Genomic DNA, 216,923 nt, shown 5'->3' with positions numbered 1-216,923 from the left:
TGAACGAGTCAATTACATTCTTAGCTACTAAAGCACGCTAGCTTTAGATTTATTTAATAGAAAAAACAGGGTATGTTTTTTCTTACATACTGGTTGTTTTGTTCAGTTTTCAAGGAGCAAAATCTTAGATGTTGTTTTTGTGTCAACTCTTATATAATATCATTTATTACATTTGATGTCAACACTTTTTTATAAGTTTTTTTCAATCTTGCGCGCCGCTTGTTTTAGCGACTTTATTAATATATCACGCTAGTTAACTGATGTCAACAATTAATTTATTAAATTGTTAAATCAATTATTGTTGCTAGCAAAGCAACGATATTTAATTTACCATGATTTTTCCCCTAAATCAACCATTTATTACAGGAAATATATGGTTAATAATTAAATGTGCTAGAACTCTGCATTATATTAAGGTACTTCTATAGTATTTAATGAAGAAAGAAGCCGCATTTAAACTGACAGCTTCTTTCTATATTATCATTTCTATTTACCTTTTATTTATTCCTCATTTGCGGGAATAATAATACATCTCGAATTGAAGGCGCGTTTGTAAGTAGCATAACTAAACGATCAATACCAATTCCTAATCCACCAGTTGGAGGCATTCCATATTCAAGCGCTTCTATGAAATCTTCATCCATAAGGTGCGCTTCATCGTTTCCTTCTGCTCTTTCTTTAACTTGTGCTTCAAAACGTTCGCGTTGATCTATTGGATCATTTAACTCACTAAAGGCATTAGCATGTTCTCTCGCAACAATAAATAACTCAAATCGATCAGTAAAACGTTCATCTTCCTTATTCTTTTTAGCAAGTGGTGAAATCTCCACAGGATGACCATAGACAAATGTTGGCTGGATAAGTTTCTCTTCTACCTTTTGTTCAAAGAACTCGTTTACAACATGACCAAATGCCATATTGTCTTTAATTTCTACTCCATGTTCTTTAGCTAGTTCTCTGGCTTTTTCATCACTCATGTTTTCCCAGAAGTCAACACCAGTATGTTCCTTAACCGCATCTACCATATGGATTCTTTTCCACTTTGGTTCTAGATCAATTTCATGTTCACCGTACGTAATTTTCGTTGTGCCATGTACTTTTTGCGCAATATGAGCAATCATATTTTCAGTAAGTTCCATAATATCGTGATAATCTGCATAAGCTTCGTATAGTTCTATCATTGTAAATTCTGGATTATGTCGAGTTGAGACTCCTTCATTACGGAAGACTCTACCAATTTCATATACTTTTTCAATTCCACCTACGATTAGGCGCTTTAAATGTAGTTCAATTGCAATACGCATATACAGTGGAATATCTAATGCATTATGATGGGTAATGAATGGCCTAGCACTTGCTCCCCCAGGGATACTATGCATCATTGGAGTTTCTACTTCTAAGAAACCTTGAGCATCTAGATAATTTCGCATTTCACGAATGATTTTACTACGAGTAACAAACGTTTCTCTACTCTCTAAGTTAGTTATTAGATCAAGATAACGTTGGCGATATCTTTGTTCTACATCTTTTAATCCATGATATTTCTCTGGAAGAGGACGTAATGACTTTGAAAGTAAGTGAAACTCATCTACTTTTACAGAAAGTTCCCCTACATTCGTTTTAAACATAGTTCCTGTGACACCAACGATATCACCAAGGTCTACTGTATTAAAGATTTCATATGCTTCTTCTCCAATTGCATCTTTTCTTACATATAATTGGATTTGTCCACTTAAATCTTGTATATGGGCAAAACCAGCCTTACCTTTTCCTCGCTTTGTCATTACTCTTCCGGCGATAGTTACTTGGTAGTCTGCTTCCCCTAATTCCTCTTTTGAATACTGTTCATACTTTTCTTGTAAATCTTTTGCAAAATCAGTACGCTCAAATTTTCCACCAAAAGGGTCTAATCCTTTTTCACGATATGTATCTAATTTTTCTCTCCGAACACGCATATGTTCATTTAATTCTTCAGACATCTTTACCAACTCCATTACTATATTATTAAAATAAATTACAGTGCAACTACTATATAATTAGATAGTTATTATCTCAACATAACCTACATTTTACACCTCAAAAGGCTTATATATCAACTAATGATACTATATATTGTCCCAAAAGAAAAATCCGCTAGATTTTTCTAGCAGATTATGTCAGAACTATTTATTATGAAGCTGTCATTGCTTCTTCTACTTCTTTAACGAATTCAAAAAAGATATTAATTAAATGGTCTCGAGTCTCTGCCTGATTAATTTGTTTTCTTGCTTTTCCACTTCCGTCAATTCCTTTTAAGTACCAAGCCGCATGCTTTCTCATCTCCATTATAGCAACCTTTTCGCCTTTTAGTTTAATAAGTCTGTCCATATGAAGAATGCAAACATCAATTTTTTCTTGTGGAGTAGGAGCATCTATTAATATTCCTGTATCTAGATATTTAACAATTTGATAGATTATCCAAGGGTTACCTAGTGCAGCGCGACCAATCATAACTGCATCTACACCCGTCTCATCTATACGTTGTTTTGCAATCTCTGGGCTATCTATATCCCCATTACCAATTATAGGAATGCTTACTGCTGATTTAACGTCTTTTATTATATCCCAATTAGCATATCCCTCATACATTTGTTTTCTCGTTCTTCCATGAAGTCCAATAGCACTTCCACCAGCTGCTTCTACCGCTTTTGCATTGTCAACGGCAAAAATATGATCCTCATCCCATCCGGTTCTCATCTTAACGGTAACTGGTTTGTCCGTGTTTTCTACAACAGCTTTAACCATTTGGTAGATTTTATCTGGATCAAGTAACCAGCGTGAACCAGCATCAACCTTCGTAATTTTTGGAGCTGGACACCCCATATTGATATCAATAATTGATGCATTGGTATTTTGATCTACATATTGCGCTGCTTGAACAAGATTATCCTTATCACCACCAAATATTTGAAGGCTCATTGGCATTTCTTGCTCATCTATATATAACATTTTCATCGTATTTTTATTTCTATTTAGTATCCCTTTATCACTAACCATTTCTGCAGTAATGAGTCCCGCACCAAACTCTTTTACAGTTAACCGAAAAGCCCAATTACTTACTCCAGCCATTGGTGCTAGTGTAACTTGATTTGGAATGGTAATGTCTCTGATTTTCCACATGTCATTTGTCCTCCACTCCAAGTATTTCATTTTTATCTATATTAAGTGTATCTGATATTTTTTTTATATTTTCCTCTGTTATCTTTCGAGTGCCTCTTTCAATCTCTCCTAAAATATTCAAGGAAATGTTAAGTTCTTTTGCGAACATAACTTGTGTATACCCTTTTAACTTACGATAAGCTTTTATTCTTCTTCCGAGTCTGTCTGTATCCATTGTGTTATGTCCCTTTTCTCTTTTTCAGGAAGTGCTTGAAGCAATTCGCTAACTGAACTTTTCAAGGTTGGAACTGCTAAATCAGGTGCAATTTCATTCAAAGGGATTAATACAAACCCTCGCTGATGCATTCTAGGGTGAGGCAAAATTAGCTCGTCTGTTTTTTTACTTTCTTGGTTATATACTAGGATATCTAGGTCAATCGTTCTTGGTCCATTCCGAATTACCCTTTTTCTCCCTAACTCACCTTCTATTTGTTGGCATAGAGTCAATAACTGATTGGAAGTTAAGCTTGTCTTCAGTTCAATCACCATATTTAAAAAGTCGGCTTGATCTGTATAACCAACTGGAGGAGTTTCGTAAATAGAAGACTTACTTTGAATTTGTATCATTTGACTTTCTTCCAGTATGCTAATGGCATCTTTTAAGTATTTTATTCTTGGTTCTATATTAGTTCCTAATGCAATATATGCTTTATTCATGTGACTTCTCCCGGAAAATTTCTACGGCTACTGATTCATAATGTCCTGGGATAGGAGGGTCTGGTTTTATAACCTTCACCCTGCAAGCTTCTAAAAGAGTAAAAGAAGCTAACAAATTAGCAGCTACTGATTCAGCTACCGCTTCGATGAGATTTTTTGATTTACCTTCCACAACGGCTTTTACCTTTTGATATACTTTACTATAATCTATGGAGTAATGCATATTATCACTATTTCCCGCTTTACTCGTATCTAAATATAACTCTAAATCGACATTAAATCGTTGTCCTAATTTTTTCTCTTCAGGAAGCAATCCGTGAAATCCATAAAATCTCATATTAGTTAAGATAATTTTATCCATTATTTCTCCTCCACCCTTAACATAGCATCCATCATTTTTGCCACTTCAACATGTAATTTCACATTATGAACTCGTACTATATTTGCTCCCTTTGAAATGCCTAAACATGTTGTGGCTGCGGTACCGTTGTCTCTTTCTTTTGGTGGGACATTCAGTACTTCCCCTATAAACCGTTTTCTAGAAGTTGCCAATAATAAGGGGTAACCCATATTTGTTAGCTTATCTAGATTATTCATTACGACGAGATTGTCTTTTGCATTTTTAGCAAATCCTATACCTGGATCTAGTATAATATTTTCCACTGGTACTCCAGCACGTAATGCAATTTCAATACTTTCTTCTAAGTCACACTTCATATCATCTAGTAACGAAGTATAGTTTTCATTTGTACGATTATGCATAAGAATAATAGGTACATTATAACGTGCAGCAATGCTAGCTATTTCTGGTTCTTTCTTTGCTCCCCACACATCATTAATAATTTCTGCTCCCGCCTCGATTGCTTGTCTAGCTGTTTCCGCTTTGTACGTATCTATAGATATCGGAATACTTATCGCATCTTTTACTGCTTTAATGATAGGAAGGACACGCTCTAATTCTTCCTCTACAGAAATAGGAGCATGATCTGGGCGAGTAGATTCGCCTCCGATATCGATAATATCCGCTCCAAGACGTTCCATTTTTACAGCTTGTTCTACTGCCTTTTCTATTGTTGTATAGCTACCACCATCCGAAAATGAATCTGGTGTAACATTTAATATTCCCATAATATATGTTCGTTTAGACAAATCATATGTTTTTGATGTTGTTTTTAAGATCATAAATGGATTTCTCCTTCTTAATACAATTTCTAGTACCATCCTATCACAATAAAAAAAGGCTAGCATCATTTTCTGATACTAGCCTTTTAAATATTTATTCTTCATCAAATTGATAAAGCGGAGTAGAAAGATATCTTTCTCCATTATCAGGTAAAACTGCTAACACCTTTTTACCTTTTCCTAAATCTTTAGCGACTCTTAAGGCTGCCACTACTGCTGCACCAGATGAAATACCGCCTAAGATTCCATTAGTTTTCGCCACTTTTCGTGATGCTTCAAATGCTTCATCGTTAGAAACTTGAATTACCCCGTCATACACTTCTGTATTTAATACTGTGGGAACAAACCCGGCACCTAGCCCTTGGATTTTATGTGGTCCAGGATTTCCACCTGATAGTACCGCTGAATCTGTTGGTTCTACTGCATATACCTTAACACCATCAAAGTGGTCTTTAATTACTTTTCCAGCACCTGTTACCGTTCCACCAGTACCAACACCTGATACAAATGCATCTAAGCCATCGTTCATTTGCTTAACAATTTCTTGGCCTGTTGTACGAGCATGTACTTCTGGATTGGCAGGGTTGTTAAACTGTTGTGGCATGAAATAGCCTTTTTCTTTAGCTAATTCTTCCGCCTTTTTAATAGCACCTTTCATTCCATCTGGACCTGGAGTTAGAATTAATTCTGCTCCATAAGCACGTAAAATATTACGGCGCTCTTTACTCATTGTTTCTGGCATAACAATTACAGTACGGTATCCTTTAGCAGCCGCTACCATAGCTAATCCAATTCCAGTGTTTCCACTAGTTGGCTCAACAATTGTCCCGCCTTCTTTTAGAGTTCCATCTTTTTCAGCTGCCTCAATCATCGCTAGTGCAATACGATCTTTTACGGAACTACCTGGATTAAAGTATTCTAATTTGACATATACATCCGCACTATTTTCATCCGTTAAATGGTTTAATTTTACAATTGGTGTTTCACCGATTAAGCCGGTAATATTATCTGCTACTCTCATTAACAATTACCTCCTTATAATTCCTACTAAACTTATAGGATTTATATATAATGTAATCTTAAATAGTACTTACTGTCAACTAAAACAACTATAAATAGGCGGGTTATTTTACTAGAAAAAAAGCATTTCCGAATAATACTCGGAGATGCTTTTGCTATATGGTTACTGTTGCATGTTGCAGTAACAAAGTCACTATTCAATTATATATTATTCTCCATATATCCAATTTATATCTATTTTTTCCCATAATGGATCTGAGTTTAAATGTTGATCTGTTGACTGTAATGCAAGTTCACTTCGTATATATGGTTTTAGTTCATCATATGAGTAACTTATCTCCGGTAAATATTTGTGCAAATAGAGAATAGCTACTCCGTTGTTTGTTACAAAAGGTTTACTGAACGAATACTCACTTAGCTCCTCAGCAATCTCAAAATAATTAGCCGGTAAAAACTCAGTGTTTTTAGAATTAAATCCGAGATAACCACCATTAGCTTTCGTTTCATCATCAATAGAATATTCTTTTGCTAACAAAGGAAAAGAAGCCCCTTCTTCTAACTCTTTATAAATTTTCTCAGCTTCATCCATTGTCGAAACTAATATATGAGAAAACTGTAATGACTCATTAAACTGATATTGATTCTTATACTTTGTATAATAAGCTTGAATATCTTGCTCATCAACTTGGATATCTTGTGCAAGAAGTGCTTCGAGCTGATAACGATATATTATATCGTCTCGCCATTTTTTTTCTAATTCATCAAGTGTTTCCTTTTTAGTTACACCTTGCATCGTTGTCAATAGAGCAATATCTCTCTCAATTATTTTATCGCTTACTGTTATATTACTTTCATCTGCAAGTTTCTCCACGATAGAGCGATCAATCATGTTCTTTAGTTCCTTTTTACCATGATTAACTCGTAATGATCCCATCCATTCTTCATATGTTATATCTGTTCCAGCTATTGTTGCAACTGGTTTTTTTGTATCAATTTTCTCGTCCTCAACTAAAGTGCCTTCTGATTGGTCATTTTTCCAAAGAAGCATTGTAGTTACATTAGTAATTAGGAGTAGTATAGTAATACTGAGTAGCAATTTTTTCGACATAGTACATTCCTCTTAACTTATTCCTGGATTAATGATTCAAGTTCTTCTTCTGAGAAGCGATATGTTTCGTTACAGAAATGGCAACTTGCTTCAGCTCCGTGATCTTCTTCAATCATTTGTTTTATTTCATCTTTACCTAAACCGATAATCGCATTCGCCAATCTTTCCTTTGAGCATTTACACTTAAATTGAACCGGCATCTTCTCGTGAATTTTTAAACCACCATCTTTAAATAACAGCTCCAATATTTCTTCAGGTGTTTTGCCTTCACGTACTAGGGAAGATATAGGTGGGAATGATTGAATCCGTTCCTCTAATTGTCCGATTGCTGTATCATCTGCTCCAGGCATCACTTGAACAATAAAACCACCGCTTGCTAAAATTGTAAGATCTGGGTTCACAAGTACACCCGCTCCAACAGCTGACGGAACTTGTTCAGATGTAGCAAAGTAATAAGTAAAATCCTCACTTATTTCCCCGGAAACTATTGGTACCTGACCTGTGAAAAAGTCACGTAATCCTAAATCTTTTACAATACTTAAACTTCCGGTTGTACCAACAGCACGACGTACGTCTAGTTTACCTTTTTCATTTAAGTCAAAATCAACATGAGGATTGGTAACATAGGCACGAACCTCACCTTTAGCATTAGCATCAACCACTATTGCACCGATGGGACCACCACCCTCAACTTTGACTGTAATAGAGTTATCTCCTTTTAGCATAGCTGCCATCATTGCAGAAATAGTCATTGTACGACCCATTGCAGCAGATGCTGTAGCCCAAGTATCTTGCCTTCTTCTTGCTTCTTCTACCATTTTAGTAGACCTTATAGCAAATGCACGAACCATGCCATCTAATGCAGTTCCTCTAATTAAGTAATCTGACATGTGAAAAACTCCTTTACTTGTTCATTTTGTATATTTCATATAATCCCTTTAGTGTTAAAAATGGATCAACAGAATTAATCGTTTCGGAGGACTCCCCTATTAGCTGGGATAATCCGCCTGTCGCAATTACATGTGCTTCTTTTCCGGAATTTTTCTTAATACGGCTTACAATTCCATCCACTTGACCGATATATCCGTAAAATAGCCCTGACTTCATTGCTTCAATTGTCGATGTTCCTACTACATTTTTAGGAGCTTCTATTTCAATCTTTGGGAGCTTCGATGCTCTTTGGTACAAAGCTTCCATTGAAATATTAATCCCTGGGGAAATAACTCCTCCACAATATTCTTCTTCTTCATTAATATAACAGTATGTTGTAGCCGTTCCAAAATCAATTATGATTATTGGTGCTTGGTGTTCTTTCAATGCACCCACGGCATTCACGATACGATCTGCTCCAATTTCGCTTGGATTTGGATAACACATTTTTAAGTTTGTTTTTACTGATTCTTTACCTACAACTAATGGGTCAAGATTAAAGTACAATGTACACATTCTTTCTAAAGAAGACATGATTGGTGGTACAACAGAAGAGATAACTACATCGGTAATATCAGTAAAATGAATTCCATTACATTCAAATAAAGACTTTACTAGCATTGCAAATTCATCTTCTGTTTTATAGCGATCTGTCTTAATTCGCCAATGGTATTTTAATTCATCATCACAAAAGACACCTAATACTGTATTGGTATTCCCAACATCTAATACAAATAACATGGTGTGAGTCCTTCCTATATAGTTTGTGTATTGGAACGAATATTTTACGAATGAATCTGAGTTAATAAATGAGTCTTTAATAATATACCAAATATAAAAAGGTAAGTGAAACTGGAAGTATTATTAGAAAGTTGAATATCAAAAAAAGACAGCCTCTGAATTAGGCTGTCTTTCATATTATTCTTTGTTATCCGCGTTATCTTCATTTTCCCTTTTAAGCTTTTCCTCTGCTTTTTCTTTAGCTTCCTCATAAGAATCAACAAGGTTATCGTCTTTCTTGGAGTTGATATTTACTTTTACATCCTTATCTGATTCCTCATCATCAAACTCTTCCGGTTCAGGAAGTACGCCATCTTCAAATAGAGATTTTATTTGTCTTGCATCTAATGTCTCTACTTCTAGAAGTGTTTGAGCAATAAGTTCTAGTTTGTCACGATTTTCAGTAAGAATTGTCTTCGCACGATCATAACAGTAGTTAATAAAGTTTTGCATTTCTTTATCGATATCATGTGCAATTGCATCACTGTAGTTTTGATCATTACCAATATCTCTACCTAAGAAAACTTCTCCTCCACCACTACTGTATTGTAATGGTCCTAATTTATCACTCATACCAAATTCAGTAATCATACGACGTGCAATTCCAGTAGCACGTTGGAAGTCATTAGAGGCTCCTGTACTTACCTCACCGAAGATAATTTCCTCAGCTACACGACCTCCTAATAGACCTGTAATTTTATCGAAAAGCTCTGGTTTTGTCATAAAGTAACGATCTTCTTTTGGAAGCATTACAGCATATCCACCCGCTTGACCACGAGGTACGATAGTAACTTTATGAACTATATCAGCATCATCTAATACCATACCGATTATTGTATGACCACTTTCATGGTATGCAACAATATTTCGCTCTTTCTCTGATATGACCCTATTCTTCTTAGCTGGACCTGCAATTACACGGTCGATTGCCTCATCGACATCTGTCATATCAATTTCCTTCTTATCTCGTCTAGCTGCAACTAAAGCTGCTTCGTTAAGAAGGTTTTCTAAATCTGCACCAGAGAACCCTGGTGTACGCATTGCAATTGTTTTTAAATCAACAGAAGCATGTAATGGTTTACCTTTCGCGTGAACCTTTAATACTTCTTGACGACCTTTAACATCAGGACGATCAACTGTAATTTGTCTATCAAAACGACCTGGGCGCAGTAAAGCTGGGTCTAGGATATCAGGGCGGTTTGTCGCTGCAATAATAATGATTCCTTCATTAGCACCGAAACCATCCATCTCAACTAGTAATTGGTTTAATGTCTGTTCACGTTCATCATGGCCGCCGCCAAGACCAGCACCACGTTGACGTCCAACAGCATCAATTTCATCAATAAATATTATACAAGGTGCGTTTTTCTTTGCATTTTCGAATAAATCACGGACACGAGATGCACCGACACCAACAAACATTTCTACGAAGTCGGAACCACTGATGGAGAAGAATGGAACTCCTGCTTCACCAGCAACAGCTCTTGCTAGTAACGTTTTACCAGTCCCTGGAGGTCCAACTAAAAGAACACCTTTAGGAATTCTTGCACCAATCGCAGAGAATTTACGTGGATCTTTTAAGAATTCAACCACTTCTACAAGCTCTTGCTTTTCTTCATCAGCACCAGCAACATCGGTAAAACGAACTTTTTTCTTTTCTTCGTTATACATTTTCGCCTTACTTTTACCAAAGTTCATCACACGGCCACCGCCGCCTCCTTGAGCTTGGCTAAGTAAGAAGAAGAATAACAGTCCAATGATTAAGAAAGGAATCATTGTTGTTAGGAGTGTTACCCAAATACTTGGCTGATCCATTGGTAGAACTTTTAGGACACTTTGTTCTCGTCCCATTCTAGTAATATCAGCAATTACTTCTTCATTATCAGGTACCTGTGCTACAAATTCTTTGTCATTAGTCAGATCCCCTGAAATTCGATAAATACCATTTACGGGCTGCATCGTCATATTTTTTATTTCGCCAGATTCAAGTGACTGCATAAATTCTTGTACATCTAACTCTTCTGCTTGTTCATGCTGGCCACTTAATAAACTGATGACGGCTATAATACCCAAAAATATAATTAAGTAAAAAAACGCACTACGGAATACTCGGTTCATTGCCTACCTCCTCCCAAACGGGAAAAACTATTAACAATAGTATCATATAAAATTTAAATTTTTCAACTAATTACTCCCTAAATAAAGGGCAGCATAATTGCTATCTATTTTATTCACTTGCTCCATAAATCTCTGGTTTTAATACACCAATGTATGGGAGATTACGGTATTTTTCATCATAGTCCAATCCATACCCCACAACAAATGCATCTGGGACTTCAAATCCGACTAAATCTGCTTGGATTTCAGCAGTACGACCAGTTGGTTTATCAAGTAACGTAACTATTTTCACGGATTTAGCTTTACGATATTTAAATAGATCAACTAAATAACGTAATGTGTTTCCACTGTCAATAATATCTTCAATTATTAGTAAGTCACGACCTTCTACTTTTGTATTTAAGTCTTTTAAGATTTTGACTTCACCTGATGATACTGTACTTGTTCCACCATAACTTGAAACATCCATGAAATCCATTTCTAAATGGGTGTGAACTTGTCGTAACACATCTGACATAAACGGTAATGCACCTTTTAACACACCAATTACTAATGGAAAACGACCTTCGTATTCTTTCGTTAGCTGCTCTCCTAGTTCTTTACATTTAGCCTGTATTTCTTCTTCTGTGATAAGTATTTCTTTAATATCGTTATGCAAAAATAACCCTCCTACTAAGTACCCTGTTCATAATTTAACTTTATATATATTGATTTACCCTTATTTGGCATAATTTCTTGTTTCCTTAATCCTACTAGCCAAATAATATCCCCTTTATTATCCGTTACTATCGGCCAACTATTCCGTTCATGTAATGGTATTTTTTCATCGATAAAAATATCTTTTATTTTTTTACTACCATTTAACCCTTTCCAAGTCATCCGATCACCCGGTTGACGGGTCCTCACTTGTAAAGGAAGAGTAATTTCACTCGTACAAATATATGTATATTTATCATGGCATGGGATTTCATCTATATATGTAGCGTATATTTTCCCTCCATTAGGTAAAACCACTTCCCCGGGAATGGGTAAAAATTCATGGAATGGTGATGGAATTTTATTATGATGATGAAAATAAAAGATAAGTTTATTATATGCTTTTTCTACCCTCAAATGCCGAGGAAAATCAATTTGAATCGTACCATTTTCTTTATTTAGTAATGATTGGATTTGTTCTTCATGGACATAGGATAAATCCTTTGGTAAATCATCTTCATATAGATAGTTTAATATTAGATGATAGGCACGCCTTTGTAAAGCAGATGCACGTGATTGAAACACATCAATATCGAACATAACTTTACGAGGATTATCTTGCACTTGTACTACTTCATTAAACAACTTTATTGCCTCTTGCTTTAGAAATTCCTCATCCATTGCTAAAGATTCACTAAGATACTGTATTGTTTTATGTATATTTTCATTTTTACTCTTTAAATGAGGAATAATCTTCTTTCGGAAATAGTTACGTGTATAGTCAATACTTTCATTAGAAGGATCAAGCCTAAACTGGATATCGTTCTTCTTACAATAAGATTCTATCTCTTGCTTAGTTACACAAAGGAGTGGCCGAATAATAGCCCCAGAAGCAAACGGTCTTTTAGCAGATATACCAGTTAGAGAACTAGAATTTGCAGAACGTACTAATCTCATAACCAAGGTTTCCAATTGGTCATCCCCATGATGAGCAATAGCTAGGTAGTCTGCTTGGAATTTCTCCATTTGCTCTTCAAAGAATTGGTAACGTAACGTTCGAGCAGCAACTTGTGTGCCAACTTGATGTTTTTCTTTATGTTTTTTCACATCCACCGCTGTTCCTACAAAGGCCACATTCCACCTATGACAAATATCTCTTACAAATTCAAGATCTTGTTTACTTTCCTCACCGCGTAACTTATGATCCACAGAGAGCGCAATAAGATTTAACTGCCATTTTTCTCGAATAGTCTTAAAGTAATATAACAATGCCATAGAATCTGGCCCACCAGATACAGCAACTAAAACGGTAGAATTAGGTTTTATTAACTGATGTTTTTGAATAAAGGACGTGACAACATCATCCATAAAAATGCACCTTCTTAACTATCTAGTCCCTTTATTTTACCATATTATCTGTATCCCCATTAAGGAATTAGTAGCGATGTTAAATAATAGCCTAAAGCAATTATTAAAAAACCAATAGATTCCAAAATAGATGGTTTGTTTTTTTGTTTTTTCCTTTGTTGAGAATTTGGTTGCTTTTGTAAATCATAAATTATTTTAGATATCTCTTGTTTCATTTCCTTACTTGTCAAATATTTTCCCTGGATTGCTTTTTTTAAACAACTGCTATAAGGGTGTAAGGCTTTTACATCATTAATTTTTCTAAATATAGTCGCTTGAGGATTTGGTCCCTTTTGAAAATGCTTAGGATAGAAGACAGATAAAAAAACCATTACTAAGGCAAATAAATCATAACTAGGGTCTGCTTTTCTAGTACCCAATCCCCAATATCCTCTATCATAAAACTCTGTATATTCTTTAATAGACCTTCCTATTTGAGTTGTACCACCAACATCAACCCACCTTATTCTTGAAGGAGAGGAAGTAACAATTAAATTATCTACTTTCAAATCTCCAAAAACCCAGCCAGCTTGGTGCAAATATTCTAAATCTGTTAATAGTTGTAGCATAAAGACACCTAACCACTCACTACCATGTTGTTTCATAAATTCATTAAGTGTCTCGCCTTGGATATATTCCATCACATAAAATGAGTAGATTTCTCCTGTAGGTGATACCCAATCATCTACATCCAACAAATAAGGTCCAAGTCTTTTCCCTTGGACCTTCCCTAGTGATTTCAACACATTAACTTCCATAGTAATAGAAGAACCTTTATCACTTATCTTTAATGCAGCTTTTCTTCCACCTACTTCACATAGATAAACAGACCCAATGGCACCATTTCCAAGCTTTCGAATAATTACATATCGTTTTTTGTGCCATTTACCAGTCAAAGTCATTCCAGGTCTTAAAAATGGATTATGCTTGCTCGATGTCTTGTTCATCTTTACTTCTCAAGCTCCTTAACAGACCTTTTTTACCAAATTGATACATTGCGTCTCGTATAGCTGGGCCAGTTGGTGTAATCCCTCCACTTGTAAGTTTTGGAAAGACTGATGAAATAGAGTCAAGTCTTGGAGACCAGTCTAGTACTTTATCAATATCCTTTCGTTTACCTGGAAAGTTATATATACTGAATCTATTTCTTCCTACTCTAGAGTTTAAGCTTATTGATAAATCCAATAAAGCTTCTTTTACTGTAGGTAACTTATCATGCATACTAGCACTTGTATCAATTAAAACGAGAACTTCTAAATCACTTGTTTCTCCTAAATCTTCTACTACTTCCATAATTTCGCCACGTTTTTCTGGATCCAAGTCTTCCATAGTATGTTCTTTTCCTAGTATTTGTTGTAATTCTTTATTAACAAAACCTTGTAAAGTTTGTGTCATTGCTTGTTTTGTAACCATTTGGACAGTTTGTGATAGAGCCTGCTTATAGACGAGCTGACTTACTCCGCCACCAGACAAGGCTATCTCCTCTACTTCTTGTAATCCATCTGGGTCTTCAGTATTATCTTCTAATATACCAATTACATTTACAGTAATACCTTGCTGATGAGCCAAAGCTGCCGTTGCAGCTGGATCTTCTCCTTTATTGGAGCACCCATCTGTGATTAATAGAATTTGTTTTAAAGTCCCCTTATTCAATACAAACACCTCCATATTTTTCATTAGTCAGCATCGACTAAAAATATAGAAAGTATACGTATTGTCGTGAAAACATACTAGTATTTTCTCATGCATTCGTTTGATAGATTGGAAAGGTTGCCCACTCTGGAATATTCTTCTTCACTTTTGCAACAAGTACTGTCATGTCATCTTCAATATCTCCATTACGTGTACGAATTACTTCTTCAAGTAATAAGTCTGCTATATCTTGTGGGTTTTCTGTTTCCATTTCTCGAATTTTGCGTTTTAACCAAACGTCTGTATTTTCAACATGCTTAGGACCGTCAAAAATTCCATCACTCATCATAATTAGAATATCTTCAGATTGTAATTGTTCATTAACAATATCTACTTCAAACTCTTGAATAATTCCCATTGGTAAGTTGCTTGCTTCAATTTTTAATAATTGATCTCCCCTCTTTACAAAACTAGGGGTAGAGCCTATTTTTAAAAATCGAACGAATGCATTGTGTAAGTTAATAACTGCTAAATCGAGTGTTGCAAACATTTCATCTGTTGTTCGCAATGCCAGAATGGAATTAATAGATTTAATAGCAACTTTTTCAGGAATTCCAGTTTGCAAAATTTGTTGTAATAATCGCAACGTCTCCTTGCTTTCTTCACTTGCACGAGCTCCATTACCCATTCCATCACTAATCGCCATTGCGTATTTCCCTTCACCAAGTTCAATCATTGTGTAACTATCTCCCGAGACTATTCCTCCACCTTTTGCAGCATGGGCTACCCCAGTTTTTACTGTGAACTCTTTTGCAGAGCTAAAGGAAATAAAGGAATACCCATTAGGAAATGGAGAAATTTCTTCTTGCTTTACAATGATTGTTTCGTTAAGAATATCTGAAAGAACGGGTGCTATTAGTTTTTCTCCTTCACCATGATAATTGTAAAAAGCTGCTGTCATTTCAATATCAACATTACCCTTATCTAATCGATATATATCTAATTTTTCCAAATCAATACCGATTGATTTTAAAGCATTCATAATTTGCATTTCCTGCTTTTCATGTTGCTCTCTTTCTTTAAGAATTTCCTTTGCAAAATCATCCATTACATCTGACACACCTTGTAATTGTTCGGCTACTAACTTTTTACTTTCATAAACTTGCTTTCTTAATTTCCGATTTGCTTCAAAATATGACATTTCTTCTCTCATTACATCAATGACTTTTCGAGATTTTATACAATGATTTTCAAATTCTCTAATCAATTTCCTTCCAGGTTCTTGTGAAATCTCAATATCTTTTTTTAGTTCGCCCATTAAGGAGTATGTCGTATCAAACTGTTGCTGCCAACATCTTTCTTTCATAAAACATGATTGACAAGTCTTTTCTGTCACATTGCTTAGAAAATAATCTGTCTCACGGTCGGACTCAGCATCTTCCATATCATAATGTTCTGCTGAACTAAAACTTTTCGATAGTGCTTCAAATACTTCTGAAAACTGTTCTACTCTTTTGGCAGTTACATTGCGAACCTTTTGTAAATATTGCTGTTGCTCATTTGCGTGTTCCTCAGTTCCAGGAATATATCGTGATATTTTTTTAAACCAACTTGCTGGAGTTAATAAAAATAAGCAAATAGCTATTGTTGATTCAATGAGTGACGGGATTAGAGAACTTGAGTCACCGTATATTCCGACGAGAAATGTACCTACTAATAGTCCCGCACCAACACCTATTTTTTTACCCTCTTTCAATAAACCACCAAGTAAACCGGAAAAAGCTAATAAACTCATTTGATATAAATTAGCAACATTAGCTAGAGAGAGTATCAGCCCTGCTACAACACCTACCGTTGATCCAATAGCGGCACCACCAACAAATGCAAAAATCAATACAAAGTAACGAGATAAAACTTGTTCAACCTGTGCTTCATAAAATTCCCAACCGACTGTTCCTGTTAGAATAGAAGCAATTAAAATAATCATACAAACTATCTCTTCATTTTTTAAAGTTGGGCGATAACGGTTTTGGGAAAGTAGTGGTACACTTTGCATAAATATCAATACAAGGACTGTCCCTAATATCGCTTCTACAAAAATTAACATCCATTCGTAAGATGATAGTTGTCCATTAATAGAATATAAAAATATTCTAGGTCCAATGGTTGCTAAAAATACGAAAATAGGTATTGCAGTTTGGTTTTTAATCTTTTTAAATATAGATACTAAAAGTAGAAAGAAAAACATTGAAATACCTATAAATATTCCATGGGAAGAGGAAATTGTAAATGCACCCAAGACAGTTGCTAATAATGTTTTGGCAGCTTTTTCTTTATGCATAAACCATAATGTTGCTATGAAGGCGACTGCAAAAGGAGAAACTACAGATAAAATAACAGCCCGTCCTAATAAAAAACCAACAATAACAAATAACCAACCTCGATCGATGAATAACTCCTTTCCAGCTGTATACAGTTTCATACGTACATTACTAACCAATGTGTTCTCCATACTAAATGCCTTTGTTCTAGCTCTTGAAACAGATTCCATTCAATCACTCCTAGGAATAAATTATTTCATCTATCTTTTGTTCTATCAGTCGATTACAACTCATATAATAATTGGATGACTAATATCCTTTCATAACAGTAAACCACAGAAAGTTATTTTTTTTTGTCAAAACAAGAAGATAAAATCAATAAATCGTTCGACTGAAATCTAGGCTCTGGTAGGCATTTCTACATAATCCTTTTATAAATGTATTCTTTTTGTCAGAGAACGTCGTACTCCCAACAATAGAAGAGGTTGAGACTCAAGAGTTTAGACTAATGATAAAACCGAACAATAAAATTAGTATTTGCGTCTAACCCGCTCCGGGAATATACTTCGCTTTCACTTTCGAGTACATGGGCGACATCTGCTCGGAAAGACCGTCGCAGTGTCTACCTTGCCGCGGGCGGCTGGTGAGCCAGGCAACTACTTGAGATTGCTTCATTGCTGCCTTGCATCCCGCAGGACAAGGAACGCTTCGACAGCGAAACATCGCACGCAGAAAAAAGTGGTTTTCTTTTTTCAAGGAGTCTACGTATATTCCCGGAGCTAATAATGCTTATTGTTCGTTTTTTAAGTCTAACTTTTATTTTTGTCTCAACCTCTTATAAATCGTTTCAAATACAATATCGCTGCTGCGTGCAATCCTTCATGATAGATGGTGCGAGCTAGAACTTGTTCGATCGTGTACATTCCCATTTCTAATGGTTCAAATTCTTCCTCTAATCGACTTCCATATTTTTCTCTAAGCTGTGTTGGCTGAATAAGAAGTAAATCTTTCAATTCAAAATAACTTGGTGTTTCAGGTGCGAAATTTTTAGGGCTTGTCCCGAATCCAAACCATTCATTAAAAGTTCTAGTTACATTTGAGGACTCATTTGTTAAAGCTTCAACCCATAAATACTGATCAAGAAATATGTGACCCAAATTCCATCGAATATTGTTGTTAAACCCTACAGGTATTTTTTCTGCCTCTTCCTCTGTTATGTCATTTACGAGATCTAAAGTTTCTTTACGATACGTTTCTAGTTGATTAAACAATACTTCATGGCGTTTTTTCATTTTATCACCAACCTTACCACATTTTATATTTTATCTTGTCAGAATTTTTTATTTTTGTAAATACATATTGACACAACCTATTTAATCATGTATTATGATTTTTGTTGGCTTTAACTTAAGTCTAATTCATATGGCGGCGTAGCTCAGCTGGCGAGAGCGTACGGTTCATACCCGTGAGGTCGTGGGTTCGATCCCCTCCGCCGCTATCTGAAAAAGCTTGTTATCTAATTTAAGATAACAAGCTTTTTTTATTAATATCAAACCATAACAAAAACAGCTACTTTATAAGTAGCTGTTCGCTGGTTATATTATGAAATAATTCCAGAGCATTATCCGGTAGACAGCATCTACTATCCTCTTCTAGCACCTCGACCTCCACGTCTTGATTCCGTGTGCTTTTTCAAAGAAGCTAATCGATCTTCAGAGTCCTTTAAGAAACGGTTCATTTTCGCTTCAAACGTTTCTGTACGTTCTCTAGGATTCTGACGGACTGGCTTTTTTTCTTTTGCTTTTTTAATTGATAAACCTATTTTGCCATCCTTTTCGACATTAATTACTTTAACCTCAACTTCGTCACCCACTGTTAAATGTTCATTAATGTCCTTTACATAATTGTCAGCAACCTCACTAATATGGACAAGACCTGTTGTTCCTTTTTCAAGTTCAACAAATGCCCCAAAATTAGTAATACCGGTTACCTTCCCTTGCAGCTTGCTGCCTACTTCAATTGACATAAAAAAAATGCTCCTCCTTAAGATTTTTAAAAGACTTTACTTATATATTATAGCTATTAAGTTAAAAGTGTGTCAATATGACGTATCATCATCAGGGGTTTTAAAGATAAGTTCTCCCTCTTTAGAGAGAAAATATTTCGTACGAGCTATTTCTAGAATATAATCTCCATCATTAAGAAGTTCAATTTCTTCTTTATACTTCTCTGAATCTTCTTGTAAGGTGGTTAGTTCCCCTTGTAGATTTTCGTATTGTTCTAATTTCTCTGCATGTAATGCTCTTTGTTGAAAGTGATATATCGCCATGCCAGATGTAATAAATAGAACGATAACAGAGAAGAGCACTAATCGACGAATTAGTCGCTTCTTTTTACGCTTTTGCCTTTTTATGTACGTATCATATTGATCCATATATTTTGAGTTTAATTTTGCGACTGTTTCTTTCTGCTGCATAGCGTCACCTCCTCTTAGTAGTGAGAAATTTGAATACCTTGTTACATATATTCTTTATTTTACTATAAAATCCTGCTAATTGCTGTAAAAATAATTTGAATTTTTCCGGGAGTAATGTATATATCTTAACAAATAGCCACTTTATTGGAATATAAATACAGTTTAGTAAAAACTTTAATATGTGTAAAATCATATTAAACAGGAAGATGACTGCAGCAATAAGAAGTTGAAAAATATATTTAATCGGCGTAATAATCAATGCCTTCATTAACCTACTAATCCATTCATAGATGCGACTAATAATAATTATCATTCTTTCTAATAGCCGTTTATATAGGTTTACAGCAAGTGCTTGATATGCTGCAAACCCTAATAAACAAGCGACGAATACATACAGCCTCAGTTCACCTAAGTTCACTTGGAACAGAATATAATATAAAATAAAAACTTGGGTGAGCCAAAAGCTAATTTCCATAAAATACACTAAAAACACATTATGTTTCCAGTGCCTTTGGAATCTCCGAAAGGTATCTAATGCCATTCCTAGATAAAAGCCTCCACCTATCATGGAAACCATTGTTAAGAATTGGACACTTAGTGTCATCGGAATAGCTTGCTAAAGAATCCTTTAGCTTTCTCCTGAGAATGCTCATCTACGTATGATACTTCATATATCTTTCCTTTAATTGATACAATACCTTCCGTGACATCTAGATTTTTCAGTTGAAGATTTTGACCACGAATAATTAGATACCCCATAACGGTTTCTAATAAAAATTCTTCATTGTCAAAACTATCAACTTCTTTGACACCAGTAATTTCTAATAGTCTACGGTTTTTAAGCTTTAGTTGATGTTCCTTTTCAGTTACTCTTGTACTATTCTCTTTATCATAATAGTTCATATCCGCTTCCTCCTTATCAGTAATAACTTATGAAGGAAGGGACAAGTATAGAACTATTCGCTTACTATTTTTTCTTCTTTAATAATTTTGTATAACATACTTGCTTCATCTTTTCTAACTGTTTCCTTCAAAGAAGTAACCTCTACAGTAACCAGCTTTTGACCGAATCTAATTTGAAGAGTATCCCCAACAGAAACTGTACTTGATGCCTTTGCTTGAATTCCGTTAATTGATATTCTACCTTGATCTGCTACTTCTTTTGCTAATGTTCTTCTTTTAATCAATCGTGAAACTTTTAAAAACTTATCTAAACGCATGTTCTCACTCTCTTTCCTTTGCTTGATTCCATAAATTATCCATTTCTTTTAAGCTAGAATCTATTAATTCTTTGCCTTGCTTTGTTAACTCTTTTTCAATATAGGAAAATCTATCGATAAACTTTTGGTTTGTTAAACTAAGTGCATTCTCGGGATTGATTTGATAGTAACGTGTTAAATTTGCTAATACAAATAGTACATCGCCAAATTCTTTTTCTATTTCCACCTGTTCTTTATTAACAATGGCTTGCCTTACTTCCTGTATTTCTTCATCAAGCTTTTTCCAAATATCTTCTACTTTGTCCCAATCAAACCCAACTTTAGCTGCCTTCTTTTGTAATTTATAGGCTTTTAACAATGCTGGTAGTCCCTTTGGAATTCCATCTAACAGTGAATTTCTAGTATCTTTCTTCTCTTCTTTCTTCAAGGCTTCCCAATTCGTGATTACATCATCAACATTATCTATGGATTCAGTAGAAAAAACATGTGGATGTCTATAGATCATTTTATCAGTAATTGACTTTATAACATCATCAATTGAAAAGTAACCATCATCTTCCCCAATTTGACTATGTAACATAACTTGTAACAGTACATCACCAAGCTCTTCAACAATTGCTTCATCATCTTGTTCATCAATTGCCTCAAGAAGTTCATACACTTCTTCAATAGCATATTCTCTTAGTGATTCATGGGTTTGCTCTTTATCCCAAGGACAACCACTAGGTCCCCTTAGAGTAGCTATCACTTCTCGCAAACGGGTAAACATATGGTTTCGTAACGACTCATTTGCTGGTGGGACATATACACTCGTTAAATTACTTACTTCAATGGAATGATCCAATTCTTCAAGAGGTACAGTAGTGATTTTCTCCATATGACTACCAGCTGCATCAATGATCGTGATTGGATATTCTGCTGGAAGGTCTTCCAATAAGGTTAACTTAACTTCTGATGCTATAAATCGATCATATACCTGACAGAAGATTAGGTGCTGTTCATAATTTAGCGTACTTCTTTTAAATCCTGTAGCATCAATAAACTGAAATCCTTCAATCGGATCAATTTTCAATGAAGCAAACAGTGGATCTAAATAGCTCTGTCCTCCAACTATTTCTATTTCAACTTGTTCTTGATTCAATAATAATTGTACAGTTTTTTCTGCTAACATTGGATGACCAGGAACAGAATAGATAATAGACTTTTCTTGTGCATGTTCAAGCAATATCTTTACTATTTCTTCATATACCGTCTCAAATCCTTTTTCTCTCTGATATAAATAATCAAAAGAAGTAAAATTGACACCTTCTTCTTTTAAATTAGTAATAACAGGATGGTCTAGTGTTCGGGTAAAATGCATTTTCTCTATACTTGTCAATTTGCGATAAATCCCTAATGGAAGTTGCTCGATATCTCCAGCACCAAGTCCTATAACTTCAATTCGATGCTTCATAATAATGGTCCTCCTATTTAATTCCTTTTAATTTTGATCCTAATGGTATTAAGGACAATTCTTTATTTGAAAATGCTTTAAGTCGTATTAATACGTAAAGGTAGATTATTGCTCCAACAAAAGAAATCATAAGAATAACAATACAGAGTATGCCTCTAGAAAGTGACTCCATATAAATAATCTTCTCTGCAATAATTAAAAATGCAACCATACATATATTTGCAGCAATAAAAGCTCTCCAATTGATTGGTAACATTCTTTGATTAGGATAACTCTTTTTAAACTTTAAGAAGATAGAAGCGACTAAAAATAATAAACTAATTACAGTACCAATAGAACTTCCAATAATTCCAAAATGCGGAACAAGCAAATGATTTAACAGCCACTTTAAAGCGAAAGCCAATAATATGAAAACTGCGGTCCATTTAATATGTCCCACACCTTGTAGAATAGAGCTCGCCGTAATAACAATTGCGCTTAAAAAAACTGCAACCATTAAAATTGTTAAAGCTTGAGTGCCTTGACTATCTTGATACAACAATATATTAATATGGGGAAACAAATAAACCAAACCAACTGAAGCTCCCCAAGCAAGATAAAAACTTATTTTTATAGAACTAACAATATCTTCGTTAAAAGTAGAAAATTTCTTTGGAATATTCCCTTTTGCCAAACTAGGAATTAAAGCAAGTCCAAAGGATGAACCTACAACTGCCCCAATTTGTATGAGTGGTTGTCCACGATCAAACACTCCTTTTTGCTCCATAGCTTCTTCAATGGAAAGTCCCTTTTCTATTAGTCCCGGTACTACGGTAAATGAATCTGCAAATTGGATAATTAGTAGAATCAAGTGACTTAGTGAGGCAATAATGCCATAGGATACAATCGTCTTTACATAATATTTCCAAGGAATAGGTTCTTTAAAATTACTTAGATACTTGGTTTTCCTTAAAAAGATAACTAATATGAGTGAAGCCACCAAGGCCCCAATAATTGATGCTATTCCCGCATAAGTACCAATCCAATATACATCTAATCCATAATTTGCAACACCTATTGCAATAGCAATAATTATTGAAACGCGGATTAGCTGTTCCCCTATTTGTGAGTACGCAAGTGGCTTCATTTGTGATTTACCTTGAAAAATACCTCTCAGTAAAGTAGTAAAAGGAATTATCAGTAAAACGATACTTGCCAATTGATAAGCAGATATTAACCTACTATCTCCAATATAAAGAGCAATTTCCTCTGCGTAAACAAAGAGAAGTATTGCCGATAAGCTGCTAATAACAAATAAAATGATCCAAATAGGAAAAACAAAGTATTTAATCGATAGTTCTTCTTTTTCTGCGACTAACTTCGAGATGGCAGTTGGAAAGCCATATATAGATAAAACTAGTGCAATTCCTAATATTGGATATACTTGTTGATAAATATAAAAGCCAATATCTCCTGTTAAGTTTTGTAACGGTATTCGATATCCAGCACTCAATATTTTACTGATTAATCCTGCGAGTGTTAGTATTAATGCACCTTGAACAAACTTGTTTGTTTCCATATGTAACGTCCTTTAAGAGTGTACTCTACTTAAAATTCCTACTCATTATATCATAGTTACCAAAACTTGAAGATAGCCACTAATACGGTCTATTAAAGCTATTTATCTTTACAAGTGAATGCTTGAATATAAAAAAAGGAGAAAATTAGTTTTCAACCTAATTTTCATCCTTTAAGTTACCCTTTATTCCATTTGTTTTGCTAAAAAGCTTGCAGCTGTTTCCAAAGATTTCTGTTCTACTTCACTGAGTTTTTCTTGGTCTTTTGAAAACATTACAATACAGCCAATCGGATCACCATTGGCTATAATGGTGCTTATACAATAAGATGTTACCTCTTCTTCTTTCCCCGCGAGTAGTTCTATTGTAGTCGATTCCGTTTCTAATGTTTGCAGTCGACCTTCAATTGCCTTTTCAATTTTAGAGCCAATATTTTTATTTAAGTAATCCTTCTTAGACTCGCCAGCTACAGCGATAAATTCATCGCGATCACAAATTAATACCGGATGATGAAGTGAATCAAATAAAGCCTGAGCATACTCGGTTGCAAAGTTCCCTAATTCATTAATTGGAGAGTATTTTTTTAGAATCACTTCACCTTCTCTATCAATGAATATTTCTAATGGGTCTCCTTCACGGATACGTAACGTCCTTCTGATTTCTTTTGGGATGACTACTCTACCTAAATCATCAATCCGTCGTACAATTCCTGTTGCTTTCATGTATGAAGCCTCGCTTTCTTTTGATGATTTTTAATGCTTATGTTTAGAAGCTAAGACTATTTTTCACTCGAGTGGTGATTTAGTTATCGGGTTGGATGTCCCTTAAACAACCAACTTAAGTATCATACACAACTACACTTAAGTCTTATTTATATGTTAACTCGAGTTGTGTTTTAGTAGTATAAATCATCTTGGAAGAAGTATACATGAAATACCATTTATTGTACTTATCGATTAATTTTATCCATTTTTCCAATAAAATCTTTTATTGTATCATAGCGTTTGAACTTATTTTCTTTGGAATAGCGATACATGACTTTTAATTTATTCTGTTCTGTCCCTAACATTATTTCTCTGCCGTATTCATTAGCTAATTCAAAAATCTTTGAGCCATCAATTAGCTGACTTCTTTCTTCAGAGACAAGTAATTCTATCTTATTATTCTTTTCATGAATAGATTCGACTCGTTCCTTCTTAGCTAACCATCTTAATTCAGAAACTATAAACAGATTTTCTACCTCTGTAGGAAAATCTCCAAAACGATCTAATAATTCATCTTGCAAGTCAATGATATCTTCTTTGGAGCGTATCGTCTGAAATTGTTTATACATATCAATTTTTTGTCTTTCATCTTTTATATATGTGTCTGGAATATATGCATCAATTGTTAAAGTAATCTCAGGATTAAATGGTTTCACTTCCTCAATTTCTTTTCCTTGCTTTTTAGCCTCAATCGCCTCAGTTAGCATTTGGTTATACATGTCAAAACCAACCGAGTCAATGAAACCATGCTGTTGTGCACCTAACAGATTTCCTGCTCCACGAATGGAAAGGTCACGCATAGCAATCTTAAATCCTGATCCTAATTCCGTAAATTCCTTTATAGCTTGTAACCTTTTTTCGGCAACTTCAGTAAGTACTTTATCTTTTTTATACGTAAAATACGCATACGCTACTCGGTTAGAGCGACCAACTCTCCCTCTTAACTGATAAAGCTGGCTTAGTCCCATCCGATCAGCATCATAAACAATTAATGTATTTACGTTTGGTATATCGACACCTGTCTCTATTATAGTTGTACTTACTAGAACATCAAATTCGCCCTCTAAAAAGCTCAGCATTACGTTTTCTAATTCCGATTCATTCATCTGGCCATGCGCTACTGTTACTCGAGCGTCTGGCACTAACATGCCAATATCTCTAGCCATTTTATCAATACTTTCAACTCGATTATACAAGAAGAATACTTGCCCACCACGAGCCATTTCCCTTTCTATTGCTTCTCGGATTAACACAGGATTATATTCCAATACGTATGTTTGAATAGGAAAACGGTTCTCTGGCGGTGTTTCAATAACTGATAGATCACGAACACCAAGCATTGACATATGAAGAGTACGCGGTATAGGTGTAGCAGTTAATGTTAACACATCAATATTCGTCTTCAGCTGTTTTATTTTTTCTTTATGTTTAACACCAAATCGTTGCTCCTCATCAACAATTAGCAACCCTAAGTCATGATACGTAATATCCTTAGATAGAAGACGATGAGTTCCAACTACAATATCTACTACTCCTCGATTTAAACCATCTATCGTCTCTTTTTGCTGTTTTGGAGTTCTAAATCTACTTAGTAAACCAATATTAATTGGATAATCCTGAAATCTTTCCCTAATTGTTTCATAGTGCTGTTGCGCAAGGATAGTAGTTGGCACAAGAAATGCAACTTGTTTTCCATCTGCAACTGCTTTGAATGCTGCACGAATAGCGACCTCTGTCTTTCCATAACCAACGTCACCACATAGTAATCGGTCCATTGGTCTTATATTTTCCATATCACGCTTTATCTCTTCAATACAACGTAATTGATCTTCTGTTTCTTGATACGGAAACGATGCATCAAATTCTCGTTGTAATTCGCCATCAGATGAAAATGCATACCCTTTTTGTGATTGTCTCTCTGCATATAGCTTAATCAAATCATCAGCAATATCTTCAACAGAACTTTGAACTTTTCGCTTAACTTTTGTCCATTCACTGCCGCCCAATTTATAGAGCTTCGGTTCTTTTCCTTCAGAGCCAACATATTTCTTCACTAAATCTATTTGCTCAATTGGAATAAATAACTTATCATCACCAGAATACTTAATTAACATATAGTCTTTATGCTTATCATTGACTTCTAATGTTTCTATTCCTAAGTAACGCCCAATACCGTGATTTGTGTGAACAACATAATCGCCCACTTTTAACTCTTGATAGTTTTGGATTCTTTCTGCATTGGAAATATTTTGTTTTTTACGTGGACGTTTTGTTTGTTTCTTAAATAATTCACTTTCAGTAACAACTGCAAGCTTATGCATCGGTAGTTCAATACCGCTATTTAAACTAGCTACAGCAATTGTTGGTTGCTCTACAGGAAGTTGGAGTTGATCTGTAACTACTGATTCTATTTCATAATCTGCAAGAATGGAATGAACCTTTTCTGCCCGGTTTTTATTTGGTACCGCAATAATGACAGAATAATCTCCCTTAGACCAGCGCTTCAATTCATTTTTGAAAAGATGCATTTGTCCATGAAATTCTTGCATCGCACGAGAAGATAGATTCACAATATTTTGAGGTGTTGTATTCGGAATATGACGTAAAAATACAGACATATAAATTCGAGTACGATTCATATTTCCCCAAATTGTATGCCAATCAAAGGAGAATCTGCTATCTTTCACCATTCGATTCGCTTCTAGTAAGCTAGAATACCACTCCGCTTCCTCGTGGTCTAGATTTGTAGCTGTCTCTTGAATTCTAGACATCTCATCAAGAATAAGAATTCCATTTGAAGGTAGATAATCTAATAAACTAGCAGGATTTTCATAAAAGAAACCGATATATTTATACATCTCTGGATAGTGTTCTAATGATTTTAATCGTTCAATGTCACCATCAATTGCTTCTATTAGCATTTCTTTAGATTCTTTTGATTTTGAACTTTTTAAAGATGCTGCTAAAGCGTCCTCTAACTTTCCCGCACCTCTTAATATATCTTCATTCGTTAATAACAACTCTGTTGCTGGGCCTACACTTACTTTATGAAGACGATCTAAAGAACGTTGTGTATCTGCATCGAAATACCTTATAGAATCAACCTCTGTATCAAATAACTCTATTCGAATCGGATGAGGTTCTGTAACTGGGTAAATATCGATAATTCCTCCACGACGACTAAATTCTCCTGGAGCTGTTACCATCGATGCATGCTCAAATCCCATATCAATTAATGAGTTCAGATAGGAATCTATTTCTATATCTGTGCCTTCTTGAAAGAATAATTGATATTTTTCCCAGTAATGTTGTGGGGGTAATATTCTCTTCAATGCTGCTACTGGTGCAATCAAAACGCCATTTTTTTGACTTGACCATTTAGTTAACGCTTCAATCCTCTGACTTCGTAATTCTGGACTAGATATTGCAATTTCTGATGCAATTAGTTCATTTACTGGATACAAATGAACATGTTCCTCGTCTAAAAATACGGTTAAGTCATCGTATAGTTGTTGTGCCTGAACAAGTTGATATGTAATTAGAAGTATTGGGCGATTTAAAGACTCCTCAATTGCTGCTACAAGCATACTTCTAGCTGACCCTGACAGACCTGCAACTAATTGTTCTTTTAATCCATCTCCAATACCATCAATAATTGTTCTTATATCTTCTTTAGACTTTAGAAAATGACTAATATCTTTCACATTCAAACCCCCATTATGACTTTCCCAACACGTTGCATTGATTCTATAAATTTTGCTTAAAAAGTTAAATTTGTATAACATGGGCAAACCCATGATATAGGATAGGTATAAAAAAATAAAACAGAAAATGCCTTGGCTATAAAACCAAAGCTTGTTATTATATTAGTTTATTGTATGAAATAATCTAATTCATGATATTCTGGATGATGACCTAACGATTCCTGACAGTTTTCACAAATGGCTTGAATTTGAACATCACCATTTTCCTTATATTGAATCATTTCTCTTTTTTCCTCTTCATTTAACTTATCCCAACCTAGTATACTGGTGTCAATATTCTTTTCTGCAATTTCACCAATTACATGCCCACAATGTCTACATGTATAGACAATAGACATAGAAATACCTCCTCGAATAAACAAATTCCTAGTTAATAGGTTTATCCGAAAAGATATAATTTATACTGTTTATAGTAGCAATTTATCAACTTTAGGAATTAAATTCATTCATTACATCAATAAATGGCTTCTCTAACCAACGTTCACAAGCATCGGCTGCTTTTTGGATGCTTTCATTAACTAAATTATGCTCTTCTTTTGGAAAAGAACCTAGGACGTAATCAACAACAGGTATTGGAGTTGTCGGTCTTCCTACACCTATTCGAACTCGTTTAAAATCTTTTGTACCAACATGATCAATAATGGATCTGATTCCATTATGTCCTCCATGTCCACCCTTTTGTCTAAGTCGTATTTTTCCGGTAGGCAGATCTAAGTCATCATAGATTACTAGAACATCTTCTGTATCTATATTAAAATAGTCCATTAGCGGTCTAAGAGATTCTCCGGAGAGATTCATATATGTTTGGGGTTCTAGTAATATTACCTTTTCTCCTTGGATGGTATCCATTGCATAGTTGCCTTTGAATTTGGTCTTATTTAATTGTAGGTTATGACGTGATAAAAGCTCGTCTATAACCATAAATCCAATATTATGTCGAGTTGATTGATATTTTCTACCTGGGTTTCCTAATCCTACAATACATTTCATCTTGATTCTTCCCTTATTTAATATTTAACTATCAAGTACTATCATATCCCAGCCTGGAAATAGAACAATCCCTCCATATAAAATTATTTATATGGAGGGTTTTAGTTTTTATTCTTAATTAATTTTAGTTATTAATCTGCATTAGCTTCAGATTGTGCTTCACCTGTAAATCCTGGTTCTTGGCCAGTTTCATCTTGGCCTTCCATATCTGCATTTGTATTTGGTGCAAGAACACTTGCTACTACTGTTTCAGGTTCTTCAACTACTTCATATGTACTTGATTCCCCAATTTCAGCTACTGTAACAATGTCACCAATACTTTTATTTGAAATATCAACAGTAATTTCATTTGGTATATTGTCAGGTGTAGCTCGAACCGTTACTTCATAGAGTGGTTGTTGAATAACGCCATTCTCAGGCTCTCCTACTAAACGAACAGATACGCTAGTTTCCATTTCTTGAGACATGTTAACCATATAGAAATCTGCATGTAATAAAGAATCTTTTATCGCATCTGTTTGATAGTCATGTAACATAACATTTACTGGTGAGTCCCCTTCAATTTGAAGTGAGATAATTACATTTCTTCCTTCATCTCTTACAGTTTTAAGGAGCTCAATACTATCTACGGAAATAGACTTTGAATCTTTTTCTTTACCATAAACTACAGCTGGAACTTGTCCATTTTGACGTAGTTCTTTTGTTGCCGATCTTGCATGATCCTCTCGTTTCCTTGCACTTAAGATTACTGACATCAATATCATCCTCCTAATTTTAGTAAAACTCGTATCACCCAATATTTATGACAACTTTTAATAAAAAAAGTTTCTATCTTATAGTATACCACATAATAGTATTTTCCCTGTTAACCGTGAGATTAAACATTAATCGAATAAAATACTTACAGATTGTTCTTCATGAACCCGTATAATTGCTTCACCAATAAGTGGAGCAACCGATAATTGTGTAATTTTGTCACTCATCTTACTCTCAGGTAATGGAATGGAGTTTGTGATTACTAACTCTTTAATTTTAGAGTTTTCAATACGTTCAATTGCAGGGCCTGATAAAACAGGGTGCGTACAACATGCATACACTTCCTTCGCACCATTTTCAATAAGTGCATTAGCAGCTAATGTTATCGTTCCAGCCGTATCAATAATATCATCAATTAAGATTGCTGTTTTCCCTTCAATATTACCAATAATATTCATAACCTCAGCAACATTTGGACGTGGTCTTCTTTTATCAATGATACCAATTGGAGCCTTAAGGCGATCTGCCATCTTTCTCGCTCTTGTTACACCGCCATGATCAGGTGAAACAATAATAATATCGTCCATATTTTTTGCTTCAAAGTAGTCCGATAATAACGGCACGCCTTGTAAGTGATCAATTGGACCATCAAAGAATCCTTGAATTTGCGGAGCATGTAGATCAAGTGTAATCACACGGTCAGCTCCTGCAGTTTCAATTAAATCCGCTACTAGTTTAGCCGTAATCGGCTCTCTTGAACGTGCTTTACGATCCTGGCGAGCATATCCATAATACGGCATAACAACATTAATTGTTTTTGCTGATGCACGTTTCAATGCATCCAACATAATTAATAATTCCATTAAGTGTTGATTTACTGGTGAACTTGTTGATTGAACAACATAAACATCAGATCCACGTACACTTTCCTCGATATTTATTTGAACTTCACCATCACTAAATGTAGTAACTGTACACTTCCCAAGAGAAATACCAATATGGTCTGCAATCTCCTCAGCAAGTTTTCGATTTGAATTAAGCGAAAACACCTTCATATTTGAATTTTGATATTGAGACATTACGTAGCCCTCCGTTATTCTTTATCTTTAAGTTTATTTTTTAATCTTGATGCGTAACCTTCTTTATTCGTTTGTCTAGCACGAGCAACTGATAATGCATCTGATGGCACATCTTTTGTTATAGTAGAACCTGCTGCAACATAGGAGCCTTTGCCTACTTTTACTGGTGCTATTAAATTTGAATTACAACCAATGAACGAATCGTCCTCAATTGTAGTTAAATATTTATTTTTGCCATCATAGTTTACCGTTATCGTACCACAACCTATATTAACATTATTTCCTACTTCAGCGTCACCTATATAACTTAAGTGGGAAACTTTGCTACTTTTACCTATAGATGCCTTTTTAATTTCAACAAAATTACCTACTTTAGCTTCGTCTCCAATGGATGCATCTGGACGAATATGTGCAAATGGACCTACATTTACCCGTTCTCCAATTTTGCTATCTGTAGCTACACTTTGTTTAATAACGGTATCTTTTCCTACCTCGCAATTTTTTATCTCGCTGTTAGGTCCAATAATGGCATTTTCTTTAATAATTGAATCTCCCGAGATAATAGAGCCCGGATAAATAATTACATCTTGCTCGATAAGCACTTCTGGTGATATATACGTATTTTCAGGGTCGATAATTGTTACACCATTACGCATATGTTGTTCATTAATACGTAGTTTCATTGTCTTTTCAGCCTGGGCTAAGGCAACACGATCATTTACTCCTAATGTCTCATCAAAATTAGCTGTTAAAAAGGCAGTAACTTTTTCTGATTTATTTTTTAGTATCTCAATAACATCTGGTAAGTAATACTCCCCTTGAGCGTTATCATTTGAAACTTCTTTTAAAGCTGCAAATAATGCCTCATTATCAAAACAATACGTCCCCGTATTAATTTCACTAATTAATAATTCATTAGGATTTGCATCTTTTTGTTCTACAATTCGTTCAACTTCATTGTTATCATTGCGAACAACTCGACCATAACCAAACGGATTTGGAGCTTGTGCAGTAAGAATAGTTGCTTTTGCACCTTCCTTTTCGTGGTGCTCACAAAGATTTTTAAATGTTTCTTTTGTAATTAACGGTGTATCACCACAAACAACAATTGTTGTTCCTTTTTTATCTTTTAATAATTCTTCTGCTTGGATAACCGCGTGTCCCGTTCCTAATTGCTCTTCTTGAATGACAAATTTAGTTTGTTCACCAAGAAGCTCTTTTACTTTATCCGAACCAAATCCAACAACAGTTACTATTTCATCTAGTCCAACTTCTTTTACTTGTTCTAGCACATGTTGTACCATTGGTTTTCCTAAAACAGGATGGAGTACTTTATATAACTTAGACTTCATTCTAGTACCTTGACCTGCTGCTAAAATTACTGCAAATCTTTTTGACATGAGGAATTCCCTCCAATTATTAAAGGTTAAATAAGATACTGCCTACTAATAAATATCCATTTTGACTATATCTTAAATAACTGTTGATTTCAACCGATAGCGAGGGATTAGGAGTGATTTTTGGAGTAATTAGAGAAGAACAAAAAAAGAAGGCTAATCTGTATGAGATTAGGCCTCTAGTTGTAAAGGGTTTCATTTTTTAGGAAGCTCCAGCTTCTTCAAATTCAACTTCTTCACCCGCACGGCGATATTCTTCTAATACTGCATCTTGGATTTTAGCCCTTGTATTAGAGTTTATCGGATGTGCGATATCTCTGAATTCACCATCAGGAGTTCTTTTTGATGGCATTGCCACAAATAATCCATTATTTCCGTCAATAACGCGGATATCATGAACTACAAATTCCTGATCTAACGTAATAGATGCGATTGCACGCATTCTACCTTCCGTGTTTACACGGCGTAATCTAACGTCAGTTACTTCCATGCTGTTTCACCACCTTTGTACTTTTGGGTTAATTAATGTAATTCTACAAATAATTGAAAACTCCTGCTTAAATTTGAAAAAAGTTTAAATAATTTACACAAAAAGTAAAAAATTACATTTTTTTTAGTATATTTTGACTATTTGCTAATAATTTAATAGACTTATAGTTTTTTCTTATGCGAAAAAATATAGTGCAATAAACCTTGATATAAATAAAAAAGACTGACCTAACTACTAGGCAGTCTCTTACATTAAATATAGTTTCCTCTTTGAACAGAGATAAAGTTCTCTTTAATATCTACACTAGATATTTTCACGAGTGAAGTGTAATCATTAACGACTCTTTCCTCTTCTTCATCATCTGCCTCAGCAAGAACACCGATTGCTTTTACATTCGCGTTGAATTCCTTTAACAAACTCACCATACCGTTTATTGTTCCACCGGCTTTCATAAAATCATCAATAATACAAACATTAGTCCCTTCAGGTAGACTACGCTTTGGTAAGACCATTGTCTGTATTTTCTTTGACGATCCAGAAACATAATTGATGCTAACTGATGAACCTTCTGTGACTTGTGGATTTCTTCTCGCAATGACAACTGGCACTTGTAAGAAAGAAGCAACGGCATAGGCAAGTGGAATACCTTTTGTAGCTACCGTTACAATACATTCAATTTCTAGATTGGAGAACTTTGAGGCGAATATTCTTCCAATTTCACGGACAGTATTTGGCTCTCCTAATATATCACTCATATATAAATAGCCACCAGGAAGGATTCGATTTGGATCTTTTAAACGGTCGCATAATTGATCAATAAATTGATTACCTCTATCTCTTGATAATTCTGGAATAAACATAACACCACCAGTAGAGCCGGATGTACGTTTTAAATATCCAATTCCTTTCTCCCTAAATAGTTCATCAATGATATCTAAATCTTCACTAATGGAAGCCTTAGCAGCATTAAACATTTCTACAAATGATGGCAAATTGCTGTGCACTCTTGGGTTTTCTAAGAAAAAATTAGTTAGTGCGACTAAACGCCCGCTTCTTTTCATTATTTCACCTCAAAACCGAATTATTTTATATAAACATACCATCAATATTTGTGTTCTGCAAGGCTACCCAATTAATCGAACTAAGTATACTTCAGGACAAAACCCTTTCAAACTGTTGTATATTCGCTTGGCTTTACTGTGTTGCTCAACGATTCCATAAACAGTTGGTCCACTTCCACTCATTAACACACCCGGTGCACCAGCCTGTCTCATTTTTTCTTTAATTCGTAATACTTCAGGATGTATAGAGGTGGTTATTCTTTCTAAGGAATTGCCAATATTAGCACATAGTTTTGAGAAGTCTTGTTCAAATAAAGCATCAATGACCGCTTGTGTATTAGGATGAGTAATTTCATCCATATTCACTTGACCGAAAATCGTTTTTGTAGATACTCCAATATCTGGTTTAGCTAACACAACCCAAAATGGCGGTGGAGGTGGTAGTTTTTCAATTACTTCGCCAAATCCTTTCGCAATTCCTGTTGAACCGTAAACGCAAAATGGAATATCTGATCCAAGGCTTGAGCCTAAGGCTGCGAGTTCTTCTATCGGAATATTCATATTCCATAATTGATTTAAACCTCTTAACACTGCTGCAGCATCTGTACTTCCTCCACCTAATCCGGCAGAAACAGGTATTACTTTTTCGATCTTAATATGAACACCTTTTGTAATGTTGTATTTCTTTTTAAAGGCCATTGCAGCCTTATATGCCAAATTCCGCTCGTCATTTGGTACGTATCTACTCCATAGAGAAACTTCGACACGATCTTCCTCTATCGTATTTAACTCAATTCGGTCTGCTAAATCAACCGTTGTCATGATCATTTCTACATTATGATATCCATCGTCTCGTTTACTTAACACATCTAAGGACAGGTTGATTTTTGCAGGTGCTTTTTCAAAGTGAGTCATTACCGTCACCTACTTTTTTCATGTATGAAAATTGTATCATAAAAAAAACTGAGGCGCGACTGCTTTTACTACAGTTGTATATAGTAAAAAGAATGAAAAAGAAAAGCAGACCAATTTATGATCTGCTTTCTAAATTCTGCTCGGCTATTTCAATTGCTCGCTTTACCATGTTCCCAGCATCCCTTGCCTTAATTCCGCCCCATCCTTCTTTTTGCACCGTGTCGTAAAAGCCTAACTCTTTTGCAATTTCTTCTTTCAGTTGGTCAGACATAATCCCACGTCTACCCATGAAAGAACAACCCCTTTCCTGTTATAACTTGTTACGACATTTTTAGTTTGTACTAAGTACCTCATATTAATCGAGTAATATTTAGGGAATGAAGGGAATTTTAAGTAAAAATATGGATCAGAAACCTTCCGGCTACTGATCCAGTATCATTGTATTATGATGTTCTTCATTGAAGTTTAATTCAACCGTTTCTGTTAGTACGTCTGCATAGCTGTATGAAACACGTTCGAAAGCATTTTCGTCTTGATCGAGTTCAACAATAAATACAGAAGGATAAGTTTCTGCTAATACTCCCGTTCTTTCTATTGTCTTCCTTCTTCCACCATTTGCTTTTAAAGTCAATCTTTTACCAATTTGACCTTCAAGACCTTGCTTAATTTCGATTAATGTTTTAGCCAATACACTCCACCTCACTGTAGTTTAACTATAACATACGCTTGTATAAAAGTCAAATAAAATATTATATTATAACAAGATATGTTTTTTCATGTCAACAAGAAAATATGTTCATTGCTATTATTATGGCAATTTTTTAACAGAATATGTATATTTTTTAACAAAATATACTTTTAATTACCTTGAGTGATAAGGATTAGACCCAATTAGAAAAACAACTCGACCCACTAAAGGAAGTTTGCCGAGTTTTTATTCTTTTAACTATTGGACTCTATCGATTCATCATCATCATTTGGTAAATAAGGTAGACCTGTCCGAAGAAGTCCTCTTGTTTCTACTCCTCCCATCCCCTTTTCTCCAGTCATTGTATTACGCAATGCTTCCCAAACATTTACCTTTTCCATAAAAGGTGTGTAGGCAATCTTTGCTGCAATGTAAACTGGATCCAGCGCATGAATATTAATCCGTTTTGGTGAACTGGCAAAATTCGCACCAGCCCGAATCAGGGATTCAAAATGAGATTGACATGCACCTGCAAAAATAACTAATTGATCTAAGTGTGAAGTTATTTTTCTTGCCTCTCTTACTGTCTCTACAAAGTATTTAGAGTGCCGATATGCTCTTATATCATCTTTTGCTCCTTTACTTTTTGAGAAGGAATCATGTCCTGTTATAACAATGATATTTGGTTGAATTTTTTCAATTAATGAACGAATATGAAAGGACATTTCCTTTTCGTTAAGATGGACACCGTGTACTTGCAATCCCAACCGTTGATATAAGGCTATACATTTTCTTAAATACATTTGATCCCCGTCTAGGTGCAGTACTTTAGCTGGTAATTGAAAATAATCAACATACTGATATCCGTCTGTTGATTGATAATCACGCTTTTCCTTCATAAGTTGGTAATCTTGCCTAAATAAACGGTACGAAAATTCTTCTTGCTCTTTCTCTTTTTTTCGCCTTTTCACTAGATCTCTTTCTTCGACTCTTGTTAAATCATCTAATGGTGCATCAACTTCTAACCGAATATCTTCGCCGTGGAGAATAGCATGCTCTTGATTAATTGACGAGATCCGGAATAGTACGTCATGATTGTATTTTTTTCTTGTTACAAGTTCTCCTATTGTTCTTCGTTCCATAAATCCACCTCACAGCCTCACTAGCAGTGATCCTATTCTTCCTATATAGGTTATGAGAAAAGTGCCCTAAGCGTGCTTAATGGATGATATAGCTCTATATGTTTAACAAAAAGAAAAAAAGTAAAGAGAGGATATCAATTATGACATCCTCTCTTTATTATTCTGAATACGATAAAATGCATTAGCTAATATACTAAATTCCTGCATATTCAACGATTCTCCACGTCTTGTTCCATCAATCTCAATCGATTCCAATACTTCATTTATAACTTCTTTGTCTAGGACTCCTTTAAAGTAACTAGAAAGGTTATTTCGTAATGTCTTTCTCCTTTGGGCGAAGCAGCCTTGTACAAGATTAAAGAAGTATTCCTCATCCTCAACATGCACGGGTGGTTCTTTCCTAATAACAAGATTTAATATACCGGATTCAACATTAGGTTGTGGCATAAATACCGTTTTGGGTACAGTCATTACGACTTTTGCTTCCGTATAGTATTGAATGGCGATCGTTAATGATCCATAACTCTTACTATTTGGCTCTGCAGCCATCCGGTCGGCTACTTCTTTCTGAATCATTACCGTAATACTATCTACTGGTAATCGTTCACGCAATAATTTCATTAGAATTGGTGTAGTTATATAATACGGTAGATTAGCTACTATATGTACAGATTGACGCTCTTTAAAGTTCTCATCTATTACAGAATGGACATCCGCTTTTAAGATATCTTCATGGATAATCCTAATATTTTCATAATCCGATAAGGTGTCTTGTAAAATTGGCAAAAGTCTTCCATCAATTTCAAAAGCAACGACCTTCTCTGAATGAATTGCTAATTGTTCTGTTAGTGCACCAATTCCAGGACCAATTTCAATCGTCCCAGACGATTCATCAATCCCAGCATGGTTAATAATATTTTTTAAGATATTTACATCAATTAAGAAATTCTGTCCAAGACTCTTCTTAAATGTAAAACGATACTTCTGTAATATTTCTTTTGTGCGACTTGGAGTAGCTATATATCTCTTATTCATTATTTTCCTCCTGATTTACCTTGCGCATAGCCTCTTCAAAGTGAGATTTAGTAATTTGAAACATAGTTAACCGTTTCAATAATTGTTTTCCATTAGTATGCCCAATCTGTAATAACTCCCCAAGTTTCTCTCTTTTTTTACTCGAACTTGGTCCTCCAATTAACTGATGATACATTAAGTCTTCTTTTGTTATATCTGTTTTCTCTATTTCTGCAAGCTCATACACATCTTGTAATGCTTGTTTAATGGCCTCAATAGACGCATGTTCAATACCTAGGCTTTTATTAATTGGATTTTTGGCACGAGCATTGTCACGTGTTAGAAATGCATGTTTACAACCTGGGACGTGTTGATTAATAATATGTCTAATTCTTTCTCCAGGATAATCGGGGTCAGTGAATACGATAACACCACGTTTTTCTTGAGCATGTTTGATTTGCTGTAATATATTTTTATTAATTGCTGAACCGTTTGTTTCAATCGTATCCGCATCAACTGCTAACTTAATCTTAGCTGTATCATCTTTACCTTCAACAACGATGACTTCTCTTATTTTCAATGTATTTTCCTCGCTTTATACGAAATAAAATATGCTCTTACCAATATAACATGGTAAGAGCATGGATTTCATTAATCTAAAATTTTAACTTTTACTTTTCGGACGCCCCATTTATAGGCATCAGATTTAGTTGGTACATGTACATCAATACGCATACCTTGGATTGCACCACCAGTATCTCCTGCAATTGCTTCTCCATATCCCTCTACCCAAACTCTTGTTCCAAGTGGGATAACATTTGGATCAACGGCAATTACCTTCATATCTGGATTTGCTTTTAAATTTATACCAGTAGCTGTATAGCCAGAACATCCACTACAAGTTGCAGTAAATGCACTTGCAGTCATTACAAACTCTTTTCCACTACCTGACGATAGTGTGACCAAGTTCTGTGCTTCCTTAGTTCCAACAGCAATAATACGGTTCTTACTCTCTTTTTCAACTTCTTCATCAACTAATTCTCTACTTACTTCTTCACCATTTTCAAATATCACTTCATAAGTTTTTACAACAATTCCATCTTCACCTGAAGCGATTTCCTTTTCTGTTCCTTTCGGTAGAGAGCTATCATTTCGTCTCTCCGTTTTAAAAGCAACCGTATCTGATACTTCTTCTTTCTTCTTTTCAACTCGAACAATAGAGATTGTAGATTCCTTTGTAATGGTTTCATCTAGGCCTGGTTTAATCTTATCAAGTTCATTTAGAGTTATCTTATTTGATTTTAATAACTCTTCAACTGACCCGCCAGTAGTCCAGACATTTTTTTCTTTACCACCATCGTTAATAACAACTTGGAATGCCTGAGTAACAGAAAGATTTAAACCATCATGAATAGCATCTTCTAACTGATGGGAAAGTTTGTCATGGTCAGATACTGTTATTTTCTCATCTTCTAACAATTCTTCAACTGTATCTGCCACTGTATAGTAACTTTTCTTTTCACCATCAATTGTTACAGTAACTTTATTTGCTTGTTTATATTCTATTATCATTCCGTCTACGATTTTTGCATCTTTGTCATAGGAAAGTGCATCATGCACCCCTACTTTAATTCCTACTTTTCCTAGTAGTTCTTCTACAGTATTAGCATGTGTATTGACTGTGCTCTCCTTACCGTTCTCGACTATGACTACTTCCTTCTGTGTAGCATAAAATAGCATGAGAGTGGTAAATGTAAGAAGCATCACGATACCAAAACTTGTAATAACCAGCATCCGTTTCGAGGCCGGCAATAGCTTTGAAAGAATTCGCATGCATCTTGCCTCCTTATTTGCATTGATTATATAGACACTATTATGTAAATGTAAATACTTATAGGATTACGGTTAGTTTACAGTTTTGTTACAAAGCTTATCTCGACTTGTCTAATATTAGTGAAATATTAGGTTAAAAGCCTTGATACAAATGGGTTTTAGAGAATTTAAAAAGACTAGAAATAATCTAGTCTTTTTAACCTAAAATAATGAACGATATGTTAATTTTTTAGTAAATTTGTCCTATATAAACTTTATTCCCCTTACTATTTATCTGTTAATTTTCAATACACTAAGTTTTTACTTTATTACAAAAAATGTCGATTATGTAGAAATTTGAAATAACCTTAATGCATTTTCTGTTGTTTTTTTACATATGTCGTCATATGAAATACCGCGTAATTCAGCAATCTTTTCTGCTACTAACTTAACATATGCTGGTTCATTTCTTTTTCCTCTATTTGGATGTGGAGCAAGGTATGGCGCATCTGTTTCCACTAGTAATCTATCTAGTGGTACTTCTTGTGCAACTTCTTTCGGTAGAGGTGCATTCTTAAAGGTAACAGGGCCACCGAGTGATATATAGAAGTTCATATCCAAGCATTCTTGAACATACTTCACAGAATCATTGTAACAGTGCATGATTCCGCCAACCTCTGCTGCATTCTCTTCCTTTAAAATTTGAATGATATCTTCCGTTGCATCCCGGTTATGAATAATGATTGGCATATTTACTTTTTTAGCTAATTGGATTTGTTTGCGAAATACTTCTTTCTGAATATGATGTGGTGACTTATCCCAGTGGTAATCTAATCCCATCTCTCCGATTGCAACAACCTTAGGATGACTAGATAGACTTTCAATCCATTTTAAATCTTCAACTGTCATATCAATTGCATCAACAGGATGCCATCCAACAGCAGCATAAATAGTTTCATACTGTTCGGCTATTTCAATTGCAGGTGGAATGGTTTCTCTATCAAAGCCTACAACGACCATATATTTAACACCTGTATCAAATGCTCGCTTGATAACTTCATCTCGATCTTCCATGAATTGTCTTGCATTCATATGGACATGTGTGTCAAATAACATATAAGTTCTTCCTTTCTATTAAGAAAAGGTCAGTATTCTACAATATGTAGTATGCTGACCTTTATTAAATATTATTTTCACTTCACAATTGAACCGTTTGGTAAGCTTTGTTCTACAGTTGCTAGAGAGAGGTTACCTTCTTTATCTTCACCAGAAAGGATCATTCCTTCTGATAGTTCCCCTCGTAGTTTAACTGGTTTTAAGTTTGTAACACAAATTACTTTTTTACCAACTAATTCTTCTGGAGTGTAATATTGGGCAATGCCAGAGATGACTTGACGTTTTTCCGACCCTAAGTCTAATTGAAGTTTTAAAAGTTTGTCTGCTTTTTTCATTTTTTCCGCGTTAATCACTTCTGCCACTCGTAGATCTAGCTTCATAAAGTCATCATAGACAATCTCTGCTTTTCTATCTTCTTGCACTTCTTCTTTTTCTACTTCTTTTGGTCCTTGCATCTTTGCTTTAATGGCTGCTACTTCTTCCTCTACATCTAAACGCGGGAAGATTGGAGCACCTTTTTCTACTTTTGTTCCTGCTTCTATTTGCCCTAATTCATATATGCTATCCCATTCTTTTAATGATTCATTCTGCACACCTAATTGTTTAAATATCTCTACTGGTGCTTTTGTTAAGAATGGTTGAAGCATTACACCTACTATTCGTAGGGAATCTGCAAGATGGGCCATTACATTACCGAGTCTATCCTTATTAGTTTCATCTTTTGCAAGAACCCAAGGCTCTGTTTCATCAATATATTTATTTGTTCTACTAATTAACTGCCAAATAGAAGATAGAGCAACCGAGAACTGCATTTCATCTAGTGCATCTTCTACATTTTTAATCGTATTTGTAATCATATTTTCTAGAGACTGATCCACTTCAGTTTCTGCTAATTGATATTCCGGTAACTCTCCATTGAAATATTTTTCAATCATAGCCACAGTACGATTTAGTAAATTCCCTAAATCATTAGCTAAGTCAAAGTTTGTCCGTTCGACAAATCCTTCTGGTGTAAATACACCATCAGACCCAAATGGTACTTCACGAAGCAAGTAATAACGTAATGCATCTAATCCATAGCGCTCAATTAAGCTATCAGGATCGACAACATTCCCTTTTGATTTTGACATTTTGCCATCTTTCATCAAAATCCATCCATGTGCAAATACCTTTTTTGGTAATGGTAGATCTAATGCCATTAACATAATAGGCCAGTAAATAGTATGGAATCTTACTATTTCCTTACTCATTAAGTGAACATCAGCTGGCCAATATTTTCTATACTTTTCGTCGTTTTCAGTTCCATATCCTAGTGCTGTAATATAGTTACTTAATGCATCAATCCAAACATAAATAACATGTTTAGGATCTCCTGGAACTTTTACTCCCCAGTCGAATGTTGTTCTAGAAACCGCAAGATCTTCTAGTCCTGGCTTAATGAAATTATTTAACATTTCATTTTTACGACTTTCTGGTTGAATGAATTCCGGATGTTCATCATAATATTGAACGAGCCGATCGACATATTTACTCATTTTAAAGAAATAGGATTCTTCCTTAACCATCTCTACTTTACCACCACAATCAGGGCATTGACCGTCGTTTAATTGACGTTCGGTAAAGAATGACTCATCTGAAGTACAATACCATCCTTCATACTCATCTAAGTAAATATCACCTTGTTTAACTAACTGATCAAATATTTTAGCAACAATTTCTTTATGTCGTTCTTCTGTTGTGCGGATAAAATCATTGTTTGTAATTTCTAACCTTTTCCATAGGGCTTGTATTCCACTAACAATCTCATCCACATATTCTTGTGGGGAAACCCCTGCTTCCTCCGCTTTTCTTTGAATTTTTTGTCCATGTTCATCTGTTCCCGTTAAGAACATAACGTCATAACCTTTCATTCGTTTATAACGGGAAATAGCATCTGCTGCTACTGTAGAATAAGCATGTCCAATATGTAATCTTCCACTTGGATAATATATTGGAGTAGTTATATAAAATGTTTTCTTTTCTGACATTGTATTGCCTCCTCGTCTTCCTTACTGATTCTTCTATTGTAACCGAGTATCCTATTATATTTCCAATTTTTCATATTGGAAACATACTATTTACATTGAATTATTAGCATTCTCTTCCTATTTTAGACAGAATTGATGTATCGTTCATGAGTATTTCGAACAATTTTAGTAAAAATTGGTTTACCCATGGATAAAATTGGGTATGTGTAGTAGGAATGCAAATACATGAAATTTTCTTATTATTAATTGTATTTCATCATTCTGTTTGACAAGTAAAATGAACTTTGCTAATATTGCAAAGAATTATGTCGAAAACTGCCGAAATTGGGTGCTGAAGGAGGAGAAATATGAAATCTACTGGAATTGTAAGAAAAGTAGATGAGCTTGGTCGGGTAGTTATCCCTATTGAGTTACGTAGAACTTTAGACATCAATATTAAAGACTCGCTTGAAATTTATGTAGACAATGACAAAGTAATATTAAAAAAGTACCAACCAAATATGGCTTGTCAAATTACTGGGGAATCATCTGATGATAATATTACATTAGCAGATGGAAAAATTGTTTTAAGTCCCGAAGGAGCAAAGCTATTAGTGGATGAGATTCAGTCTCGTTTTAAATCTTAAGATATTCGAAAAGAGCTACAACAAATGTTATAGCTCTTTTTTTATGATTGTCTCTATTCAATATGATAAGCTTGATATACATCACGTTTAGGGAGCTTTCTTTCTTTGGCAACGAATTTAATCGCTTCTTTACTAGATTGACCTTCGCTTATGTAATGTTCAACATGTTCCGTTAATGATAGGTTAACCCACCAATCTTCATTATCTTCTAGTTCTTCCTCTTTACGCCCTTCGACTACAATACAAAATTCTCCTTTTGGCTCATTGTCATTGGCCCAGTCGATTAATTCTTCTAAAGTGCCTCGTACATACTCTTCAAATCGTTTAGTTAGCTCTCTTGCAATTGCAATTTGTCGATTTCCTAATACTTTATGTAATGTTTTCAACGTCTCTTTGACACGATAGGGTGATTCATAGAAGATAAGGGTTGCTTTATATCTTCCTAATCTTTCTAATTCTTCTTCTTTCTCTTTTTGCTTTCTTGGCAAAAAACCGTAGAATAAGAATTCTTTATTGGGTAATCCAGAGCCAACTAATGCACATAATGCCGCATTTGCTCCTGGGAGAACGATGACAGAGAGTTTCTCGTCAATTACTGCCTTAACAATTTCATAACCAGGATCAGATATACCTGGCATTCCAGCATCACTTACAATCGCAATAGATTCTCCGCTTTTTATCTTTTCTAAAAGTTGCTCTTCACGTTCTAGTTTATTATGTTCGTGATAACTAATTAACGGGGTAGAGATTTCAAAATGATTTAAAAGCTTTTTTGTATTTCTTGTATCCTCTGCAGCAATTATAGTTACTGACTTTAGTATAGAAAGTGCACGATACGTAATATCTTCTAAATTCCCTATTGGGGTTGGAACGATATAGAGTGAACCTTCGTCTCTAGCCTCATAACTTTTTTGAATGATCATATTGGATAACCTCTTTCAACTTATCTCGTATTAATTGGAATTTCCCTTTTCGAGTTAATTGTTTAATCTCATACTCTCTCTTCATCGCCGTTTCCTTTGTTGGAAATTTTTCTACAAACATAACTTGAAAAGGGCCGCGTCCACGAGTATATTTGGCTCCCTTTCCAGACTCATGCATTTTTAAACGATTCTCTAAATCATTTGTATAACCAGTATATAGTGAACCATCTCCGCATTTTAGAATATATACGGTATGTTCTTGTTCAGTCATAAATAATCACACTCGCTTCTTCAGTATATGTACCATCTTCATTATAGACAAACAATGGGGGGAGAATATGTAAATCTGCCTTCCCATCTCGAATTGCTTCAATTAAAAGCATGTTTGCTTCCTTGCCCTTTTTAGGATAAACAAGTTGAAGTCGCTTTGGTTCTAATTTATAGGAACGCATCGTTGTTAAAATATCAACAAGCCTCCCTGGACGGTGTACCATTGCAACTTTTCCACCCGGTTTCACATGTAATTTACAAGCTTTTACCACATCATCTAACGTACACATAACTTCGTGTCTAGCAATTGTTAAATATTCATTGTGGTTATGTTCTGTTTGAGAAGGTGTTTTAAAATAAGGTGGATTACAAGTTACAACGTCAAAGCTAGAATGATTTAATACTCCTTTAAGTTCTCGGATATCACCGTGTATCATTTGTATACTATCTGTTAAATTATTTAATTCGACACTACGCTTTGCCATATCAATTATTCTATCCTGTATCTCTACGCCAGTTATTAAGGCATTTGTTTTTCTAGATAGAAGAAGTGGAATTGCTCCATTACCACTACATAAATCGAGTATAGAACCTCTCTTTATTGGTATAGACGCAAAATGTGCTAATAATACGGCATCAAGAGAAAAAGAGAATGCAGTTGGACTTTGGATAATTCGCATATCCTCATCTGCGGTTAAATAATCGATTCTTTCATCATCATAAAGTTGAACCATTTTGTTATATTTCCTTTCCAGTTAGTTGGTATTTCTCATATATTTAAAGTAATACGTTACATAAAGAAAAAACTGCCTGGGATTCCAGACAGTTTTATTATACGTTATTTCTTTTTACTAAGAAAATCTAGACAAAACATACAATCTTCATTTCTTCTTGGACTACCAAATTCCAAATTACAAATATGAAAGCCTTCTTCATAAAGTCTTGCTAAGTTATCATAGCCTTCGCTCGGCATTTTCGTTAAATCTTCACTAATGATCTCTTGCTCCGCTTCGGATACATCCAATCGATTTCGTAAATGATGGTTCTCCATTTCTAAGCGGTGATTTTCTTCTAGAAGATCACTTAGTTTTCCCTTTAAATCTCCGAGACGTTCATATAATTCACCAATTTGTTTTTCCATATCTGATACTTGGTCAAATATCTGTCTTTTTTGCAATTTTGACTCACTCCATTATTCTTGGCGCTGAGCTGTAACAATTCCTTCTTCGATGAGTTCATCCAAGGTATATTCTATCGTGCGTTCTTTTTCTGGAATTTCTATTTGGATTAGACGTTCAAGAATATTTAGACCTACAACACGTCCTTCTCCATGTAGAGTTTTTACATGTTCACCTAAGTCAGGAAGTTCCCGTTTTGCTTCTTCATATTCGTCATTCTCATATTTTAAGCAGCACATCAGTCTTCCACATAAACCTGAGATTTTTGCTGGATTCAAGGATAAGTTTTGATCTTTAGCCATTTTTATGGATACAGGTTCAAAATCGCCTAAAAATGTAGAACAACATAACATTCTTCCACAGGGACCTATTCCTCCAAGCATTTTGGCCTCATCACGGACACCAATTTGTCTAAGCTCAATTCTAGTTTTAAACATAGCTGCTAAATCTTTTACAAGCTCACGAAAATCGACTCGCCCATCAGCAGTAAAATAAAAAATAATTTTATTACGGTCAAACGTATATTCTACATCTACTAGATTCATATCTAGTTCATGTTCTTTAATTTTTTCGTCGCATGCGGTAAATGCTTTGTCTGCATATTGTTTATTTTCCATTACCGTTAGTTTATCTTGCTCAGTTGCGACACGAAGTACTTGCTTTAGAGGGAGGACAACATCTTCCTCTTCAACTAATTTATTCGCGATAACTACTTTACCAAATTCAACCCCACGAACTGTCTCAACAATGACATAACTGTCTTTTTCAACATGGCGTTCGGCAGGATCAAAGTAATATATTTTACCCGCTTTTTTAAAACGGACACCTATAACCCCAATCATTACTTTCACCTCTTAATTTGAAGCGTAGCTTGTTCCATCACAAGTGTTGGATGAACATTCTGCTTCAATTTTTGTCTTGCTTCTAGTAAGACATGTAAGATAGAGATTAATTTTTCTTTAGAAAAATTCATACCTAAGCGCTCTAGTCTTTCATTATCTTGGAAAAATACGAGTGATTCCATATGACCGAGATGGTAATAAAGAATATCTTTAAAAGCTAGAAGTAATATATCTATTCCTTGCTCTAATTGGTATTTCTCTTTAAAATGATTTAACCAATGATTATGTATAAATAAATATACATCATTTGAATTATCTGTAAATGCTTCTATTAATTGTACCACTAATTTTCTTGCTACGGCAAACCACTCATCCTGACTCCATTCAATAGCCTCATCTAAATTATTAGTTAATGCACTCATTAATCTAGCAGTTGGCTCATTTAACCCTGCTTCTAATAAATTTTTCTGAAACTGGAGTGGGTTTAACGGTTTCAAATCAATAATTTGGCACCTTGACCGTATTGTCGGCAAGATAGCATGGCTATTTTCTGTTAGCATGATAGCAGTTGTTTTCTTACTTGGTTCTTCTAGAAACTTAAGAATCCGATTAGCTGCATTTGCAGTTAATGTATCAGCTCCAACAATTATATAAACTTTCTGTGCTGATTCTAGCCCAGAATAGGTAAATTCCTTTTGTAAGTTTTTAATTTGGTCTATTTTAATGGATTGACCCTCTGGCTCAATCCAATGTACATCAGGATGGTTCCTAGAATCAATTCGCTTACATTCTGTGCATTGTAAACAAGGTTCTACTCCAGACTTATTGTTGCAAAATAAGACTTTAGCAATTAAAACAGCTATTGCTTCTTTCCCCGTTCCACGCGCTCCATGAAGCAAATAGGCATGGGAGATTCGGTCTTTTTTAATACTATTTGTTATAATTTTACTTGCCATTGGTTGTACTTCTGAAATGCTAGACCATGTTCTCATTGAATACCCTTCCTATTCCAAAGCATACTATCTCTATGCTCCTAACATACATGATTATTACGTATATAAATTAACCAGTAGACCTTTTATTTCCCCAATGAGTCCTAACAAGTCTACTGTCTTTTTTTCTTGATTCATAATTTCTTCGGTTAATTCTATTAACTTCTCATCAATTTGTTTCACTACCGTTAAATTTCGGCTACTTCCCGTATAATTAAAACTTATAGATTGCTTAACATTAAATCCATTGGAAACTGTTTCTTCCAAGAACTTCTTAATTAATCGTTTAAATCTTACTAACTCTTTCAATGAACGATACCTAGCTAATCGGTCACCTTGATGGCTTATATCTTGCATAAGCTTTTGCAGCTGTGATGATTGCATTTTTTGACTTTGGGACTGAACAATAGACTGAAATGATTGTTGTGTTGTTTCCCGAGATTTCCCATTCTTTTGTGATGTATCAATCTGTTTCAGTAGTTCCTGACTAATTTTCAAATTGCTCAGCCCCCTTCCTACTCTGACTAAAACTGAAAGAAAGATTCAATCGGCAATACAAAGACGGTCGCTCCACCTACTTCTACTTTTACAGGCCTTGGAATATAGGAATCGGCGTTTCCTCCCATTGGGGAAATTGGTGCTACCATTTGCTCACGTTGCGAACAATTTTCTTTAATGATTTGTAGAACATCATTTACTTGTTCATCTTCGCATCCAATAATTAATGTCGTATTTCCTTCTTTTAAGAATCCGCCAGTAGTTGCAAGCTTGGTAGATTGGTATTTACTTTTACCAAGTGCATCTGTTAACCGATTGGAATCCTTGTCTTGAATAACTGCCATTACTAATTTCATAACGTAACCCCCTTTACTCTATTGTATTTAGAAATTGGGTTATTAATGATAGGCTGTCTTCTTCTACTTGTTTTAATGTTTGGTCTGCATTAATAACTTGTATTCGTTCTGGAAATCGTTGAACGAGAATTTGGTAAGCCTCATATACCTTTTCGTGGAAATTTAATTTTTCTAGATCTAATCGGTTTCTTTCCCGATCCTCGTTAGCAGCAATTCGTGCCAGTCCTTTTTCTGGTTTTATATCAAAAAATAATGTTAAGTCTGGCATTGAATTTTGTATTGCAAATTGATTGATTGTAAATACTTCATCAATTCCTAATTCCCTTGCATACCCTTGGTAAGCTAAACTACTATCAATAAATCGGTCACATAAGACAATTTTGCCCTGTTCTAATGCGGGAAAAACCTTTTCTACAAGATGTTGTCTTCTTGCTGCTGCATATAATAATGCCTCTGTTCTTGCATCCATTTCTGTATGTAATGGGTTTAGTATTATATTTCTAATTTGTTCTGAGATACGGATACCACCGGGTTCTCGTGTCGTTACAATATCGTATCCTTTTTCTTTCAGTTTACTTGCTATTGAATGTAGAATAGAGGTCTTGCCTGCTCCTTCTCCACCTTCAAATGTTATAAAATAACCAGTCACGTAATTTCTTCTCCTTCTGTTCCGACAAACACTTGGATACCTTTATTAATATCCTGATGCTGAATTGTTGCTCCATGCTGTATTAAATGCTGTAAAAGCTCGATTTGTTCTTTTGTAATGTATTCCCCTTTTAAAATTACTGGAATACCAGGTGGATACGGAATAACTGCTTCTGCAGCAATCATGCCATTTGCTTCACCGAGTCGGGTCGTCTGTCGCTGTAAATGAAGCATCTCATGATAATTTACAGCTAATTCAGTTACCGGCTCTTTAAACAACTTGCTTGACTCTATTGTAGCATGATTTGTCTGATATTTATATTCTTCGTTAAGGCTTTTTATTATCTTTTCAACCCGCTTCTCCTCTTTAAATTCATGTAAACCATGTACAAACAATACATGATTATCTGTTGCAAGTTCTGGATAGATAGAATGTTCTTCAAAAGCACTAGCGACATCGTATCCAGATAAACCATTGTGTACAAGTAACGTGATTTTTAATGGATCATCACTTGGCAAAACAGTCCAATGTTTCCCTAACTGAAATAACTCTCTCACATACTTAGAACTATCGATTAACTTTACCAATTCTTCTCGAGTGACTGTTGCTAAAAACGAACGAGCAACGTCTAATGATGCCATTAATGGATAGGATGGGCTACTTGACTGCAATAGCTGTAAATAATGTCCGATAACTTCTTTAGAAATTAACGACGAATTAATATGAAGAAAGGATGCCATCGTCATCGCCGGAGCCATTTTATGTGCGGATTGAACAACAACATCTGCACCCAGTACTAATGCAGACTTAGGGAATGGATTACCAAGTACAAAATGAACACCATGTGCTTCATCTACTAATACAGGGATTTGATGTTGATGTGCTAAACCAATCATTCTTTCTATATTATATGTATTTCCAAAGTAATCTGGGTAAGTTAGTATAAGAGCCTTTGCGTCTGGATGATCTAAAATAGCTTGTTCGACTGTTTCGTAACTAGGAGCCGTGTAGCGCTTTTGAGTACTATTATATTCAGGGCTTATAAAAATTGGTTTTGCACCACACAATTCTAACCCATTCATTATGGACTTATGACTATTCCGTTGTACTATTACTTTTTCACCAGGGTTACAAACAGATAAAATCATCGCTAGATTACCAACAGTACTACCACCAACTAAATAAAAAGTATGATTGGCACCAAAAAAGTCCGCAGCTAAATCTTGTGCATTTTTAATTATTCCATGAGGTGCATGTAAATCGTCTAGCCCACTAATTTCGGTTAGATCGATTGACAAAATGGAATGAAAATATTCCTTTGCTTTCCTTATAAATATCTCTCCATTTTTATGTCCAGGGACATGAAATGAAATTGGGTCTTGATTAGAAAACTTAACTAACTCATTAAATAAAGGCATATCATGATGATTCATTACCATTTTCCTTTCGAAAACTATTATCCCTATCATATCAAAAAAGACCACTGCAAGAAATGTTCCTGCAAGTGGTCCTTTTGAGTAATATAGCTTTTTATTACGAGCTACATACACTTTTCTTATTAATCTATGAAAAAAGGGAAGGTTGGCTAATATTTTTAAGCTTTTGTAAATAATAATTGTATTTTTCTTCACGGGGTTCCGTATGAATCATATTATATTCGCATTCCGTACAGATAAACATATTGTATAGATGAATACCAAGACTTTTCTTTTCCTCACAAATACCACAAGATAATTCTACTATTCTTTCTTCCATTTTCCCCACCTCCGTTAAACTAGTAACTAGTTTGTCCAACGTAGGTGAAATCTATACTATAAATCTTTGAAAATATCATGGAAGAATAATGATATGAATAGCAGCAAGTGAGGCAACACCGAATAAACCTAAAAACCCCGAAATAACCGCTGTAAATATATTGATTGGAATATGTAATCCAAACGATCCACCAATCACATTAAAAAAGAATAAAAACAAAATACCAATTCCTAATTTCACAGTCCCAGTTGTTAGAAAGCGCATCGGTTTAAATGAAGTTCCAACAAATAGTAGTAAAACAATTACGACCACCATAATAGAAATAACAATAGCAGGATTCAAATGACTCAACTCCTTTAACTTGTCCCTAATATGTAAATATGATTATCGGAAAAGAAAAAGAACTTAATTATAGAAAATTTTATTAAATAAACTTCTGTTCCAAAGAAAAAACACCTACTAAAATTAGTAAGTGTTTTTCCCCTATTTACTATATCGTATTGCACTAATCTTACGGTGCTTTGCTTCACGGAGTAAAAATAAATACTTAGATTGAGCAATTTTCTCTGTGCTCTTCCCCTCAAACGTTGGCTCGATTGATTGATTAACAATAGACTTAATTTGTTTCCACTCGTGTTCGATGGAGAAGATAGCATCCAGTAGAAGCTCATCAACCTCTCGCTTCTTTCTTTTTCTCTTTCTTCCCACTTATGTCACCTAACTTTACAGTTCTCTTCTACCCTCTAAGGCTTTCGACAAAGTAACCTCATCCGCATATTCCAAGTCGCCCCCAACAGGTAAGCCATGGGCAATTCTTGTTGTTTTAATGCCAGATGGCTTTACTAAACGTGAAATATACATTGCTGTTGCTTCTCCCTCAATATTAGGGTTTGTAGCTAAAATAATTTCATTCACTTCTTCGTCTTTTAAACGATTTAACAAATCTGGAACATTTATGTCTTCTGGACCAATTCCATCCATCGGTGAAATAGCACCATGTAATACATGGTATTTACCACGAAATTCTTTCATCTTTTCCATTGCAATGACATCTTTTGGATCTTGAACAACACAAATTACCGAGTTATCTCGTGATGAATCAGAACAAATTGCACAAGGATCCTGATCTGTAATATGGCCACAGACCGAGCAATGCGTTAGTTCACGTTTCGCATTAACAAGGGAATTTGCAAATTCCAGTACATCATTATCATTCATATTTAACACAAAAAAAGCCAGACGAACCGCCGTCTTTGGCCCAATACCTGGCAATTTTGTAAAGCTATCAATTAGCTTTGAAATTGGTTCTGGATAATACATGGTGTTTTCCCGCTCTCCTTAAGTTGTTTAATCCTAATCTATTGATAGCATTAAACATTAGTTAAGTGGACTTCTTAGAAAAGTCCCGGAACATTTAACCCTTTTGTAAATTGACCCATTGTTGCATTTGTTTTTTCGTCAATTTGATTTAATACATCGTTAGTTGCAGCAATAATTAAATCTTGAAGCATTTCAATATCATCAGGATCAACTACTTCTTCTTTGATTTCTACATCGATGATTTCTTTTTTACCATTTGCCTTTACGGTAACCATTCCACCGCCAGCTGATGCTTCAAATTCCATTGCATGAAGTTCATCCTGTGCCTGCATCATTTTCTTTTGCATTTTTTGCATTTGTTTCATCATATTACCCATATTTCCCATACCTTTCATGGAAAACGCCTCCTTTAAAGTTAAATTAATTAATCATGTATTTCTAGTAAGTCATCCCCAAAAAGCTTTCTCGCTTCTTCTACAACTGGATCCTCACTAACTTCTTTATTGGTAGTTGGTTCTTGGTTCTTAACATATTCATTTCTTAATTCTATCCAATCATGATTTGGAATCGGAATAATCGTTAAATGCTTATTCAATACACTAGTTAAAACCGATTCAACAAGTTCACGGTTATCTAAGAAAAGTGAACAATGAATTTCATATTTAAATGCAACAACAAGTGCTGAATCAGATGCGGCAGCTGGTTTAGAATCTTGAATAGTTGCATGGGCAGGTGCACTGGTTTGTTTTAACTTACTTAAGAAGTTTGCCCATTCGGATTGAACTTCTTTCAGAGCAGGTTTCTGTGCCTCACCTAACACCATACGGATCCGTTCATATGGAATCTTATAACTATTTTTAGACTTAACAGGTTGTGTTCTTCTTTTCTCTGGCTGTACTGGAGCAGCTGCTTGTTGAGGTGACTGCTTTAGATTAGTTATTTCTTTTTCAAGATAAGCAAGTTTTTGTGTTAATTGCATCACAGCCTCGGATGAAGCAGAATCCGTTTCTCCAGAAGATTGTTCAGAACGATTAGAAATCGTAATAATCGCGATTTCAATAAAGACTTTTGGATTATTAGACCATTTCATTTCCTGCTGACATTGGTTTAATTCCATAATAGCAGTTTGAATCCATTTTTCTGGAACTTCGGTCGCTAACTGCTGAAAATGTTCATCAACGATTGCTCGTTCTAGTATTCCCTCCAAAGACGGAGCACTACGATAAAGCAATAAATCACGTAAGAAGTAAATAATGTCATAAACAAATCTCGCTGGGTCTTTCCCATTTTGAATGAGTTGATCCAACATATTCAATGCGGATTGCACATCTTTTTTATACATTGCGGATACAATGTCCGTAAGTATTTTCTGAGAAACTCCGCCAGTGACTGCAAGAACGTCATCTAATTCAACATGGTTCTCACTATAGGAGATAGCTTGATCAAGAATACTTAGTGCATCGCGCATCCCACCTTCAGCAGCTAATGCGACTGCATCCAGTGCTTCTTTTTTAACTACTACCCCTTCAGCATCGACAATCTTCTGCATCCGATCCACAATTGATTGATTCGTAATCGGTTTAAAATCAAAACGTTGACACCTTGAGATAATCGTTAAGGGGATTTTATGTGGTTCAGTTGTTGCAAGTATAAACACAACATGTTTCGGAGGTTCTTCCAATGTTTTTAACAATGCGTTAAAAGCATTCACGGATATCATATGAACCTCGTCAATAATATAGACTTTATACGGGACAACACTAGAAGCATACTTCACATTGTCACGTATTTCTCTTATATCATCAACACTTGTATTAGAAGCGGCATCAATTTCTATTACATCAGAAATTGAACCATCTTGAATACCACGGCATGCAGCACATTCATTACACGGCTCTTTTACAGGAGCATGCTCACAGTTAATTGTTTTCGCAAAAATTTTCGCAGCACTAGTTTTACCGGTCCCTCTTGGGCCAGTAAATAAATAGGCGTGTGAAAATTTCTCTTGTATGATTGCATTTTGCAATGTTCTAGTGATATGTGTTTGGCCTACTACGTCTTCAAATGTTCGAGGACGCCATACGCGATACAATGCTTGATAGCTCATAACTGATTCCCCTCTATGATTTCTATCTAATTATACCGATTTTAAGATGGAATGTGAATGATAATGAAAAAATAAGTCGGATATGCGGACAAAAAAGTTGTATGTATGAACGAAGGTACGAAAAAAGAGGCTATTAATAGCCTCTTAACACGTCTATGTATGCCGTGCACCCACCGTCGATGAAATGATCCCATGCGTTACTCAAGTTCATGGCTCGGTTTAGGTAACCCTGCGGCACACAGAGATATCCACTTACTGCTGCTTCCTTCCGGACCTGACAGGGTTCGTGGGTCTCTGTTGCGCAGGACCTAAACGTCAACACCAATTCCTTGAGGCAGACCATACGACCACCCACCTCGTGATGGGAATTCAGCCTCGCTACAGCGGATTGCGAGTACAGGGCACCGCTACCTCCCCACCTAGCACGGTAATATCCATTATAACATGTTGATGAAAAAAATCAATGGACAGGTAGGTGAGATTATTTGGAAAGTTACTTTTTCTTCCTTTCCCGTATTGCTCTAAAAAAGTTAGATAAAAGTTGACCACACTCTTCGTCTAACACGCCCGCAGTAACTTCAACTTGATGATTAAATCGATCATCATTTAACAAATTCATTAGTGTTCCAGCACAACCTGCCTTTGGATCTGTTGCACCGTAAACAACTCGTTTAATCCGTGATTGAACAATGGCACCGGCACACATTGGACACGGTTCAAGAGTTACATATAATGTACAATCTTCTAGACGCCAACTACCAATCTGTTTATTCCCCTCTTGAATGCAAATGAGCTCCGCATGGGATAAAGTCTTTTGTGTCAATTCACGGACATTATAGCCAGTTGCTATTACTTCATCTTTATAAACGAGTACTGCTCCAATTGGTACTTCATTTTTTTCTTCTGCCTTTTTTGCTTCTTCAATTGCTAATTGCATATAATACTCATCGTTCAATATCATCACAACTCTCTTTACAATGGAATAAACTTTACTGAATTATTGAATACTAATTATTCGTAGCACTAGGAGGTGTTTATTTAATTTGATAACAAATTTACATAAAACAGCCATCTTATTTATCGATTTAATTAATGATTTTAATTTTCGTGGTGGTGATAAACTTCTTAAGAATATGGAAGAAATTTTACCGAACCTATTAAAATTACGTCGATTCGCTGAAGAGAATCAACTTCCAATTATATATATCAATGACCATTATCAGTTATGGCAAGCCAATCCTAAACTAATTATGAATTATTGCCTTAACAATAAGAATGAACATATTCTGAAAAAAATAAAACCAAAACCCGATGATTACTTTCTCATTAAACCACAGCATTCTGCCTTTTATCAAACCCCGTTACAATCACTGTTACAAGAGTTAGGAAAATCACACCTCTTACTTGCGGGTGTTGCAGGGGATATTTGCGTTCTTTTTACCGCTAAAGATGCGTACATGTATCAATATGATTTAACTGTACCTGCCAATTGTATTGCTTCAGAAGAAAAAACAGGAAATGAGTATGCCTTATATTTGATGAACAACGTAATGAAAGCAAATATTAATCCAATTTAAAACATAACGTACATGCCTCCTTTCATAAAGTCTTATATAGGTGAATTCTATGATGAATTTGACTTTAAGGAGGGAGAAATATGCAGATTCATGTTGTCAATCAAGGGGATTCCGTATTTTCTATTGCAAATACATACGGATCAACGACACAAGCTATTATTGATGCGAATGAATTAGATGCCCCAAACCAGCTAGTTGTCGGGCAAGCATTAGTCATTCCTATTGTAGGACAATTTTATTTTGTCCAACCAGGGGATAGCCTTTATACGATTGCCAATCGTTTCGGAATGACTTATCAAGAGCTTGCTCGGATTAATAATATTCCTATTAATGGCACATTACCTATTGGCCTGCGCTTATATATTCCACAAAGACCTAAAAGTGATATTATTTCGAATGCCTATGTGGAACCGATTGGTGGAACCGTATCGGAAACATTAGAAAATGCTGCTAGGAAGAACACCCCATACCTTTCATATCTAGCACCATTTAGCTACCAAGTAAATCGAGATGGAACGTTAAAAGCACCCCCGTTAAATAACTTTAAGGAAATAGCGGATGCCAATAATGCGAATTTAATGATGGTTATTACTACACTGGAAGAAGGAGCATTTAGTGCAGAACTTGGACATATTATTGTGACTGTGCAAGAGGTACAGAACAGGTTACTCGATAACATTGTCAACACAGCTCAACAAGTTGGATTTACCGATATTCATTTTGACTTTGAATTTTTACCACCAGAAGATCGAGATGCGTATAGCACATTTTTAGCAAAAGCAAAAGAGCGATTATCTCAAGCAGGCCTATTAATGTCTACTGCACTCGCACCAAAAGTTAGTGCCGAACAAGAAGGGGAATGGTATGAGGCACATGATTACGGAGCACATGGAGCTGTAGCAGATTTTGTAGTTTTAATGACGTATGAGTGGGGATATAGCGGTGGTCCTGCGATGGCAGTTTCACCTATCGATCAAGTGAGGCGAGTTGTTAACTATGCGTTAACAGAAATGCCTGCTAGTAAGATTTTGCTTGGGCAAAACTTATACGGCTATGACTGGACACTTCCATATGTTCCAGGTGGAGAGTATGCACGAGCAGTAAGCCCACAACAAGCAATTGCATTAGCTAGACAGTATAATGTTCCAATCCAGTACGACACGACTGCACAAGCACCGTTTTTCCGCTATTGGGATGAAGAAGGAAAAGAGCATGAAGTTTGGTTTGAAGATGCTCGATCGATACAAGCAAAATTTGATATGATTAAGGAACTTGGTTTACGAGGAATAAGTTACTGGAAACTTGGGCTTTCCTTCCCGCAAAACTGGTTATTGTTGCAAGATAATTTTAATATTGTGAAACAGGATCAGCAAAGTTAATATGTACAAAAAAATCCTACTCTAGAAATTAGAGTAGGATTTTTATCAATTTAGACTTATGCCCTATCTTGTATGATAAATGTGTGTGCTTCTTCATCTGTCTCTGGATTTTTCTCATCATGCATTCGTTCCAAACTCTTATAAGCTAAAACACCACAAACAATAACAATTGCTAAGATGATGGTAAATAAGATTAATTTATTCACTTTTTCATCCTCTCCTTAATCTTCTTATTTTTACGTGCATCAGTAAGAACGATTTTCATAGAGGTAAACGAATAGTTTATTAATACTTAATACTTATTCTATTTAGCTATTAGATATGAATGCTTTAAATCCATTATTAACTTGTGAGTGGTTTTGATATGGCCAAATTTTGCGCCTTCTTAAACCTCTAAAGTAGACATATCGCCTGTTGGCAATCCTAATTCCCAAGACTTCAACAGGCGTCTCATAATCTTACCGCTTCGGGTTTTAGGAATTGAATCTTTCACTTCTATTTCACGCGGAGCTGCATGTGCAGCAAGTTCTGTTTTCACAAATTGGCGAATATCTTCTAGCAACTCAGAGGATTCTACAAATCCTGGGTTAAGTGTGATGAAAGCTTTAATAATTTCTCCTCTTTGTGGATCTGGTTTTCCTATTACTCCCGCTTCTGCAACAGCAGGATGCTCGATTAATTTACTTTCTACTTCAAATGGACCAACACGCTCTCCTGATGTATTAATCACATCATCTAACCGGCCTTGGAACCAAAAGTATCCATCCTCATCCCGATATGCACTATCACCAGATACATACCAGCCATTAATAAAATAGCTTTCAAATTTACTAGGATTATTCCAAACACCACGCATCATGGACGGCCATCCCGCTCTAATGGCTAAGTTCCCCATTTGATTAGGAGGAATTTCATTACCTTCATTATCAACAATTGTAGCTTCAATTCCAGGTATCGGTTTCCCCATGGAACCAGGTCGAACTTCTTCAGATGGGAGATTTACAATGAGCTGTGCACCAGTTTCCGTCATCCACCATGTATCATGAATCCGTAAGTCAAATGCCTTCAATCCCCAAGTTATTACTTCTGGATTTAATGGCTCTCCAACACTCAATAAATGCCTTAAGGACGAAAAGTCATATGTCTTTACTAAATCTTCTCCAGCACTTACAAGCATTCGTAATGCAGTCGGTGCAGTATACCAGACAGACACACTATGCTTTTCTAACGTGTCGTACCAGTCTTCTGGGGTAAAGCGACCACCACGAATGACATTGGTTACCCCATGCAACCATGGAGCAAATACACCATAACTTGTTCCTGTTACCCAACCTGGATCTGCCGTACACCAATACACATCATCTTCTTTTAAATCAAGTACCCACTCACCCGTAACATAATGCTGAATCATTGCATAATGCACGTGATAAACTCCTTTAGGTTTTCCAGTTGATCCGGATGTATAATGAATTAGCATTCCATCTTCTAAATCCATCCATTCAATTTCAAAAGAACTACTTGCCGCTTCCATCTCATTATAAAAATCGATATATTTACTCGATTCTATTTCCTGATTTCCTACAAGGATAATTTTCTCTAATGTAGGTAACTCCTCTTGTGGAACACGTTCTAATAAATCAGGAGTAGTAATTAGCATTTTTGCTTCACTATCTTCTAAACGATCGCGAACTGCTTGTTCCATAAAAGCTTCAAAGAGTGGCCCAGCAATTGCACCGGTTTTTAATATCCCAAATAAACTTATATAGAATTCCGGACTCCTTGGCATGAACAAGAAGATTCGGTCACCTTTATGTACACCATATTTTCTCAATACATTAGCAAACTTATTACTTTCTGCACTGATTTCACCAAAAGTTAAGGATTCTTCTCTCCCAGGTGCGGAGTATAATAAGGCAACTTTATCTTTTGTGCTTGGGTTCTCAGCGTGTCGATCAATTGCTTCATAAGCAATATTTACTTTTCCTGTCTTATCCCATGAAAAGTATTTATGTGCATCTTCCCACTTAAACGTTGCTCTCGTCTCATCGTAATTTCGTAGATTATAATTCCCTTCTCTTGCCGGTATGCGTTGCATGTCCATCCTTTGTCACCTCATCTTCTATGGTTGTTAACGTTTACATTTTACAATATATAAAATATTATAAATCTTATTTAGTATTTTAGAACATTTTGTGACAACTTGAAAGTATTAATTGCTAATTTAATAGAATTTTTTATCAATTGGGGTTAAATGTGGGGTAACTGGATTAGAAATATTCAACTAATAAATGCGGTACCCACAACTTTTTGGGGAAAATCAATTACATAGCTGCTTAGATATCACCAATCGTTTACGGAAAGATTAAAAAAAGAAGTTATAAGGTTTCAATTTTCTTGCCAATGATATCCTCTGTTAAACCTGTCTTTTCCATTGCAGCGCGGTTTAGAAATTCATAGGTAAAAATAGAATCACCTTGCGCATTCACAACAAAAATCATATCACTAATCCCATCCATCAATATATGATTTTTATACATTTCTTTCTTCCTCTCTAGTTCTGACTTCGTAAATAATTCAACGAGGCATAACCTGTACCAAAATCATCAATCACAATCTTAATACCTAACTCTCCCAATTGTTTTAAAGTGGAAAGAACTTGTTTATCACTACTCAATGAAGAGCTCTCTGTTATTTCAAACTCCAAATATTTCGCTTCAATTTGAAATAATGCTAATTGTTCTTCTACCAATTCCACCAAACCGCTTTTAAGAAACCTTATTGGTGAGATGTTGATGGAAATCGGCCTTAATGTAAGCACTTTATCTCTCTACTCTCTAAGTTGCAAAACTACCTTTCTAATAACCCAATCACTAATATGATGAATTAGATGACTCTATTCTGCCAAGGGAATAAACTCTCCAGGCAAGACTAGCCCCCACTCATGATGATTCCAACGAATTAACGCTTCCGCACCCTTAATAATCCCACTAAACGGTTCAACTTGAGGTTGATAATACAATTCAAATTCCTCATTCACTATCGCATTTCGGATATCTTTTTCTAGAGTATATTTTTTATATAAAGATACATCCTTTAGATTGGAATAGAACTGATAATTATTCCCTCCTCGCTCCTTTACATAATATAGAGCTGAATGGGCATTCTCTAACAAGGTAAGTCTATTATCGCCATCTTTCGGAAAAAGGCTGATTCCTACACTTGCCGTAATATGCAAATCGTAATCCTTAACTGTAATTGGTACTTCAATCAATCTCAATGTATTATCCACAATAGATTCAATTTCTTTTCTATCAGTATATTTTTCTATTAAATCAACAAAATCATTGCTACCTAAACTCTTGGAAAATCTGTTGCCAGTGCTCAATTTGATGAGCCTGTCAATAAACTTTATCGGAAAATGGAAGTAGATGATCTTCCAATTATAGAAACCCTAGAAAAACTAATTTATAAGGAACTACTTTCCAATCATCTGTCCAAACATGGTGAAAAGTTATAGCCAGTTACTCGTCGCAAAATTAATGTGGTTAAAGTTCCGGCGAGTTTAACGTGTCCAAAGTGTTCAGCACCTTCTTTGTATCTCTATGCCAACAATGGTGATAAAGGACAATATCAGTGTAAAGTGTGTGAGTGTTTGTTTAGTAAACAAAATCGTTTTGAAAAAGAAGCGATTTTTAAGTGTCCACACTGTTTCAAAACATTAGCCATCGGCGTAGCGAACTCTTGACAAACCGAACTGGACAATGGTTTAAAATGACAAAAGTTAAGGGCTTATTTGTCGTACCTTCTTTTGTCCCCTTCGCCCTTGACACCGCACTCGTAAACCATTGTCGTGTTTGTCAAGAGCGATGGCGGTAGTATTTCTCCATCAAAAATGTAGTGTTCTTTATTTTGAGGTTGTTTTCATAGAACTTTTGACACTACCGTTTGTAGAGCTGTAGCTGCCTATACAGTTAATAGTTTTTAATTGAACCCCCCTCAATAAAAGGATATTTCTTGAACCATGATACGATTTCTTATCCTTGGTATATAATTCCATTTACTATATTGATATAATGGAAAAAGTGACACTATTTTAATAAAGGCTTGAATTCAGGCTTTCAATTACGATGAAAGGAAATTAATAGTGCTAATGAAAAGTAATAATAAATCAAGAAGCATTTTGATATTAATAGCAATTATGATTTCTTTGACAGGATTACGTTTATTATGGTTCTTGTACCATGCTCCCTCTAATCAACCAGTAGCAAAAGAAGGGATATTAGATTTACGAGGGTACGATTTATCAAATAGTCAAACCATTACACTTAATGGAGAATGGATTTTTTTACCTGATGAACTAGTGAATGATCCCCACCAACTCCACTCAAATACAGAACAGAAAATTAGGGACATAACAGGTGGAACTGATGAAAAATCATCACACAAATTCGGAACCTACTATCTAAAAGTCCTAGTAGATAAAAATACAGATTTAGATCATTTATTTTCTATAAGTATTCCATCAGCAAATACGGCTTCAGCACTATTTGTGAATGGTCATTTAAAAGACCAATCCGGTCAGGTAGCAGCAGATAAAAAAAACCATCAGGGAAAAGGGAATCCCTATGTGGTATCATTTTCAACAGAGAAAAACGAAATTAATATCATCTTGCAAGTCTCTAATTTTGACACCAATGAAGGCATTGCCATAAGTAGCCCCATTAAATTTGGTACATCAAAGGCAATTGCAAAAAATAAAAACTTTGAAGATACATTATTGATAAGCATGGTTGTTATCCTTTTACTCCATAGTATTTATAGTTTACTTATCTATTTTATCTCTCGAAAGAAAATCATGCTCTTCTTTGCAGTTGGTTTTCTGTTTCCAGCTATAGATGAGATGCTTACATATAACAGTAGCACAATGGAATGGCTTCATTTTAACTATGAGTGGTCAACTAAGTTTAAAGAACTCGTTTATCTAGGGGCCGCGTTATTTCTAGTTCAAATTATGAAAAACTTATTAAGGGATTCAGATAACTATAAACGTTTTCATAGGCTTACGATTATGTATGGAATTTGTGCACTACTAATTGTTACTCTTCCATTAAATTATTTGATTCAAGTAAATACAATGTTTTTCATTCTTTATTTTGTATCCTTTCTTGCAGTTGTTCCATTAGCACTTAAGGACTATTTCCAATATAAAGATGAATCCATCTTTATTGCTGTGGTTGTCGTGGGTACTACTTCTGGTATTTTATGGGGGCTCATAAAAGCAATTTCTGGAATAGAAATACCATTTTATCCATTCGATTACCTATTTGCGTTTCTAAGTTTTGCAATTTTTTGGATCAAACGTTTTCACAGACAAAATAAACTAGTAGTTAATTTAGTCGATGAGCTGGAACAAGAAGATAAGAAAAAGGATGAATTCTTGGCTAACACTTCACACGAATTGCGTAATCCGCTTCATGGTGTGATCAATATAGCTCAAACTATCCTCGAGGACGAGACAGAGCCATTAACATATAAAAACAGAGAAAATTTAGAGTTATTAGTCAGTGTTGGTAGGCAAATGGCTTTTACCCTTAATGATCTCCAGGATTTCACACGACTAAAAGAGAAACAAATACGCCTTAATAGAGACGAAGTAAATATCTATTCCGTAACTACAGGAGTACTAGATATGCTTCGTTTTATGACGGATGGTAAGGATGTACAATTTAATCTTAATATTCCTCCTTCCTTTCCTAGTCTAGACGCAGATGTAAATCGATTGATTCAAATTTTATTCAATTTAATTCATAATGCTGTTAAATATACAAATGAAGGACTTATTACTATAGAAGCCAAACATGACAACGCAATGGCCACTATCTATATTAAAGATACTGGTATTGGAATGAATGCGGAAACTATAAGTAGAATTTTTGAACCCTATGAACAAGAGGATGCTAGTATAACATCAATTGGGAATGGAGTGGGGTTAGGTCTCAACATATGTAAACAATTGGTTGAATTGCATGGAGGAGAAATTTCTGTAGTATCCACTCTTGGGGAAGGATCTGTATTTTCCTTCACTTTGCCATTAACTGAGGCATCCACCAATACATCAAGAAGTGTGAAAGAAATTGCATCAGGTATCGATAAAGATAATGTACTAATTGAGACAGACAAGGAAAGAATTAGTTCCGATATAAACTTTTCCAAAATGAAAGAAAACAAAGCAAAAATACTAGTAGTTGATGATGATCCTATTAATATAAAAATCCTGGATAACATGCTTTCTGTTAAATATGATGTATATACGGTCACAAGTGGACAAGAAGCATTAAATATGATTAATGAAAAGAGTTGGGATTTAATCATATCAGATGTGATGATGCCTAACATGTCTGGTTATGAATTAACCCAAATTATTCGTAAGCAATTCACTATATCTGAATTACCTATTTTACTTTTAACTGCACGAAATAAACCGGAGGATATTTATACGGGATTTCTTTCAGGTGCAAACGACTATGTGGCTAAGCCTATGGATGCATTAGAATTAAAATCTCGTGTCAAAGCATTAATTGAGTTAAAGCAATCAATCCATGAGCAATTGCAAATGGAGGCTGCCTGGTTGCAAGCACAAATACAGCCCCATTTCTTATATAATACGATAAATACAATTGCATCTCTTAGTGACATCGACACTGTAAGAATGAAGAAATTGCTTAATGAATTCGGGAACTACTTACGAAGAAGCTTTAATATTGATACTGCAAAAAATCTGATACCTTTAGAGGATGAACTTGATTTAATTCGTTCCTATTTATATATTGAACGAGAACGATTTGGAGGAAGACTTCAAGTACACTGGGAAATAGACGATAAATTACATTTGGAAATTCCCCCCTTATCTATCCAAACACTTGTAGAAAATGCTGTGAAACATGGTGTATTGAAACGAGCAAGAGGAGGTACTATCAGCATCCAAATTACAAGCTTTGCTACCTACGTTCAAATTGCTGTAATGGATGATGGGGTAGGAATGAAAAAAGAAAAACTACAGGACATTCTTAGTGAGCAACCAAATTCTCAAGCTGGAATTGGAATTGCTAATACAAATCGAAGGTTAAAGAAGCAATATAGAGAAGGATTGAATATTACTAGCACACCTAACGTCGGAACAACAGTGAAATTTAGAATTCCGAAGAAACAAGAGTAAGGCCCTTAGAAAAGGTCAATGTTAAAGGAGAATGTATTCCTGTCTTATACTAAAAGGTTTTATACTTATCTAGTAAAAGGTATAAATATCAGTGGGACAACCATATTGACATTCTCCCTCTATTTTTATACCTTCTTTATTGAATTACAGTATTACATTCTTACTCAATAAGAGACTCTTTATTGGTTTGAATCGTATTTACAACCTCTTAAATTTAACTTAGTCTGAAATATTGGTTTAGAAAATAAGAGCTTTCACATGCTATCTTATGTGAAAGCTCTTTTTTCTATTAACCCGCAATTATATGCAGTTATACTACATTTCTATTCCTCCAATAGGCCACAGTCAACAGAGTAAATCCAAAGACTAGCAACCCTAAACCAACTGCAATTAAATTAAATATATTAGTCGCAGTATCCGGCAACTTATTACCCTCATTTGCATCTTGCTTATTTGATACTTCGTTATCAGATCCAGTTGTTGTGTCTTCGGGATCATGATTTTCTTCACTTACAGGTATTAATGTATTTGTTATGTCATATCCATCTACTGTTGAAGTATATCCTGAAACTTCTTGTTCTTGAACAGTGTATATATAAGCTTTTCCGTACTTATCGAAAGCAGGTAATTCTATAAATCTATATTTCCAATCAGTAGCTTCAGTCACTTCTTGTTCCTGAATCTTAATACCATTTTGAAGAAGTTCAACGACAATAGAATCTGGGCGGTTTTCAGAATTACTATCCTTCCATGTCTTAGTTCCTTCTACTGAAGTTGTACCTACTCGAAGATTAATAATTTTGTTTCCTTCAATGGACTTTTCATAGCCTTTAGGCACTTCTACTTCATCCACAGAATATATTATTTCTTTACCTTGCTTATCATATTTTGGGAGATGAGTAAACCTATACTTCCATTCCCAATCAGCAGATAATTCTTGTGTTTGACCTGTCTTTTCCCCATTTTTTAGTAATTCAACGGTAATGGAATCAGGACGATCTGGAGATTCATCGTCAAGCCATATCTTTTCTCCTGTAACTTCTGTAGTTACTTGAGTGTTGATAATATCATAGCCTTCTACTTTTGATGTGTATCCGACAGGAACATTAAATTCTTCAACGGTATACTTAATTTCTTTACCTTGATCATCATACTTATCTAATCCGGTGAATCCATATGTCCAACCTGTTTCTGCACTTACTTTTGTAGAGTTGACTTTTTTACCATCTGCTAATAAGTTTACACTAATAGAATCTGGGCGATACTGTTCAGCTACTTCATTCCATATCTTCTCTCCAGTGACTTCCGTTTTACCAATTCGTAAATTAGTAATGTTATAGTTATCTATCGTTGTTTTGTAACCGTCAACTGCTTTTTCTTTTACAGTATAATTAATCTCTTTACCTTGTGTATCATACTTCTCAAGATTCGTGAATTTATATTCCCAGTTTGATTCTGCATTAACTTCCACTGTTTTACCAGTTTCTGTTCCATTTGCAAATAATTCTACAGTAATAGATTCTGGACGATCTGGAGAATTATCATCTAGCCATATTTTCTTTCCTTCTACCTCTGTTTTTCCAACGCGAAGATTAGTAATATTAAAGCCTTCAATAGTCGTTTCATAACCGACCATTGGTTTTTCCTTAATTGAATATTCATACGGCTGCCCATCTTCATCAAACGCTTCTATATCTGTAAATACGTACTTCCAATCGTTTTCAGCTTTTAATTCTACTGTATTAAAAAGCTCATTATTTTGATATAAGTAGACGATAACAGATTTTGGACGATTTGGAGAATTATCGTCTAGCCACCCTTTTGTCACTTCAATGGTTCTTTTTTCAGATCGTGTATTTGTAATGTCATAGCCATTTACTTTGGATTCATAACCGGGCACATCTTGTTCTGCAACTGTGTAATTATAGAGTTGACCTTCCGAATCATATTTATCCAAATCAGTAAATGAATATCTCCAATTGTCTTCAGCTAGAACCTCTTTTGTTTCGATTACTACATTATTACGAAGCAGATTTACTGTAATAGATTCTGGACGGGCTTCGGTAGTATCGTCTTTCCAACGTTTTGTTCCAGATACTTCTGTTTTACCTATACGTACGTTTGTTATCTGGTAGCCATTTACAGTCGATTCATATTTTTCTGGTACGTCTTGTTCTGCTACTTTATACGTATACGCTACTCCGTTCGCATTAAATTCCTCTAAATCTGTAAATTCATACTTCCAGTTACCCTGTTTATCAGGCTTTACTGTTACAGATTTTGAAAAGTTATTATCCGCTACTCCTTTAACTTCTCTCGTAAGTTCCACAGTAATAGATTCTGGGCGATCCGTTGAGTTGACGTCTTTCCAAACTTTTTCACCTTTTACATCTATCGTTCCAGTACGAATATTTGTAATATCAAATCCATTAATGTTTGTTTTATAACCTTCTACTTTTACTTCCTCAACTGCATATGATATTTCTTTACCATTCTTATCAAACTTATTTAAATCCTTAAATGTATACTTCCAATCATTTTGTTCGATTACCTTTTGAGTATCAACTTTCTCACCATTGGCTAACAACATAACAGTTATTTGATCTGGACGTTCATCAGAATTATCATCTAACCATGTTTTCGAACCGGAAATGTCAATTTGTTCAATGTTTACCAAGTCATAGCCATCTATATGCGTATTATAACCATCTACTGCTAGTTCTTTGATAGAGTAGTTGATTTCATTACCTATTCCATTGTATTTATCTAAGTTTTTAAAACTATATTTCCAGTCATCAGCAGCAGTAACTGTTTTTTCTTGAACGATAGTACCGTTTGCCAGCAACTGTACTGTTATTTCATCTGGAGTAGTGATGTTTTCACCGTGAATCCACTTTTTCTCCCCAGTAATATCAACAAACTCTTCATTATACAATGTTATTTCAGTTGTCTTGCCAATCTCAATATTGATATTATTAATATTTTCTTTCACTCTATAGCCATTAGGTGCTTTAACTTCTTCTACAGTATATTCGCCAAAAGGTACATCTTGTACTATCTCACCGTTATTTCCTGTAGTAAGTGTGTACTCATGACCAGTTGTTATATTTGAAATTTTAAATTCGGCACCTGGAAGCTTTTCACTTGTTCTTTCATCTTTCTTAATGATCTTAACTGTACCTGTTTTACGATTGTTGTAAATCTCCTTAGTTGTAATTCCATCTGTTGCTTCATAAGATAATGTAATTATTTGTTCACTTTCTCCTAAGTAACCATCTGGAACTGTCTCTTTTAACGTATATTCTCCAAAGGTTAACCCTGTCCAGGAAAGCTCTCCATCTTCATCAGTGTTACCTTCTCGAACAATGATGTCCTGTGATCCAACTTTTTTAATCAATTGGAAAGCGATATTGCTTAATGGTCTATCGGTTCCTTCCTCTAATTTGATTAAATTAAGTCCACCAGTAGTACCTGTCGCTGTTCCTCCTCCAGTACTGATTTTTACTTGAATGGCCTCTGTCTTCTCAGTTGTTCCTGTGACTGTCTCATTTGCTTTTATTTGTGCGCTATTATCTAAATTGCCTGTTTCTTCTACTGTGATATAGGTAGAATATCTAATTTTGTATGCTTCTTTAATCGTATCTGGGAAACTGATTTCAAATGTATTACCATCAATGGTTAAATGATAATCTTCACCCTTTACCAATTCTTCATTGGATCCTTTTATTACTTGGAATGAATCTGTTAGGAGAACCTGACCTTCTCCTAATTCGTCAGTAACCGTAACATTTGATAAGATTGATTTTGATTTATTTACATCGATGACCCAATCTGCAGTCCACTCCTCTTTATTATGCGTACCTGATTTACTTAGAAATTCACCTTGATTCGGCAAGGTAACATTAGCATAAAGATTATGTGTTTCCCCTGTTTTCGGAGTGAACTGTGCTGTGTTTTCATACACTTCATCACCATTGTAAATGTCGTCTTTATCTTTTGTTTTAAATATAACGCGATAACTCTGATCTATTGCGCCGAAATTTACATTTACATGATTTTTATTTGAATTAACAGTGAAATCATCCGTTACATCATTACCAACTTGAACGGCACCATTCGGTTCAATGGTTGTTTCATAAATTTTAACCGTACCATCAATTAGTGATTGATTGTCTGGAATCACATCTTCTAATTTGGCATTCATTAAGTTTAGTTGATTATAGTTGATGTCTACTGACCAGGTGATTTCTTTTGTTTCGTTGTTAACTTTTCCATTTTTAACACCGTTATTTTTTGTTTCTTTGTTTGGGTTTACTTGGTCACCAAAGTTTAGGTTATACTTTTTTCCATCTGAAGTCTCATAAGTTATATACACACTATTACTAAAGTTAGGCTTTGTTTGTTCACTTCCAAAATCATAAGTGAATTCTGTTATATATGAGATGGTATATTTTTGATTAATATCACCAAAATCAATTTTAAATCCATCATTAGTTGCAATAGGTTCAACAGTATAACTTTCTGTTACATCTGTTCCTGCTGCGTCCTTTATTACAACCGAACCAGGGATAAGTTCTTGTCCCGATTCAGAAAAATCATCTGTTAAAACGAAATGCTTTAATTCTTGTGCATCTGCATTGACAACAATTGTCCAATCAATTGTTTTATCTTGATAATTAATTGCATCATGAGATTTTTTTCCTACTTGTTGATAAACTCCTTGACTACTTGTAGTGGTCTTTCCTTTTAATTCAACAGTATTAGAAATCTCTCCATCATTGTTAATAATCGCACCTGACTTTGCTTTCGTTTTATATTTGATAATAAAGGCTTTACTAGTTTCTTGTTTTAGTTCGTAAGTTACTGTGTTTCCATTAATTTTTATATCAAATAAACTTTTAGCATCAGATTTTTCTTTCACTGTCCCATCACTGTTAAAGCTATCTACTTGCTCAATAGAAATATCACTTTCTACTACTTCAAATATATCTCTTAGTTCGTTTTCTCCTGATTTAAATGTAAATGTATCTGTAATAACATCCCCAACATTTAGTTTTTTTTCGTTGAAGTTTGCTTTTACAGTCCACTCTATGGAACGTTCTTGTTCGTTGAAATTAGAAGATGACTTTTCTAATGATTTTGGTCTTTCAACAGATACAGAGGCACTTGATTGCTTTTCATTTTGGCCCTCTGAATTTAGAAAAGCTGTATTTTTATAGTTAGTTGTGCCTTCTTTATCTTTTTCAGATTCTTTCATTGTTGTTGTATACGTGATTTTATATGCTTTATTTGTATCCCCAAAACTAATGTTTAAACTATCAACCGTTGAGTCATCATCTGTATATTTTGGAGTAGTTGTTTTCTCTTTAATTACATTCCCGCTTAAATCCACTTCAACTTCTTTTACAACAATTGAATTTGTATTTAATTTCAACCCTGCTGGCACAGAATCTGTAACAACGGCATTTATTAAATTATCTCTTGTCGTATTTACAAGTACAGTCCAGTTGATCATTTCTGCATTAAAGTTTCCATCAACCGGCTGTCCTTCTTTATGAATTGATTGACCACTTGTTGGTCTCACATTGATTTCGATACTTTCCACAACTTCATCTTTCACTTTAAAATTCAGTGTTTCTTCAGTTGTAGTAACTTCTCTTTCATATATTTCCGTATCTATCCAAAACGAACCATGCACATTCGAATTGTCTTCGATATTTTGATTAAATGTGAACGTTACTTTTCCATCCGCACTTACGCTATATGTTCCATAATCACCTAGAGCTCCATTAATTTCATTATAGATTTCCAGTTGCTTCGGTAATTGAAATTCAAAGTAATCTCCAGCGGTATACCCATGGTTATTTTCCAATGTCCATGTCAAATCTAACCGAAGTTTATCGTCTACTTCAATAAAATCCCCCGCTTGGTATTCTGAACCATCTTCATTAGTAAATCTTATTTCATCAATGATGTTTTCCGTAATGAGTTCTAAACTACCATCCGCAAACGGTGTTATAGCTAATATGTTATTCTTTTGTTTATCATTTGAATCAAAATTTATTCCTTCTGATCCTATATCAGATTTCACTTCCTCATTTGCACTATCAATTTTACCTTTCTCTTCTGTAATTTTTTCTTGCTCTACATTTTCAGTACTTTCATTATTGCTTATTTCTGAAGCTTCTATTTTGGCATTAAATACTTCTACACCTTCTGCAACCAAATCCCCAGGTAGACTTTCATCTAATACTAGTTGAAGTTGTCCATCCGTTGAAACAGCTATAGTTCCAATCTTTTCCCCACCTGATTCAACTGTTTGCATAATATCTTCTACAATCACTACCTCTTCAGGCAAAATAATAGTATCTGACTTAACATTTGTATTTGAGCTATCTACATTCCAAATAACAGATACTTGAATATCTGTTTCTTTATCTCTTTCCGCTGCAAGATCTATTTCACTTCCACTACTATCTTGATATAAGACATCTGTGATAATGTTACCACTGTCATTTAATCTCTCTGCAGTTACACTTATCCCAAATAATGGTGACAACATGGATTGAGCAAATAAAATTACTACCATAAACGAATAAATGTAAAAATTCCTCTGTCTTTTCAACTTTCTCCCTCCTAATATGTAACAACCGAATTTAAATATGATAGATGAATTTTGTTTTACACGACCTACTGGCTATTTTCCACCTCACTCATTTAACTATCTTTATAAATAATCATTTAATTATTATATAAACCTTATCTATACAATTTCTTTACAAGCCAATAACCGTCTAAATATTACATAAACATCTGTTGCAATTTATATAATGAGGTGTATATACCTAAAAATAGACGAACAAAAAAGAGAATAGCAGTACTACTATTCTCTACAGATGTTCTCAAAAAGATATCGTGATGAAGTTCCAACAACCCCTCTGATAGTATATCTCTCGTCACTACACCCAATAAATTCCCGTATTACTTTCTATTAATTTCCTACTTATCATCTCTCTCTTTAACATTCTTATGAAATCTTCATCAAGATCTAATACTATTGCATTGTTATAGGCTTCTTGTAGTTGTTTATCACTTAATTTTTTTAATGAATCTGTTCTATTGCCTAAATTTGTATCCAACTTTTTCCACCCTTTATGTTATCTTTATACATATCCTAATTGTTTTACCTATACATCTTTTATACAATGAGTAAAGAATGATTTTTAAGTAGTACTTTCATAACAAAAAATGTATCTTTTATAGGAGGCTGGTTAGACATGAATGCAATTCTAATTGATGATGAACCACTTGCCTTGGACTACCTCGAGAGACAAATCAATAAGGTTAGTAATCTTTCAATCTTAGGAAAATATATTTACTTCGATATTCATAATAATCTCAATATAGTAAAGGACAGCGATCTAGTCTTCCTGGATATTGAAATGCCTGAAATAAATGGTCTAGAATTAGCTGAACAACTTCTTGAAATCAATCCTGCATTGACAGTGATTTTCGTAACAGCTTATAAAGATTATGCTGTGAATGCATTTGAACTAAATGCATTAGATTATATTTTAAAGCCAGTTGAACCGGACCGTTTGCAGAAAGCCTTGAATAAACTAGAAAACAAGCATGATAGTGTTGGAAGTACAAATCTATCATTAAACAACAAATTACGAGTAAATGTATGTAATGAATTAACTTTTCAATTTCCTGAGGATAATATGATGGTAGCGCAATGGCGAATAACAAAAGCTAAAGAATTATTTCTTTATTTATTGCTTCATAATCAGAAAGTGGTACGAAAGTCTGAATTAGTTGAAGTACTTTGGCCTGAACTAGATAATAATGCATACTCTCAGCTATACACAGCAATATATCATGTGCGTAAAACTTTGAATCCATTCAGGGACCACCTTTCTATTAAGAATGTTACTGAGGGATACATACTAACCGTTCAGAACACGATTATCGATGTAGTAGAATGGGAAAACAAAATAGTTTCTGCCCCATCTATTGATATTAATACAGTTGCATATTACGAAGATACAATGAATTTATATACTGGTTCCTATTTACAAGAACATGATTATCTATGGGTAGAACCAGAGCGATACCGATTAGAACAATTATGGATAAAGACAGCATACCGGTTAGCAACCTTTTACTATGAGCAGAAGGATTGGGAAAATGCTGAAAAATGGTACCAAGCAATATGCACTCTTAGACCCGATGATGAAAATGCTCATTTTTCTTTAATGAAAATATATGCGGATTTAGGGCTTGGATTACTTGTTAATCATCAATATATTCTTTTAAAAAAGAGTATTAAAGAATTAAGCTTAACTCTTAGTCCTAATATAAAGAAATGGTATGAACAATGGAATAAAAAAAGGAAAACCCTTAAAATATGAGAGGCAAGTTCAACTGTTACTAATAACTCATAGTAGACAGTAATGTGTAATTAGTTTCATATGGTGTGTAAATAGTCCGATATATCAACTAAACCATTCAACCTAATGTGACATTCTAGACAAAAAATGTAAATTGGATTGGTTGAATAATGGACACAATAACTATTTTAAAAATAGGATTATTGAAATGAGGCTTATCTATGTTAAAGAAAACAGCTATTATTTTAATAGCCTTTGGTCTATTTTTTATTCTATATGCGGGCTATTCTTTCTATGACTATAGTAAGGGTAGTCAAAAACAATTAATACTAGCAGAAAACTACGTCAACTCATACAAAGAGTTAAGAGATTCAAGTTCTATAACAAAAGAGAAAGTTGAAATATTTAAAGCTGACATGGCACCTAAAATTGGTGAAATATTTGCTACTATTGAGATTCCCATAATTGATTTAAATCTACCTATCGTTGAGGGAGTCGGTATGGAACAATTAAAATACGGAGTGGGACATGAACCAACCACTTGGCTGCCTGAAGAAAAAAACCAAGTTTTTTTAGCTGGACATAACAATACAGCATTCAAACAAATGGGTGATATTAAAAAAGGAGATCGTATCATTCTCCATTTACCTTATGGTTCCTTCGAATATGAAATGGTATTCAGCGATATAGGACACGAAGCGGAAGTGGACAGGGTTAGATCCCTTGATCATGAACAATTAGTGCTCATGACATGTTATCCTTTTTATTCTTTTAGTGATACAGATGAAAGATACTTTATTTATGCTAACCCTGTGGAATAAATTATTCAAATATGTTTTGCAAGCTTAACCAATCAAAAAGAATAGCAGCTGATATCATGCCTCCCGTATGGTGAGAGTGTGTAATATCTTTAACCTGGTGTTCTTAGATTGCGGTAAGTTAATGTTTTGTTAAAATTCCGGCTGTAACGTTCTTAACGGGTTGTTAACTGGATTGCGTTAGCAAAATGTTAGTAATTTGCTAGCCTGTTTACAACAAAAAAAACCTTGCTACAACAAGGTTTTCATAATGCCCTCGGCAGGATTCGAACCTGCGACACACGGTTTAGGAAACCGATGCTCTATCCCCTGAGCTACGAAGGCAATTTTTTAGGAACATCCACTATTATACAAAAATTGCCGAATAAATTCAAAAATAGTTCTCTTCTCAAGAATACCAGAAATTACTTTGTAATCTTTTCTTTCTATTGTAGAAGCCCATAAAAGAGTATGATAAAATTAAAAGATATCTGTCAGTATTTGTTGGAATAGGGGGAAATAGAATGGCAGAGGTCCCATTTATCGCAATTGAAGGTCCAATTGGTATTGGAAAAACTTCATTAGCGAAAAGACTCTCAGATCAATTTAACTTTCATTTACTAAAAGAAATTGTCGAAGAAAACCCATTTCTCGGAAAGTTCTATGACGATATAGATGAGTGGAGTTTCCAAACCGAAATGTTTTTTCTTTGCAATCGATATAAACAACTAGAAGACATTGAAAAAAAGTATCTCTTAAAGCAAAAGGCTGTTATAGCAGACTACCATATCTCCAAAAATATGATCTTTGCAAAACGGACACTTCAGGCCGATAAGTTCGAAAAATATGAGCAAATTTATCATATTTTAACTGCTGACATGCCTGTTCCGAATATGATGATTTATTTGCATGCTAGTCTTGATACTATCTTAGAAAGAATAAAAATGCGTGGAAGAGAAATTGAACAGAATATAAAGGCATCTTATTTAGCACAGCTAGCACAAGATTACGAAACATATATGAATGAATTCGAAATCATGCACCCAAATATTCCAGTCATTCGGATCAATGGGGATCAATTGGACTACGTTAAGAACCAAAATGATTTAGAATACATTATTCATGAAGTACAAAAGCAATTACAAACATTTCAAGTTGCACCGAAATAACCTAACATTTATAAAGGGGATCAAGAAATGAATTTACGTGAAAAATACAACATTCCAAATGACAGCATAATTACCATTGCTGGTACGGTTGGTGTTGGAAAGTCTACAATGACAAAGGCATTAGCAAATGCACTAAACTTCAAGACATCTTTTGAAAAGGTAGATACTAATCCTTATCTAGAGAAATTTTATGCTGACTTTGAACGTTGGAGCTTCCATTTGCAAATCTATTTCCTTGCAGAACGATTTAAAGAGCAAAAGAAAATCTTCGAATACGGAGGAGGATTTATCCAAGACCGTTCCATTTATGAAGATACAGGTATCTTTGCTAAAATGCATTTTGATAATGGTACTATGTCCAAAACAGATTATGAAACATACACAAGTCTTTTTGAATCAATGGTAATGACTCCTTACTTCCCTCACCCAGATTTACTAATATATTTAGAGGGTTCATTTGATGAAGTGTTAAAACGAATTCAAGAGCGTGGTCGTGAAATGGAAAAGAGCACCCCAATTGCTTATTGGGAAGAGATGTATCAACGCTATGAAAATTGGATTAATAACTTCAATGCTTGTCCTATTTTACGAATTAATATTGCCGATTATGATTTAATGAATAAAGAGACATCGATCGAACCAATTTTAGAAAAGATTGGACACTTTATTCAACAATCAAGACGTTGGGAAATCAGAGAGACGATAAAATAACTTCTTTAAAAAAACAGTGGTATGGTTGCCACTGTTTTTTTGTTCCTACTTTATACACATCACTAAACTTAGTTTTGTATTATAATTAAATTATAGATAGAGGAGAGGAAGTAAATTGTTTTGGAAATAGAACGAAGCCAAATAAAACAAATTAGAAATGATATAAAGCGATTTATGATGACATACCAATTTGGATTAGATGAAATGAATACAAAGCTTACTATTTTGAGTGAAGAGTTTCAATATGTACATGACTATAATCCAATTGAACATATAAAATCTAGACTAAAATCACCAGAGAGTATTCTAAAAAAGATGTATCGAAAAAAATTACCTATTACGATGAACTCTATACAAGAAAGTATTCGAGATATTGCTGGTATTAGAATTGTTTGTTCCTTTCTTTCTGATACGTATAAAATATTAGATATGATAGAAAAACAAGAAGACATAACTATTGTTGAAGTAAAAGACTACATTAAAAATCCAAAACCAAATGGTTACCAAAGCTTACATGTAATTCTCACCATTCCTGTCTTTCTTTCAGACAGAGTAGAAAATGTCTATGTAGAAGTTCAAATTAGAACAGTTGCCATGGATTTTTGGGCAAGCCTTGAACACAAAATTTATTATAAGTATGATAAATTGATTCCCGAAGAATTTTCTATGCAGTTGAAAGATGCAGCTACTGTGGCTAGTGATTTAGATAGGCGAATGGAAAAACTGCATAATGAGGTTAATAAAATAAAAGAAGATAATTTTCAAGAAGATCTTACACGGTTAGACTTAGGTAGTGGTAACTTTCCGCTTCCAGAACCATTACTCAATTTATTATTAGAAGATAAGAAACAAAATGTATAAATTAGAGCACTAAAAAAACCGTTACATGCCTGTAACGGTTTTTCTTATCTCCAAAGTTATGCGCTTATTAAAAAAATGGAGGAGGTAGAGGGATTCGAACCCCCGCGCGGTTTGACCCGCCTGTCGGTTTTCAAGACCGATCCCTTCAGCCAGACTTGGGTATACCTCCGTAGCAACAAATATTAATATACAGGATTTGAAAAACAATGTCAATAAAATTTGTCGATTTTTTGGTGGAAAATTGATAAAAAATAATTCTAATTTGATTGATAATTTTACATAATATAGGCTGGGTAATAACATACTAAAACTTTAAAATATATATTACCCAGCCTTTTACAATTATAAAAATTGTTACTTAATAACCTCTACTCCACCCATGTATGATACTAGTACTTCTGGGACTTTTACGCTGCCGTCTTCTTGTTGATAGTTTTCTAAGATTGCGGCTACTGTACGACCTATCGCAAGTCCAGATCCATTTAATGTGTGGACGAATTCTGGTTTGCCACCTGCTTCTCTTCTGAAACGAATTCCTGCACGTCTTGCTTGGAAATCTTCAAAGTTTGAGCAAGAAGAGATTTCACGATACATATTTTGACTTGGAATCCAAACTTCAATATCGTATTTTTTAGCTGCTGTAAAACCTAAATCACCAGTGCACATACTCATTACACGGTAAGGAAGTCCAAGAAGCTGTAATACTTTTTCAGCATGGCCTGTTAATTCTTCCAATGTTGCATATGAATCTTCAGGTTTTACTAACTGTACTAACTCTACTTTATTAAATTGGTGCTGACGGATTAGACCACGTGTATCCCGTCCAGCTGATCCCGCTTCAGAACGGAAGTTAGCACTGAATGCTGCATATTTTTTTGGTAAATCTTCAGCATTTAAGATTTCATCTCGATGGTAGTTTGTAACTGGTACTTCTGCTGTTGGAATTAAGAAATAATCTGTATCCGCCAATTTGAAAACATCTTCTGCAAATTTAGGTAGCTGGCCAGTTCCTGTTAAACTTGTGCGATTTACAATCTGTGGTGGTAGCATCTCTACATAACCATGTTTATCTGCATGTAAGTCCATCATAAAGCTCCATAAAGCTCTTTCAAGTCTTGCTCCTAAACCTTTGTAAAATACAAAACGACTTCCAGTAACTTTACCAGCTCTTTCAAAATCAATGATGTCTAAATTGGTTGCTACATCCCAATGGGCTTGTGCTTCAAAACCAAATGCAGGTACATCTCCCCAGTCACGTGCCAAGACATTATCATCTTCGTCTTCACCGACAGGGACACTTTCATGTGGAATATTAGGTATAGATAACATAATATGTCCTAATGTTTCTTCAATTTGACGAAGTTCGTCGTCATATGCTTTGATTTGGTCCCCAACTTCGCGCATTTCCTTTATTGCCGCATCTGCATCTTTCTTTTCTTTTTTAAGTTGAGAAATTTGTTTTGTTACTTCGTTACGCTTTGCTTTTAATGCTTCCGTTTTCGTAATTAGGTCACGACGCTTCTCATCTAGTTCGCCGAAACGGTCTAATTCCGATAAATCTTCACCACGATGTTGTAATTTAGCTTTTACTTCTTCAAAGTTGTTGCGTAAATACTTCATGTCTAACATAGTTTTTTTCCTCCTAATTTATTTAGTTCTAAAATTTAAATACAAAAAACTCCCGTCCCTATGGTTAGGGACGAGAGTTTGAATTCCCGCGTTGCCACCCTTGTTGAAGAGTAATCTCTTCCGGCTTTATACGTGTTAACGGTTCGTACCGGGTTTACTTACTTTTATTTCCGTAAACCAGTTCAAGGATGGATTCACAGTATTTTTTCATCGATTCACACCAACCATCGACTCTCTTAAGAAAAGGGTACTGTTACTATTTCCTGTCATTACTATTAAAGTTGATTTTAATTAAACAATATCATAGCTAATTTTTTGCTAAAGTGCAAGTTTTATTCATCATAATAATTTTCTATTAGAAATATAATGTGTGATTTAACTAAACCAACCTTTAACTGTATCTACGATAGATGAAAAGATACCACTGAAGAAGTCGCCGATAGCTCCTAGTGTTAACATAAACCAGTTTGCTTTTTCTACCGCTTCATCCGTCACAAGATCTACAGTAAGGTTATCTGCACCAAAAATATAACCATAGTCATTATCACCAGAATATACTAAAGTAGCTGTTCCAATCTTTTCCCCTTTTTCAATCGGGGCAATTAGTTCACCATCGTCATTGAGTTTGTCTTCGTCAAACGAGTACTCAATGGAGTAAAGCTCCTCTTCTTCACTTTTCACAGGAAGAGTAATACCTTCTGCAATGGAAACATCAACTGTATCTTCTTTTCCTTTCGACACAGGAATTGTCTCTTTATCTTCTAGCTGATATCCTTTAGCAAACAACTCTTGTTCACTAAATTGACTAAAACCATAATCTAATAATCTTGCTGTTTGTTCAAAACGAGCTGCTTTACTTTCTGTACGCATCACAACAGTGATCAATCTTCTCCCGTTACGTTCTGCAGTACCTGTAAATGTATATCCTGCAAGACCAGTATATCCCGTTTTTAAGCCGTCCATTCCTTCATAATAGAATTGCTGTAAGTTTACACCATCGTGTTTCAACATCCAGTTCAGGTTTACATCGGAATGTCCTTCAAATTCAATAGTTAATTGACTAGATATGTCTAGAGCATGTGGGTAATCATTCACAAGGTGATAAGCTAATAAGGCAGCATCTCTACTTGACATAAGGTCAACACCTTTTGGATCTGTTCCTTCCGGGTAGTTATCTCCTAAGTGTTCATTATCTAAACCTGTTGAGTTAACAAATGTATAATCAGTTAGACCCATTTCTTCAGCTTTTTGGTTCATTCGTTTAACAAATTCTCCCTCAGAACCAGCAACTAATTCAGCAAGGGCAATTGTAGTTCCATTATCAGAAATAATGGCCATTGCTTCATATAATTCTTTTACTGTATAACTTTTATCTTGTTTCAAGCCTATTCCCGAGAAGTTCGGGTTAGCTGAAATACTATATGCATAATCACTTATTTGAGTAGTTGTTTCCCAACTAATTTCGCCATTATCAATTGCTTCCAAGACAAGATATTCTGTCATCATTTTTGTCATACTTGCTGGTGGAAGCGCAATATCAGGGTTTTTTGCAAATAATACTTTCCCTGTCTCTGCATCAACTAAAATTGCTGATTCAGCATCTAATTCTAACTCGGCTGCTTGTGTATTCATTGGTTGTGTTATAAATGATGTTGTCGCTATGAGAAATACTAGGAACAGCATCATTACTTTTGAATAGATCTGTTTCATCTTTCTTTACCTCCACCCTATATTATATATATTTTCTCTCTTCAAACACTCTTGTATTTTATCACATAATGCACAGTTTTAGAAACTTCGTATTCACTAAATCTAGCAGGATTCTTGTTATACTGTAATTACAACTATGTTAGTTCTTTCTTTGCTAATTTTATCTTTTTTTAACGAAAAAAAATAGATGGACAAAATGCCCATCTATTTTTTTACGTATAGTTAATAATTACCCTTTTAATGAGTAGTTTGGTGCTTCTTTTGTTACTTGAACATCATGTGGATGACTCTCTATTAGTCCTGCATTTGTTATTCGGACAAATTGTGCATCATTTCTTAGTGATTCAATAGTTTGTGCTCCACAATAGCCCATTCCTGAACGTAGCCCACCTAGTAATTGGTGAACAGTATCAGCAAGTGGACCTTTATATGCAACTCTTCCTTCAATACCCTCAGGTACTAGTTTTTTTGCATCGTTTGTTTCTTGGAAATAACGATCTTTTGAACCAGCTTTCATTGCTCCAACAGATCCCATACCACGATATACTTTATATCTTCTACCTTGATAGATTTCAGTTTCTCCAGGACTTTCCGTAACTCCTGCAAACATACTTCCTAACATAACTGCATGAGCACCTGCTGCTAAAGCTTTCACAATATCACCAGAATATTTAATTCCGCCATCAGCAATTACAGGAATATCATATTCTTTTGCTGCTAGAGCACAATCATATACTGCTGTTATTTGTGGAACACCGACTCCAGCAACAACTCTCGTCGTACAAATAGATCCAGGACCTATTCCTACTTTAATAATATTTGCTCCTGCTTCAATTAAAGCCTTCGTACCTTCTGCTGTTGCTACATTTCCTGCAATAATATCCAAGTTTGGATAGGTTTCGCGAACAGTTCTCACTTGTTCTAATACACCTTTAGAATGCCCATGAGCTGTATCTATTACAATAACATCTACACCTGCATGTACTAGTGCCTCAATACGCTTCATAGAATCCCCAGTAACTCCTACAGCTGCTCCTACTAATAACCGACCTTGGGAATCTTTTGCTGCATTCGGGAACTCAATGACTTTTTCAATATCTTTAATAGTAATTAATCCTTTTAAAACACCTTGTTCATCTACTAATGGTAATTTTTCTATTTTATATTGTTGTAGAATTTGCTCTGCTTCCTCTAATGTTGTTCCTACAGGAGCAGTAACAAGATTTTCACTCGTCATTACTTTCGAGATAACAATAGAATAATCTTGGATAAAACGTAAATCACGATTTGTTATAATACCTACAAGCTTTTGTTCTGTTACATTATTCACAATTGGAACTCCAGAGATTCTATATTTCCCCATTAAATGTTCGGCATCATATACTTGGTGTTCTGGTGTTAAGAAAAATGGGTTAGTAATAACACCACTTTCTGACCGTTTTACTCGATCCACCTGTTCTGCCTGTTCCTCAATAGACATATTTTTGTGAATGATTCCAAGCCCGCCTTGTCTAGCCATTGCAATAGCCATGGAGGACTCTGTTACAGTATCCATCCCAGCACTGATTAATGGGGCATTTAATTTTAAGTTAGGACTTAATGTAGTACTCACATTTACTTCTCTTGGTAAAACCTCAGATTTAGCTGGTATTAATAACACATCATCAAATGTTAAACCTTCTTTTGTAAACTTATCCTCTCTCATCATTAATCCTCCCTTATTTAGTAGGTAAAGTAGAATATTAAAATATTTCATTGGGAAAGCTAGTTCGTAAATCTATTTCTATATACAATACGCTAACTAAATAAGTTTTTCAATAACAGTTTTTGTTAATAATAAAAGTAAATATATTCTAATTTTTCTATTAAAGAGAAGGAAGTTCGTATGTATTCTTTTGATGAGATTCAATCATTCTATACGTATTTGCAATCACAACAGACTGCTCAACAGTACTTATTTCAATGTTATCAACGGATCAATGAACAAGATGCTGAAAAAAAGAGTTTTGAGAATTGTAATGTGTTTATGTATTGCTTACACCATGGTAGAGAATATTATCGTGCAGGAGAAAACATAGATACTATCTTAAAACCGGTCATGTTCTTTTATGGTATGGCTCATCTCTTAAAGGCTTGTTTGTTAACTGTAAGAGCTGATTATCCAGAATCTACTTCCGTATTAGCACATGGTGTTTCAACAAGAAAAAGAAAGAAGAGGAATTATAGTTTCTTAGAAGACGAAGTTAAAATACAACATAAAGGTTTATTCCCATATTTTTCTGAGCATTTATTCGGAATTCGTAAATTTCCATTCGAAAAAATTACAATGGAATCTTTATTTAATTTAATTCCTGAATTAAACCAATATTTTCAATATGAAAACAAAGATAACTTAGTAAAGATTGGAAATTTAGGAGAGGATAGCATCACTATTCCGAAATCACTATGTGACAACTATCATCTTACTGAAAAGGCATTACTTAATCGATTGGAAATGTATATTCCAATAGTAAAAGTGACACCATCCCCATCTTCTACAACGATTCATTTACAAAGGCCTTTAACTATGAAGAGTGGCCCGTTTCAGTTTGGAATGGATAAAGCCATTTATTTACCAACGAACAAGCAATTTTTCATTCCGTTTTCCGAAGTTATGGTACATTACTTACTGTTATATAATTTAAGCATGTTATCTCGTTATGAAGCAGAGTGGTGGGGAGAATTACTAGCTACAAAGCCGGATGTAGATTACCCATTTATATCAAGCTTCTTAACCATAACATCAGTCAAAATGCCAACAATGATTGGAACATATTTACTTAACAAAAAATGAGGCTGGGACATAACTTGATTAAAGGTAGTAAATTACGAACAATCACTTCACTAGCCCCGGAAATATACAGAGACTCCTGTGGGAGGAAAGGCATCGGTGAGACCCCGCAAGAGCGACAGCTCTGAGGAGGCTCACCAGCCGCCCACGGAAAGCGTAGTATATTTCCGGGGCGGATTAGATGCACTGACTTTAATGTTCGGTTTTAACCTTGTGAGAAAAAGTTTTGTCCCAACCTCATAACACTTCTGTAATATAACGTTGTTGGTTGATTAATGATAGAATCTCTCCATTTTCAAGTCTGACAATAGGTCTTGTTGGTTGTTTTGGATCAATAAAAACAATTTCCCCAATATTATTGTCTGAAAGTAATACTTTTGTTCCTACAGAAAAATTAGTTATAGCATCAGCAAAAACTTGTACTACTCTTGGGTCCAATTTACTAAATTGCTCTTCTTGTAATTCCTCAATTACTTTAAACGGAGATTGTTTATCCCGATAAACTCTTTCACTCGTCATCGCATGGTAAATATCACATACTGCAATTATTCTTGCAAATCGATGGATTTTATCTTGAGATAAACCTAAAGGATAGCCGCTACCATCTATTCGCTCATGATGTTGGAGAATAGCTAACTTGACCGCGTATGGAAGATTAGTAACATGTTCAACCATTCTATAAGAGAAAGTTGGATGTTTCTTAATTTCTTTTCTTTCTTCGACTGTCAAATTACCTTCTTTTTTAAATGCAAATTGTCCTAATCTCGCCATTCCTGCATCACTTAATAACCCAGCAATACCAACCTGAAACCATTCTTGTTTAGGATAACCCATTTTCTTTGCTAAATAGGCACTTAATAGTGAAATGGATACACTATGATGATAAAAGTAATCTTTCCGATTTGCATATTGATGTAATGTATATACAGTAGATCCAATATCTTCTAATCGATTCATTAAAGGAACAATTATATTAATTATATCTGATATATCGATTTGATTTTTATTTCTCCATGTTTCAAATTGCTTCTTATACTCCCCTACAACATAGTAATAATGCCCTTTAAAGGAGAGAGAGGATACATCAAATGATATCTCTTCATTTTTTTCTTCGGATAATTTTGGGACAAAAGGTTCTTCATCCTTTAATCTTTCAGATACATCAACTTCATGAATTAAGAACTTATGTAATACGGTAATGTGAGATTTTGTTAGAATGGTATTCTTTGGAATAATTGGGCGATTTGTTTTTCCATAAACATCACTTAATAGCATACAACCTGGGACTAATTGCGATGGGGAAACACGCATTATTTTCCCTCCCTTAGAATGGAAAGTGACGAAAGAAAATTTAATTTTCCTCGCCACTTTTTTAAATTTCTATTCTTCTAAATCACTATCAACAGACTCATTTACTTCTTCTTCACTTTGTTCTTCCTCTTCATCTTCATGATCAATTTTAGCTACTGTAGCTACTTCTTCACCATCTTGTAGACGAATTAAGCGAACACCTTGTGTATTTCTACCTGTTTGTGAAATTCCCTCAACAGGAATTCGGATGAGTACACCTGCTGCAGTTATAAGCATAATATCTTCTTCACCTGTAACAGCTTTAACTGCAACAACATGACCTGTTTCTTCCGTTAGTTTTGCCGTAAATATACCTTTACCGCCACGGTTGGTAATTCGATACTGATCTTCTGGCGAGCGTTTTCCAATCCCTTTATTAGTAACATGTAATATCTGTAATCCCTTTTCCAGAATCTCCATAGAAACAACTTCATCGTCATCTCGTAAAGAGATACCACGAACACCGGCTGCTGTTCTTCCCATTAATCTAACTTGATCTTCTGGGAAACGTATTAGATAACCTTGCTTTGTTGCAATCATGATATCTTTTGTACCATCTGTTAGGCGAACTGAGATTAGTTCATCATTCTCACGTAGCCCTAAAGCAATTAATCCACCTTTACGAATATTAGCAAATTGAGCTAGTGAAGTACGTTTGGATATTCCGTGTTTTGTTGTAAAGAAGAAATTCCAATCCTCACTAAATTCATTCACTGAGATAACAGCATTAATCCATTCCTCTTTTTCTATTTGCAAGAGATTAATAATTGGTAATCCTTTTGCTGTACGACTAAACTCTGGTATTTCGTACCCTTTCACTTTGTATACTTTCCCTTTATTCGTAAAGAATAAAATTGTATCATGTGTGGATGTACTTACCAAATGTTCCACAAAGTCATCATCATTAGTACCCATACCTTGGATACCACGTCCACCACGTTTTTGCACACGATAAGTAGATGATGGAAGACGTTTAATATACCCTTTATGAGTTAGTGTAATAACAATATTTTCTTCAGGAATTAAATCTTCATCCTCGAAGAAATCTGCTCCACCAACTGTGATTTCTGTACGTCTTTCGTCCCCATACTTTTCCTTTATTTCACTTAATTCTTCACGAATAATTTCTAGTATTTTTTCCTCATCTGCTAAAATACCTTTTAACTTTTCGATAAGTTGCATTAACTCATTATATTCATTTTCAATTTTCTCACGTTCTAATCCTGTCAACCTCTGTAATCTCATGTCTAAGATTGCTTGTGCTTGTTTTTCCGACAAATTAAAACGAGTTATTAATCCTTCTCTTGCAATATCAGCTGTTTTGGAATTACGAATTAATGAAATAACCTCATCTAGATGATCTAAAGCGATACGTAATCCTTCTAGAATATGAGCTCTTGCTTCTGCTTTTCTTAATTCAAATTCTGTACGACGTCTAATAATAACTTGTTGGTGTTCTAAGTAATATTTTAAACACTCTTTAATATTTAATACTTTTGGTATTCCATTAACTAGAGCTAACGTATTTACACCGAAAGTCGTTTGTAGAGCTGTATATTTATATAAGTTATTTAGTAATACATTGGCATTGACATCTTTACGTAATTCCATTACGATACGCATTCCATTACGATCTGACTCATCACGTAAATCTGTGATACCTTCAATTCGTTTATCACGAACTAACTCAGCAATTTTTTCAATTAATTTTGCTTTATTCACTTGATATGGAAGTTCTGTCACAATAATAACAGGTTTTCCATTTTTCAACTCTTCAATCTGTACTTTTGCACGAATAGTAATAGATCCTTTTCCCGTTTCATAAGCACGACGAATCCCGCTACGTCCCATAATAATCCCAGCTGTAGGGAAATCAGGACCCGGTAAATAATTCTCCATAATCTCATCAATCGTAATTTCTGGATCCTTGCTAACTGCAAGTACTGCATCAATTGTTTCGCCAAGATTATGTGGAGGAATGTTGGTAGCCATCCCAACTGCTATTCCGGACGCACCATTTACTAACAAGTTTGGAAATCGAGCTGGAAAGACAACTGGTTCTCTTTCTGAACCATCATAGTTATCTTGATAATCAATTGTATCTTTATTGATATCTCGAAGTAATTCCATTGATATTTTTGACATTCTAGCCTCTGTATAACGCATCGCTGCAGCAGAGTCACCATCTACTGATCCGAAATTCCCATGTCCATCGACTAATGGATTGCGATAACTAAAAGGCTGTGCCATACGTACCATTGCTTCGTAAACTGCTGAATCACCATGTGGGTGGTACTTACCGATAACTTCCCCAACAATACGAGCTGATTTTTTATATGCTTTATCCGAGTGCATACCTAAATCATTCATTGCATATAATATTCTTCGATGTACTGGTTTCATCCCATCTCGAACATCTGGTAATGCTCTTGATACAATAACACTCATTGCATAGTCTAGAAAGGATGTACGCACTTCCTGGCTTATATTTATTTCTTGTACACTTCTACGTTCCTGATCTGCCATAGATTAAGACCTCCTGATAATGTCTAACTACCTCCTGAGATAGTTAGACATCTAAGAAAAACATTTAACAACTTTATAATAAACTAACGTAATATTTTTATATTAAACATCTAAATTTTTCACATACTGTGCATTTTCTTCAATAAAATGACGGCGTGGTTCTACTTTATCGCCCATTAACATATCAAATACATGGTCTGCATCAATTGCATCTGTTAGCTCAACTTGAAGCAATGTTCGGTTCTCTGGATCCATCGTAGTTTCCCATAACTGCTCCGCATTCATTTCTCCAAGACCTTTGTAACGCTGTAATCCAGGCTTAGGTGAGTCTGGTAATTCAGCAAGTATTCTTTCAAGCTCTTTATCATCATAAGCATAATGGACGACTTTACCTTGTTGAACTTTATAAAGTGGTGGTTGAGCAATATAGACATAACCATGTTCTATTAACGGTCGCATAAAACGGTAGAAGAACGTTAATAGAAGAGTACGAATATGTGCACCATCCACATCAGCATCCGTCATGATGACAATTTTATGATATCTAGCCTTAGTAATATCAAAGTCATCACCAATACCAGTACCCATTGCAGTAATCATTGAACGAACTTCATTATTTGATAAGATGCGGTCTAAACGAGCTTTTTCAACGTTTAGAATTTTACCACGCAATGGAAGGATTGCTTGGAAGTGTCTGTCTCTTCCTTGCTTAGCAGATCCACCCGCAGAGTCACCCTCAACGATATACAGTTCACTTATGGAAGCATCTTTTGAGGAACAGTCAGCTAACTTACCAGGTAAGCTTGAGATTTCTAAAGCACTTTTCCTTCTAGTTAAGTCACGTGCCTTTTTAGCGGCAGCACGAGCACGAGAGGCCATTAATCCTTTTTCAACAATAATTTTACCGACAGTTGGATTTTCAAATAAAAATTTAGTAAACATCTCACTAAATACAGAGTCCGTAATTGCACGAACTTCACTATTTCCAAGTTTTGTTTTCGTCTGACCTTCAAACTGTGGATCTGGATGTTTTACGGAAACGATAGCTGTAATCCCTTCCCTAACGTCATCACCTGTTAAATTGGATTCATTATCTTTCATCAGATTACTTTTTCGAGCATAGTCATTAATAACACGAGTTAAGCCTGTCTTAAATCCAGACTCATGGGTTCCACCTTCATACGTATGAATATTGTTCGCAAAGGAGTAAATATTACTTGCAAAGCCATCGTTATATTGCAACGATACTTCAACTGCTATACCTTGATCTTCTCCTTCTGCATAGAACGGTTCATGAAGTGTTTCCTTATTGCGATTAATATACTGTACATATTCGCTAATTCCACCCTCATAATAGAAAGTCATCGGCTCCAAATCTGTTGCACGTTTATCTTCAAGGGTTAGTCGAATTCCTTTATTTAAAAATGCTAGTTCCCGAATACGTTGAACTAATGTATCTAAGTCAAATGTTGTTGTCTCGGTAAAGATTTCAGGATCCGGCTTAAAGCGGACTGTCGTACCAGTGCGGTCTGTTTCACCAATAACTTCTAAATCACTAACTTTTTTACCACGTTCAAAAGCAATAAAGTGAATTTTTCCATGTAGATGAACAGATACTTCTAATCTAGTCGATAATGCGTTTACTACTGATGAACCTACACCATGTAATCCACCAGAAACTTTATAACCGCCGCCACCGAACTTTCCGCCGGCATGAAGTACAGTCATAATGACTTCTACTGCTGGTTTTCCTGTTTTCTTTTGAATATCTACTGGGATACCACGTCCATTATCGATAACGGTAATACTATTATCTTCTTCAATAATGACTTGAATATGGTCACAATACCCTGCTAAAGCTTCATCAATACTATTATCAACAATCTCCCACACTAAGTGGTGAAGACCCTTCTCACTAGTTGAACCAATGTACATCCCAGGTCTTTTACGTACTGCCTCTAATCCTTCTAATACTTGAATCTGGTCGGCATTATAGGTCGACTCATCTGTTTTAACGTTTTCTTCCATTGCCATTTTCTCACCCTTATTCTAATTGGATTATTCTAGTTCTAAATCACTTGAATAATCATCTAGTTTACTAATTGTTGAAGTCATACTAGCTCGCTTTTTTAACGTTACTACCGATAATGTACTTGCATACATTTGATCCTTTGTAATCACCAGAGATTTTGCTTCCTCAACAGGCCCAATCACGGTGTCCTTACTGTTATTCATCATCTCTGTCATGATGGTAGATGACGAAACAATATTATAATCAATAATAGAAATGATATCTTTTGATTGAATTACATTTTCATTTCCAATGTGAATAAACAAGATATATTCCCCCACAAAGTTACCATTCTTGACTTTATCTTATAAAAGTACCATTTTGGACTTTAAAAATATCTGCTTTCTGCAATGTTTCATGATGAATTCCATCTACGCTTGTTGTTGATACAAAAGTTTGAACTTTACCTTGAATTGTATTTAGAAGATGAGATTGTCTAAAGTCATCTAATTCACTTAACACATCATCAAGCAGTAGAATTGGATATTCACCGACTTCACTTTGGATCAAGTCAATTTCAGCTAACTTTAATGACAGTGCTGTTGTCCGTTGCTGACCTTGGGATCCATATGTTTGAACGTTTTTTCCATTTACATAAAAAATAATATCATCACGATGTGGGCCAATTAATGTTGTTCCCCGTTCAATTTCTTTCTCTATTATTTGAGTGAATTTTTCCAAATAACTACTTTCTATTTTTTCCTTTGAAGCCGTTTCTAATACTTCAATAGTCGATTGGTATTCTATCTCTAATGTTTCTAGTTCATGGCTAATTCCATAATGGATTGATTTTGCCCATTTTCTTAACAAATCTAGAAAAATAAATCGTCTTTCTAGTAGGGTGCCAGCATGTTCAACAAGTTGTTCCGTCAACACATGTAGCATCGTCCGATCTGTATTTCTATTTTTCTGCATTTGCTTTAATAGGTGATTACGTTGCTTCAATACCTTTTGAAATTGCCCAAGATGATAAATATAACGAGGTTGAATTTGACCAAGCTCCATGTCAATAAATCTTCGTCTTGTTTGTGGAGGACCTTTTACTAAGGTTAAATCTTCAGGGGCAAACATAACGACATTTAAATTACCGATATAATCACTTAGCCTCTTTTGTTCTAAATGATTTAATTTTGCTTTTTTTCCCTTTGCTGAAATAATAATTTCCAGCGGTATCGACTGGTTTCGTTTTTTAATCCTACCCTCTATTTTAGCATAATCTTTGTCCCAACGGATTAATTCTTTTTCCTTAGACGTTCGATGAGACTTTGTAAATGCCAAAAGATAGATTGCTTCCATCAAGTTTGTTTTTCCCTGAGCATTTTCACCGATAATGACATTTACTTTATTATCAAATGAAATATCCATTTTCTGGTAATTTCTGTAATTTGTTAACGTTAATTCTTCAATATGCATGTCAATTCCTCATTTAGGAACTAATCTTTTTTTACAACGATAAAAGATCCAGCTCCTTCAATTTCAACAACATCATTAGGATATAGTTTTCTACCGCGGCGATGTTCTAACTCCCCATTAACTACTGCACCTACATCTTGTAGGTATGCTTTTACCATTCCACCTGATTCCAATATATTCGTCAGTTTAACAAATTGGCCAAGTGTAATATATTCCGTGTTAATTTCTATTTGAGTCTGCATTTGTATCACCATTTTCTAATTGATAATAAATTAATAACGCTATTTACTATTTTACTAAAGTTTTTGTGTAAAGGGAAGGTTAGACCCCTAGAAAGAGGATAAAACAGTCTGTATAGGGCTAAAAATGCGTTTTTCGTGGATAAAAAAAGACTTTTAACCATCAGACAGATGATAAAAGTCCCTTTTGTTAACTTTAATAATTTATTTTACTTGAAAAGTTTAATATTAACTATTACCCACTGAGCACATGGCCAGAAGTTGTTAAAAATAGATTAATACGTTCTCACTGGTAAAATTAGTTGTAGCATGCTTGGGTCATTGACTGGGCGGATGATAAATGGTCTCATTGCACCAGTAAAATCAACCTTTACTTCGTCAACATCCATCACTTTAAGGGCGTCTAACATATATTTTGAACTAAAGGAAATCTTTAATTCTTCTCCCTCGATTGAAACAACGTTTAGTTCTTCAGATACTCTTCCAACCTCAGGTGAGTTACTTGTAATTTCCAGTACATTATTGTTGAGTGTGGATAACTTAACCACATTATTTCTTTCTTCCCTTGCAAGTAAAGAAGCACGATCAATACTACTGATTAACTCTTTTGTTTTCACGTGTAAAACAGTTTTACTTTGTTCAGGAATTAAACGAGATGTTTCTGGGTAATTTCCGTCCAGAATACGAGATAAAAAGTATAAATGCTTTGTTCTAAACAGGATTTGGTTGTTTGTAACGCTTATCTCAACTGTTTCTTCTGTATCATCTAGAATTTTATTTAATTCATTTAGGCTTTTACCAGGGACAACAATACTTTGTATTTGAACATTACTAGAGTTCACTGGTACTTCTCGTGATGCAAGTCGATGACTATCTGTTGCAGTAAATTTCAATTGATCATCAACGAGTGAAATGTTCACCCCAGTTAAAATTGGTCTAGTTTCCATTGTTGAAACAGCAAATACAGTTTGTTTGATTAAGCTTTTAAGGATATCTGTTGGAATTTCAAAGCTATCATCTGTTTGTAATTTAGGTAACTGTGGATATTCTTCTGCATCTTGTCCATTAAGATTAAATTCCGCTTTTCCTGAACGGATAGTTACTTTTAGATTTTCGTCAACTGTAATTTCAACATGTTGCTCAGGTAATTTTCTTACGATATCCGGGAAATATTTTGCATGTAGAACAATGCTACCTTCTTCAATATTTTCTACATTCACGATTCCATCTTCTTCAGCGGGTATATAAGATTCAATGGATATATCAGAATCACTTCCGGTTAATGTAATTCCATGATGTTTTGCTTCAATTTTCATACCTGTAAGAATTGGAATTGTTGTTCTTGAAGAAATAGCTTTCATAACGTCTTGTACACTATTAATTAATTGATCACGTAGAATTGTAAATTTCATAAAAAAAGTCCTCCAATGGAAGTTCTATATATTTATTATTTTTTATAAAAATATAGTAATAATAGTAATAAGGGCTGTGATTATGTGGATAACCGAGTTGAGCCTTAGATGAATATAGTTATCCACATGTGTATAAAATGTTTGTAAGTTTGTACCTATTATCCACGATATTAACATGTGGATTTCTATTAAAGGGATTTTAACTGTTGTGTAATATCATCAATTTCTCGTGCTAATGAAGAATCTTTTTCAATTAGCTTAGAAATTTTTTCATGTGCATGGATAACAGTAGTATGATCTCGTCCACCAAATTCCTCACCAATCTTCGGTAAAGAAAGATCGGTTAGTTCCCTAGATAAATACATCGCTATTTGACGAGGAAATGCTATTGATTTGGTACGTTTTTTCGCTAGGAAGTCTTCCTTCTTCAAATTGTATTTCTCTCCGACAACTTCCATAATGCCAGGAATTGATATTACGCGAGGCTTATTATTTGGAATAATGTCTTTTAAAGCATCTGCTGCGAGTGCGGCATCAATATCTTGGTTTACTAATGAAGAATACGCAACGACGCGAATTAACGCGCCTTCTAATTCACGAATGTTTGTATCAATTTGATTAGCAATGTAAAGCATGACTTCATTCGGAATATCTAGACCTTCTGCTTTTGCCTTTTTAGATAGAATTGCAATTCTTGTTTCAAGATCAGGTGGAGTAATATCCGTAATTAAACCCCATTCAAATCTTGAACGCAGTCGATCTTCAAGCGTAGGAATTTCTTTAGGTGGCCGGTCACTAGAGATAATAATTTGCTTATTTTCCTCATGGAGTGCATTAAATGTATGGAAAAATTCCTCCTGAGTAGATTCCTTTCCTGCAATGAATTGGATATCGTCAATTAAAAGGACATCGACATTTCGATATCTATTGCGGAAATTAGTTGTTTTATTCTCCATAATTGCATCAATAAACTCGTTAGTAAATTTTTCAGAAGAAATGTAAACAACTTTAGCATTTTTGTTATGTTCTAATACGTAATGTCCTATCGCATGCATTAAGTGAGTTTTTCCCAAACCAACTCCCCCGTAAATAAATAGCGGGTTATATGCTTTTGCTGGTGCTTCTGCGACGGCTAGTGAAGCTGCGTGAGCAAACCGATTCCCGGATCCAATAACAAACGTATCAAACGTATATTTTGGATTTAACATTGTTTTTCCATCATGTACATCTGAAATTGGTTGTTTTGGTCTAGGTTTAGGCTTAATTTCTTCTTCAATGATTGTATCGGGAACGGTAAGTTTAAGGTTTAATTTAGCTCCAGTGACTTCATGTAACACCTTTTGAATGAGTTGAGAATATTGCTCTTCAAGCCAATCTCTTGCAAATTCATTAGGAGCAGAAATAGTAAGAGTATTTCCCTCTAAAGCATCAGCCTTAGTATCTTTTAGCCATGTATCAAAACTAGGTTTACTAATTTTTTCTTCAATTTTTTCCAATGTAGCTTGCCATAATTCATGGATATTTTCCAATTCATTCCCCCCTTTCAGCTAACAGAATGAAGTTAGCAAATAAAAAGAATAAAAAACCTTCCATATCTTTTTGAATAATTTTGTTTATTTAATCATAAAGATGGAAAGGTAGATTCTATTATTTTTAAGACTTTGTTAGAAAAGTTGTTAAAAACAGTTGTGGATAATTTATATTATATAGTATAAGTATTAGATAGAGTTATTCGCAGAATTAAATTATTTGTGGATAATAGTTTAAACAGGGTGTGAATGAATGTCCACAGGATATCCACAAAATGTGTATAACTTTTATACTGAAAATACTTATTAACATGATAAAACATAAATATGATATCAAAAAAAACCTATATATGCAATGGTTTTTCGACACTTATCCACAATATCCATCTATTGTAGACAATTTATATTCACAGTACTATATTTTGTGATTAACCTGTCGACAACTATTGTGGATATAAAAATGTGAGTGAAAAAATGATAAACAGATGTTGTGGATAATATAAATGAGTTAAAAATATGCTATTTTGTTTTAGCTTCTCGAGAATTATGTTGATTATGTATTTCTTTTGAATCGGATCTATTAGATGAATAAGAAATTATAATTAGAAAATGATGAAGAAGAGATTTTAGTAAGTATTTTTTTAAACGAAGTTGACGATGAAAAAAATTTTCTGTATAATGACAAAGACTGTCTAAGGATTTGATTATTTCAGTTGGCAGATATATAAAAAAATCCATCTGCATAAATCCGGTCTTTGGTATTTGCCATAGGCACGGTTTTTCTAAAAATAGATCCCTCGGGGAGGTGCAACATAAATGAAAAGAACATTTCAACCAAATAACCGTAAACGTAAAAAAGTACATGGCTTTCGTGCGCGCATGAGCACTAAAAATGGTCGTAAAGTTTTAGCTCGTCGTCGTCGTAAAGGAAGAAAAGTATTATCTGCTTAGGCCACTGAAATTGTCAGTGGTCTTTTTTGCGTAAGAAAATGGTTATGGATTAATTATTTATATAGAATAAACTTCAAAGCAGTGGTTCAAAATGGTAAAGACCCATTGCTTTTTGTTTACATATAAGAAAATGCCGGATGTGTTAGGTGATGAACAATGAAAAAAGAATTTCGTGTCAAGGACAATAAAGATTTCCAATTAGTCTTTAAAAAAGGGAAGTCCTTTGCGAATCGTCAGTTGGTAATCTATTATTTAAAGAAAGAAAATCAAGAACATTTTCGAGTTGGCTTATCAGTTGGGAAGAAAATTGGTAATGCTGTTGTTCGAAATAGAATTAAGCGGTATCTTCGTCAAGCATTTCATGAATTAGGAGATCGAATTCCACCTAATTACGATATAATTATTATTGCTAGGCAGCCAACAAAAGATATGGGGTTCTTTGAAGTAAAAAAAAGCTTAACACATTTATTGTCGAAGGAAAGACTACTGAAAAGGTAAATTAAAGTTTAATTAAGAATAGAATATATGGCTTGTTTATTGTAATATATAGGATAGATAGGATTGCTATAATAAATAATAGAATATGAAAGTAATTCTTTTTTTTTGACTAGTTAGGAGGAGCAGATGTTGCGTAAGAAGTTACTGTTTATAGGAATACTAATTGGATTGGTCGTTTTCCTATCCGGTTGTACCGAAATAAATGAACCAATCACACCTGAAAGTGAAGGGATATGGAATACTTATTTTGTTTATCCATTATCATGGTTAATAATTTATTTTGCTGATTTATTTAATGAGAACTTTGGTTTAGCGATTATTTTAGTAACGGTAATTATTCGTACTGCTTTATTACCACTAAATATTAAGCAACTAAGAAGTTCAAAAGCGATGCAAGATATTCAACCAGAATTAAAGGAATTGCAAGCAAAATATAGCTCCAAAGATGCAAACACTCAGCAGAAACTACAACAAGAAACAATGGCATTATTCCAAAAACATGGAGTTAATCCGTTAGCTGGATGTTTACCAATCTTTATTCAAATGCCAATTTTATTAGGTATCTACCATGCAATTATGCGTACCGAAGCGATTGATGGACATACTTTCCTTTGGTTCCCATTAGACGAGAAAGATATGATCCTTCCGTTTATTGCAGGTATTACAACTTGGTTACAGCAAAAGTTAATGATGGCAGGAAGTCCTGCTGCAAATAACCCACAAATGACAGTAATGCTGTACATGATGCCAATTATGATTACCGTATTTGCATTTATGTTCCCAGCTGCACTTGCTCTTTATTGGGTAATTGGTAACTTATTTATGATTGCACAAACCATTTTCATTCGTAAACCAATGATGAAGGATACGAATACTGGGGGAGACAAAAAGTGAGAGAAGTAACTGCTACTGGACAAACAGTTGATGAAGCGGTCCAATCAGCATTAGAGCAGTTAAACACATCTAGGGACCAAGTAGAAATTGATATTATCGATGAAGGTAAAAAAGGTATTCTTGGTGTATTTGGTGCGAAACGTGCTATTGTCAAAGTTCGTTTAGCAAAAAACCCAGTTCAAGAAGCGGAAAAGTATATTCTTAATGTTATAAAGAATATGAATATAGAAGTGGACATTAAAACCACAGTAAAAGATAATCACGTGACCTATGAATTAAGTGGTGACAAAATTGCTTTATTAATTGGGAAACGGGGTCAGACACTAAATGCTTTACAATATCTAATTCATCTAGTAGTAAATAAAGAGGGCAACAAGTACTTTACTGTAACACTAGATGCAGAAGGCTATCGTGAGCGACGTAGAGAAACACTTGAGACATTAGCACTTCGCATGGCAGACAAGGCTAAACGCTTTAATAAAAAAGTTGCACTAGAGCCAATGCCAGCATATGAAAGAAAAATTATTCATAGTGTACTACAAGATAAAAATGATGTATCAACTTATTCCGATGGTGTGGAGCCACATCGTCATGTCGTTATTAAACCTTAATTTATAAGATCTCTGGATTCAAATCCAGAGATCTTTTTTTGTCTTGATTTGAGATTGTTTGATGTTGACCAGACTATTAGAAGAGAATGAAGTTAAAAAGGGTAACAGAGCTATTTTTTATTAAGAATATAGGGCAATGAAGGTTATAGACGGTTTTCGAAGCTATTCTTGGCTTTATTATTGTTGAAATCAACTTGATAGTAATTTTCAAAGCTGATTTTCCCAATAAAATGTGAGAAGTGTTACTTTCACGCTAGGAGCAAATCTATCGATCATATAGGTATGTTTTATGGCTGTTGTCTCATACTAATTAACAACGTTTTTATTAAAAGGAGAAGGCCAAGTGGAATCATATAACGGAATCGTATTTCAAGGAGATATAGAACAGAATAGCTTTTATTTAACAATGGTCAAAAATATTACTACGGCATCTTCTTTAACGAAAGATCAATTAGTGAAAATGATTTCGTACTTAGAGGAACAACATGATTCTTGTTATATTACCGTCAATGACCAAATACCGATTTTATTAGAGGACGCGGACAGGAGCAATCTACTTAATGACCTGGAAGAGATCCTACAACAATTACAAGGCAAACAATAAGAAAGGATGAAGAGACTTGAGTAAAGATAAAAATAAATTTTCCAATTCAAAAGAAGTAGCTGAAAAAAATTATGATGCTGCAGGTTATCAGAGTAGTAACCAAGCAGAAAAAGGAATGGCAATTACCCACGAGCAAGCTACTGATGCTTATACGGAAGGTACAGTCGACGCAAAAATCGATCAATTAGATGAACAAGGAGAATTGAAAACTCATCAAGGTGAAGATATTAATAAATATTAAGTGAAATAAGGCTACAGTTTTGGAGGAAACTCTGAATGTAGTCTTTAATTTTTATATAACTTACTACTTAATATTCTTTCAACCATAGATACAGAGTTACTTAAGTTTGGATAGAATTTGTAAGCGAATTACTTAATTCTGAGGAATTATATATGAAATGATAGAAAAAACTTCAATTGTGCTTAGCAGGATTGAAGTTTTTTTATTCCATTTTTCTTTTTAAATGCATATATGTTGTGTATAACTAATAAAGTTTCCTTCATCTAACTTATCCACATGTGAGTAATTCCCAAAAATAGATTATTTTTTGTTGTGGATAAGTTTATTTTTGAATGAGATTGTGTTATTCTATTAAGTTAGTGACGGTAAAATTAGTTGCTAACATGTTAATAAAAATATACAGGTTGATGTTTATATATAAAAATCTAAAAAAATGTAGTGGAGGTGAAGGATAATGTTTGAGACAGATACGATTACGGCGATTTCTACTCCGATAGGTGAGGGAGCAATTTCAATAGTTAGATTGAGTGGGCCAGATGCGATAGAGATTACGTCAAAGATATATAAAGGGAAAGATTTGCATGAGGTAGATTCGCATACGATTCATTATGGTAAGATTATTGATCCAGAAACGAATGATGTAGCGGAAGAAGTAATGGTAACGATAATGAGAGGACCAAAAACCTTCACAAGGGAAGATGTAGTAGAAATAAATTGTCATGGTGGATTAGTGTCAGTAAAACGTGTGTTAGAAATTGTATTAAGTCAAGGAGCACGACTAGCAGAACCAGGTGAATTTACGAAGCGCGCATTTCTAAATGGAAGAATCGATTTATCCCAAGCGGAAGCAGTTATGGACTTAATTCGTGCAAAGACAGATAAAGCAATGAATATCGCTTTAAAGCAAATGGATGGTCGTTTATCTTCTTTAATAAAAAGATATAGACAATCATTACTAGAGACAGTTGCCCATGTGGAGGTCAATATTGATTATCCAGAATATGATGATGTAGAAGAAATGTCCCATGAAATGATGAAAGAGAAAACGAAGGAAGTACATGCAGAAATCGAGGAACTTCTACGTGTTGCAAAACAAGGTAAAATCCTTCGTGAAGGAATTGCAACTGCAATTATTGGACGTCCAAATGTAGGGAAATCTTCTTTATTAAATGCTTTAGTACAAGAAAATAAAGCGATTGTTACTGATATTCCAGGAACAACTCGAGATATTATTGAAGAATATGTAAATGTAAGAGGAATCCCATTACGTTTAATTGATACGGCTGGTATTCGAGAAACAGAAGATATTGTTGAGAGAATTGGTGTAGAACGCTCACGTCAAGCGTTAAAAGAAGCGGATCTTATATTATTTGTTTTAAATTATAATGAGGAACTTTCAGAAGAAGATTTAAGACTTTTTGAAGTGATAAAAGGCCTTGAATATATTGTCATCATTAATAAAACCGATTTAACCCAAAAATTAGATATTGAAAAAGTTAAAGAATTAGTGGAAGATAAAAGAATCGTCTCAACTTCTTTATTAAAAGAAGAGGGCATTGATGAATTAGAATCAGCAATAGCTGACTCCTTCTTTGCTGGAGAAATTGATTCTGGTGATTTAACTTATGTATCTAATGCTAGACATATTCAGCTATTAAGACAGGCAATGCAAGCATTAGAAGACGCTATGGCATCATTAGAAATGGGGATGCCATTAGACATTGTTCAAATTGATGTTACACGAACATGGGAATTTCTAGGCGAAATCATAGGCGACACAGCAAGCGACAGCCTAATCGACCAACTATTCTCCCAGTTCTGTTTAGGGAAGTAAGCTGTTTTGCCATGTCCGCGGTCCGAATACACTTCGCTTTCCGCGGGCGGCTGTTGAGCCTCCTCGTGCTTACGCACTGCGGGGTCTCACCTATGCCTATCCTCCCGCTGGAGTCTCCGTGTATTCGGACCGCTCAGAGGAAAAACAAAAGAACTAATAATTATAAATAACTTATTTAATATGACGAAAGGATGAACAGTTTATGGTATATAATGCAGGGCATTACGGAACGATTGTCGTAGGTGCGGGTCATGCAGGTGTAGAAGCTGGTCTTGCTGCTGCAAGAATGGGTGTTAAAACATTAATGCTAAGCCTAAACCTAGACATGATCGCTTTTATGCCATGTAATCCATCAATTGGTGGACCTGCAAAAGGTATTGTGGTTCGTGAAATCGATGCCTTAGGTGGGGAAATGGCAAAGACAATTGACAAAGCTTATATTCAAATGCGTATGCTAAACACAGGTAAAGGCCCTGCGGTTCAAGCATTACGTGCACAAGCGGATAAGCCAGTTTATATTAAGGAAATGAAAAACACACTTGAAAATCAAGAAAACCTTACATTACGTCAAGGAATGGTAGATTCAATAATCGTAGAAGATGGTGTATGTAAGGGGGTTATTACTGAAACAGGTGCTGCTTACTTTGCGGATACAGTTATCATTACAACGGGGACATTTATGCGCGGAAAAGTATTAATGGGGGATCTAGAGTATGAAAGTGGTCCAAATAACCAACGTGTTTCCATCAAGCTTTCCGAAAATCTTGAAGAGCTTGGAATTGAGTTAGTTCGCTTTAAAACAGGTACACCACCACGTGTCAATAGTCATACAATTGATTATTCAAAAACGGAAATTCAACCTGGTGATGATAAGCCACAAGGTTTCTCTTATGAAACAACGAAATTTGTAACGGATCAAATTCCTTGTTGGTTAACATATACAAACGAATTCACTCATCAAATTATTAATAATAATTTAGGACTATCTGCTATGTATTCTGGTGCAAAAAGAGGAACTGGTCCTCGTTATTGTCCTTCAATTGAGGATAAAATTGTCCGATTCCATGATAAACCTCGACACCAAGTATTTTTAGAGCCAGAAGGTAGAGACACAGAAGAAGTGTATGTTCAAGGACTTTCAACGTCATTACCTGAATCAGTTCAACATGAAATTGTTCGTTCTGTACCTGGATTAGAGAATGCTGAAATTATGAGACCAGGATATGCAATTGAATATGATGCAGTAGTTCCAACACAACTTTGGCCAACATTAGAATTAAAAAATATTCCTGGATTATTTACTGCTGGTCAAATTAACGGTACTTCTGGTTATGAAGAGGCTGCTGCACAAGGAATTATGGCTGGTATAAATGCTGCAGCGAAAGTGCTTGGCAAGGAACCTGTAATTCTAGACCGTTCTCAAGCTTATATTGGTGTATTAATTGATGATTTAGTAACTAAAGGAACAAAAGAACCTTACCGACTATTAACATCACGTGCGGAATACCGTCTATTATTACGTCATGATAATGCGGATCTTCGTTTGACTGATATCGGCTATCAATTAGGTTTAATTTCCGAAGAACGTTATAAGAGATTTGAATTGAAAAAGAAATTGGTAGAAGAAGAAAAGAATCGTCTTCGTAAAGTAACAATAAAACCAACTCCGGACGTGCAAGCAATGCTTGAAGGAGCAAATGCCACTCCATTAAAAGAGCCAATGAAGGCATATGATCTGTTGAAACGTCCAGAATTAAATTACGACTTAATTGATTCGGTTATCGAATCAAATGATGAGATTTCTGCTGATGTGAAAGAGCAAGTTGAAATACAAATTAAGTATGAGGGTTATATAAAGAAAGCTAATGAGCAAGTTCAACGTATGTTAAAAATGGAAGAAAAGAAAATTCCAGATGATATAGATTACAATGCAATTAGCGGCCTTGCTACAGAAGCAAGACAAAAGCTAGAAGAAGTTCGACCATTATCTGTAGGTCAAGCATCACGTATTTCTGGTGTGAATCCAGCAGATATATCCATTCTTTTGGTCTATATTGAGCATGGAAAAATTGCAAAAGTAGCTAATTAATTGCTATGATACAAGGGTCAGATTCTTTTTTGGATCTGACCCTATTTATACATATGGATAAAGGAGTTAATGAGATGAATCCAACTCAATTTGCAGCTGAGTTAAAAAAACAAGGTATTGCCTTGAATGAAAGACAGTTAGAGCAATTCCATATTTACTTTAAAACATTAGTAGAGTGGAATGAAAAAATAAATTTAACAGCATTAACAGAAGAAGAAGATGTATATTTAAAACACTTTTATGACTCAATTTCTGCAGCATTTTATTATGATTTTACAAAAGAAGTACATATTTGTGATGTTGGTGCAGGGGCTGGTTTCCCGAGTATACCGTTAAAAATTTGTTTTCCACACTTAAAAGTTACCATCGTGGATTCATTACAGAAACGAATTGGCTTCCTCAATCAGTTAGCAAGCGAACTAGAATTAACAGACGTTGCATTTTATCACGATAGAGCAGAAACATTCGGTAAGAATAGTAAGTTTCGCGAGTCATTTGATATTGTTATGGCACGTGCCGTTGCAAGAATGTCTGTTTTAAGCGAATTATGTTTACCTCTTGTTAAGAAGCAGGGCGTGTTTATAGCAATGAAGGGTGCACAAGCAGAAGATGAGCTGGAGGTGGGTAAAACTGCTATCCAAGTTTTAGGAGGAGAAATAGAGTCAAACTATTCTTTTTCTCTACCAGTGGAAAATAGTGAACGGTCCATTGTTATTATTACTAAGAAGAGACAAACACCTAAAAAGTACCCAAGAAAGCCAGGGACTCCTAATAAAGAGCCAATTGAATAAATAACATAGTAGAAAAAGTCTAAAAAGAACAGGAAATCGTCGTATTTCCTGTTCTTTTGTCGAATCCATCATTCTCGCATGTCCAAGTGACTCGGATTGTGGTAAAATAGGCTTAACGCAAATTTTATGATAAAATATAGTAGAGAATAATATGTTTTCTACATAATAAAACATAAAATGTTTCACGTGAAACATTTTAATATATAGAGAGAAATCTAGATTAATTGGATTTAATTCTATTAATCTATCTTCTTATTATGATAAAGGTGGTGTCTGTTGGTGGTAAGTCCATTTAACCGACTTTTTGGTATTGGAGAAAAGGATAGCAGTGTAAATAAGGAAGAAACCTATCATCCAGATGAAGTCATACAAATACCGGTCAACCAAATTGCGCCGAATAGGTATCAACCAAGAACTGTATTTAATGAAGAAAAGATAGAAGAGCTTGCGAAAACAATTAACACACATGGTATTATTCAACCTATTGTTGTACGTAAAGTAGAAGACAAACGGTACGAAATCATTGCAGGAGAACGTCGATGGCGCGCTGTTCAAGTCCTTGGATGGGAAACAGTCTCTGCGATTATTCGTGATATGAATGATACTCAAACAGCATCTGTGGCTCTTATTGAAAACTTGCAGCGTGAAGAGCTAACAGTAATTGAGGAAGCAGTTGCTTATGCTAAACTTTTAGAATTGCAAGGTCTAACTCAAGAAGCGCTCGCCCAACGTCTAGGTAAAAATCAATCAACAATAGCAAATAAATTACGTTTATTAAAACTACCAGAACAAGTCCAAGAAGCTTTGTTACAGAAACAAATAACAGAAAGACATGCACGAGCACTTATAAAATTAAAAGATGAAGAGTTACAAATCAAATTATTGCAAGAGATTATTGAACATGAGTTAAATGTGAAGCAGACAGAAGAAAGAATTGAAAATATTAATAGTGCAAAAGAGAAACCGAAACGTAAAAAGCCAAAACTTAAAGGTGTTAATAAAGATATACGTATTGCAATGAATACAATTAGACAATCATTAACTATGGTTGCAGATACGGGAATTGATATTGAATCGGACGAAGAAGATCTAGATGATTATTATCAAATTACAATTAAAATCCCTAAGAAGAAATAATAAATAAATAACATATTGTTACTAAGGCTCATCCCGTACTTATCGTGGAAGCCTTATTTTTTTGAAATTTACTACTCTAGTATGTTTTGAAGGGTAGTATTATATAAAAACTAGTAATTTTATACAAATATACTTCATTTTAATTAAAATTTTACATTTATTACTCTTTCTTTGAAAAAAAGTGATAAAATAGAAAGTATATTGTTTTAGGTAGGTGAAAATATGGGGAAGATCATGTCTATCGCTAACCAAAAAGGTGGCGTTGGAAAAACAACTTCATCAGTTAATCTAAGTGCCTGCTTAGCTTACTTAGGAAACAAAGTATTGTTAGTAGACATAGACCCACAAGGAAATGCAACTAGTGGTGTTGGTATAAATAAAGCTGATATGAATCAATGTGTATATAATGTTCTTGTAGAGGACCTTCCTGCTCAAGAGGTTTGCGTTCCTACTAGTGTGAAAAATCTAGATATTATTCCTGCAACTATTCAGTTAGCAGGAGCAGAAATTGAATTAGTACCAACAATATCAAGAGAGATTCGGTTAAAAAAAGCTTTAGAAGAGGTACGTGATAATTATGATTATATCATCATTGACTGTCCACCTTCTCTTGGGCTTTTAACATTAAACGCTTTAACTGCTTCTGATACGGTATTGATACCAGTTCAATGTGAATATTATGCACTAGAGGGATTAAGTCAATTGTTAAATACAATACGCTTAGTTCAGAAACACTTAAACAAAGAACTAATGATTGAAGGAGTGCTATTGACGATGCTTGATGCGAGGACAAACCTTGGGATTCAAGTTATTGAAGAAGTGAAGAAGTACTTCCAAGATAAAGTCTATAACTCTATTATTCCGCGAAATGTACGATTAGGTGAGGCTCCAAGTCATGGGCAACCAATTATCACATATGATCCAAAATCAAAAGGAGCAGAAGTATATCTTGAATTGGCGAAGGAAGTGATGGCTAATGGCACGAGGGTTGGGTAGAGGTCTTGATGCATTTTTTCCTGAAATCGAAGAAAAAGAAGATGATGTCGTTCAACAAATACCGATTAAGGATTGTAGGCCTAATCCTTATCAACCAAGGAAGACCTTTCATACAGATGCAATTGAAGAATTAAAAGAGTCCATACTAGAATTTGGTATTATTCAACCTTTAATTGTACGAAAAAGTATTAAAGGCTTTGAAATAGTTGTTGGTGAAAGGCGTTTTCGCGCGGCAAAAGAAGCGGGTCTTACTGAAGTTCCAGCGGTAGTTAAAGAACTTACTGATGAAAAGATGATGGAATTAGCGTTGCTCGAAAACCTTCAACGTGAAGATTTAACTCCAATTGAAGAGGGTCAAGCTTATGCGAACTTAATGAAAGAGCTAAACATCACTCAAGAAGAGTTATCAAAGCGTTTAGGTAAGAGTCGTTCGCATATAGCAAATATGGTACGACTTCTTGGTTTGCCAGATCAAGTAGTAGCGTATATTAATAATGGTGAGCTATCAATGGGACATGGACGTGCTTTACTTGGGCTAAAGGATAAAGAAAAGTTAATACCTTTAGTTAATAAAATACGAAACGAAAAGCTAAACGTAAGACAAGTTGAGAAATTGATTATTACACTAAATGAACGCCCTATAAAAAAGAAAGTAAGCCCTAAAAAGGATATCTTTCTACAGGAAAGGGAATCGGTTCTAAGAGATAGACTTGGTACAGCAGTTTCTATTCAACGTGGAAAAAGGAAAGGTAAGATAGAAATAGAATTCTATAATGATGATGATCTAGATCGCATTATTGAAGTATTAGAAGGCTAATAAATTAGTGTGAATTGAACGGATTAAAGAGATCGGCTCTTTAGTCCGTTTTTTTATTTATCTTATGGACAGACGTAGTATTTACATAGTATTATTAGATAATATTTAAAATGTTTCACGTGAAACATTTTAACAAAGACTAGTTTAGTTGAGAAGAGAGAAGGTATAGCATGGCACTGTTAGGTACTTTAGTTAATGGTGGGTTAATTATTATTGGAAGTATACTAGGATTATTATTCACAAAAATCCCAAAACGATATAAAGAAACGGTTATGAATGGAATAGGACTAGCTGTTATTTTAATCGGTCTACAAATGGCATTTTCGACGGAGTTAATTATTGTTGTCTTACTTAGTTTGCTTTCAGGAGCCCTTATAGGAGAGTTCTTAAATATAGAAGAAAAGCTAAATGACTTTGGTAATTGGATAGGAAGTAAATTTGTTTCTAATAGAGACGAAAGTACGATTTCCCAAGGGTTTGTAACTGCTTCGCTCATCTTTATTGTCGGAGCTATGGCGATTATAGGTGCATTAGATAGTGGCTTACGGGGTGATCATGAAATACTTATTACAAAAGGAATATTGGATGGGTTTGTTGCACTTGTATTAACAACTACTTTAGGGTTTGGTGTTGCTTTATCAGTTGTTCCCGTTTTACTTTATCAAGGTTCTATAGCACTACTTGCAACCCAAATCGAACAGTGGATTCCAGATGCATTTCTGAATGGTGTTATTGTTGAATTAACGGCTGTTGGTGGATTATTAATTGTAGCGATTGGTCTAAATATGTTGAAGGTTGTCCAAATTCGAATAGGTAATCTATTACCCTCTATTGTTACAGTTGGGATTGTCTACTATCTCTATCAACTAATATAGTAGATTCCACATTTATGAGAAGCATATAAAAGGGATTAAATAAAATTAATCCCGTCAAATTAAATATATAGTCTAAATCGGTTTTCTCCTAACTTTTGGTGAGACAACTGCTGGAGCTACAAAACTAGCTGAAAGTTGCTTATCTATTGTTTCTAATAGGTCAGCAATTTTTTTTGCCATTTCAACAACAATTGATAGTCTAGTATTTTGAAGAACAGAATACTCCATAAAGCCACTTATATTTACCACCCCGGTAATATGAATGTCACCAATAGAAGGAAGTGGCTTGTTTAATGCAGCACCTGGCTTTAGTGCACCTTCGCAAGCAATAATTTGACCCACAGAACTAGTCTTTCCTAAGCATGCATCTATCGCAATGATAAACGCATTTTTATGTTGCTTATTAATTAAGTGAATGTTCTCTTCCAAATTTGTTGCATGGACAGGGTCGCTTAACGTTCCATATACGGTCATATGTTTTAATTTCTTCTCTTGTAAGTAGGACCCAGTTAATGGTCCTAGTGCATCCCCAGTTGAACGATCAGTTCCTACGCAAACTACTACATATTCTTTGGGTGATGTTGGAAACCAAGAAAGAACTTGTTCTCCCATCATTTCAGCAAGTGATGAATCTGTGTGTAACATCCTAATCATATTATTTTTTTGAGTTAAACGACTCTTTAGATTCATAGGTTCTCCTCCGCATACATATTGTTATTAGTATACGGATTTCCTTTCACTTTTATACGTCAAGTTTTGCTTTTGAAAATTGTTTTTAATAGAAAACAATGAAATACTTAGATGGAGGAGAATGTATGTTAAGAGCGGGTTTTAAATGGATGTTTCTCATAATAGGGACAACTATTGGAGCAGGATATGCTTCCGGAAGAGAGTTATGGGAATTTTTTGGGCATGGAAGTGGACTAGCCATCGTATTATTTACGATATTTTTTATTATGTCCTGTTATGTAATAATGCTCATTAGTTATAAGCGTTCATCAACAGAATATAGTCCAGTATTAAGAGAAATTGTAGGGAAAAGATTGTCTCTTGTTTACGATGTAATGATATTTTTCTATTTGTATACAACTACAGTCGTAATGATGTCTGGTAGTGGAGCAACCGGACAAGCCTTTAATTTACCATATTGGTGGGGTGTTTTGTTTATTGCAATAATGCTAATCATACTCTTTTTAAGAGATATTAGAGGACTACTATCGATCAATCAATTTATTTTACCCGTGTTAATTCTAGGCCTATTATATGTTTTACTAGTGTTTATTTTTAATGAAGACTTACGGTTATTTTCTCATTGGCATGAACAACAAAATTGGGCATCCGCCTTTCCTTTTACTGCACTTAATATTCTCCCGTTAATTGCAGTTCTTGGAGCAGTAGGAGATAAAATAAGTTCAAAAAAAGAGATTTGGGTAGCCAGTGTTGGGAGTGGAGTCATCTTAGGAGTGCTTACCTATATTTATAATAGTAGTTTGATTCAAATTGCAGAGGAAATATTAGTATATGAAATTCCATTGTTTGCAATCTTAGTTGATTTTCCATTTCATATGGTCATACTAATGGGAATCTTATTATGGTTTGCTATATATACGACTGCAGCATCAGGAATCTTAGGTTTAACAACAAGAATTGCTAGTTATTTTAATTTACCTTTTTGGTTGCTAGTCACTATAATTTTAGCTACAATGATACCATTAACAACAGTTGGTTTTTCAACACTAGTAGGTGTACTATACCCACTTTATGGCTTATTAAATTTATATGTGTTAACTAGAATATTATTGTTTCCAATTTGGTATAAGCCTAGTAATTTAAAAAGTTAAGGGAGAGGTGGTATACATTGCAGATAAAGAATACGAATTAAATGATATAGTTCAAATGAAAAAACCCCATCCATGTGGAGAAAATCGCTGGAAAATTATTCGTATGGGGATGGATATTCGAATTAAATGTATGGGTTGTGATCATAGTGTCATGATACCAAGAAGAGAATTCACGAAAAAGCTAAAAAAGGTATTGGAAAAAACTTCCAACTAAATAATTTCTTGGACGAATATCCTATAAAATGGTAATATTATTATATAGATAGATAGAAAAACATAAAAATAATAGGGTAAAAACACAAAAATAGGCTTCAACATGAGGCCTATTTTTGTGTTTTACTAGCTTGTATTTTTCAATACCTAAACCTATAATTGAACTATCGAACGCGTTCTATTGAATGGAATCCTTAAGGAGTGGAAATGAATGGCTTTAACAGCAGGAATTGTCGGACTTCCGAATGTTGGAAAATCTACACTATTTAATGCAATTACACAAGCAGGTGCAGAGGCAGCGAATTACCCCTTTGCAACGATTGACCCTAACGTAGGAATGGTGGAAGTACCTGACGAACGCTTAAATAAATTAACGGAATTAGTTAAACCAAAAAAAACAGTCCCAACTACATTTGAGTTTACAGATATTGCTGGAATTGTTAAGGGTGCTAGTAAGGGGGAAGGACTAGGTAATCAATTCTTGTCCCATATTCGTCAAGTAGATGCAATTTGCCAAGTAGTGCGTTGTTTTGTTGATGAGAATATCACTCATGTTTCAGGAAAAGTTGATCCAATTGATGATATTGAAATTATTAACTTAGAGCTTATTTTAGCGGACTTAGAAACCGTTAATAAACGATATCAGCGGGTAGAGAAACTTGCTCGTCAAAAAGACAAAGACGCGCTTGTTGAATTTGATGTGCTTTCTAAAATAAAAACTGGTTTAGAAGAAGAAAAGCCGGTTCGAGCTTTAGAATTTACAGAAGAACAACAAAAAATAGTAAAAGGTCTACATCTTCTAACAAGTAAGCCAATGTTATATGTAGCAAATGTTGGTGAAGATGAGGTTGCTAATCCAGATGATAACCCCAATGTACAAAAAGTAAAGGACTATGCAGCAAATGAAGGTGCAGAAGTTATTATTATTTGTGCAAGAATTGAAGAAGAAATTTCTGAATTGGATCAAGATGAAAAAGAAATGTTCTTAGAGGAGTTAGGTATTACAGAATCTGGTCTTGATAAATTAATTAAAGCTTCTTATAACTTATTAGGACTAGCTACGTACTTCACTGCGGGGGAACAAGAAGTACGCGCGTGGACGTTCCGAAAAGGAATAAAAGCACCACAAGCTGCGGGAATTATTCATACTGATTTTGAACGAGGTTTTATCCGTGCTGAAACAGTTTCCTATGATGATCTATTAGAAGCTGGCTCAATGACGCATGCTCGTGAAAAAGGGAAAGTACGATTAGAAGGAAAAGAATACATTGTCCAAGATGGAGATGTTATTCACTTCCGCTTTAATGTATAAGGCAGTGTTATAAAGAAACTGTATAAACGTAAAAAGGATCTCTCGAAGACTTGTTATTTCATATAAACTTTGTTATAATACACTATTGTGAGTAATGAAATTATGTTACTCCTTGCTCTTATTGGAGAATTTAACATCTCTAGATAAGGGCCGCTAAGACCAAAAGGAGGTGTAACGGATGAGAAAATATGAAATCATGTATATCATCCGCCCAGACATGGAAGAGGACGCTCAAAAAGCGTTAATCGAACGTTTTAATGGTATCCTTACTGATAATGGAGCGGAGATTGAAAATGTTAAAGAAGTAGGCAAAAAACGCCTAGCATATGAAATCAACGATTACCGTGATGGATATTATGTTTTAATTAACTTCTCTGGCGATGAAAAATCAGTTAATGAATTTGATCGTTTAGCTAAGTTCTCAGAAGACATTATTCGTCACATTGTAGTTCGAGAAGATGTTTAATAATAAGGAGTGGTTCTGATGTTAAATCGTGTCGTGCTTGTCGGCAGGTTAACGAAAGATCCTGATTTACGTTATACGCCAAATGGAGTTGCAGTTGCGAACTTTACAGTAGCCGTTAATCGTCCTTTCTCTAACCAACAAGGTAATAGAGAAGCTGACTTCATTAATTGTGTAATCTGGAGAAGACCTGCAGAAACTCTAGCGAACTACATGAAAAAAGGTAGCTTGATCGGTGTAGATGGACGAATTCAAACTCGTTCTTTCGAAGGTCAGGATGGAAAAATGGTTTATATAACCGAAGTGGTAGCTGATAGTGTACAATTCTTAGAATCTAAAGGATCATCTCAAGGTCGTGGAGGACAAGACTCTTATTCACCATCACCAGGATTCCAACAAAATCAGAACCAAAACCAAAATCAAAATCGTAATCAGAACCAGAATCAATTTAATGACAACCCATTTAGTGATAATGGGGAACCTATTGATATCTCTGATGACGACTTACCATTCTAAATTAATGAACTTGAAATAAATAAACAATAAAAGGGAGGGTTATAAATGGCAGCAGCTCGTCGTGGACGCGGTGGTAAACGCCGTAAAGTGTGTTATTTTACAGCGCACGGTATTACACACATCGACTATAAAGATGTTGATCTTCTAAAACGTTTCATTTCAGAACGTGGAAAAATTCTTCCTCGTCGTGTAACTGGAACTTCAGCGAAATATCAACGTAAACTTACAATTGCAATTAAACGTGCTCGTCAAATGGCTTTATTACCATATGTTGGTGAGTAATATTAAAAGACTATCTCTTTAAGAAAGGGATAGTCTTTTTAATTTCTTGTTTTAATCAATAAACTTCTTATTTACTTCTTCTTTTTGGATAAATAGAAATAATCCTTATCAAAAGTGCACTTGAAAAAAATGCAGAAAGCAGTAAATAAGTATCATTAACTTGAAATAATAATGCAACAACCGTATAAATAATAAACGGAATAGTTGTTGTGTAGGCAATCATCTTCCATATTATTTGTAATTTCAACTTTCTTTGCATAACTTTTGCAATCCAAGTAAACAGGTAAGCAACGAAAGTAATTAATAGAAAAACAATAATAGTTAATGGTAAATAATTAAAGATAAAGAAGTAAATTAATTTGAATACGATGTTCATATCTGAACCAAGTCCACTACTTCTTGTTAATTGGTTGATTAAAGATGGAATAGATATGATAAAGAGCATAAAGAACATGTAGAATACAGTTATGTCCATTGGGATACGATTTAACTTAAATACTGCGTTTTTTGTTGGGAGTTGTACACTATATAAAAATGTCTGCCAAAATATCATCTGCTTTTCAATCCTTTAATTATGTCTTACTTTATATTATAATAGAACCTATCAGATAAAGCTTGAACAATCACGTACAATTTCTTCTCTTTCTATTAAGGAGCCCTCATTTCTTCTTCCAGGATTCTCTCGTTTCTAATACCATAAACAAAAACAAACATGTTATCATATTACAATAAACATTTTCTTAACTATGAGGTGCATACTGAATGAATATTTCTAAACAATTAAAAGATGGGGCACTACTAACGGTGATATTTTTAGTTTTACTTATATTGACCATGATTGTACCGTTGTTAGCCTTTATTATTGCTGTTCCATTTATTATTTTTGCTGCAAGACATAGCATTTTACCTTCAATCATTATGTTTGTTGCTGCTAGTTTACTTTCAATCCTATTTGCAACGTTAATATCGCTACCATTCGTTATACTTGCTGGGATTAGCGGGATTATGATTGGAATAGCAATTAATCAAGAACGTACCCCATATGAAACATGGGCTAGAGGTACGATTGGATTTGCTGTTGGTATCACGATGGCAATTTTATTTACTTTACTTGTCTTTGATATCAATATTCTTAGTGAGTTTAATCAACAACTTGATGAAACTTTAGAAACAAGTCAAGAAATTGCTATGGAATTAGGTCTAGGAAATCTTACAGAAGACCAAATAAGTGTAGTTGAACAACAACTGGAGCTCTATAAACAATTAGTGCCAGTTGCCATTGTCATTATTTCACTTGTGCTTTCTTTCCTAAGCCAATGGATTAGTTATAAAATACTTAATAGGTTTGATAAGAAACAATTACGATTTCCGAAGTTTAGAAATTTACGTTTCCCAACTGTACTTATCTGGATTTACTTATTGGCAATAGTTATTTCTTTATTCCAAAACGATCCGACAAGTCCAGTGTTCACTGCTATACAAAATGTATTAATGCTTACCGGTCTTTTTGTGGTATTGCAAGGATTATCTTTTATATTCTTCTTTGCCCATCGTAAAAAACTTTCAATTGCAATTCCGATTATTATAATTGTAGTTGCTTTACTTTTTGCTCCATTATTACTTCCATTGGTTCGAATCTTAGGTATAATTGACTTAGGATTTGGTCTTCGGGATCGTATGGTAAAATAGAGAAATGCGAACAAATCATCAAGAATGCTCATTGGTAGGAGCTGATTGGAATGTCCGATATGTTGAATAGACCAAAGTTAAGTAAGCATATATGGCTGATTTATAGCTTAGCTGTCATTTTACTCGGGTTTATCTGGTATTTTGAATGGATTATTGGAGCTATCTTGACAGTTTTACTTGTGCTGTCTTTTTATTACTCAATTAAAGTAGAAAAAGAATTATCAGTTGAAACAGAAGAATATATCTCTACTTTGTCTTATCGAGTGAAGAAGGTCGGAGAAGAAGCACTACTTGAAATGCCTATTGGTATAGTACTATTTAACGAAGAGTATAAAGTGGAGTGGACAAACCACTATATTCATAAAGTAACAGAAGTAGAAAAAATCGTTGGTGAGTCACTAAATATTATTTCAGAGAATCTTCTTCCACAAATTAAAGAAAAAGAGGAAGAAGAAGAATTTCATATCCCAATAAATAATTATGAATTTAGAGTAATTCTTAAAAAGGATGAACGTTTATTATACCTATTTGATCGCACTGAACAGGCAGATCTTGAAAAATTATATTTTAATGACCAAACGGTATTATTTTTTATTTTCCTTGATAACTATGATGAAATTACTCAAAACATGGAGGATACGATAAAAAGCCAACTGAATTCAGAAGTAACAGCATTTTTAAATCAGTGGGCTCATGATAACGGACTGTATTTAAAAAGAACTTCACAAGACCGATTCTTAGCGGTGGGAACAAAAGAGATTTTAAATCATCTTGAGCAAACCAAATTCGATATATTAGATGATATGCATGAATTAAATTCTGAATTGGATATCCCGGTTACATTAAGTATCGGTATTGGTGTAGGTAATGCTAGTTTACCTGAGCTAGGGCATTTAGCGCAATCCAGTTTAGACTTAGCTCTTGGCAGAGGTGGAGATCAAGTCGCAATTAAAGATGACACTGGAAAGGTTCGTTTTTATGGAGGGAAAACAAACCCGATGGAGAAACGAACTCGTGTAAGAGCAAGAGTAATTTCCCATGCATTAAGGGATTTAGTAAGAGCTAGTGATCGAGTCATAATAATGGGACATCAAGCACCAGATATGGATGCGATTGGTTCTGCTATTGGTATTTTAAATATTGCCCAAACAAATGGTGTTGATGGATATATTGTATTTGATCCAAATGACGTTAGTACAGGAGTGTATCGTTTAGTTGAAGCGATAAAAGCAGAGCCAAGTATTTGGCAACACTTTATAGATCCAGAATCAGCCGAAGACTTAGTTACTTCTCGTACATTAATTGTCATAGTAGATACTCATAAGCCATCTATGGTAGTAAGTAAACGGATTTTGAATAAATCGGAATATCGAGTAGTTATCGATCACCATAGACGAGCGGAAGAATTTATTGAAAATCCAACTCTTGTGTATATGGAACCATATGCATCATCGACCGCTGAGTTAGTGACTGAACTACTTGAATATCAACCAAAAGGCAAGAAACTGAAAATGCTAGAAGCAACAGCATTGTTAGCCGGTATTATCGTTGATACAAAAAGTTTCACTTTGCGTACTGGTTCAAGAACGTTTGATGCTGCTTCCTATTTACGAGCTAAAGGTGCAGATACAATATTAGTACAACAATTCCTAAAAGAGGATTTGAATCTATATATTAAACGTAGCAAATTAATAGAACGTGCTAGTATATACCGTAATACGATTGCGATTACGAAGGCAGATGCTGGTGATGTATTTGGACCAGTATTAATAGCACAAACAGCTGATACATTACTGACAATGACTGGAATTTCAGCGTCCTTTGTTATTGCTGAACGAAATGATGGTAAAATTGGAATTAGTGCCCGTTCTTTAGGTGAAATTAATGTACAGATTATTATGGAACAAATGAATGGTGGTGGCCATTTAACAAATGCTGCCACTCAATTAGAAGATACAACAATAGATGAAACAGAAGCATTATTAAAAGACATTTTAGATGAGTATTATGAGGGGAGAGAATCAGAATGAGAGTAATATTCTTACAAGATGTAAAAGGTAAAGGGAAAAAAGGCGAAGTAAAAAATGTTTCAGATGGTTATGCTAGAAACTATCTACTAAAAAATAATCTAGCTGAAGAAGCTACATCAGGAAATATGAAAGCTTTAGAAGCACAGAAACGTAAATCAAAACAGCTAGAACAAGAAGAAAAAGAGAAAGCTGAACAACTTAAAACGAAGCTAGAAAGTTTAGAAGTAAAATTAAAAGCTAAATCAGGTGAAGGTGGCCGCTTATTTGGCTCAATTACAAGTAAACAGATTGCAGATACTTTAAATAAAGATCATGGTATAAAAATTGATAAAAGAAAAATTGAATTAGCACAGCCCATTCGTGCATTAGGATACACGAACGTCCCAGTTAAACTTCATCCTGAAGTTACTGGTACAGTGAAGGTGCACGTTGTTGAACAATAAAGTAATTGTGGTCGGGTTAAAGGAGGAGACTGAGTATGAGTGAATGGAGCGATCGAACTCCGCCACATAATATTGAAGCCGAACAAGCTGTCATAGGTGCAATCTTTCTTGAACCAGAGGCATTTTCAACAGCATCTGAGTTATTATTGCCTGGTGACTTCTATCGTGCAAGTCACCAAAGAATCTTTGAAACGATGTTAAAATTATCTGATCGAGGAGAGCCAATTGATTTAGTTACGGTAACTTCAGCTCTTTCAAATAACGACCAATTGGAAGAAGCAGGTGGGGTAACATATTTAGCACAACTTGCCGAAAGTGTGCCTACAGCTGCTAATATAGAATATTATGCCAAAATTGTAGAAGAAAAGTCTGTGCTACGTCGTCTAATTCGAACTGCAACAGATATTGTAACAACTACATTCTCTCGAGAAGACGAGGTTGAGGATGTATTAAACGAAGCAGAGAAAAGTATTTTAGAAGTATCCGGTAGAAAAAATACTGGAAGTTTTAAAGTTATTAAAGATGTTTTAATTGAAGTGTATGATAAGATTGAAAGCCTTCATCAAAGTAAAGGTGATGTAACTGGAATTCCAACTGGTTACCGTGAACTAGATAAAATGACATCAGGATTTCAGCGAAATGACTTAATCATTATTGCTGCTCGTCCTTCTGTAGGTAAAACGGCATTTGCACTAAATATTGCGCAAAATGTTGCTACTAAAACAGATGAGAATGTTGCTATCTTTAGTTTGGAGATGGGAGCTGACCAGCTTGTTCAACGTATTTTATGTGCAGAAGGTAATATTGATGCCACACGTTTACGTAACGGTAAATTAGAAGCTGATGACTGGACAAAGCTAACGATGGCGATGGGAAGCTTATCTAATGCAGGTATCTACATTGATGATACACCTGGTATCCGTGTAAGTGAAATTCGTTCTAAATGCCGCCGTTTAAAGCAAGAACACGGACTAGGCATGATTCTTATTGACTACCTGCAATTAATTCAGGGTAGTGGTAATAAACCAGGGGAAAATCGTCAGCAAGAAGTTTCTGAAATATCTCGTTCCTTAAAAGGACTAGCTCGTGAACTAAATGTTCCTCTAATTGCATTATCACAGCTTTCCCGTGGAGTGGAACAACGACAAGACAAACGTCCAATGATGTCAGACCTTCGTGAATCAGGAAGTATTGAGCAAGATGCAGATATTGTTGGGTTCTTATATCGTGATGATTATTATGATAAAGAAACAGAGAAACAGAATATAATCGAGATTATACTGGCAAAGCAACGTAATGGTCCTGTTGGAACGGTGGAACTTGCATTTGTAAAGGAATATAATAAATTCGTTGATTTAGATCACCGATACCAAGAGAGTGATATTCCGCCACAGCCAGTTCATGCATAATAAAAATAACGTAATAGTAGTAATCCTAAAAGAGAGCGTCAGTGCTCTCTTTTTTATTTTTTCTTAAACAAATAGCTTAATCTAAATATAATCCCCTTCTCGATAATGTCTACCTGATAAACTTACTTCTAAGTATTAAACGACTAAATTATTACATTTTGTTACAAGAATGTAATATATCTGTATTAAAAAGTGGAAAAGCCCGTGATTTCAACAATATTTTATGATAACAAACAAGTTTTTCGTAAAATTTTGGTGGTTATTATACATTTTGTTTACAAAAGGGCGGATAGTGTTCCTTCCTTAATGAATATGTGGTAGATTAGTAGAGTAAAAGTATAGGTCTTTTAAACTATTAAATTTTTATAATATTTTATATATAGATTGGTGAATTAGGGGGAGCTCGTGTGTTTTCTAATAAAGTAAAGCAGCCAAAAGGCAAGCTGCTTAAAAAAGCGTTAGTTAGTACTGTATTAGTTACGGTATTAGCTACGGGAATAGCCTTTGCAGAAGAATCAAATCACTTAGAAACAGTTCAGCATGTATATGTAGACGGAAAACATATTGGACAAGTAAGTAGTCAACAGGTTGTTGATCAAGTAATTCAAAGGATACTTGATCAAGCAAAAGATAATTACGAAGATGTTGATTTAACAATTGGTGAAAATGTTGAACTAGTATCAGAATTAGTATTCAAACCTACAGTTGAGAATTCATCTATTGCGAAGTATTTAGAGGATAATTTGTCGATAAAGGCTGAAGCAATTGAATTATCAATTGGTGATGAGGTTGTAGGATACTTTGAAGATGAACATGATGCTAGAAAAGTAGTGGAAGATTACAAACTGAAATATATTGATGAAGAGACACTAGAATTTTTAGAGTCTGCAAAATCTGCTACTGAGTCGAACGGTCCCCAAATCGCTTCTGACTCAAAGTCAGCAGACCTTGCAGTTGGTGATTCTATAATATTAGACGTATCTTTGTCCGAAGAAGTTTCATATTCTACTAAAAAAATTAGTCCTTCAGAAGTTTTAACTATTTCAGAAGGTCTGAAACTATTAGAAAAAGGAACCCTTGAAGATGAAAAACACATTGTTCAAGAGGGAGAAGTATTAGGGGAAATTGCTTCTAAATATGACCTTAGCTTGAATACTTTATTAGAACTAAACCCTTCACTAAAAGAAGACTCTTTAATTCAAATTGGACAAGAAATCAATGTAACAGAACTAAAGCCATTTGTTGATGTTGTTGTTCATAAAGAAGAAAAGAAAGAGGAAAAGATTGCTTACCAGACTGAAGTTGTTAACTCGGATAAACTATTTAAAGGTGATGAAGAAGTTCAACAACAAGGTTCAGATGGTAAGAAAGTAGTCCATTATGCAATCGAAATTCGTAATGGAAAAGTAGTTAATCAAAATGTTCTCGAAGAAGACGTTGTAAAAGAACCGGTAAATAAAGTAATCGTTAAAGGGACAAAAGTTATTCCTTCACGCGGAACAGGCAGTCTAAAGTGGCCAACAGTTGGAGGCTATATTTCTAGCCATCAAGGCAGTCGCTGGGGTTCATATCATAAAGGAATTGATATTGCAGGTCCTTCTAACCGTTCTATCTTAGCAGCGGATAATGGTACTGTAGTATTTGCAGGATACCAAGGTAGCTTTGGTAATAAAATTGAGATTAACCATAATAATGGAATGAAAACGATCTACGCTCACCTTTCTTCCATCCATGTAAAACCAGGTCAAACCGTTCAAAAAGGCCAACAAATTGGAATAATGGGTTCTACAGGAAACTCAACTGGAATTCACTTACACTTTGAAGTTTATAAAAATGGAGCATTACAAAATCCATTAAGTTATTTAAAATAAATTAAAAAACTGACTCATAGCCAATGTGAGTCAGTTTTTTATTAATATTTAACAAATGTATAAAATTAAAGAGTAACAAGACATTTTATATAAAGTGCGTTAAAATAAAGAAAATACAAATAAAAATTATTTTATTTTCAGAATATATATATATAGAAATAAGAAGGAGTGGTAGTATGGGACAGAAAATCTTAGTTGTAGATGATGAACAACCGATTGCAGATATATTAAAATTCAATTTAGAAAAAGAAGGTTATGAAGTAATAGTTGCAAATGATGGTGATACTGCAATTGAATTAGCATTATCAGAAAACCCAGATTTAATCTTATTAGATATTATGCTTCCAAACAAAGATGGAAATGAAGTATGTAGAGAAATTAGAAAGACAAAGACAATGCCAATAATTATGTTAACTGCTAAAGATTCTGAGATTGATAAAGTATTAGGACTTGAATTAGGTGCAGATGACTATGTAACTAAGCCATTTAGTAATCGAGAATTAATTGCACGAGTGAAGGCAAATCTGAGAAGACAACAACATGTTCCAGAAGAGTCTGGAAATGAAAATAAAGATATTACAATTGGTTCATTAATAATTCATCCAGATGCTTATACCGTATCTAGAGATGGAAAAGAGATTGAGCTAACGCATCGTGAATTTGAATTACTTCATTATTTAGCACGTCATATTGGTCAAGTGATGACAAGAGAACACTTACTAGAAACAGTATGGGGCTATGACTATTTCGGCGATGTAAGAACAGTAGACGTTACAGTAAGAAGATTACGAGAAAAAATAGAGGAGAATCCAAGTAATCCGATTTGGATTGTGACACGACGTGGAGTTGGATACTATCTAAAAAGTCCTGAACAGGAGTAGGTTTTATGCATAAAGTTGGTTTTTTTAGATCTGTTCAGCTCAAATTTGTTTTAATATATATTCTACTCCTTTTAGTAGCGGTACAAATAATTGGTTCATACTTCTCTTCCGAATTAGAAAAAGAGTTTACTACTAATTTTAAAAATTCAATTGATGGAAGAATTAGTGTACTAAGTTATTACTTAGAAAATGCTTTTAATGAAGAAAGAACGGAAGATATGGAGACGTCACTACGACAAGATTTACAAGCCATTATAAGAGATATTGATACTGGAAGTAATTGGACACTATTAGTAGTAGATAATCAAAGTCGTGTTGCTGCTACAAATAATTATTTAGACCAAGAAAAAGTAGGAAAGAAGACAACACTAGATATTATTCAAAAGGCATTATTTTTAGGGGAAGAGAAAATAGGGGAGAAAAAAGATCGTAATGATAATATCTATTATCAACAAGCTACTCCTTTGTTTGACGACGAACATAATGTAGTTGGTGTAATTTATGTAGAAGCACCATCACAAGATATTTATGATCAATTAAATGATATTACACAACTTTTTCTAAATGGTTCTATCATTGCGATATTAGTATCTGCAATATTAGGAGTACTAGTTGCCCGTGCAATTACAAAACCAATTATGGAAATGCGTAAACAAGCGCAAGTAATGGGTAAAGGTGATTTCACTCAGAAAGTAAATGTGTATGGAACAGATGAAATTGGTCAGTTAGCCATTGCATTTAATGACTTAAATGATCAACTAAAACATTCCTATTCTAAAACGGAAGAGGAAACTCGTAAATTACATTCAGTATTAGAAAATATGTCGGATGGTGTTATTGCTACAGATGAAACTGGCGCAGTGACTTTAATGAATGAAGCGGCAGGAATATTATTGGGGATAAATCCAGAAGAAAGTTATGGCGAGTTAATTATTGATGTGCTAAAGCTAGATGAAAAAGTTGTTGAGTTAGCAGAATTACAAGAAAGTGGATCAATGATAATTGATTTCAGTGATGACGATGAAATATTTCTAATCCGAGCAGCCTTCTCCACTGTTACCGATGATCGAGATGAAATCACTGGTTTTATTACGGTAATCAGTGATGTAACAGAGCAGGAAAAAATTGAGCAAGAGCGTCGGGAGTTTGTATCCAATGTTTCACATGAATTAAGAACTCCACTAACAACGATGAAGAGTTATATCGAGGCGCTAACTGATGGAGAATGGAAAAACGAGGAGATTGCGCCAAGATTTTTAGAAGTTACACAAAATGAAACAGAGCGTATGATCCGGATGGTAAACGACTTATTACAGCTTTCTAAAATGGACAATAAGGAACAACAATTACAAAAAGAGCGGTCTGAGTTTATTTCCTTATTCCATCATATTATTGATCGATTTGAGATGAATGTACCTGAAAAAATTACGTTTATCCGTGAATTACCCAATGAAAAGTTATTTGTCTATATCGATAAAGATAAGTTAATTCAAGTAATTGATAACATTATTTCGAATGCCATTAAATACTCCCCAGAGGGTGGAAACATTGTTTGTCGAGTAGTAAAACAAAGGAATCAATTACTAGTATCAGTATCTGACGAAGGTATGGGTATTGCTTATGATAAGTTAGAGAAAATATTTGAACGTTTCTATCGAGTGGACAAAGCTCGAACAAGAAAATTTGGTGGAACAGGTCTAGGACTTGCTATTTCTAAAGAATTGGTTGAAGCACATCACGGAAAAATCTGGGCAAAAAGTAAAGAAGGTAAAGGAACAACCATTTTATTTACACTACCGCTAATGGGTAAGAAGCGGAGGTATAATGTATGAAATTAGAAGTGATTAAATCATATACGCTAGCAATATTAGTTGGAATAAGCCTAATACTCTCTTATAGCCTGTGGAGCTACCAACCAAATAATGAATTTTTAGAAGAAGATGATTTTCTAAATGAAGAAGAAATCAATCTAGGTGGAACGGAAGAAACGAAGAAGTCATTAGTTCAACCGAGTCAGATCATTTTTGATAAATACAAAGATAACTACTTTGGTTTTAGCAATCCACTCGAGATGTATAATCTATACGAGGATATGCAAACTTGGGTTCTCTATAACCTCAGAGTAGTCGATGCAAATGGTCGACCGAATAGTGATTTACAGCTAGAAGTTATTTATCCATTAGAACTTCCGATGGAATTAATACCTAGTTTGTTTACCGTAAATGATGATGTGAAAAATATGACGCTACCTAATATGAAATTTGAGCGGATGTTTATCACTATAAACAAGACAAACAAAACTTTAACATTTATTTTCCTATCAACAGATGGAAAAACACAAATAAAGGCAGATGTAAATAATACACAAAAATATGATTTGCTCTATGATTATATAATTAACTTAGAGGGACTAGAAGAATATATTGTATTTAAGGATAAGGCATTCCCTATCTATTTACCTATAAATCCTGAAATGTCAAAGTATATATTCACTGCATCTAAATTAGAACCAACTATTCTAAAGAATGCACTATTTTTTAACCCATCAGATGTGGAAATAAGTAATTCAGAGGACAATGAAATTTGGTATCAGGACGGTCCTAGAATTATGCAAGTATTTGAGAATCACTTAAATATGGAATATATTCTTCCACAGGAAATACTAGAACCGATGACATTAAATGAGCTATTAGAAAGTAGTATTGATAAAATAAATGGCTATAAAGGTTGGACTAGTGACTATAACCTGGAGTCAATCGATACGTCGAGAAATAATTTTATTAGTTACCGGATGTATCATAAAGGATATCCTATATACAATTTTGAAGGCTTGTCTACGATAGAACAGCGCTGGGCAGATGAACTAATGGAGCATAGGCAGCCATTATTTACAATAGGTACAACTTCACCAGAGGAATTCAAACTAGATCCAACTAATACGGTCATGGAATTTTTAGAGAACCATGCTTTTTATGAATTAGAAGATATTCAAAATGTACAACTAGGATATCGCTTAGGATACCATGGGATCAATAGTCAATACATTTCATTATCCCTAACACCAGGATGGTTTATTAAAGTAAATAATAGATGGATACAGGTCATTATTGATGATGAATCTGATAAAAAAGGAGTGAGCTGAGGATGCAATGGGGTCAAATAAAAACATTATTTATCCTCTGCTTCTTACTTCTTGATATTTACTTATTGTTTCTAGTCATCCAAAAGATAGGTAATGAAGACTTTGGGCCAGCCAATGACTCGGGTCAATTAGAAGATTTAGATCAACTAGAACTAGAAAACATAAAAATATCAATTGATTTGCCAGATCCATTACCAGATGAAGTTTATTTAACTATTAGGGAAAAAACCTTTACTAAAGAAGAAGTAGAAGAAATAATTGCACGTGATAATCAAGATATTGAGGTAATTAACAATAGCTTTATCATATCCATGTTAAAAGAGAAAATTGCAATTCCAGAAAATGCTACAGAAGAAGTTATAGAACAAATTATATTTAGTACGGTATACTTAGGTAGTGAGTATACATTTGATTATTGGGATAAAGAACGTAATATCTTAGTATTTTTCCAAGAAAAAAATGATCGACCTGTATATTATCACTCAAGTGGAATCATTTTTGTTTATTTAAATGACGATAATGAAATAGATGCTTATACGCAAACAGTTCTTGGTGAAGTTGAACCAAGTAGTGATAAGAAATCATTAATCAGTCCATTAAAAGCAATTATGAGACTATACCAAAGTAATTTACTATTACCAAACGATGAAGTGACAGATATAAAGATAGGATACTATTCCATGTTTCCACCTGTTGTCGTTCCTACTTGGAAAATTACTATAGATGGTAAACAAAATCGTTATGTTAATGCGATTGAGCGTTTTGTTATTCCAGTTAATGATGGATTTATGGACGATATGATACAAAAAGGTATAGAGAGTACAAGAAGTATAACTAAAAATGAAGAGTTGCATGACCAAATGATTGAAATATTAATGGCAAAGCTTATGAGTAATCGGAGTGAATCTGAATGACATTACGTTTTAGCGTTCTTGCATCAGGGAGTTCGGGAAACGCATTTTATATTGAATCTGGAAAAGGAAAGATATTAGTAGATGCTGGGTTAAGCGGGAAACAAATGGACAAGTTATTTAATGAAGTCAACGTTTCCCCTACTGATCTTTCAGGCATATTAGTAACCCACGAGCATAGTGATCATATTAAAGGCTTAGGTATCATTGCCCGAAAATATAATCTACCAATCTATGCAAATGAAAAAACATGGAAAGCTATGGAAAACTCTATTGGTAAAATATCATTAGATCAGAAATTTGTATTTAATATGGAAGAAGTGAAGACTTTTGGAGATATGGATGTTGAGTCATTTGGGGTATCTCATGATGCCGCAGAGCCAATGTTCTATGTCTTCCGAAGCGGCGGTAAAAAGGTAGCCCTTGTTACAGACTTAGGCTACGTTTCTGAGCGGATTAAGAAAACTGTAGAAGGCGCAGATGCTTATATCTTTGAAGCAAACCACGATGTCGGCATGCTTCGCATGGGCCGATATCCATGGAGTGTCAAACGTCGTATCTTAGGTGATTCAGGTCACGTCTCTAACGAAGACTGCGGACTTGCACTGACTGATATTATCGATAATAATACAAAACGTATTTATTTAGCACACTTAAGTAAAGATAACAATATGAAAGACCTTGCCCGTATGTCTGTAGGAAATATATTGACCGAACACGGGATTGAGATTGATTTATTTGATACAGATCCTGCTGTTCCAACTGCAATGTATGAGGTTGGATAGATTGTGTTGAGAGCGACTTTTTTTAGTCGCTTTTTTTGTTGTGTTGGATGTGGAGGATGGTGGACTAAGGCTTGTTTTATCGGGCTAAGTTACTTTTATTATTAAACGTATAGTTAAGGTAACATAGCTCTCTCCAATGTTCCCATTCAAATGAAAATATAGTAACAAGGTAATATAGAGCCCTTCTATGTAACCCAAAAGAACTAAACACGTTAATAAGGTAACATAGCCCGCTCCAATGTTCCCATTCAAGTGAAAATACAGTAACAAGGTAACATAGAGCCCTTCTATGTTCCTTAAAAGAACGAAACACGTTAATAAGGTAACATAGCCCGCTCCAATGTTCCCATTCAAGTGAAAATACAGTAACAAGGTAACATAGAGCCCTTCTATGTTCCTTAAAAGAACGAAACACGTTAATAAGGTAACATAGCCCGCTCCAATGTTCCCATTCAAGTGAAAATACAGTAACAAGGTAACATAGAGCCCTTCTATGTTCCTTAAAAGAACGAAACACGTTAATAAGGTAACATAGCCCGCTCCAATGTTCCCTTTCAAGTGAAAATAAAGTAACAAGGTAACATAGAACCCTACTATGTCCCCCAAAAAACGAAACACGTTAATAAGGTAACATTCCCTGCCCCTCTTAGTTCACATAAAAAGAAAAAGGAAACATAGAACTTACCATTTCTCCTTTTATTCAAAAGTAGGAGTCTATTCAAAATACGCCCATCTATTTTTTCCTTTAAGCTCAAAGTTTTCATAGAGAATTCTTCTAATCATTTTTCTAGAAGAAATAACCTTACACCAATCCTGAACGATACTAGTAGTAATTTTTAAATCTGGAAACAATAGTTTTATCTCTTCAATATTGCGTAATACAACTTTATCCGCAGCTTCAACACTCCCACATCTCCCACAAACACATTTCCTTCCCACAACTGAAACTGTATATGATCCACACATCATACATACAATTCCTTTCCTCAATTCATCATAACGATACTCGGGTAGCTTTGTATAAGGTGACTTTGTTAGATGCATGGAGATTAATTTGTCTGCTAAGGCTTTGTGATTGCGATTGATTATAGAAGGGATGGAGTTAAATTCTTTTAAGTACCGATTTAATTGTGATGGGAATATAAATGGTTTATCAATAGGGGCTTGGAAAAGTGTAAATTCCGGATTAATAAAGACAACTGAAGAGCTGAGGGATGAAGTATTTACTCCAATATTTTGAAGGACTTGACGGAAGAGGGTTTCCGTTCGAGTTAATTGGTTTACTGGGTTTAATATTTCATAGTTTGCCTTGTTATAAATTCTATCATTATCATAGTAATAATCCCCTTCAAAATTCTTTACTTCATAAAGATAGAACAAATCAGCAAGAATTAATGTGTCAATTTGAAATGTTGTTGTGCCAGCTTGAAGTAATAGATCATTAAGGATTAAGCAATCACAACTTAACTGTCTAGTTCGTGCATCAAAGGCAAGTTCTCCTTCATATCCTTTTTTCAAGTTGTAGTAATTTTTCCTGTCGTGTTCTATTAAATCCATTCTCCTATTTAGAACTTCGAGAACTTCTAATTCATAGGATTTTTCTCTAACTTTATACTCCATAACGAGTCACATCCTTTACTAAATAATCTATTAATAACTCTAGTATAATTATCTGATAATTTCAATAGTGATTCATGTTTATTCCATTTAAAAAAACACATAATAAAACTATATATTTTAAAAGGAGCAATTACATGGGGTATTATAATCAGAACTATCCGCCTAACCCGTACAGAAATAAAGGCAGTCGCATATGGCCAGTAATAACTGGAGTTATTATTGGTGCACTATTAATGGTCGTAATTATACCAAGAGTGATGGAGATGAAGGAAGATCCACAAGCAAAAAAGAACATCACAAATGATAATCAAATTACCACACAAGAAGTAGTTTCATTAGATGTTTCAACACGAATCACGGAAATAGTAGAAGTTGTATCCCCGACAGTTGTTGGAATAACTAATATTATACATAGAGCAGACTTTATGGAGCAGCAGTCTAATAGTGAAGCTGGGACAGGGTCTGGTGTAATATATAAAAAAGATAACGGGTACGCATATATTGTAACCAATCATCATGTTATAGAGGGCGCAGATGAAATAGAAGTACTCTTATATGACGATACAGTTTTAGAGGCTAAATTACTTGGAACAGACTTGTTTTCTGATTTAGCGGTATTGAGAGTAGACGGTGAGCAAATTGGTAATCCAATTGAGCTTGGAACAACAGAGAATTTAAAAGTTGGAGAGCCGGTCATTGCAATTGGTAATCCGCTTGGTCATATGTTTTCGGGGTCGGTTACACAAGGTATTGTAAGTGGAAAACAGCGGACAATTCCACAGGATTTTAACCTGGATGGAAGAGCCGATTGGCAAGCGGAGGTTATCCAGACTGATGCTGCTATTAATCCTGGAAATAGTGGTGGTGCGTTAATTAATATGGATGCTCAGTTAATTGGGATAAACTCCATGAAAATTAATCAAGAAGCAGTTGAAGGAATTGGCTTTTCTATTCCAATTGACTCAGCAAAACCAATTATTGATGAATTAGAAGCAACTGGTGAAGTGAAACGGCCGTATATAGGAGTGGAGATTTACTCGTTAGAGGAAGTACCTCGACTAGAGTGGGAAGAGACTCTAAACTTACCAAAGGATGTGCAAGGTGGTGTGTATGTTTGGAGTGTTGACCGCCTATCTCCCGCAGATCGAGCAGGACTAGAAAGACTAGACGTCATAACTCATTTAGATGGAAAAGCTGTACTGGATATGATTGATTTAAGAAAAATATTATATCAAGAAAAAGAAATCGGTGATGAAGTGGAGATTGTATTCTACCGTAATGGAGAAAAAGTCATTACAACATTAGAGCTAGGAATACAGCGTTAAATGAAAAGAACTGTACTCATAGTGAGACAGTTCTTCTTTTATTGACAGATGAGGAAATAGAACGGATGCCAAAGGACTCACAACTTATCCCCATTTCTAAAAAGTTATGCACATTTTGTGTATATAAGTAGGTGATAATCTATATTTTGTGGTTGGATTTACATATAAACACAAAATAACTACGAACATTTGTGCATATGTGGATAAAAATGTGCATAACTCCTAAAAAACCAGTTGATAATCTGTTAATATCCACTAAAACTTTTTCCCTGGTACATGCCTATAAAGTAATAATAAAAGAATGATAACCACAATATCTAGACGTGCTTTGAAGGCAAATACAAAGAATCCGTAATCAATTAGCTCTGGAAGTTTTGAAAAATAGATTGCGCCAGCCATAATCACTAATAATGGAATAGTTGCTTTCCTTACATACATACCAGAAGCGATCAGTGCTCCACAACCAATTTCTACTAGAGCAACTAGTAAAAGAGTAGAATCTGGAAATGGTACACCTAGCTCATGAAATAACCCACGAAAACCAAATGAATCCGCCATAACCAATTTTAAAACCCCAGATGTAATAAACACATAACCAACTGCATAACAAATCCAAGTTGCCATATTCATATTAAATTTAATGAGAATCCCTCCCTAATAAGTGCAATTAAATCTTATTTATATGTATGCGGGATTTGGGACAATCTTGACAAGCATTTGAAAAACTATAAATATTTTATGTTCATATAAACCTTAAAATTTTCCTTCTTAAAAACAAAAATGTATAGTATAAAAAGAGACTGTTTTGAGTAACGCTGATTCTATAGTGTTTTTCTCTGTGCGTGAAGACAAGTTTTACTAAAAGAAGGAAGTGCAAATGGACATGTTAAGGCGATTTTTCTCTTACTATAAGCCTCATAAAAGGCTTTTTATTATTGATTTTACCTGTGCAGTATTTGTAGCTATTCTTGAATTGGCGTTTCCGATTGCTGTGCAACAATTTATTGATGACTTACTCCCAAAAGAAAATTGGACACATATTGTAACGGTTGCTATTTTACTGTTAGCTGTTTATTTACTTAGTACGTTTATGCAATACGTTGTTACCTATTGGGGACATAAATTAGGAGTAAATATTGAAACAGATATGCGTCAAGATTTATTCCAGCATGTGCAAAGACAATCATTCCGATTCTTTGATAATACAAAAACAGGTCATATTATGAGTCGAATAACAAATGATCTATTTGATATTGGGGAATTTGCCCATCATGGGCCAGAGGATATATTTATTGCGTTTATGACATTTGTAGGAGCTTTCTCTTTAATGTTCACGATTAATTTCCAACTATCTGTAATTATTTTAATTATTGTACCGATCCTCATTTGGCTAATTACGTATAGTAATATCAAAATGAATAAGGCATGGAAATCGATGTATGAGGAAATTGCAGAGGTAAATGGCCGTGTAGAAGATGCAGTATCAGGTGTACGTGTTGTACAATCGTTCACAAACGAAGACTATGAAATGAAACGTTTTACAAAAGATAACTATAGCTTTAGAAAAGCAAAGGTCGGAGCATATAAAGTAATGGCGTTTGTTCATTCCAATATTTATATGATGATGCGCTTAGTTGTCCTCGTTGTCTTAGTTTATGGTGCATGGTTAACGTTTAATAATCGAATGTCGTATGGGGAGTTAGTAAGTTTTATCCTATTTACCAATGTTTTGTTTAATCCTATTAATAAAATTAGTGCTCTACTCGAGATGTATCCAAAGGGAATGGCAGGATTTAAACGGTTTACAGAAATACTTGATACTGTTCCAGATGTACAAGATAGGAAAAATGCAAAGGATGTTAAAGATTTACAAGGGTTTATTTCTTTCCATAAAGTAACATTTGGTTACGAGAAGGTACAAGGACCAGTAGTAAAAGCGATGAGTTTTAATATTAATGCTGGGGAAACAGTTGCATTTGTCGGGCCTTCAGGTGCTGGAAAAACGACTATTTCCTCGTTAATCCCACGATTCTATGATGTAGATAGTGGACAAATTACAATTGATGGAATTGATATTCGTGATATGACAAAGCGGTCACTACGGGAACATATTGGAATTGTTCAACAAGATGTATTCCTATTTACAGGAACCCTTCGTGAAAATATTGCTTACGGTAAACTTGATGCAACCGAACAGGAAATTCGAGAAGCGGCTAGAAGAGCACATCTAGAAGAGTTTATTAATGAACTTCCGGATGGATATGATACTCAAGTTGGAGAACGTGGCTTAAAACTTTCTGGTGGTCAAAAACAGCGAATTGCGATTGCGCGTATGTTCTTGAAGAATCCTCCTATTTTAATTCTAGATGAAGCAACATCAGCGCTAGATACGGAAACAGAGATGATTATTCAGCAGGCATTAAATGAGTTAGCGAAGAATCGTACAACTATTATTATTGCACACCGTCTTGCAACAATTCGTAATGCAGATCGAATTATGGTAGTGACGAAAAAAGGAATAGAAGAGGAAGGAAGCCATGATGAATTGATAAGAAGAAATGGTGTCTTTGCTAATCTCCATAAAGTTCAAATGCAATAATAAAAGAAGACTTACTCCTTAATTCGGAGATAAGTCTTCTTTTATTTACGATTGACTTTTGCTTTAATGAAGTTCGACAAATAGGTATGTATCGTGTCGATATTTCCCGGGAAATGCATTAGATTATAATTCCTTTTGTAGTATGCATATCATTTCCAAACTTTTACTTGATAGAGGTGTCTCCTTCCAATCTCCAAACAATTGTAGAACCTTAAAACCATTTTCCCTTGCTAACCTTTCTAATTCCTGAGGATATACATAGCGTAATTGAATGTCTGTTCTTTTCTCGCTTCCATCCTGAGCCCTTCGGATTGTCGTATAATGCTGGATTTGTGTAAGAGAATTATATTCACTAATCGTAAACACATCGACATTAAGTCCGGTAGAAGGATCAGTATAATTTCTCCAATACTCCTCTTCAGCAGGTTGTAACAATTCTTCTCTACTAGGGAACCGTGTATTAAAAATAAATACACCGTCTTTCTCTAAATGATAGTGTACTGACCTGAGAAGTTGATTTTGGTCTTCATTTGTAAGGAAATGTTGAAAGGAATTCCCTACCATGTAAATAAACTTACTTGTAATATCAAGTTGGAGGTGCATACAATTTTGTGTGACCCAATGGATAGGAAGATTATCAGATTTTTGCTTAGCTTTTTCTAACATCCCTTCATGAATATCTACGCCAACTAATCGATATCCTTGTTTTGCCAAAGGAATCGTTGCCCTTCCAGTCCCACAAGCAAGGTCAATTAACACTCCTCCAGTTTTCTTTGCCCATTTGATTAGATAAGAAATATCCTCTGTATATCTATCGTTTTCAAAATCATAAAGGGAGGGATTATTATACTCTTCTAAATTAGATTTCATCAATGAAACACCACTTATCTTATTTTTGTCACCCAGTTTAATAAAAAATGTATGTTCTTATAAACGTAGGTATCCTAAATGTATTTTTAAACTGAATTAATCTTTCAAAAGTTGATACTGGATTAACTGTGTAACCTCACCGTTATACAGTTCTGTTCCAACACTAGATATTTCCTTAAATCCTACTTTCTCTAACATTTTTCTTGAACGTAAATTTGTCTCATGTGTCTCTGCGTGAAAGGTTGATATGTAAAATAGATTAGAAGCATAGTTAATAAAGTGTTGAAGCGCGTATGTACCAATTCCTTTTCCCCATAATGTACTCTCGCCAATTGCTATTCCGATTTCTGCACTGGTTTCATTTATATTAGCTAAGTCAGCATAACCAATTAATCTACTATTACACTCTATTCCTATACGTTTAAAATTTGTCTCATTCAGTTTTACGCATCGTAACCACCAATCGTATAATTCCTCTCTGTCTCTATCTAACTCCCAGTCATTTGCTAGACAAAACGCTTGATCTCTACTCCATTTTAATACTTCAGTAAAATCATCTACTGATATGGGCCTAAAATGTATCGAAAAGTCGTTCATTAAATCCCCTCCTAGATGAAAACTACACCTCACCTGGAGATGCAGTGTAATAACTATTTTCCTGCTTGTCTATCATAATTTCTAAGGATCATTCCCGTCCCCTTCGTCATGCCGAAGTTCTCATAATACGGAACTAAGTCGTCATCACAGCATAAATCAATCATATATAAATGATCGAGTTGTTGAAGCATTCGACTGACTAATTCCTTCCCAATTCCTTGGTTCTTATATGCAGGAAGAACCTCCAAAAGAGGAATATAAGCTGATAGCACATTATCACTAATTGCTGTAATAAATCCAACTACGCGGTTAGCCTCTTCATCAATAGCTAAAACAATATAACTACTATTTTGGAGTAACTTTAAATGAGTGTCTGAACTTGGTGGATTTGGCCAATCAACAAAAAATCCTTCTAACATATTTGCAGAAACCCCATCAATGGTATTTTGATATAACATAATTGAACAACTCCTAATGTCTATTATTTTAAATTAAGTAATTGGCGTGTCAAAAATAGAATAACAAACTAGTATTCTCCTTAGGCTTCAGTTTGTGCCTCTTGCAAATGATTGATTTGGTTAAAATCTTGAATAAGCCATTCTTCTTCCTGACGAGTGATTGTAGTAATACTAGTATTCTTTATCTTTTGACCTCGGAATTCTGTTTTTCCTTTATTAATTAACTGAAGTACACGATAAATAACTGCACCATGAGTTACTAGTAATATTCTTTTTCCCTGATAATTCTGATGCACCTGTTCTAAGCCTTTCAAAATTCTAGTTGAAAAAACATCTAGTTTCTCCTGATTAGGATAGTTTCGATCTGGGTAAAGCTCATCTCGTTCCGCAATTGTCAGGCCTTCTGCATTACCAAAGGATCGTTCTGCAAAATCCTCCATTACAACAAGAGGTAAATCCAAGTAACTATTGATTATTTCTGCTGTTTTACGAGCACGTTTTAGATGACTGGTGATCATTAAGTCATAATTAGTTGAGTCCATTGCCCTTCCACATGCATCCGCCTGCCCTATTCCTGTATCATTTAATGGAATGTCGGTTTGTCCTTGTGCCCTTCTTTCCACATTCCAATCCGTTTGTCCATGCCGTACTAAATATATAGTTGTCATTCTAACCCTCTCCTAACACTAGTATTCTATGAATATAATTGGATAATCTCATCAATAAATAATTTTAAGTTCCCAGCAAAGCGCTCTACATTATCCACATAATAAAAAGATGAAGCAGTAGTAGGTTGTATCTTTTCTTTACTATATAAGTGGATTTTCTTTCCAAGTGCTATAGCCATTCCTAACTCGGTATGTGTTCCTTTTCCCCCAGGAAGCAGAATAAGAATAACATCACTATCGGATACAGCTTTTCTTTCTGCTTCTCCAATTACTTGTAATTCAGCTTTCGTAGTAGCACGGTTATTTTGTGTCCAATCATATGTATGTATATGCCCTGCTTCTATTAGTTCATCTCTGACAATCTGTACAATTTCTTTATTCTCTAATCCTGAAGCTATATAAAATTTCATCAAAATCCCCTCTCACTATCCCACTCTGATGCTAATAATCCGTATTGGATAAGGTCGACGAAATGGTCATATAACCATTCACCTTGGCGGATTTGCCCTTCTTGCATGAATCCTAAACGCTCTGGGATTGCTCTGCTTTTATAATTTTCATAGGCAGCACGGATCTCAATTCGATTTAATCCTAATTGTTGAAAACCGTAATCGATCACAGCAATTACAGCCCTTGTCATAATTCCTTCCCCTTGAAATTGATTACCAAGCCAGTAACCAATTACTCCAATTCGATTTGTCCAATCAAATGAATTAAATCCGATGACGCCGGCTAATTTGCCGTGAAAGAATATTCCTAGTGTAAGACCTTGTCTCTCTTCATACAATCGTATACATCCTTTAATAAATTGCTTGGAATCATATACATTTTTCGTTCCATCAATCCATCCAAGCCATTCCCGCAAATATTCACGACAATTATCAATTAGTTGAAACATTTCTTCGGCGTCCGATTCATTTAATAGTTTTAATGTGATTTCTTCATCTATTTCAAATGTAAACACCTTTGAACACCTCTGCCTTTTTGTATTTCATCATACCATACTGTTTAAATTTTGTTATAATTAAAATAAGTTTAATTATAAGAGGGTGATTATATGCCAACTTGCCAGAATTGCTCAAAAGAGTGGAAATGGAAACAAACATTTAAAAAATCGTTTACTATCAAATCATATATCGAATGTCCTTACTGTAGTGAAAAACAATATCTGACAGCAAAAACAAGGAAAAGAAGTACATTACCTGCATTTATCGCTCCACTTGTTTTATTTCTAAAATTGATTTTCAATATTCCAATCATCATTGTCTTATTTATTTTAATTGGAGTACTTTTAGCAACCTTGGCACTGTATCCATACATTATAGAACTATCAAATGAAGAGGAGCCCCTCTGGTAATTTCCGTTCATCTTGAAAAAGGAGAGAATGTATTATGAATGAAGAAATGTTATTTAAACAAATGAAGTTTATCCGTTATCGTACTATTGCTCAACTCGATGCAACTACTGAGGAAATTGCTGATGAAATACCAACTGGATTTAATAATAACTTGCGATGGAATTTTGGACATGTCATTATATCGCAAGAAAATATCATTACATATTTTTTAGGGGAAAAAGGTATTTTACCAGATTCTTATACTACTCTATTTAATAGAGGAACAACTCCAAGAGATTGGAATCAAGAAGTGCCAACATTAACGGCGTTAAGAAAAGCCCTTGAGGAACAATATGATCGTATGGTTGCGTTATGTTCAGGCAAGGTTTCAGAGCTTGGTGCAAACCCACTTATCTTTGGGCCGGAATATCAATTCAAAACCCTTGGTGAAGCTATTGGATTTACTAATTTTCATGAATCAGTCCATCAAGGAAATATTAATAGTTTGAAATTAGCTTTAGGTGTTAAAGATTTATGGGCCGTTGAAAAATAAAAGCGATACAAAGGAGTATGTATTGTGAAAAAACTTACATTATATGGAAAAGTGAATGTAGGACTCGGAATAGTGCTGTTTATTCTAGGGTTATTTTTATTCACTCAAAAGTATGAGGGAAGTTTTATTTTTCAAGAGCAGTACTTATCTCTAAGTTTCATATTTCTTGGATCAGCTTTGATCTTAGCTTCATACCTTGCTAAAAAGAAGCATAGTTAATTAAGTTGGAGGATTTTTTATGAAACGACTTCAAGACATAATCAATAATTGGAAATCATATTGTACTCCAGCAAACTTCATTGGAATTGGGTCAACGAGAAAAGCTTATCGCATAGAGGAATTTGTTATTAAAGTACATATTCACCCACTAGGCTATAAACAATCACTTAATGAATTAAGAATTTATAATGAAATAGCGAAACGGAAACTACACTCATTTTTCGCAAAAGTTTATTATGTTGATGAACAGATTTCTGTCCAACACTACTACACCCCCTTAGAATTAGTCAATAATCAAACCTATGAGATTGACTCCACCAAACATCAACATTTCATTCCAAAAAACTATCAGAAGGTATTTAACCTATTAGATGACGAGTTTAATAGTTTCGATATAAGGGACAGTAGTAATTATGGATTGGATGAAGAAAATAAACTCATATTCATTGATTTTGGCATGACTAAAAAACTATATGAAGAAGAATGGGTACCACTTGCAGAAGCGGGTATTCTTCCGCAAATAGACTTTGACGTTTGCCTTATTTGTGGAGAAGAAAAAGAACTTCGTATGTATGGGGAAAACGATACGGATAAACGCTGTGTTGCTTGTGGAAAAGAATGACTAATCATAAAAATATCGACATCGGAGAAGAAAGCCAATAAGTTTATTTGGATTTCTTCTTTCGGTATGTGGAGGCTATATTATTGAAGTGGACAGGATTACAATTCCTATCAGTCACCTTATTAGTACTGTTCATGTGGCTTTTGGAATTATTAAGTAGTAATAGAACAAAAAACATAACAGCTGAGTGGAGTCCTGTATACTCCTCTTTATCTGTCTTTTTAGTAGTAGGATTAATAATTACCTGTTTTTATCTTTTCTTTCTAATAGAGTCCAAGAAGAAGACGAACTTCTTCCAGAATGAAATATGGGATAGAATGCCAAAAATATCTATTATGCTTGGTATTTCCTCTATTATTCTCTTTTTATTAGGAGGTACAATAGGTCCTTTAGTGCAATGGGTGGAACAGATGCGGTCACTCATTTATGTATTCATGATCTATTTTCTCTTTTTAATTTATCTATTTATTTTTTCTATAGAATATAAAGGGGATAAGAATCTTAGAGCTATACATTTAGCATATATTTGGACGTTATTATTGTTTTTCGTGCTCTTTTTTATGTTTTAGTTGATTGATTAAAGATTGAAGGTTAGGTGATTTGATGAAGAAAACAGCGGTGTTACTATACCCTTTATTTAGTGAATATGAACTTCATCACTGCATGGGGATCTGCCTTTATTGAGTGGGGAGTACGATTTGGGATGGCTTTAAATTTGGAATTTGAACCTTGTTGGTATGGGAAATGAAATATAAGGAGATGTTGAGATGGAACTATTTCATTATCATCATTGGACAAACCAAGTAGAGGAAACAGAAAAATTTTATGTAGAAAATGGATTTGAAGTTTCAGGTAGATTTGCCAAAGTAAAAGATGGAATGAAAACATATCACCCCCCACTACAATGGGATGATTTTCGAAAAGAGAATCCTGTATTTCGTATTATCGAAGTAAGAAAAGGAAAAGTCAATGTAACATTTGGTGCGGCTAAAAGAATTATGTTCGACCATATTGGATTTCTAGTAAGTAAAGAAGAACATGATGAATTATGCAATCTAGCAAGACAGTTTGGTTGGAATGTGAATGAAGGTGATAGAAGAACGTTTATTGGTACCCCATCTCGATTACGGTTAGAACTTCAACAGAGGGAAGATGTTGTTGAGGGAGGAAGCGATTTTATTTCATCTATCGAAATTGTTGTTAAAGAACCTTCTCATGTCCAAGATTTTACAAGATTTCTAGGGAACAAACTAGAGAACATAAAATTAACAGTTGGAGAACAATTGGCTTTAAAGAAAGTCTTAATATGTGGTAGTAGCATTGGAAGTGCGAAGAGCCCTAATGAGGTTTGTATAGAATTTGTAGGCCCATAAATTGATTAATATGCTTGGTTTGGCGTGAAAAAAAAGTGATAGATAATTGTGGATTTATCAATGGCAACTAGATAGAACTTATATTTAGAGGAATGGCCAAGAAGTAATAAGTTTAGAAGGAGAAATATAATGAGACTAACACATACAAGATTATTAGTTAATAATTATCAAGAATGCTATCAATTCTACAAAGACATTCTCTCTTTTCCATGTACATGGGGTGATGAGAATTCAAATTATGCCCAATTTGATACAGGATACACCTACCTATCTATCTTTGATAAAAAACAAATGCTGGAAGGAATTGGTCAAAAGGAATCTGACAAAAACTTTCCTACTTTACACGAGGTAGCGATTATTTTTGGAGTGGATGATGTGGATGCAACATATCAATCACTAAACCAAAAAATAAATTTCATTACGAAACCACATAATCGAGAAGATTGGGGTATTCGAGTAGCCCATTTTAAGGATCCAAGCGGTACACTAATTGAAATCAATCAAAGAATTTCAAAGGGGAAATGGTATGTCAATCTTACTAAACATTGTTGCCATCCTATTTATCTTAGCTTCACTTATTCCAAATATAAGGTTTTGGAAGCGGTTTAGGAAACTAGATATTGGAGATACAATCGAAGCTGAAATGGTTCAACACAGTTTAAAAGATTTAAAATTTGGGATTAGTTTGTTTGGGATTGGAGCAATTCTAGCTATTATTGCAATATTTATTTAAAATATCATTGACATGGAGTTAACTCCATCTTTTACACTGTTCTTAATGAAAAGGGAAAGGGAGTGTGGAAGATGGTAATTGTTACGTGTCTATTAATTAGTTTGTATGCATTGTTAATTGCAATTGCTGCAATGTCACAATGGAAGGATCAAGGGTTTCGTATACATAGATTGTTTTTTATGATTGTAGCTTTGATGATTTTTTTATCGATATGGGCCCCGAATAAAATATTATCGCTTTGGATATTAATAATTTCTTTCATTTCTCTGCATGTTTTAGCAATTGCAGAAGGATTAATTAATAATGGAAAGCTCCGTCTTAGACATCATATTATTCGTTTCGGTGTACATGTATTACTTATAATATTAGTTATACAATTTGTAATGTAGGTGGGAACATGAGAATTAGTGAATTTGCTGAGAGAACAGGCATTAGTACGGATACGATACGCTATTATGAAAAAATAAAACTACTTCAACCAGCAAAAATAAATAAACAACGAGATTATAGTATTGAGGATTTAGAAACCGTAGAAACAATTATCAAGTTAAAAGATACTGGCTTTACATTGCAGGAAATTAAATTACTTTTTGATTGGTCACACAATGCAGAACATACAAGAAAATTAACAGAAGAAGAAACAGAAAATATCCGCCAAATCCAAGTGCTTTTTCAAGAAAAATATAATGACATTCTAAGAAAAGAAGAACGAATAAAGGAAATGAAACAAGTTCTCCATCAAGCTAATCAAAAGATGGATTATTTACTAAAGAAAAATAAGAAATATTAGCGCGTTGGTAAATATACAATCCTTACTTTAATGATGAAGTATGAATAAGTCATCTCCGGTTATTATAAGCTTGAGGTGATGTATATGCTTCGAAAAATTATGATGTCATTATTGTTCGTATTAATCTGTATTGGTTTCCCTGTCACTTATGCTGAGGACAATAAACAGATAGAGATTCTCAATATTGAAATGAATCAAGTGATAAAAACTATACCGAATGATAATAAAATACAGGTAGAAACGGTAAAGCTATTGAAAGAAATAAATGGTATTGTGAAAGCATTTAGGCCTGTTCCAAACAAAGGACATATGATTAAAATCCCGTTAGAGCCAACTTTCCATTTAGAAAACAAGTGGATAAACGCCATTATTAATGAAGTTATTGTTATTGTACCTGAAGAAGAGGAGCCATTTTTACTTCTATTCGATGATGAGAATAATTCCTATTTTTTTACTCTTGAGATAAGCACCGATAGCTTATTAAAATTATTAGGTTTTACTAGTAGAGAGAATCATGCTAGGGCCGTCTCGTCTTCCTTTTCATTTGAAATAATACAAGACGATCAATGATGACCGTCTTGTTTAAATATAAATACTAGGAATGCATTACTTTTCTAATATTTTCAGGAATCATTACAACTTCTGTTGAGAGGTCAACTGGAGAATAATTGGGATCTATACATTCATTCCAATATTCCAAGTGCTTTTTATCAATCCAATGCTGTGATTCCTCGACTTCTTGGCCGCCCTCTCCTTGAATAGAAAACCAGTACAAATACTCATTTCCATCTAGTACTTCTCTAAAAATCGTTTCTACATACATCTTTTCGCCTTCTAACGTTATGAGTACATCTTTCATATGATCATTTAGAAAATTTAACCATTCATCAACTTTTTTGGATTTTCCATTCTTTACTTTAAATCTAGTTAGTTCAACATTCATTTGTATCTCCCCTTAAGTAGTAATCCAATATTCTGTACAATCTTTACTGCGGTTCATAAAGCCATATTCAATCAAGTACCTTCTTATTGTTGCAAAGTCATGATAAATAGACTGTAAAATGGTGTTAACTTCTTTTTCAGTGTAAGTATTATTTGGTTTAAATCGCTTTACAATATGTTGAAGGACTATTAATTTTCGTTTTTCTTTGCTGGGAAAGATATGTAACTCACCGTTTAGTCCATTTTTAAAATATGTTTCCAATATCTTTTGTTTTTCCTTTTCGGTTGTAGCGTATCGTTCATCCACCATCGTTGCCCCCTTATGAAAGTTAACAAAATCAGTTTTATCATCCTTCTTTTTGTTCAAAAGGTTCATCAAAGTTAGAAATACTTTCGCTTGTTTTTCCTTTTCTTTTAGCTTGAAGCGGTGATTCCTAATTGTTGAAGTACTGCCCCCATTGAGCTCATTTACAATTTCTTTATCACTTAACCCTTTTTCAAAATAGAAAAGTAATTCTTTTTGATGGTCGGATAATCCTGTAAATTTTTTATCCATATTAAGTAAATAATGAAATACGGAAATATGTGTATGCTTTATATGGTGTACGATTGCTTTTTTCGCTTCATACAACATATCTTCTAACGGATAGATAATCCCATCTTCAAATTCTTTCCCACATAACAGGCATACATATTCATTACTTTCTTCATTGTAATAATATCCGTTACCCAGTTCTTCTAATGTAGCACTCCAAAATCGTTCATTAGTACTCAATTACAAACACTCCTTACAAATGTTTATCTATTTATAAACATTATATTATTTTGTTTATAAAAATTCAATTACTATAGAAAAAAAGATCATCAATTGATGATCTTCTATATCACTCTTTTATTATGCAATTATATTTATTAACATTTACAGACCATTAGCAAGTTCCCATCTGGATCTTCAAAGTTGAAATAGTGATTAAACTGAATATCGGTAGTAATACTAACGCCTTTACGTTTCATAAAGTTATATGCCTCTTCTATATCTTGTGTGTTAAAGTGAAAGGCAGGTGTTTTGAATGTTTTATCTTTTTCATAAATCTTACTGTCTAGTACAATATCTGTACCATTCAATGGTAAGACATAAAGATGTCCAAACTGTATCTCACCTTCTGGAAACAATCCTAGTATTTCACAGTACCAATCTCTTGCATATTCAATATTACTAACCGGGATAAAAACTGTTCCAATCTCTTTTAAAATAGGACTATTCATATATGGTCTCCTTCACATAATTTTTATCGTAAATTTACAAGTTCTAGACCTTGAGCTTGTAAATACGTAATAATTTCTGGAAGTGCTTCAAGAGTTGCTGGATATTCATGCAAGATGATTATTGAACCAGATACATCAGAGGACTTTATATGTTGAATGATCTTTTTAGCATCACGAGATTGCCAATCTTTTGGATCGTTATTCCATAAAATCATTCGCTGACCAAGATTACTAGAGACCGATTCAGTAATATCATTAAACTGACCAAATGGTGGTCGGAATAATGTAATTTCTTCTCCGATAATGGCTTCAATAGCTTCAATTGATTGCTGTAACTCATATTCTTGTGTTGCAGTTGAACTATTGGAGAAGTTTATATGGTTCATCGAATGAGTTCCAATCGTATAGCCATTTTCGTGAATATAAGCAACTTCCTCAGGATACTTGTCTAAGTATTGACCTATTAAGAAAAAAGTACCACCAACTTCATATTGTTTCAGTGTATTAACAATATCTCTTGTATATTCGGAAGGTCCATCATCAAAAGTTAGCGCAACCTTTCCTTCAGGTATACTTTTTACGAATGAATCATCTATTTCAAAGAAAGGGATCTCAAATTGTTCTTTCTCTACTTCGACTTCATCTGTTGGTTGTGGTAAGTATAAGTAATCTTTATATGGAGCTAGATTGTTAGAGTAGATGCCATGTGAGTTTGCTAGTAAAACAGGCTGTGCTGTTATTTCTTTCATAAAGAATTGACAAGTGTAGAAAAGACCAGCTATTACTATCATCAATACAGAGGCCATCAGCAATGGTTTTCTCATTTTTCTCTTCAGACTAGATCCCCTCCTTTTCTTCAAATCAAGTACATTTCGTAATATAGGCTTCCCTATTAACTAGACTAATAGAGTCGTTATTTGGTTAACCTAATTCATATTGTAAATGTATGTCGATTAATGTCAATATAAAGTTGGGGGGCTTACTTATTTTAAATTAGTAGAATTCTTTAACTTATATGTGTAATAGTCTATTTCATAAGTGATCTGATTTAATAGATTTGAAGAATTAGTATCTAATATATCAATTTCTTGCAGGATTTTAAGAAAGTGATGAGTGACTTCTTTTACTTGCTGATTGAATTTCTCCAATGAAGGGAATCGGGTAACATTGGACCTCAAATAACCTGTTAATTCAACAGCAAATAAGTAGAGAGAATTGAATTGTTCATGTATTAACGTAAATTCCTTTCGAAGTGTGGCTTCTAAGGGATGTAGATTTGTATAAATGGTATTAGCGTGAATAGCATTCGTTCGTAGCCAAAGTAAATGATAGTGTAATTCGTGGAACACTGGTACTACTTTCCCCTCTTTGAGAAAACTTATAAGAAACATATACTCATCGATCTCATTTACCATTTGATTAATTATGGAAGGACTAAGTTGGATACGAATACTACCGAATAATTGTCTTTCTATAATAGAGAGTTTTATTTCCTTTAACCGTTCTGTTATTGTTTCTGCCTTTTTCGTAAATGCAATGACATTACGATCTGAAAGATAATTTGATTCTTCTAATAGATGTTCAAATGTTTTTAAAAGATTATTCGTATCGAGTATATCACTTTCCTCCTGGTGATGGAGGGAATCATTGATGAGCTGTGTATGATTGTATAAAGCTTGTAACCAAAATTTATGTTCAAAACTTGCACTTTTTATGTAATCCATTAACTTATCTCAACCCCTTTTTCTTCATCATTTTAATGTATTCCCGTTAACAAACTATTATTATTTAAAATTGTATGGCGACAAGATCGCGTGTTAATTTTTCTTCTGTTTGTTAAACTAAGAAAAGAAAAATGAAAAGGACGGCAAGATATGAAAATAACCATTGTATCCGTAGGTAAACTAAAGGAAAAGTATTTAAAACAAGGAATCGCAGAATATATGAAGCGGCTATCAGCTTATGCAAAGGTTGATGTAGTGGAAGTCGCAGATGAGAAAGCACCAGAAAACATGAGTGAAGCGGAAATGGAAGATGTGAAGCGGAAGGAAGGCGAGCGCATCCTTTCCCATATAGGTCAAGATACGTATGTTATTACATTAGAGATTGGCGGAAAGATGATAAGTTCCGAACAGTTAGCAGATAAAATGGACCAGCTTGCGACATATGGGAAGAGCAAGGTTGCATTCGTAATAGGTGGATCACTTGGGATTAGTGAGGATGTACAGAAGCGAAGTGATTATGCACTATCTTTTTCGAAGATGACGTTTCCTCATCAGTTGATGCGATTAGTGCTGCTTGAGCAAGTGTATCGGGGATTTAGGATTATTAGGGGGGAACCGTACCACAAATAGAGGCAAAAACTGTTGTAGATAAGGTGGTAATTCTTTATCGGAAGCGGGTATTGAAAATGTATGTTCATTATCCGTTTCTCGATACAACAAGTGGATTAGTATAAAGGTTTTCGATATATTCAGTTCAGTAAAATCAAATTCAAGTTCTATGTTTTTTATGGTTCTAGATTTATCTATTTGCTTGATTGAGATATTATCGATTAACAACTGAAGTAATTGTTTTTTATTTTCCCTAGATGTCTTCCTATATACTGATAAGAATTTTTTCAGTAAATTTTCAATCAAATCTGGTTGGATTACTTTTGAATCGATAGATCCTAATTGTATTATAATCTCATTTTTCTTTTGTTCTAACCCCCTTTTATCATTCGAGACCTTTTGTAACCGTTCTTGTAGAATATCAACAGGGAGAGTGTTTTTCTCAAAGGCATCCATATACTTTGCCTGTAATTGTTCAATCTCTTTTAATCGTATTTCAATCTTTTCTAATTCTTTGTTAAGCTTACTTATCGAATGAGCAGAACTTGAACTTATGTCAGTGATCGTCTTATATAATCTCTTCTTATTAGAACTAAAATGTTCAATTTTCTTGATAACCGTTTCTTCTGCTTTATATGCCTTAATGGAATTAGCTTTACAAGCAGCAGATCCTTTGTTATGAAAATCGCTACAAACGTAATAACGATGTTTTCGTTTCGTCCCATCTTTTCGTGTATGTGTTGTAATTGACGGAACCATTCCTTGACCACAATCAGGACAGCGTAAAAGGCCACTAAGTAAAAATGGTTCGTTTGATTGACGCTGCTTAAATGATTTACTTTTTCTCCTTGCTCGTACAACGCTCCATAGTTCGTCCGAAATAATAGGTTCATGTTTTCCTTCTACAAGAATAGGATTTGGATTTTTCCCTTTTCTTCGTTTGGAATCCCAATTTTCAAATTTTAGCCAACTGATTTTACCGTTATATATTACATTGTCTAGGATTTGTGCTACTCCATTGATGGAGAAATAACGATTACGCTTGGTTTTATATCCAGCTTTATTTAAGTGGTTAGAAATCGCTCTTAGCCCTTTGCCATTTGCATACATATGATAGATTAACTGTACTACTTCAGCTTCCTTTTCATTGATAACTAGCTCCTTCTTAACAGTGTCATATCCAAATACAACCCCGCCGTTCCATCTCCCTTCCAAAGCTCTCTGTTTCATCCCAAGCTTAACGTTTTCCGCTAATGTATTTCGCTCCATTTCAGCGATTGAGGCCATAATTTGAAGTACTAAACGACCTATAGGACTACTGGTATCAAAGTTTTCTGAGTAGGATATAAATTTCACGTTGTATTTTTCAAACTTATCTAGAATCATGAGTGTTTCTAGCATATTTCTTGAAAGTCGGGAAATTTTCCAAACTATTACAGCATCAAATCTCTCATTCTCTACATCTTTAATTAGTCTTTTCATTTCAGGCCGTCCTTTTACGGATTTACCACTAATTCCTTCATCGACATATTCATCAATCACCTCCCAGTTATAAATTTGAGCATATTGCCGAAGTGTTTGAAGTTGCGCGGCTATACTAAAACCTTCTTTTGCCTGTTCTTCTGTGCTTACACGAGCATAAATTGCAACTCTTGATATATCCATATCTAATCCTCCTTCATACTGATATTACAATGAAATACTAGATAAGAGAAATGGGACCTTATGTGATTGTTTGACTTAAATGGGAAATTGAAGAAGTACTTTTTAGAATTGGAAATACCCATTTCTTTTTTATTTCATTCAAGTATATGCTTGAATGTTGCGCTGGAAAAAGTTATTATATAATCAAGCGAATACTTGAATGAGGTGATGAATTGAATAAGAAAGATACTTGTGAAATTTTTTGTTATGACGAGGAAAAGGTTAATCGAATACAGGGTGATCTACAAACAGTAGATATTTCAGGTGTTTCTCAAATGTTAAAAGCAATTGCCGACGAAAATAGAGCAAAAATCACCTATGCTTTGTGTCAGGAAGATGAACTATGTGTTTGTGATATAGCTAATATCTTAGGCGTTACAGTTGCTAATGCTTCTCATCATTTACGAACACTTTATAAGCAAAGGATTGTCAACTATAGAAAAGAAGGAAAGCTTTCCTTTTACTCATTAAACGACGAACATATCAAACAAATTATGATGATTGCATTAACACATAAGAAAGAGGTGGAGGTAAATGTCTGAACAAGCTGAACGGTCTGAAGTGGAAATGACTTCCTACCGAGTACAAGGCTTTTCATGTGCTAATTGTGCAGGGAAATTTGAAAGAAATGTTAAGAAACTGCCCAATGTGCAAGATGCAAAAGTAAATTTCGGTGCATCTAAAATATCCGTATATGGTGATGCAACGGTTGAAGAATTAGAAAGGGCTGGCGCTTTTGAAAATCTTAAAGTAATGCCTGAAAAACCAAAACGGCAAACACCAATTGTTGTTCATCAGGATAAAAATGTGTATCGGGTTGAAGGCTTTTCGTGTGCCAATTGTGCGGGTAAATTCGAAGAGAATGTAAAAAAATTATCAGGGGTTCATGATGCAAAAGTAAATTTTGGTGCATCTAAAATTGAGGTATATGGGAATACAACTATCGAGGAATTAGAAAAAGCTGGTGCTTTTGAAAACCTTAAAGTCGCTCCAGATAAACCATTAAGGGAAGAGAAACAAGAGGTTAAAGAAGAGAAAGAGCCATTTTATAAAAAACACAGCACATTACTATACGCTTCTTTATTAATCATTTTTGGTTATATCTCTCAGTTTGTTAATGGGGAAGAAAATATTATTACCTCCCTATTGTTTGCAGCAGCCATCGTTATTGGGGGATATTCACTCTTTAAAGTCGGGTTTCAAAACTTACTACATTTTGAATTTGACATGAAAACTCTTATGACAGTGGCTATTATTGGAGCAGCTATTATTGGAGAATGGGCAGAAGGTGCAATTGTTGTTATTCTCTTTGCAATTAGTGAAGCTTTAGAACGTTTCTCTATGGACCGAGCAAGACAATCAATTCGATCTTTAATGGATATTGCTCCGAAAGAGGCGCTTGTTAGAAGAAATGGGCAAGAAATGATGATTCATGTTGATGATATTGCTGTTGGCGATATTATGATTGTGAAACCCGGTCAAAAGCTTGCTATGGATGGTGTAGTAGTACATGGTTACTCGGCTGTTAATCAAGCAACTATTACAGGCGAGTCAGTCCCAGTTGAGAAAACAGTGGATGATGAAGTTTTTGCAGGTACATTAAACGAAGAGGGAATACTTGAAGTTAAAGTAACAAAGCTTGTTGAAGATACAACAATTTCCAAAATCATTCACCTTGTTGAAGAAGCTCAAGGGGAACGCGCGCCTTCTCAAGCGTTTGTAGATAAATTTGCAAAATATTATACGCCTATTATTATGATTATCGCAGGGCTGGTAGCTGTAGTACCACCATTATTATTTGGTGGCAGCTGGGGAACTTGGGTTTATCAAGGGCTAGCAGTATTGGTCGTTGGTTGTCCCTGTGCATTAGTTATTTCAACTCCTATTTCTATTGTTTCAGCAATTGGAAATGCAGCTAAAAAAGGTGTGCTTATCAAAGGCGGAATTTATCTAGAAGAAATGGGTGCTTTAAAAGCAATAGCTTTTGATAAAACGGGTACACTTACAAAAGGAGTTCCAGTTGTAACAGATTTTAAAATGTTGAACAATCAGGTAAATGCAGAAGATATGTTGTCTATCATTACTGCATTAGAATATCGTTCCGGGCATCCTCTAGCTTCAGCTATTATGAAAAAAGCAGATGAGGAGAACATTTCCTACACTCATGTAATCGTGGATGATTTCTCTTCTATCACAGGAAAAGGAATTAAGGGGACTATCAACGGTACGACTTACTACATTGGAAATCCGAAATTATTTGAGAATCTGTCAGTTGACTTTAATAATAAACAAGAGCAAATTGTTAAGAACCTACAAAATCAAGGTAAAACCGCAATGATGGTTGGAACTGAAAAAGAAATACTTGCTGTCATTGCAGTAGCCGATGAAGTACGTGAATCCAGCAAGGAAATCATTCAAAAGTTACATCAACTTGGAATCAAAAAAACCATCATGCTTACAGGTGACAACAAAGGTACAGCCAATGCAATTGGAGGTCATGTTGGGGTAACGGATATTCAAGCAGAACTATTGCCTCAAGATAAATTAGAATTTATTAAACAATTGAGATCTAAATATGGCAACGTAGCGATGGTTGGGGATGGTGTCAATGATGCCCCTGCGTTAGCTGCCTCTACAGTTGGAATTGCAATGGGTGGAGCAGGGACAGATACTGCCCTTGAAACAGCAGATGTAGCTTTAATGGGAGATGATTTAAGAAAACTTCCATTTTCTGTGAAACTAAGCCGAAAAGCACTTACTATAATTAAGCAAAACATCACCTTCGCATTAGCAATTAAATTCATTGCCTTATTATTGGTTATCCCCGGTTGGCTAACACTTTGGATTGCCATCCTTTCAGATATGGGAGCAACTCTTTTAGTAGCATTGAATGGTTTAAGACTAATGCGAGTGGAAGAAGATAAATATTAACTAAATTTGCAATCTCAGGGCTTTTCTTCTTATTGAAAAGCCCAATCCTGAAATATTGGAGATGAAAAAAATGATTACAACGGCACTTACTGCGGCTGCAGTTTATGTAGCAACAGGGATTGATTATCTTATTATTTTAATCCTTTTGTTTTCACAAATAAAAAAAGGACAAGCGAAACATATATGGATTGGACAATACATAGGTACGGCAATTATTATAGCTGCCAGTCTTTTAGTAGCTCTAGGTATTACATGGTTAATCCCTCAGCAATGGGTTTTAGGTCTTCTAGGGCTTATTCCACTTTATCTGGGGATTAAGATTTGGATCAAGGGAGAGGAGGATGAAGATGAAAGCAATATATTATCTTTATTTTCCTCAAATCGGTTTAATAAATTGTATATAACAGTCATATTTATTGTGCTGTCTTCCAGTGCAGATGACTTTTCTATTTATATACCTTATTTCACGGCATTAAACACGGTTGAAATACTTATTGCTAGTATTGTCTTCTTCATTATGGTTGGGGTTCTATGTTATGTCAGCTATCGCTTAGCTTCTTTGGATTTTGTATCAGAAAAAATTGAGAAATATGAACGTTGGATTGTCCCTATTGTATTTATAGGGCTAGGGATTTATATCATGTTTGAGAATGGTACATTCAACGCTTTATTTTCATTCCTAATTTAACAAATGGGGCAAATTTTAATCCTAGAAATCAAACATCTTAAAAATACCGAGAATGCTGCTGGCATTTTTAGTTAGCATGATAATGTTGTTCTGAATGAATTATTTCTGGATAAACAAAAATGTATTTACTTTGCATAGCGAACCGTCACCCTTATTTTGATTTAGCAGATCAAAGGGTGGCGGCTTCTTTATTATTATCTAAATGGTCAATTAGTTGTCGTCCAACTAAGGGGACATTTACCACTTAAAAGGGATTGTAAGTTACTATTAATTTTTATGATTATTTTTCAATGCTAATTTGGTGGCATAATATACAACGATACCGATAGCTAGAAGGTTAAGGATCCATCCTAGTAAACCGTAACCCATCATGCTCATCATCCCCATCATATGGGATCACCTCTCTAAACTAGATATTATTCATCATATCACGGAATCCGGTATTGTTTTGCATCATACCATTTTCACCGTGACAGTTGTTAAACATTTCTTCTTGCTGTTCTGGTGATAAATTAGGATGCATTTCTTCAATATAAGGTTTCATTTCTTCAAAGTTGAAAAATCCATTACCATTTGATTCAGCTGCAACAAAAGTTGCACTTCCTAATAGAACGGCTCCAGTTAATATACCTATTACTAATTTTTTCATTTATAACATCTCCTTTTCTTAACTAAATCATACCTCTTATAAATGTAGAATTTGTGGTGAACTTATGTGGAAGTTGTGAAGATTATCATTTTCATTTTAATTGATGATACTATATGAAAGAGGTGGTTTAACATGACTAAAATTCTTATTGTTGACGATGAAGATATGATTCTTGAAGTGTTAGAAGCATACTTTGAAAAAGAGGGATGGGAAACCATTCCTGCCTCTAATGGAATAGAAGCATTAAAAAAAATAAAAGAAAATAATCCAGATATTATTATTTTAGATCTTATGTTGCCAGATATTTCAGGTGAAGAGGTATGTAGATTAACGAGAAAAGAAAGTGATGTTCCTATCATTATGTTAACAGCAAAATCGACAGAAGACGATTTAATTAATGGAATCGTTATTGGGGCAGATGACTATGTTACAAAACCTTTTAGTCCAAGAGAAGTCGTAATAAGGGCAAAGGCTATTTTACGTAGGTTAAGAAGAGTAAATAGTGGAAACCATTTATCGTTCAATGAAGGAAAGCTAACAGTAGATCTTTTAAAAAAGGAGATGACATTGAATAACCAAATCATACCACTAACTCCTATCGAATATAAGCTATTAATAGCTATGGCAAGCTACCCCGGACGAGTTTACAGTCGTTTGGATTTACTGGAAAAAATTCAGGATGATGGATCTTATTTTGAAGGATATGAACGAAGTGTTGATACACATATAAAAAACCTTCGGAAAAAGATTGAAACAGATTCTCGCCACCCAGAATTTATTTTAACTGTTTTTGGGATGGGATATAAGTTTGGAGGAGCGTCTGATGCGTCGATTGACACTTCGTTCTAAAATCCTTTTTTACCTATTAGTTGTGTCACTTTTTGGTATTTTTCTTACTAGTTTCTCTATACTATGGGGATTTGAAGATCAATTTAACGAATATTTACAAATTAATAGAGAGGAAAGAAGTAAGCTTATAGAAGATGAAGCAATTAATTCTTATAAAGAAACAGGGAAACTTATTGATAACCAATTAATAAATTTAATGCATCAACAAGCTATGACAGACAATTTATTTTATAGAATTACTGATGAAGAAGGACAGGTAATAGCAGATACAACGATGATGCTCGGAATGATGAATAGGATGGGAATGCATTCTGATTCGGACATCGATATGAAAACGGAATACCGAAAAAATACTTATGATTTAACATTTGATGAAAGATATGTAGGCAATATGGAAGTTTATTATCCAGAGGAAATGATAGGGGAAGACATTGCTTTTTTAAATACAATTAAATCGAATATTTATCTTGCTATTATTGTTACAGTTGTTTTAGCGTTCGTGTTTAGCCTATTGTTTTCTAAACGCCTAACAACTGGGTATCGAAAGTTATCAAAAGCTATTCAAGAATTACAAGACCATAAATGGCGAACGCGTGTACCAGTTAAGGAATTGTCAGATGAAATGAAGCCACTTGGTGAATCGTTTAATCGACTTGCTGAATCGTTATCAAAGGAAGAGATACTTCGTAAACAGTTTACTGCTGATTTTGCTCATGAAATACGAACCCCACTTGCGACATTAAGAAGTCAAATGGAAGCTTTTCAAGATGGGATATTTGAACCAACGCCAAAAAGGTTGCAGCAAAGTCATGATGAATTGATGCGTTTAGTACGTCTAGTGGGCGAACTGGAAGAGTTACTTGCCGCTGAAAATCCACAAATAAAACTAAACAAAAGCAATATAGATGTAGGATATTTATTACGTTTATTAGATGGGCAATTTACCCCAGCCTTTCAGGAAAAAGGCGTTTCATTAAATATTCAAAAGCCAACTAAAGAATATTGGTTACATGCGGATCAGGATCGTGTTTTACAAGTGTTAACGAATATAATTAATAATGCCCTTCAGTATACCCCTGAAGGGAATAGCGTATATGTTAAGATAGTGGATTCTAATGGTTATGTTGGATTTTGTGTTCAAGATGAAGGGATTGGGATTAAAGAGGATGATCTACCCTATCTATTTGAACGATTTTACCGAGGGGACAAATCAAGAGACAGAAAAACAGGTGGAATAGGTATTGGATTGTCTATTGTCAAGGCATTAATGGATGCACACCGTGGAAAAATTCAAATCGGCAGTAAATGGAAGGAAGGAACGGAAATTACAGTTTTCTTCCCAAAGCATGAAACTTTATGAATAGATAAGAATCTGAATGGCTGGGTAACATCTTCACTCACGAGGAGGAAAAAGTATGAAGAAATATTTAGGTATTAGTTTGGCTGGATTAGTAATTATTTTCGGAGGGTATTACCTCTTTTTTATACAAGGTTCGGGTGTATCGGGATTTCCAATACATCCAATTAATGAATCAGATAATGGGTATTCCTTTAATAAAACGGATATAGCTGGAAATTCATCTCTACTCATCCCACCATTGTTAGAGGATAAAAATCCAGATCCAGATAAAGCTGAATTCCATATAACTGCCCAAAATGCAACAAAGGAATTTATTTCAGGAGTGGAAACAGAAACGATGGGGTATAATGGAAATTATTTAGGCCCTGTCATTAGGGTTCGAAATGGGGAAGACGTGTCCGTACAGGTAGAAAATAATTTAGAAGATGAAATTACGACAATTCATTGGCACGGCCTAGAAGTGGATGGAGACGCAGATGGAGGCCCACATTCAGGAATTCAACCGGGAGAGTCTTGGACACCGGAATTTACGATAGATCAGCCTGCAGCTACGCTGTGGTATCACCCTCACCCAGAAAAAAATACCGGGAGGCAAGTATATAAGGGATTAGCGGGATTATTTTTCATTGAAGATGAAGTTTCTGACTCTCTGGATATTCCAAAAGAATATGGGGTGAATGATGTTCCACTTATCATTCAGGACAAACAATTTAATGAAAATGGAAGTTTTCAATATGAACTAGGAATGCATGATGTGATGAACGGATTACAAGGAGGCACAATGCTAGTCAACGGGGCTGTAGATCCGTATTTGGAAGTTCCAAAAGGCATGATGAGGCTACGGTTATTAAATGGATCGAATGCAAGTGTGTATGAACTCCATTATAGTAATAACCAAACCTTTTATCAAATTGCAAGTGATGGTGGTTTTCTTGAAAATCCAATAGAAATGGACGAGCTTATTCTGGGTCCAGCCGAGAGGGCAGAAATCCTAGTTGATTTTTCAAATTTTAAGGATGGAGATACAATTCAATTATCGAATAAAGGGTCAGAGTTTATGAAGTTTGTTGTAAACGGTGAAAGTGAATCCAACTATACCATTCCAGAACAATTAACTACCATTGAAAAGATTGATCCTTATGAAGCAGTAAGAACTAGAGAATTTGTTTTTCAAGGAATGGGGCCTATGGTCAACATTAATGGAAAACAAATGGATATGAATCGAATCGACGAATTTGTGGATATACATGAAACAGAAATATGGGAAGTTTCCAATGAGAGTGGAATGGGAATGATGGGAGGGACTGTTCATCCCTTCCATGCGCATGGTGTCCAATTTCAAATAATTGATCGTGATGGAAATCCACCGCCACTTAATGAAACTGGATGGAAGGATACGTTTATTGTGTATCCGGGAGAAAAAGTTAGGGCTATTGCTACATTTAATCATTCTGGTGTATTTATGTATCATTGTCATATACTTGAACATGAAGATGCAGGAATGATGGGACAATTTAAAGTGGAATAAAAAGTGGAAGCTTAAATATTATATAAATAATCTATATGAGCATTTCGGAAATATACTCATTATAATCAAAAAATACGGTGACATAATTCACCGTATTTTTTGGTTAAGCGGAAATTCAAATAGATAATAGCTTAGATGAAGGAACGGAGGTTTCGATTATTTTTACGATAACTCTCTTGTACTGTTATCAGTAAATATAAAAATAAACCCTATATGGGTATATCATAATGCGGGTTAACAGTGAATACAATAAAAGTGGACAAACTAAGATTGGGGTTGAAATAATGTCAATTTCATTATTTTTTATACTTTTGTTGTGTGCCACCCAAGTTATAACAACCATTATCTATGTAGTGCATTACCGAAATTGGGTAACAAAAATGAATGGAATGATGATATCCATGTCATTAGGGATGTCGGCAGGAATTCTAATGGGAACTATTTTAGGGGTCATCTTTCATGGTGATTTATTTAAATCAACCATTTACGCTATAATAATTGGATTGGTTGTTGGTTTTTTAGCAGGATTACCTATAGGTCTTCCTGCTGTCATTGATGGCATACTCTCCGGACTAATGGGGGGGATGATGGGAGCCATGCTAGGAGATATGGTAGCAATGACTAGGCCGAATGCGATCATTAATATTATAGCTGTGTTGATAACAATGGTTTTGTTACTTGTTTTATATGCAGCTGAAGAATCAATTCGTAAACAAGCCAACCAACAAATTCTTTCCTTTTTTAAATATCCATTCTTAATGATTTTTACCATTGTAATATTATTTTTGGTATTGAATTACATTGATCCACTTGATTTTCACTTTCTAGATAAGAGTGGGCATTAATAACAGATTTTCATTAAACAGCATATATTAAAGGGAATTTATTTAATGAAAGGTGAGTTATATGTCAACTTTACCATCTGTAGACCTTGGCTTAATGGCCGAACATTTGTCTACACACGAAGGAATGATAAATAAGTTAAAAGTCTATCATATTAATACTACAAATCCAGATTTGAAAAGTATTATTGCTCTCCAGATAAATGTCATGATGTCGCATGTTAGGGTAATGTTATCTTTAATTAATCCTGATAATAATGAGTATGTTGAAGTTCCAGATTTAAATATGTATGATGTAAGCAATCAAAGAGCAGATGGTACGGGAGTTAATAAATACAACGATAAATGGATTGCATTAGAAGCACATGCTGGTGCCAAATTGATGTCAAATGAAAATTATACTTCTGCTTTATTAATGAAAGATAGAAATGTTAGAAATGCGCATGTGGAAATGGCTTTGCAACAGTTAGAAATTCAAAGAAGATATTCTGATTTTATCAATCGTATGGGTTGGTCATTTGTTCCCCATGCAGATGCTCAGGAACAGGTAAAAACCTATCAACATTTTCAACACTTGTTAAATAATTAAATTTAGAAAAAGGCATGATCATAACTTTAAACTAAACGGTGACTTTTACCGATTTTTCTATTAATTGTTTTCTGAGCATTTTATAAATATGGTATGATATAAGTAGAGTTTGTAAATATATTACTTACTTAAACGGGCAGAATACTTGAAGAAGAGAAACCTAATATTATACTTGACCGTGTACTAAGGTACACGGTTTATTATATTTATAGAGGTGAATAATTTGAGTTACCAAATTAGTGTATTTGCAGAGAAATGTGGTGTAAATAAAGAAACAATAAGATATTACGAAAAAAAATCATTACTAAGAGAACCTTCCCGAACCAATGCAGGTTATAGGATCTATTCGGATGATGATATTAAGCGGGTAAAATTTATCAAAAGACTGCAAGACTTGGGATTTTCATTGAGTGAAATTTATAAATTACTTGGTGTTGTCGATAATGATGAAATTCGTTGCAAAAATATATTTGAATTTGTATCAAAAAAGGAAATAGAAATTCAAGAACAAATTGCAGACTTAAAGCGTATTGGGTCAATGTTAAAGGACTTAAAGAGTCGATGTCCAGATCAAAAAGCATTATATCAATGTCCTATTATTGAATCATTAATTTTTGATTGAAAATACTGTTGAATCTAAAGATGGTAGTGGAGGGATAAATAATGAAAAAATATCAGGTTAAAATCAATGGAATGACTTGTACAGGATGTGAACAACAAATTGATACTGCATTAAATGGAATAGGTGCTAAAAATATCGAAACCATTTTTCAGCGTGGCGAATCGGTTTTTGAATTACCAGATGATATTAATGCTGAAAGTGTAAGACAGGCAATTAAGCAAGCTAATTATCAACCAGAAGAAATAGAAGAAATTTCATTGCTGGACTTGAAAAGCTTTGAGTTACACAACAAAGATGATTATGATTTACTAATTATCGGTTCAGGTGGGGCTGCCTTTTCTGCCGCCATTAAATCAATAGAATATGGTGCAAAAGTGGGAATAATTGAACGCGAAATAGTTGGAGGAACTTGTGTAAATATTGGCTGCGTTCCATCAAAAACACTTCTAAGAGCAGGGGAAATCAATCATTTCGCAAAAGAAAATCCGTTCACAGGTTTACAAACATCTGCAGGGGAAGTCGATTTATCCTCTTTGGTGAACCAAAAGGATGAATTAGTTAGCAAACTTCGTAATCAAAAATATATAGATTTAATTGATGAATATGGCATTAATTTAATAAAAGGTGAAGCTAAGTTTTTTGATGAAAATACAGTTGAGGTAAATGGGAGGAAACTTTCTGCAAAACGATTTTTAATTGCAACAGGTGCTTCGCCATCTATACCAACGATTTCAGGACTTGAAGAAGTGAATTATCTAACAAGTACAACACTACTCGAATTAAAAAAGATGCCTAAACGATTAACGGTTATTGGTTCAGGCTATATCGGATTGGAACTTGGGCAACTGTTTCATAATTTAGGTTCAGAAGTAACGCTTATACAGAGAAGTGAGCGTCTTTTAAAAGAATATGATCCAGAGATTTCAGAAGCCGTAGAAAAAGTATTGACAGAACAAGGTATAAACCTTGTAACAGGAGCAACTTATGAACGTATAGAACAAGTTGGTGAGGTGAAAAAGGTTTATGTAACGGTGAATGGCAAAGATAATGTCGTAGAATCCGATCAATTACTTATTGCAACTGGAAGAAAACCAAATACGGACACTTTAAATCTAAGTGCAGCAGGGGTTAAAGTCGGAAAAAGAAACGAAATCCTGATAAATGATTATGCTAGAACTAGTAACGAAAAGATTTATGCAGCAGGAGATGTAACATTAGGGCCGCAATTTGTGTATGTAGCAGCCTATGAAGGTGGAGTTGTTGCTGATAATGCGATTGGTGGGTTAAATAAAAGATTAGATTTATCAGTTGTTCCTACTGTCACGTTTATAAAACCTTCCATTGCAACAGTTGGTTTAACAGAAGAACAAGCAAAAGAACAGGGCTATGATGTAAAAACATCTCTATTATCTTTAGATGCCGTTCCAAGAGCATTAGTAAACCATGAAACGACAGGTGTATTTAAGATTGTTGCTGATGCTAAAACATTAAAAGTTCTCGGAGTTCATATTGTATCTGAAAATGCAGGTGATGTGATTTATGCAGCTTCTCTAGTAGTTAAGTTTGGTTTAACTGTGGAGGATTTAAAAGATAGTCTTGCACCATATTTAACAATGGCAGAAGGATTAAGACTAACTGCTCTTACATTTGATAAAGATGTGGCGAAATTATCTTGTTGTGCAGGATAAATGCGATAAATATACTTAAACTATGGTGCTTTAGTTGAAGAAGACAATTGAAAACGGAAGTTAAAATACGGAAGGGTGATTAATCTATTTAGTAGAATAATCGTCCTTTTCTTGTACGAAAACAGCATGTTATTAGCAAGTAAAATAACAAAGGATGTAGCGTGAATTTGATTATTAGACGGTTGCTAATTTACATACCAATTTCGATGTTAAATTCGTATTGATAACCTCCCTATCCTTGTTATAACAATAGAGAAGCCAAATAATTGCTATTAGCTTCTCTATTTTTATTTTTCTTTTCCTAAACTGACCTTGCTAGACCTAATTTTGCCGTTTTTATTTTTAAGATGCCATTGTTCGGCAAATCTCTGCACATTTAAAACAAGATTCCGCACATTCCTTGCAATGATTAGCATGGTTATGTTGTTCACACATTTTTCCACATGCTTCGCAAATGTCAGCACAAAGCTTACAAATCTGCTTAGCAAAAGGGCTATCCGATTGCATTGCTTTTGCTGCTAATGCGCAAATGTCAGCACATTCCCTATTATAGCGGATGCAATCCGCCATCATTTTTACATTCTCTTCTTTTAAACAAGCATCATAACACCCATTACAAGCTTCCATACATTCTAAACAAGCTTTAATACATTCTTCATAAGACACGGCCATCTGAAAATCCTCCTTTGATTCAAGATTAAGTACAAATTTTACTATCCCCCTTGATATAATTTTTTATCCAACAAGGGTGCTTCAATCATAGTGTGAATTTTATTTTCTGTATTATTTGATTATCAGGTATTAATCTATAACTTAGTTCGTTTACAGTCAGTAGTAATAAGGATAAAAGGGAGCCAAAGAAAGAATCCTAAATAGTAAAATTTAGCAAAAAAGAATCGAGTGCTTTATCTAAAAACACTCGATTCTAATGAAAATATTATAAAACCATATAATTTTTCCAAATAATCTTTATTCTATTTTTTAAATAGTATCACGAGGTAATAATACTAGATTAATTGCATTGTTGTTATACAAGTATTGTCACCTTCAAAAGTGGAAATCTCAGATTCAGCTGTTTTTCCATCATATTGAATCTTCACGTTATATGTTTTGTCACGTGGCAACCAAAAGTCAATGAATCCATTTTCGAATGATGTCATAGTTTCATCAACAACCACATTACCATCTTCATCTTGAATATAAACATCAAATTCTTTTTCCACTAATTCTCCTTGGCAACCTGTTAAGCTGTGATTAGTACAAGGGTGTGTTGTCTCAACAAATGGTGCGATGGAAACAAAAAATTCATCTTCGGGAAGATCGTAGGTAGTCTCTTTACCATCACTATCAGTTACAATCAGCTCTTCTGAAGTAATAGAAGCAGACACATCACCAGAATCCCCGACACTGTATTCTTGGACCATTTTCTTGATATCTTGTGGTTCTTTTTCATTTGATGCACTTTCGCTTTCACTACAAGCAGCAACTATTAAAATAAGTAATAATCCAATTACTGCCAATAATCCTTTTTTCATATATTGTTCGACTCCTCTTTCATCTAATTTGTTAAATCTTAATATATACTACCATGTAAAACAAACGATATTCTACATTGTAACAAAATCTACAAGACAAATTATAATGTTCAAATATGCATTATTCGTGCAGATGTAATAGATAAATTATGGAAAATATATTTTAAAATCCATAAAAACCAAACCATCCAGCTAAGAAGGAAGTTAATTTCGTCAACCAATCAAAGAATAGTGCTACTCCCATGAAAATCATAATGTATCCACCAATTTTAATTAATTTTAGGCTATGTTTTTTAATCCATTTAATTTTACCAATAAACAATGCTAATAATAGAAATGGGATCGAAAAACCTAAAACATAACTAATCATCATAATCATACCAACATCAGGATTTGTTGCAGCTAATGATAACACAATAGCTAGTATTGGACCGGTACAAGGAGTCCATCCCAAAGAGAATGCCATTCCTATGATGAAAGAACCAACATAACCGCCGGGACGATTTTTGAATGTGATTTTTTTATTCTTCATTAGAAATTTAAAATTAAAAATTCCAACAATCACTAGTCCAAAGAAAATAATTAAAATAGCACCAATTTGTCTAATGGCATCTTGGTAGGTTAATAGGAATTCCGATATATAAGAGGTGGTAAAACCAATCATAATAAAAATGCTTGAGAACCCTAGTAAAAATAGAACGGTATGTAAAAGAGCTTTTTTATTCATTTTTTTATTTTCTTCATTTATCTCACTTACGCTCATTCCGGTAATATAAGATAAAAATGCCGGATATAGTGGTAATACACACGGTGAAATAAAAGAAAGGAAACCAGCACCAAAAGCTAGAAATATATTTATTTCATTCAAAAATTTTATCCCCCTTTATTAGAAAATTGCGGTCTATTGTTTTGGTAATATTTCTTTAAAGTAACTCTCCAAACTTTCTAATGATAAGGCCCCATTTACAATCCTTTGAATTTCCCCATCCGGATTAATGAATATGGAACTTGGAATTGGTCCTATTTTGTATAAATCCCTGACTTCTCCTGTTTTATCATGGGGAATTGGAAAGGTTAGATCATATTTATCAATAAATCGATCTACAACCAATTCTGTATTATCCAAACTAACTGCAATGATTTCAATTCCTTTTTCTTTATATACGGGATAAAGCTCTTGCATGTAAGGCATTTCTTCTTCACACGGTTTACACCAAGTACCCCAAAAGTTCAGCATAATACCTTGCCCTTTAAAATCACTTAGTCGTATAGTTTCTAATTCATTATTTTTATTAATTTGCTTTAATTCAAAGTCAGGTGCTTCATCTCCGACTTGATAAATGGTTTTATCCGCTTGTATATTAGACACTAATGCAAATATAATAGCTCCAACCATTACAATTAATATAGAAGTTCTAAAAATTAATCTGTTTTTCCTTTTATTTTTCTTCTTCTTTTTCGTTTCCTCCAAACTCATAAGTATGTATCACTCCTTATAGGAAATATAGTATAACGGTGGTATTATCTAAAGACACTCTCTGTTAGATTACGTTACAAGTTTGCAGAAATTAAGCAGATTCTTTGTACTATTTATGAACAGAATTTACCTACAGAAAAATAAAAGGCTAAGCAATACCATACATGCTTAGCCAAACATAAACTATTTGTTTCTATTAATCGATTTTTAATAATTGAGCGTTTATTGCACAAATAATAGTACTGAGTGACATAACTGCGGCTCCGACGGCAGGGGTTATGACAAACCCAACATTGTACAATACACCTGCAGCTAAAGGAATAGCAACAATGTTATACCCAGCAGCCCATCCTAAATTTTGAACCATTTTCCTGCGACTTGCCTTAGACAATTTAATGATATTTAAAATGTCTACTGGATTACTGTTAACTAGTATGACATCAGCTGTTTCAATCGCAACGTCTGTACCTGCACCAATAGCAATTCCCAAATCAGCTTCCGCTAAGGCGGGGGCATCATTAATTCCATCTCCAATCATCGCCACTTTTTTTCCATTTTGTTTTAAATACTTCACATTATTTGATTTCTCATGGGGAAGTACTTCAGCGATGACTTTGGAAATACCTAATTTTTCTCCTACATAATTTGCTACACGTGTGTTGTCACCAGTCATCATAACCGTCTCTATGCCACGGTCATTTAATTCTTTAATAACTTTATAAGAAGATTCACGGATGATATCAGCTAGGGCTATCATTCCTTGTAAGACATTATCTTTAAGAACAAATACGACTGTTTTCCCTTGTAAAGCCAGTTGGTCATAAATTTTTTCATCAAAAGAAATTTTATTTGCTTTCATAGCACCGGGACTAATAACAGCAATTTCTGCATCACCGATTTTAGCTACTAACCCTTTCCCAGTTAAATTCTGATAATCCTTAACATCAAGGGGGGTTAAATTACGATCATTTCCTTCTTTCACAATTCCTTTAGCAATTGGATGGTCTGATTGTGTTTCAACAGAATAGGCTAATTTCAATAATTCTTCTTCACTAATTCCCTCACTTGGATGGATATCTGTAACACCAAAATTACCTTCCGTAAGTGTTCCTGTTTTGTCAAACACCACGCGGTCCAATTTAAATGCACTTTCAAATGCTACTCTATTTCGAATTAACAAGCCGTTTTTAGCTGCAATGGAAGTAGATCTAGTTGTTACTAGTGGTGTTGCCAAACCAAGTGCATGTGGACAAGCAATAATTAAAACGGTAACCATTCGTTCCAAAGCAAAATCTAAATCCCCGTTAGTCCACCAAACTGCAAAGGTTATAATCCCTACTACAAGAGCAACATAGAATAACCATTTAGCAGCAATATCCGCAAAGCCTTGGGCCTTTGATTTTGATTTTTCTGCATCGCTTACCAATTTAATAACTTGGGATAGGTAGGTGTCATTTCCTGTTTTACTTACCTTAACTTTTAATACACCATCACCATTGACGGAACCACCTATCGCTTCCATTCCGGGTCCTTTTTCAACAGGGACAGATTCTCCTGTAAGCATAGACTCATCGACGGTAGATTCTCCTTCGTAAATTTCACCATCAATTGGAATCTTTTCACCCGATTTAACTAAAATCAGGTCACCCGGTTGTAAATCTTCGACTGTTACCTCAACAATATTTCCGGATTTGTCCAGTTTATGGGCTTCTTTTGGCATTAACTTGATTAGCTCTTCCAGTGCCTTTGAAGCACCCATCAGGGATTTCATTTCTATCCAATGTCCTAACAACATAATTACAATAAGAGTAGCTAATTCAAAGAAGAAGTCGCTGCCTTCGATAAAGAATGCTGTCAGTGTGCTATATACATAAGCGGCGATGATAGCTAAAGAAATTAACATCATCATTGCAGGCGATTTCTCTTTTAACTCATCCCATGCACCAAGTAAAAATGGTTTTCCACCATAGAAAAAGACAATCGTGGAAAGCAAGAAAAGTAAAAGGGTATCACCTGTGAAATTTACTTCATATCCAATCAGCATTTGAATCATTGGAGACAAGTATAAAATAGGAATTGATAAAACTAGGGATATCCAAAAACGTTTCTTAAAATCTTCTACCATATGTTCGTGATGTCCGCCGTGTCCACCATGTCCACCATGATGCCCACTATGTCCATGACTGTGGTCGTGATTTTTGTGTTCTTCATGTTCATGATTGTGATGTTGATGACTGCGATGTTCTTGTTTCTCATGTTGTTTGTGATTATGATGGTCATGTTCTCTATGCCTATTGTGGTTGTGTTGATTCTCTTCATTTCCATTGTTATTCATTATTACTCCTCCTTTGGTATGGATATTTAGATGAATTTCCTATTATTTTCTGTATTATTCATCCTTCTATCCATACTATATCATACTATACCCCTGTACAGTATTGAATAAGGCTATGATTTTATGTAAAAGATTTGTGTCAAAACAAAAGGTCTTCTTTTATAATTGTATTAAAGACCTTTTTATTCCTATAATGAAGGCTTGTTTACCCATTTATATCCAACACCCCAAACAGTTTTTAAATAATCATCGATTGGAAATCCAGATTGACGAATTTTATCTCGCATGTTCCGTACGTGGGAATCAACCGTTCTTCCTTCTGTGTGTGAATCGTATCCCCAAATTAATTCAATTAATTGTTCCCTAGTAAACACTTGGTTTGGTTTTCTCATAAAATAACCTAGCATGGTAAATTCCTTTGGTGTTAACTTTATTGTATTAGTTTTATATGACAACTCAAACTCATCTTCATTCCATAAAAGATCATTTACTTCAATCTTCCTCGCAGGTTTCATTCTACGTAATACAGCTTCTATTCTTGCTAATAACTCAGCCCCGTCAAACGGTTTTGTTACATAATCATCTGCACCCAATTTTAAGCCTTTAATAATATCCTCTTTCTGTTCACGAGCGGTTACCATGATAATGGGGATATCCGAATCTTTTCTTATCTCTTGACATAATTCCCAACCATTCATCTCAGGCATCATAATATCGATAAGTACAATGTCAAAAGTCTCTTCTTTTAAAAACGATAATGCCTCTTTTGCACTAATAGCTTTTTTACATATGTAATTATATGGTCTCAAATATAATGCTAATAAATCTAGCATTCGTTTTTCATCATCTACTAACAGAGCTTTAACCATTTTATTCACCTCTTGCTAATTGAATAATAACCCTTGTACCTTTCCCAAGTTCACTTTCAATTTCAATCGTCCCTCCGTGGGATTCTATAATTTCCTTTGCAATAGCTAATCCTAATCCCGTTCCGCCACTTTCTCTGGAACGCGATTTTTCTACACGGTATAACCGTTCAAATAGATAAGGTAATTCCTCTTTTGGAATTCCTTCTCCTTCATCTAAAATAGTTATAGTAATTTCTCTTTCATTCTGGGTTACTTCTAATGATATAGACTTTCCTTCGGGTGTATGTTTTCTGGCATTATCCAGTATATTCAATAATACCTGTTGGATCCTATCGGGATCAATATTACCTATGATATTTACTGGGCATGAAGAAGAAAGTGTAATATTTTTTTCTTCTAATACTGGAGCAATTCGTTCTTCAATCGTTTGAATTAGTTGTCTAAAGATAATATTTTTTCGGTTAATTACAAATTTATTTTCATCCATTCTAGCTAGGTCAAATAAATTTTTAACCAAGACTGTTAAATGCTCTGTTTCTTCACGTATAATATCCAGATATTCCTTTCTTTCTTCGTCTGTTATGTCTTGCTTACTTATGATATCTGCATACCCTTTTATATAGGTTAATGGCGTTCTAAGTTCGTGAGAGATACTTGCCAAAAATTCATTTCTGTCACTTTTTAATCGTTCAAGATCACTTGATAACCTCATGATAGAACCAGCTAATTCTCCTAGTTCATCTTTTCGTTCCTTATGTAATTCCACTTGAGTTTTCCCCTTGCTTAGTTGTTCCGTTGCTTCTTTCATTTTCATTAATGGTAACGTAATAAAACGAGAAAGAATAAAAACGGTAAAGATTGTTAAAACAATGGTGATTAGTCCAACTATGACAAATTGATCACTCAAATGATTAACCATATTTTTTACAATATTGGTATTAGCAAACATAAAGACATGCCCTTGATGTTCTTCATCAATCGTAATGGGACTATCAACTGCTATATATTGTCTTTCCGACCAACGTTGTTCTACTACCTTTCCTAAATTGGGTATATCCTTATAATCCGTATGATCAATTACTTCAAACATTTCTTTTTCGACAGGATCGGAATTAATGATGATGTTACCATTGGCATCGGTAATAATAACAGCAAATTCCGATTCTGACTCCATGATAGCAACATGCTCCAACGTGGATGAATTAAAGTTATTTTCCAAGACAGCACTATGTGTATTGGCACGAGCTAATAAACTATTCATTACTTCATCAATACGTTCATTTGCTATATTTGTATATAGAATAAAATAAACAAAAACCTCGATAATTAACATGAATACAAAGAATAATAGTCCAATTTTTAAGGATAATTTATTAAACATAACCCGCCCTCTTTTACCAGTAAGTTAAAGTATCCAGAATACCAATAACAAGAATAATAACCCCTGCAAGTTTCTGAACGAGTGAACCTATTTTTCTGCTTTTCTTTAATATAATCCCACTTGCCCCAAAATACCAAATAAGAAAAATAATTAATAAAAGTGGGAGAGAGGTTCCAATTCCAAATACAGAAGGTAATACAAATCCATATGATGTTTCTAATACAACTGGCATTAAGGTTAGTATAAATAATACAAACATAGTAGGGCAAAATGCTAACGTAAAACTTGCACCCATTAAAAAGCTTCCTAGATAGCTGTCTCTAAGCCTAGTAGGGATTTTAAACATTTTCCCGGTTTTCCTCCAACTAAATAATCCGAGCATAAATATACCAACTAGTATAAGTAATGGTCCTATTAATTTCCTTAGAATCGGGAACATTTGTGTAAGAGTACTGTGTACTTCCTTTCCGAGTAACCAAATCACTAAACCAATAATTGAAAAAACGAATATTTTACCTAAAACAAATAGAAATACGTGTAACCAAGGGACTTTTTCGATTAATGATTTATTCCCATAAATAGTCATTGCACTAATATTACCTGTAAGTTGACAGGGAGCAACTGCGCCAATTAACCCAAGAAAAAATGCAAATAGTAGCGGTATGTGTTCATATCCATATGCAATTTGCTGAAGTGGTCCATTTAGCATGATGGCTATTTCATTAAAAAGATCGAACATATTTATTCACTCACTTTGCCCTTAATAGTTTTATCCATTAAATAACATATAAAAAATATGTCCATTTTTTGTGCAGATTTCAGCAAATATTAATCAAAGGTAATAATGAAGAAAGAGAATCTCAAAATATTAATAGAAAGTGCGTTTTAATGTGATTGTTAAATAATAGGGGAAATATAACAAAATATAAAGTTTATCCATTGACAATAATACTATACGGGGGTATCGTAAATATATAAAGATAAGGAAGTGATTCATTTGGAGGAAAAATTCTTACATGATCATCCGAGTAAACCAAGAACAAAAGATGAAATGCAAAAAATAATTAATCGTTTAAAACGAATTGAGGGTCAAGTTCGTGGAATACAGAAAATGGTGGAAGATGATCGTTATTGTGTAGATATTTTAGTACAAATAAGTGCCATTCAATCGGCATTAAAAAATGTAGGATTTTCTATCACGGAACGACATATTAAACATTGTGTTAGTGATGCTATCAAACAAGGTGAAGGTAAGGAAACCATTGAAGAATTATTGAATGTCATGAAGCAGTTTTCTAAGTAAGGAGGGAATTGTTATGAGTGAAACAAATCATACTACACTTGGTGTAACAGGGATGACCTGTGCAGCTTGTTCTAATCGTGTTGAAAAGGTTTTGAATAAAATGGATGGGGTCAAGGCCCAAGTTAATTTAACAACAGAAAAGGCAACGATAGATTATGATCCAGAAAAAACCTCTATTGAGGATATATCGGAAAAAATAGAGAATGTTGGTTACGGTGTTCTAACGGAGAAAACAGAACTAGATGTCTTTCGGATGACTTGTGCAGCTTGCTCTAACCGTATTGAAAAGGTATTAAATAAACAAGAAGGAGTGAAACTTGCAACTGTAAACTTAACGACAGAAAGTGCGGCTATTGAATATAATCCCGGAATCGTTGATGTAAAAGACCTAATTGATAAAATTAAAAATATTGGTTATGATGCAAAACCAAAGGCAAAAGCCGAAGACAAACAAACATATAAAGAAAAAGAATTAAAAAATATGAAGAAGAAATTAATTATTTCTGCTGTCCTATCTGCACCATTATTATTAACGATGCTTGTTCATTTATTAGGAATGAGTATACCAGATATATTCATGAATCCTTGGTTCCAATTTGCTTTAGCAACACCCGTTCAATTTATCATCGGATGGCAATTTTATGAAGGAGCATATAAGAACCTACGTAATGGTGGAGCAAACATGGATGTACTTGTTGCATTAGGTACAAGTGCGGCTTATTTCTTTAGCTTATACGAAGCATTCAAGACTATTGGCAATCCAGAATATATGCCACATCTATACTTTGAAACGAGTGCCGTTTTGATTACGTTAATTTTGTTTGGTAAATATTTAGAAACGAGAGCCAAAAGTCAAACAACAAATGCTTTATCAAAATTGCTTAATTTACAAGCAAAAGAAGCTCGTGTAATTAGAGATGGTAAAGAATTAATGATTCCTGTAGAAGAAGTTGTCGTTGGGGATCACTTAATTGTCAAGCCGGGAGAAAAGATACCTGTTGATGGTATGGTTGTAAAAGGAAGAACATCGGTTGATGAATCCATGCTTACAGGAGAATCAATTCCAATTGAAAAGGATTCAGGAGCAAAATTAATTGGATCTACTATTAATAAAAATGGCTCCATTGAAATGGAAGCAACAAAAGTAGGCAAAGATACGGCCCTTGCATCTATTGTCAAGGTCGTGGAGGAAGCCCAAGGTTCAAAGGCTCCAATTCAACGATTAGCAGATGTTATTTCAGGTTATTTCGTTCCGATAGTGGTCGGTATTGCTATCCTTACTTTTATTATATGGATTACTTTAGTACAACCGGGTCATTTAGAACCTGCTTTGGTTGCAGCAATTGCTGTACTTGTTATTGCCTGTCCATGTGCTTTAGGACTTGCAACACCAACATCAATTATGGTTGGAACAGGAAAAGCAGCAGAAAGTGGAATTTTATTTAAAGGTGGAGAACATCTGGAAGGGACACATAAATTAGAAGCAATTGTGCTTGATAAGACTGGTACAATCACAAAAGGAAAGCCGGAAGTAACAGATTTTTCAGGTGACGAAGAAACATTACAATTATTGGCTAGTGCAGAAAAAGGATCCGAACATCCACTTGCAGAAGCTATTGTGGCATACGCTACAGAGAATAGCATCGACTTCTTGGATGTAGATCATTTCTCAGCGATACCCGGTCATGGTATTGAAGCAACAATTTCTGGAAAAAACATTCTTGTTGGTAATAGAAAGTTAATGAATGATCATCAAATTGATACAACAGGTTATGAAGAAAAATTAATAAATTATGAAACAGATGGTAAGACAGCGATGTTGATTGCTATTGATGGTGAGTACCGGGGAACAGTTGCTGTTGCAGATACTATAAAAGAAACGGCTCCAGAAGCTATTAAGCAATTGAAAGATTTAGGAATAGAAGTGTTTATGCTAACAGGTGATAATGAACGAACAGCCAAAGCAATAGCAAAACAAGTTGGAATTGATCAGGTAATCGCTGAAGTATTACCTGAAGAAAAAGCAGCTAAAGTAAAAGAGATCCAAGAACAAGGTAAGAAAGTTGCAATGGTTGGAGATGGTGTGAATGATGCACCTGCACTTGTTATAGCGGATATTGGTATTGCCATTGGGACTGGTACAGAAGTGGCTATTGAAGCTGCTGACGTAACGATTCTTGGCGGTGAGCTATTGCTTATACCGAAGGCAATTAAAATCAGTCATGCAACCATTCGAAATATCCGTCAAAATCTATTCTGGGCTTTCGGCTACAATACGGCTGGAATACCAGTTGCGGCTATTGGATTACTTGCGCCTTGGATTGCTGGTGCAGCAATGGCATTAAGTTCTGTAAGTGTAGTTACTAACTCACTCCGTCTAAAACGAGTGAAGTTATAAAAACATCCTTTAAAGGAGGTGAAAACAGTATGGAAAATAAATCAATAGATGTACAAGGTATGACTTGTGGTCATTGCAAAATGTCAGTTGAAGGTGCATTGAAAAAATTAGATGGTGTATCCTCTGCTGAAGTTAATTTAGAAGCTGGCAAAGTAGATGTTACTTTTGATGAATCGAAAGTAAATGTTGATGCCATGAAAGAAGCTATTGAAGAACAAGGCTACGATGTGGGAGCTTAATAAAATATTGTAAAAAGCTGATTTTCAATTTGGAAAATCAGCTTTTTTCATGCAACATGAATAAAATGGTCTAGTACTTAACACACGATAATTGCCTATTAGGTTAAAGCTACTTGAATAACTAAATTTTCAAAGTGTAGGTTGTGTTCTAAATGAAAATATCGATATTCAGGTAAAATATAGCATATAAAGAGCATTTTGATAATGTTTGTTATCAAAATTAGGATAAATTGTGAATGGTTTATCTTAGAATCAAAATGATTCATAGTATCTAAAAATCTGCATATAATCTGCAAGTTTGATGGTTAGAATATACGCAAGCGCAATTCAATTAGGAGGGAATGTTTGAATGAAAAGTAGAAAATTTTTAATAGGGATATTAACTATATTCACAGTGCTTTTCTTATCTGCATGTACAGGTGCAAATGAAGAAGAAAATACAGAAACCGAATCAGGTACTGAAGAAAATATGGACATGAAATCCAATAATAATGAAATGGATATGGAAGAATCTGATACCAACGAAGATATGGAAGGCATGGATCATTCTGGTATGAACCATTCTAGCACTGGCGAAGTCCCAGAAGGCTTACAAAAATCGGATAACCCAACTTATGAGGTTGGCAGCCAAGCTATAATTGAATCTGATCATATGCCGGGAATGAAAGGTGCAGAGGCAACAATCGTTGGAGCATATGATACCACGGTATATACTGTTTCCTACACGCCTACAACCAGTGGGGAACCGGTAGAAAATCACAAATGGGTCATCCACGAGGAGATTGAAGGAGCCGGGGAAGAACCATTTGAACCGGGTACTGAGGTGACCTTAAATACGGATCATATGGAAGGAATGAACGGGGCTGATGCAGTTATTGATTCTGCCGAAGAAACAACGGTATATATGGTTGATTTTGTAACAACTGATACAGGAGATGAAGTAAAAAACCACAAGTGGGTAACGGAAAGTGAATTGTCATCAGTAGAATAATTATTAAATTAGGGACTTATCCAAATCGGGTAGGTTCTTTTTTAGTAGTTGAATTGGGAGAGGTACTTGCTATTATTTACATATATATAGGTAAGTTGTATAACTCTATCTGACACAATAAACATTCGTTGCTACTACTATGGAATAATCACCAAGATTAATGCACTTCTGAAATTTTAATGAAAAGGGAAGGAGAACTACAAAGTTGACCTAGAAGGAGAGAGTAGAGAATAAAAGAAAGAATACAAAAAGAATTTAAGTAACAGAGCTAGTTAGAAATACAACAAACTCCAAAATTATTCACCTTGTAGAAGAAACACAAGATGAACGCACACCATCTCAAGCGTTTGTAGATAAATTTGCAAAATATTATACACCTATTATTATTTGGTGGGAGCTGGGGAACTTGGGCTTATCAAGGGCAAGCTGTTCTTGTCGTTGGTTGTCCTTGTGCATTAGTTATTTCAATTGTTTCAGCAATTGGAAATGCAGCTAAAAAAGGTGTGCTTATCAAAGGCGGAATTTATCTAGGAGAAATGGGTGCCTTAAAAGCGATTGCTTTTGACAAAACTGGTGCATTAACAAAAGGGATTCCTGTTGTAACAGATTTTAATGTGTTGAACAGTTAATGGTACATTCAACGACTTATTTTCACTTCTTTAAAATATATCCGATAATTAAAGGGAGAATCTTTAAAGAAGATGTAAACCAATTTATTTAATATGGAGACACAGGATAGAATAGAAAGAACGCATCATAAGCTAAAATTTGATGTGTTCTTTTTTTCTCTTATGTGGTCTTACCTTTAGAGATAAACAATAAAATCTGAGTGATAATAGCAAGTATAGGTAATTCCAATAATGGACCTATAACTAATGTTAAAGCAATTAAGGTTGATCCGGAAATGCTGTCATAGCAATTGCTAAAGCTATAGGTGAATTTCTAGCTAAAGTGGTCATATTCAAACTGACTTTATCAGATTGCGAGAATTTCAGAAGCTGCCCAATTTTCCGGCCAACGATAAAGTTTATTACAAAATATAGAAGAATAGGGATTGTTAACTTCCACAATAAATTTAGGTTATCAAGTAGTAATTGTCCTTGAGAAGCAAACATTGCAACGATTGCAAGGCTTAGAGAAATAATTGGTAGCGCACTTAATTTCGATAATAGATTTTTAGCGAACTGTTGTTTACTTTTCAATAATGCTTTTGTTAAGACTGATAAAGCTAATGGGATGAATAATACAATCAGTATACTTTCAACCAAAAAGGAAAGTTCAATAAATCCTGTAGTTCCACCGAAAATTAGAAGATAAACGGGTAGTAAGAAAACCTGTAATAGTAAATTTAAAGGCAAAATAGCAGTTGATAAAGCAACATTTCCCTTTGCTAAACCTGTAAAGATTATGTACCAATCAGTACAAGGAGTAACCATTAACATGATAAAACCAATATATAATGCAGGGTTATCACCTAAAAATAGTAAAGCTAATAGCCACGCTAAAAGAGGTGTCCAAAGAAAATTCATGATGACTGTAGTAGATGTGAACTTTAAGTTTTTAAAAGACTTTCTTATTTCTTCAAAAGGAATTTGTAAGAAGGTAATATAAAGCATTGATATTAATAACGGTACAATAAAACTCTCTGCACTCGTTCTTATTGGTTCTAATTGTCCTAGACTTATGCCTATGATTACTGCTAAGAAAATAATAAATGTATACATCTTTTCGAATAAACCCATTTCATAATCACCCCAACGACAAGATAACTGTTATTCACGCCATTTTACCACAGAGTAACGACTTTAAGTTTTTTAGTAACTGAGAAATATTATTGGTTTGTAACTTTAATACATAAAGTAAAATAGACATCAATAATTATACATGCATTATTGCTAAACGTGCTTTATGTATTATTGATACAGGTTGTTGAATAAAACATCATTTTAAATGTCACATTTTAATGAAATATTTTATTGTATATATAAGCAAATAGTTATATGCTAATGTTGTAATGAAATTATAAGGAGGAGATGATGTGCTGCAAACAACCATTGAAATGGAAAAGGCTGCAGTTATTTTAAAATTATTGGGTGATAAAACAAGATTAACGATTATGAAATTAATTGATAATCAAGCTTGTTGTGTCTGTGAATTTGTTGAAATATTTCAAGTCAGTCAGCCATCGATTAGTCAGCATTTACGTAAGTTGAAAGACTTAGGATTGGTTAAGGAAGAAAGAAAAGGGCAATGGATATTTTACTCCGTAGATAAGGAAAATGAATATTATTCATTTATTAAACCTATTCTTGATCAATTACCTAATCAAGATTACAAATTAAAAGAACTTGAAGAAAATGGTACACGAATTTCTTGTTGTTAAATTGGAGGTATTATTTTGTCTACAACGCTTATACTCGCAATATTAATTTTTATTGCAACCCTAGTACTAGTAATATGGCAGCCAAAGGGCTTAAACATTGGCTGGTCCGCAATGGGTGGAGCTGTAATTGCCTTATTAGTAGGGGTAGTAGGATTCAGTGATGTTCTTGAAGTAATTGACATCACATGGAATGCAACGCTATCCTTTGTCGCAATTATCCTTATTTCTTTAATACTAGATGAGATTGGATTATTCGAATGGGCAGCACTGCACATGGCACGGGTAGCAAAAGGTCATGGAATAAAAATGTTTGTTTACATTAGTATTTTAGGTGCAGTTGTTGCAGCATTATTTGCGAATGACGGAGCGGCACTTATCCTAACACCGATTGTTCTTGCAATGGTGCGAAATTTGAATTTTAAAGAAAAAATGATATTCCCTTTCATTATGGCAAGTGGATTTATTGCGGATACAACTTCATTACCATTTATTGTAAGTAACTTAGTAAATATCGTTTCTGCAGACTTCTTTGGCATTGGATTTGTTGAATATGCTTCGCGGATGATTATTCCGAACTTATTTTCACTAATTGCAACCATTTCGGTATTACTAATCTACTTTAGAAAAAGTATCCCTAAGAATTATGATTTATCGAAACTTAGGGAACCGAAAGAAGCAATAAACGATATAAAGATGTTTCGCCTTTCTTGGTATGTTCTCGGATTATTAGTAATTGGCTATTTTAGTAGCGAATTCATAAATTTACCAGTATCTATTATTGCTGGGGCCATAGCTATATTCTTTATCATAATGGCCAGACGTAGTGCCGCTGTTAATACGAAAAAAGTTATTAAAGGCGCTCCGTGGAATATCGTTATTTTTTCAATTGGAATGTATGTCGTCGTATATGGATTGGGAAATGCCGGGCTGACCTCTGCGCTCGCAAGTGTTCTTCAAACTGTGGCTGAACAAGGATTATTCGTTGCTACAGTTGGAATGGGTTTTATAGCTGCTTTCCTGTCATCGATTATGAATAATATGCCAACCGTAATGATTGATGCATTAGCCATTGCTGAAACGAATACTTCTGGTGTATTAAGAGAAGCGCTTGTTTATGCTAACGTAGTTGGTTCGGATTTAGGACCAAAAATTACGCCAATTGGTTCACTAGCAACCTTAGTGTGGCTCCATGTACTTTCCCAAAAAGGAATTAAAATTTCATGGGGAACCTATTTTAAAACCGGGATTGTTTTAACTATCCCAATACTTTTTATTACTTTAGTAGGTCTTTATCTAACACTTCTACTATTTTAAAAAGGAGAATGAATTATGGCTAAAAAAACAATTTATTTCTTATGTACAGGGAACTCATGCCGTAGTCAAATGGCAGAGGGATGGGCGAAAAAATATCTCGGAGATGAATGGGAAGTTAGAAGTGCAGGGATTGAGGCACATGGACTAAACCCAAATGCGGTAAAAGCAATGAATGAAGTTAAAATTGACATTTCTAACCAAAAATCAGAGAAAATTGACGTAGAATTTTTGAATACCGCAACATTGGCGGTAACGTTATGTGGAGATGCCAAAGACCGCTGTCCAGTGACACCACCTCACGTAAAACGTGAACATTGGGGCTTTGACGATCCAGCCAAAGCAGAAGGTACGGAAGAAGAAGTTTGGAAAGTGTTTCAGCGCGTTCGGGATGAAATAGGAGAACGGATTAAGCGATTTGCTGAAACAGGTGAATAATAGGGAATGATGAGGCATGTTGATACGCAAGCCTTATCTTTTCGGTTTCTATATAAGTATATAACTATACATCAATAAAGAAGTTGTTCATGATGAAAAAGGTAGAAATGTTTGACCCAGCAAAATGTTGTTCTACAGGTGTTTGTGGACCGAGTGTCGATCCAGATTTAACTAGAGTTGCATCAGCTGTTTATTCCCTTGAACAAAAGGGTGTTACTGGTAATGCGGCTCAGAATGTATTAATTAATATGAGTTTTAAAGAGGTATTTAACCTGTCTGGTGGGAATAAGAATTATCAGAGTTTTAAAAAGGGAAAACAATAATCATAAAACGACTGATAAGTGAAATAAAAGGTAGGGAGAACTTCCAACCTTTTTAAATTTATCTTAACCATTTACTAGTGGGGGCAATTTTATAATAAAAAACCACTTTTCATTGAAGGAGAATACTTTAGTAGGGAAATTTTAATAATATATATCTACTTGACCATGTACTGTAGTACATGGTTTATAATTTTATTGAGGTGAAAATAGTGATTTATCGCATTGGTGAGTTTGCAGATAAATGTGGAGTTAACAAAGAGACGATTAGATATTACGAACGAAAAAATTTACTAAAGGAACCTTCCCGAACAAAAACTGGTTATCGTTTATATTCAGATTATGACGTTAAGCGTGTAGGATTCATCAAGCGAATACAAGAGCTTGGTTTTTCTTTAGGTGAAATCTACAAGTTACTTGGAGTTGTAGATAAAGATGAAGTCCGTTGCCAAGATATGTTTGAATTTGTTTCTAGAAAACAAGAGGAAGTTCAAAAGCAAATAGAGGATTTAAAACGAATTGAAACTATGTTAGGTGACTTGAAACAACGATGTCCTGATGAAAAGCAATTACATGCGTGTCCAATAATAGAAACTTTAACATGAGAGATTAATGAAAGGAGCTTTATTATGAATAAATATAAGGTAAATATTGAAGGAATGACTTGTACAGGCTGTGAAAAACACGTAGAGTCAGCACTTGAAAGTATAGGTGCTAAAAATACTGAAGCAAATTTCCGTCGCGGTGAAGTAGTATTTGAATTGCCTAATGGTATAGAGGTTGAAAGTGCAAAAAGGGCAATTAACGAAGCAAATTATCAAACTGGAGAAATTGAAGAGTTACTACAACAAGAAAATGTGGTGTTAGGTACTAAAGGTAATTATGATCTTCTTATTATTGGTTCTGGTGGTGCAGCTTTTTCTGCTGCAATTAAAGCTATTGAATACGGTGCAAAAGTAGGAATGATTGAGCGTGGAACGATTGGAGGGACCTGTGTGAATATTGGCTGTGTTCCATCCAAGACCCTTCTTAGAGCAGGGGAAATCAATCATTTAGCTAAGATAAATCCGTTTATAGGTTTACAAACATCTGCTGGAGAAGTGGAATTGGCTCCTTTAATCAAGCAAAAGAACGAATTAGTGAGTGAACTTCGGAATCAAAAATATGTCGATTTAATAGACGAATATGGATTTGATTTAATTGAGGGAGAAGCAAGCTTTGTTGATGAAAATACAATTGAGGTAAATGGAACAAAACTTTCTGCAAAACGCTTTTTAATTGCAACAGGGGCCTCTCCTTCTATCCCATCGATTTCTGGACTTAATAAAGTTGATTATTTAACAAGTACAACGCTATTTGAATTAAAGAAAGTTCCAAAACGTTTAACGGTGATAGGTTCAGGATATATTGGGATTGAGCTTGGGCAACTCTTCCATCATTTAGGTTCAGAAGTAACACTTATACAAAGAAGTGAGCGATTATTAAAAGAGTATGACCCGGAAATTTCTGAAACAGTAGAAAAAATGTTAATCGAACAGGGTATACACCTTATCAAAGGAGCAACATATGAGTGTGTCGAACAAGATGGGGAGATAAAAAAGGTTTATCTAACTGTAAACAGTAAGAAAAAAGTCGTTGAATCAGAGCAGTTACTTATTGCAACAGGAAGAAAACCAAATACGGATTCTTTAAATTTACGTGCTGCAGGTGTTGATGTTGGAAAACAAAAGGAAATACTGATAAATGAATTTGCTCAAACAAGTAATGAAAAGATTTATGCAGCAGGAGATGTGACATTAGGACCGCAATTTGTGTATGTAGCAGCCTATGAAGGTGGAGTTGTTGCAGATAATGCAGATGGTGGATTAAATAAAAAAATAGATTTATCCGTTGTTCCAAGCGTTATATTTACAAATCCATCGATTGCAACAGTTGGTTTAACGGAAGAACAAGCAAAAGAAAAAGGCTATGAAGTAAAAACATCAGTATTACCGTTAGATGCAGTCCCAAGAGCGATAGTAAATAGGGAAACAACAGGTGTATTTAAACTTGTAGCTGATGCAAAAACGTTAAAAGTATTAGGGGTTCATATCGTAGCTGAAAATGCAGGAGATGTGATTTATGCAGCGACATTAGCCGTTAAATTTGGCTTAACCGTAGAGGATTTAAAAGAAAGCTTTGCTCCATATTTAACATCGGCAGAGGGAATAAAATTAGCTGCCCTTACATTTGATAAGGATGTATCAAAATTATCTTGTTGTGCAGGATAAAGCTCCTTATTTATAGGAGCTTTAATTAATACACTTAAACTATCTCACCCTTTACAGGAATAACAGCAATTTAATAGTAATTTGGCTGGTTGCGGTTCAGTAGAATGTGTAATTAATGGTAGAGTATTATTAGGACTTATATCATTTGTTAATGGGTTCGGAATTATAACGAAAATAAAAAACCAATGTCGGAAAATGGTGATGATAATATGTTATCGAAACAAGCAATCCTTGATGAATTATCAAAAAACCTAAATACTTGGAGAGATAAACACGGTGTTAAGCGAGTTGGTTTGTTTGGTTCTTACAGCCGTGATGAACAAAAAGAATCCAGTGATATTGATGTAATAGTAGAATTTAACGACTCGGATTTATCTTTTGATAATTACATGGACTTAAAAATAAGCCTAGAAGATCACTTTCAGAAGCCGATAGATTTAGTCATATTAAATGATATTAAACCTGCTTTAAAGTCAGAGTTTCTATTGACTACTACATTTGTAGAAGAGGGAAAATAATAAGATTATAATTTTAGCAGTCTATTTGCTAGAAAATAGACTGCTAATTGAGCTTCCTACTAAAAATTGTTCAAATCTACAGTAAAATGCCAGCAAGTTGTCAAACAAGTTCATTATTTATCTCTTTAAATAACTTCTGATCAAACTCGTAGACTATTTTTTTGATGGTTCGATCTTTAGGCTTTTCTCCAGTATTTACTTGAATTTCTTTGATAAGCAACCGAAGTAATTCTTTCTTATCAAAGTCGTCTAATAAGTTAAAAAATGAATTAAAATCATTAGCAATGCGGTTAATTACTGGTAATAAGTCATTGTTATTCTTTAATTCTATCTGATTTGTTAGTAGTATTTTAAATTCCTTATGTTCACTTTCTTGATTCTGAACTCTTTTCATTTCATCACTAAGTGTATCAATGTCGATTATTTTCTTCGTATAAAGTTGTATGAGATCCTGCTTCTCTCTTTTTAGTTCTCTTAAATTTTTTTCTAGTAATTTAAGTTCCTCTTCAATTGGTTCAAGTTCACTTTTTAGGTTATCCATAACAACTGTTTGTAATGGTACAGAGAGGTTTAAATCGTTTAGGTAATTCATAACCTGTGATAAGACCTCTTGTTCCGCATACTCCTTTTTTACAAGGTTCGACTTACATGCTTTAGAACCACTGTTTTTAAAACGGCCACACACGTAATATTTGTACTTTTTGTTTGCATTCCCTTGTACCATTGCACCTCCACAAGTAGGACACTTTAATAGACCCGATAATGGAAAGGAGCCATTGTGTATTTTTTCTTGGGTATAACTACGTAGTGATAAAAGTTTTTGGGTTCTTTCCCAAAGCTCTTCACTGATAATAGGATAATGGTTACCTTTTTTATATTTACCTTTCCATTTAACAAAACCATTGTAGATTTTATTATTGAGAATAGTTCTGACTGCAGTAATTGACCAATGATTATCCTTTTTGGTTTTGATACCTTGCATATTTAAATTACTAGCTATTTTTCGATAACCCCACATTTTATTGGAGTAACAATCAAAAACGTATTTAACAACTCTTGCTTCATCTTCGTCAATTACTAATTTCTTATTTATTAAATTGTACCCAAATACCATTCCACCGTTAAAGTCACCATTTTCAAATGTCTTCTCCATACCTAGTGATGTACGGAAGGCGATTAGATCTTTTTCTACTTCTGCAATAATACCTAATATCTGATAGATTAGTTTTGAATTAGGATCATTTGTGTCGATATTATCAGCGATAGAAATTAAGTTCTTGTTAGCCTTTTTTAGACGACTAAAGATATATTGGGAATCTAAAGAATTACGTGATATACGATCTTGTTTAAATATGATGATGGAATCAATGTTATTCTCCTTTTGGAAAACGTTATAAAACATCTCTTTAAACTCAGGTCTATTTGAAAAGCTTTCTCCTGATGCGGGTTCCTCTACATATATTTTTACAAGAATAATATTATTTTCCTTACAATACTTTTCTATTGCTTCAATTTGTTGTTCAATTGATGTGTTATCTAGTTGTTTATTTGTGCTAATACGAACATAGGCGTATGCTCTTGTATATTTAGTTATCATCTTTCATCCTCCAATTCAGTAATAAAAGTATCCGAGTATTTAATCATTAAGTCTGTTAGGAAGTTTAGAAAGTCATAGCCTTTTATTTTTGTTAACTCTTTATTTGTTGCGAGTTTAAGTTTGTAATGCTTATCAAAATCTAAAATTTCTTTTTTTATCATAATGAATGAACTCTCCCCTTATCTATTTGTGGATTAAACACACAAATAACAGCCGGCTAGTCATTTGCTGAAATATGATAACCGCGAAAAAATGATATTTTAAGAGGAAATAAAAACTTTTTTTTGCAACTTGAAATTTTATATCGATCATTTAGAGTAGCTATATCATTTACAGTTTTTAATTACACAAAAAAGCTTGAGGTATGTTCAAACTCCTCAAGCTTTGAATAATTGTAGTATTTTGGTCTTTAATTAATATTCCTGTTACGGAAGATCAGGAAATAATACTGTTCCCTCTTCGGTAAAAAAGAGATGGGGTTTTTTATATCCAAGAAAGTGGACATAAAGTGATTTTCCTTCATAAAGATTATCTATATTGGTTACTAAGTTACAATATGGTATGAAACCTAATTTACCATCTTTCGAATAGGTATATACCTCTATTCCTTTGTCTAAGAACTTACGTATTCTTACCTTTGTTGTCTGGTGGATAAAAAAGCCCGTTCTATCAAATGCTCTCACTAATAAAATCTCCTTTTATATTCTTTTCATATATACTTCTATATTTTGGGCATTTCTGCAGTATTATGTAAAGAAAAATTTTTGTTATTTCCATTTCTATACCATTTGTCCCATAACTCATGAAATACGAAGTTGTATTTAATCATTGTCTGATGTGATGTTTCAGTTGATTTAGATTTTAAATATACGATTACGGACCTTCCTTTAATCTAATGAAACTATTATAGCGATACTCATGTAAGAAATATACACTTTGTCTATAACCGGGTAGATAATAGTCATAAACGGTCAATTTAGAGTCATGTTTATATTTAGGATTTTTAAAGTTATATATCAATCTAATCAAATCACAGATCAAATGAAAAAAGAGACTATTATCTTTTTGACAAACTTAAATAACGTTCATTTAAAAGGTATTACTGGGCTTCAGTAGTGATCTTTTTAAATTTATAAAAAAATTTTATCTAACCTATTAAAATATGAAAAACACCACTTTATAATATTTAGACTTTATCGTTGATAAAGCAACAGGACTAAAAATTATTCAATTAAAACGGAGAGGAAGGTGATAGAAATTAAAAAGAAACTAAAAAGAGCTGTAATTAAAGAGGAGTACGTCAAATTAACAGGCAGCACAGAAGAAGCAATCATACTAAATCAGTTTATTTACTGGAGTGAACGTACCAAGGATGTAAGTAAATATTTACTAGAAGAAAAAACAAGGTTAGAAAATGGCAGTAAGGAAGGTGATGTTTCCCTAAAATATGGATGGATTTATAAGAAGGCAGAAGAGTTAAAAGAAGAAGTGATGCTTAGCGTATCTGTAAATACAGTGCGGAAGCACATAAATCAACTGGTAAAAAAGGGATATCTAAATAAAAGAAGCAATCCTATCTATAGATGGGATAAAACATTTCAATATCGCGTAAATCTAGTAAAAGTGACATCAGATTTAAAAAAGATTGGATACCGTTTCGAAGATGAAAATTTGTTAACTGGAAGCGCAGATTTTGATGCTCGAGAAACAAATACTGAACAGTTGAATAATTATAATGAGTTTTCGAAACGCACAGGTATTACTGCAATACCAGAGATTACTACAGATACTAATACAAATAATTTATCAGAAATATCATCTTCATTGTCAATTGATGATGATATGAAATCCAATGATTCTAAACAATTTAATAAAATATGTGAACTTTATTTGAAGCTTAGTGGAAAGTCCAAAATATCATCTAATGACTATAAAGCTATTTTAGAAGTAGTCAAAGAGCAATGGAACACTAACCTAGTTCTGAAATGGATTGAGGATTGTTTTCGCCAGTTTAAGCCACAACACAAAAACGATCAAATTCGTTCTTTTCGATATGTAACAAACTATATTTTTGATCAAGCGCATAAAAACTATTTTTTTCAGGAGGTTGTTAACAATGAACAGAATACAGGAGATTATGTCGAAGATGAATATTTCGAACGATATGGGTGATTTGTCGTTGAAAAAGCCAGGGAAAATCACTAAGCCGTCAAATAAGTGTATTTATAATGAGTGTGATGGAAGTGGTATGATTCATTATCGCAGAGAAGATGGGACAGAAGCGATGACATTTTGCAAGTGTAGAGAGCAAAGACAATTACTAAATTCTATTAAAACTGCTAGAATTCCGAAAGAATATCATCATAAGAGCTTAGAAGATTTTAACGTTAACCATTATCAAAGTAAAGATGCTATAAAGCATGCAAAATATGCGCAAAAGGTAGCATCTGGATTTATCAAATCTTTTGAAACAATGAATGATATGGGAAAGGGTCTCTACATTTATAGCAAGACAAAAGGTACAGGAAAAACACTATTATCTATCATTATCATCTATGAACTAATGATGAAATATCAAATAAATCCACTTTATATTTCAGTGGTAAATATATTAAGTGAATTGAAGAATACTTTTCATCAAAAAGAGGTAAATTCATACGATATCATTCGATCTTTAACTGAAGCAGATATCTTAGTTATGGATGATTTAGGTGTGGAAAAAACTACGGATTGGGTGGAAGAAATCTTAACTCAGATTTTAGATGAACGAATGATGGATAATAAACCAACCATTATAACTTCAAATATGCCAATTACAGAGTTAGACCGAAAATACCCAAGCGGTCGTATAAAGAGTCGGGTGGAAAAAATGACTTTTCCAATTCCCATGCCTGAAGAATCTGTACGTAGCACCCTATCCAAACAAGAGAATGATAAAGTTGCTAAATTATTTTTTGAAGATGAATAAGTCTGTCAATTAATAATGGGCCGTTACCTTTGGTAGCGGCTCAATTTTATTATTCTATTATGGTACTTTCGTGGTAGAATAAAATAAAGATAAAGTATAAAAAAAGTAAGAGTAGGTGACTCTTAAATGGAAATTAAAATATTTCAACGAACTCAACGTGATCTTGCAGCATCTATTAACCAAGTTATCGATAAATATTGGGAAGATGAAATTGATGAAGTAGCAATGATGGATTTGATTCAAAAGTTGTACATAAATAATACGAATAAACTTATGAAGAATGGGAGTTATACCACGATAATTCGTCAACAATGTGGAAAACGTAGACTTGAAGTAGTTGATAAAGTAATCAACCAAATAAATAAAACACAATAGAGAGGAGGGATAGAATAAATGGAATATTCAGCAGGATTCACGAAAGAAAAATGGTCAGAGAATGACATTGCGGTAGTAATCGATCTTATTCTGCAAGGGAAAAATAAGAAAGAGATTTTAGAAGAAGTGACGGAGAATAATTTATTCCAATTAAGAAGTCCTTTGAGTATAAAAAATAGATTTAACATGGTTTATAATCGTGCAGCTTCCTTAGACGATGAAATGAAACAGCACTTTTTACGAGCGAATGATTATGATCGAAAGGCATTAACGTTGTATACCTTTCTTCAAGTTTATCGAATAGCATTAGAGTTTTATATAGAAGTTATTGTTTATAAGTATGAACAACAGGAACCACTGTATCGTAATGATTTTCATTATTTCTTTGAAGGTAAAGCAAGTGTAAGCGAGCGAGTTAATGGATGGAGACCTGAGACGATTAAACGTCTAATTAGTACCTTAATGTTATTTTTTAAAGAGGCAAAAATGATTGAACAAATTGACCAGACAAAATACACCATTAACCCGATACATATAAGCCGAGATTTAAAAACTTATGCTGAAAAGAATATGCCATTGTTGTATTCTTTTTCAGTTTTAGAAAAGGTGAATGAGTCATGAAGTCTACATATGAACGATTAGAACAAATGGAAAAGCGAATTAACCAAGACGGATTCACCCAACCAAAAGGGATTGGGAGTGATATTCCTCATTTTGTATTGGATTATCCAGCGAAAGATGAGCTGCAAGTGCGTGTTTATGTAAAAAATATGTTGAAACGCACGCCCCATAAGATAAAGGAAGTAAATCTGTTTGAATTTTTACTTTCATTCTTTGACGAAGATGAACTAGAAGAACTATATGAGTTAACAGAAAGTGAAGGGATGCGTGGATTAATAGATGTCATCGACCCGATTTTAAATGAAGGTAATATTATGTTCCAACAGTTTAAAGAAAAAACGGAGGAGGCAGATTTAATTTTTATTACAGGTGTTGGTACCGCTCACCCGTTTCTACGCTCAAGTCAATTACTAAAAATTGTTTCCAGTAAAGGCTATAAAAAGCCAATTATATTGTTTTATCCAGGTGAATTTACAGGGCTGAGGCTAAAACTATTTGGCATTTTAGACTATGAAGACGACTATCAATTATCACGTATTTCCTAAGGGGGGAAAGGGATGCAAATTAAAGAACTATTTAAAAAAGATATTTTTCGTCCAATTAACAATGTTGTTCAAGCAGAGCAAGTGGACGAAGAGGTAGTAAAAACAGAATTAGATGAATATGTACTGACAGAAGAAAGTGAACATTACTTAGAACGATTCTATCGAAATTATTTAGCAGTATATGACCAGCCTTCAACAAAAGTAGGTGTTTGGATTTCAGGTTTCTTTGGATCTGGTAAATCTCACTTCCTAAAGATTCTATCTTATTTATTACATAATCAATCCATTGCCGGAAAAACTCCTGCCGAATATTTTGAAGACAAGACCAATAATCAAGAATTACTTAACATGATGAAAAAGGTATCTGAGAAAAAAACAGATGCATTACTATTTAATATTGATTCGCGTTCCACCTCTTCGTCAAAAGATGCTGAAAAAGAACGTATCATTGAGGTGTTTCTACGAGTGTTTAATAACCATTTAGGGTATTCTGATACACTTTGGGTTGCAGAAATGGAACGCCAATTAGATGAAGATGGAAAGTATGAGGAATTTAAACAAGCGATTTTTGACCAAAATGGTAAACCGTGGGAAGAATTCCGATTAAAAATATTACTACGTAAAAAGAAGGTAATTCAAGCATTAGAAACAGTAGGATACGATCGGGATACAGCTGAAACTTTTTTTGATGTAAGTAGAGAATGGTTTTCGATTGATGCACAACGTGTAGCGGAACTAGTTGCCGATTATTGTAAAAAACAAGGCCCAGATTATCGCATTGTGTTCCTAGCGGATGAAATTGGACAATATATCGGTAATAATACGAGCTTAATGCTAAATCTACAAACGATTACAGAAAAATTGGGTGATTTGTGTCAAGGACAAGCTTGGGTTATTGTTACATCACAAGAAAAGCTAGAAGCAACTGTATCAGACTTAGATAGTACAAAGGACTTTTCGAAAATTCAAGGTCGCTTTGAAACAAAAATTAACCTATCAAGTGCGAATACCGATGAGGTGATTAAAAAGCGTCTCTTAGAGAAAACAGAAGTTGGAGAAGATACACTAAAAACCATACATGACCAAGAAGGAAAACTAATTCAAAATCGATTAGCTTTTGATCCAAAAAACACTCAACTCCGTTCAGGTTATCGTAGCATCGATGAATTTGTTTCCTTTTATCCATTTGTTCCTTATCAAATCGAATTATTACAAATGATTTTTACAAAGATTCGTAACCTAGGTGAGGGAGGACAACATACATCACGTGGTGAACGGTCATTACTAAAAGCTTTTCAAGAAGCAGCTCAACTAAATGCGAGTGAAAATGTAGACAATATGGTCACCATGGCTGAATTTTATCCATCAATTCGAGATTATTTAGAATCATCCATTACAAGCACGATTGCAAGAGCAGCAGACCGTGCCAGAAATGACGAGGGATTAACAGAATATGATGTACAAGTATTACAAGTTCTCTATTTAATAAAAGGAATAGATGCAATCAAATCCACTCCAAGTAATATTGCTACCTTGATGGTGGAGACGGTATATGACGAACGTCAGCCTTTAGAGTATAAGATCAAAGAATCATTAAACCGTCTGCAAACTGCGATGTTCATTGAGCAACATGCTGATGGAACCTATTCTTTCTTATCCGATGAAGAACAAGAAATTAATCGTGAAATACGTGCGGAAGATTATAATTCAGCTGCAGTTAAAGAGCGGTTAGCAAATCTGTTTTTCAACGTGATGTATCGTCATCCAAAATACGAATACAAACATAATGAACTAACCAAACACTTTGATTATAATAAACGCTTCGATAATTATGTGAAGGGTCAAATGAATCATGAATTAACAATGCAAGTGTATACAGAAGGAATGACGGATTCGGAGGCAGCACTGCAAGCGAATTCTGGTCATCTGATTATTTTATTAGATAAAGAATACGTGGCAGAAGCAGAAAAAGCATTAGCATATATCCAACAAGTTGACAGTTATGTTCGTCGAAAACAATCGAGTACTACAACGCAACAACAGAAACGGATTTTTGAAGCAAAACTAGCAGAAGTGGATGAGTATTCTCAAAAAGCAGAAGAATTGTTAGCTAAAGCATGTGAAAATGCGGAATTCTATATCCATAGTCAGCGCCGAGACTTTAATGGAGATTTTGAACATAAAGTGAATCAAGCAATGGATATGCTCATTCGAAATACATTTACAAAATTTCATTATATAGAAGAACCAATCTCTTTTAGAAATAGTAAACAAGAATGGCAACAGGTTGCGGAAAATTTAGGACAACAAAACCTTTTCAGTGATGTAAATAAAAATGCAGTCGATGAAGTAAAAGTCTTTATCGAAGAACTGGAACGTTATCATGATCAACGAACATTAAAAGAGATTGTACAAAAATATGAAGCAGTGCCTTATGGATGGGAAGAACAAGACACAATTGGTATCTTGTTAGGCCTGATGAATGCAGGAAAAGTCCGATTTACTTATGCAGGTGAACCATTTAATCCGAATTCAGAAAGGTTCTACGATAGATTGGAAAGGATATCTGAACGTGATCGGATTGTCGTAATGCCAATTGTTGAGATGGATGGACAAGTTAAACAGGAACTTATTGTACTAGTGCGTGATTTCTTCTCGTTAACACAGATTTTCGATACGTACGATGCGTATGAAGAAATCATCCGTGAAAAAGTACATGAGGAGTTTGTTGAGCCGATTGAGAAGATTCGTGAAAGAAGACGTCAACAAGATCCTACTAGTGACTATCCATATCCTGGTGAAAGTCACATTCGACGAGTCGTAACAGATACACAAAAATTGTTATCGATACGTGACCCAGAACAATTCTGTCGGACTTTCATTCAATTTGAAGATGATATGGAGGAATGGTTTGATATTATCGAAATGCTTCAAGGATTCTATGAAGGAAATCCAATTGTAAAGTTTGATGAAGCAGTTCAAGTTCTAAAAAATCATCAACAGGACTTAGAAATTATTCATAATGAAGAACTGCAAGATATTGCTCAACGAATGAAACAAATTTTATTGCAAGAAGAACCATCGAAAGATATTAGTCAATTACCAAAGTTAACAGATGATTTAAAGAACATCATCCAAGAAGAAACAGACAAACAAAAACAAGCTGTTTTGGTTCAATCTGATAAATCAATGGGGCAATTAAAAGATTTATATGAACAATACTCCCAATATGAGACAATTACAGCTTATATTCAGTCGAGAATAGACCGTGCAACTCAACTATATGAAAAGATAAAGAACAGTGAACGCATTTCAAGCGCTCGTATTAATCAACAACAGCTTGGTGAACTGGTTGACTCGACAAAATCAAAAGCACGACAAATGTTGAAAGAAATAAGAGAAGAAACAGATTCAGTAGAAAGAGATCCAAAACCAATTACAGGTAAAGACCTGTATGATAAGTTTTTCAGTCGTGTAGATACAATTGAAACGGAAGAAGACTTGGAACGTGCAGTTGATTCGCTAAAACGAGAATTATTAAAGGAATTGCAGACGCATTACTTTGTGAAAGCTTAAATTCAGGAGCAGGTATATTATCTGCTCCTCTACATAGTAGGGGTGAAGTAAATGAATAAAACAGAGTTAAAAAAATTTGCTGTAGAAGCGAGACGTGACTTACTTGAAAAAGTGGCATTGAAGGCAGAACAATATGGGATTACGAAAGAAAATTCTGAGCTAACAATTGAAGAGAATTATGGACAATTAATTGTCAATGGCAAGACATTTCCTCAAGACCTAAAGCACGCCTTACGGACACTACAAAACCGTTTAAATACGGTTGGTTATGAACAATTAATTGAGGAAGTGGCTTATACGTGGTTTAACCGGATTATAGCGATTCGGTATATGGAAGTAAATAACTACTTACCTGACCGCGTAAATGTTCTATCCAGTAGCTCTGGTAAGAACGAACCGGATATCTTGCTTCAATATGAAACGATGAATTTGGATATAGATGAAAAACAAATAAAAGATTTAATTCATAAAGGAGATAATGAACAAGCTTACCGGAAACTGTTTATTGCGCAATGTAATGCATTAAATCAATTGCTACCATTTCTATTTGAAAGAATTGAAGATTATACGGAGTTATTACTTCCCGATTATTTATTGGATCAGGAATCCATCATCCGAAAGATTGTCAATGAATTATCCGATGAGAACTTTTATCAAGTACAAGAAGATGGCACTCAAAAAGATAATGTGGAAGTATTAGGCTGGCTTTATCAATATTACATGTCAGAGAAGAAAGAGAAAGTTGGGGGTCTTAAAAACACTGCTGTAAAAAAGGAAGATTTACCAGTTGTTACCCAATTATTTACGCCTAAGTGGATTGTACAGTATATGGTACAAAATTCATTAGGAAAACTATACGATGAAAAGTATGAAGATAATCAGTTAGCAAAGCATTGGGAGTATTATTTAAAACACGAAGAAAACCATCATTTATATCCAGAATTTGATTCATTGGAAGATTTGAAAATTATGGATCCTGCTTGTGGATCAGGTCATATCTTACTTTATGCCTTCGATATGTTATACGATATGTATGAAGAAGCTGGGTATCCATCAAGAGAAATCCCTCAGTTAATCTTAGAAAATAACATATATGGATTAGACATTGACAAACGTGCGCAGCAAATTGCAAATTTTGCTTTGTTGATGAAGGCGGCGGAAAAACAACCGCGTTTTATTTCTAGGTTAAGTCGTAAAGGTGAAACACCAAAGCTAAATGTATACGAAATTGTTGATTCAGACAAAACATTATCTGAAGAAGCAATCGATTATTTTGTGAAGAATGAAACCGAAAAATCACTAATTAACGAATTAATGAGTCAATTTGAAAATGGGAAGCAGTTTGGTTCATTAATTAATCCTATTAAAATTCCATATAAAGAGTGGATTGTTCGAATATATAAATTTAAAAATCGACAAAACGATTTAATTGAAGAATCCTATTTTCGGGAATTAAAAGAAAGGCTATTACCTGTTCTTAAACAAGCGTATTTGTTGTATCAAAAATATGATGTGGTTGTAACTAATCCTCCTTATCATAATAAATACAATACTGTACTAAGAAAGTTTATGAAAGAACATTATGATGATTATAAAACGGATCTTTATTCATCTTTTATCTATAAAACATTACAGATGACTAAAAAGAATGGTTTTAATGCATTGATGACACCATATACATGGATGTTTTTATCCTCGTATGAAAAATTACGTAAATCTATTTTAAGTAATGTGACAATTTCAAGTTTAGTACAACTTGAATATTCTGCATTTGAGGAAGCTACAGTGCCTATATGTACTTTTGTTTTGCAAAAGCAACATCAAAATACCAATGGAGATTACATAAGATTAGCTGAATTTAAGGGGGCTTCTCTTCAACCTCAAAAATTACATGCTGCTTCTAAAAACTCAAATGTAGATTATCGTTATAAAAGTGAATCGATAACTTTCTCCGATATACCTGGTTCACCTATAGCTTATTGGGCTAGTGAAAAAGCAAGTAAGATTTTTAAACATGAAGGAATGCTGAAGGATATCGTTGAACCAAAAGCTGGATTGTCTACTACTGATAATACTAGATTTCTAAGATATTGGTGGGAAGTAAACTACGAGAATATTGGATTTAATATTAATAATAGAGAAGACGCCGTTAAATCTAGATTAAAATGGTTTCCCTATAATAAAGGTGGAGCATGGAGAAAATGGTATGGTAATAGAGAATACATTGTTAATTGGAAAAATGATGGAGAGGAAATCAGAGAAGCTGCAAAAGGTGCTAGTGGAGGAAGAATTGTAAATCCAGAATATTACTTCAAAAGTGGTATAAGTTGGTCAGCTTTGACTTCAGGAAATATTTCTTTTAGATATAATGAACCGGGTTTTATTTTTGACTCTAAAGGTCCTATGTGCTTTTCGGATAATAGAGAAGATTTACTTTATGCTATGGGAGTTTGTAATTCTAAAGTGGGAATGATGTTTTTAAGTTTGATCGCACCTACGTTAGATTTTAATCCCGGTGCAATTGCAAAAGTACCATATAAAAAATATGAAGAACAGATATTATATGATTTAGTTTCAGAGTGCATAGCACTATCGAAGGAAGATTGGGACACATTTGAAACATCATGGGATTTTATAATGCATCCGCTACTTTATTGGAAATTAAAAAACATTAATTATATAGAAAAAGCCTATGTGAAATGGGAAGAAGAATCAAGTTATCGATTTAACGAAGTAAAAGAGAATGAAGAAGAGTTAAATAGAATTATAATTGAAACATATGGTTTAGAAAAAGAAATTTCACCTGAATTAGAAGATAAACTTATTTCAATCAATAAAGCTGATAGAGAAAGAGATACTAGATCATTTCTATCTTATTTTATTGGATGTATTGTTGGGCGTTATTCTCTAGATATTAAAGGACTAACTTATGCAGGTGGTGACTTTAATGAATCAAAGTATAAGACTTTTAAGCCAAATCCCAATGGTCTTATTCTCTTAACAGATGACCACTATTTTGAAAATGATATCATTGTCCGTCTAAGAGAGTTTTTATCCGTTGCCTTTAGCCCAGATACGGTAGACGAAAATATGCGCTGGTTAGCTGAATCATTAAAAATGAAAAAGAATGAATCGCCAGAAGAACGGTTACGACGTTATTTCTTAGATGAATTCTTCAAGGAGCATTGTAAAACATATCAAAAACGACCAATTTATTGGTTAGTTGATTCTGGTAAACAAAAAGGATTACGGACGCTAATTTATATGCATCGATATCAGCCTGATACGATGGCAACGATTCGTTTTGATCATTTGCAGGAGATTCAAGCGAAATATCAAAATGAGATTGAAATGATCGATACACGGTTAGCGAACCCAAGTCTATCTGCTACAGATAGACGTAACCTTGAAAAAGCTAAAATATCTTATCAAAAGAAGATAGAAGAACTCCAGGAATTTGATAAGCATTTAGCAGTATATGCAAATGAACCAATCGAAATTGATTTAGATGACGGTGTGAAAGTCAACTATGCCAAATTCGATAAAGTTCTAGCAAAGATTAAATAACAGAAAGAGGGATCTTCCCTCTTTCTCTTTACATAACGAGGTGGAAGCCATGAATGTAATAGAGAAATTACAAGAAAAAATACAGCAAGAGAAAGAAACAAAAGGGCGTGCTATTGTATTTTGGTATGATGCACAAGCTCAAGTGGATGTGGAAGAACTTAAAGAACAATTAGATGAGGTAGAAGTAAGGTGTGTAGATGAGCGTAACTTTTTCCAATTAAAAGTTGAAATAGAACTAGAGAAACCAAATCAATCATTTTTAATCTATACCGATGGGCCAAGACCGGAAGATGCAGATAATATGTTGTTGGATATCTTATTATACAGTGCTGAATTTAAAGCAGATGAAACTGCGATGTTATCAGAAACATTACAAGTATCGGATCAGGTATTACGTCCAATGATGGAACAATATTCTTTGTTCTTTGATAGTAAAGATCGGAAAAGACGATTGAGTAAAATATTGCCTAAGGACTCCGATAACTATCATTTCGAACTAAGTATGATGGCTGTTTTAGTAAAGGCCTCTGTACCCGATATACGTATGATTACACGTCAACTGCTTTTAAATGGGTTATATATGGAAGAAAATGAGTTGTTAAAACAATTAGAACGTAACTATTCATTAGAACGAACTTTAGAATCTATTGGACGCCATTTTGGTGTTTCTTTAGAACGAGATAATGAACCGTTGTTACAACTTCTGAATGTCCTTATCTACCAACATTTTCGCCAGAGAGCTGGTTTTACCGTTGAGGATTGGGAGTCTCGATGGGCATCGTCATCACCTAACATTTGTGCATTATTCGTTGAAGAGTGGTTACAGCACGATGGAGAAAAATTTGAAGAACATATTAAAGAATGGGAAAAAGTGCATCAAGTAAGAGATGTGTTATTAAAGCGCGATATTGAAAACTACCAGTTAGCTGAAACATTCCCGGTTGTTGATGCACTTATCATTGAAAAATGTATCGATGAATTGATTCATCAAACAATCCATGTAGATGAACGGCTATCATTAATAGAGGAACGTTTACAAACGTATTGGGGGTCAAAAGGTAAACTAAAAGCTCTTTATGAAACTCTATTTGAAGCAATTCGGATTGAAAAGCTCAGACCTGTTGTCAATCGTATCCAGCAACATGAAGATTTTTATGAAAATTATACAAAATATCTATATGAGATCGATCATGCCTACCGCCATTTTATGCATCATTTTACACGTCTTGATGCGAAAGAAATGCTTGAAGTAATTGCTAATTACTTAACAAATTGGTACGAAAATGAATACCTACGTCGAATATCAGAGGAAATGAATTTCAGAATTCAAGATGGATATGTATCCAAACTAATGCCTCAACGAACATTCTTTTCTAAGGTAATTCTTCCTATCTTGGAAAAGGAACAGACAAGAATATTCGTTATTATATCAGATGCTTTGCGATATGAGGCTGCATATGAACTTTATGAAAAATTAAAAGAACGAGAAAACGGAAAATCAAGTATTATTCCTATGGTAGCAAGTTATCCAACATATACGCAATTAGGGATGGCATCTCTATTACCTCATAAGGAACTTGAAGCAGATGAAAAGAAAGGTATCTTGGCTGATGGACAATCGACGAAAGGCCTCGATAATCGACGTCGCATTTTACAGTCAGTTGAGCCACATTCTGAAGTGTTGAAGTTAAAGGAACTTTTAGATATGAAAACAAGTGAAGTTGACCAAGTGTTGAAAGGTAAAAGATTAGTATATTTATATCATGATCACATAGACGCTCTTGGTGATTCGGCAAAGTCAGAACGGGAGACATATAGAGCGGTACATCAAGCGATTTCGGATTTAGAATATGCAGTTGATCGATTGTCACGTCTTCAAGCGAAACGTATTTTTATCACAGCAGATCATGGATTTTTATTCCAATTTAAACAAATTGAAAGCCATGGCAAGATTCCAGCTGTTGAAGGACAAGTTATGAATCATAATCGTCGTTTTGCTATCGGACACAATTTATCAACTCCTGAAGGATCGATTAAGTTAACGGAACGACAAACGCCATTACAAAATGTTGAAGTTGTTTTGGCGAAAAGTATTAATAGATTTAAAACTGGTGGAGGCCTTCAGTTTATTCATGGTGGAGCCTTACCACAGGAAGCGGTTGTCCCATTAATAGATTACCGTCGTATTGAAGCAGGAAAACCTGTTGACATTGCAGTTGCAATGATTAATAAAGTGATTACAAATTACCGTATTCCGGTTTCTTTCTATCAAGAGCAAAGTATTACAGACAACTTTACTTCACGAAAAGTAAATATAGCTTTTTACCAAGGTGATGAACGAATCTCTAATGAAGTAGAACTCGTATTTGATCTAAAGGGAGAAAATCGCGACCGTAATAGGCAAGTAATATTTAACTTAGTCGAAAAGCATTACAAGATAGGTGAAACATGTATCTTAAGAGTAGAGACTGTGACCAAGAAAGGTAATGAGCCATACTTGGAAGAAGAATTTACCTTACGATTATATGAGGCATTATATTAAGTCAAAAAGGAAACGGGGGTGTTACTTTTGCTTAAAAAAGGTGAAATTGTTGGAGCATCTTTCTGGCCAGAAGCCGTCCAAATCAAACATGTTGAAAGCATTGATGATGATTTATATTTAGTAGAAGCAGTTGGTCGAGAGTCTAATCAATTCTTCGAAAATTACCTTGAGAAACATCAATTACTAGAGGTTGAACATTATTCCGATGAAGATGCTTCAGTTCAATTGAGAGATAGATTTCAGCATTACTTACAATATCATGTGTTACGAACAGAGAAAGAATACTCGCAATCACGGGCTCGAGGAAATAGAAATATGATTCCATTGCCACACCAAATCGAAGCGGTTTATAGCAAAATGCTACAAGCGCCCCAAGTGCGTTATCTATTAGCTGATGATCCAGGTGCAGGTAAAACGATTATGTCGGGTATGTTAATTCGTGAATTAAAGGCACGAAACATGATTCGAAAAACATTGATTTTAGTACCACCTCTTGTATTGAAGCAGTGGCAAGCGGAATTAAAGGAAAAATTCAATGAAGACTTCTTAATAATTACACGTTCTTATTTGGATGCCTCAGGTGAACTGAATCCGTTTGATATGCAACAGCAAGTTATTGCATCGATGTATTGGGCATCCAGAGAAGATATTAAAAACATGATTATTAACTCGCAGTTTGATTTAGTCATAGTCGATGAAGCGCATAAAATGGCTGCGTATACAGTTGGGCAAAAAAAGCGCAAAGTGAAGCGGACAAAGATGTTCCAACTAGGTGAAAATTTGTTGAGACATACTGAGCATGCTCTTCTATTAACAGCAACACCTCACAAAGGGGATAAAGAAAATTTCCGTCATTTGATGAGTTTGATCGATCACGATATCTTCTCGCAACTTAATAGAAGTGATTCAATTCTAGAGAAGAGTAATCCGTATGTTATCCGTCGACTAAAAGAAAATATGGTTAACTTTGATGGAACCCCTCTATTTCCGAAACGTACAACGACAACGTTAGGGTTTGACTTCAGTCCAGCGGAATCTGATTTGTATGAAGCTGTCACAGACTATGTAAGACATCACTTTAACCGCGCAAAACAGAATAATAAACCAAACGTTGCTTTTGCAATGATGATATTACAACGTCGATTAAGTTCATCTGTTGAAGCAATATATTTATCACTTGTACGTCGGAAAGAACGACTGCAGAAAGCGTTAGAAACAGGGCAAAAAGTAAAACAGATGATATTGGATTACGAAGACTATGAAGATAGTTCACTCGAAGAACAGGAATTGCTTGAGGAGTATGCTGAAGGCGAATACGAAGAACTAGATTTAGATGAATTACAAGTAGAGATTGAAATGCTGGATCAACTAATTCGTAAGGCAAATGTCATCAGGCAAAGCCAAAATGAGCGCAAGTATCTTGAACTAGAGAAGACACTATTTGGTGCAAGTGGCTTGTTGGCACAAGGTGAGAAGATTTTAATTTTTACTGAATCTAAAGACACACTTAATTATCTTGAGAAGAAATTGAAAGCATACGTTCCAGAGATAGCCAAAATAGTTGGTGACTTTTCTATGGATAGACGTCAAGAAGAGGTAGAGAAGTTTCGAAATGATGTACAAATCATGATTGCTACAGATGCTGGTGGGGAATCAATTAACCTGCAATTTTGTAACCAAATGGTCAACTATGATATTCCTTGGAATCCTAATCGTTTGGAACAACGGATGGGTCGTATTCACCGCATAGGACAGAAAAATGAAGTATTCGTATTTAACCTTGTTGCTACAAATACACGTGAAGGTGACGTATTAATACGGTTACTCACTAAGATGGAACAAATGCGTGAAGACCTTGGACAAGACCTTGTTTATGATTTTATAGGTGAAGTACTTGAGGATCGCCAAGCAGATTTATCTTCAGTTATGGAGCAAGCAATTACAGGTCGTGAAGATTTAGATGAGATAATTGCAAACATGGAAAAGACATTATCGGAAGAACACAAACGGCTATTAGAACTGGCTCACAGTGAGCGATTAGATGATAATTTTGATTTACCTGGGGCCAAGCGTTCTTTTGATGAAGTTTCAATAAACAGCATTCCTAATCGTTTATACGGACACTTTGTGGTTGATGGATTAAAAAATACAAGAACGAGGTTGAATATTTCAGCAGATAACACAACTGCCCGTATAGACCGTTTTCCTAAGCGTATTCGTGATTTTGCACGTGATCAGAAATTGATGTTCAATTTTGATGATTCCATTCGTTTTGCCTTATCTTCATCAAAAGTATCGGATTCAATACCAATGATCGAAAATGATAACCCGTTGTTTAACTTAGTGATGAAACTAACTGCAAAAGAGATGCAGCAAGCCGTGCTTCCACTCTATGAAGTGAAGGCATCGGTTCCAGAAGCTATGACAGTTGAACTAAATCAAGTGACAGTTGTGGACGGTAATGGCCGTGAACTTGAGCAAAAGTTAATGTTAACTGGTAAACGGGCAAATGGTGAGTTTATACAAATTTCACCCTATATACTTTTTAATGAATCGTTGGATGTTACAAATACGTATAACATAGAAGAACAGGATATTAAGCGACACGTGATTAAACATGCTAGAAAACTATTAAAGTCAATACAACGCAAGCGTGAAGATTATGCCAATCGAAAAAGAGTTTTCTTGAGAAAGTCATTTGAGGATCAAATGGAAACCTTGCAAGAACGGTTGAAGAAGTACCAAGAAGAAAATGTAGAGGGTAAAAACAGTGCTTTAATTAACCAAACTTATGCACAAATAGATGAAATGGAAGATAGGAGTAAAGAACGTTTAACCGAAATCGACCGTCAACGATCTATTCAATTGAAGCCCATTAAAAGGGTAGCACAATTTAAAGTTAAACCAAATGGAATAGAAAATGGCCGTGTAATTCCAGAAGACTATTTATCTATGATTGAAGCGCATGAATTAAAGCAGGGTAGATTAAACGTAAGAGTACAGCAGGCTTTTGGGTTAGTAGATTTTATCAGTGAAGAAGTTGATGGGGATAATCGACTAATTGTAGTAACTAACGATATACATCAATTTAAGCAGCAGATGATAGAGGAAGATTATCAAGCGATTAAGAGCCGTGTATTCGTGTATGAAATAAGAGAAAACGAAATTATTGAACATCTATTAAATTAAGGCACAATGTTTATTTAAACGAGGGGGATAAATGATGAAAAGATGGTGGATGGTTCGTGCGGGAGATAATAATGAATTAATTCCAATATGGAAGGACGAAGGTATTGCTTCCATTGGATGGCCTAAATTAGGCGATCCTAAACAATATCGTTCAAAGGAAGAAATGTTAACTAAAGCAAATACTGTATTTGCTGATAGTAAACCTAATACTAGAAAGAGCTGGATTAACCAGGTATGGCGTTTCAGCAGAGAAATAAAGAAGGGCGATAGAGTTATCACTTATTTTAAAGAAACTAGAGAATATCTAGTTGGAACTGTAACTGAAGATCCTTTTTATAATGAGTCAATAGGGGATCCTGCATACCCAAATAATATAAGGGTGGAATGGGAAGAAACTACAGTTATTAGAGATACACTATCACAAGCAGCAAAGAATAGTTTAGGTTCGGTATTAACAGTGTTTCGTGTAGATGAATGGGGAAGTGAGATTGAAAGATTATTAGAGTACCCCTTTGTTGAACCGGAGGAAACAGATGAAGCTGAAGAAAGTGAAATAATAGAAGATTTGGTTAATAAGGCGCTGGTAATGGTACAAGACAAAGTTGATAAACTTGATCCATGGCAAATGCAAGAACTGGTTGGAGGACTTTTGCAAGCGATGGACTACAATGTACGGGTAAGTCCAAAGGGGCCTGATGGTGGAGTGGATGTACTGGCTTATAAAGATGCCTTTGGATTTGAAAAGCCTATTATTAAAGTTCAAGTAAAGCATCGTAAGTCTTCTGCATCGGCACCAGAGATTCAACAGTTATTGGGGGCAAATCCGATTGATGCTAATAGTTTATTTGTTTCAACTGGTGGTTTTACATCACAAGCAGAAGCGGTTGCTAGGCATAATTCTGTAAGACTAGTAGATTTAGAGGAATTAGTTGATTTGGTTGTGAAGTGGTATGAGAGTATGCCTAATGATGTTAGGGCGTTGTTGCCTTTGCAGAAGATGTATGTGCCTGAGTAGGAAATAATCAAGAGGGAGTGTATGATTTGGATAATCCCCCAAACATCATCAACACTATAGGTGGTGAGTTAACCTATCGTGATTCAAAAAGTAAGGGTAATGAAGTTTCAGTTCCTTCGGAGTTAATAGATTCTGTAAATAAAATTATTCAAGAAAGTATTAACAATAGCGATTTTCCTTTAGATAAAAATAAAATAGATAAATTATGGAAAATAACTATAAAACCAGAGTTTCAAAATGGAATTGATACCGGAAACCTATCTATTAAAAAAGGATCTCTAGAGATTAGAAATGCTAAGACAGGTAAATTTGTTGGGAAGGCTCAACTTAATGAGATTACAACAGAAGAACTTATCAAGAAAAATAAGCCATCTACACTCTCTAATATTTCTAGAAACATTGCCAGCATATCTGGGCAACTACAAATGGCTGAAATCTCAAAAAAACTCGATGTTATACATGAAAAAATAGATCAACTCGGTCAGTTTTTATGGAAAGAGAAAGTTTCTAGGGTGCATAGTATAAATTCAGTTATTGAGGAAGCCATTGAATCACTTCCCAACAAGAATGCCATGGTTAGGATTAATGATTGCATTAAAGATTTGAAGTTTTTATCCGACTTTATTGAAGAAACTATCGAAGAGGTATTAAGTAGAAAAATAGATTATAAACTTATTCCGAATTTCATAGATGGGTTGAAGGTTTGGGAATGGAGAAGTAAAGATAGGAATGAATACAATAAAAAGTATAATGATGAAATCCAGTTATTTATGCATGAGTATAGGTTTTTACTAGAATTATATTTCCAAACTATGGGTCTTATAGGAACCTGTTATCAAATAACTAATGAATACCATCATGCTTCCAAATATTTTAGGAAGATTGAATCTAAAATAAACTACTATTCGACTGAACTGGTTTCTAAGTTAATATATTTGCTGAATGTTGATGGGATTAGTATCAATGATGATGTTTCTCTGTTACATATTGCTGAAAGGCTAAAAAACAGAAAGTTACCTATAACTTTATTACAAGAAATAAATTCGAACGATATTAAAGTAGATGAAGTTAAAAACATGCATAAAAGACTTGTTTCACAATTTGAAGAGATTCAAATTTCATATGATGTCGATACACAATTACTAATGGGAGACATAAATAATGACTGAATTAAACTGTCCATATTGTAAAAGAAGAAGGAGCTTTATAGAAAAAGAACAGAATAAATATGAATGTGAATCCTGCAATAATGTATTTAGACAGTGTAAAGTAAAGAATTGTTCAAATCTCGTTAATTACGGAATCGTTTGTAAAGAATGTGTTGGTAAAGGCATTAAAAATGGCGGATCGGCTGGCCTAAGTGTATTAGCAGTTGCTGGTGGTGTTGCATTAAAGATGATTAGAAAAAGTAAATAAGATGAGGAGGTAAGGGTGGTACACTATGTATTATCAATTATTAATTGAAAAAATAGACTACAATTTATAATAAACAAGAAAAAGGGCTCTAACCCCAATATCTTGGGGATTTTAAAGATATATCTTATGAGATGCTTCTATTAAAATATCACTCTTCTTGAAGGTAGAAGGCAAAGGAACAGTTATTGGAAGCTCCATAATAAAAAACAAAAGTTATCCCTTCATTAATATGAATAGAAAGGAATAAGGGGAATGAAATTAACTTGTCAATCTGTTGACTGGGCCAAGATACATATCCAGAATTACTATGATTCCGACTTTTTTGTAAAACCATTTGAATTTAAGGCAATATGGAGTAATTGGCAAAAGGTTAGGGAATTTCTTACAACAACTGATATCAATGACTTTATTGTAAAGACTCCTTTATCATATGCTGCACCAAAATCAAAAGTAGGATATAGAATCGTTCATCAATTGGATCCCATGGACTCACTTATATACACGGCACTAGCATACGAGATTGCAGAAAAAGTAGAGCAAAAAAGAATTGAAATATCAGATGATGCCGTATGTTCTTATAGGATTGAACTTAACGATGAGGGGAATTTTTTCTCAAAGGGAAATGGATATTTAAACTTTAAAGACAAAAGTATTTCTTATGCAGAATCCTATAAATATGTCTTGGTAGCTGACATAACAGATTTTTATAATCAAGTTTATCTACACAGGATTCAGAACGCAATTGAATTTTGCGATGATGATTTAGCCGATTTATCAAATAATATCGAGCAGTTTTTAATGAAGTTAACAAATAAAACGTCTCGGGGAGTACCTGTTGGGCCAGCAGCAAGTATTATTATGACAGAAGCTTTAATGTTAGATGTTGACTCCTTCATACTATCCGAAAATGAAAAGTATGTAAGATACGTTGACGATATTAGAGTATTTTCAAACTCATACGATGATCTTAATCTACTGCTACACAATTTAACAAAGTACCTTTACAATAATCATAGGCTAACCTTGTCCACCTCTAAAACCAAAATTTTGTATATAGATGATTTTAAACAAAATTACATAGATACTCATGAAGAAAAAGAGAAAGAAGCTATACACGAGTCGCTTAATGAACTAACTTTTCAATTAGGCCCTTATCCTGATTTTGAAATAGTTGAGGCAGAACCAACTAAACAACAGATTGTTAAAGCGCAATCAGAGGCATTTGTAAGTTTAATGGAACAAATAGTTGAATTTGACGTTATTGATCTAGGTTCAACCAGACATATTTTAAGAAAGGCAAAGAAAAATAGGACAAGATCCATATTACCAATTGTATTGGATAAATTTGATTTTTTTGCTCCTGTTATGAGAGATTTGATTTTGTATTTGGAGGCGGTTACTAATCAACGTGTAGCAGAAGAAAATCTTATAAAACTTGAAAATATAATATCTGAAGGGAAATATTCATACATACCTTATGTTCAATATTGGCTGTCTTATTATTTTACTAGTAGAGATTATTTTTTAGAAAACCAGATTATTAAGGATTATGTTGAAAAAAGTGAAGGTCTCAGGTTTAAAGCCATACAAGCAAAAAGAAAAAAAGATATTTCATGGGTACGAAAATATAAAAATCAATTTGATCAGTACAGTTCTTGGGACAGAAGGGCGATAATATTTGCTGGCGATATCTTACCTAAAGGGGAAAGAAAACCATGGATGGATAATATAAGCCAAAGCAATGACATAGTGGATAATTCATTGGCAACTTATATTAAAGGTATATAGTTAGGTAAGGCGAAAAGTTACGCTCTAAACTATTAACTTAAATTAAGTTGGAGGAGATTAAAATAGAATTTGATTTTACACTGTATAAGGAAAATGAAAACATTAGACCATTGAAGTTAAATATTAAAGAAGAAACATATCGTGATTTGGCTAATCTGGAGCTTAGCATGACCGGTAGAGTGGATGCCTTAATTTCTAATACATTTATCCAAGAAGCGGTGCAATTAGTAATTAATGCAATTAGTTTATTTGAAAAGGGGTATTTTGACTCTGCTTATTATTCCCTTAGACAATCATTAGAAGTATCAACTACAATAGTGTACTTAATGGAACTAGATTCCACAGATCGTGAAATTGAACTATTAAATTGGAAAAAACAAAGTAGATTTCCAATGTACAGTGAAATGGTTAAATTCCTGATAAAAAATGAAAAGGAATTTGCAAATATAAAAAAACAAATGAGCAATTATTTTAATAAACTTCAATTAGTTAAAGAACGACTAAATAAATATGTCCACAAGCAGGGATTTAATACTTTCTATGTCTCTCGTAATCATTTTGCAAATAAATCAAGAGATGATAATCAATTTATAAAGGAATTTGAAGGTTTTGTTGAAGCCTGTATAGGGGCTATTGCTGTATTTAGACTTTCGATTGACCCCATACCAGTACTATTATTGGAAGAGGAAATTTATGAAAGGTTAACAGGATCTCTAACGGAGCCTTTCACAGAGGATTTTATTTCAAAGTATATTGGTGAGGATGAAATAAGATCTTATAAAAAAACAAATATTTATCTAGGTTATTACGAAGGATGTCTTACAATAGAAAAAAGATTACCAAGTGTAATCGATTTGTTGAATTATCAGTTTATAGATAAAAGCAAGATAGATGAAATATTGAGTCAAGTCCATTTACTAAGCGATGTCGATATTTATGCTGTCACTATTTCAAACTTTTCGGATAAAGTTGCAACAATATATTGTGATGAAGGATTGACATTTTACTTTACTACTACAAAATCAAATAGGTTGAAAAATAGTTTTAATAGTATGATTCTAAAACAGGTTAAAGAATCAAATTCACACAAAAATTTTCCATATGATGAAGCCTTTTTAACCTATTATAAGGTTGACGAAATAGATATATTTATAGAGCATAATGAGGAATTTGAGGAAAGTGAAGTTAGCCTATTGACCCAATTATTAAAAAACAGTAGGAAGAATAATGTATAATGTTAAAGCAATGTATAATTTTTAGAAGTTATATTGAGCATACATATACCTGTTTATGGATTATGGAAACAACAAAAAATTCTTTGGAAAGTTTTTTCTGAAGAGTGAATCTAAGTTTTCTATATGATCATCCTAAGAATACTTTCATAAGTGATAGGGAACGTCTAAATTACTGATTAGATAATTCGTTTTATAATGAATATAATTAGACACAACATCTCGTTGTTGAATAGATGAATAAGGCATTTGAGACCTTGTTACGGTCACAACTCAAAAGTTAGATAATATAATATTATATTAATAATTGAAATCATACTCGATATTCGGTTAAAATGAAGTTACAATAATTGTCCATAAGGGGGAAGGTGAGATGCAGTTGAAGCTTTTCAGAGTATTTAACAGAGAATCAACATTGCCAAAAATTGATTCGTATTTCTCAGATTACTTAACTGTAAGCGATTACACCGTTGGAATTCCTTATGATTATGGAAAGAATAATTATAAAAAACTTCTAGAAGTAATGAAAAACATGGAAGTAAAACAATTTATTATTACACCAGAGAAATTCTTTAAATTATTAAATTCCTCGATTAATGAAGGATATTTTTTATCGGATATACAATTTTTAGAATCGGTTCCTGCTGAACATCAAGAACTTATAACACATTATAAAAATAATATAAACTCGATCTTAAATCCTTTTGAAAAACAGTCTATGGCTACAAAGTTGTTTTCTGAATTAGATTGGTTAATAACTGATGAAAGTATTGATATAAAAAAAATAAATATTAGAATTAATTCCGACGCTACACCTATTCAAGTAGATGTAGAAATATATAATAACGGGGTCATTTTACTGGATGATATAAGCGTGAAAGAAAAGGTTGTAAATTTATTAACAGGTATTGAGTAGGTGGATATATTGTTTAGTGTATTAGCAATTAGAAAAAAGCTTATCCAAACAATAATAATTCTGAGCCCTATTATTGCAATAGGGCTTGTATATTTCTTTAATGTTGAGCCTTTAAATCTATTAAAAGGAATATTAAAGGAAGAAGTTTTTGAATCTATAACTAGTTCAACTACGTCATACCTTATAAATCAGGCTATTATAACTGTTATAATAAACTTAATTATTGAGGTATATAGGCATTTCGGAGAGTTTTATATTAGTGTTCAAAACAAGGATAGAAGGCAAACAACATTTTTGCCATTAGGACAAGAACAACGTGGTAAGAAGCTTGATATTGACGTGAAAATAGATTACAGAAATCATTTTATTAAATGGCTTTTTAATATATTGGGTGGATTAAAATTGTATATTTACATACCACATTGGCTCACAATAGAAATCAGAAATAAGGCAAATTTTAGGGAGGAAGCACTAGATGTTTCAAATTTTGAATATATATCATTTAACTTAGATAGAGGACTGCAAAGGAGAGCGAAAACTGCTAATATCTATCTTAGCTCAGAATTATATTCTAATGCGACCTCTTTTGTAGAAGATAAGATTATGTTAGAGATTAAACCATCCTCTAAAAGATGGTATTTTAGATGGTGTAGTTATATATTAATATTTTTATTTTTTGATTTAAATGAGAGCTACCATGATGTAATTTCCAGTAGAACAGCTTAAGGAGGGTTAAATGTTGCAAAGTTTTTCAATGTGGCAATTAAACGATATAGACAATCTAGATGATGCTATAGTACTTATAAGGGATATGGCTCCAATAGTTACTAATGTAGAATGGGATGATGAACCACTTGTGGCGCATTTTAATTCTATTGATGGGTTTGATTTGAATGTACCAGAAACTATTGAAATAGGAAACAATAATATTCGTTATGTGACATTTGAATTTTACACCGAGCGATCAAGAAGACCTGAGTTCTGGTTTAATGCTGAAGGAAATATGAAACCAAGGGACGAACGAGTAAACACTTATAATTCTCAAATACTATTATTTGAGCATAATAATTCCGTTAAAAGTATAGTATTTAAGGGTACCAGCCTGGCTAAAACTATATTAAACACTTGTATGCCTGAAGAGACATGGGGTGCTGTTGAACCCGCCGAAATAAATGTTTCGGAGGATTTATTGTATTGGATTTTTAGGAAATTCATTGATCTAAGAGAATCACCGTTATCACCTAACAACCCCCTATATGTTACTGCATTAAAAAGTTATACAGGAAAAACAAGAGACAATGTAAATGCAATGCGTGGCAGGGGAAATCGAATATCTACAATATTAGGTACTCTAGCTTTTTTGTTTAATAATGAAAATTTAAAAGCAGTTAGACCTCAGCTACAGTATAATGGCGAAGTATTTTTAGTGGAAATCAGTTTAACTGGTACTTGTCGAATATGGGAAGAAGAATATCAGGGTAGATGGTTAGCTCTGGATTCTAAGAGACTTAAAAACAATATTGCTATCTATACATATATTGTATTATTACCAATACTTGTGGAATCTTATAGAGATAACGTAAACAGAGGTGTTTGGTCTCCACAACTAAAGATAGAATTTTTACAAAGGCTTGGAAATGAAATTAAAGATCAGGTTGAAGCAGAATTGGAACGATTGCAAAATGAGGCAAATATAGAAGATGAAGAAATTAACGATGAAGAAGAGCACCTAACTCTATTTGACATTCTAGAAGAAGATGATGAATGATGTTATTAACTCTTACTACTAAATATAATAAGCTTGAAAATAAATAATTAATAAAAGTTGATGATACTAACCAACTGAGCTTTAATTAATCTTGAAACAGTGAATAAGGGTAGCGGTCTTTATGACCGCTACCCTTATTTACGCATTTATTGTCAATTCTTTTTTACCCTACAAACCGGTACGGTGAACCGTATCACAAATAGTGGTAAAGCAGAGAGTGGAAGTTGAATTAAGCAAAACCGTATTAGAACAAATTAAATAAATTAACAGCCCCTAAGGATTTTATATCAAGTCTGAAGGGGTTTTATATTTGTCTTAGAATAAGTTATAACAGGGGAATAAATGTTCTGTTTTTGTTAAACTATTCGATGGTTAATGGTATAATAGTACATAGAAGAACGTAGAAAAGGAAGGTAGAGCAATGTTAAATAACATAAAAACTTTGATCTATCAACCAGAGGGCAGGGATACATCAGTAGAAGTTAAAATAGCAGATGAAACAGTTTGGATGACACAGAAGGCAATTGCAGCACTTTACCAAACCACTCCGCAAAATATAACAATTCATTTGAAAAATATTAGTAGAATATTAGATTTACTTCAAGATACTAAGTATTATATAGTACAAAATAAAGAAGGAACTAGAAAAGTAAAAAGGAAAGTTTTACATTATAATCTAGATACTGTTTTTAATATCGCTATAAGAGGCCAATATTTTGAGGAGTTTAATAATCTTATTAATTTCGCGCAAACAAATGGTGTAAAAAAAGAGTTCTTAGTATTTGTACCAATTAAAGAACGCAGATTTGGAGAAATGTTAAAAAACTCTTTAGAAGGAATTGTTGATATTTATGATCAATATAAAGTGGACAATTACATCGTTGATTTCTATATACCACAATTAGAATTAGTGATTGAATATGATGAAAAACATCACAAAGAACAAATAAAGGACGATAAAATACGCCAAGAATACATTGAGGAAAAGTTAGGAGTTCAATTTATTAGAGTTAATGAGGGGAAGGAATTACAAGGACTAAATCAGGTTATTAAGTTACTTTTAAAAAATGAACATTAAGATGTCAAAATTAATATCAAATTCTTGGAGGTGTTGGAAGTGAATAATGGAACAGATATCTTAATTTATCAAACAGAGGACGGAAATACAAAAATAGACGTTAGATTGGAAAATGAAACAGTTTGGATGACACAAAAGGCCATTGCTGAACTATACCAAAAAGGAGTAAATACGATTAATGAGCATATAAAGAATATATATGCTGAGGGTGAACTTCAAGAATCATCAACTATTCGGAAAAACCGAATAGTTCAAACTGAAGGTAAGAGAAAGGTTGAACGTGAAGTATCATTTTATAATCTCGAAATGATTCTTGCTATTGGCTACCGTGTTCGTTCTCACAGAGGGACACAATTTCGTAAGTGGGCAACAGAACGGTTAAATGAATACCTTGTTAAAGGTTTTACAATGGATGACGATCGTTTGAAAGAAATGCGTAATTTTGGACAGGATTATTTTGATGAGTTACTGGAAAGAATTCGTGATATTCGTGCTTCAGAGAAAAGGTTCTATCAAAAGATTACTGATATTTATGCTACATCTGTAGATTATGATCCTAAAGCAGAAGTAACACAGGAATTCTTTGCAACGGTTCAAAACAAGTTACATTTTGCAATCCATGGTAAGACGGCCGCTGAACTCATATCAGATAGAGCAGATGCGGAGAAAAAAAACATGGGACTTACTTCATGGAAAGGTGATAAAGTACGCAAACGAGATGTTACTATTGCTAAAAATTACTTATCTGAAAAGGAATTAAAGTCGCTTAATCGAATTGTTACGATGTATTTAGACTATGCTGAGGACCAAGCAGATCGTCAACGCCCAATGTATATGAAGGATTGGATTGATAAATTAAATGCATTTCTGCAATTTAATGAGCGTGATATTCTCGAAAATGCAGGGAAGGTATCAAAAGTCGTTGCAGATAAGATTGCGACTCAAGAATATGAGAAATTTAACCAACACCGTATAGAGCAGAGTTCAAACGATGATTTTGATAAATTTATTGAGAACAATAATCTGAAGAAATAACTTTGTGGATACAGTTGTTTTATTGACGCCTCACTTACTTGGAAGTTTTTACGGAAGTGATGATTGCTAAGTGGTGGTAATATTAATCTTACCACTAAAAATAGTGAACCGTACCATAAATTATGGTAAAGCAAAGAGTGGAATTAGTTTTGGATAGTTTTACAATTGGTGAAATATTAAAATTGTAGGTGAAGAGATACTGTTTATCAATGGTATCTTTACTTTATGATTTAGACAAAGTAGGTATTTTATGGAGATAATATCATTTTTTATAATCGTTTTGATCGCTTCTGTACTTCAAACGAGTACAGGATTCGGATTTTCAATTTTGGCTACTCCATTTCTTCTTTTGATATTTGAACCGATTGAGGCAATTCAAATAAATTTAATATTGTCTTTAGTTATATCTAGTGCATTAATAATGAAAATTAGAAGAGATATTGATTTTGCTATTCTTAAAAGATTTGTAGTAGGGAGTGTTACGGGTCTACCTATTGGTATAATGCTCTTCTTGTTGATTGATATAAATAGATTAAAAATGGGAGTGAGCCTTATTATCTTGGTGTTAACGATAATGCTTATTCTGAAAATTCGAATCAACCAAAATAAGAAGCGAGATTTACTTGTAGGTGGACTATCAGGTTCATTCACAACAAGTATAGGTATGCCCGGGCCACCATTACTATTATATTTTTCAGGAACTGATACTCAAAAAGAAAAATTAAGAGGTACTACATTAGCCTTTTATTTATTTATATACTTTGTTAGTTTAATCATCCAAGTGACTTTTGCTGGGACAAATAAGACAATATGGGTATCGAGTTTATGGGCTTTACCTTTGGTATTTGTAGGATTGTATGTGGGACAACTATTATTTAAAAGGATTAATCAAAGGGTTTTTCGAATATTTACATATATAATCTTACTTTTTACTGGAATTTACTTGCTGATTGAGAGTTTAGGGTTTATATAATCAATTAAGGTGGTACTATCTGATTTACATTAGCGAAATGCTGAACCGTATCACAAATAGCGTAAAACAAAGAGTCAATGTAATAATAAATAAGGAGTGGATAATTTAAGGAATACCATGGGGACAGGAGAATTGGCCCAGATATGACCTGGTCCGGAGCTCCTGTCCCCAAGTCCCCAAAAGGTCAGCCTCTATATCTTAGTAGGGGACTGACCTTATTTTTAGTTATGTGATGGACTATTTGCTGAAATGGAGACGGTCATGACGTTATGACTGGATCCACCTTCCACCGTCGCATTAAATACTTTTTCTAAGCCATTGAATACTTGGATTGCTTCACCTTCTAATCGTGTTGCTAAGGGGGCGGAAGAAACGGTAACAAACGCCTTCATCGCTTCGATTTGTTGATAAATAAGATCCATGTAATTCCCACCACCTAAAGGGTAGAGAGAGAACTTCGCTGCAACATATTGTTTCGTGTCTTTTATCTTTTCATTATTTACTGGGATATCACCAACTTCAAGGTTAGCATCCTCGCAAGACCCTCCAGGACATCCACAGGAATAAGTTGCTTGAAATGCAACATGTTTCCCAGTCTTTGCCGCATGCATAAATAGCGCTTTTGTTACATCGAAAACATGAGCAGATGTCCCACGTACACTAGTTGAAACATCATCAGTTTTCGACCAAACGTTTGATGTATCTACCTCTTCCAACGCACCGAGAATGATGTCAATAAAATCATCACTCATCGGATGAATGGAAAAACTTGCACTTACGATATCATTTCTTCCACAAGATTGTTCTTGCATAAAAGTTCCTCCTCATTTTAATCGTTTCATAGATATCCATCCTAGGTCTCTTTCAGTCTTTTTTAAAATTGAATCACATCAATAATTTTCTTTTTCCATTGAAGAAATTCTTCGGATAGCAATAAATCGCCATCCCTTGGTCTTATAAATGGTACTTCGATTACGTCTTTAATTTCTGCAGGATTTACGGATAAGATAATAATTTTGTCGGATAAAAATAATGCCTCATCAATGCTATGTGTAATAAATAGTATTGATTGTTCGTAATCTTCCCATATGGACAAGAGCCACTTTTGCATGTCTGTTCGAGTAAACTCATCAAGAGCAGAGAATGGTTCATCGAGCAACATGAGGGATTGTGGACTTAACAAGGCACGGATGAAAGCGACCCGTTGTTTCATTCCACCAGATAACTCATGGGGATACGCATGAATAACATCCCCCAGCCCTGCTCTTTCTAACATGGCTTCAGCCAGTTCGTAATCCTTCTTTCCTTGTAATTCCTGTCCTAATAACACATTTTCTATAATCGTTCTCCAAGGGAAAAGGGAAGCCTGCTGTGGCATATAACTAATGAAGCCATGTTTATTTGTAATTTCTTCTCCGTTTAAGTATATTTCCCCAGCATCTGGTCCTAAAAGGCCTCCGATCAGATTAAACAGGGTGCTTTTTCCACTTCCAGAGGGACCGATTAAGGAAACAAACTCACCACTGGCCACATGAAGTGATATTTCCTGGAGTACCTGTTTTTGTCCAAATGACTTACTCACATGACGTAATTCCAACATCTACACATTTTCCCCCTTCTGCTGCCAGCGAATGAAGAACTTCTCCAACAATAGAATCAGTCCATAAAAGGCTAAACTTATGACCATTGCAACAATAATGGCAACAAATACTCGTGATGTACGATAAGAAGAGGCAGCAAGCGTCATAAAGACCCCAATCCCTTTCTGTGCACCTAACCATTCGGATACGACTGCAGCCATGACGCTGTAAGTTCCTGCTATTTTTAATCCTGAAAATATCGAAGGAACAGCATGTGGCAATTCCAATTTCCAGAATAACTGAGATTTATTAGCACCCATCATTTTCATATAGTGGACTAACTCCCGATTCGTTTGGGTAAATCCCCCTAAGGCAGATACGGCAATCGGAAAGAAACATGCTAAGGTAATGATAATCAACTTAGGTAACGCATTGAATCCGAACCAAATGACAAGTAACGGAGCTAGAACAATGATCGGCATATTCTGAGATATAATGATAAAGGGAAAAAAGGTTTCTCGAACTCTTGGCATGAGATGTAATATCGTTGCCACTCCTAAACCAACTGTTGTCCCAATTAGAAAACCAGAAACAGATAACGTTACTGTTGACCCTAGATGGGGTAAAAAGGTTGGAATGACATTCCTAGCCTCCATCACAATATCAGAAGGGGATGGGAGTAACCATTCCTCAATGGAAAATAAACGTGTCGCTACTTCCCATAGCCCGATAAATAATAATATGGCAAGGGATGGTCTCCATACTTTTTTCAGTAAACTTGTTTTCATTGGTATTTCTCCACTAACTCATCCATTGTGATCCCATTTGGTCGATAAGCAATTTTCACTTGGGAGATTACACTTGGTACACCTAACTCTGCCATTTTTTCATTCATTTTCTGTACAATTTGTAGTAGTTCCGACAATTCTCCCTCCAAAGTTGTTTCCAGTGGATGTACGCTGTATTTCACATTGGTAGACTCTATGACAGCAATTGCTTCGTCCACAAATGAATATAAATCTTGATCATCGACCTTGGGAATTATTTGAATACTTAACAAGGCATTTGCCATACAATCACTCCTACTTTTCTATCATCTATAAACCTACTTATCTGGCAAAAACTCATTCGTAAATGCCTGATCAACATCTACTGCTTCATCGATAATTTTATTTTCTAATAGGAAGTCAGCAAACTTCTGCCATCTGTCTTGTTCTTGAATACCAAATTGTTCTGCATCATCCTGGTACCGAGGGGATAGCCAATCTTGACTGCGTTTTACAAGGTCCGGATCAAGATCTGGTACCGCATTTATTAATATTTGAGCGGCTTCCTCTGGATGTTCAATTGCAAATTCATAGCCTTTTACTGTTGCATGTGTAAAAGCTTTTACCAATTCTGGATCGGCAGAAATCATTTCTTCACTTGTCGCAATAATTGGTGTGTAGAAATCAAGCTTGTCGGAAAAGTCAGCAAGGTACACCATGTTCAAATCGACACCTCTAAGTTCTGCTTCAATTCCAGTCCAACCGTAATAGACAAGTGAAAAGTCCACATCCCGCTCAACAGCAACAAAAAAGTCAGCATCCCCAGTTGTGATGAAATCAACTTCATCCACATTGGCATTGTCATTTGCCATTAATGTTGTCATCATCGCCTTTTCCAAGTCAGAACCGTAGGCACCAAACTTTTTACCTTCAAAATCTTTAGGCGATGTAATCCCTTTTTCTTTAGGCGAGGCATAACCAGCTGTATTATGTTGCAGCACGGCAGCGATGGAGACGAGTGGGAGGCCTTCCGAGCGCGCCTGTGTTAGCCCTTCTTGGTAACTAATCCCAAAGTCTGCTTTCTCTGCTGCTAGCAGTTGATTCACACGTACTTCTCCAGGTAGTAATATTTCAACATCAAGCCCTTGTTCTTTAAAATAGCCTTTTTCTTTTGCAACATAAATTCCAGTGTGGTTCGTATTCGGTGTCCAATCAAGTGCAAATTTTACAGGAGTTAGGTCTGCATTATTATCCTTGTTAGTTCCTTTGTTTTCGTTGCTTTGACCACAGCCTGCTATGAAAATGATACCTATAAACAAAATGATACTAATCAAATGCTTCAAGTTAATACCCCCATTAGTTTTTCGCTATATGAGTAGGGTCCCTTGAAAAAGATTGGCGGATCACAAGCTTGCTAAAATAAAAAGTGCGCTAAAGATTGGTTCTTTAGCGCACAGGAATGTATCTCATTTATGTAAAAATGATTCTAATGAAATGTTCCCTCCGCTGGTGCCAACCAGATCAGGTTCAAAGGGTCAGTATTTCAAGAATACAATCTCAGCTAGCATCACTAGCCCCCCCACATATAACGTATGAAATTTTTATTCTGCATTACAACACAAAGTATGCCACAGTTATGAGATGGTTGCAAATAAATATTACGAAGAGAGGAAATTAGGAAAAAATAATTACTTAGAAACAGAAGTAATAGTTATTTGATTACCAAGGAAGCAAGGACGTGAAATAATTGTTATATTGCATTTCTATCTATACAAAGAAGGGACGTATGTAAAACATGATAAATATTAGCATACCTAATCCAGAGTGTTACGATTACAGAACGGAAGCAAATTCTGAAGGATAATGAATCAGAAATCAAACCTATTTATGGATTTATTGACTTTCATCTAATACCAAGAGATAAAGGTGGCATTTTCCTATTCTATAATATAAATGATGAGCTTCTTTTTGTTGGAAAAGCACTGAAACAACGCCAAAGAATCAAAAAACATTTTGAGGATAATGTTTCACCTATTAAAATGCACAGAGATGAATATATAAAATAGCTATTTGTTTAGTAGAAGATCCAATGGAAAGAGAAATTTATGAAACATATATCATGAATCAGCTTAAGTCGAAATACAACGTTGATAAAGTATTTTATAAATAAGTTTGAATATGAGTATTAAAAAGAGGGATAGTTCTCTTGCATTACAGTACTTTTCAACATGGTGAGCCATTCTTGGATGAAGCTCTAGCACATGGCGACCAATCGCTTCTGTACAGCGACGATGAACGCGGTCTGGATTATTAGAATACCAGCGGAAAAGATCATCTGCATCACAGAAACCCATTTCAAATGGCAATAGATTAAGGATGGCATCCAATGTGCTTGCTTTAATGGCACCTGTTTCAAAATTAATTACTGCTTCTGGACTAATTAATTCGGATAATTTGTTCGTATTTTTCAGTCTCCTTTAAGAGAATATAAAAAAATATAATTGAGATAATTATCGTCTATATGGTGATTCATTATCTTAATTCCATGGTAACACTGTGATGTGATTCACAATGTGATATTGGTCACTTAAATGCTTTAATGCAAGATATTCGATAAAATGTCACAGAATGGTTACATTTTGTTCACAAGGATTCAATCATTCTATACAAATAGCTCTAGCCTTGTTTGTTTAGAATACGGGTTGGTTTTGGTGGAGACAGGATTATAGATTGTGTGAGAAGAATAATGGGAGAGACTTTTGAGCAGTGCCAGGTAGGGAAGAATGGAGTTTAGAACTAGCTAAACGTTAACGGAGGATGGTGTAGAAGTCGTACTGGATAAATGAATAGTACCCGTAAAATCTTACAAATCATCCGTTATTTAAGAGCTGCCTTATGGAAACCAGCTTATAACTGGTTACGAAAAATAGAAGGAAAAGGTGCTTCTTAATAAACAGAACGTCGCTGTCACTTTAGTCTAACTGTAAATAAATTCCAAATGGATGGAGCCACCTTTAGTTGGGTATTTTGGGTATTTACTTTTTTGGCTCTATTAGATAAAACGATAAAACTGAAAATTACGACATTATTTATGCAACACTAGTGTTGAAATATAAATATATTAAGGCTCAGCTAGCTAAGACGAATAAAAAGAACGATGAGAATTATGTGATTACTAGAATATGGAATAGATTAGACAATATCGATATTAAGTTTATCACGCAACAATACATAGTAAGAGAAGATGGCAAGTATGCCCTGACCAATATGTTTTTCCCACAATTGAATTTACATATTGAAATAGATGAAGGGTACCATCAATCACCAGAACAAGCCCAAAACGATTTAATTAGGGAGCAAGATATCATTAGTATTACAGGTCATGAAATTAAAAGAATCGATGTGACTAAAAATTTAATTACTGTTCATGAACAAATAGATGAAGTAGTTCACTATATTCATAGTAAGGTAGAAGAAATGGGATCGGACAAGATAATGTCGCATTCAGAACATGTGCCGATCCGCAAATGTATTTGGACACAGCTATAAGGGATTCCAAAGAGGCGGTACAACCCACCCCTACCATGGTGAAACGATGATTTGGTTCCCAAAGTTATTTCCGAACGGGGGAATGGGATAACTCCATATCAGCTGACGGGAAAGTAATTAGGGAAAAGAACGTCCATGAACATAAAGTTGATGATCATATACATGAAGTCATTCATCATCAAAAACACAGAAGAATTGTATTTGCAAAAGTAAAAGGGCCACTGGGGCATATCATGTATAAATTTAAGGGTGAGTTTGAACTGGATACGGATATGTCAATGGAGGAACGATGTTTAATTTGGAGGAGGGTTTCAGAGACGGTGAAAACCTTCCCGCCTGTTAAAAAAGTTTAATCTATTTGCACTAATATAAGTCTCGAAAAAAATACATAATGGTGGTAACGATGAATTGGGTAGCAACAGCCATGGGGATTACGTATCTTTTTGAACGTAAATCATTGAAATTGTTTCTGATTAATGCTAGTTATCATGTCATAACTTTCACCGGAATTGGGTTAATCCTATGAATGTGAAAGTGAAAGTGAAAGTAATAATAAATAAAGGAGCTTTCGTATGAAAACATCCACTAAGAGTGTAGTTGAGAAGTTAACTTCAAGAAATACACAACAAGGCTAATCCTTAATAAGCCAGAGGATATTCAGGATTTCGATTCGGTTGATTATGATACTTCCATTAATCACGAACAGTATGATTTAATTTTTGTTTTTATTTATAATATGGACGAGTTTTTCAGCCATCTAAATGAAATTATTGAGAAGAAGTTAGTGAAAGATAATTCCTATGTGTACTTTGCCTATCCAAAGAAAGGCAACAAACAATATGATACATATATTGAGCGTGACGATATCTATACGGACAAATATTATGATGGGGAAGGGTTTTTCCCTAATAGTAATTTAAAGTTTGCAAGGACTATTAGCCTGAATGATGTGTTTACTGTTGCGGGTATTAAGGCAGTAGCGAAGAAGTAGAAATGGGGATATCACTAACAGTAGTATATTCTTATAATATGGTTGCATGAAACCCAATAAGTAGATGAAGGTTTAAATTAGTATTAGAAACATACAATAGCCCCTTAGGAAACTTTCAAACAAGTTTGAGGGGTTATTTTTTTATAGTAAATAGACAAAAGTTATCAAAAGTAGGATAGACATGTAAATTTTGAAAACATCTTTTTTGTATAATTGAATACTACAGGCAATGGAAGTGTTTTGTCGTTTTTTGTAAAAAAAATGGACACTTTCCTAAAATGTTGTCGAATTCAATCGAATATCAGTAATGAAATAGGCCTATTCACCTGACTTTCCCACGGTGTTTGTCAATATAGTTGTCGCATTTAGTTACTTTAGTATTTTAATAGAATGTCATAAATCTCCGAGTTCAATTAATGCTACCGCGCTTCGCTTGCTGACCTAGTGATTTGAATCGAAAGGAAAAGCGTACTTTCGATTCAAATCACTAGGGAAATGGAGATATTATGGTTGACTCTATGCTTCGGTTTGCTCCTCATCTCGCATTGGATTGAGTGCTACTTGTTCATTCGGCTTCCAATTCCTTATGCCTCTTGCCCAACGCTCTGGATGTTTCGTCTTCGCTGCCTCATATATGGCTTTTCGTTTTTCCAATATAGCTATGTGTTCCCCGGTATGACATTGTACAGGCGTCACAAACTTCAGCCCACTATGCATGTGAACCTCGTTATACCAGTGGACAAATTTTTGTGCCCATTCCCTTGCCTCAGTGAGTGATGCAAAGCCATTGTAAGGGTAATCCGGTCTATATTTGAGTGTCCGGAACATCGCTTCTGAGTATGGATTATCGTTACTTACTCGAGGCCTTGAAAAAGAGCTTTGAATGCCCAATTTCTCTAGTAAGCTTAAAAATGTCTCAGCTTTCATTGGGCTACCATTATCTGAATGCAATACGAGTGGTGCCCCTTTGATCTTTTCATTGATTACTGCCTTTTTCACAAGTGTTTCTGCGTGTTTTGCCTCTTCCGTTTCCCAAACTTCCCAGCCAACTACTTTTCTACTAAATAAATCGATAATTAAATAGAGTCGATAATATAGACCCTTCGCAGGCCCACCAAGCCATGTAATATCCCACGTCCACACTTGGTTTGGTGATGTTGCGAGATGACTCTCTGGGACTCTTTTTACAGGTTTTTGACTACGACCACGATGGTTTTGCATTTTTTCCTCACGTAATACACGATAAAATGTGGATTCCGACGCAATATAAGTCCCTTTGTCCGCAAGCTTAGGTACAATTTGTGTTGGTGGTAAATCAACGTATTCTTTGTGTTTGACAACCGTTAGGATTTCTTCTTTTTCTTTCTCAGTTAATTTATTTTGGGGTACTGGTCTTTTCGTAAGTGGGCGTTGATCCACCTTCACACCATCGTCTGCTACCCAACGTTCATAGGTACGCACGCTGATATGAAGCTCCTCGCAAGCCTTCGCCATTCGCGCACCATTTTGATTGGCTTCTTGGATGAGTTCGACAGCTAATGCGCGATTTGATGGGCTAATCATTCTTCCTCGTCGTCCCCCCAAATCGCTTGGGCCTTTTTTCGCAATAGTAATAAAGCCGCAGCTTCAGCTAGTGCCTTCTCTTTCTTTTGTAGCTCTTTTTCTAGTTGCTTAGCACGCTTTTTTTCTTCTTTCAATACACCATTCAACTTTTTCCCTTCGTCGAATGACTGTTCATTTGCCTGAAGACATACACTTTTCCAAGATTCAATTTGTTCACGATACAGACCTTTTTTACGACAATACTCAGCTAACTCTGATTCATTCATCGCAAAAGTCTCCATCACGATTAAAAACTTATCTTGACTACTCCAATTCTCACTTGTTTGTCCATTTCCAGGTGTTGCCACACCAGCAGCACGAGCTTCTTTACGCCACTTGTATAACGTCACATTCGAGATGCCTTCTTCTTTCGATATTTGCGCCACAGATTCGTTATTTGGGGGCATCATGCGCTTGATAATAGCTTCTTTCTTTTCTTGTGAATATCGTACTCCATTTTTTCTTGTCATCCCGATCAACCTCCGTGTTATTTATTAAACTATAACACTAAAGTATCGTACGACAACTATCCTAACAGAGGGGGTCTGCAGATAAACTATTCATTACTTAGGTCATTACAAGGAAATATAATATACAAGATTGTTAAACTATGTATTATTGCATACCTAATTATTAATATTTCACTTACTAGAATTGTAGCCACGTTTATAGAAAATTTGTTAGTTCCGTATTTAGTTACGGTGATACTAGCATTGATTATTAATAACGTTATCTTAAAAAATATAAATAAAATCAAGGTGTTCATCTATGCTATATATAAGAAAATTATTCCAGCGTCATAAATTATTAATGTCTATCAATATTATATATTTCTTTATTATTTTATCTTCAATGGCACTAACATGGTTAATTAGGACCGAATTTGCTATTGAGCATAACAGCCAAATGGTAATAAGAGCCCCATGGAATGAAATATTCATACAGAATGTCTCTGTATCATTTTTAATGATTGTCTTAGGAATATTCTCGTTTGGTATAATATCAATATTTATTGGTGTTTATAATTTATATACGTTTGCTGTAACAATTGATCATGCTTATAACATTAGTGAAAGTTATTTGTACACATTTTCTATCATTATGACCCACGGTATTGTAGAAATCCCAGCAATTGCTATTAGCCTATATATTTCAACGCTTTCTTTACGATATTTATTCAATTATACCTATAGAAAAGAAATGTTCCGTATACAATCAGTTAATTCTTTCTTTAAGATTATTTTAGTAATAACATTAATGTTATTAGTTGGTAGTTTTATTGAAGCATATGTAACTCCAAAAATAGTTGAAATTGTGATGTACAGCGGGGAGTGGTATTTTGATTATTAATAATCTGAGTAAGAGTTTTTCGGAAGAGATTTTACATGATGTTAAATTCAGACTAGATAGCAATAAGGTATATTCCCTACTAGGAAGAAATGGTGTTGGGAAGACAACTCTATTAAAGATTATTTCAAACTTAATGGAATATGATTCTGGTAGCATTGACTCCAATGGGAAGAGTGTTTTCTTTGTACCTGAGACTCCACAGTTTTTAGATTATTTAAGTGGATATGAAAATCTAAGGTTCCTATGTGAAATTAAAAATATACCTATTGTTAATCTAGAAAACTACTTAAAAGATAGCAACATAAAAAGTTTTGTTGATGAATTAGTCATTAACTATTCACATGGTATGAAACATCAGTTGTCGTTAGCTAGCGCATTTCTAATAAGCCCAGACATTCTTTTACTAGATGAACCTTTAACATCACTTGATCCAATAAATATTGAGATATTCAAAAGGATGCTTAGGGAGTTCGCAGATAAAGATAAAACGGTATTGATATCAACCCATATCATTCCAATTGCACATCAATTATCAGATGAAATTCTACTTCTTTCCAATAAGCAAATTAGACAACTAAAAAATAATTATACAGAAACAGAATTAACAGAATATGTTACTAATAACATATAAAACTTGATAGGCTTTACCGAGCATCTTCTGAGTAAGTGTTAACACCCCTTTGAAGATTTCAATTATTGATGTTAGAACTCCAAACCTTTTTCATTTAAGTCTTGGAGTTTTTTAATATTCCATTAGAAATTAATTCATAATAGTATAGTTTACATCTTCCCTAAAACCTTCTCTACCATATTACGATTACGGGCGGTCGAATGCATTTGAAGCTTTCTTTCAAAAAAGGCATTGTTATATCTGGTTTGATGAAAATTCTTGGAGAGATGGATAATAATATTTTGGTGAGAGATCACATCAAATTCATCATCAACGATTTCTTTAAGGAGTTCGAGTCGCTCGTTTGATATTGGCTTTTTTAGAAATAGAAGGTACACATTGTCTCTAGTAAATAAGGGATGCTGCTGAATCTTTTCTAGAACCTCTTATAGAACGTACGGTGACCGGAATATCAAATCCAAATGTGTTCTTCAGCTGTGTTTCAATTTGCTCCTCGTCACAAATAAGTTCGTCGAATAAGACATTACCCGTTTGAATATAGGTCCGTACGTTTTGAAAGCCCATTTCCTCAAAGAGAGACTTCAATGATTTCATATCCACTTTATTCCTTTTACCTAAGTTAATTCCTCTAAGTAATGCAACATAAGACATTCTCCGTTCCCCCCTCTGTTAGGATAGATGTCGTAGGGAACTTTAGTGTATAGTTTAAGTAATACACGGAGGTTAGTCGACATGAAAAACAATAATGGAAAACGTTATACAGAGGAAATGAAGGAATCCATCATCAAGAGAATGATGCCCCCAAACAACGAATCGGTAAGTCAACTAAGTAAGGAGCTTGGCATCTCCGAACCTACACTCTACAACTGGAGAAAGAAAGCTCGGTTAGCTGGAAACCCTACTCCTGGCGATGGACAGAGCTCAGAACATTGGAGTAGTGAAGATAAGTTTCTTGTCGTAATGGAATCCTACGCATTGAATGGTGCAGAATTGGTAGAGTATTGCCGTAAAAAAGGCTTATATAAAGAACAAATTGAAGCGTGGCGTGAAACATGCTTGAACGCAAATAAAGAAGAACCCAATCGAACAAAGCAGCTAAACTATGAATTAAAAGAGGAGAAAAAACGAACCAATGACCTAGAAAAAGACTTACGTAAAAAGGAGAAAGGACTCTCAGAAGCTGCAGCCTTATTACTACTTAGAAAAAAGGCCCAAGCGAGTCTTAAGGGGACCAAGAGGACGAATGATTAGCCCATCAGATCGCGCGCTAGCAGTAGAACTCATCCAAGAAGCTAACCAAAATGGTGCGCGATTAGCATTAGCTTGTAAAGAATGTAATATTAGTGTACGTACGTATGAGGGTTGAACGAAAGGGTCTGACCCCATAGCCATCAAGCTAACAGTAGGTGAGATAAGAAATGCTCACCTCTGTTAGCTTTTTGTATCTCTTCTATAAATTTACGCATGACAAAATAAGCCTCTCAAGAGACTTTGTTTTCGGAATATT

The 216,923-nt window shown here is 34.4% G+C and carries 211 protein-coding genes, 3 tRNA genes, 1 other RNA gene, 5 pseudogenes, 1 riboswitch and 1 other annotated feature; of the genes and pseudogenes, 104 read left to right on the top strand and 116 right to left on the bottom strand.

Going from position 1 to position 216,923, the window contains the following annotated elements; genetic code table 11:
- Positions 1 to 497: 497 nt before the first annotated feature.
- From lysS to IEV35_RS06805, 17 genes are all read right to left on the bottom strand, one after another.
- Positions 498 to 1,979, bottom strand: coding sequence for a lysine--tRNA ligase (lysS, locus tag IEV35_RS06885; protein WP_188383939.1), 1,482 nt, complete (start codon positions 1,977 to 1,979; stop codon positions 498 to 500).
- 190 nt (positions 1,980 to 2,169) lie between these two features.
- Positions 2,170 to 3,159, bottom strand: coding sequence for a tRNA dihydrouridine synthase DusB (gene dusB, locus IEV35_RS06880; RefSeq protein ID WP_188383938.1), 990 nt, complete (start codon positions 3,157 to 3,159; stop codon positions 2,170 to 2,172).
- 1 nt (position 3,160) lies between these two features.
- A complete protein-coding gene (locus tag IEV35_RS06875) occupies positions 3,161 to 3,373 on the bottom strand; it encodes a helix-turn-helix domain-containing protein (protein ID WP_188383937.1) in 213 nt (70 codons plus the stop codon).
- On the bottom strand, positions 3,343 to 3,855 hold the full coding sequence (gene folK, locus IEV35_RS06870) for a 2-amino-4-hydroxy-6-hydroxymethyldihydropteridine diphosphokinase (RefSeq protein ID WP_188383936.1): 513 nt from the start codon (positions 3,853 to 3,855) through the stop codon (positions 3,343 to 3,345). The genes IEV35_RS06875 and folK overlap by 31 nt, the downstream gene beginning before the upstream one ends.
- Positions 3,848 to 4,216 carry a dihydroneopterin aldolase gene (gene folB / locus IEV35_RS06865; protein WP_188383935.1) on the bottom strand — a complete coding sequence of 123 codons (369 nt, stop codon included), beginning with the start codon at positions 4,214 to 4,216 and terminating at the stop codon, positions 3,848 to 3,850. The genes folK and folB overlap by 8 nt, the downstream gene beginning before the upstream one ends.
- Positions 4,216 to 5,037 (bottom strand): dihydropteroate synthase, encoded by an 822-nt coding sequence (folP, locus tag IEV35_RS06860; RefSeq protein ID WP_188383934.1) that lies wholly within the window; start codon positions 5,035 to 5,037, stop codon positions 4,216 to 4,218. Before folP ends, folB begins: the two co-directional genes overlap by 1 nt.
- A 94-nt stretch (positions 5,038 to 5,131) precedes the next feature.
- Positions 5,132 to 6,058: a cysteine synthase A gene (gene cysK, locus IEV35_RS06855; RefSeq protein ID WP_188383933.1), complete on the bottom strand. Its 927-nt coding sequence runs from the start codon at positions 6,056 to 6,058 to the stop codon at positions 5,132 to 5,134.
- 207 nt (positions 6,059 to 6,265) lie between these two features.
- Positions 6,266 to 7,165, bottom strand: coding sequence for a peptidylprolyl isomerase (locus IEV35_RS06850; RefSeq protein WP_188383932.1), 900 nt, complete (start codon positions 7,163 to 7,165; stop codon positions 6,266 to 6,268).
- Positions 7,166 to 7,182: 17 nt separating this feature from the next.
- The gene (gene hslO, locus IEV35_RS06845; protein WP_188383931.1) at positions 7,183 to 8,055 is read right to left on the bottom strand and encodes an Hsp33 family molecular chaperone HslO; all 873 of its coding nucleotides are present in this window, start codon (positions 8,053 to 8,055) and stop codon (positions 7,183 to 7,185) included.
- 13 nt (positions 8,056 to 8,068) lie between these two features.
- Positions 8,069 to 8,836 (bottom strand): type III pantothenate kinase, encoded by a 768-nt coding sequence (locus tag IEV35_RS06840; RefSeq protein ID WP_188383930.1) that lies wholly within the window; start codon positions 8,834 to 8,836, stop codon positions 8,069 to 8,071.
- Between the two features lie 177 nt (positions 8,837 to 9,013).
- A complete protein-coding gene (gene ftsH, locus IEV35_RS06835; RefSeq protein ID WP_188383929.1) occupies positions 9,014 to 10,993 on the bottom strand; it encodes an ATP-dependent zinc metalloprotease FtsH in 1,980 nt (659 codons plus the stop codon).
- Positions 10,994 to 11,102: 109 nt separating this feature from the next.
- Complete coding sequence (gene hpt, locus IEV35_RS06830; protein WP_188383928.1) at positions 11,103 to 11,651, bottom strand: hypoxanthine phosphoribosyltransferase; 549 nt, start codon at positions 11,649 to 11,651, stop codon at positions 11,103 to 11,105.
- A 14-nt stretch (positions 11,652 to 11,665) separates the two neighbouring features.
- Positions 11,666 to 13,057: a tRNA lysidine(34) synthetase TilS gene (gene tilS, locus IEV35_RS06825; RefSeq protein WP_188383927.1), complete on the bottom strand. Its 1,392-nt coding sequence runs from the start codon at positions 13,055 to 13,057 to the stop codon at positions 11,666 to 11,668.
- Positions 13,058 to 13,116: 59 nt separating this feature from the next.
- Positions 13,117 to 14,043 (bottom strand): serine/threonine protein kinase PrkT, encoded by a 927-nt coding sequence (gene prkT / locus IEV35_RS06820; protein ID WP_188383926.1) that lies wholly within the window; start codon positions 14,041 to 14,043, stop codon positions 13,117 to 13,119.
- Positions 14,018 to 14,749: a VWA domain-containing protein gene (locus tag IEV35_RS06815; RefSeq protein ID WP_188383925.1), complete on the bottom strand. Its 732-nt coding sequence runs from the start codon at positions 14,747 to 14,749 to the stop codon at positions 14,018 to 14,020. Before IEV35_RS06815 ends, prkT begins: the two co-directional genes overlap by 26 nt.
- Positions 14,750 to 14,837: 88 nt before the next feature.
- On the bottom strand, positions 14,838 to 17,279 hold the full coding sequence (gene spoIIE, locus IEV35_RS06810) for a stage II sporulation protein E (RefSeq protein WP_188383924.1): 2,442 nt from the start codon (positions 17,277 to 17,279) through the stop codon (positions 14,838 to 14,840).
- A 597-nt stretch (positions 17,280 to 17,876) separates the two neighbouring features.
- Positions 17,877 to 18,341, bottom strand: coding sequence for a DinB family protein (locus IEV35_RS06805; RefSeq protein ID WP_188383923.1), 465 nt, complete (start codon positions 18,339 to 18,341; stop codon positions 17,877 to 17,879).
- A 132-nt stretch (positions 18,342 to 18,473) separates the two neighbouring features.
- Between IEV35_RS06805 and IEV35_RS06800 the strand changes: the two genes are divergently transcribed.
- Positions 18,474 to 18,547, top strand: a tRNA-Met gene (locus IEV35_RS06800).
- Positions 18,548 to 18,691: 144 nt separating this feature from the next.
- On the opposite strand, the gene IEV35_RS06795 is transcribed toward IEV35_RS06800, so the two are convergent.
- The 25 genes from IEV35_RS06795 to metG all read right to left on the bottom strand — a co-directional run bounded on the left by IEV35_RS06795 (position 18,692) and on the right by metG (position 42,769).
- Positions 18,692 to 19,075, bottom strand: a complete 384-nt coding sequence (locus IEV35_RS06795; RefSeq protein WP_188383922.1) for a S1 domain-containing RNA-binding protein — start codon at positions 19,073 to 19,075, stop codon at positions 18,692 to 18,694.
- A 72-nt stretch (positions 19,076 to 19,147) separates the two neighbouring features.
- Positions 19,148 to 19,525, bottom strand: coding sequence for an FtsB family cell division protein (locus tag IEV35_RS06790; protein WP_188383921.1), 378 nt, complete (start codon positions 19,523 to 19,525; stop codon positions 19,148 to 19,150).
- Positions 19,526 to 19,529: 4 nt separating this feature from the next.
- The gene (yabQ, locus tag IEV35_RS06785; protein WP_188383920.1) at positions 19,530 to 20,129 is read right to left on the bottom strand and encodes a spore cortex biosynthesis protein YabQ; all 600 of its coding nucleotides are present in this window, start codon (positions 20,127 to 20,129) and stop codon (positions 19,530 to 19,532) included.
- Entirely contained in the window at positions 20,126 to 20,428 is a 303-nt protein-coding gene (gene yabP, locus IEV35_RS06780; RefSeq protein ID WP_188383919.1) for a sporulation protein YabP, read from the bottom strand. Before yabP ends, yabQ begins: the two co-directional genes overlap by 4 nt.
- Positions 20,429 to 20,481: 53 nt before the next feature.
- Positions 20,482 to 20,745, bottom strand: a complete 264-nt coding sequence (locus IEV35_RS06775; protein ID WP_188383918.1) for an RNA-binding S4 domain-containing protein — start codon at positions 20,743 to 20,745, stop codon at positions 20,482 to 20,484.
- A gap of 4 nt (positions 20,746 to 20,749) precedes the next feature.
- On the bottom strand, positions 20,750 to 22,198 hold the full coding sequence (yabN, locus tag IEV35_RS06770) for a bifunctional methyltransferase/pyrophosphohydrolase YabN (protein WP_188383917.1): 1,449 nt from the start codon (positions 22,196 to 22,198) through the stop codon (positions 20,750 to 20,752).
- A 13-nt stretch (positions 22,199 to 22,211) separates the two neighbouring features.
- On the bottom strand, positions 22,212 to 23,756 hold the full coding sequence (locus IEV35_RS06765) for a putative polysaccharide biosynthesis protein (protein ID WP_188383916.1): 1,545 nt from the start codon (positions 23,754 to 23,756) through the stop codon (positions 22,212 to 22,214).
- Between the two features lie 183 nt (positions 23,757 to 23,939).
- Positions 23,940 to 24,476 carry a stage V sporulation protein T gene (gene spoVT / locus IEV35_RS06760; RefSeq protein ID WP_188383915.1) on the bottom strand — a complete coding sequence of 179 codons (537 nt, stop codon included), beginning with the start codon at positions 24,474 to 24,476 and terminating at the stop codon, positions 23,940 to 23,942.
- A 227-nt stretch (positions 24,477 to 24,703) separates the two neighbouring features.
- Positions 24,704 to 28,222: a transcription-repair coupling factor gene (gene mfd, locus IEV35_RS06755; RefSeq protein ID WP_188383914.1), complete on the bottom strand. Its 3,519-nt coding sequence runs from the start codon at positions 28,220 to 28,222 to the stop codon at positions 24,704 to 24,706.
- Between the two features lie 167 nt (positions 28,223 to 28,389).
- On the bottom strand, positions 28,390 to 28,620 hold the full coding sequence (gene fin / locus IEV35_RS06750; protein ID WP_188383913.1) for an anti-sigma-F factor Fin: 231 nt from the start codon (positions 28,618 to 28,620) through the stop codon (positions 28,390 to 28,392).
- 91 nt (positions 28,621 to 28,711) lie between these two features.
- Entirely contained in the window at positions 28,712 to 29,272 is a 561-nt protein-coding gene (gene pth / locus IEV35_RS06745) for an aminoacyl-tRNA hydrolase (protein ID WP_188383912.1), read from the bottom strand.
- Between the two features lie 131 nt (positions 29,273 to 29,403).
- The gene (locus IEV35_RS06740; RefSeq protein WP_188383911.1) at positions 29,404 to 30,027 is read right to left on the bottom strand and encodes a 50S ribosomal protein L25/general stress protein Ctc; all 624 of its coding nucleotides are present in this window, start codon (positions 30,025 to 30,027) and stop codon (positions 29,404 to 29,406) included.
- A gap of 129 nt (positions 30,028 to 30,156) precedes the next feature.
- Positions 30,157 to 31,107 (bottom strand): ribose-phosphate diphosphokinase, encoded by a 951-nt coding sequence (locus tag IEV35_RS06735; RefSeq protein ID WP_308419771.1) that lies wholly within the window; start codon positions 31,105 to 31,107, stop codon positions 30,157 to 30,159.
- A 14-nt stretch (positions 31,108 to 31,121) separates the two neighbouring features.
- The gene (gene glmU, locus IEV35_RS06730; protein ID WP_188383910.1) at positions 31,122 to 32,507 is read right to left on the bottom strand and encodes a bifunctional UDP-N-acetylglucosamine diphosphorylase/glucosamine-1-phosphate N-acetyltransferase GlmU; all 1,386 of its coding nucleotides are present in this window, start codon (positions 32,505 to 32,507) and stop codon (positions 31,122 to 31,124) included.
- Positions 32,508 to 32,706: 199 nt separating this feature from the next.
- Positions 32,707 to 32,994, bottom strand: a complete 288-nt coding sequence (gene spoVG / locus IEV35_RS06725; RefSeq protein ID WP_047986264.1) for a septation regulator SpoVG — start codon at positions 32,992 to 32,994, stop codon at positions 32,707 to 32,709.
- A gap of 251 nt (positions 32,995 to 33,245) precedes the next feature.
- A complete protein-coding gene (gene purR / locus IEV35_RS06720) occupies positions 33,246 to 34,055 on the bottom strand; it encodes a pur operon repressor (protein WP_188383909.1) in 810 nt (269 codons plus the stop codon).
- Positions 34,056 to 34,118: 63 nt separating this feature from the next.
- Entirely contained in the window at positions 34,119 to 34,970 is an 852-nt protein-coding gene (gene ispE, locus IEV35_RS06715) for a 4-(cytidine 5'-diphospho)-2-C-methyl-D-erythritol kinase (RefSeq protein ID WP_188383908.1), read from the bottom strand.
- 115 nt (positions 34,971 to 35,085) lie between these two features.
- The gene (locus IEV35_RS06710; RefSeq protein WP_188383907.1) at positions 35,086 to 35,259 is read right to left on the bottom strand and encodes a small, acid-soluble spore protein, alpha/beta type; all 174 of its coding nucleotides are present in this window, start codon (positions 35,257 to 35,259) and stop codon (positions 35,086 to 35,088) included.
- A 132-nt stretch (positions 35,260 to 35,391) separates the two neighbouring features.
- Entirely contained in the window at positions 35,392 to 35,658 is a 267-nt protein-coding gene (veg, locus tag IEV35_RS06705; RefSeq protein ID WP_188383906.1) for a biofilm formation stimulator Veg, read from the bottom strand.
- Positions 35,659 to 35,912: 254 nt separating this feature from the next.
- The gene (gene yabG, locus IEV35_RS06700; RefSeq protein ID WP_188383905.1) at positions 35,913 to 36,800 is read right to left on the bottom strand and encodes a sporulation peptidase YabG; all 888 of its coding nucleotides are present in this window, start codon (positions 36,798 to 36,800) and stop codon (positions 35,913 to 35,915) included.
- Between the two features lie 138 nt (positions 36,801 to 36,938).
- Entirely contained in the window at positions 36,939 to 37,835 is an 897-nt protein-coding gene (gene rsmA, locus IEV35_RS06695) for a 16S rRNA (adenine(1518)-N(6)/adenine(1519)-N(6))-dimethyltransferase RsmA (protein ID WP_188383904.1), read from the bottom strand.
- The gene (gene rnmV / locus IEV35_RS06690; RefSeq protein WP_188383903.1) at positions 37,828 to 38,394 is read right to left on the bottom strand and encodes a ribonuclease M5; all 567 of its coding nucleotides are present in this window, start codon (positions 38,392 to 38,394) and stop codon (positions 37,828 to 37,830) included. The genes rsmA and rnmV overlap by 8 nt, the downstream gene beginning before the upstream one ends.
- 71 nt (positions 38,395 to 38,465) lie before the next feature.
- On the bottom strand, positions 38,466 to 39,647 hold the full coding sequence (locus tag IEV35_RS06685; protein ID WP_188383902.1) for a G5 and 3D domain-containing protein: 1,182 nt from the start codon (positions 39,645 to 39,647) through the stop codon (positions 38,466 to 38,468).
- Positions 39,648 to 39,971: 324 nt separating this feature from the next.
- A complete protein-coding gene (locus tag IEV35_RS06680; RefSeq protein WP_188383901.1) occupies positions 39,972 to 40,742 on the bottom strand; it encodes a TatD family hydrolase in 771 nt (256 codons plus the stop codon).
- 77 nt (positions 40,743 to 40,819) lie between these two features.
- Positions 40,820 to 42,769, bottom strand: coding sequence for a methionine--tRNA ligase (metG, locus tag IEV35_RS06675; RefSeq protein WP_188383900.1), 1,950 nt, complete (start codon positions 42,767 to 42,769; stop codon positions 40,820 to 40,822).
- Positions 42,770 to 43,116: 347 nt separating this feature from the next.
- Between metG and abrB the strand changes: the two genes are divergently transcribed.
- Entirely contained in the window at positions 43,117 to 43,395 is a 279-nt protein-coding gene (gene abrB, locus IEV35_RS06670; protein WP_188383899.1) for a transition state genes transcriptional regulator AbrB, read from the top strand.
- A gap of 53 nt (positions 43,396 to 43,448) precedes the next feature.
- Here the strand turns inward: abrB and rsmI are convergent, their stop codons facing one another.
- The 18 genes from rsmI to tadA all read right to left on the bottom strand — a co-directional run bounded on the left by rsmI (position 43,449) and on the right by tadA (position 55,246).
- Positions 43,449 to 44,318, bottom strand: coding sequence for a 16S rRNA (cytidine(1402)-2'-O)-methyltransferase (rsmI, locus tag IEV35_RS06665; protein WP_188383898.1), 870 nt, complete (start codon positions 44,316 to 44,318; stop codon positions 43,449 to 43,451).
- Complete coding sequence (locus tag IEV35_RS06660) at positions 44,296 to 44,589, bottom strand: GIY-YIG nuclease family protein (RefSeq protein ID WP_188383897.1); 294 nt, start codon at positions 44,587 to 44,589, stop codon at positions 44,296 to 44,298. The genes rsmI and IEV35_RS06660 overlap by 23 nt, the downstream gene beginning before the upstream one ends.
- Positions 44,582 to 45,322, bottom strand: coding sequence for a tRNA1(Val) (adenine(37)-N6)-methyltransferase (locus IEV35_RS06655; protein WP_188383896.1), 741 nt, complete (start codon positions 45,320 to 45,322; stop codon positions 44,582 to 44,584). The genes IEV35_RS06660 and IEV35_RS06655 overlap by 8 nt, the downstream gene beginning before the upstream one ends.
- A 104-nt stretch (positions 45,323 to 45,426) precedes the next feature.
- A complete protein-coding gene (gene yabA / locus IEV35_RS06650) occupies positions 45,427 to 45,765 on the bottom strand; it encodes a DNA replication initiation control protein YabA (RefSeq protein WP_188383895.1) in 339 nt (112 codons plus the stop codon).
- Between the two features lie 15 nt (positions 45,766 to 45,780).
- Positions 45,781 to 46,608, bottom strand: a complete 828-nt coding sequence (locus IEV35_RS06645; protein ID WP_188383894.1) for a PSP1 domain-containing protein — start codon at positions 46,606 to 46,608, stop codon at positions 45,781 to 45,783.
- A 5-nt stretch (positions 46,609 to 46,613) separates the two neighbouring features.
- The gene (gene holB / locus IEV35_RS06640) at positions 46,614 to 47,600 is read right to left on the bottom strand and encodes a DNA polymerase III subunit delta' (protein ID WP_188383893.1); all 987 of its coding nucleotides are present in this window, start codon (positions 47,598 to 47,600) and stop codon (positions 46,614 to 46,616) included.
- 57 nt (positions 47,601 to 47,657) lie between these two features.
- Positions 47,658 to 48,098, bottom strand: a complete 441-nt coding sequence (locus IEV35_RS06635; protein WP_188383892.1) for a YaaR family protein — start codon at positions 48,096 to 48,098, stop codon at positions 47,658 to 47,660.
- A 26-nt stretch (positions 48,099 to 48,124) separates the two neighbouring features.
- On the bottom strand, positions 48,125 to 48,454 hold the full coding sequence (darA, locus tag IEV35_RS06630) for a cyclic di-AMP receptor DarA (protein ID WP_188383891.1): 330 nt from the start codon (positions 48,452 to 48,454) through the stop codon (positions 48,125 to 48,127).
- Positions 48,455 to 48,467: 13 nt separating this feature from the next.
- Positions 48,468 to 49,103, bottom strand: coding sequence for a dTMP kinase (tmk, locus tag IEV35_RS06625; RefSeq protein ID WP_188383890.1), 636 nt, complete (start codon positions 49,101 to 49,103; stop codon positions 48,468 to 48,470).
- On the bottom strand, positions 49,100 to 50,536 hold the full coding sequence (locus tag IEV35_RS06620; protein ID WP_188383889.1) for an aminotransferase class I/II-fold pyridoxal phosphate-dependent enzyme: 1,437 nt from the start codon (positions 50,534 to 50,536) through the stop codon (positions 49,100 to 49,102). Before IEV35_RS06620 ends, tmk begins: the two co-directional genes overlap by 4 nt.
- A gap of 130 nt (positions 50,537 to 50,666) precedes the next feature.
- Positions 50,667 to 50,858, bottom strand: coding sequence for a sigma factor G inhibitor Gin (locus IEV35_RS06615; RefSeq protein WP_188383888.1), 192 nt, complete (start codon positions 50,856 to 50,858; stop codon positions 50,667 to 50,669).
- A gap of 75 nt (positions 50,859 to 50,933) precedes the next feature.
- Complete coding sequence (locus IEV35_RS06610; protein ID WP_188383887.1) at positions 50,934 to 51,200, bottom strand: pro-sigmaK processing inhibitor BofA family protein; 267 nt, start codon at positions 51,198 to 51,200, stop codon at positions 50,934 to 50,936.
- 141 nt (positions 51,201 to 51,341) lie between these two features.
- Positions 51,342 to 51,566 (bottom strand): YaaL family protein, encoded by a 225-nt coding sequence (locus IEV35_RS06605; protein ID WP_188383886.1) that lies wholly within the window; start codon positions 51,564 to 51,566, stop codon positions 51,342 to 51,344.
- 15 nt (positions 51,567 to 51,581) lie between these two features.
- Positions 51,582 to 52,178: a recombination mediator RecR gene (recR, locus tag IEV35_RS06600; protein ID WP_188383885.1), complete on the bottom strand. Its 597-nt coding sequence runs from the start codon at positions 52,176 to 52,178 to the stop codon at positions 51,582 to 51,584.
- Between the two features lie 74 nt (positions 52,179 to 52,252).
- Positions 52,253 to 52,573: a YbaB/EbfC family nucleoid-associated protein gene (locus IEV35_RS06595; protein WP_188383884.1), complete on the bottom strand. Its 321-nt coding sequence runs from the start codon at positions 52,571 to 52,573 to the stop codon at positions 52,253 to 52,255.
- Between the two features lie 29 nt (positions 52,574 to 52,602).
- Positions 52,603 to 54,285, bottom strand: a complete 1,683-nt coding sequence (gene dnaX, locus IEV35_RS06590; protein WP_188383883.1) for a DNA polymerase III subunit gamma/tau — start codon at positions 54,283 to 54,285, stop codon at positions 52,603 to 52,605.
- A 162-nt stretch (positions 54,286 to 54,447) separates the two neighbouring features.
- Positions 54,448 to 54,713, bottom strand: an RNA gene (gene ffs / locus IEV35_RS06585) — signal recognition particle sRNA large type.
- Between the two features lie 65 nt (positions 54,714 to 54,778).
- Positions 54,779 to 55,246, bottom strand: a complete 468-nt coding sequence (gene tadA, locus IEV35_RS06580; protein ID WP_188383882.1) for a tRNA adenosine(34) deaminase TadA — start codon at positions 55,244 to 55,246, stop codon at positions 54,779 to 54,781.
- A gap of 82 nt (positions 55,247 to 55,328) precedes the next feature.
- Here tadA and IEV35_RS06575 point away from each other — a divergent pair, with 82 nt between their 5' ends.
- Both IEV35_RS06575 and IEV35_RS06570 read left to right on the top strand, forming a co-directional pair.
- The gene (locus IEV35_RS06575) at positions 55,329 to 55,862 is read left to right on the top strand and encodes a cysteine hydrolase family protein (RefSeq protein WP_188383881.1); all 534 of its coding nucleotides are present in this window, start codon (positions 55,329 to 55,331) and stop codon (positions 55,860 to 55,862) included.
- An 80-nt stretch (positions 55,863 to 55,942) separates the two neighbouring features.
- A complete protein-coding gene (locus IEV35_RS06570) occupies positions 55,943 to 57,241 on the top strand; it encodes a glycoside hydrolase family 18 protein (RefSeq protein WP_188383880.1) in 1,299 nt (432 codons plus the stop codon).
- Between the two features lie 56 nt (positions 57,242 to 57,297).
- On the opposite strand, the gene IEV35_RS06565 is transcribed toward IEV35_RS06570, so the two are convergent.
- From IEV35_RS06565 to IEV35_RS20090, 4 genes and pseudogenes are all read right to left on the bottom strand, one after another.
- Positions 57,298 to 57,447, bottom strand: a complete 150-nt coding sequence (locus IEV35_RS06565) for a hypothetical protein (RefSeq protein ID WP_188383879.1) — start codon at positions 57,445 to 57,447, stop codon at positions 57,298 to 57,300.
- A gap of 179 nt (positions 57,448 to 57,626) precedes the next feature.
- Positions 57,627 to 59,342 (bottom strand): acetate--CoA ligase, encoded by a 1,716-nt coding sequence (acsA, locus tag IEV35_RS06560; RefSeq protein ID WP_188383878.1) that lies wholly within the window; start codon positions 59,340 to 59,342, stop codon positions 57,627 to 57,629.
- Between the two features lie 274 nt (positions 59,343 to 59,616).
- Positions 59,617 to 59,778, bottom strand: coding sequence for a hypothetical protein (locus tag IEV35_RS06555; protein ID WP_188383877.1), 162 nt, complete (start codon positions 59,776 to 59,778; stop codon positions 59,617 to 59,619).
- Between the two features lie 14 nt (positions 59,779 to 59,792).
- Positions 59,793 to 60,626: pseudogene (locus tag IEV35_RS20090) on the bottom strand (EAL domain-containing protein).
- A gap of 795 nt (positions 60,627 to 61,421) precedes the next feature.
- On the opposite strand from IEV35_RS20090, the gene IEV35_RS06540 reads away from it, so the two are divergent.
- Positions 61,422 to 64,457 (top strand): hybrid sensor histidine kinase/response regulator, encoded by a 3,036-nt coding sequence (locus IEV35_RS06540; RefSeq protein ID WP_229740666.1) that lies wholly within the window; start codon positions 61,422 to 61,424, stop codon positions 64,455 to 64,457.
- Between the two features lie 310 nt (positions 64,458 to 64,767).
- Here IEV35_RS06540 and IEV35_RS06535 read toward each other — a convergent pair whose 3' ends face one another.
- On the bottom strand, positions 64,768 to 71,082 hold the full coding sequence (locus IEV35_RS06535) for a Cna B-type domain-containing protein (RefSeq protein ID WP_188383873.1): 6,315 nt from the start codon (positions 71,080 to 71,082) through the stop codon (positions 64,768 to 64,770).
- A 334-nt stretch (positions 71,083 to 71,416) separates the two neighbouring features.
- Entirely contained in the window at positions 71,417 to 71,596 is a 180-nt protein-coding gene (gene sda / locus IEV35_RS06530; RefSeq protein WP_188383872.1) for a sporulation histidine kinase inhibitor Sda, read from the bottom strand.
- Positions 71,597 to 71,734: 138 nt separating this feature from the next.
- Here sda and IEV35_RS06525 point away from each other — a divergent pair, with 138 nt between their 5' ends.
- Positions 71,735 to 72,871 (top strand): response regulator, encoded by a 1,137-nt coding sequence (locus tag IEV35_RS06525; protein ID WP_188383871.1) that lies wholly within the window; start codon positions 71,735 to 71,737, stop codon positions 72,869 to 72,871.
- 200 nt (positions 72,872 to 73,071) lie between these two features.
- Positions 73,072 to 73,671 carry a class D sortase, LPxTATN-specific gene (srtD, locus tag IEV35_RS06520; protein ID WP_188383870.1) on the top strand — a complete coding sequence of 200 codons (600 nt, stop codon included), beginning with the start codon at positions 73,072 to 73,074 and terminating at the stop codon, positions 73,669 to 73,671.
- 248 nt (positions 73,672 to 73,919) lie between these two features.
- Here the strand turns inward: srtD and IEV35_RS06515 are convergent.
- A tRNA-Arg gene (locus IEV35_RS06515) sits at positions 73,920 to 73,992 on the bottom strand.
- A gap of 179 nt (positions 73,993 to 74,171) precedes the next feature.
- On the opposite strand from IEV35_RS06515, the gene IEV35_RS06510 reads away from it, so the two are divergent.
- From IEV35_RS06510 to IEV35_RS06500, 3 genes are all read left to right on the top strand, one after another.
- On the top strand, positions 74,172 to 74,816 hold the full coding sequence (locus IEV35_RS06510; RefSeq protein WP_188383869.1) for a deoxynucleoside kinase: 645 nt from the start codon (positions 74,172 to 74,174) through the stop codon (positions 74,814 to 74,816).
- A gap of 27 nt (positions 74,817 to 74,843) precedes the next feature.
- Positions 74,844 to 75,527, top strand: coding sequence for a deoxynucleoside kinase (locus tag IEV35_RS06505; protein WP_188383868.1), 684 nt, complete (start codon positions 74,844 to 74,846; stop codon positions 75,525 to 75,527).
- Between the two features lie 174 nt (positions 75,528 to 75,701).
- Entirely contained in the window at positions 75,702 to 76,388 is a 687-nt protein-coding gene (locus IEV35_RS06500; protein WP_188383944.1) for a GTP pyrophosphokinase, read from the top strand.
- Positions 76,389 to 76,464: 76 nt separating this feature from the next.
- Here IEV35_RS06500 and IEV35_RS06495 read toward each other — a convergent pair.
- The 4 genes from IEV35_RS06495 to guaB form a co-directional block, all read right to left on the bottom strand.
- Positions 76,465 to 76,557 (bottom strand) — tRNA-Ser (locus IEV35_RS06495).
- Between the two features lie 185 nt (positions 76,558 to 76,742).
- On the bottom strand, positions 76,743 to 78,017 hold the full coding sequence (serS, locus tag IEV35_RS06490; protein WP_188383867.1) for a serine--tRNA ligase: 1,275 nt from the start codon (positions 78,015 to 78,017) through the stop codon (positions 76,743 to 76,745).
- Between the two features lie 63 nt (positions 78,018 to 78,080).
- Positions 78,081 to 78,296: a binding site (T-box leader), on the bottom strand.
- Between the two features lie 96 nt (positions 78,297 to 78,392).
- Positions 78,393 to 79,727, bottom strand: coding sequence for a D-alanyl-D-alanine carboxypeptidase family protein (locus IEV35_RS06485; RefSeq protein ID WP_188383866.1), 1,335 nt, complete (start codon positions 79,725 to 79,727; stop codon positions 78,393 to 78,395).
- A 229-nt stretch (positions 79,728 to 79,956) separates the two neighbouring features.
- The gene (gene guaB, locus IEV35_RS06480; protein ID WP_188383865.1) at positions 79,957 to 81,432 is read right to left on the bottom strand and encodes an IMP dehydrogenase; all 1,476 of its coding nucleotides are present in this window, start codon (positions 81,430 to 81,432) and stop codon (positions 79,957 to 79,959) included.
- A gap of 180 nt (positions 81,433 to 81,612) precedes the next feature.
- Between guaB and IEV35_RS06475 the strand changes: the two genes are divergently transcribed.
- Positions 81,613 to 82,560 carry a YaaC family protein gene (locus IEV35_RS06475; protein ID WP_188383864.1) on the top strand — a complete coding sequence of 316 codons (948 nt, stop codon included), beginning with the start codon at positions 81,613 to 81,615 and terminating at the stop codon, positions 82,558 to 82,560.
- Between the two features lie 234 nt (positions 82,561 to 82,794).
- Here the strand turns inward: IEV35_RS06475 and IEV35_RS06470 are convergent, their stop codons facing one another.
- The 8 genes from IEV35_RS06470 to dnaA form a co-directional block, all read right to left on the bottom strand.
- Positions 82,795 to 83,868, bottom strand: a complete 1,074-nt coding sequence (locus IEV35_RS06470) for an HD-GYP domain-containing protein (RefSeq protein WP_188383863.1) — start codon at positions 83,866 to 83,868, stop codon at positions 82,795 to 82,797.
- Positions 83,869 to 83,937: 69 nt separating this feature from the next.
- On the bottom strand, positions 83,938 to 86,433 hold the full coding sequence (gene gyrA, locus IEV35_RS06465) for a DNA gyrase subunit A (protein WP_188383862.1): 2,496 nt from the start codon (positions 86,431 to 86,433) through the stop codon (positions 83,938 to 83,940).
- Between the two features lie 102 nt (positions 86,434 to 86,535).
- Complete coding sequence (gene gyrB, locus IEV35_RS06460; RefSeq protein ID WP_188383861.1) at positions 86,536 to 88,467, bottom strand: DNA topoisomerase (ATP-hydrolyzing) subunit B; 1,932 nt, start codon at positions 88,465 to 88,467, stop codon at positions 86,536 to 86,538.
- Positions 88,468 to 88,491: 24 nt separating this feature from the next.
- Complete coding sequence (gene remB / locus IEV35_RS06455) at positions 88,492 to 88,770, bottom strand: extracellular matrix regulator RemB (protein WP_188383860.1); 279 nt, start codon at positions 88,768 to 88,770, stop codon at positions 88,492 to 88,494.
- A gap of 34 nt (positions 88,771 to 88,804) precedes the next feature.
- Positions 88,805 to 89,917 carry a DNA replication/repair protein RecF gene (recF, locus tag IEV35_RS06450; protein WP_188383859.1) on the bottom strand — a complete coding sequence of 371 codons (1,113 nt, stop codon included), beginning with the start codon at positions 89,915 to 89,917 and terminating at the stop codon, positions 88,805 to 88,807.
- A gap of 20 nt (positions 89,918 to 89,937) precedes the next feature.
- Positions 89,938 to 90,159, bottom strand: a complete 222-nt coding sequence (gene yaaA, locus IEV35_RS06445) for a S4 domain-containing protein YaaA (RefSeq protein WP_188383858.1) — start codon at positions 90,157 to 90,159, stop codon at positions 89,938 to 89,940.
- A 272-nt stretch (positions 90,160 to 90,431) separates the two neighbouring features.
- Positions 90,432 to 91,568, bottom strand: coding sequence for a DNA polymerase III subunit beta (dnaN, locus tag IEV35_RS06440; RefSeq protein ID WP_188383857.1), 1,137 nt, complete (start codon positions 91,566 to 91,568; stop codon positions 90,432 to 90,434).
- A gap of 188 nt (positions 91,569 to 91,756) precedes the next feature.
- Entirely contained in the window at positions 91,757 to 93,097 is a 1,341-nt protein-coding gene (dnaA, locus tag IEV35_RS06435) for a chromosomal replication initiator protein DnaA (RefSeq protein WP_188383856.1), read from the bottom strand.
- 816 nt (positions 93,098 to 93,913) lie between these two features.
- Between dnaA and rpmH the strand changes: the two genes are divergently transcribed.
- The 13 genes from rpmH (at position 93,914) to IEV35_RS06370 (ending at position 105,435) form a co-directional block, all read left to right on the top strand.
- Positions 93,914 to 94,048: a 50S ribosomal protein L34 gene (gene rpmH, locus IEV35_RS06430; RefSeq protein ID WP_010094630.1), complete on the top strand. Its 135-nt coding sequence runs from the start codon at positions 93,914 to 93,916 to the stop codon at positions 94,046 to 94,048.
- Between the two features lie 156 nt (positions 94,049 to 94,204).
- The gene (gene rnpA, locus IEV35_RS06425) at positions 94,205 to 94,546 is read left to right on the top strand and encodes a ribonuclease P protein component (protein ID WP_188383855.1); all 342 of its coding nucleotides are present in this window, start codon (positions 94,205 to 94,207) and stop codon (positions 94,544 to 94,546) included.
- A gap of 126 nt (positions 94,547 to 94,672) precedes the next feature.
- Positions 94,673 to 95,440, top strand: coding sequence for a YidC family membrane integrase SpoIIIJ (gene spoIIIJ / locus IEV35_RS06420; RefSeq protein ID WP_188383854.1), 768 nt, complete (start codon positions 94,673 to 94,675; stop codon positions 95,438 to 95,440).
- On the top strand, positions 95,437 to 96,051 hold the full coding sequence (jag, locus tag IEV35_RS06415) for an RNA-binding cell elongation regulator Jag/EloR (RefSeq protein ID WP_188383853.1): 615 nt from the start codon (positions 95,437 to 95,439) through the stop codon (positions 96,049 to 96,051). Before spoIIIJ ends, jag begins: the two co-directional genes overlap by 4 nt.
- Positions 96,052 to 96,394: 343 nt before the next feature.
- Positions 96,395 to 96,655, top strand: a complete 261-nt coding sequence (locus IEV35_RS06410; protein ID WP_188383852.1) for a hypothetical protein — start codon at positions 96,395 to 96,397, stop codon at positions 96,653 to 96,655.
- 16 nt (positions 96,656 to 96,671) lie between these two features.
- On the top strand, positions 96,672 to 96,896 hold the full coding sequence (locus tag IEV35_RS06405) for a YozQ family protein (protein WP_188383851.1): 225 nt from the start codon (positions 96,672 to 96,674) through the stop codon (positions 96,894 to 96,896).
- A 454-nt stretch (positions 96,897 to 97,350) separates the two neighbouring features.
- Complete coding sequence (mnmE, locus tag IEV35_RS06400) at positions 97,351 to 98,730, top strand: tRNA uridine-5-carboxymethylaminomethyl(34) synthesis GTPase MnmE (protein WP_188383850.1); 1,380 nt, start codon at positions 97,351 to 97,353, stop codon at positions 98,728 to 98,730.
- Between the two features lie 202 nt (positions 98,731 to 98,932).
- The gene (mnmG, locus tag IEV35_RS06395; RefSeq protein WP_188383849.1) at positions 98,933 to 100,819 is read left to right on the top strand and encodes a tRNA uridine-5-carboxymethylaminomethyl(34) synthesis enzyme MnmG; all 1,887 of its coding nucleotides are present in this window, start codon (positions 98,933 to 98,935) and stop codon (positions 100,817 to 100,819) included.
- 74 nt (positions 100,820 to 100,893) lie between these two features.
- Positions 100,894 to 101,610 carry a 16S rRNA (guanine(527)-N(7))-methyltransferase RsmG gene (gene rsmG, locus IEV35_RS06390; protein WP_188383943.1) on the top strand — a complete coding sequence of 239 codons (717 nt, stop codon included), beginning with the start codon at positions 100,894 to 100,896 and terminating at the stop codon, positions 101,608 to 101,610.
- A gap of 279 nt (positions 101,611 to 101,889) precedes the next feature.
- A complete protein-coding gene (gene noc / locus IEV35_RS06385) occupies positions 101,890 to 102,747 on the top strand; it encodes a nucleoid occlusion protein (RefSeq protein WP_188383848.1) in 858 nt (285 codons plus the stop codon).
- Between the two features lie 222 nt (positions 102,748 to 102,969).
- On the top strand, positions 102,970 to 103,743 hold the full coding sequence (locus IEV35_RS06380) for a ParA family protein (RefSeq protein WP_188383847.1): 774 nt from the start codon (positions 102,970 to 102,972) through the stop codon (positions 103,741 to 103,743).
- Entirely contained in the window at positions 103,724 to 104,560 is an 837-nt protein-coding gene (locus tag IEV35_RS06375) for a ParB/RepB/Spo0J family partition protein (RefSeq protein ID WP_188383846.1), read from the top strand. Before IEV35_RS06380 ends, IEV35_RS06375 begins: the two co-directional genes overlap by 20 nt.
- A gap of 170 nt (positions 104,561 to 104,730) precedes the next feature.
- The gene (locus IEV35_RS06370) at positions 104,731 to 105,435 is read left to right on the top strand and encodes a DUF554 domain-containing protein (protein WP_188383845.1); all 705 of its coding nucleotides are present in this window, start codon (positions 104,731 to 104,733) and stop codon (positions 105,433 to 105,435) included.
- A gap of 72 nt (positions 105,436 to 105,507) precedes the next feature.
- Here the strand turns inward: IEV35_RS06370 and yyaC are convergent, their stop codons facing one another.
- Positions 105,508 to 106,125: a spore protease YyaC gene (yyaC, locus tag IEV35_RS06365; protein WP_188383844.1), complete on the bottom strand. Its 618-nt coding sequence runs from the start codon at positions 106,123 to 106,125 to the stop codon at positions 105,508 to 105,510.
- A gap of 125 nt (positions 106,126 to 106,250) precedes the next feature.
- Between yyaC and IEV35_RS06360 the strand changes: the two genes are divergently transcribed.
- The 6 genes from IEV35_RS06360 to rpsR all read left to right on the top strand — a co-directional run bounded on the left by IEV35_RS06360 (position 106,251) and on the right by rpsR (position 110,062).
- On the top strand, positions 106,251 to 107,276 hold the full coding sequence (locus IEV35_RS06360) for a YkvI family membrane protein (RefSeq protein ID WP_188383843.1): 1,026 nt from the start codon (positions 106,251 to 106,253) through the stop codon (positions 107,274 to 107,276).
- Between the two features lie 16 nt (positions 107,277 to 107,292).
- Complete coding sequence (locus IEV35_RS06355; RefSeq protein ID WP_188383942.1) at positions 107,293 to 107,490, top strand: DUF951 domain-containing protein; 198 nt, start codon at positions 107,293 to 107,295, stop codon at positions 107,488 to 107,490.
- 210 nt (positions 107,491 to 107,700) lie between these two features.
- Complete coding sequence (ychF, locus tag IEV35_RS06350; protein WP_188383842.1) at positions 107,701 to 108,801, top strand: redox-regulated ATPase YchF; 1,101 nt, start codon at positions 107,701 to 107,703, stop codon at positions 108,799 to 108,801.
- A 178-nt stretch (positions 108,802 to 108,979) separates the two neighbouring features.
- On the top strand, positions 108,980 to 109,267 hold the full coding sequence (gene rpsF, locus IEV35_RS06345) for a 30S ribosomal protein S6 (RefSeq protein ID WP_188383841.1): 288 nt from the start codon (positions 108,980 to 108,982) through the stop codon (positions 109,265 to 109,267).
- A gap of 18 nt (positions 109,268 to 109,285) precedes the next feature.
- Positions 109,286 to 109,780, top strand: a complete 495-nt coding sequence (ssb, locus tag IEV35_RS06340; protein ID WP_188383840.1) for a single-stranded DNA-binding protein — start codon at positions 109,286 to 109,288, stop codon at positions 109,778 to 109,780.
- A gap of 45 nt (positions 109,781 to 109,825) precedes the next feature.
- Complete coding sequence (rpsR, locus tag IEV35_RS06335) at positions 109,826 to 110,062, top strand: 30S ribosomal protein S18 (RefSeq protein WP_188383839.1); 237 nt, start codon at positions 109,826 to 109,828, stop codon at positions 110,060 to 110,062.
- A 67-nt stretch (positions 110,063 to 110,129) separates the two neighbouring features.
- On the opposite strand, the gene IEV35_RS06330 is transcribed toward rpsR, so the two are convergent.
- Complete coding sequence (locus IEV35_RS06330) at positions 110,130 to 110,615, bottom strand: hypothetical protein (RefSeq protein WP_188383838.1); 486 nt, start codon at positions 110,613 to 110,615, stop codon at positions 110,130 to 110,132.
- A gap of 209 nt (positions 110,616 to 110,824) precedes the next feature.
- Between IEV35_RS06330 and IEV35_RS06325 the strand changes: the two genes are divergently transcribed.
- The 10 genes from IEV35_RS06325 to IEV35_RS06280 all read left to right on the top strand — a co-directional run bounded on the left by IEV35_RS06325 (position 110,825) and on the right by IEV35_RS06280 (position 123,223).
- Positions 110,825 to 111,751, top strand: coding sequence for a YybS family protein (locus tag IEV35_RS06325; protein ID WP_188383837.1), 927 nt, complete (start codon positions 110,825 to 110,827; stop codon positions 111,749 to 111,751).
- A gap of 50 nt (positions 111,752 to 111,801) precedes the next feature.
- Positions 111,802 to 113,781: a DHH family phosphoesterase gene (locus IEV35_RS06320; RefSeq protein ID WP_188383836.1), complete on the top strand. Its 1,980-nt coding sequence runs from the start codon at positions 111,802 to 111,804 to the stop codon at positions 113,779 to 113,781.
- Positions 113,778 to 114,224: a 50S ribosomal protein L9 gene (rplI, locus tag IEV35_RS06315; RefSeq protein ID WP_188383835.1), complete on the top strand. Its 447-nt coding sequence runs from the start codon at positions 113,778 to 113,780 to the stop codon at positions 114,222 to 114,224. Before IEV35_RS06320 ends, rplI begins: the two co-directional genes overlap by 4 nt.
- A gap of 35 nt (positions 114,225 to 114,259) precedes the next feature.
- A complete protein-coding gene (gene dnaB / locus IEV35_RS06310) occupies positions 114,260 to 115,633 on the top strand; it encodes a replicative DNA helicase (protein WP_188383834.1) in 1,374 nt (457 codons plus the stop codon).
- A gap of 407 nt (positions 115,634 to 116,040) precedes the next feature.
- On the top strand, positions 116,041 to 117,504 hold the full coding sequence (locus IEV35_RS06305; RefSeq protein ID WP_188383833.1) for a peptidoglycan DD-metalloendopeptidase family protein: 1,464 nt from the start codon (positions 116,041 to 116,043) through the stop codon (positions 117,502 to 117,504).
- A gap of 176 nt (positions 117,505 to 117,680) precedes the next feature.
- Complete coding sequence (gene yycF / locus IEV35_RS06300; protein WP_188383832.1) at positions 117,681 to 118,385, top strand: response regulator YycF; 705 nt, start codon at positions 117,681 to 117,683, stop codon at positions 118,383 to 118,385.
- 5 nt (positions 118,386 to 118,390) lie between these two features.
- A complete protein-coding gene (gene walK, locus IEV35_RS06295) occupies positions 118,391 to 120,217 on the top strand; it encodes a cell wall metabolism sensor histidine kinase WalK (RefSeq protein WP_188383831.1) in 1,827 nt (608 codons plus the stop codon).
- Positions 120,214 to 121,527, top strand: a complete 1,314-nt coding sequence (locus IEV35_RS06290) for a YycH family regulatory protein (RefSeq protein WP_188383830.1) — start codon at positions 120,214 to 120,216, stop codon at positions 121,525 to 121,527. The genes walK and IEV35_RS06290 overlap by 4 nt, the downstream gene beginning before the upstream one ends.
- 2 nt (positions 121,528 to 121,529) lie before the next feature.
- Positions 121,530 to 122,441, top strand: a complete 912-nt coding sequence (locus tag IEV35_RS06285; RefSeq protein ID WP_188383829.1) for a two-component system regulatory protein YycI — start codon at positions 121,530 to 121,532, stop codon at positions 122,439 to 122,441.
- The gene (locus IEV35_RS06280) at positions 122,438 to 123,223 is read left to right on the top strand and encodes an MBL fold metallo-hydrolase (protein WP_188383828.1); all 786 of its coding nucleotides are present in this window, start codon (positions 122,438 to 122,440) and stop codon (positions 123,221 to 123,223) included. The genes IEV35_RS06285 and IEV35_RS06280 overlap by 4 nt, the downstream gene beginning before the upstream one ends.
- Before the next feature lie 714 nt (positions 123,224 to 123,937).
- Here IEV35_RS06280 and IEV35_RS06275 read toward each other — a convergent pair.
- A complete protein-coding gene (locus tag IEV35_RS06275) occupies positions 123,938 to 124,843 on the bottom strand; it encodes a nuclease-related domain-containing protein (protein WP_188383827.1) in 906 nt (301 codons plus the stop codon).
- Between the two features lie 134 nt (positions 124,844 to 124,977).
- On the opposite strand from IEV35_RS06275, the gene IEV35_RS06270 reads away from it, so the two are divergent.
- Positions 124,978 to 126,168, top strand: coding sequence for a S1C family serine protease (locus tag IEV35_RS06270; protein WP_188383826.1), 1,191 nt, complete (start codon positions 124,978 to 124,980; stop codon positions 126,166 to 126,168).
- 255 nt (positions 126,169 to 126,423) lie between these two features.
- On the opposite strand, the gene IEV35_RS06265 is transcribed toward IEV35_RS06270, so the two are convergent.
- The gene (locus tag IEV35_RS06265; protein WP_308419770.1) at positions 126,424 to 126,792 is read right to left on the bottom strand and encodes a DoxX family protein; all 369 of its coding nucleotides are present in this window, start codon (positions 126,790 to 126,792) and stop codon (positions 126,424 to 126,426) included.
- 259 nt (positions 126,793 to 127,051) lie between these two features.
- Between IEV35_RS06265 and IEV35_RS06260 the strand changes: the two genes are divergently transcribed.
- Positions 127,052 to 128,767: an ABC transporter ATP-binding protein gene (locus IEV35_RS06260; protein ID WP_188383941.1), complete on the top strand. Its 1,716-nt coding sequence runs from the start codon at positions 127,052 to 127,054 to the stop codon at positions 128,765 to 128,767.
- A 123-nt stretch (positions 128,768 to 128,890) separates the two neighbouring features.
- Here the strand turns inward: IEV35_RS06260 and IEV35_RS06255 are convergent, their stop codons facing one another.
- The 6 genes from IEV35_RS06255 to IEV35_RS06230 all read right to left on the bottom strand — a co-directional run bounded on the left by IEV35_RS06255 (position 128,891) and on the right by IEV35_RS06230 (position 132,324).
- Positions 128,891 to 129,637, bottom strand: coding sequence for a class I SAM-dependent methyltransferase (locus tag IEV35_RS06255; protein WP_188383824.1), 747 nt, complete (start codon positions 129,635 to 129,637; stop codon positions 128,891 to 128,893).
- Between the two features lie 96 nt (positions 129,638 to 129,733).
- Positions 129,734 to 130,234, bottom strand: a complete 501-nt coding sequence (locus IEV35_RS06250) for a GNAT family N-acetyltransferase (RefSeq protein WP_188383823.1) — start codon at positions 130,232 to 130,234, stop codon at positions 129,734 to 129,736.
- Positions 130,235 to 130,287: 53 nt separating this feature from the next.
- Positions 130,288 to 130,692, bottom strand: a complete 405-nt coding sequence (locus IEV35_RS06245; RefSeq protein WP_188383822.1) for a GNAT family N-acetyltransferase — start codon at positions 130,690 to 130,692, stop codon at positions 130,288 to 130,290.
- A gap of 80 nt (positions 130,693 to 130,772) precedes the next feature.
- On the bottom strand, positions 130,773 to 131,360 hold the full coding sequence (locus IEV35_RS06240; protein ID WP_188383821.1) for a histidine phosphatase family protein: 588 nt from the start codon (positions 131,358 to 131,360) through the stop codon (positions 130,773 to 130,775).
- 26 nt (positions 131,361 to 131,386) lie between these two features.
- Complete coding sequence (locus tag IEV35_RS06235) at positions 131,387 to 131,770, bottom strand: nucleoside 2-deoxyribosyltransferase (protein ID WP_188383820.1); 384 nt, start codon at positions 131,768 to 131,770, stop codon at positions 131,387 to 131,389.
- Entirely contained in the window at positions 131,770 to 132,324 is a 555-nt protein-coding gene (locus IEV35_RS06230) for a GNAT family N-acetyltransferase (RefSeq protein ID WP_188383819.1), read from the bottom strand. The genes IEV35_RS06235 and IEV35_RS06230 overlap by 1 nt, the downstream gene beginning before the upstream one ends.
- A 93-nt stretch (positions 132,325 to 132,417) precedes the next feature.
- Here IEV35_RS06230 and IEV35_RS06225 point away from each other — a divergent pair, with 93 nt between their 5' ends.
- The 9 genes from IEV35_RS06225 to IEV35_RS06185 all read left to right on the top strand — a co-directional run bounded on the left by IEV35_RS06225 (position 132,418) and on the right by IEV35_RS06185 (position 137,556).
- Positions 132,418 to 132,717: a TIGR04104 family putative zinc finger protein gene (locus tag IEV35_RS06225; RefSeq protein ID WP_188383818.1), complete on the top strand. Its 300-nt coding sequence runs from the start codon at positions 132,418 to 132,420 to the stop codon at positions 132,715 to 132,717.
- 34 nt (positions 132,718 to 132,751) lie between these two features.
- Positions 132,752 to 133,249 carry a DinB family protein gene (locus IEV35_RS06220; protein ID WP_188383817.1) on the top strand — a complete coding sequence of 166 codons (498 nt, stop codon included), beginning with the start codon at positions 132,752 to 132,754 and terminating at the stop codon, positions 133,247 to 133,249.
- Between the two features lie 24 nt (positions 133,250 to 133,273).
- A complete protein-coding gene (locus tag IEV35_RS06215) occupies positions 133,274 to 133,468 on the top strand; it encodes a hypothetical protein (RefSeq protein ID WP_188383816.1) in 195 nt (64 codons plus the stop codon).
- Positions 133,469 to 133,487: 19 nt separating this feature from the next.
- Positions 133,488 to 134,090, top strand: a complete 603-nt coding sequence (locus IEV35_RS06210) for a protein kinase (protein WP_188383815.1) — start codon at positions 133,488 to 133,490, stop codon at positions 134,088 to 134,090.
- Positions 134,091 to 134,857: 767 nt separating this feature from the next.
- Positions 134,858 to 135,463 carry a hypothetical protein gene (locus tag IEV35_RS06205; RefSeq protein ID WP_188383814.1) on the top strand — a complete coding sequence of 202 codons (606 nt, stop codon included), beginning with the start codon at positions 134,858 to 134,860 and terminating at the stop codon, positions 135,461 to 135,463.
- A 129-nt stretch (positions 135,464 to 135,592) separates the two neighbouring features.
- Positions 135,593 to 136,072, top strand: coding sequence for a VOC family protein (locus IEV35_RS06200; RefSeq protein ID WP_188383813.1), 480 nt, complete (start codon positions 135,593 to 135,595; stop codon positions 136,070 to 136,072).
- Between the two features lie 195 nt (positions 136,073 to 136,267).
- Positions 136,268 to 136,585 carry a hypothetical protein gene (locus IEV35_RS06195; RefSeq protein WP_188383812.1) on the top strand — a complete coding sequence of 106 codons (318 nt, stop codon included), beginning with the start codon at positions 136,268 to 136,270 and terminating at the stop codon, positions 136,583 to 136,585.
- A gap of 8 nt (positions 136,586 to 136,593) precedes the next feature.
- Complete coding sequence (locus tag IEV35_RS06190) at positions 136,594 to 136,986, top strand: MerR family transcriptional regulator (protein ID WP_188383811.1); 393 nt, start codon at positions 136,594 to 136,596, stop codon at positions 136,984 to 136,986.
- A gap of 84 nt (positions 136,987 to 137,070) precedes the next feature.
- A complete protein-coding gene (locus IEV35_RS06185) occupies positions 137,071 to 137,556 on the top strand; it encodes a hypothetical protein (protein ID WP_188383810.1) in 486 nt (161 codons plus the stop codon).
- A gap of 25 nt (positions 137,557 to 137,581) precedes the next feature.
- Here IEV35_RS06185 and IEV35_RS06180 read toward each other — a convergent pair whose 3' ends face one another.
- The 5 genes from IEV35_RS06180 to IEV35_RS06160 form a co-directional block, all read right to left on the bottom strand.
- Positions 137,582 to 137,929 (bottom strand): DUF6176 family protein, encoded by a 348-nt coding sequence (locus IEV35_RS06180; protein ID WP_188383809.1) that lies wholly within the window; start codon positions 137,927 to 137,929, stop codon positions 137,582 to 137,584.
- Between the two features lie 12 nt (positions 137,930 to 137,941).
- Positions 137,942 to 138,703, bottom strand: coding sequence for a DUF2087 domain-containing protein (locus IEV35_RS06175; RefSeq protein ID WP_188383808.1), 762 nt, complete (start codon positions 138,701 to 138,703; stop codon positions 137,942 to 137,944).
- Positions 138,704 to 138,840: 137 nt separating this feature from the next.
- Positions 138,841 to 139,194, bottom strand: a complete 354-nt coding sequence (locus IEV35_RS06170) for a VOC family protein (protein ID WP_188383807.1) — start codon at positions 139,192 to 139,194, stop codon at positions 138,841 to 138,843.
- A gap of 23 nt (positions 139,195 to 139,217) precedes the next feature.
- The gene (locus IEV35_RS06165) at positions 139,218 to 140,018 is read right to left on the bottom strand and encodes a polysaccharide deacetylase family protein (protein ID WP_229740665.1); all 801 of its coding nucleotides are present in this window, start codon (positions 140,016 to 140,018) and stop codon (positions 139,218 to 139,220) included.
- Positions 140,019 to 140,177: 159 nt separating this feature from the next.
- Positions 140,178 to 140,918 (bottom strand): DUF2935 domain-containing protein, encoded by a 741-nt coding sequence (locus IEV35_RS06160; RefSeq protein ID WP_188383805.1) that lies wholly within the window; start codon positions 140,916 to 140,918, stop codon positions 140,178 to 140,180.
- Positions 140,919 to 141,068: 150 nt separating this feature from the next.
- On the opposite strand from IEV35_RS06160, the gene rlmH reads away from it, so the two are divergent.
- Positions 141,069 to 141,548, top strand: coding sequence for a 23S rRNA (pseudouridine(1915)-N(3))-methyltransferase RlmH (gene rlmH, locus IEV35_RS06155; protein WP_188383804.1), 480 nt, complete (start codon positions 141,069 to 141,071; stop codon positions 141,546 to 141,548).
- Here rlmH and IEV35_RS06150 read toward each other — a convergent pair.
- On the bottom strand, positions 141,483 to 143,192 hold the full coding sequence (locus IEV35_RS06150; protein ID WP_188383803.1) for a recombinase family protein: 1,710 nt from the start codon (positions 143,190 to 143,192) through the stop codon (positions 141,483 to 141,485). The two genes, rlmH and IEV35_RS06150, sit on opposite strands and share 66 nt — an antisense overlap.
- Before the next feature lie 212 nt (positions 143,193 to 143,404).
- On the opposite strand from IEV35_RS06150, the gene IEV35_RS06145 reads away from it, so the two are divergent.
- The 3 genes from IEV35_RS06145 to IEV35_RS06135 all read left to right on the top strand — a co-directional run bounded on the left by IEV35_RS06145 (position 143,405) and on the right by IEV35_RS06135 (position 146,850).
- Positions 143,405 to 143,773, top strand: a complete 369-nt coding sequence (locus IEV35_RS06145; RefSeq protein WP_040047916.1) for an ArsR/SmtB family transcription factor — start codon at positions 143,405 to 143,407, stop codon at positions 143,771 to 143,773.
- The gene (locus IEV35_RS06140) at positions 143,766 to 146,162 is read left to right on the top strand and encodes a heavy metal translocating P-type ATPase (protein ID WP_188383802.1); all 2,397 of its coding nucleotides are present in this window, start codon (positions 143,766 to 143,768) and stop codon (positions 146,160 to 146,162) included. The genes IEV35_RS06145 and IEV35_RS06140 overlap by 8 nt, the downstream gene beginning before the upstream one ends.
- Positions 146,163 to 146,232: 70 nt before the next feature.
- Positions 146,233 to 146,850, top strand: a complete 618-nt coding sequence (locus IEV35_RS06135) for a CadD family cadmium resistance transporter (RefSeq protein WP_040036845.1) — start codon at positions 146,233 to 146,235, stop codon at positions 146,848 to 146,850.
- 409 nt (positions 146,851 to 147,259) lie between these two features.
- On the opposite strand, the gene IEV35_RS06130 is transcribed toward IEV35_RS06135, so the two are convergent.
- Entirely contained in the window at positions 147,260 to 147,499 is a 240-nt protein-coding gene (locus IEV35_RS06130; RefSeq protein WP_062351078.1) for a hypothetical protein, read from the bottom strand.
- A gap of 132 nt (positions 147,500 to 147,631) precedes the next feature.
- Here IEV35_RS06130 and IEV35_RS06125 point away from each other — a divergent pair, with 132 nt between their 5' ends.
- From IEV35_RS06125 to merA (IEV35_RS06095), 7 genes are all read left to right on the top strand, one after another.
- The gene (locus IEV35_RS06125) at positions 147,632 to 148,348 is read left to right on the top strand and encodes a response regulator (protein WP_062351081.1); all 717 of its coding nucleotides are present in this window, start codon (positions 147,632 to 147,634) and stop codon (positions 148,346 to 148,348) included.
- Positions 148,323 to 149,708, top strand: coding sequence for a sensor histidine kinase (locus tag IEV35_RS06120; RefSeq protein ID WP_062351085.1), 1,386 nt, complete (start codon positions 148,323 to 148,325; stop codon positions 149,706 to 149,708). The genes IEV35_RS06125 and IEV35_RS06120 overlap by 26 nt, the downstream gene beginning before the upstream one ends.
- Positions 149,709 to 149,763: 55 nt before the next feature.
- Positions 149,764 to 151,236 (top strand): multicopper oxidase family protein, encoded by a 1,473-nt coding sequence (locus IEV35_RS06115; RefSeq protein ID WP_188383801.1) that lies wholly within the window; start codon positions 149,764 to 149,766, stop codon positions 151,234 to 151,236.
- A gap of 284 nt (positions 151,237 to 151,520) precedes the next feature.
- Positions 151,521 to 152,081 carry a hypothetical protein gene (locus IEV35_RS06110; protein ID WP_188383800.1) on the top strand — a complete coding sequence of 187 codons (561 nt, stop codon included), beginning with the start codon at positions 151,521 to 151,523 and terminating at the stop codon, positions 152,079 to 152,081.
- Between the two features lie 61 nt (positions 152,082 to 152,142).
- Positions 152,143 to 152,667 carry a spore coat protein gene (locus IEV35_RS06105; protein WP_188383799.1) on the top strand — a complete coding sequence of 175 codons (525 nt, stop codon included), beginning with the start codon at positions 152,143 to 152,145 and terminating at the stop codon, positions 152,665 to 152,667.
- Positions 152,668 to 152,890: 223 nt separating this feature from the next.
- Complete coding sequence (merR, locus tag IEV35_RS06100; RefSeq protein ID WP_062351096.1) at positions 152,891 to 153,289, top strand: mercury resistance transcriptional regulator MerR; 399 nt, start codon at positions 152,891 to 152,893, stop codon at positions 153,287 to 153,289.
- A 41-nt stretch (positions 153,290 to 153,330) separates the two neighbouring features.
- Positions 153,331 to 154,977: a mercury(II) reductase gene (merA, locus tag IEV35_RS06095; protein WP_062351100.1), complete on the top strand. Its 1,647-nt coding sequence runs from the start codon at positions 153,331 to 153,333 to the stop codon at positions 154,975 to 154,977.
- Between the two features lie 342 nt (positions 154,978 to 155,319).
- On the opposite strand, the gene IEV35_RS06090 is transcribed toward merA (IEV35_RS06095), so the two are convergent.
- The 8 genes from IEV35_RS06090 to IEV35_RS06055 all read right to left on the bottom strand — a co-directional run bounded on the left by IEV35_RS06090 (position 155,320) and on the right by IEV35_RS06055 (position 163,313).
- On the bottom strand, positions 155,320 to 155,649 hold the full coding sequence (locus IEV35_RS06090) for a four-helix bundle copper-binding protein (protein ID WP_062351103.1): 330 nt from the start codon (positions 155,647 to 155,649) through the stop codon (positions 155,320 to 155,322).
- A gap of 335 nt (positions 155,650 to 155,984) precedes the next feature.
- Complete coding sequence (locus IEV35_RS06085) at positions 155,985 to 156,512, bottom strand: CueP family metal-binding protein (protein ID WP_062351106.1); 528 nt, start codon at positions 156,510 to 156,512, stop codon at positions 155,985 to 155,987.
- A 163-nt stretch (positions 156,513 to 156,675) separates the two neighbouring features.
- A complete protein-coding gene (locus IEV35_RS06080) occupies positions 156,676 to 157,380 on the bottom strand; it encodes a cytochrome c biogenesis CcdA family protein (RefSeq protein WP_060681782.1) in 705 nt (234 codons plus the stop codon).
- Between the two features lie 33 nt (positions 157,381 to 157,413).
- Positions 157,414 to 157,989, bottom strand: a complete 576-nt coding sequence (gene resA / locus IEV35_RS06075; protein WP_040047918.1) for a thiol-disulfide oxidoreductase ResA — start codon at positions 157,987 to 157,989, stop codon at positions 157,414 to 157,416.
- Positions 157,990 to 158,185: 196 nt separating this feature from the next.
- Entirely contained in the window at positions 158,186 to 160,324 is a 2,139-nt protein-coding gene (locus tag IEV35_RS06070; protein WP_188383798.1) for a copper-translocating P-type ATPase, read from the bottom strand.
- A 188-nt stretch (positions 160,325 to 160,512) separates the two neighbouring features.
- Positions 160,513 to 161,193, bottom strand: a complete 681-nt coding sequence (locus IEV35_RS06065; protein WP_062351111.1) for a response regulator transcription factor — start codon at positions 161,191 to 161,193, stop codon at positions 160,513 to 160,515.
- 1 nt (position 161,194) lies between these two features.
- Complete coding sequence (locus IEV35_RS06060; protein ID WP_062351113.1) at positions 161,195 to 162,574, bottom strand: sensor histidine kinase; 1,380 nt, start codon at positions 162,572 to 162,574, stop codon at positions 161,195 to 161,197.
- A gap of 13 nt (positions 162,575 to 162,587) precedes the next feature.
- Positions 162,588 to 163,313, bottom strand: coding sequence for a cytochrome c biogenesis CcdA family protein (locus IEV35_RS06055; protein ID WP_062351115.1), 726 nt, complete (start codon positions 163,311 to 163,313; stop codon positions 162,588 to 162,590).
- A 312-nt stretch (positions 163,314 to 163,625) separates the two neighbouring features.
- Here IEV35_RS06055 and IEV35_RS06050 point away from each other — a divergent pair, with 312 nt between their 5' ends.
- The 5 genes and pseudogenes from IEV35_RS06050 to IEV35_RS06030 form a co-directional block, all read left to right on the top strand.
- On the top strand, positions 163,626 to 163,877 hold the full coding sequence (locus tag IEV35_RS06050; protein ID WP_046128617.1) for a metal-sensing transcriptional repressor: 252 nt from the start codon (positions 163,626 to 163,628) through the stop codon (positions 163,875 to 163,877).
- A 13-nt stretch (positions 163,878 to 163,890) separates the two neighbouring features.
- Entirely contained in the window at positions 163,891 to 166,275 is a 2,385-nt protein-coding gene (locus IEV35_RS06045) for a heavy metal translocating P-type ATPase (RefSeq protein WP_188383797.1), read from the top strand.
- 29 nt (positions 166,276 to 166,304) lie between these two features.
- Positions 166,305 to 166,514 carry a copper chaperone CopZ gene (gene copZ / locus IEV35_RS06040; protein ID WP_062351118.1) on the top strand — a complete coding sequence of 70 codons (210 nt, stop codon included), beginning with the start codon at positions 166,305 to 166,307 and terminating at the stop codon, positions 166,512 to 166,514.
- Positions 166,515 to 166,863: 349 nt separating this feature from the next.
- Entirely contained in the window at positions 166,864 to 167,505 is a 642-nt protein-coding gene (locus tag IEV35_RS06035; RefSeq protein WP_062351120.1) for a YdhK family protein, read from the top strand.
- A 271-nt stretch (positions 167,506 to 167,776) separates the two neighbouring features.
- A pseudogene (locus IEV35_RS06030) lies at positions 167,777 to 168,128 on the top strand (cation-transporting P-type ATPase); the annotation flags it as partial.
- Between the two features lie 166 nt (positions 168,129 to 168,294).
- Here the strand turns inward: IEV35_RS06030 and IEV35_RS06025 are convergent.
- Positions 168,295 to 169,247: pseudogene (locus IEV35_RS06025) on the bottom strand (arsenic resistance protein).
- Between the two features lie 296 nt (positions 169,248 to 169,543).
- Here IEV35_RS06025 and IEV35_RS06020 point away from each other — a divergent pair.
- The 7 genes from IEV35_RS06020 (at position 169,544) to IEV35_RS05990 (ending at position 174,745) form a co-directional block, all read left to right on the top strand.
- Positions 169,544 to 169,888 carry an ArsR/SmtB family transcription factor gene (locus IEV35_RS06020; RefSeq protein ID WP_087941717.1) on the top strand — a complete coding sequence of 115 codons (345 nt, stop codon included), beginning with the start codon at positions 169,544 to 169,546 and terminating at the stop codon, positions 169,886 to 169,888.
- 15 nt (positions 169,889 to 169,903) lie between these two features.
- A complete protein-coding gene (locus IEV35_RS06015; RefSeq protein WP_040037802.1) occupies positions 169,904 to 171,202 on the top strand; it encodes an arsenic transporter in 1,299 nt (432 codons plus the stop codon).
- A 15-nt stretch (positions 171,203 to 171,217) separates the two neighbouring features.
- Entirely contained in the window at positions 171,218 to 171,637 is a 420-nt protein-coding gene (gene arsC, locus IEV35_RS06010; RefSeq protein WP_188383796.1) for an arsenate reductase (thioredoxin), read from the top strand.
- Positions 171,638 to 171,726: 89 nt separating this feature from the next.
- Positions 171,727 to 171,960, top strand: coding sequence for an arsenic metallochaperone ArsD family protein (locus tag IEV35_RS20505; protein ID WP_438819050.1), 234 nt, complete (start codon positions 171,727 to 171,729; stop codon positions 171,958 to 171,960).
- A gap of 209 nt (positions 171,961 to 172,169) precedes the next feature.
- A complete protein-coding gene (gene merR / locus IEV35_RS06000) occupies positions 172,170 to 172,562 on the top strand; it encodes a mercury resistance transcriptional regulator MerR (RefSeq protein ID WP_040037804.1) in 393 nt (130 codons plus the stop codon).
- Positions 172,563 to 172,586: 24 nt separating this feature from the next.
- Entirely contained in the window at positions 172,587 to 174,227 is a 1,641-nt protein-coding gene (merA, locus tag IEV35_RS05995; protein ID WP_040037805.1) for a mercury(II) reductase, read from the top strand.
- Positions 174,228 to 174,412: 185 nt separating this feature from the next.
- Positions 174,413 to 174,745, top strand: coding sequence for a nucleotidyltransferase family protein (locus tag IEV35_RS05990; RefSeq protein ID WP_229740664.1), 333 nt, complete (start codon positions 174,413 to 174,415; stop codon positions 174,743 to 174,745).
- Between the two features lie 100 nt (positions 174,746 to 174,845).
- On the opposite strand, the gene IEV35_RS05985 is transcribed toward IEV35_RS05990, so the two are convergent.
- The 3 genes from IEV35_RS05985 to IEV35_RS05975 all read right to left on the bottom strand — a co-directional run bounded on the left by IEV35_RS05985 (position 174,846) and on the right by IEV35_RS05975 (position 177,025).
- Positions 174,846 to 176,342, bottom strand: coding sequence for a recombinase family protein (locus IEV35_RS05985; RefSeq protein ID WP_188383795.1), 1,497 nt, complete (start codon positions 176,340 to 176,342; stop codon positions 174,846 to 174,848).
- Positions 176,339 to 176,503 carry a hypothetical protein gene (locus tag IEV35_RS05980; protein WP_188383794.1) on the bottom strand — a complete coding sequence of 55 codons (165 nt, stop codon included), beginning with the start codon at positions 176,501 to 176,503 and terminating at the stop codon, positions 176,339 to 176,341. Before IEV35_RS05980 ends, IEV35_RS05985 begins: the two co-directional genes overlap by 4 nt.
- A gap of 264 nt (positions 176,504 to 176,767) precedes the next feature.
- Complete coding sequence (locus IEV35_RS05975; protein ID WP_100332655.1) at positions 176,768 to 177,025, bottom strand: hypothetical protein; 258 nt, start codon at positions 177,023 to 177,025, stop codon at positions 176,768 to 176,770.
- 565 nt (positions 177,026 to 177,590) lie between these two features.
- Here IEV35_RS05975 and IEV35_RS05970 point away from each other — a divergent pair.
- The 20 genes from IEV35_RS05970 (at position 177,591) to IEV35_RS05875 (ending at position 204,946) form a co-directional block, all read left to right on the top strand.
- Positions 177,591 to 178,514, top strand: coding sequence for a hypothetical protein (locus IEV35_RS05970; RefSeq protein ID WP_144089683.1), 924 nt, complete (start codon positions 177,591 to 177,593; stop codon positions 178,512 to 178,514).
- Positions 178,459 to 179,310, top strand: a complete 852-nt coding sequence (locus IEV35_RS05965) for an ATP-binding protein (RefSeq protein ID WP_100332653.1) — start codon at positions 178,459 to 178,461, stop codon at positions 179,308 to 179,310. The genes IEV35_RS05970 and IEV35_RS05965 overlap by 56 nt, the downstream gene beginning before the upstream one ends.
- A gap of 126 nt (positions 179,311 to 179,436) precedes the next feature.
- Positions 179,437 to 179,685 carry a TIGR04540 family protein gene (locus IEV35_RS05960; RefSeq protein ID WP_047184324.1) on the top strand — a complete coding sequence of 83 codons (249 nt, stop codon included), beginning with the start codon at positions 179,437 to 179,439 and terminating at the stop codon, positions 179,683 to 179,685.
- An 18-nt stretch (positions 179,686 to 179,703) separates the two neighbouring features.
- Positions 179,704 to 180,306 carry a DUF1819 family protein gene (locus tag IEV35_RS05955; protein ID WP_188383793.1) on the top strand — a complete coding sequence of 201 codons (603 nt, stop codon included), beginning with the start codon at positions 179,704 to 179,706 and terminating at the stop codon, positions 180,304 to 180,306.
- A complete protein-coding gene (locus IEV35_RS05950) occupies positions 180,303 to 180,851 on the top strand; it encodes a BREX protein BrxB domain-containing protein (protein ID WP_188383792.1) in 549 nt (182 codons plus the stop codon). The genes IEV35_RS05955 and IEV35_RS05950 overlap by 4 nt, the downstream gene beginning before the upstream one ends.
- Before the next feature lie 12 nt (positions 180,852 to 180,863).
- Positions 180,864 to 184,427 carry a BREX system P-loop protein BrxC gene (gene brxC, locus IEV35_RS05945; protein ID WP_188383791.1) on the top strand — a complete coding sequence of 1,188 codons (3,564 nt, stop codon included), beginning with the start codon at positions 180,864 to 180,866 and terminating at the stop codon, positions 184,425 to 184,427.
- Positions 184,428 to 184,478: 51 nt separating this feature from the next.
- The gene (pglX, locus tag IEV35_RS05940; RefSeq protein WP_188383790.1) at positions 184,479 to 187,994 is read left to right on the top strand and encodes a BREX-1 system adenine-specific DNA-methyltransferase PglX; all 3,516 of its coding nucleotides are present in this window, start codon (positions 184,479 to 184,481) and stop codon (positions 187,992 to 187,994) included.
- A gap of 49 nt (positions 187,995 to 188,043) precedes the next feature.
- The gene (gene pglZ / locus IEV35_RS05935) at positions 188,044 to 190,536 is read left to right on the top strand and encodes a BREX-1 system phosphatase PglZ type A (RefSeq protein WP_188383789.1); all 2,493 of its coding nucleotides are present in this window, start codon (positions 188,044 to 188,046) and stop codon (positions 190,534 to 190,536) included.
- An 18-nt stretch (positions 190,537 to 190,554) separates the two neighbouring features.
- Positions 190,555 to 193,725: a helicase-related protein gene (locus IEV35_RS05930; RefSeq protein WP_308419769.1), complete on the top strand. Its 3,171-nt coding sequence runs from the start codon at positions 190,555 to 190,557 to the stop codon at positions 193,723 to 193,725.
- Between the two features lie 34 nt (positions 193,726 to 193,759).
- Positions 193,760 to 194,740: a restriction endonuclease gene (locus tag IEV35_RS05925; RefSeq protein ID WP_188383787.1), complete on the top strand. Its 981-nt coding sequence runs from the start codon at positions 193,760 to 193,762 to the stop codon at positions 194,738 to 194,740.
- A 26-nt stretch (positions 194,741 to 194,766) separates the two neighbouring features.
- Positions 194,767 to 195,909 carry a hypothetical protein gene (locus tag IEV35_RS05920; protein ID WP_188383786.1) on the top strand — a complete coding sequence of 381 codons (1,143 nt, stop codon included), beginning with the start codon at positions 194,767 to 194,769 and terminating at the stop codon, positions 195,907 to 195,909.
- A complete protein-coding gene (locus tag IEV35_RS05915) occupies positions 195,902 to 196,156 on the top strand; it encodes a hypothetical protein (RefSeq protein ID WP_188383785.1) in 255 nt (84 codons plus the stop codon). Before IEV35_RS05920 ends, IEV35_RS05915 begins: the two co-directional genes overlap by 8 nt.
- A 252-nt stretch (positions 196,157 to 196,408) precedes the next feature.
- On the top strand, positions 196,409 to 197,944 hold the full coding sequence (locus tag IEV35_RS05910; protein ID WP_188383784.1) for an RNA-directed DNA polymerase: 1,536 nt from the start codon (positions 196,409 to 196,411) through the stop codon (positions 197,942 to 197,944).
- 47 nt (positions 197,945 to 197,991) lie between these two features.
- Positions 197,992 to 199,179 carry a teicoplanin resistance protein VanZ gene (locus IEV35_RS05905; RefSeq protein ID WP_188383783.1) on the top strand — a complete coding sequence of 396 codons (1,188 nt, stop codon included), beginning with the start codon at positions 197,992 to 197,994 and terminating at the stop codon, positions 199,177 to 199,179.
- 370 nt (positions 199,180 to 199,549) lie between these two features.
- The gene (locus tag IEV35_RS05900; protein WP_188383782.1) at positions 199,550 to 200,092 is read left to right on the top strand and encodes a hypothetical protein; all 543 of its coding nucleotides are present in this window, start codon (positions 199,550 to 199,552) and stop codon (positions 200,090 to 200,092) included.
- 9 nt (positions 200,093 to 200,101) lie between these two features.
- Positions 200,102 to 200,818: a hypothetical protein gene (locus IEV35_RS05895; RefSeq protein ID WP_229740663.1), complete on the top strand. Its 717-nt coding sequence runs from the start codon at positions 200,102 to 200,104 to the stop codon at positions 200,816 to 200,818.
- Between the two features lie 10 nt (positions 200,819 to 200,828).
- Positions 200,829 to 201,860, top strand: coding sequence for a hypothetical protein (locus IEV35_RS05890; RefSeq protein WP_188383780.1), 1,032 nt, complete (start codon positions 200,829 to 200,831; stop codon positions 201,858 to 201,860).
- A gap of 421 nt (positions 201,861 to 202,281) precedes the next feature.
- Positions 202,282 to 202,938, top strand: coding sequence for a DUF559 domain-containing protein (locus IEV35_RS05885; protein WP_188383779.1), 657 nt, complete (start codon positions 202,282 to 202,284; stop codon positions 202,936 to 202,938).
- Positions 202,939 to 202,977: 39 nt separating this feature from the next.
- Positions 202,978 to 203,973, top strand: a complete 996-nt coding sequence (locus tag IEV35_RS05880; protein ID WP_188383778.1) for a virulence RhuM family protein — start codon at positions 202,978 to 202,980, stop codon at positions 203,971 to 203,973.
- A gap of 250 nt (positions 203,974 to 204,223) precedes the next feature.
- Positions 204,224 to 204,946 (top strand): sulfite exporter TauE/SafE family protein, encoded by a 723-nt coding sequence (locus IEV35_RS05875; RefSeq protein WP_188383777.1) that lies wholly within the window; start codon positions 204,224 to 204,226, stop codon positions 204,944 to 204,946.
- Positions 204,947 to 205,167: 221 nt separating this feature from the next.
- On the opposite strand, the gene IEV35_RS05870 is transcribed toward IEV35_RS05875, so the two are convergent.
- From IEV35_RS05870 to IEV35_RS05850, 5 genes are all read right to left on the bottom strand, one after another.
- Complete coding sequence (locus tag IEV35_RS05870; RefSeq protein ID WP_096271323.1) at positions 205,168 to 205,758, bottom strand: YkoF family thiamine/hydroxymethylpyrimidine-binding protein; 591 nt, start codon at positions 205,756 to 205,758, stop codon at positions 205,168 to 205,170.
- Positions 205,759 to 205,820: 62 nt separating this feature from the next.
- Positions 205,821 to 206,546, bottom strand: a complete 726-nt coding sequence (locus IEV35_RS05865; protein ID WP_188383776.1) for an ABC transporter ATP-binding protein — start codon at positions 206,544 to 206,546, stop codon at positions 205,821 to 205,823.
- Positions 206,547 to 207,314, bottom strand: a complete 768-nt coding sequence (locus IEV35_RS05860) for an ABC transporter permease (protein ID WP_188383775.1) — start codon at positions 207,312 to 207,314, stop codon at positions 206,547 to 206,549.
- Positions 207,311 to 207,598: a thiamine-binding protein gene (locus tag IEV35_RS05855; RefSeq protein WP_188383774.1), complete on the bottom strand. Its 288-nt coding sequence runs from the start codon at positions 207,596 to 207,598 to the stop codon at positions 207,311 to 207,313. The genes IEV35_RS05860 and IEV35_RS05855 overlap by 4 nt, the downstream gene beginning before the upstream one ends.
- Positions 207,599 to 207,631: 33 nt before the next feature.
- A complete protein-coding gene (locus IEV35_RS05850) occupies positions 207,632 to 208,636 on the bottom strand; it encodes an ABC transporter substrate-binding protein (RefSeq protein ID WP_188383773.1) in 1,005 nt (334 codons plus the stop codon).
- A 138-nt stretch (positions 208,637 to 208,774) separates the two neighbouring features.
- Positions 208,775 to 208,884: riboswitch (TPP riboswitch) on the bottom strand.
- A gap of 204 nt (positions 208,885 to 209,088) precedes the next feature.
- Between IEV35_RS05850 and IEV35_RS05845 the strand changes: the two are divergent.
- A pseudogene (locus tag IEV35_RS05845) lies at positions 209,089 to 209,463 on the top strand (nucleotide excision repair endonuclease).
- Here IEV35_RS05845 and IEV35_RS05840 read toward each other — a convergent pair.
- Complete coding sequence (locus IEV35_RS05840) at positions 209,423 to 209,680, bottom strand: PAS domain-containing protein (protein WP_268237912.1); 258 nt, start codon at positions 209,678 to 209,680, stop codon at positions 209,423 to 209,425. The pseudogene IEV35_RS05845 and the gene IEV35_RS05840 sit on opposite strands and share 41 nt — an antisense overlap.
- Positions 209,681 to 210,395: 715 nt before the next feature.
- Between IEV35_RS05840 and IEV35_RS05835 the strand changes: the two genes are divergently transcribed.
- The 5 genes and pseudogenes from IEV35_RS05835 (at position 210,396) to IEV35_RS05815 (ending at position 211,833) form a co-directional block, all read left to right on the top strand.
- Positions 210,396 to 210,842, top strand: a complete 447-nt coding sequence (locus IEV35_RS05835; RefSeq protein ID WP_188383771.1) for an AbaSI family restriction endonuclease — start codon at positions 210,396 to 210,398, stop codon at positions 210,840 to 210,842.
- On the top strand, positions 210,805 to 210,933 hold the full coding sequence (locus IEV35_RS20440; protein ID WP_188383770.1) for a hypothetical protein: 129 nt from the start codon (positions 210,805 to 210,807) through the stop codon (positions 210,931 to 210,933). The genes IEV35_RS05835 and IEV35_RS20440 overlap by 38 nt, the downstream gene beginning before the upstream one ends.
- Positions 210,932 to 211,195: pseudogene (locus tag IEV35_RS20435) on the top strand (hypothetical protein); the annotation flags it as partial. The gene IEV35_RS20440 and the pseudogene IEV35_RS20435, both read left to right, overlap by 2 nt.
- Before the next feature lie 50 nt (positions 211,196 to 211,245).
- Entirely contained in the window at positions 211,246 to 211,368 is a 123-nt protein-coding gene (locus IEV35_RS05820; RefSeq protein ID WP_229740662.1) for a DUF1761 domain-containing protein, read from the top strand.
- A gap of 210 nt (positions 211,369 to 211,578) precedes the next feature.
- The gene (locus tag IEV35_RS05815) at positions 211,579 to 211,833 is read left to right on the top strand and encodes a hypothetical protein (protein ID WP_188383768.1); all 255 of its coding nucleotides are present in this window, start codon (positions 211,579 to 211,581) and stop codon (positions 211,831 to 211,833) included.
- Positions 211,834 to 212,349: 516 nt separating this feature from the next.
- On the opposite strand, the gene IEV35_RS05810 is transcribed toward IEV35_RS05815, so the two are convergent.
- Positions 212,350 to 213,905, bottom strand: a protein-coding gene (locus tag IEV35_RS05810) for an IS3 family transposase (protein WP_373284697.1) whose coding sequence is annotated in 2 segments (ribosomal slippage) — positions 212,350 to 213,422 and positions 213,422 to 213,905 — 1,557 coding nt in all. Because the reading frame shifts where the segments join, the coding sequence is not laid out codon by codon here.
- 298 nt (positions 213,906 to 214,203) lie between these two features.
- On the opposite strand from IEV35_RS05810, the gene IEV35_RS05805 reads away from it, so the two are divergent.
- The gene (locus tag IEV35_RS05805) at positions 214,204 to 214,785 is read left to right on the top strand and encodes a stage II sporulation protein M (protein WP_188383767.1); all 582 of its coding nucleotides are present in this window, start codon (positions 214,204 to 214,206) and stop codon (positions 214,783 to 214,785) included.
- Complete coding sequence (locus IEV35_RS05800) at positions 214,775 to 215,416, top strand: ABC transporter ATP-binding protein (protein ID WP_188383766.1); 642 nt, start codon at positions 214,775 to 214,777, stop codon at positions 215,414 to 215,416. The genes IEV35_RS05805 and IEV35_RS05800 overlap by 11 nt, the downstream gene beginning before the upstream one ends.
- 384 nt (positions 215,417 to 215,800) lie before the next feature.
- On the opposite strand, the gene IEV35_RS05795 is transcribed toward IEV35_RS05800, so the two are convergent.
- Complete coding sequence (locus IEV35_RS05795) at positions 215,801 to 216,067, bottom strand: DUF1697 domain-containing protein (RefSeq protein WP_188383765.1); 267 nt, start codon at positions 216,065 to 216,067, stop codon at positions 215,801 to 215,803.
- A gap of 81 nt (positions 216,068 to 216,148) precedes the next feature.
- On the opposite strand from IEV35_RS05795, the gene IEV35_RS05790 reads away from it, so the two are divergent.
- Complete coding sequence (locus tag IEV35_RS05790; protein WP_188383764.1) at positions 216,149 to 216,667, top strand: transposase; 519 nt, start codon at positions 216,149 to 216,151, stop codon at positions 216,665 to 216,667.
- Entirely contained in the window at positions 216,660 to 216,782 is a 123-nt protein-coding gene (locus tag IEV35_RS20300) for a hypothetical protein (protein ID WP_268237911.1), read from the top strand. The genes IEV35_RS05790 and IEV35_RS20300 overlap by 8 nt, the downstream gene beginning before the upstream one ends.
- The last annotated feature ends 141 nt before the right edge of the window (positions 216,783 to 216,923 follow it).

It is taken from the genome of Ornithinibacillus halotolerans, assembly GCF_014637405.1.
GTDB lineage: Bacteria > Bacillota > Bacilli > Bacillales > Amphibacillaceae > Ornithinibacillus > Ornithinibacillus halotolerans.
The sequence above is the reverse complement of the archived record's forward strand: the minus strand, read 5'-3'. Positions and strand labels throughout refer to the sequence as shown.

What these genes read in the sequence shown, in the direction of transcription:
- lysS (WP_188383939.1), bottom strand. Translation starts at nt 1,979, where the DNA reads ATGTCTGAAGAATTAAATGAACATATGCGTGTTCGGAGAGAAAAATTA.
- dusB (WP_188383938.1), bottom strand. Translation starts at nt 3,159, where the DNA reads ATGTGGAAAATCAGAGACATTACCATTCCAAATCAAGTTACACTAGCA.
- IEV35_RS06875 (WP_188383937.1), bottom strand. Translation starts at nt 3,373, where the DNA reads ATGGATACAGACAGACTCGGAAGAAGAATAAAAGCTTATCGTAAGTTA.
- folK (WP_188383936.1), bottom strand. Translation starts at nt 3,855, where the DNA reads ATGAATAAAGCATATATTGCATTAGGAACTAATATAGAACCAAGAATA.
- folB (WP_188383935.1), bottom strand. Translation starts at nt 4,216, where the DNA reads ATGGATAAAATTATCTTAACTAATATGAGATTTTATGGATTTCACGGA.
- folP (WP_188383934.1), bottom strand. Translation starts at nt 5,037, where the DNA reads ATGATCTTAAAAACAACATCAAAAACATATGATTTGTCTAAACGAACA.
- cysK (WP_188383933.1), bottom strand. Translation starts at nt 6,058, where the DNA reads ATGAGAGTAGCAGATAATATTACCGGCTTAATCGGTGAAACACCAATT.
- IEV35_RS06850 (WP_188383932.1), bottom strand. Translation starts at nt 7,165, where the DNA reads ATGTCGAAAAAATTGCTACTCAGTATTACTATACTACTCCTAATTACT.
- hslO (WP_188383931.1), bottom strand. Translation starts at nt 8,055, where the DNA reads ATGTCAGATTACTTAATTAGAGGAACTGCATTAGATGGCATGGTTCGT.
- IEV35_RS06840 (WP_188383930.1), bottom strand. Translation starts at nt 8,836, where the DNA reads ATGTTATTTGTATTAGATGTTGGGAATACCAATACAGTATTAGGTGTC.
- ftsH (WP_188383929.1), bottom strand. Translation starts at nt 10,993, where the DNA reads ATGAACCGAGTATTCCGTAGTGCGTTTTTTTACTTAATTATATTTTTG.
- tilS (WP_188383927.1), bottom strand. Translation starts at nt 13,057, where the DNA reads ATGGATGATGTTGTCACGTCCTTTATTCAAAAACATCAGTTAATAAAA.
- prkT (WP_188383926.1), bottom strand. Translation starts at nt 14,043, where the DNA reads ATGAACAAGACATCGAGCAAGCATAATCCATTTTTAAGACCTGGAATG.
- spoIIE (WP_188383924.1), bottom strand. Translation starts at nt 17,279, where the DNA reads ATGGAATCTGTTTCAAGAGCTAGAACAAAGGCATTTAGTATGGAGAAC.
- IEV35_RS06805 (WP_188383923.1), bottom strand. Translation starts at nt 18,341, where the DNA reads ATGAAAAAACGCCATGAAGTATTGTTTAATCAACTAGAAACGTATCGT.
- IEV35_RS06795 (WP_188383922.1), bottom strand. Translation starts at nt 19,075, where the DNA reads ATGTCAATTGAAGTAGGCAGCAAGCTGCAAGGGAAGGTAACCGGTATT.
- IEV35_RS06790 (WP_188383921.1), bottom strand. Translation starts at nt 19,525, where the DNA reads ATGCAGCAGAAAGAAACAGTCGCAAAATTAAACTCAAAATATATGGAT.
- yabQ (WP_188383920.1), bottom strand. Translation starts at nt 20,129, where the DNA reads ATGACACTAAGTGTCCAATTCTTAACAATGGTTTCCATGATAGGTGGA.
- yabP (WP_188383919.1), bottom strand. Translation starts at nt 20,428, where the DNA reads ATGAACTATTATGATAAAGAGAATAGTACAAGAGTAACTGAAAAGGAA.
- IEV35_RS06775 (WP_188383918.1), bottom strand. Translation starts at nt 20,745, where the DNA reads ATGCGTTTAGATAAGTTTTTAAAAGTTTCACGATTGATTAAAAGAAGA.
- yabN (WP_188383917.1), bottom strand. Translation starts at nt 22,198, where the DNA reads ATGAAGCATCGAATTGAAGTTATAGGACTTGGTGCTGGAGATATCGAG.
- IEV35_RS06765 (WP_188383916.1), bottom strand. Translation starts at nt 23,756, where the DNA reads ATGGAAACAAACAAGTTTGTTCAAGGTGCATTAATACTAACACTCGCA.
- spoVT (WP_188383915.1), bottom strand. Translation starts at nt 24,476, where the DNA reads ATGAAAGCAACAGGAATTGTACGACGGATTGATGATTTAGGTAGAGTA.
- fin (WP_188383913.1), bottom strand. Translation starts at nt 28,620, where the DNA reads ATGTCTATTGTCTATACATGTAGACATTGTGGGCATGTAATTGGTGAA.
- pth (WP_188383912.1), bottom strand. Translation starts at nt 29,272, where the DNA reads ATGAAATGTATTGTAGGATTAGGAAACCCAGGTAGAAAATATCAATCA.
- IEV35_RS06740 (WP_188383911.1), bottom strand. Translation starts at nt 30,027, where the DNA reads ATGTCAGTAATCTTAAGTGCAAGGAAACGAGAGGATCATGCAAGATCG.
- IEV35_RS06735 (WP_308419771.1), bottom strand. Translation starts at nt 31,107, where the DNA reads ATGTCTCAATATCAAAATTCAAATATGAAGGTGTTTTCGCTTAATTCA.
- glmU (WP_188383910.1), bottom strand. Translation starts at nt 32,507, where the DNA reads ATGTCAAAAAGATTTGCAGTAATTTTAGCAGCAGGTCAAGGTACTAGA.
- spoVG (WP_047986264.1), bottom strand. Translation starts at nt 32,994, where the DNA reads ATGGAAGTAACTGACGTTAGATTACGCCGTGTAAACACGGAAGGTAGA.
- purR (WP_188383909.1), bottom strand. Translation starts at nt 34,055, where the DNA reads ATGAAAAGAAGCGGGCGTTTAGTCGCACTAACTAATTTTTTCTTAGAA.
- ispE (WP_188383908.1), bottom strand. Translation starts at nt 34,970, where the DNA reads ATGACTCACTTTGAAAAAGCACCTGCAAAAATCAACCTGTCCTTAGAT.
- IEV35_RS06710 (WP_188383907.1), bottom strand. Translation starts at nt 35,259, where the DNA reads ATGGGTAGACGTGGGATTATGTCTGACCAACTGAAAGAAGAAATTGCA.
- yabG (WP_188383905.1), bottom strand. Translation starts at nt 36,800, where the DNA reads ATGGAACGAAGAACAATAGGAGAACTTGTAACAAGAAAAAAATACAAT.
- rsmA (WP_188383904.1), bottom strand. Translation starts at nt 37,835, where the DNA reads ATGAATAAGAGATATATAGCTACTCCAAGTCGCACAAAAGAAATATTA.
- IEV35_RS06685 (WP_188383902.1), bottom strand. Translation starts at nt 39,647, where the DNA reads ATGCGAATTCTTTCAAAGCTATTGCCGGCCTCGAAACGGATGCTGGTT.
- IEV35_RS06680 (WP_188383901.1), bottom strand. Translation starts at nt 40,742, where the DNA reads ATGTTATTTGACACACATGTCCATATGAATGCAAGACAATTCATGGAA.
- metG (WP_188383900.1), bottom strand. Translation starts at nt 42,769, where the DNA reads ATGTCAGAAAAGAAAACATTTTATATAACTACTCCAATATATTATCCA.
- abrB (WP_188383899.1), top strand. Translation starts at nt 43,117, where the DNA reads ATGAAATCTACTGGAATTGTAAGAAAAGTAGATGAGCTTGGTCGGGTA.
- rsmI (WP_188383898.1), bottom strand. Translation starts at nt 44,318, where the DNA reads ATGATCATTCAAAAAAGTTATGAGGCTAGAGACGAAGGTTCACTCTAT.
- IEV35_RS06660 (WP_188383897.1), bottom strand. Translation starts at nt 44,589, where the DNA reads ATGACTGAACAAGAACATACCGTATATATTCTAAAATGCGGAGATGGT.
- IEV35_RS06655 (WP_188383896.1), bottom strand. Translation starts at nt 45,322, where the DNA reads ATGGTTCAACTTTATGATGATGAAAGAATCGATTATTTAACCGCAGAT.
- IEV35_RS06645 (WP_188383894.1), bottom strand. Translation starts at nt 46,608, where the DNA reads ATGATTGGGGTTATAGGTGTCCGTTTTAAAAAAGCGGGTAAAATATAT.
- holB (WP_188383893.1), bottom strand. Translation starts at nt 47,600, where the DNA reads ATGAGAACATGGTCTAGCATTTCAGAAGTACAACCAATGGCAAGTAAA.
- darA (WP_188383891.1), bottom strand. Translation starts at nt 48,454, where the DNA reads ATGAAATTAGTAATGGCAGTTATTCAAGACAAGGATTCCAATCGGTTA.
- IEV35_RS06620 (WP_188383889.1), bottom strand. Translation starts at nt 50,536, where the DNA reads ATGAATCATCATGATATGCCTTTATTTAATGAGTTAGTTAAGTTTTCT.
- IEV35_RS06615 (WP_188383888.1), bottom strand. Translation starts at nt 50,858, where the DNA reads ATGGAAGAAAGAATAGTAGAATTATCTTGTGGTATTTGTGAGGAAAAG.
- recR (WP_188383885.1), bottom strand. Translation starts at nt 52,178, where the DNA reads ATGTATTATCCAGAACCAATTTCAAAGCTAATTGATAGCTTTACAAAA.
- IEV35_RS06595 (WP_188383884.1), bottom strand. Translation starts at nt 52,573, where the DNA reads ATGAAAGGTATGGGAAATATGGGTAATATGATGAAACAAATGCAAAAA.
- dnaX (WP_188383883.1), bottom strand. Translation starts at nt 54,285, where the DNA reads ATGAGCTATCAAGCATTGTATCGCGTATGGCGTCCTCGAACATTTGAA.
- tadA (WP_188383882.1), bottom strand. Translation starts at nt 55,246, where the DNA reads ATGATATTGAACGATGAGTATTATATGCAATTAGCAATTGAAGAAGCA.
- IEV35_RS06570 (WP_188383880.1), top strand. Translation starts at nt 55,943, where the DNA reads ATGCAGATTCATGTTGTCAATCAAGGGGATTCCGTATTTTCTATTGCA.
- acsA (WP_188383878.1), bottom strand. Translation starts at nt 59,342, where the DNA reads ATGGACATGCAACGCATACCGGCAAGAGAAGGGAATTATAATCTACGA.
- IEV35_RS06555 (WP_188383877.1), bottom strand. Translation starts at nt 59,778, where the DNA reads ATGTATAAAAATCATATATTGATGGATGGGATTAGTGATATGATTTTT.
- IEV35_RS06525 (WP_188383871.1), top strand. Translation starts at nt 71,735, where the DNA reads ATGAATGCAATTCTAATTGATGATGAACCACTTGCCTTGGACTACCTC.
- srtD (WP_188383870.1), top strand. Translation starts at nt 73,072, where the DNA reads ATGTTAAAGAAAACAGCTATTATTTTAATAGCCTTTGGTCTATTTTTT.
- IEV35_RS06510 (WP_188383869.1), top strand. Translation starts at nt 74,172, where the DNA reads ATGGCAGAGGTCCCATTTATCGCAATTGAAGGTCCAATTGGTATTGGA.
- IEV35_RS06505 (WP_188383868.1), top strand. Translation starts at nt 74,844, where the DNA reads ATGAATTTACGTGAAAAATACAACATTCCAAATGACAGCATAATTACC.
- IEV35_RS06500 (WP_188383944.1), top strand. Translation starts at nt 75,702, where the DNA reads ATGATGACATACCAATTTGGATTAGATGAAATGAATACAAAGCTTACT.
- serS (WP_188383867.1), bottom strand. Translation starts at nt 78,017, where the DNA reads ATGTTAGACATGAAGTATTTACGCAACAACTTTGAAGAAGTAAAAGCT.
- IEV35_RS06485 (WP_188383866.1), bottom strand. Translation starts at nt 79,727, where the DNA reads ATGAAACAGATCTATTCAAAAGTAATGATGCTGTTCCTAGTATTTCTC.
- guaB (WP_188383865.1), bottom strand. Translation starts at nt 81,432, where the DNA reads ATGAGAGAGGATAAGTTTACAAAAGAAGGTTTAACATTTGATGATGTG.
- IEV35_RS06475 (WP_188383864.1), top strand. Translation starts at nt 81,613, where the DNA reads ATGTATTCTTTTGATGAGATTCAATCATTCTATACGTATTTGCAATCA.
- IEV35_RS06470 (WP_188383863.1), bottom strand. Translation starts at nt 83,868, where the DNA reads ATGCGTGTTTCCCCATCGCAATTAGTCCCAGGTTGTATGCTATTAAGT.
- gyrA (WP_188383862.1), bottom strand. Translation starts at nt 86,433, where the DNA reads ATGGCAGATCAGGAACGTAGAAGTGTACAAGAAATAAATATAAGCCAG.
- gyrB (WP_188383861.1), bottom strand. Translation starts at nt 88,467, where the DNA reads ATGGCAATGGAAGAAAACGTTAAAACAGATGAGTCGACCTATAATGCC.
- recF (WP_188383859.1), bottom strand. Translation starts at nt 89,917, where the DNA reads ATGCATATTGAAGAATTAACGTTAACAAATTACAGAAATTACCAGAAA.
- yaaA (WP_188383858.1), bottom strand. Translation starts at nt 90,159, where the DNA reads ATGCAGACTCAAATAGAAATTAACACGGAATATATTACACTTGGCCAA.
- dnaN (WP_188383857.1), bottom strand. Translation starts at nt 91,568, where the DNA reads ATGAAATTTACAATTCTACGTGATCAATTAATTAATAGTGTACAAGAC.
- rpmH (WP_010094630.1), top strand. Translation starts at nt 93,914, where the DNA reads ATGAAAAGAACATTTCAACCAAATAACCGTAAACGTAAAAAAGTACAT.
- rnpA (WP_188383855.1), top strand. Translation starts at nt 94,205, where the DNA reads ATGAAAAAAGAATTTCGTGTCAAGGACAATAAAGATTTCCAATTAGTC.
- spoIIIJ (WP_188383854.1), top strand. Translation starts at nt 94,673, where the DNA reads ATGTTGCGTAAGAAGTTACTGTTTATAGGAATACTAATTGGATTGGTC.
- mnmE (WP_188383850.1), top strand. Translation starts at nt 97,351, where the DNA reads ATGTTTGAGACAGATACGATTACGGCGATTTCTACTCCGATAGGTGAG.
- mnmG (WP_188383849.1), top strand. Translation starts at nt 98,933, where the DNA reads ATGGTATATAATGCAGGGCATTACGGAACGATTGTCGTAGGTGCGGGT.
- rsmG (WP_188383943.1), top strand. Translation starts at nt 100,894, where the DNA reads ATGAATCCAACTCAATTTGCAGCTGAGTTAAAAAAACAAGGTATTGCC.
- IEV35_RS06380 (WP_188383847.1), top strand. Translation starts at nt 102,970, where the DNA reads ATGGGGAAGATCATGTCTATCGCTAACCAAAAAGGTGGCGTTGGAAAA.
- IEV35_RS06375 (WP_188383846.1), top strand. Translation starts at nt 103,724, where the DNA reads ATGGCACGAGGGTTGGGTAGAGGTCTTGATGCATTTTTTCCTGAAATC.
- IEV35_RS06370 (WP_188383845.1), top strand. Translation starts at nt 104,731, where the DNA reads ATGGCACTGTTAGGTACTTTAGTTAATGGTGGGTTAATTATTATTGGA.
- yyaC (WP_188383844.1), bottom strand. Translation starts at nt 106,125, where the DNA reads ATGAATCTAAAGAGTCGTTTAACTCAAAAAAATAATATGATTAGGATG.
- IEV35_RS06360 (WP_188383843.1), top strand. Translation starts at nt 106,251, where the DNA reads ATGTTAAGAGCGGGTTTTAAATGGATGTTTCTCATAATAGGGACAACT.
- ychF (WP_188383842.1), top strand. Translation starts at nt 107,701, where the DNA reads ATGGCTTTAACAGCAGGAATTGTCGGACTTCCGAATGTTGGAAAATCT.
- rpsF (WP_188383841.1), top strand. Translation starts at nt 108,980, where the DNA reads ATGAGAAAATATGAAATCATGTATATCATCCGCCCAGACATGGAAGAG.
- ssb (WP_188383840.1), top strand. Translation starts at nt 109,286, where the DNA reads ATGTTAAATCGTGTCGTGCTTGTCGGCAGGTTAACGAAAGATCCTGAT.
- rpsR (WP_188383839.1), top strand. Translation starts at nt 109,826, where the DNA reads ATGGCAGCAGCTCGTCGTGGACGCGGTGGTAAACGCCGTAAAGTGTGT.
- IEV35_RS06330 (WP_188383838.1), bottom strand. Translation starts at nt 110,615, where the DNA reads ATGATATTTTGGCAGACATTTTTATATAGTGTACAACTCCCAACAAAA.
- IEV35_RS06325 (WP_188383837.1), top strand. Translation starts at nt 110,825, where the DNA reads ATGAATATTTCTAAACAATTAAAAGATGGGGCACTACTAACGGTGATA.
- IEV35_RS06320 (WP_188383836.1), top strand. Translation starts at nt 111,802, where the DNA reads ATGTCCGATATGTTGAATAGACCAAAGTTAAGTAAGCATATATGGCTG.
- rplI (WP_188383835.1), top strand. Translation starts at nt 113,778, where the DNA reads ATGAGAGTAATATTCTTACAAGATGTAAAAGGTAAAGGGAAAAAAGGC.
- dnaB (WP_188383834.1), top strand. Translation starts at nt 114,260, where the DNA reads ATGAGTGAATGGAGCGATCGAACTCCGCCACATAATATTGAAGCCGAA.
- yycF (WP_188383832.1), top strand. Translation starts at nt 117,681, where the DNA reads ATGGGACAGAAAATCTTAGTTGTAGATGATGAACAACCGATTGCAGAT.
- walK (WP_188383831.1), top strand. Translation starts at nt 118,391, where the DNA reads ATGCATAAAGTTGGTTTTTTTAGATCTGTTCAGCTCAAATTTGTTTTA.
- IEV35_RS06290 (WP_188383830.1), top strand. Translation starts at nt 120,214, where the DNA reads ATGAAATTAGAAGTGATTAAATCATATACGCTAGCAATATTAGTTGGA.
- IEV35_RS06285 (WP_188383829.1), top strand. Translation starts at nt 121,530, where the DNA reads ATGCAATGGGGTCAAATAAAAACATTATTTATCCTCTGCTTCTTACTT.
- IEV35_RS06280 (WP_188383828.1), top strand. Translation starts at nt 122,438, where the DNA reads ATGACATTACGTTTTAGCGTTCTTGCATCAGGGAGTTCGGGAAACGCA.
- IEV35_RS06275 (WP_188383827.1), bottom strand. Translation starts at nt 124,843, where the DNA reads ATGGAGTATAAAGTTAGAGAAAAATCCTATGAATTAGAAGTTCTCGAA.
- IEV35_RS06270 (WP_188383826.1), top strand. Translation starts at nt 124,978, where the DNA reads ATGGGGTATTATAATCAGAACTATCCGCCTAACCCGTACAGAAATAAA.
- IEV35_RS06265 (WP_308419770.1), bottom strand. Translation starts at nt 126,792, where the DNA reads ATGGCAACTTGGATTTGTTATGCAGTTGGTTATGTGTTTATTACATCT.
- IEV35_RS06260 (WP_188383941.1), top strand. Translation starts at nt 127,052, where the DNA reads ATGTTAAGGCGATTTTTCTCTTACTATAAGCCTCATAAAAGGCTTTTT.
- IEV35_RS06255 (WP_188383824.1), bottom strand. Translation starts at nt 129,637, where the DNA reads ATGAAATCTAATTTAGAAGAGTATAATAATCCCTCCCTTTATGATTTT.
- IEV35_RS06250 (WP_188383823.1), bottom strand. Translation starts at nt 130,234, where the DNA reads ATGAACGACTTTTCGATACATTTTAGGCCCATATCAGTAGATGATTTT.
- IEV35_RS06245 (WP_188383822.1), bottom strand. Translation starts at nt 130,692, where the DNA reads ATGTTATATCAAAATACCATTGATGGGGTTTCTGCAAATATGTTAGAA.
- IEV35_RS06240 (WP_188383821.1), bottom strand. Translation starts at nt 131,360, where the DNA reads ATGACAACTATATATTTAGTACGGCATGGACAAACGGATTGGAATGTG.
- IEV35_RS06235 (WP_188383820.1), bottom strand. Translation starts at nt 131,770, where the DNA reads ATGAAATTTTATATAGCTTCAGGATTAGAGAATAAAGAAATTGTACAG.
- IEV35_RS06225 (WP_188383818.1), top strand. Translation starts at nt 132,418, where the DNA reads ATGCCAACTTGCCAGAATTGCTCAAAAGAGTGGAAATGGAAACAAACA.
- IEV35_RS06220 (WP_188383817.1), top strand. Translation starts at nt 132,752, where the DNA reads ATGAATGAAGAAATGTTATTTAAACAAATGAAGTTTATCCGTTATCGT.
- IEV35_RS06210 (WP_188383815.1), top strand. Translation starts at nt 133,488, where the DNA reads ATGAAACGACTTCAAGACATAATCAATAATTGGAAATCATATTGTACT.
- IEV35_RS06205 (WP_188383814.1), top strand. Translation starts at nt 134,858, where the DNA reads ATGGAACTATTTCATTATCATCATTGGACAAACCAAGTAGAGGAAACA.
- IEV35_RS06200 (WP_188383813.1), top strand. Translation starts at nt 135,593, where the DNA reads ATGAGACTAACACATACAAGATTATTAGTTAATAATTATCAAGAATGC.
- IEV35_RS06195 (WP_188383812.1), top strand. Translation starts at nt 136,268, where the DNA reads ATGGTAATTGTTACGTGTCTATTAATTAGTTTGTATGCATTGTTAATT.
- IEV35_RS06190 (WP_188383811.1), top strand. Translation starts at nt 136,594, where the DNA reads ATGAGAATTAGTGAATTTGCTGAGAGAACAGGCATTAGTACGGATACG.
- IEV35_RS06185 (WP_188383810.1), top strand. Translation starts at nt 137,071, where the DNA reads ATGCTTCGAAAAATTATGATGTCATTATTGTTCGTATTAATCTGTATT.
- IEV35_RS06180 (WP_188383809.1), bottom strand. Translation starts at nt 137,929, where the DNA reads ATGAATGTTGAACTAACTAGATTTAAAGTAAAGAATGGAAAATCCAAA.
- IEV35_RS06170 (WP_188383807.1), bottom strand. Translation starts at nt 139,194, where the DNA reads ATGAATAGTCCTATTTTAAAAGAGATTGGAACAGTTTTTATCCCGGTT.
- IEV35_RS06165 (WP_229740665.1), bottom strand. Translation starts at nt 140,018, where the DNA reads ATGAGAAAACCATTGCTGATGGCCTCTGTATTGATGATAGTAATAGCT.
- IEV35_RS06160 (WP_188383805.1), bottom strand. Translation starts at nt 140,918, where the DNA reads ATGGATTACATAAAAAGTGCAAGTTTTGAACATAAATTTTGGTTACAA.
- rlmH (WP_188383804.1), top strand. Translation starts at nt 141,069, where the DNA reads ATGAAAATAACCATTGTATCCGTAGGTAAACTAAAGGAAAAGTATTTA.
- IEV35_RS06150 (WP_188383803.1), bottom strand. Translation starts at nt 143,192, where the DNA reads ATGGATATATCAAGAGTTGCAATTTATGCTCGTGTAAGCACAGAAGAA.
- IEV35_RS06140 (WP_188383802.1), top strand. Translation starts at nt 143,766, where the DNA reads ATGTCTGAACAAGCTGAACGGTCTGAAGTGGAAATGACTTCCTACCGA.
- IEV35_RS06135 (WP_040036845.1), top strand. Translation starts at nt 146,233, where the DNA reads ATGATTACAACGGCACTTACTGCGGCTGCAGTTTATGTAGCAACAGGG.
- IEV35_RS06130 (WP_062351078.1), bottom strand. Translation starts at nt 147,499, where the DNA reads ATGAAAAAATTAGTAATAGGTATATTAACTGGAGCCGTTCTATTAGGA.
- IEV35_RS06125 (WP_062351081.1), top strand. Translation starts at nt 147,632, where the DNA reads ATGACTAAAATTCTTATTGTTGACGATGAAGATATGATTCTTGAAGTG.
- IEV35_RS06120 (WP_062351085.1), top strand. Translation starts at nt 148,323, where the DNA reads ATGCGTCGATTGACACTTCGTTCTAAAATCCTTTTTTACCTATTAGTT.
- IEV35_RS06115 (WP_188383801.1), top strand. Translation starts at nt 149,764, where the DNA reads ATGAAGAAATATTTAGGTATTAGTTTGGCTGGATTAGTAATTATTTTC.
- IEV35_RS06110 (WP_188383800.1), top strand. Translation starts at nt 151,521, where the DNA reads ATGTCAATTTCATTATTTTTTATACTTTTGTTGTGTGCCACCCAAGTT.
- IEV35_RS06105 (WP_188383799.1), top strand. Translation starts at nt 152,143, where the DNA reads ATGTCAACTTTACCATCTGTAGACCTTGGCTTAATGGCCGAACATTTG.
- merA (WP_062351100.1), top strand. Translation starts at nt 153,331, where the DNA reads ATGAAAAAATATCAGGTTAAAATCAATGGAATGACTTGTACAGGATGT.
- IEV35_RS06090 (WP_062351103.1), bottom strand. Translation starts at nt 155,649, where the DNA reads ATGGCCGTGTCTTATGAAGAATGTATTAAAGCTTGTTTAGAATGTATG.
- IEV35_RS06085 (WP_062351106.1), bottom strand. Translation starts at nt 156,512, where the DNA reads ATGAAAAAAGGATTATTGGCAGTAATTGGATTATTACTTATTTTAATA.
- resA (WP_040047918.1), bottom strand. Translation starts at nt 157,989, where the DNA reads ATGAGTTTGGAGGAAACGAAAAAGAAGAAGAAAAATAAAAGGAAAAAC.
- IEV35_RS06070 (WP_188383798.1), bottom strand. Translation starts at nt 160,324, where the DNA reads ATGAATAACAATGGAAATGAAGAGAATCAACACAACCACAATAGGCAT.
- IEV35_RS06065 (WP_062351111.1), bottom strand. Translation starts at nt 161,193, where the DNA reads ATGGTTAAAGCTCTGTTAGTAGATGATGAAAAACGAATGCTAGATTTA.
- IEV35_RS06060 (WP_062351113.1), bottom strand. Translation starts at nt 162,574, where the DNA reads ATGTTTAATAAATTATCCTTAAAAATTGGACTATTATTCTTTGTATTC.
- IEV35_RS06055 (WP_062351115.1), bottom strand. Translation starts at nt 163,313, where the DNA reads ATGTTCGATCTTTTTAATGAAATAGCCATCATGCTAAATGGACCACTT.
- IEV35_RS06050 (WP_046128617.1), top strand. Translation starts at nt 163,626, where the DNA reads ATGCAAAAAATAATTAATCGTTTAAAACGAATTGAGGGTCAAGTTCGT.
- IEV35_RS06045 (WP_188383797.1), top strand. Translation starts at nt 163,891, where the DNA reads ATGAGTGAAACAAATCATACTACACTTGGTGTAACAGGGATGACCTGT.
- copZ (WP_062351118.1), top strand. Translation starts at nt 166,305, where the DNA reads ATGGAAAATAAATCAATAGATGTACAAGGTATGACTTGTGGTCATTGC.
- IEV35_RS06035 (WP_062351120.1), top strand. Translation starts at nt 166,864, where the DNA reads ATGAAAAGTAGAAAATTTTTAATAGGGATATTAACTATATTCACAGTG.
- arsC (WP_188383796.1), top strand. Translation starts at nt 171,218, where the DNA reads ATGGCTAAAAAAACAATTTATTTCTTATGTACAGGGAACTCATGCCGT.
- IEV35_RS20505 (WP_438819050.1), top strand. Translation starts at nt 171,727, where the DNA reads ATGATGAAAAAGGTAGAAATGTTTGACCCAGCAAAATGTTGTTCTACA.
- merA (WP_040037805.1), top strand. Translation starts at nt 172,587, where the DNA reads ATGAATAAATATAAGGTAAATATTGAAGGAATGACTTGTACAGGCTGT.
- IEV35_RS05990 (WP_229740664.1), top strand. Translation starts at nt 174,413, where the DNA reads ATGTCGGAAAATGGTGATGATAATATGTTATCGAAACAAGCAATCCTT.
- IEV35_RS05985 (WP_188383795.1), bottom strand. Translation starts at nt 176,342, where the DNA reads ATGATAACTAAATATACAAGAGCATACGCCTATGTTCGTATTAGCACA.
- IEV35_RS05980 (WP_188383794.1), bottom strand. Translation starts at nt 176,503, where the DNA reads ATGATAAAAAAAGAAATTTTAGATTTTGATAAGCATTACAAACTTAAA.
- IEV35_RS05965 (WP_100332653.1), top strand. Translation starts at nt 178,459, where the DNA reads ATGAACAGAATACAGGAGATTATGTCGAAGATGAATATTTCGAACGAT.
- IEV35_RS05960 (WP_047184324.1), top strand. Translation starts at nt 179,437, where the DNA reads ATGGAAATTAAAATATTTCAACGAACTCAACGTGATCTTGCAGCATCT.
- IEV35_RS05955 (WP_188383793.1), top strand. Translation starts at nt 179,704, where the DNA reads ATGGAATATTCAGCAGGATTCACGAAAGAAAAATGGTCAGAGAATGAC.
- IEV35_RS05950 (WP_188383792.1), top strand. Translation starts at nt 180,303, where the DNA reads ATGAAGTCTACATATGAACGATTAGAACAAATGGAAAAGCGAATTAAC.
- brxC (WP_188383791.1), top strand. Translation starts at nt 180,864, where the DNA reads ATGCAAATTAAAGAACTATTTAAAAAAGATATTTTTCGTCCAATTAAC.
- pglX (WP_188383790.1), top strand. Translation starts at nt 184,479, where the DNA reads ATGAATAAAACAGAGTTAAAAAAATTTGCTGTAGAAGCGAGACGTGAC.
- pglZ (WP_188383789.1), top strand. Translation starts at nt 188,044, where the DNA reads ATGAATGTAATAGAGAAATTACAAGAAAAAATACAGCAAGAGAAAGAA.
- IEV35_RS05925 (WP_188383787.1), top strand. Translation starts at nt 193,760, where the DNA reads ATGAAAAGATGGTGGATGGTTCGTGCGGGAGATAATAATGAATTAATT.
- IEV35_RS05915 (WP_188383785.1), top strand. Translation starts at nt 195,902, where the DNA reads ATGACTGAATTAAACTGTCCATATTGTAAAAGAAGAAGGAGCTTTATA.
- IEV35_RS05910 (WP_188383784.1), top strand. Translation starts at nt 196,409, where the DNA reads ATGAAATTAACTTGTCAATCTGTTGACTGGGCCAAGATACATATCCAG.
- IEV35_RS05900 (WP_188383782.1), top strand. Translation starts at nt 199,550, where the DNA reads ATGCAGTTGAAGCTTTTCAGAGTATTTAACAGAGAATCAACATTGCCA.
- IEV35_RS05890 (WP_188383780.1), top strand. Translation starts at nt 200,829, where the DNA reads ATGTTGCAAAGTTTTTCAATGTGGCAATTAAACGATATAGACAATCTA.
- IEV35_RS05885 (WP_188383779.1), top strand. Translation starts at nt 202,282, where the DNA reads ATGTTAAATAACATAAAAACTTTGATCTATCAACCAGAGGGCAGGGAT.
- IEV35_RS05875 (WP_188383777.1), top strand. Translation starts at nt 204,224, where the DNA reads ATGGAGATAATATCATTTTTTATAATCGTTTTGATCGCTTCTGTACTT.
- IEV35_RS05870 (WP_096271323.1), bottom strand. Translation starts at nt 205,758, where the DNA reads ATGCAAGAACAATCTTGTGGAAGAAATGATATCGTAAGTGCAAGTTTT.
- IEV35_RS05865 (WP_188383776.1), bottom strand. Translation starts at nt 206,546, where the DNA reads ATGTTGGAATTACGTCATGTGAGTAAGTCATTTGGACAAAAACAGGTA.
- IEV35_RS05860 (WP_188383775.1), bottom strand. Translation starts at nt 207,314, where the DNA reads ATGAAAACAAGTTTACTGAAAAAAGTATGGAGACCATCCCTTGCCATA.
- IEV35_RS05855 (WP_188383774.1), bottom strand. Translation starts at nt 207,598, where the DNA reads ATGGCAAATGCCTTGTTAAGTATTCAAATAATTCCCAAGGTCGATGAT.
- IEV35_RS20440 (WP_188383770.1), top strand. Translation starts at nt 210,805, where the DNA reads ATGTGCCGATCCGCAAATGTATTTGGACACAGCTATAAGGGATTCCAA.
- IEV35_RS05820 (WP_229740662.1), top strand. Translation starts at nt 211,246, where the DNA reads ATGAATTGGGTAGCAACAGCCATGGGGATTACGTATCTTTTTGAACGT.
- IEV35_RS05815 (WP_188383768.1), top strand. Translation starts at nt 211,579, where the DNA reads ATGGACGAGTTTTTCAGCCATCTAAATGAAATTATTGAGAAGAAGTTA.
- IEV35_RS05805 (WP_188383767.1), top strand. Translation starts at nt 214,204, where the DNA reads ATGCTATATATAAGAAAATTATTCCAGCGTCATAAATTATTAATGTCT.
- IEV35_RS05795 (WP_188383765.1), bottom strand. Translation starts at nt 216,067, where the DNA reads ATGTCTTATGTTGCATTACTTAGAGGAATTAACTTAGGTAAAAGGAAT.
- IEV35_RS05790 (WP_188383764.1), top strand. Translation starts at nt 216,149, where the DNA reads ATGAAAAACAATAATGGAAAACGTTATACAGAGGAAATGAAGGAATCC.
- IEV35_RS20300 (WP_268237911.1), top strand. Translation starts at nt 216,660, where the DNA reads ATGATTAGCCCATCAGATCGCGCGCTAGCAGTAGAACTCATCCAAGAA.